The organism is Enterobacter sp. PI-10 (assembly GCF_027947695.1).
In the GTDB taxonomy this organism is placed as follows: Bacteria; Pseudomonadota; Gammaproteobacteria; order Enterobacterales; family Enterobacteriaceae; genus Enterobacter; species Enterobacter vonholyi.
Genome location: NZ_JAJNOG010000004.1, coordinates 230686 through 461371 on the forward strand (window position 1 = coordinate 230686; position 230686 = coordinate 461371).

The following is a 230686-nucleotide window of genomic DNA, read 5'->3' on the forward strand; positions in this document are numbered from 1 at the left end:
CTGCAAAGCCGTCTCGAGAATCTGCCGACGGTTGAAAATGGCGAACATTTTGTCCTGCTGATGGATATCGATCACTTCAAAGCCTATAACGACCATTATGGCCATATGATGGGTGACCAGGCGCTGAAGCGTGTCTCTGCGGCAATCCGTGACGCCGTGCGTTCCCGCGATATTGTGGCCCGTTTTGGCGGGGAAGAGTTTATGGTGCTGTTGACGAATATTTCTCTCGAACATGCTCGCCAGACGGCCGAGCGGATCCGTCAGAAAGTCTACGATTTGAAAATCCCGCATCTGTTTAACGAGAGCGTCGCGACAAACGTCACCATCAGCATTGGTATTGCCATTTTCGAGGATGAAGACGTAGAAGGCGCGCTGGAAAAAGCGGACAAAGCCCTCTATGAAGCCAAGCATATGGGGCGCAATAACATTCTGCTGAGTGAAGAGCTGCAGACGGCTTAAACATCACGACGATGTCACCCGGACAAAAGTCTTGCCATTGGTATAAGCAATAGTTAGGATTGGCAATCATTATCATTTAGATTTCTATCTATACTATGGCTACGCATACCGCACACATCGTCGAACCACTCCTCTGGCGAGCGCCCCTCACCAGCGGGAATGTTTCGCTTGCGGATGCCATACGGGATAAGATTGCGGAGACGCGCGCCCACCTGCTGGACTTCATCCGGCTTGATGAAGCGCACCCGAATCACGCCATGACGCTCTCAGAGTGGCGTCACCCGACAAAACTGCAGTCTCTGCTGGCTACCTATTCCGACCATATCTATCGCAATCAGCCCACCCTTACGCGGGAAAATAAACCCCTGCTCTCTCTATGGGCGCAGTGGTATATCGGGCTGATGGTGCCCCCCCTCATGCTGGCGCTGTTAACCCAGAAGAGCATGCTGGAACTCTCGCCGGATAATTTCCACGTCGAGTTCCACGAAACCGGGCGTGCGGCCTGTTTCTGGATTGATCTCCACGAAGACCAGAACGCTGAACGCCTGACGGCTCAGGAACGTATGGAGCAGCTTATCATCCAGGCCCTGATCCCGGTGGTGGAAGTGCTTGAAGCGACGGGAGAGATTAACGCAAAGCTTATCTGGAGCAATACGGGCTATTTAATCCACTGGTATTTAACGGAAATGAAGCCTCTGCTTGGTGATGAGAATGTTGATGCCCTGCGTCAGTCCTGTTTCTTTGCAAAACAGCTTTCCGATGGCCGTGACAACCCGCTATTCCGCACCGTCGTGCTCCGTGATGGGCTTCTGGTTCGCCGCACCTGCTGCCAGCGCTATCGCCTGCCGGACGTTAAGCAGTGTGGGGACTGTACGCTGAAGTAGAGCAGTGAATTGCCCGGTGGCGCTTTGCTTACCGGGCCTACAAAACCGGGCCCGGCCTAAACCCTCTCACACAAGGAGAGGGAATAACCACTAAAAACGGCAACATGCGTTGCCGTTTTGTTTTTACCTATGCCACCTGCTGATTGTCCTCTTCCGCGTTACGCTGCGCTTCTTCCGCTTCCTGCTCCAGCAGCTGTTTCTCGTATACTTTGAAGAACGGGAAGTAGATGATTGCCGATACGCAGGCAAGAACCACAACCAGAATAGCCGCGCGGAAATCCCAGCCCAGAGCCCACGCTGCACCTATTGGCGCCGGTGCTGTCCAGGGGACTACTGAGATGACGCGTCCAATCAGGTCAAACGTCATCGCCGCCCAGGCCAGCACGGCATTTACCATCGGTGCCAGCAGGAACGGAATAAAGAACACCGGGTTCATCACAATCGGCGTACCGAAAATGACAGGTTCATTGATGTTAAAGAAGCTGGGTACCACGCTCAAACGCCCGATAGAGCGTAAATGCGCTGAACGGCTACGCAGATAGCAAATCACCAGCCCCATCGTGGCGCCCGACCCGCCAATCACGATAAAGAACGTCCAGAACGCCTCCATAAAAATATGCGGCAGAGGCTGGCTGGCGGCCAGAGCGGTCTGGTTCGCGCCGAGGTTCGTGAGCCAGAACATCTGAAGCATCCCGGAGACGATGGCGGCTCCGTGGATCCCGGCGAACCACAGCAGATGACCAATCAACACGGCCAGCAGGATCGCAGGCAGGGAATCCGCTGCGGAAACAAGAGGTTTAAAGACCGACATAATGGCCTGCGGGATCAGCATGCCGAACTGAGACTGAATGACCAGGCTCAGAGGGTAAAGCGTCAAGACTACCACCAGCACAGGGATGAGCAGATCAAAAGAGTTTTTGATCATCGGAGGTACTTGGTCTGGCAGGCGAATACCGATGTTGTGCGCCTTGAGGAAACGCATCATCTCAACGCAGTAGATCGCCACCAGAATCGCGGTAAAAATCCCCGTTCCACCCAGGCTGTCGACAGGCAGCGTGCCTTTGGTTTTCGGTGCCGCGACCAGCAGAAATGCCATCAGCGACAGCATGGCGCACATAAACGGGTCTAACTGGTGCGATTTGACATAGTGTTTGCCAAGGTTATAGGCAATGGCCGCACAGATATAAATGGACATAATGCCCATCGTCATATCAAACGGCGTCAGGATCTGACCTTCAAACTGCTTCGCCATATCCAGCCAGGCGCGGGCGAAACTCCAGGTGGTATCAGGCGAAAATGGCGGGTATGCGAACACTAACAAAAATGAACCCACAATCATGAATGGCATCGCGGAGATGAACCCATCACGAATGGCCATCACATGACGCTGGGAAGAGATCCGCCCGGCAATCGGGCTGACGTAATTTTCAACAAAACGGAATATTAGGTTAAACGCAGCATGGTTGGCAGACATGGCAGATCTCCTGTCAGACGTTTGTTACGGGCACATTTGCGCCGCACGTTGTTCCATAAATCACCTTCACAACCTTGCTGGCTTGTGTACCAGTAGTACTGCTAAGACGGAATGGTTTCATAATTTGCTCTTATTATTAGATACAGGGGACGTTACGTACTCAGTATTAATCGACGCATCACGCTCTGCAACCGGTTACTGTAACCGGTTTCCGTGATTGTGAAGAGGATCCAGAAATCAGCCGTTCGGTATATTTGTTACTGAAGAGATATTTACAGAGCATAAATTCTTATGACAGATTACGCAGGATATTTGTCAGGAGGAAACAATGAGTTTGCAGTCTGTACAGCAGTTTTTTGCCGACAACGCGCCGGATATAGACGTCATTGAACTTAGCCAGAGTACCGCTACCGTTGCGTTGGCTGCTGCCGCCCACCGTGTGGAACCGGGACAAATCGCCAAGACCTTGTCACTAAAGGTGAAAAATGAGGTGATTCTGGTGGTAGCGAAAGGCGATGCGCGTCTGGATAACAAAAAGCTGAAAGACACCTTTGGTGCAAAAGCGCGCATGCTCAGCAGTGATGAAGTGGTGACCATAACCGGTCACCCCGTTGGGGGCGTGTGCCCGTTTGGCCTGGAAAACCCGCTCGCGGTTTACTGCGATGTCTCGTTAAAGCAGTACGCCGAAGTGCTGCCCGCCGCAGGCGCAATTCACAGCGCTGTGCGTATCTCACCTGACAGAATGGCAGAGCTGACTTCCGCAAAATGGGTGGATGTTTGCATCTGATTGATGCGCCAGAGCCTGTCTGGCGCGCAACAGGCAGGTTATAAAAAGGTCGGCTTGCTAAGCGTCGGACTTCGCGGTTCTCTTGCCGAAAGGTGGGTAATAATATCTGCCGCATCGAGCAACCCTACGTCAGAGTTCACCCCCAGCTTCACCATCGCATTAAACTTATGCGCCCGGATGGTCTTAATATTGCGTTCAAGCCGTGCCGCGATTTGAGGAATGGAATACCCGCAAGACATATAACGCAATATTGCCCTTTCCGTTGGGCTTAACATTCTGCTTTGACTCCGGTACCAGTGATTCATCATATTGTCATTGATGCACAAGGTTTCACTCAACAACACCATGAGTTCCTTCTGCAGGAGCTCAAGCGTCAGCGATTTACTAACCACACCGTGAAGGCGTGACGGGGAAAGATAGCTAATTAATCTTGCTTCCATCTCGTCAGCGACCAGGATGATGCGCTGGATATGACCATGCGTAAACGCAAAATCCCGCAGGTGCGCCAGGCAGCTACGACGCTCTTCCCGCGCATCGGAATATGAATAGATCAGCGAGAAAAAATTGACGTGCTGAAGTGCTTTCTTAAAACTGTCAAATTCACTAAACAGATGCAGTTGGTAATGATTCAGGCCGGGCATCGCAAAAAGATGCTTTAGCCCAACAGCACTCATCGTGCAATTTTCGACGATGGCAATATGGCTTGTTGAATCGGTTTTTTCCATTCTTCGAACTCTCCATAGGCTGACATCAAACTCAGCTCTCGCATTCCCTGTGTACTGTTTATCCAGGCGTACATATCGGCGTTACTGCGTAATGAAAGTCGTCGCATCGCACTGTTTTTCTGCGCACTGATGGTTTTATTGCTCTTCTTGAGCAATGTGGCGATTTGGTTGATCCCCCATCCTTTACCTAACAGTCTCAATACCTTGCGTTCGGAGTGCGTGAGCGCGATAACATGTTCGTTTTCCTCCTCTGAACTTAGAGGTTCCGGGGTTAACAACATCTGGCTTACTCGCTCTGCGCGTTCGCGACCTGCCCGTACAGCGTTAACCAGGCCTTCAATGGGTTCCATATCAGAAAGCAACGTACTTTCAGGGCGCACAAGTAACTCAACGGCAATAGGGTTAAGTGGCCGCGAAACTAAAAAGATCCAGTGAATATTCCGGTATTGATTCAATAAACTGAAATACTCTTCAAGCGCCCCTCGAGGATTCCAGTATTCGCCTGAAATGTCGGCAATGATAACGTCAGCGCGGCGTAGCTGGAGCAGCGTTAACTCCTGCAATGAGTTGCAATAGGTCAATTCAAAATCGGGGAAATGGCGAGTCATCACGCCCCCTAACCCGTTTTGCATCACAGGTATCCGGCTGATGATAACGCTATGCTTACCGTGCAAAGACAACATAGACCCTCCGTGTCCATTCTTCATTTGATGAGTAACGTTAAAACGCATCAACGTATGAGTATTTTTGTCCCTGAGTGCAATGCAGGTTAATACAAGTAGAAGATGAGATGTATTCTTAGTATAAGAAATGCCTAAACAGCACTAATATCTCACAAAGCGAAACAAAATTTAATTGCAGTGCCATTAAAATAACTACAATATAAAATTAGAATAACTAAATATAAATAACTTATCTTTCAATATTAATTATTCATGAAAATGATAAATTAATACCAACCTCTTCCGCACTAAGGGACGGCAACTGTTTGCATAAACCTTGATCTGGCCCACAGCAAGAGACACTGCACTTTGTGTTAAAAATAATTGCTATGGGCCAACCGGCAACTTTCACCCTTTTTCAGGACAATACATGCAGGCAGATCGGTCAACGCAGCGTGCTATCACGCGGCTATGTATCCAGTGCGGTCTTTTTCTGCTCCAGCATGGCGCGGAAAGCGCGCTGGTTGAGGAGCTTTCCACCCGACTGGGACTGGCGCTGGGTATGGATAGCGTTGAAAGCGCTATTTCATCCAACGCCATTGTGCTGACCACGATTAAAGATGGTCAGTGCCTGACCTCCACCCGCAAAAACCATGACCGTGGCATTAACATGCACGTCGTGACCGAAGTGCAGCACATCGTCATCCTTGCTGAACATAAGCTTCTCGAACTTCGGGAGATTGAAAAAAGGTTCTGCCAAATTAAGCCATTACGTTATCCGCGCTGGCTTGTCGTGTTGATGGTAGGGCTGTCGTGCGCCTGCTTTTGTAAGCTCAATAAAGGCGGCTGGGACGGTGCGATCGTCACCTTTTTCGCCAGCAGCATCGCCATGTATGTTCGCCAGCTGCTGACGCACCGACAGCTGCATCCGCAAATTAACTTCTGTATTACCGCGTTTGTCGCCACCACGGTTTCCGGTCTGCTGCTGCGCCTGCCGCAGTTTGCCAGCACCCCGACGATTGCTATGGCCGCCAGCGTGCTTCTGTTGGTCCCGGGCTTTCCGTTGATAAACGCCGTCGCCGACATGTTTAAAGGGCACATCAATACAGGTCTGGCACGCTGGGCTATTGCCAGCCTGCTGACGCTGGCGACCTGCATCGGCGTAGTCATGGCCATGACACTCTGGGGGTTACGCGGATGGGCGTGATAGATTTTCTGCTGGCGCTGGCACAGGACATGCTTCTGGCCGCCATTCCTGCCGTCGGCTTTGCGATGGTATTTAACGTTCCGCAACGCGCGTTGCCATGGTGTGCACTGCTGGGCGCGATTGGTCATGGCTCGCGAATGGTGATGATGACGGCGGGTTTTAACATCGAATGGTCAACATTTATGGCTTCCATGCTGGTTGGCAGTATCGGCATCCAGTGGTCGCGCTGGTATCTGGCGCATCCCAAAGTGTTCACCGTCGCCGCCGTTATCCCAATGTTCCCGGGCATATCTGCGTACACAGCGATGATTTCCGCGGTGAAAATCAGCCATTTTGGCTACACCGAACCTCAGATGATCCTCCTCCTGAGCAACTTTCTTAAGGCGTCGTCCATCGTTGGCGCGCTCTCTATCGGGCTGTCGATCCCCGGGCTGTGGCTGTACCGCAAACGACCACGCGTTTGATATTTGTGTTATTTCGCTGCCGTGGAGATAATCCTTCTGGTCCGTTTGGTGAAAATAAGGAAAGGATGTGGCTAACCCTGGCAGCGAACACCCCGAGCACAGCGAAGAATCTAGCCTGAAAGAGAAAATCTTTCAGAGCGCCATCGCGCTTTTTGCCGAGTATGGATTGAACGGTGCCCGCATGGAGCAGATCGCGGAGAAAGCGGGTACGACCAAACGCATGGTGGTTTACCATTTTAAGAATAAAGAGAACCTCTATCTCCTGGTCCTGGAACATGTTTACACTCAGATTCGCGCCAGTGAAAAAGCGCTAAGCCTGGCGGGAATGCCTCCCGTCGAAGCGCTGGTCAATCTGGTTGAAACTACCTTTGACTATCATGCCGACCATCCGGATTACATCCGTATTATCTGCATGGAAAACATGCAGCGCGGCCGCTTTATGCAGCAGTCGAACTATCTTCGTCAGGTCAACCGTAGCGCGCTCGACCTGCTGGAGGGCATCCTGCACCGGGGCAAAGAAAAACAGCTATTCAGCCAGACCGTTGACGCCCGCGATCTTCACCGCCTGATAAGCAGCTTCAGCTTTCACTACGTTGCCAACAGCTACACCTTTACGCTGTTGTTTGAAGATGGCGCAGACGAACAGGCTCAGCGCGAGCACTACCGCAAAATGGCCGTTCAGGTAGCGCTCCGTTACACCTGCCCATAAAATTGCTTGCAATTAAATTGTACGCTATCTATATTCATCTCATGAACGCGAAAACGAACGACGCAACCGCTGCGCTCAAGCTGGATAACCAGCTCTGCTTTGCCCTCTATTCGGCAAATCTGGCGCTTAATAAGCTGTACCGGCAGCTGCTGGCACCGCTGAACCTGACTTACCCGCAATATCTGGTGATGCTGGTGCTGTGGGAGCAGGATGACATAACGGTGTCGGACATCGGCGAACGGCTGTTTCTGGACTCTGCGACGCTGACGCCGCTGTTGAAGCGGCTGGAAAGTGCCGGCCTAATCAACCGTCACCGTTCGCGTAAAGACGAACGTCAGGTCGCCGTCACCCTGAGTGAAGCGGGACGTGAGCTCCAGCAGCAGGCATTGGGTATTCCCGATGCGGTTGGTTGCGCAGCGCAATGTGATACTGACACCCTGCTGGCGCTCAAACAGCAGCTCGAACTTTTGCGACAACAGCTACACCGCGCGTAACGCTATACTTTACGCGTTATTATTTACCCGTATATATCGCACGCTATTTAATAGCACATATCAAAACAAGATGAGGAACCTGCCATGTCTTTAGAAAAAGTTGTTTATACCGCCAAAGCAAAAGCCACCGGTGGCCGTGACGGCCGTGCCACCTCCTCCGATGGCGTACTGGACGTCAAACTGGGTGTGCCAAAAGAGATGGGCGGCATGGGCGGAGAAGTGACTAACCCTGAGCAGCTGTTTGCTGCGGGCTACTCTGCCTGCTTCCTGGGCGCGATGAAGTTCGTGGCCGCACGCGACAAATTCACCCTGCCAAAAGATGCCTATATTGAAGGCGAAGTGGGGATTGGCCCGCTGCCAACCGGTTTTGGTATCGAAGCAAAGCTGAACATCCATGTTGAAGGTATGGATCCTGCGGAAGCTAAAAAGCTGGTCGATGCGGCACACATTGTTTGCCCGTACTCTAACGCGACCCGCGGCAACATCGACGTCACGCTGAACATCATTGCGTGATAACTGCCTGATGGCGCTGCGCTTATTCTGCCTACGACTGTAGCCCCAGTAAGCGCAGCGCCACCGGGGAAATCCCCTCCTTCCCTTTCCCCTCTCTGTGCTACCATAAGCCCATATCACGCCCGTAGTAATCAGTAGAGTAAGCGTTATGTCCTCCAGAATTCTGACCACCAGCATTGCTGGCATTGATGCCTTTATGCGCGACCCACGCGGTGTGTTGACCCACGCCGAAGGCGGCACGGTAGCCGTTTTTGCCGACAACGCGCCGGCGTTCTACGCAATCACGCCGGAACGCCTGGCACAGCTTCTGGAGATTGAAGCGCAACTGTCACGCCCGGCGAGCGATGTCACGCTGGACAACCAGTTCTTTGATGAACCGGTCAACGTTCCCGTGACCGTTCCAATGGGAAAATTTGCCCTGTACGCGGGCTGGCAGCCGGATGCGGATTTTCAGCGGCAGGCCGCGCTGTGGGGGATTGCGTTAACCCAACCGGCCACCGCGGAAGAGCTTGCCGCGTTTACTGCCTGGTGGCAGGCGGAAGGAAAAATCTTCACCCATATTCAGTGGCAGCAAAAGCTCGCGCGTCATCTGCAAATTACCCGCGCCGGCAACAATGGCCAGCCAAAACGCGACATCAACGCGTTTTCAGAACCGGATAAACAGATCCCCAGCGGATTCCGAGGTGCGAAATGAAGAACGTCGGCGACCTGATGAAACGTCTGCAAAAAATGATGCCTGCCAACGTGAAGCCTGCTTTCACCACCGGTGAAGAGCTGCTGGCGTGGCAAAAAGAGCAAGGCAAGATCCGCGCCGCCGCGCTTGCCCGCGAAAATCGGGCGATGAAAATGCAGCGCACCTTTAACCGTTCCGGTATCCGTCCCCTGCACCAGAACTGCTCGTTCGATAACTATAAAATTGAGACCAACGGGCAGATGAACGCCCTTGCCGCCGCCCGTCAGTACGTGGATGAATTCGACGGCAATATCGCCAGCTTCATTTTTAGCGGCAAGCCGGGCACCGGCAAAAATCACCTTGCTGCCGCCATCTGCAACGAGCTGCTTCTGCGCGGTAAATCGGTCCTCATCATCACCGTGGCCGATATCATGTCCGCGATGAAAGACACCTTCAGCAACCGCGAAACCAGTGAAGAGCAATTGCTTAATGATTTAAGCAATGTCGATTTACTGGTCATCGACGAGATTGGCGTTCAGACGGAATCCCGCTATGAAAAAGTGATCATCAACCAGATTGTCGATCGCCGCTCTTCGTCCAAACGCCCCACCGGCATGCTGACGAACCACAACATCGACGAAATGACCCGCTTATTAGGTGAACGCGTCATGGACCGCATGAAGCTGGGTAACAGCCTGTATGTCATTTTCGACTGGGAAAGCTACCGCAGCCGCGTCACCGGCAAAGAGTATTAAGACAGTTCCAGGAATCGCCGACAGGGCATAGGTATATACTGGAACCCCTCGGCCCAAAACGGACCTTTTTGAGAGAGCCATAATGAAAAAACAGATTCTAATCAGCACCTTTTTAGGCGCGCTGCTGGTGACCGGCGCAGCGCAAGCGGCGTCCTGGCAGGAGTCCCTGTCAAGCGCAGCAAATGAGCTGACCAAAGAGAGCAGCAGCTCTCAGGGTGGACTCTCCGCCTCTTCTCTTACCAGCCTGCTGGGCAACAGCTCCCAGAGTCTGAGTGCGGGCACGATGAACAACGCGGCGGGGATTCTGGAATATTGCGCGAAGCAAAAGCTGGCCTCCGTGACCGACGCGCAAAACGTGAAAAACCAGGTGTTGGGTAAGCTGGGTCTGGATACCCAGGAGCAAAAAGCGGACACCAACTATATGGACGGCATTCAGGGCCTGCTTAACGCACAAAACGGGCAGCAGCTGAATCTGAGCTCCCTCGGCAACTCTTCTCTGGCAAAACAGGTGAAAACCAAAGCCTGCGATCTGGTGCTGAAACAAGGCGTTAATTTCATCTCCTGATCCATCCCATTTTCTGCCACAACACGCCGCGTTTAATGCGATAGTCTTGCAGCGCGGCGCTAAATGAGCGTTTTCCCCACCTGCCACCGCCTCAGCGTCCGTTTGTCAGGATGTGCACGTCTTCATAAAAACGATTTTCTAAACCAAATCCTAACAACAGCACACTTTCGTGACACTAAAATTGCAGCTTAACGACATCGCAATTACATTGTATGACCCAAAAAATAAACAGTTAGCCAGCGAATTATCTGGCGTCACGAGGATATGCTGTTGTCTGAATTCATGTCTCTTATCCTTTTTCTGGCTTCTGTCGGCGTTTACGCGTGGAAAGCCGGCCGTAACACCTGGTGGTTTATCGCCACGCTGGTGGTGCTCGGCATTTTTATCATTTTAAACATTACCTTATACGCCAGCGATTACTTTACCGGTGACGGTATTAACGATGCGGTACTCTACACGCTGACGAACAGCCTGACGGGCGCGGGCGTGGGCAAGTACATTCTGCCTGGGCTCGGCCTTATCGTCGCGCTGGTGACGATATTTGGCGCGCTGGCCTGGGTGCTGCGTCGACGTCGCCATCATCCGCACCATCATGGCTACAGCCTGCTGGCGTTATTCCTGGCGCTGGCCTCCGTCGACGCCAGCCCGGCGTTCCATCAGATCACCGAGCTGGTGAAATCGCAGTCGCGCGACGGCGATCCGGATTTCGTGGCTTACTACAAAGAACCGTCGAAAACGATCGCCAACCCGAAGCTCAACCTGGTCTACATCTACGGTGAAAGCCTGGAACGCACTTACTTTGATAACGATGCATTCCCGAACCTGACGCCGGACCTGGGTGCGCTGAAAAATGAAGGGCTCGATTTCAGCCACACCATGCAGCTGCCCGGTACGGATTATACGATTGCCGGGATGGTTGCCTCCCAGTGCGGTATTCCGCTGTTCGCGCCTTTTGAAGGTAACGCCTCAGCCTCCATGTCGACCTTCTTCCCGCAGAATATTTGCCTCGGCGATATCCTGAAAAACTCCGGCTACGAAAACTATTTTGTGCAGGGGGCAAACCTGCGCTTTGCCGGAAAAGATGTGTTCCTGAAATCCCACGGTTTTGACCACCTGTATGGCTCTGAAGAGTTAAAAACGACGGTTACCGATCCGAGCTACCGCAACGACTGGGGCTTCTATGACGATACGGTACTCGACGAAACCTGGAAGAAATTCGAGGAGCTGTCCCGCGCGGGCAAGCGTTTCTCTCTCTTTGCGCTGACGGTGGACACACACCATCCGGACGGGTTCGTCTCGCGCAGCTGCAAGCGCAAAAGCTATGACGTGGACGGCAAAAACAACAAATCTTTCAGCGCCGTCACCTGCAGTCAGGAACACATTGCCGCGCTGGTCGAGAAAATCAAAGCCTCGCCCTGGTTTAAAAACACCGTCATCGTCGTTTCGTCTGACCATCTGGCGATGAAAAACAGCGCATGGGATCAGCTCAATAAGCAGGATCGCAGCAACCTGTTCTTCGTCCTGCGCGGCGACCAGCCGCAGCAGGAGGTCATTGCCACCAAACGCAACTCCATGGATAACGGCGCAACCGTGCTGGACATTCTGGGCGGCGACAACTTTATTGGCCTTGGCCGCAGCACGCTGTCGGGGCAGTCCCTGTCGGAAGTGTTCCTCAACATGAAGGATAAAATCCTCGCCTGGAAGCCAGACATTATCCGCCTGTGGAACTTCCCGAAAGAGATGAAGGACTTCACCGTCGATCGGGATAAAAACACGATTGCCTTCTCGGGCAGCAGCTTCCGTCTGCCGCTGCTGGTGCGCGTGTCGGAGGGGCGCGTTGAGCCGCTGCCGGAAAGCGAATATTCCGCGCCGCTGCGCTATCAGCTGGCCGATTTCGCGCCACGCGATAATTTTGTCTGGGTCGACCGATGCTACAAAATGGGCCAGCTCTGGTCGCAGCCGCTGGCGCTTTCTACCGACTGGTGCGTCTCTCAGGGTCAGCTCGGCGGGGAGCAAACCGTGCAGCACGTTGATAAGGCGCAGTGGAAGGGCAAAACCGCGTTCAACGATACGGTGATTGATACCGCGCGCTATCAGCACAACATCGACATGCTGAAAATCAACGATAACGATATTCGTTACAAAGCGGATAGCTTTATCTTTAACGTGGCCGGCGCACCGGAAGAAGTGAAGCAGTTTAGCGGCATCTCGCGTCCGGAGTCCTGGGGGCGCTGGTCCAACGCGCAGCTGGGCAATGAGGTGAAAATTGAATACGCCCATCCGCTGCCGGAACAGTTCGACCTGGTGATCACCGCCAGAGCGTATGGCCCCAATGCTAACAAGCCCGTACCCGTGCGCGTGGGGGATCGGGAGCAGACGTTAACGCTTGGATACGACGTGAGCACACAAACGCTGCATTTTGAGAACCCTTCGCGCAGCAATACCCTGGTGATCGTGCCGCCGGACCCGCAGTCCACGAATGAGGGAAATATCCTTGGGCATTCACCGCGCGAGATCGGAATTGGCATGGTCGAAATCAAAATCATCAGCAAAGCGGGTTAATGCGCGTCGCGCCCGGCGTTCCGCCGGGCGCTTGTGAAAATAAATAATCCTTTATAAGCCTTATAAATTAGATAAAAACACTTTATATAAGCCTTTTTTATCTATAAATATCCCGCCAAAAACCAAACAAATAAAATGTGCAGCTCCTGAAATCACCACGGAGCGTTACGCACTTTTATCATGCTAACCGGCTATAAGTTCGAATCCATCCGGGCACTGCGCAGCGAAAATGTGATTGCCTGGGAGGTATTGTCCACGGCAAAGCCCCACGTCGATCTTGAAGACTACTTTGGCTCGATGTCCTCGACGCTGCGTAAGGCGCACTTCTTTGCGCAGCTTCGTCATGCCATGTTTTGCGAAGAGGGCGACAAGTTTTACCTCAATGCGACATCGGATTTACTGCTGGAAACGGATTTCCTCGACAGGCTCAAAGAAGAAACACCCTGCCCGGAGAGACTTGCTATCGAGGTCACCGATCTCCATACGATGGTACAACTCGACGATACGCAAAGCCGGGCGCTGAGGAAATGCATCGCAACGCTCCATCAGTGGGGAATAGAAGTGTGGGCAGACGATGTTTGCGAAGACCTTCTTCCCGAACTTTTGACCAGCCAGATCCGCTTCTGCGGCATCAAAATTGACAAACATACCTTCTGGAACGGACGGATCGAGCAGGCAAAGTTTCTGCATCTCACCCGCCAGTGCAAGCGCATCGCCAGCAAGGTACTGATCGAAGGCATCGAAACCGCGGGTGATTTCGCGCTGGCCCGCGCCAGCGCGGCCGATTACGGCCAGGGCTATCTGTGGGGTAGAAAATGACCCCTTTCATTCTGAATGCTGGCTATCAGGTTATCGTTCTGAGCGGGAATACGTTTTTATGGCTTGGCCTCACTTCGATGATCTCGACGGCCGTTACCCCTCGCCCGGAGATGTATTGGATCCATGACGTTAATCCGGAAGGGCTTTTGCGCCTGCAGGAACGGCTGCTCAATACACACGCTGGAGAGAACTGGCTGGTATTTACGGATGCAGCGCGGGTCTGCGACGTTCACGCCTTCCTGCGCAACGAGCGGGTCCGAGTGGTCGCGGACAACCTCTCTTTTGCGCAGCTAAGCCACTGTTTTAGCGACACGACATTCGCCTTCGAAAACGCCGCCATGCTCTCGTATCAGGAGAGACGGGTTTGCATGTTGCTCCATAAAGGATTCAGTCCGGTTCGCATCGCAAAAATCATGAATAAGTCCCCTAAAACGATCTACACCCACAAGCGTAACGCGATGAACAAATTTTGCTGCCACAGCCTGGCGGAATTCCATCGAAAACTCTGCCTGCTGGACGCTCAGTCATTCGCTTTGTAATTCCACTGTTACTCACGTCAGGAAATAAAATCATGAAAATTATTCCCACCGTTGCATGTTGTTCCGTTCTCCTGCTTCCTGCTGCTGCGATCGCCGCAGACAGTAGCGCAAGCGCGACGATGCACGTATCACTTGAGGTCGTAAAGTCGTGCACCCTCAAAGCCAACGACCTCAACTTCTCGCGTCACGGCTCCGATGAGTCGAGCGAAATCCAGGCCAAAACGCAGGTCGATATCGTCTGTACCAACGGCACGCCTTTCACCCTCACCGCCACCAGCAACGACGGCGAAAACGGAACCTTCTGGCTGAAACCGGAAAACGGCGAAACGGGCGCACAGAAGATTGCGTGGAAACTCTTTGCCGACGAAGGCAAACAGACGCAAATCACCGGCACGAATGGCCTGGACGATACCGGCAACGGTGTGGAACAGGAGGAAACGCTGTATGGCGTCATTGAAGCCGGGGCGCTGACAACCGCCCAGGCAGGTACCTACAGCGACGATATCACGTTAAAACTGGAGTACTGATCGTGCGTCGCTACCTTCCCTGCTTCATTCTGTGGCTCATGATGCTGGCGCTGCTGTCACGCTACGCGCTGGCCGCCACGCTTCAGGTGGCCCCGGTAACGCTCGATCTGCAGAGCGACCAGCGGGCAGCGGCGGTCTATCTCACTAACAGTGGGAAAGCGGCCATCCATGCGCAGATTCGGGTGTACGAATGGACGCAAAAAAACGGTAAAGATGTTCTGGTGAACACCGGGGAGGTGGTCACCAGCCCGGCGATGACATCACTGGCGCCGGGCCAGCAGCAGCTGGTGCGCATTATCGTCATGCAGCCTGGCAACCGTGCACAGGAGCAAAGTTACCGGCTGATCATCGACGAACTGCCGGACGCCACGTCCCGCGCCGCCAATCCCACCGCGGTGCACTTCCTGCTGCGCTACTCGATTCCGGTGTTCATTGCCGGGAACCAGAGCGCGCCCGTCAGCCACGATGCCCTGAGCTGTGAGCAGGCAGACATACCGGCCACTCTCCGCTGCTTTAACGCCGGAAACCGCCATATCCGCCTGAGCCACCTTGAGGCCCTGACGGCCGATGGGCAGGTTGTAGGGTCGATTAAAGGCCTGGCGGGCTATGTGCTCCCGGGACAAATCGCCCTTTTATCGCTCAAGCAGCCCACACGTCACGCGCTCAGCTCGCTGCGCGTCTATCTCAATGATGACCATCATGCCAGCCAGATACCCCTGCGCCCGTTCGCTTCTCGCGCTCCTGTTTTGGCTACCGCTCATGCTGTCAGCCCGGACTGAACCCGCCGACACCGTACAATGGCTGGCCATTACCGTGAACCACGCCCCGCGAGGCGAGCTGTGGGCCTGCCGGGTGGTGGATAATGCGCTATGGATAAGCCGCAGCGACATGAAAAAGCTGGGGCTTCACGCCCCGGACGATCGCGCAGAGTGGGTTGAGCTAACCTCCCTGCCGGGCCTGAAGGTCAATCTCGACGTGCTGTCCCAGCAGGTGTCGATTACCGCAGAAGCAGACGCGCTCGAGGGCCAGCAGCATCTGACCGTCTCAAGGCCCACGCCGATGTACCGCTATCCTGATGCGCAGCCCGTCAGCGCGTATACGCTCGGATACGCGCTCTACGCCAGCGATGCGCAGGGGAAGCGCCAGCTTAACGCCCAGACCATGTTGACCGCGTCCGGAGGGCTACCCGGAACGTTCAGCAGTAGTTTTTCAAGCCATGCGGGGGAGGAAAACAGCGCCGGTCGGCCTACCCACACCCGCCTCGAAACCCGCTGGCAGTGGGACAACACCGACTCGCTGACCACGCTGGCGCTGGGCGACAGCATCACCACCGGCACCCGCTGGAGCCGGCAGGTACGCTTTGGCGGACTGCACTGGGCACGTAATTTTGAGCTCAATCCGCAACTTAATACTGAACCGCGCAGCCGCTACAGCGACACGGCCGTACTGCCTTCCACGGTCGATTTGTATATCGACGGCCTTAAGCAGAGCAGCCAGCGCGTCACGCCGGGAGACTTTCTGCTGGATACCCTTCCCTCCTTCACCGGAAGCGGGCAGGCGGAGGTGGTCATTACCGATATCAACGGCCAGCGTCGCACCGTACAGCTCGATCTCTACGGCGCGCCGGGCATGCTGGCGGAAGGGCTCAGCAGCGGTTCGCTGGACATCGGCTGGATGCGGGAAAACTACGCCCTGCACTCCGACGACTATGCCGCCTCGCCGCTGCTGGACGCGGGCTGGCGCTATGGAGTGAATAATCACCTGACGCTGGCACTGCATACGGAGCAGCAGCGCAGGCTGCACAACGTGGGCACGGGCGCTGACTGGCTGGTCTCCCCCGCCGTAGGGGTGGTCAGCCAGCACGTTGCCGTGAGCGACAGCCCTTACGGGCAGGGCGTTCAGTGGGGCCTCGGCTGGCAGTGGAACGGCAGAGGAACAGGCATTTCTGCCAGCACCGTCCGTACCGGGGCGGATTTCGCCGACAACGCCCGCATGAGCGGTGCCGCGCCTGTCAGGCGCAGCGACAGCGTGTGGGTAAGCCAGTCCATCCCCCATTTCGGTACCGTGGGCGCGGGCTGGGTACAGCAGAACATTCAGGGCAGCACAGAGCGCTACCTCAACGCCTCCTGGTCGGTGTCGCTACCGGCACACATCTCCACCACGCTGAGCTATACCCGCTCGTTTACGGACGCGTCGAGCCAGGTTCAGCTACTGCTTTCCGTCCCATTGGGTCGCGAGGACACGCTCTCCGCTCAGGCCAGCCGGGATACGCCGCGCATGGATTACCGCCACCAGCCGGACGATGAGGCCGGCGGCTGGTCATGGGAGCTGGGCCAGGGCTTTGGCGAACGACGTGAAAGATATGCGGACGTAGGCTATCTGGGCCGAGCGGGCGAATGGCACGTTGGGCTGCAGCAGGGTGCCAGCCAGGGCAACCAGTACGCCTCAGCCGAAGGTAGCCTGACGCTGCTGGACGGCAGCCTGCACGCGCTGCGCTACATCCAGCAGGGTATGGCGCTGGTGTCCACGCACGGTATTGGGCACGTACCGGTGATGCTGGAAAACCGCCCGGCCGGTGAAACGGATGAGGACGGTTATCTTCTGCTGACCGACCTGCCGCGCTACCACAACAGCAAAGTCAGCATTAACCCGCTCGATCTGCCCGCCGATGTGATCGCCCCCGTCACCGACATGCATGCCAGACCGGGCAACAGCAGCGCGGTCAAAGTCGATTTTAACGTCCATCATGCCGTCACGGTTCAGGCCCGGCTGGTCGACAGCCGCCGCAGGCCGCTCCCGCTGGGCAGCGTCGTGTCAACGCCGCAGGGTGCCACCATCGTGGGACGCGATGGCTTTATCTGGCTTGAAGATCCGCCCCTGCCGGGTGAACTGGTGGTGAAAACCGGTGAGGAAGAGTGCCGGGTCACGCTTCCGGCGCCGCGCACCGGGTCATCTATACAGAACATCGGAGAACAACTGTGTCATTAAGAGCACCGTTATTATTGCTGCTCGTCCTGTCCGTGAAGGCGATGGCGGCAGCCTGCTGGATAACCTCCATGCCCGCCATTAACTTTGGCAACGTCGTGGCGGGCAATACCACCTCCGTCAACACCGAGGTCAAATTTAGCTGCCAGGCCGACAACGAGGGCAGGACGGAATATCTCAACGTCTGCCTGAGCAGCGTAGACGCCCCGCCCTTTGAGATGATCTCGCCGGGGGACCAGGAGGGAAAACAGTACACCCTCCTCTTCCGCCTGCTGAACGGCGCAGCGCACTCTCAGGAGCTGGGGCCTGCCAGCAGCGGGAACCTGATTCAGCAGATTATGGCCGCGCAAAGCAATGCCAACGTCAGCGGTACCTTTCCGCTTATCGCTACCATTCCGGCAGGGCAAAGCCAGCTTCCGGCCTACCACTATTACAACTACAACATGAATCTGCGTATCGCCTGGCACAGCGCCCTGCGTCAGGATGCCCTGCAAAACTGCTCGGACGGTTCCGCAGAGGGGGAGCAGGTGCAGGGCGGCACCAGCGCGCAGGCCGAAATCAGCCAGGGATGCTACATCGAGCGCGTGACGCCCCTTAACTTCGGCACCCTGACCAGCACCGCGACCCTGCGTCCGACGCGTTCCACCGCCACCCTCACCACGCGCTGTCCGGCCGGAACCGCGTTCACCCTTGCCATGGGCAAAGGCAACCATGCCAGCGGTAACCAGCGGCAACTCTGCAACAGCGAGGGCCAGTGCCTGCGCTACGGGCTCTGGCAGGATGAGGCGGCCACGCAACGCTGGGGAGATCAAAGCAGCGGCGATGCGCTGCAGGTCACTAATCCCGCTGGCGGCATCCAGAACTACACCGTTTATGGCGAGGTCCCGGCACAGCCGCTAACCGGTACCGGGGAATTTATTGATGACGTGATTATCACGCTGACTTATTAAACCACCCAAAATCCTGTCTGGATCAATGTTATCGGTAACAATGGCGTTAAAATAGCCAGCAATGCAGCCCGGAAGGCGTAGACCTTCTCTTTTTATTTTTTATCTCTGTTTTTATTACAACAACTTATGAAATACCTGCTTGCTGACGCCATCGTCTATAACGACGAGGACGGTTCTGTTTCTCTTATCAATGCGCCGGATGAGGATGCGCAGCTCCTCACCTGTACGGCCAATACCATCATGAAGCTGCTGGTTCAGCATCATGGGAACGTGGTTGAACGGGAAACCTTTCTCCAGGAAGTCTGGGATCGGCGAGGGCTCCAGGGATCTAACAACTCCTTAAACCAGTACATCAGCATTCTGCGCAAGATGCTGGCGGCCCTGCTTCCCGACGCGCTGCTTATCGTTACCGTACCGAAAACGGGCTTTATGCTCAGCGCGGACGTCACGGTCACTCCGCTGGAGGAGGCTCCGCCGAACGCCGAAACGGCAAAACCTGCATGGCGCGTTCGCCCGGAATGGCTGTTCTGCGGCGCGCTCACGCTGGTCGTCGTTGCGCTATGCCTCTGGATCGCGCTGATCAAGCCAGAAAATTCACAGCGGGAGATCCATCTGCTGACGCATATCGGCACCTGCCCGGTCTACACCTTTACGCCGCTGGCGGACGTGTTTCACGGGAAGGCGATTACGCTGGCGCAAACGCTTCAGAAGGACGGCCATCTTCCGTGCCTGAAAAATTCAATTTTCTACATGCACATTCAGAGAACGCTTTTCTACGGCCACGAAGGGCGGCTGGTGCTCTCCCAATGTTCCCTCACGCGGGGTAAAGCCAGCGCCTGTCGTACGCTTTACTATTACGAGTGGTGATATGAGACACAAAAAAGTTTGGCTAATCCTGTTCCTCAACCTGCTGCTGCTGGGCGCCGTGACGGCGTGGTACTTTCACACGCCCCCGCTGTCGGTGGCCTGCGATGGAAACCTGACCTTCTCCGACCGGCGCGACAGCCACGATTTCACCTTTGACGGTGAGATCATTATGCGTTTTCATCCCGACAAAACGGGGTATATCACGGTTAACGGCAGCGTAGTGAATGCCCCGCGCAGCTGGGAGGTTTCGCGCCAGGAGATGTTTAAATGGCGTCACGTGGAGGGCGAACTGTATGAGATTGCTATTCAAAAAGTGGAGCGTTTTAGCCATGACGCCATGCCGCCCGGGGTCTTTGAAAAATACGTTGCCGGCCTGACGCTGGGCAATAAAAGGCTCCTGACAATAGAGCGCACGCCGGAAGACGCGCTGGTGATCAGCAATTTCTATTCGCCGGTGCTGATCTGCTCGGAATAAAGTCGACGGGTCAGGCTATACTTGCCGCCATGACCATTCGCATTCGCTCCACCACCCTCAACGACGTTGTCGCCCTGCCCGCCATTGAACGCGCGGCGGGGGAGCGCTTTCGTGAAGACCCGGAACTCGCCTGGCTTGCCGATGGCGAGGTCATTTCCACTGACCAACACCTCGGCTATGTCGAACGCGGGCTAAGCTGGCTGGCGCTGGCAAACGACCAGCCCGTCGGGTTTATCCTCGCCGAAGCCCATCCGTCATCACTGTTTATTGTCGAACTCTCGGTCGATCTGCACTGGCAGGGAAAAGGGATCGGCAGGCAGCTCATCGCCTGCGTGGCAGACTATGCACGTAAAAGGGGGCTGACAGCGCTGACGTTGACGACGTTCAGGAACGTACCGTGGAATGCGCCGTTCTATGCTCGGCTGGGGTTTGAAAAAATGACGACGCTGACGCCTGAACTGCGTCGGAAAAGGGAAGAAGAGACAGCGCACGGCTTCGCGTATGAAACGCGCTGCGTCATGCGCCTGCCTCTGTAATATCGCGCGGTAGCGCTGCGCTTACCGGGCCTACAAAACCCTGAACCGTAGGCCGGGTAAGGCGCAGCCGCCACCCGGCACAACAAACGGCGTTAGAAGGTTTCCCAGTTATCACCTGCATCAGCGGTAACCGCTTTACGCGCCATCGCCGGCGCTGCAACGGTTTTCGCAGAAGCGAATTCGCGCGCTTTCATCTGCTCCTGCTGAATGCGGAATACCGCTACGGCCTGAGTCAGACGGCTCGCCTGCTCTTCCAGTGCGGCCGCCGCTGCGGCAGATTCCTCAACCAGCGAGGCGTTCTGCTGGGTCACGCGATCCATCTCGGCTACCGCCAGACCCACCTGGTCGATACCGCGGCTCTGCTCGTCAGACGCAGAGGCGATTTCACCCATGATGTCCGTGACGCGTGTTACCGCATTCACGATCTCACCCATGGTTTCACCGGCGCTTTCGACAAGCGTTGAGCCTACTTCCACGCGGCCCACGGAGTCTTCGATCAGGCTCTTGATCTCGCGTGCCGCCTGGGCGCTGCGCTGGGCCAGGTTACGCACTTCACCTGCCACCACCGCAAAACCACGGCCCTGCTCGCCCGCACGCGCCGCTTCTACCGCCGCGTTCAGTGCCAGAATGTTGGTCTGGAAGGCAATCCCGTCAATCACGCTGATAATGTCGGCGATTTTCTGCGAACTGCCCGCGATATCGCGCATGGTCTGCACCACGTTGTCCACCACTTTGCCGCCTTTCTGCGCGGTTTCAGAGGCGCTCAGCGCAAGATGGCTTGCCTGACGAGCGTTCTCGGCGTTCTGCTTAACGGTCGCCGTCAGCTGCTCCATGCTGGCAGCGGTCTCTTCCAGGGAAGCGGCCTGCTGTTCAGTACGGGAGGAGAGGTCATTGTTGCCCATCGCGATTTCACTCGCGCCGCTGTAGATCGCATTCGCGCCGTTACGCACGTCTCCAACGGTACGCACCAGTTCGCCCTGCATATGACGCAGCGAGTCGGCCAGTTCACCCATCTCGTTGGTGCCCTGAACCTCAATGCGCTTCACCAGGTCGCCGCTGGCGATATGGCGAATGTTGTCGATCAGACGATTCAGCGGAGAGATCAGCGTCTGCTTGATGTTCAGCCAGACGGCCACGATCACCACCAGCACGGCAATCAGGACGCTAATCAGCACCCAGATAGCCTGGCTGTAGGAGCTGTTGCTGTCTTCGACCGCCGTCTGATACAGCTTGTCGTTCTGCTGCAGGTAGCTCACGTACTGCTTCTCAAAACCGTCCTGATAGCTCTGGGTCGGCTGGTCGAAGAAGGCGTTGATTTTGCCCGCGCCCAGCAGCTGAATCAGCTCCGCCAGCGCGCCGTGGTAAATATCATAGTTACGCTTGATCTCCATGGCATCCGCATCGCTTTGACGCGGATCGCGCGGCAGGGCTTCATAGGCAGCCCAGTTTTTTTCCGCCTGTTTCAGAGACGTCGACGCGATTTGCATCAAATCGTTAACAGTCGCGCCGCTGCCGATATTGCTCTGATCCATCATGTAGCGGATACCCGCACGGTTCAGGGTATTACGGGTTTGCAGCAATGCTACCCAGCTGGCGTTCAGCGTGGATTGTTGCTGGCGAATGGTTTGCAGGACGGTGAAATTCTCTTTGTCATTCTTAAGGGCATTAAAGAAAAGACCACCGGACGTGAGTTGTAAAAGGCCAAATATCGCTAAAACCAGCATTAAGCTGGTGACAATCTTGATACGGTTTAACATGTTTTCTCTTTCCTCAGACAGATACAGAATTTTCGGCCTGGAAAGGGAAAACTTTACGAAAATCATCCTGGAATTTGTGGTTTTTACTCTTCTTCCCGCGCTGCGTTATGCCGGTTTCCGAGTTCAATAAACTCTTCCAGCAGCGCCGTCAGCTGTTTCATCTTCTCCGGCGTGTATTCCGCCTCGATCTGCTGATACGCCTCTTCGACCTGCGCCTGGGCGTGTTCATACAGCGCATTTCCCTCTTTGGTCAGCGATACGTACAGCTTGCGCTGGTCGTTCACCGGCTTTAAGCGCAGCACCAGGCCGTCGCGCTCCATCCGCGTCAGGATGCCGGTCAGGCTCGGGCGCAAAATACAGGTGCGAAACGCCAGATCGTGAAAATCCATCGACGGATGTTCAGCCAGCACGCGCACAATGCGCCACTGCTGCTCGGTCAGGTTATGGCGCTTCACGATTGGGCGGAAATAGGACATCGCCGCTTCCCGCGCCTGCAGCAGCGCGATGGTTAATGAATCATGCATAGTGTCTCCCTTTCACATCATTAACAAGTAAACAATCACTAAAAGATGTTTTTATAAACAACGCGTTTTCCGTCAAAAAGTCTAACAGAAACCCGTCAATTTTATTAACTCTATGATTTAAATATTAATAAAATCCAACATGTAAATTTATTGTTATTCATATCACAAATTTTTCACTTCTGATTGCGAAATAAACAGCAAAAGCATAAAACCAAATCATTAACATATTAATGAAATCCAAACCGGACATCCGGCCTGAGGAGTATGTGAATGAAAGGTACCGTTTTTGCCGTCGCCCTCAACCATCAAAGCCAGCGTGAAGCCTGGCGTGAGGCCTTTGAAAAAGCCCCCTACAACACGCCGCCGAAAACAGCGGTGTGGTTTATCAAACCGCATAACACGGTGATCCGCGCGGGCGAGCCCATTTCGTTCCCGCAGGGGGAAACGGTGCTGAGCGGCGCGACGGTGGCGCTGGTCGTGGGCAAAACCGCCAGCAAGGTGCGCGTGGAGGACGCCGCGGAGTACATCGCCGGATATGCGCTCGCCAACGAGGTGAGCCTGCCGGAAGAGAGCTTCTACCGCCCTGCCATCAAGGCGAAATGCCGTGACGGATTTTGCCCGCTCGGTGAAATGGTCGCCGTTGGTAACGTGGATAACCTGACCATCATCACCGAGATCAACGGCCGCGAAGCGGACCACTGGAACACGGCCGACCTTCAGCGTAACGCAGCCGAACTGCTGAGCGCCCTGAGCGAGTTCGCTACCCTCAATCCCGGCGATGCGATATTGCTCGGTACCCCGCAAAGCCGCGTTGAGATCCGCCCGGGCGATCGGGTGCGTATTCTGGCGGCAGGTTTTCCGCCGCTGGAAAACCCGGTGGTAGATGAACGCGACGTCGCTATTGCGCACAGCACGCCGCCGCACGCCACGCTGTTTGCCCTCGGTCTGAACTATGCCGATCACGCCAGCGAGCTGGACTTCAAGCCGCCCACCGAGCCGCTGGTCTTTATCAAAGCGCCAAACACCTTCAACGGCGACAACCAGACGTCGGTGCGCCCGAACAACGTCGAATACATGCACTATGAAGCGGAGCTGGTGGTGGTCATCGGCAAAACGGCGCGTAAGGTGAGTGAAGCCGAGGCGATGGACTATGTTGCGGGCTATACGGTCTGCAACGACTACGCCATCCGCGACTACCTGGAAAACTACTACCGCCCGAACCTGCGGGTGAAAAGCCGCGACGGACTGACCCCCATTTCCCCAAACGTCGTGCCAAAAGAGGCCATTCCCGACCCGCACAACCTCGCCCTGCGCACCTTCGTTAACGGCGAACTGCGTCAGGAAGGCACCACGGCGGATCTGATTTTCAGCATCCCGTACCTGATCGCCTACCTGAGCGATTTTATGACCCTGCAGCCGGGCGACATGATTGCCACCGGCACGCCGAAAGGGCTATCCGACGTGGCGCCGGGCGATGAGGTAGTGGTGGAAGTGGAGGGCGTAGGACGTCTGGTGAACCGAATTGTGAGTGAGGAGACGGCAAAATGAAAAAGATTAACCACTGGATCAACGGTAAAAACGTCGCGGGCAGCGACTACTTCCACACCACTAACCCGGCCTCCGGCGAGGTCCTGGCAGAAGTGGCCTCCGGCGGCGAAGCCGAAATCCATCAGGCCGTTGCCGCCGCCAAAGAGGCGTTTCCGAAGTGGGCTAATCTGCCGATGAAGGAGCGCGCGCGCCTGATGCGCCGTCTGGGCGATCTGATCGACCAGAACGTGCCCGAGATCGCCGCCATGGAAACCGCCGATACCGGGCTGCCGATCCACCAGACCAAAAACGTGCTGATCCCGCGCGCCTCGCACAACTTCGAATTTTTCGCCGAGGTGTGCCAACAGATGAACGGCAAAACCTACCCGGTCGACGACAAGATGCTCAACTATACCCTGGTGCAGCCGGTGGGCGTCTGCGCGCTGGTGTCGCCGTGGAACGTGCCGTTCATGACCGCCACCTGGAAGGTCGCGCCGTGCCTCGCCTTAGGTAATACCGCAGTGCTGAAGATGTCCGAGCTTTCCCCGCTGACCGCCGACCGTCTGGGCGAACTGGCCCTCGAAGCGGGTATTCCGGCGGGCGTGCTGAACGTCGTTCAGGGCTACGGCGCGACGGCAGGCGACGCGCTGGTGCGTCATCACGACGTGCGCGCGGTCTCCTTCACCGGCGGCACCGCCACCGGGCGCAACATCATGAAAAACGCCGGGCTGAAGAAGTACTCCATGGAGCTGGGCGGCAAATCCCCGGTGCTGATTTTTGAAGACGCCGACATCGAGCGCGCGCTGGACGCCGCCCTGTTCACCATCTTCTCGATCAACGGCGAGCGCTGCACCGCGGGCTCGCGCATCTTTATCCAGCAGAGCATCTACCCGGAATTCGTCAAGCGCTTTGCCGAACGCGCCAACCGCCTGCGCGTGGGCGACCCGACCGATCCGAACACCCAGATTGGCGCGCTGATTAGCCAGCAGCACTGGGAAAAAGTCTCCGGCTACATCCGCCTCGGCATCGAGGAAGGCGCAACCCTGCTGGCGGGCGGCCCGGACAAACCGACCGACCTGCCTGCGCACCTGAAGGGCGGCAATTTCCTGCGCCCGACCGTGCTGGCGGACGTCGACAACCGCATGCGCGTGGCGCAGGAGGAGATCTTCGGGCCGGTGGCCTGCCTGCTGCCGTTTAAAGACGAAGCGGAAGGTCTGCGCCTGGCGAACGACGTGGAGTACGGCCTGGCGTCGTACATCTGGACCCAGGACGTCAGCAAGGTGCTGCGTCTGGCGCGCAGCATTGAAGCGGGCATGGTGTTCGTCAACACCCAGAACGTGCGCGACCTGCGCCAGCCGTTTGGCGGCGTGAAGGCCTCCGGCACCGGCCGCGAGGGCGGTGAGTACAGCTTCGAGGTGTTCGCGGAGATGAAGAACGTCTGCATCTCCATGGGCGACCATCCGATTCCAAAGTGGGGGATCTGAGCATGGGTAAACTAGCGTTAGCGGCGAAAATCACCCACGTACCGTCGATGTATCTCTCCGAGCTGCCGGGCAAAAACCACGGCTGCCGCCAGGGCGCCATCGACGGGCATAAAGAAATTAGCAAGCGCTGCCGGGAGCTGGGCGTCGATACCATTATCGTCTTCGATACCCACTGGCTGGTGAACAGCGCGTACCACATCAACTGTGCGGACCATTTTTCGGGCGTCTACACCAGCAACGAGCTGCCGCACTTTATCCGCGACATGACCTACGACTACGACGGCAATCCGGAACTCGGTCAGCTCATCGCCGACGAGGCGGTGAAGCTTGGCGTGCGCGCCAAAGCGCACAACATTCCAAGCCTGAAGCTGGAGTACGGCACGCTGGTGCCGATGCGCTACATGAACGCGGATAAGCACTTCAGGGTGGTCTCCATCTCGGCGTTTTGCACGGTTCACGACTTCGCCGACAGCCGCAGGCTAGGCGAGGCCATCGTCAGCGCCATCGAAAAATATGACGGCACCGTGGCGGTGCTCGCCAGCGGCTCGCTGTCGCACCGCTTTATCGACGACCAGCGCGCGGAAGAAGGGATGAACAGCTACACCCGGGAGTTCGACCGTCAGATGGACGAGCGCGTGGTGAAGCTGTGGCGTGAGGGTCAGTTTAAAGAATTCTGCAGCATGCTGCCGGAGTACGCCGACTACTGCTACGGCGAGGGCAACATGCACGACACGGTGATGCTGCTGGGGATGCTCGGCTGGGACAAATACGACGGCAAGGTGGAGTTTCTCACCGAGCTGTTCGCCAGCTCCGGCACCGGCCAGGTCAACGCCGTTTTCCCCCTGCCCGCGTAAGGAGCCACCATGCCGCACTTTATTGCTGAATGTACCGACAACATCCGCGAGCAGGCCGACCTGCCGGGGCTGTTCGCCAAAGTGAACGAGGCGCTCGCCGCCACGGGCATCTTCCCGCTCGGCGGTATCCGCAGCCGCGCCCACTGGCTGGACACCTGGCAGATGGCCGACGGCAGGCACGATTACGCCTTTGTCCATATGACGCTGAAGATTGGTTCCGGGCGCAGCCTGGAGAGCCGGGAAGCCGTGGGGGAGATGCTGTTTGGGCTTATCAAAGCGCACTTCGCGGAGCTGATGGCGAGCCGCTACCTGGCGCTGTCGTTTGAGCTTGACGAGCTGCACCCGACCCTTAATTACAAACAGAACAACGTGCACGCGTTGTTTAAGTAATACCGGCACGGCCAGTCCCCTCGCCCCTTTGGGGAGAGGGAGAAAACAAACATAAGACAGGATATCGCCATGCTCGACAAACATACCCATACCCTGATCGCCCATCGTCTGCATCAGGCGGAACTGTCCCGGGAGCAGATCCGCGCGATCTCGCTGGACTATCCGGAGATCACAATTGAAGACGCCTACGCCGTCCAGCGCGAATGGGTCAGCCTGAAAATCGCCGAAGGCCGCGTGCTGAAGGGCCATAAGATCGGCCTGACCTCCAAAGCGATGCAGGCCAGCTCGCAGATCAGCGAGCCGGACTACGGCGCGCTGCTGGACGACATGTTCTTCCACGACGGCAGCGACATTCCCGTCGATCGCTTCATCGTCCCGCGCATTGAAGTGGAGCTGGCCTTCGTGCTGGCAAAACCGCTGCGCGGCCCGAACTGCACTATCTTCGACGTCTACAACGCCACGGACTACGTCATCCCCGCGCTGGAGCTGATCGACGCCCGCTGCCACAACGTCGACCCGGAGACCCAGCGCCCGCGTAAGGTGTTCGACACCATCTCCGATAACGCCGCCAACGCGGGCGTTATCCTCGGCGGCCGTCCGATTAAGCCCGACGAGCTGGACCTGCGCTGGATCTCCGCCCTGCTCTACCGCAACGGCGTGATCGAAGAGACCGGCGTGGCCGCAGGCGTGCTTAACCACCCGGCGAACGGCGTGGCGTGGCTGGCCAACAAGCTTGCGCCGTACGACGTGCAGCTTGAGCCGGGGCAAATCATCCTCGGCGGCTCGTTTACCCGCCCGGTGCCCGCCAGCAGGGGCGATACCTTCCACGTCGACTACGGCAGCATGGGCTCCATCAGCTGCCGCTTTGTCTAGGAGAGCACGATGCAAAACGCATTTAAAGCGGCGCTGAAAGCAGGCCGTCCGCAAATTGGACTATGGCTGGGGCTGACCAGCAGCTACAGCGCCGAGCTGCTGGCCGGGGCAGGCTTCGACTGGCTGCTGATCGACGGCGAGCACGCGCCGAACAGCGTGCAGACCGTCTTAACCCAGCTGCAGGCTATCGCCCCTTATCCCAGCCAGCCGGTGGTCCGCCCGTCGTGGAACGACCCGGTGCAGATCAAACAGCTGCTGGACGTGGGCGCGCAAACCCTGCTGGTGCCGATGGTGCAAAACGCCGACGAAGCGCGGCTGGCGGTACGTGCCACCCGCTACCCGCCTGCAGGCATTCGCGGGGTGGGCAGCGCACTGGCGCGCGCGTCGCGCTGGAACCGCATTCCCGATTACCTGCAGCAGGCCAACGACGCCATGTGCGTGCTGGTGCAGATTGAAACCCGCGAGGCGCTGAAAAACCTGCCGCAGATCCTGGACGTGGAAGGCGTCGACGGCGTGTTTATCGGCCCGGCGGATCTGAGCGCCGACATGGGCTTTGCCGGCAATCCGCAGCACCCGGAGGTGCAGGCCGCCATCGAGCAGGCGATCGCACAGATACGCGCTGCCGGTAAAGCACCCGGCATCCTGATGGCGAACGAGCAGCTGGCAAAACGCTATCTTGAACTCGGCGCGCTGTTTGTTGCCGTCGGCGTCGACACCACTCTGCTCGCCCGCGGCGCGGAAGCGCTGGCGGCACGTTTTATCGAAAAACCGGTTACGTCAGTTAATAACAATAAATCCGTCTACTAAACGTAAGATCTGGAGCGCACCATGACGACCTCTACCCTGCAAACCCATGATAATAAAGCTGTTGAACATCGCGTCATTCACAAGCTGTTCCGTCGCCTGATCGTTTTTCTTTTTATCCTGTTTGTCTTCTCGTTTCTCGATCGCATCAACATCGGCTTCGCCGGGCTGACGATGGGTAAAGATCTTGGCCTCACGTCAACCATGTTTGGCCTGGCCGCGACGCTGTTTTACGTCACCTACGTGCTGTGCGGCATTCCGAGCAACATCATGCTGGCGAAGATCGGCGCACGCCGCTGGATCGCCGGGATCATGGTGGTGTGGGGAGTTGCCTCTACCTGCACCATGTTCGCCACCAGCCCCGAAACCCTCTACGTACTGCGCATGCTGGTGGGCATTGCCGAAGCCGGTTTCCTGCCGGGTATTCTGGTCTACCTCACCTGGTGGTTCCCGGCCTATCACCGCGCCCGCGCCAACGCGCTGTTTATGATTGCCATGCCGGTCACCATGATGCTCGGCTCGATCCTCTCCGGCTACATTCTGGCGATGGACGGACTGTGGAACCTCAAGGGCTGGCAGTGGCTATTCCTGCTGGAAGGGCTGCCGTCGGTGGTGCTCGGCGTAGTGACCTGGTTTTACCTCAACGACACGCTGGACCAGGCCACCTGGCTGGATGAGGACGAAAAGGAGGCGCTCAAAACGATGATCGCCCGCGAGCAGGAGGTCGCGATTGCCCAATCCGTCACGCCGCGTTCCACGCTGCGCGAGGTGCTCACGCCCGCCGTGCTGCTCTACACGCTGGCCTACTTCTGCCTGACCAATACGCTGAGTGCAATCAACATCTGGACGCCGCAGATCCTGCAAAGCTTTAACACGGGAAGCAGCAACATCGTCATCGGTCTGCTGGCGGCGATCCCGCAGTTCTGCACCATCCTCGGGATGATCTGGTGGAGCCGCCGTTCCGACAGGCTGAAAGAGCGAAAAAAGCACACCATCCTGCCGTACCTGTTCGCCGCGGCGGGATGGATGCTGGCCTCCGCGACGGATCACAGCCTGATCCAGCTGCTTGGCATCATCATGGCCTCAACCGGATCGTTTACCGCCATGGCGATATTCTGGACCACGCCGGATCGGGTTATTAGCCTGCAGTCCCGCGCGGTGGCGCTGGCGGTGATCAACGCCATCGGCAACGTCGGCTCCGCCGTCAGCCCGCTGCTGATTGGGATCCTGCGCGACGCGACCGGCAGCTTCAGCTCGGGGCTGTGGTTTGTGGCCGGGCTGCTGGTGGTCGGCGCGCTGGTGCTGACGCGCATTCCGATGACGCAGCGGGATCAACAGAGGAACGATCGTGTGCCAGAACCCTATCGCCAACATTGATATCAGCAAGGAGTACGACGAAAGTCTGGGCACCGACGATGTGCACTACCAGTCGTTCGCGCGCATGGCGGCCTTTTTTGGCCGCGACATGCAGGCGCACCGTCACGACCAGTATTTTCAGATGCACTTTCTCGATACCGGACAGATTGAGCTCCAGCTCGACGATCATCGCTACTCGGTGCAGGCCCCGCTGTTCGTCCTCACGCCGCCGTCGGTGCCGCACGCGTTTATCACCGAATCCGACAGCGACGGTCACGTGCTGACGGTGCGCGAGGATCTGATCTGGCCGCTGCTGGAGGTGCTCTACCCCGGCACGCGGGAGGCGTTTGGCCTGCCGGGGATCTGCCTCTCGCTGGCGGATAAGCCGGACGAGCTGGCGGCGCTGAAGCACTACTGGCAGCTGATCGCCCGCGAATCCACGGAACAGCTGCCCGGGCGCGAGCATACTCTGGTCCTGCTGGCGCAGGCGGTGTTTACCCTGCTGCTGCGCAACGCGAAGCTCGACGACCACGCCTCAGGCGGCATGCGCGGCGAGCTGAAGCTGTTCCAGCGCTTTACCCAGCTGATCGACACCCACTACCACCAGCACTGGACGGTGCCGGAATACGCCAGCGAGCTGCACCTGACCGAATCCCGCCTGACCGATATCTGCCGCCGCTTCGCCAACCGCCCGCCAAAACGCCTGATCTTCGACCGCCAGCTGCGGGAGGCCAGACGCCTGCTGCTCTTCTCCGACAGCACGGTCAGCGAGATTGCCTGGCAGCTGGGGTTCAAAGATCCGGCCTATTTCGCCCGCTTTTTTAACCGCTTAGTGGGATGCTCGCCCAGCGCGTATCGGGCGCAGAAAGTACCGGTTTCCTGAACGCATCACGGTTCGTAGGGCGGGTAAGCGCAGCGCCACCCGCCGAAAGGCCGCACAGATCACAAAACCACATCCCACCCGAAAAGTACCCGTCGTTGTCCCAATCGTCCCTTCACGTTACGCCCCTCTCAGGCTTCAATTAAACAACAAAAACAAAACATAAATTTAACAACACTATTCCGATACGAGGTCCCTATGAAGCCTGAAGAGTTCCGCGCAGACGCCAAACGCCCGTTAACCGGTGAAGAGTATTTAAAAAGCCTGCAGGACGGCCGTGAGATTTACATCTACGGCGAGCGCGTCAAAGACGTCACTACCCATCCGGCGTTTCGCAACGCGGCGGCCTCCATCGCACAGATGTACGACGCGCTGCACAAGCCGGACATGCAGGACACGCTGTGCTGGGGCACCGACACAGGCAGCGGCGGCTATACCCACAAGTTCTTCCGCGTGGCGAAAAGCGCCGACGACCTGCGCCAGCAGCGCGATGCCATCGCCGAGTGGTCGCGACTGAGCTACGGCTGGATGGGCCGCACGCCGGACTACAAAGCCGCTTTCGGCTGCGCGCTCGGCGCTAACCCGGCCTTCTACGGCCAGTTCGAGCAGAACGCCCGGAACTGGTACACCCGCATTCAGGAAACCGGCCTGTACTTCAACCACGCCATCGTTAACCCGCCGATCGATCGCCACAAGCCGGCGGACGAGGTGAAAGACGTCTACATCAAGCTGGAGAAAGAGACCGACGCCGGGATTATCGTCAGCGGCGCGAAAGTGGTAGCCACCAACTCGGCGCTGACCCACTACAACATGATCGGCTTCGGCTCCGCGCAGGTGATGGGCGAAAACCCTGACTTCGCGCTGATGTTCGTCGCGCCGATGGATGCCGAGGGCGTGAAGCTGATCTCCCGCGCCTCCTACGAGATGGTGGCAGGCGCGACCGGCTCCCCTTACGACTACCCGCTCTCCAGCCGCTTTGACGAGAACGACGCGATCCTGGTGATGGATCACGTGCTTATCCCGTGGGAAAACGTACTGATCTACCGCGATTTCGACCGCTGCCGTCGCTGGACGATGGAAGGCGGTTTCGCCCGCATGTACCCGCTGCAGGCCTGCGTGCGTCTGGCGGTAAAACTCGACTTCATCACCGCCCTGCTGAAGAAATCCCTGGAGTGCACCGGTACCCTGGAGTTCCGCGGCGTGCAGGCAGATCTCGGCGAAGTGGTGGCCTGGCGCAACATGTTCTGGGCGCTGAGCGACTCCATGTGTTCCGAAGCCACCCCGTGGGTCAACGGCGCGTATCTGCCGGATCACGCCGCGCAGCAAACCTACCGCGTGATGGCGCCGATGGCCTACGCCAAAATCAAGAACATCATCGAGCGTAACGTGACGTCCGGCCTGATTTACCTGCCGTCCAGCGCCCGGGATCTGAACAATCCGCAGATCGACCAGTATCTGGCGAAATACGTGCGCGGCTCCAACGGCATGGATCACGTCGAACGCATCAAGATTTTGAAACTGATGTGGGACGCCATCGGCAGCGAGTTCGGCGGTCGTCACGAGCTGTACGAAATTAACTACTCCGGCAGCCAGGATGAAATTCGCCTGCAGTGTCTGCGCCAGGCGCAGAGCTCCGGCAACATGGACAAGATGATGGCGATGGTCGACCGCTGCATGTCCGAATACGACCAGCACGGCTGGACCGTACCGCACCTGCACAACAACAGCGATATCAACATGCTCGACAAGCTGCTGAAATAGCGCAGCGGGAGGTTGCAATGCATTCAGATGAACAACGCCTGCGTTTTCGCGACGCAATGAGTAGCCTGTCGGCGGCGGTAAACGTGGTCACCACCGAGGGTGAGGCGGGCCGCTGCGGCATTACCGCCACCGCCGTCTGTTCGGTCACAGACACCCCGCCGTCGGTGATGGTGTGCATCAACGCCAACAGCGCTATGAACCCGGTATTCCAGGGCAACGGCAGGCTGTGCGTTAACGTGCTGAACCACGAGCAGGAGATCATGGCTCGCCATTTCGCCGGGATGACCGGTATGACGATGGAAGAGCGCTTTGCACTCTCCTGCTGGCAGAAAGGGCCGCTGGCGCAGCCTGTGCTCAAGGGTGCGCTCGCCAGCCTTGAAGGTGAGATTAGCCAGGTGCAAACCATCGGCACGCATCTTGTCTACCTTGTTGAAGTTAAAAACATTATCCTGAGTGACGCGGGACACGGCCTGATCTACTTCAGGCGCCGTTTCCACCCGGTCATGCTGGAGGCAGAAGCCGCCTTGTGATGCCCCCTCGCGCTGGCCTTTTTTTCCGGCCAGCGCCGCTTTCTACAAAAACTCCTAAGGTTTCCCCTAAATCACGCCGTTATATAGCCATAAGAGAAATTTTCTGTGACTGAATACTGACACTACCTGTCAGTGCATCCGCATCATTCAGCGCATACCTAAATATACAGGATGACCTTATGGCTAAAACGACGCGTAGCCGCTCGGCTGAACGTCTGGTCGATATTCTGGTTGAGCTACATTTAAACGGTGTGGTAAACCGCAGTGCGCTAATGGAGAAATTTAAAATTACCGAGCGTACCGTCTACCGGGATTTAAATGCCCTCTCTCCCATTGTTGAACATTTCGGTAACGGGCTATATCGGCTGATCCATTCTGCACAATCGCCCGGCGGACAAGGTTTACATCACACCCTTGCTAACTTCCTGAATGCTGACAGCTTTTTCCCTGAAAGAAATACGGAATTCTGGCAGAAGCTTGAAACGCGCGTTGACGAAAACCATATTCTTATTCTTGGCAATGAAGCAGAACACACGGTAGAGCGTGATATTCGCCGTCATTTAACGAAAATCGAGAAATCGATTAAAAACCATAATGTTTGTCAGATCGTTTATAAGGGTAAAACCCGTCTGATTAATCCCTATAAACTCATTAACAAAAAAAATATATGGTATTTACAAGCCACCGAAAATAGCCGCCTGAAGTCCTTCTCCTTGAGCCAGATTAGCTGGTTTGATATTCAGAAAACGACCTTCACTCCTGAAGAAAATGTTCTTGAGCTGCTGGAGAAAAGCCTCGACCCCTGGGTATCTGAAGATACTTTCGCAGTGAAAATATTTATTAAAGATAATATTTCACATTACTTCCTGCGCCGCGATCTTCTGCCGGAACAGGAGCTGCTGGAGGAGCAACAGGGCGGCGTCACGCTGCGCTGCCAGGCGGCACACGAGAACCAGATCCTGCCGCTGCTGTTCTACTGGCTCCCCCATATTCAGATACTGGAACCGAGCTGGCTGAAGGAGAAGCTCATCAGAACGCTGGAGAACTATCTGGCAGTGGAACGCAACCCGAATAATCAAGTGATCTCAATCACATAATTTCGCCCACTGGCGGCGAGCCGAAACCGCTCGTCGCCGCCTTTGACCGCTCACCCGGCACTTTCAACCACTCATTCATTTACCGTCCTTTACGCGCGCGTTGATCTGGCACGATCGCTCCAGCATTAATCAATACCTCCTCACAACGAACCCTGACCCTTTTTTCTTTACATAAAAAACCAGGTCTTACTATGGATACTAAAAAACTACTGAAGCACGTGCCCTGGGCCTTACTCGGGATCCTCGGCGCTTTTTGTCTGGCGGTTGTCGCATTACGCCGGGGCGAACACGTAAGCGCCCTGTGGATCGTGGTCGCGTCCGTTTCCGTCTATCTTGTGGCTTATCGCTACTACAGCTTATACATCGCGCAGAAGGTCATGAAGCTCGACCCGACGCGCGCCACGCCGGCGGTCATTAACAATGACGGCCTGAACTACGTGCCAACCAACCGCTACGTGCTGTTTGGTCACCACTTTGCCGCTATCGCCGGGGCAGGCCCGCTGGTCGGCCCGGTACTGGCCGCGCAGATGGGCTACCTGCCGGGTACGCTCTGGCTGCTGGCGGGCGTGGTGCTGGCCGGTGCGGTGCAGGACTTTATGGTGCTGTTTATCTCTTCTCGCCGTAACGGCGCCTCTCTGGGTGAGATGGTCAAAGAGGAGATGGGCCGCGTGCCGGGGACTATCGCCCTGTTCGGCTGCTTCCTGATCATGATCATCATCCTCGCGGTGCTGGCCCTGATCGTGGTGAAAGCCCTGGCCGAAAGTCCGTGGGGCGTCTTCACCGTCTGCTCAACCGTGCCGATTGCGCTGTTCATGGGTATCTACATGCGCTTCCTGAGACCGGGACGCGTAGGTGAGGTGTCGGTCATTGGTATCGTGCTGCTGGTGGCCTCTATCTACTTCGGCGGCGTCATCGCGCACGACCCTTACTGGGGCCCGGCGCTGACCTTCAAGGACACCACCATCACCTTCGCGCTGATTGGCTATGCGTTTATCTCCGCGCTGCTGCCGGTCTGGCTGATTCTGGCCCCGCGCGACTACCTGGCGACCTTCCTGAAAATCGGCGTGATCGTCGGGCTGGCAATCGGGATTGTGATCATCAACCCTGAACTGAAAATGCCGGCGGTGACCCAGTACATCGACGGTACCGGTCCGCTGTGGAAAGGCGCCCTGTTCCCGTTCCTGTTCATCACCATCGCCTGCGGTGCGGTCTCCGGCTTCCACGCCCTGATCTCCTCCGGTACCACGCCTAAGCTGCTGGCAAACGAGAAAGACGCACGCCTGATCGGCTACGGCGCCATGCTGATGGAGTCCTTCGTGGCGATCATGGCGCTGGTTGCCGCGTCTATCATCGAACCGGGTCTGTACTTCGCGATGAACACCCCTCCGGCGGGTCTCGGTATTACCATGCCGAACCTGCACGAGATGGGCGGCGACAACGCGGCGCTAATTATGGCGCAGCTGAAAGACGCCAGCGCACACGCGGCGGCGACCGTCAGCTCCTGGGGCTTCGTGATTTCGCCTGAGCAGATCATGCAGACCGCGAAGGACATCGGCGAACCGTCCGTGCTGAACCGCGCCGGTGGCGCACCGACGCTGGCTGTCGGTATCGCACACGTGTTCCACAAAGTGCTGCCGTGGGCGGACATGGGCTTCTGGTACCACTTCGGTATTCTGTTCGAAGCGCTGTTCATCCTCACCGCGCTGGACGCCGGTACCCGTGCGGGCCGCTTCATGCTGCAGGATCTGCTGGGTAACTTCGTGCCGTTCCTGAAGAAAACCGACTCTCTGGTAGCGGGCATTCTGGGTACGGCGGGCTGCGTCGGCCTGTGGGGCTACCTGCTGTATCAGGGCGTTGTCGACCCGCTCGGCGGCGTGAAGAGCCTGTGGCCGCTGTTCGGTATCTCTAACCAGATGCTGGCGGCTGTAGCTCTGGTGCTCGGTACCGTTGTCCTCGTGAAGATGAAACGCACCAAATACATCTGGGTCACCGTGGTCCCTGCGCTGTGGCTGCTGCTCTGCACCACCTGGGCGCTTGGCCTGAAGCTGTTCAGCGCCAACCCGCAGCTGGAAGGCTTCTTCTTCATGGCTAACCAGTACAAAGAGAAGATTGCCGCAGGCGGTGCGGATCTGACCGCCCAGCAGATTGCCAACATGAACCATATCGTGGTGAACAACTACACTAACGCGGGTCTGAGCATTCTGTTCCTGGTGGTGGTGTACAGCATCATCTTCTATGGCATCAAAACCTGGCTGAAAGTGCGTAACGCCGACGGCCGTACGGACAAAGAAACCCCTTACGTGCCGGTGCCTGAAGGCGGCGTGAAGACTTCTTCACACCATTAATCCAGCATGTCACTCCAGGCCCGGATCGCTGCGCGCCACCGGGCTTTTTCTTATCAGGACCCGTTATGTTTGGTAACTTAGGCGAAGCAAAAAAATACCTCGGTCAGGCGGCGAAAATGCTGATTGGCATTCCGGACTATGACAACTACGTTGAGCATATGAAGACCAACCATCCGGATAAGCCGTACATGACCTACACTGAATTCTTCCGCGAGCGTCAGGAAGCGCGCTACGGCGGAAGTGGAGAAGGCGGCGTCCGCTGCTGCTAAAGGAGAGACCATGACCCCGATTGCCGTTACCCTGCTGACCGGTTTCCTCGGCGCCGGTAAAACCACCCTGCTGCGCCACATTCTGAACGAGCAGCACGGCTTCAAAATCGCCGTCATCGAAAACGAATTTGGCGAAGTCTCCGTAGACGACCAGCTGATTGGCGATCGTGCCACGCAGATCAAAACCCTGACCAACGGCTGCATCTGCTGCACCCGCTCTAACGAATTAGAAGATGCCCTGCTGGACCTGCTCGACAGCCGCGATCGCGGGGAAATCGACTTTGACCGCCTGGTGATCGAGTGCACCGGCATGGCCGATCCCGGCCCGATTATTCAGACCTTTTTCTCCCATGAGATCCTTTGTCAGCGCTATCTGCTGGACGGCGTGATTGCCCTGGTTGATGCGGTCCACGCCGACGAACAGATGAACCAGTTCACCATCGCCCAGTCTCAGGTGGGCTACGCCGACCGCATCCTGCTGACCAAAACCGACGTGGCGGGCGAAAGCGAAAAGCTTCGCGAGCGCCTGACCCGCATTAACTCCCGCGCGCCGATTTACACGGTGACGCACGGCGATATCGACCTGTCCCAGCTGTTCAACACCAAAGGCTTTATGCTGGAGGAGAACGTCACCGCGAAACCGCGCTTCCACTTTATGGGAGACAAGCAAAACGACGTGGCGTCGATTGTGGTGGAGCTGGATTATCCGGTGGATATCAGCGAAGTCTCCCGCGTGATGGAGAACCTGCTGCTGTCGTTTGCCGACAGGCTGCTGCGCTACAAAGGAGTGCTGTGGATTGACGGCGAACCCAACCGCCTGCTGTTCCAGGGCGTGCAGCGCCTGTACAGCGCCGACTGGGACCGCCCGTGGGGCGATGAAGCGCCGCACAGCGTGATGGTGTTTATCGGCATACAACTGCCGGAGGAAGAAATTCGGGCGGCGTTTGCGGGTCTGAAGAAATAACCGCATCGAACATCCCCTCTCCCCTATGGGGAGAGGGCTAGGGTGAAGGGTAAGCCCTGGTATTATTTCACCGCCTCCGGAAGCGTCACAATCCACAGCTCGCTGTCGGACTCCGGCTTCTTCAGCGGCTTCACGCTGAGCGTGGTTTCAACCGGTTTATCATCCAGCGTCAGCTTGCCTTCTGCATTTACCCGGTAATCCTTGAGCTTCTTGCCCTCGACCGGATTTTGCATCGCTACCTTTACGCCAAAGTCGTTATCGTTCGCCACCGCAAGCGTTTTGCTGTCGATCAGCGCCAGCCCTTCGGCCTTCTCCTGCTGCCAGCCCAACGCGCGCAAATCGACGACCTGCGTTTTAGCCGCAAGGGTAATGCCGCGCTGCGCCAGGGTTTTCTCATCATCAAACTCAGGGTACTCGCCCGGCTTGTCGAAGGCGGAAAGGTCGCTCGCCTTGCTGAGATCCACCTTGTAAATCAGGTTACGCATTCCGTCGTTTTTATCGCTTCCCTGCTCAATCAGCAGGATGTGCTGGTCATCAAGCGCCACGATATCGCCGATTTTGGCGTCGCTGTTTTTGTCGTAGGCCGCGCTGTCGATGGGGTAACCGTACATTGCGGTTTTGCCGGTTGCCGGATCGAAGCTCACCAGACGCGTAAACAGCGCCTGCTTTTTGCTCTTACCGTCGATGTCCAGCGTGCTCTGCACGGCGGCGATAATGCGTCCGTCCGGCATCCGGGTCAGGCCTTCGAAGCCCCGGTTCGGCTGGCGCCATTTGATGATGTTTGGCAGACCGCCCGCGATGGATTTTTCCCCTTCCGCCGCCTGCGGCCCGTGGATCGCAAGGATTTTGCCTTTGCTGTCGACGTTAATCAGGAACGGACCATATTCGTCGCACAGCCAGTAGCCGCCTTTTCCGTCCGGGGTGATGCCTTCCGTGTCCAGGCCACGGTTGTCACCCCTGAGCGTCTTTAAGGTATCGCTGAACGCCACTTCATTGGTGGAGCCAATCACGCCGCTTTGCAGCGGCAGACCGTTGATCTCGCCTTTATCATCATGCAGCGGGCGGGCATCAACCGCCTCCGCTTTGCCGTTCTGGACGCGGATGGTCATCAGCAGCGGCGCGAAATCCGGCGTGACAAATATTTTGGCTTCGCTTTTACCCATTTTTGGCGCATCGGCGTTTGGACCGCGATCGGTCACGGTCGCAAAGGTCAGGGCGTCGCCCTGCTTGCCCGTAAACAGCAGGCCGGAGCCGATTCCCACAGGGAGTCCGTTTGGAAACGCGCTGGCAAACGCGCCGCTGTAGCTCACGTGGGAGCCTTCAGGGAAGCTGACGACATAGCGCTCAGCAGTGGGCTGCGCCGCCAGGCCAGAGAAAGAGAGCGCACAGCCGATTAGCACAGGAATAATTTTTCTTTTCATATTGTTAGTGTCCAGGAAGTGAAGCCAACAACGTAAAGAATAAACGTGTCAGAAAAATGACATGGCGGAAAGCGACCTGGCGTTGCGGGACGTATAACCACCTCCAGAAATGTAAACCTGTGTCTTTATCTGTGACAACTGAAACACTTTTGGAAATTATTAGAAACTCAATTAATTCAACACGAACCACATTCTCCGGCTCGTTCAGCGTACGTTTAATCAAAACCCTGAACCATCCCTAAACGAGAATGCATTACGTATTGACTCCTTGCCGGCTCAACATTCAACCAACATTTAAAATTCAAAAACCCAACAAAATCAGCTTAAAAACGCGACAAACATCACATTTGCAGTGATAAACAGCTCTTGTTAAGGTGCCCTCAGATTAATTTGATGAAGAGGAAAAACTCATGAAAAAGCTCAACGTTCTCCTTCTTTCCGCTCTGACCGCCGTATCAGGCTCCGCACTGGCCATGGGCGGCAGCATTGAGCAGGGTAAGAACTTCACTAACCTGAACGTCGAAATGGGTAAATCAACCTCTGGTCTGTACACCGAAGGTAGCTGGCTGAAAAACACCGACGACGGCACCACGACCGGTGGCGTGGGTGCAGGCTACAACTTCGAGGTCGGCCCGGTGATGCTGAACGCAGGCGCTAAGGCCCTCTACGTTGGCCCGAAGAAAGGCGATAACGGCGTGGCGTTCCCGGTCGGCGGCGGTGTGAACGTTGCCCTGACCGACAGCATCAGGGTATTCGGTGAAGGCTACGTTGCTCCAGACGGCCTGAACAACAGCGTGAAAAACTACGTTGAAGCGAACGGCGGCGTAAGCTGGACGCCAGTGAAGCCGGTGACGCTGAAGGTGGGTTATCGTCACGTGAGCGTTGATGGCAAAGACGGTCGTCCAAACCACACGTTGGTAGACGGCGCTTACTTCGGCGGCGGCGTGAGCTTCTAATCCACCTGATAAATAAAAAACCTGCCATTCGGCAGGTTTTTTATTACTACGTTACTTACGCACCACCACCAGCTTCTGGTTCACAAATTCTTTAATCCCCAGATCCGACAGCTCGCGTCCGTAACCGGAGCGCTTCACGCCGCCGAACGGCAGCTCTGGCGCGGTATCGGTGAGCCAGTTGATGTACACCATCCCCGTCTCGATACGCGACGCCATCTTCTTCGCGCGCTCGATATCCTGGCTGAATACCGCCCCGCCCAGGCCGTAGTGGGAGTCGTTCGCCAGCGCGACCGCCTCTTCGTCGTTTTTCACCACGTACATCTGCGCCACCGGGCCGAAGAACTCTTCGAAGTACGCCGGGTTGTCGCGCGAGATGTTCGTCAGGATCGTCGGTTCAAAAAAGCTGCCGTCGCGCTGCACCGGCTTGCCGCCATAGTGCAGCGTCGCGCCGTTTTTCACCGCCTCGTTAACCTGTTTGGTCAACGTTTCTAGCGCATCTTTCGACGACAGCGGCCCCAGCGTAGTGCTTTCGTCCAGCGGATCGCCAATCTTCACCTGCTTAAACGCCTCGGTGAATTTGCTCAGGAAAGCGTCGGCGATCTTTTCATGCAGGATAAAGCGCTTCGCCGCGGTACAGACCTGCCCGGCGTTGTTGAGCCGCGCATTCACGCCAGTCTTGACGGCTTTGTCCAGGTCCGCATCGTCCAGCACCACGAATACGTCGTTACCGCCCAGCTCAAGCGTGGATTTCTTAATGTGCTTCGCCGCCTGTGCGGCCACCACGCTACCGGCTTTTTCGGAGCCGGTTAATGCGGCACCCTGCACGCGATCGTCGGCAATGATGTTCGCCACCTGCTCGGACGAGATAAACAGGTTGGTCCATGCACCTTCCGGCGCGCCCGCCTCGCGGACCAGATGGGCAAAGGTTTCGGCGCAGTGCGGCACGATGCTGGCATGCTTGGCGATCACCGGGTTACCCGCCGCCAGATTTGGCGCCAGAACGCGCATCAGCTGGTAATACGGGAAGTTCCACGGCTCAACGGCCATCAGCACGCCGATGGGATGATGCTCCACCCACGCTTCCCCGAGTTCGGATTGATACTTCACCGGGGCCAGGAACTGCTTCGCGTTGTCAGCGTAATAGCGGGCGATTTGCGCGCACAGCTTCACTTCGCCGCGGCTCTGTTCGATGAGCTTACCCATCTCCTGGCTGGCGATTTTCGCCAGCTCCTCGGTACGCTCGTCGATCAGGTCGGCAAGCTTATGTAGCACCGGCAGGCGCTGGCTGATGTCGCCTTTCGCCCAGTCCGAATGGTAAAGCGCATCGGCCGCCTTCAGCGCCGCTTCGATATCCGCGTCGGTATGTGAGGGGTATTCTTTGATGAGCTGGTTAGTGGCAGGGTTTACTGTCTGATAAGCCATGTCGAATCTCCTTGTTTTACCGCTTAGGGTATTAAGGGTAGTCAACATGACTGGCCGTGGGCGTAAAGTTGGGTATATCCGGAAGGTTCTTAATGAAGCGCTGCCAGACGGTTCGCTGACGTGGTATAAAAAACGTCCAGAAGGAGTGCTTATGACCGATACCCGACACATCCGGCAGACTTTTCACCGCGCCTCAGGCCTTGAGCTGCGCAGCACGTGGCGGAGCACGCAGGCGTATAAACGCCATAGCCACCCTCAGCTCTCTATCGGCGCGATTATGGAAGGCCAGACCTGCTGCGTGTGCCATGACAGAGAATACATCCTTAACCCCGGGGACCTCATTGTGATCCCGGCCTCCGCGCCGCACAGCTGCAACCCCGTCGCCGGGCAACCGCGCAGCTACCATATGCTCTATATCGACACCGATCTTCCTCTGGCGCTCCAGGTGATTCGCGACCCTACGCTCTTTAAGCGCTACCTTGATATTGTTGAGACGATGTCGCCTGCATCCGTGGATACGCTGCTTTCAGCCCTTCCCCGATGCGAGAAAAACGCAGATGCGCTTCGCTCAACCAGCCAGCACGTGCAGCAGGCGTTTCTTGCCGACCTGGCCGCACCGCCTTCCCTCGATGAACTTGCCCAACGCTTCTCGCTGCGCAAGGAGACGCTGATCCGCACCTTCCGGCAGGATACCGGCCTGACGCCGGGCAGCTTCCTCAACATCTCCCGCGTGGAGTTCGCCAAAGCGCGGCTACGTGCCGGGGACGACATCGCCGACGTTGGCTACCAGAGCGGCTTTGCCGATCAGAGCCATTTTCATAAGATCTTCGTCAGCTATACCGCCGCCACGCCGCGCCAGTACGCTACGGGCCGATCAATATCCGACAATAAATAGCGTTTGCAGCGCCGTAGTCTGACCGCAGATTTTTAAACTGAGGTTGCTATGGAACTGTTCTTCCCTTCCGCTTTTCTCGCCCTGGCGCTGGCGCACTTTGTCGCCCTGCTAAGCCCGGGGCCGGACTTCTTCCTGCTGGTGGGCTACGCCGCGCGCTACCGGCTTCGCGGCAGCGCCGGAGTGTGCGTCGGCATCGCCGCGGGCAACGGGCTGTATATCTTACTGGTGATTATCGGCTGGAGCGCGCTGCGCCAGTTTGCCAGGCTGTTTACGCTTATCGAGCTTTGCGGGGCGCTGTACCTGCTGTGGATAGGCTCGCATCTGGTGCGCAGCCAACCGCAGGCACTGGCGCTGAATGAAACCCGACAGCATCGCCCCTCTCTGCGTAAGCAGATCCTGCTGGGGCTCGGCTCGGCGCTGCTAAATCCGAAGAACGCGCTGTTCTATCTGGCCCTGATGACGGCGCTACTGGGGCCGGACGTCACGCTGCTTCAGCAGGCTACATGCGGCATCTGGATGGTGATGGTGGTGCTGGCATGGGATCTGGCGCTGGTGTCCCTGATGGGATTATCGTCAGTTCAACAGAAGCTCAGCCGTTCGCTGTGGCTGATAGAGCGCACGGCGGGGGCAGTGCTGATGGGGTTTGGCGGGTGGGTGCTGTGGCGGTTTTTGCACTTTCCCCCCGCTTACCTCTATCCTTAACCCATGGAAAAAATAGCTGAACTCAAACGCGCCAAGCTGCTGGCGCTGTCGCTGCTGCTGGTTGCCGCCGCGGCCTTTATCACCACCCTGTTCCTGCCGCAGACCTTCTGGGTGCGCGGCGTCAAGGCCATTGCCGAGGCGGCAATGGTCGGCGCGCTGGCTGACTGGTTTGCGGTCGTCGCGCTGTTCCGCCGGGTGCCGATTCCCTTTATCTCCCGCCATACGGCGATCATCCCGCGCAATAAGGACCGGATTGGCGACAATCTCGGCCAGTTCGTGCAGGAGAAGTTTCTGGATACCCAGTCGCTGGTCGATTTGATCCGCCGCTATGAACCTGCGCAGATGATCGGTGCCTGGTTCAGCAAGCCCGACAACGCCCAGCGCGTCGGGCTGCACTTGATGCAGGTGATGAGCGGTTTTCTGGAACTGACCGACGACGGGCGCATTCAGCGCCTGCTTAAACGCGCGGTACATAAGGCCATCGACAAGGTCGATTTCACCGAAACCAGCGCCGTGATGCTGGAGAGCATGACCAAAAACAACCGCCACCAGGTGCTGCTGGACGCCATCATCAACCGTCTGATTACCCTGATTCAGCGGGAGAGCACGCGGGACTTTATTGCCGACCAGATTGTCCACTGGCTGAAGACCGAGCACCCGCGCAAGGCGATGGTGCTGCCCACCGAGTGGCTGGGCGATCAGAGCGCGGAGATGGTGTCGAACGCGGTGAACACGCTGCTGGACGATATCAGCCACGACCGCACGCACCAGATCCGTCAGGCGTTCGACCGCGCCACGCTGAAGCTTATCGACAACCTGAAAAACGATCCGGAGATGGCGGCAAAAGCCGACAACATCAAGCACTACCTGAAAAACGATGAGGCGTTTAACCGCTATCTGGGCGAGATGTGGGCCGATCTGCGCCAGTGGCTGAAGGCAGATATGCAGAGTGAAGATTCGCGCGTGAAGCAGCGCATCGCCAACGCCGGGCTGTGGTTTGGCGAAACGCTGTCTAACGACGCCAGCCTGCGGGCATCGCTGAACGAGCATCTGGAGCAGGCCGCGCACCGCCTCGCGCCGGACTTCGCGGCGTTTCTGACCCGCCACATCAGCGACACGGTGAAAAGCTGGGACGCCAAAGACATGTCACGCCAGATTGAGCTGAACATTGGCAAGGATCTGCAGTTTATCCGCGTCAACGGAACCCTGGTGGGCGGGACGATTGGCCTGATCCTGTTTTTACTCTCGCAGCTGCCTGCCGTGCTGGGGCATTAATCTGCTTTTGGCGGCGCGATGACGTAGCGGGTCGCCTCGAAGCGGTTCAGGATCAGGTGCACCAGAAAGACCATCGTCAGCGTCACCACCAGCGAAAAGGTGACAGAGGTGATGCGGTACAGATCGCTGAACACCAGGTCAGTGTCGGGGTGCATGTTCTGCCCGAACATAATGCCGATGGTGGTGATGCTGGAAAAGCCCACGCCCGCCCCCACTTTTTCCATCACGTGGAGTCGTGCGCCAAACGCCAGCCCGAGGCCAATCAGCGGCATCATCAGCAGCATATGGCTGCTGTGATCGTAGAGTATTAGCTGCACCACCAGAATGTAGAGACAGCCCAGCACCACGCCGACCACGCGCCAGATCGAGCTCATCACTGAACCTCGGTAGTGCATTGGGAACAGGATTAAAATCCCCGCCATCAGCGCCGAAAGCGAATCGCTTAAGTCGCTAATCTGGAACACCACGAATATCAGCGTCGCGACGGTGCCGGAGAGCAGCGACTCGTGGCGCACGCGGGCGTCGTCTTTCTCAATCAGCGGTGGCGGCTTGCGGGGCTCCACGTCCGGCAGAAGATAGTTCATCAGCGCGCTCAGGCACACCGCCATCACGCTGGCTTCGATGTTGGAAAACAGCAGCGTGTGCCAGTTGGTGGTGGGGTAGCTCATAAAGTTGAGCATCACGCTCTGGCATACCACGCCCATTGAGCCAAACAGGAACAGCGGTCCCTTGCTCATAAAGCGAAAACGCATCACGTACAGGGCAAACACCACCAGCGTCATGATCGCCGGCCATTGCGACAGATAGCCGATGATAATCACCATTTCAACGCAGTTCAGCGATGCGCTGAAGATAAACTGCTTCGCCACGTGGCGGTTAAACACCGGCACCAGCGAGAGCAGCATGATCGGATAGACCACGAAAAACACGCCGTAGCTGGTGTTGTAAAAGCTGGAGATGCTGAGCGCAATCATCCCGGCAAAGACGATGCGCAGTGTCTGGCGGAAATCGTTTGCCGTATAGACGATGTTGCCGTGCGGGGTAAATACCCTCGCCAGGGTACTAATAGACATAGTGAAGCAGGCTCACCAGGTGGATCTGCATCCCGGAGAAAAAGCGCGCAAACGGCCCTTCGCTATTGTAGAGCTGCACGGTCGCGCGGGCGCCGGTCGGCAGATGCTTCGGAAGCGGCTCGTCCAGCGTCACGTGAATGCGCATGCGCTGGGCGTCACGCACCCAGCGGTTAGAGGTTTCCGGCTCGGAGAGCTGGCCGTTAACGGCCTCCTGCCCCGCCAGTATCCCCGCGTCGCTGCTGGTGACGTGGGCGCGGAAAACATGTCCCGGGAAGGCGTCAAACACCACGGCCGCATCGGTGCCCTGATGGGTATGGCGCAGGCTTTTTTCACGGAAATCGGCCACGATATCGGTCTGGTTGTTCACCAGCGCCAGCGCGGCGGAACCGGATGAAGCGTAAAAGCCGGGGCTCAACTGCAGATTACTGACCGTGCCGTCCGCCAGGGCATAGACCTTCGTCCAGCCGAGGTTCAGCTCAGCTTCATCCAGCGCGTTGCGGTATTTTTGCAGCGTCACGTTGCGGTGTTCTTCGCGCTCACCACGCTGGATGCGCAGGTTGCGGATGTTGGCCTGAATCGTGCTGACGGACTGCTCGCTGCTCTGCCAGGTCGTGCGAACCTTATCCAGATCCGCCTGCGAGACGTTCTGCAGTGTGCTCAGCTTCTGGTAGCGGTCAAAGGTCACTTTGTCGTTACGCGCGGTCAGAACGGCGGTTTTCAGGCTGGCCTGCGCGGCGGCGATCTGCGCGTCCAGCTGTTCATTGGACAGGCGTGCCTGCTCAAGCGCGATTTGCGCCGCTTCCACCTTATTGCGAAACGGCGTGTCGTCGAGCTCAAACAGCAGATCGCCTTTCTTCACCTGGCTGTTGTTGTGGACATGCACCGCCGCCACGTAGCCGGAGACGCGCGGAGACACCGGCGTCACCACGCGCATCACGGTGGAGTCCGGCGTCAGCGGGATCCAGATATCCGCGACGATAAAGTAGACAAACATCAGCAGGAAAGAGGCAATACTCACCCTTACCCAGCGGGCAAACTTTTGTTCAGGGGTCATTATTTTTCGGTCTTGTTATCTTCTTCGCGGATTGTCCGCAAATTGCAGGCGATTTGATTCAACGTGGCGCTGAAAATATCGAGATGTTCCGGCGCGATGTTTTGCGATACGCGCGCCTGATACGTCTCAATCACCTGAGTGAGCCTTTGTAACAGGGCTTTTCCCTCAGGCGTCAGCGTCAGAAGCCGGATGCGCTTGTCATAAGGCGATGTGCCGCGCAGCAGGTAACCCTGCTTTTCCAGCTGTGTCAGGGTGCGCATCAGCGGCGGCAGTTCAATGCCCTGCACCTCCGCCAGCTCACTCATTGAGACGTTATCCCCGAGCTGATGAAGCTGCATCATCACCGTCCAGCTCGACTGGGTTAACCCGGTATCGAGAATGGCCTCGTCGATGACGGCACGCCACTGGCGCACGATCATCGCCATCCGCATGCCCATCGGTCTGCGGCAGAACAGTTCTTCTTCACTCATGGGGAAACCTCTCGTCACACGCGGTCAAGATAATAGTTATCAGGGTAAGTATCAAGAAACGAGAGGCATAAGCGCAGGAATTGCGAAAGGTGTTACTGGAGGCGATGTACGCGTAGGCCCGGTAAGCGCAGCGCCACCGGGCGTTTTTAGCGGCTAAAAAGCCTCTTTACAGCGGCCTTCCCCGACGCCGTCACAACCACCTCCCGATACCCCGCTACCCGCTGGATCCAGCCTTTGCTTTCCATGTGGATGAGCAACGCAGCGCCCGCCTCACCGCCGAGATGAAATCGCCGCTCGCTCCAGTCCAGGCAGGCGCAGCAGGCCTTCCGGCGCGGATGCGCGCTTAACGAAATGCCGAGCGTCAGGAACTGCTCCCGGCCATAGAGTGTCAACGCTGAACCATCAGCCTCCAGCCAGCCTTCCGTCTGCATGAAATCATAAATCTGCACCGCCACCGCGCCTGCGAGATGGTCGTAGCAGGTCCTGGCTTCACGCATGGCTTTCGGCGCGGTGGTTTCCGGCGGGGTAATGCGGCTCCACGAAAGCCCCATCATTTGCTCCACCAGCGCCGCCACGTCGTGCCCGGCAAGACGATAATAGCGATGCCGCCCTTGCGACAGGCAGATTATTAGCTGCCCTTCAACCAGCCGGGCAAGATGCCCGCTGGCGGTCGACGGGGCGACGTCTGCCGCGGCGCTCAGTTCGGTAGCGGTCCACGCCCGTCCGTCCATTAGCGCACACAGCATCTTCACGCGCGACGGATCGGCCATTGCAGCCGCCACCGCGGCAATCGCCAGCTCCAGCATCGCGCTGTTATCAGGGAGTAAACTCGTCTTAAGCATGGGCCGCCCAGGGTTCGGTGATCTCTGCGGCCAGCTTATCATCATCCGTCAGCAGAATAAGGTGATTCGCATGGTCGCTGTACTGAGTCAGGATAGACACGCCGCGTGCCGCCAGCGCCGCTGCGATCTCGCCCAGCTCACCGGGGCGTTCCTGCTTAAGCTTTCTGATCACCGGCTGTCGCACCGCCTGTACGGTAAACCCGGCGTCGAGCAACACGCGTCGCGCTTTTTCCCCGTCTTCCACCAGGAAATGGGCATGTGTACCAAATACGCCACCGCCCTCCAGCCCCACGCCGTTGCGGCCCAGCAGCTGTCCAAACCGCGCCAGTTCACCGGGGGTATCGCGAAAAATGACATGAACGTCATACATCGGCATGCCCTCCGGTTTCGGAACTGTATTCCCGCACCAGCTGCGCCACCCGGATGCGGTAGTACGCAAAAATCGACGTCCGCCCTTCGGCCTGCGCCGCCTGATGAAAGACGTTCTGCTTCCAGCGGCGGACGGCCTCTTCATCCCGCCACCAGGAAAGGGACAGGATTTTGCCGTCGGTGGTCAGGCTCTGGAACCGTTCGATATCAATAAAGCCGTCGATGTCCGCCAGCAGCGGCTTAAGCTCTGCGGCAAGCTGAAGATAGCGCGCCTGATGGGCAGGCGCGGCTTTAGCTTCAAAAATGACTGCGATCATGAGGGTCTCTCCGTGGTGATGTTGAGGAGAGCATGCGGGATGGAAAAGCACAATGCTTCGGTAAATAGCGAAGTTTTAGCCCACCATCGACCTCGGCTCCATAAACGCCCGAATTCCCCACTCGCCCATCTCGCGCCCCAAACCGGAGTGCTTGAAGCCACCGAATGGTGCTTTCGGTTCATGAGCCAGGGTGTTCACCAGCACGCGACCGGAAACAATCTGCTGCGCCACGCGTCGCGCGCGGTTTACATCACCACCCAGCACCATCGCGCTCAGGCCGTAGTCGGTTTCGTTGGCAATGGCGATCGCCTCCGCATCGTCACGATAGGGGATCACGCACAGCACCGGACCGAAAATCTCGTCACGGGCAATCGTCATCCGGTTGTTCACGTCGGCAAACAGCGTCGGAAGCACGAACCAGCCGTCCCGCGTGCCTTCCGGTCGCCCTTCACCGCCCGCCAGCAGGCGCGCCCCCTCTTCGATACCTTTCCGGATATAGCCCTGCACCCGCAGCCACTGCTTTTTGCTGACCATGGGGCCGACGTCCGTTGCGCTATCGCGCGGGTCGCCGGATTTCACCGCCGCCACGGCCTGCGCCAGCGCGGTTTCGATCTCTGCCTTGCGCGCCTGCGGCACCAGAATGCGCGTTCCGGCCACGCACGCCTGCCCGCTGTTCATAAACCCGGCCTGGATCGCCAGCGGGATCGCCTGCGCGAGATCCACATCATCCAGCAGGATCGTCGGCGATTTACCGCCTAACTCCAGCGTCACGCGCTTAAAGCTTTCCGCCGCGCTACGCAGGATCGCCTTGCCGGTATTCGTGGAGCCGGTGAACGAGATTTTCGCCACGTCCGGATGACGGCTAATCGTTTCGCCTACCGTCTCGCCGCGTCCGGTGACGATATTAAATACCCCTGGCGGTAATTCAGCATCGCGCAGCGCTTCGGTGACAATCTGCGTTTGCAGGGCGCTCATTTCGCTCGGCTTGATCACCGCCGTGCAGCCCGCAGCCAGCGCGGCCGCCAGCTTGCCGCAGATAAACCCCGCGTCGCTGTTCCAGGGCGTAATCAACCCTGCCACCCCAAGCGGCGTCATCTGCACCGTCGCTGCACCTGCGGGGGTGACAAACTCAAACGCCTCCAGCGCCTCAATTGCCTGAGCAATCACCTCCGCCGGATAGCTAGCCATCCACGCCGAGCGCGAGGCGGGCGCGCCGTACTCTTCAATGACCGCTTCCAGCAGATCGTCGTGGCGAGCGGCCACGGCGGCATGCATGCGCTTCAGCGCGGTGATGCGTTCCTGTTTTGTGGTCTGCGACCACGCCGGAAACGCCGCTTTTGCCGCCGCGATAGCGCGTTCAGCGTCAACCTCATCCGCCAGACGAACCTGGCCGATGACCTGCGCCGTCGCCGGATTGTACAAATCAAACCACTCGGTACCGTGCGGGGTAACAAACTCGCCGTTAATAAAGATCTGTTCGATGGTGTGCATATAAACCTCCTCAGGCTGTGTGAGCCCAGTCTGTCACGGCTTCTCCGTTGCGATAATCCACGCTATGCTGCAAGGGTTGTTTCGATTTTCAGGATAATCTATGCATCGTTCAGGTCTGACAGAGCTGGAAGTGGTGATGGCGGTGGTGCGGCGCGGCAGTTTTCGCGGTGCGGCGCAGGAGCTGGGGATGTCCGCCACGGCGGTAAGTAATGCCGTCGCCGGGCTGGAGAGCCGCCTTGAGACGCGACTTTTCAACCGCACCACCCGCAGCGTGGCGCTCACCGACGCCGGGCAGCGCTACGTGGCGCGTATCGGCCCCGCCCTGCAGGAGATCCGTCTCGCCAGCGAGGAGATCCACAGCGACACCGGGGAACCCGCCGGTACGCTACGGCTGAACGTGCCGAACCATATCGGCACGCTTTTTCTGGACCAGCTGCTGATCGACTTCATGATCCGCTACCCGAAGATGCGCGTAGAGACCGTCAGCGAAGCGCGAATGATCGACATCGTCGCGGAAGGCTATGATGCGGGGATCCGCCTCGAAGAGTCCGTCCCGCAGGACATGATCGCCGTGCCGCTGACCGGTGAGATCCGCCAGCTCGTCACCGCCACGCCGGACTATTTCGCCCGTCACGGCATACCCGAAACGCCGGACGATCTGCTTTCACATCAGGGGATCGGTATGCGTATGGCTCACGGCGGGATCTACCGCTGGGAGCTGGCGCGTCGGGGGGAAACGTACGCCCTTGCCGTGCCGCCGCGCTTTGCGACGTCCGATCTTTTTGCCTCGATCCGCGCCGTGAAAGCGGGATTAGGGGTGGGATTTTTACCGGAACTCTATATTCGGGACGAGCTGAAAAGCGGGGAACTGGTGAGCGTCTTAAACGACTGGGCGCAGCCGTTTGCCGGGCTGCGCCTGTACTACCCCGGCCATCGCCACGTCCCGCCGGGACTGCGGGCGCTGGTGGCGATGATCCGCGAGCGCGGAATTATTCCAGGTTAGCCTTGTTCAGCCCGTACGCCGCGTCCAGCGCGCCGGGCGCCATGCGGGAGGTGATCCCCAGACGGTTCCAGGCGTTGATCGCCACGATGGCGAAGTTCAGCTCTGAAATCTCGACATCCGAAAAGTGCTCCGCCACGCTGCGGTACAGCGCATCGCTTACGCCGTGAACGCCAATCTGGGTCAGCGCTTCGGTGAACGCCAGCGCCGCTTTCTCGCGGGCGCTGAACAGCGGGGACTCGCGCCAGGCCGCCAGATGGTACAGGCGCAGCTCGCGCTCGCCGGCGATTTTGGCCTCTTTTGAGTGCATATCCAGACAGAACGTACAGCCGTTCAGCTGCGACACGCGAATGTCGATCAGGTGCTTCAGCGCCGGGTCGATGGAGGTTTTTGCTACCTCCATGCTCAGGGCAGACAGCGCGTTGGCGAGGACAGGTGTAACTTTATGGTGGTTAACGCGAGTGCTCATTGTCTTTCCTCTTTTTGTGCGGCATGTGCCGTGCGATGAGGCAAATCTACGCCGTTCATGACATAGTCAAAAGATACAAAAAGCGTGAAATGAGGTAGGACATGAAGCCGGGCTATCACGAGATTTATTCCCGCTATCGCGACAACATCATGCGCGGCGTGCTGAAGCCGGGCGACAGGGTGCCTGCCATCCGCGTGCTGGCGGAAGAGCTGAAGGTGGCGCGTAAAACCGTCGAAACGGCGTACGCCATTCTGACGGGTGAAGGGTATCTGGTGAGCCAGGGGGCGCGCGGCACGCGGGTTAACCCGGACTTACTGTTGCCGGACAAGACAGCCCCCGCGGAACAGCCCACCGGCACGCTTCCGGCATCGCTCATCAGCCAGCGCGAGCGGGCGGGGTTTCTGCGCCCCGGCATCCCGGCCCTCGACAGCTTCCCGTATAAAAAATGGCTGCTGCTGGCGGGCCAGGCGACGCGGGCTATGCGTCAGGAGGAGATGCTCAACCCGCCCGTACTGGGCTGGTATCCGCTGCGCCAGGCCATCGCCAGCTATCTCAACATTTCGCGCGGGCTGTCCTGCAGCGCCGAACAGGTGCTGATCACCAGCGGCTACAGCGGTAGCCTGCGGCTGATCCTCGACACCCTAGCCAGCCGCAGCGACAAGGTATTGTTTGAAGATCCGGGCTATTTTATGGGCCAGCAGCTGCTCAAGCGGATCGTGCCGCGCCTGCACACCGTGCCGGTCGATCGCTGCGGCATCGATACGGACTACCTGCTCCGTTACCATCGCGACGCCCGTTTTGCCATCGTCACCCCGTCGCATCAGAGCCCGCTGGCGGTAACGCTCTCCCTGCCGCGCAAGCAGCAGCTGCTCGACTGGGCCAGCCAGAACGAGGCGTGGATTATCGAAGACGATTACGACGGGGAATTCCACTATACCCGCAAGGTGCTGCCGTCGCTGAAAAGCCTCGACCAGCACGACCGGGTGATTTTTATGGGCACCTTCAGTAAAACCATCATGCCGTCGCTGCGCATGGGCTACGTGGTGATGCCCGCCAGCACCGTCGGAGCCTTTACCGACTGCGCGGACATCACCACCAGCGGCCAGCCGGTGCTGACGCAAAAGATCCTCACCGCGTTTCTCAACGAAGGGCATTTTTTCCGTCATCTGAAAAAGATGCGCGCGCTGTATCAGACCCGCCGCGACTGGATGATTGCCGCCCTGCAGGAGGTGTATGGCGATCTGTTTTTCACCGAGCAAAACGACGGCGGGATGCATATCGTGGCGTTCCTGACCAAAGGAAGCCGTGACCGGGAAGTGGCGCGCTGCTGGCAGGAACAGCAGCTGCAGGTCAATGCGCTCTCGGAGTGGTATCGCGGGTCGGGCAAACGCTACGGACTGGTGATGGGCTATAACAACGTGCGGTCGTATCAGGAGGCGCTGGATTTACTGGAAAGGCCGAAGCGGCAGACGTTTGAGCTGTTGCGCTGAACATCGCCGGGTGCGGCTGCGCCTTACCCGGCCAGGGGTTTAAATATCATTGCGGGATAAACCAACGTCCTTCAGCTGCTCGTCGCTCATCTGGCTCAGGATGCGGCGGGTACGGTTGATTCGATACCAGTTGCAGATCGTTTTTCCGATCCAGACAAACACGACGAACGGACGTTTTGAACGATTCTCGTAGAATTCCATGATGCTCTCCTCACTGTGCCAGTGGGGTTATCATCTCGGAAATCCACCCGTGCAATACAGATGCAAAAACAGCTTTTGTTTAACATACAGATCCGCTAAAACAGTATCTGCATGCCAATTTTCGCAGCAATCTGTACTGGTTTTATAATCTGTATGGTGAAAACAAAGGATACAGCATGACGCGCTATCAACATCTCGCCAACCTTCTGGCAGAACGCATTCAACAAGGTCTGTATCGCAGCGGTGAACGTTTGCCGTCGGTGCGTGCGCTGAGCCAGGAGCACGGCGTGAGCATCAGCACCATACAGCAGGCCTACCAGATCCTCGAAAACCTCCAGTTGATAACCCCTCAGCCGCGCTCCGGCTATTTTGTCTCGCCGCGCAAGGCCCAGCCGCCCGTCCCGGCGATGACGCGCCCGGTGCAGCGCCCGGTGGACGTTACCCAGTGGGATGAGGTGATGATGCTGCTGGACGCCCGCGCCGACAAAGAGATGATCTCCTTTGGCGGCGGTTCGCCGGACATTAACCAGCCGAGCCTGAAGCCCCTGTGGCGCGAGATGAGCCGCATCGCGCAGCATAACCCCGGCGAGATGCTGAGCTATGACGTGCTCGACGGGCGCCTGGAGCTGCGCGAGCAGATCGCGCGCCTGATGCTGGACGGCGGCTCCACCGTCTCGGCAAGCGACATTGTGATTACCAACGGCTGCCACGGTGCGCTATCAATCGCCCTGCTCTCGGTATGCAAACCTGGAGATATCGTGGCGGTGGAATCGCCGTCGTTTCACGGCACCATGCAGATGCTGCGCGGGTTTGATATCAAGGCGATTGAAATTCCTACCGACTCTGAAACCGGGATCAGCATCGAAGCGTTAGAGCTGGCGCTGGAGCAGTGGCCGATCAAAGCAGTGATTCTGGTGCCCAACTGCAATAACCCGCTCGGGTTTATCATGCCGGAGGCGCGGAAAAAACAGGTGCTGGCCCTCGCCCAGCGGCACGATATCGTGATTGTTGAGGATGACATTTACGGCGAGCTGGCGGCGGAGTACCCGCGCCCGCGCACCATTCATTCGATGGATATCGACGGACGCGTGATCCTCTGCAGCTCGTTTACCAAAACCGTGGCGCCGGGCCTGCGCGTCGGCTGGATTGTACCGGGACGCTACTACGACCGGGTGATGCACATGAAATACGCCGCCGGCGGGTTTAACGTGCCGGGCACGCAGATGGCGGTGGCGGCGTTTATTCGCGACGGTCATTACCATCGCCACGTGCGCCGCATGCGCCAGATTTATCAGCAGAATATGGAAACCTACACCTGCTGGGTACGGCAGTACTTTCCAGCAGAGATTTGCGTCACGCGCCCACAGGGCAGCTTCCTGCTGTGGATTGAGCTGCCGGAGAAGGTCGACATGGTGTGCGTCAGCAAGCAGCTGTGCCGGCTGAAGATCCAGGCCGCGGCCGGGTCGCTGTTTTCCGCATCAGGGAAGTACCGCAACTGCCTGCGGATCAACGTGGCGCTGCCGCCGACGGAGAAGCATCGCGAGGCGTTGAAGAAGCTGGGTGAAGCGATTGTGATAGCGATGGAGGAGGGCTAGTGCGGCCTGATGCCCTCACCCCGGCCCTCTCCCACAGGGAGAGGGAGAAAACCGTGCCGCACTACTCGTCGAAGTACCAGTATCCCTGGTTAATCAGCCCGGTGAGCTCTTCAACAAATGCCGGGTTTTTCAGCGCATCGCCCAGCTCGGCCTGGCCGAGTTCCGTGTAGCGGCACAGCGCATCCGCCGCCTTCGCGTCTACCGTCTCCAGCTGTTCGCTGTTGATAAAGAAGCTGCCGTTGACGTTCAGCACGCGCAGGCCGCTCAGGCGGGACAGCGTTTCGCCGCCCTGCAGCGCGTCCAGCACCTCTTCCGGCGCGTACGGCGGCTCGGCGGCGGCGATATCCAGCTCGTGGCGCGGCGTGGAGACAAAGCTGCCGAACCATTTTGTGAAATCTTCCGGCTTGCTAATCATGTCGAACATCATCTGGCGAATGCGATCGAGTTCGTACTGCTCCACGCGGCCCGGGTGTTCGCGACAGGTCAGATCCGGATCGCTGTAGTGCTCGCCGCCCAGATCGTTCTCCAGCGCGTAATCGGCGAAACTGCTGATCAGATCGCGGCCGTTTGGTCCACGGAAGCCGACGGAGTAGTTGAGCGCCGTTTCATGGGTAAAACCGTCGTGCGGGAATCCTGGCGGGATGTAGAGGATATCGCCCGGGGCCAGATCTTCGTCGATGATCGGCTCAAACGGATCGACATGCAGCAGCGCCGGATGCGGGCAGAACTGACGCATCGGCAGCTTGTCGCCCACGCGCCAGCGGCGGCTGCCCATCCCCTGAATGATGAAAACATCGTACTGATCGATATGCGGACCCACGCCGCCGCCGGGCACGGAGAAGGAGATCATCAGGTCGTCCAGACGCCAGTCCGGCAGAACGCGGAACGGACGCACCAGCTCCGCGGCGGGCATATGCCAGTGGTTCACCGCCTGCGCCAGCAGCGACCAGCCGGTTTCGCCCAGATCGTCGAAGTGCTCAAACGGACCGTTGCTGGCCTGCCATTTACCGTTGAAATGGCTTACCAGACGGCTATCGACCTCCGGCTCCATCGCCAGACCCGCCAGCTCGTCCGGTGTAATCGGGTCGACAAAATTCGGGAAGGCATTTTTCAGCACAACGGGTTGTTTTTGCCAGTATTTCTCAAGAAATTCCGGCCAGTTCAGGTTCAGTTGATACGCCATGGGTAGCACCAGTGAGAAGGGAAACAGGCGCGATTATGGTGGAGAGCGTGGAGGGCTGCTTTGTCGTGGGTCAAGCGCAGATGATTTGCCTGCCACGCGCGTGTTGGCAATGATAAACCTGGTCATTAGGTGAAGTGGTATTAAAGTAAAACTTAAATGATAATTTTTCCTGAACCTTTTCCCCTGTCCGATGTTTACTTTTACTCAAGACATCTTACCTCTTAAAACTGGTAGTTTTTTAATTTTAAGAACAAGATTAGTATTAGAGATTGTCATTTTTTATATTTAGCTCTAAGCTATTTTCTTTTGCATACCTGGCTCATTAAAGGCAATGATTAGAATCACAAGGACCGTTGAGAGCGAACATTGCTTACAAGAATATATTTCAACGTTTTCTGTCGTAAATAATCTTATTGACCGACACCTTTCTAAAACTTATCTAAATCTTTTTGCCCGCCCTCAGCAGGCTGAAGATGGTGCGGTTGAATGGTATAGCGAAATAAATGGTAAACCCCAACGCTTTAACGCTTTAAACGTCGTTGAGCGAGACAAAATCGCCATACTCCTCTCACAAAAGCTGGCGGCACTCACTCAACTTCATCAAACACTCTCGACTAGCGCGCAGACTTCTCCCGAAACACTGCAGTTACTGGCAAAAATAGCCAGACAGCCCTCACCAGAAAGAATATGGATCGTTGACGGTCAGCCTGTGATTACAGGCTGGGACATCATGCCGGCAACTAAGTTGCCGGTAGAACAGCTGCCTAAAAAGCGTGGGTGGTTATGGCTGGGGCTTTTAGCGCTGGCTCTGCTTCTGGCTCTTGTTCTCCTGCGCGGCTGCTGGCCGACTGTCAAAGTAGTCACTCCTGCCGTTTCTCCCGTCCAGCCAGCCCCTGAGCATCAGGTCAAAATGCTCTGCCCGGCACAGCGGACAAAACAGCAGGCACCTGAAATGGTTATTATTTTTGATGCTTCTGGCTCTATGGCCATGAGCATGGATGCCACACCAGAAGAGATAATGCGGTGGATGCAGGATAAACCTGTACCCGGTATCGATCGTGAACCTCGCCGCATTACGCTCGCGCATCAATCCGCTAAACACATTATCGATGACGTGCCAAATGACATGGACATTAGCCTTATTGCCGCAGCTAACTGCCACCAGGTGAGCGCAACTCCGGCTTTCCTGCCGGAACAACGCGCTGAGCTAAAAAAGTTAATTGATAAAATCCAGCCGGTGGGTAAAACCGCTCTGGCAGAGGCGTTAGAAGAGGCGGGGAAACGAGTTAATGGCGTTGACCGTGATGCCATAATTCTACTGGTGACGGATGGGGAAGAGACATGCGGAGGCTCGCCTTGCGATGTCGCGCTTGAGCTAAAAAAACGTAAGCCCCGATTACAGGTCAATGTTGTCGATATCATGAATACCGGCGCCGGAAACTGTATTGCCAGCAATACAGGTGGAAAGGTATTTGCTGTCAATAATACGCAGGAATTTAATAAGATGATGAACAACGCCGTGAAGGAATATATACCGCAGGGTTGTGACTAACACATTAGAGAAAATGAATACATTGCCAGAAATATAGTTTCACAGTGAAACTTTTTTTGCGGTAATCGGATATGCGCAGGTCCCAATAATAAGTTTAGTTTAGGTCTAAACGTTTTCGGCCACTTGCCGATAATACTCAATATTTTGTTGCCACAAACAAATGACGCAGATTACCAGGCGTATTTGCGGCGTCCTTTTCCACAGTGGAACCAGCTTTCACTTGTTCGTTTAACAGCAAAGGCATGCAGCGTGAAAGAAATTTTTCTATGCAGTGACAAGCTCGATAAATATCAGTCGATGGGTGAGAATGGACAGGCAGTATATATTTCCGCATTACAGCTGCGTGAAACCCTACGACTTAGAAAACAAACGGCGGTTGCTGACACTTTAGCCATCCCGCAAATCAGCGAGCATGGCGATCGAATCGACTGGTATGCCCCGCTGGCCGGTGACGTTATTCCATGGACGGCCGCAACGGAAGCTGAGCGCCAGGCCGCGCTCGCGCAACTCGAAACCACCCATGCAGCGTTTCGCCAGATAAGTAATGAATTTGCCCAAAGCCAGCAGCCGGAACGCCGGCTCTTTGGGAAATTACTTGAAAAAGCGATGCAATTCCCCGATCAGCAGCACGTGTGGCTGGTAGGTGGAAAGCCGGTCATCAGTTTTTGGGGATTTGTGAACGCCACTAACCAGGCCCGCATCGAGCCGCTAGACTGTTTGCGTCCAATATCTACAGCCTTGCCTCCGCAATCAGCAAGTATTGAACCGGTGATACCAGAACGCACCTTTACGCATCAAAGGCCCGCCAAAAGACGCTGGTGGTTGCTCTTACCCGCATGGTTGCGTTGGCTACTGCCGCTACTTCTGTTACTCCTTTTAGCGCTACTGTTCTTACGGGGTTGCATGCCAGGCATAACGATCCCTGGTATTTCATCTTCTGTACCCGCTTTGCCCGCGCCCCACCTTCCAACAGCCGAATCTCTTGCGCCGTCGTCAAGGGCCATCATCAGCACAACAACGTCTAAGGCGAACCTGCATTCGACAACGGGCAGTGAGATTTTAAGCGCCACGGGCACTTCACTCACAACGTCACAAGAGCAATCAGCATTACAAACGCCGTCACAAAGCGCAGCAGCAACGGCATCTGCTGTGGATCCTGCGTCAGCCACGAATAGCCCTCATCCCGGCGGAACAGCACCTGCTCTCGAAGCGCCATCAGCCAATACCTCAGCTGGTGCTAAAGTCCCGTTGACCCTGCCTGCATCTTCACTGGCACAAGGAAATACCCGTTTTCTGGACGGGAACTGGCACGCAGGGGCTGGTATTCAGGATCAACGCACAGGAAAGCCCCTTAGTCTGAGTTACCAAATCAATGACGGTAAGGGCGAAGTACAGATGATCCGTGGCGACGGTGTGACCTGTCGTGGCGCGGTCAATGCGGCCATTCAGTCAGGTCATCTCGCCATTAACAATCAGGGAGAAGCACAGTGCTCCGATGGCTCACGCTACCAAATGCCAGAAATTCTGTGTGCTCCCGGCGCGCAAAACATTGCGAATTGCAAAGGCCGTTACGACGCCAAAACACTTTTCCCTATTTCGATGAAGCAGGAGGCAAGTCAGTAAATGCTCGCTGAACTCACTGATTTTAAAAAACAGGTCAAACTTATTCGCGACAGCGGGATCCAGTTCCTTGATTTCGCCTTTACCCTGCCAACGCGTAAAGAATATGGGGAATTTCTTCGTCAACAGGGTGACGAGGCTATTATGCGGCTTATCTATAATGAGAGGGAAGACAAGCTGCAGCTCCCTCTGCCTGACAGCGAACCTCCTCGCTACGCAGACTCCGACTACACATTGACGACCGAAGAGTCGCTACGCCTCTATCGCGGCCTCTGGTTACCGCTGCCATTTTTCCGCTTCAACCCGCCACGAGCCTTTGCTCACGGGCCCTATAACTGGTCACGCGTCCAGTTCCATGAGCTGCCTGAGCCGGATGAAAAGGGTAATACCTGGCGCGCTACTCTGATTTTTGATACCAAAATTTTCCCGGATCGCGAGAATACGCAGTATCTCGCACCAGGCGAGGATGATATCCGTTCAGGTGCGGGATTTGCTCTGGCACGCCATCCTCACGAGATGAGGGAGTTTCTCTCACTGCCATGGGTGGATGAATGGCTACGGGAAGTTTTCAGTACTCAGGCTCGCGAAGTATTACGCCAACATATTGATGACATTGATGAAAAACTTCTGCAGAAGGAACATCAGGCGCATTATCTTAACCTGCTGCATGTCCTGGCGACGACGATTGTCGTTCCTGAAGTACAGGTCAATGACGTAAAAATCCGGGACTCAGCGATACCTGTAGACCTCGTGCTGGACATTGGTAACTCACGTAGCTGCGGCATCTTGATCGAAGAACATCGTGACGACAATAAAGGGCTTTCTCAACTTTATCAGCTTCAGCTCCGCGATTTGAGCCAACCGCAATTTGTTTATAACGAGCCTTTTGACAGCCGTCTCGAGTTTGCCCAGGCCGAATTCGGCAAGCAGGATTTCTCGCTAAAAAGCGGGCGCAGCGATGCCTTCACATGGCCAACCATTGGACGCGTCGGCGGAGAAGCCTTCAGAATGGCGGCTCAACGCCTGGGTACCGAGGGCTCAACAGGGATCTCCAGCCCTAAACGCTACCTCTGGGACGATCAACCCTATTCACCGGGATGGCGCTTTAGCCAGGCCTTCGTGAAAAGTGACAGAGAGCCGTTAGCCACTGCAGCACCGCTGCTGTATATGGTCAACGATCAGGGGAAATTGCTCATTCGCCTGAAAAATGAAGAAGACCGTATGCCCGTCTTCACGCCGGTATACAGTCGTAGCTCGCTGATGACGATGATGTTGTCAGAGGTATTAAGCCAGGCTCTCATGCAAATCAACAGCCCTTCACAGCGGCTGAAGATGAACCACGCCAGCACACCGCGTCGTTTACGAAATGTCATTATGACTGTCCCTCCGGCGATGCCAAAGCCTGAGCGCGCTATCTTTGAGGAGAGCATGCATGACGCTATCCGCATGGTCTGGAAAGCGCTCGGCTGGGAAGAGATGGATTATGAAGGCGATGACCCGCAGTGCTTGAAGTACGCCCATCCTGGCGTACACGTGAAGTGGGACGAAGCCACCTGTGGGCAGTTGGTATATCTCTATAACGAAACGCAGAACTACTTTGGCGGTCGCACGGACGAATTTTTTGCAGCTACTCGCCGTCCCGATACTCAAAAAGACACCAGCGATACACGCTCATTAAAAATCGCGTCGATTGACATTGGCGGAGGAACGACCGACCTCGTCATTTCTCGCTACACGCTGGATGAAGGCCAGGGCATTAACGTCCGAATTACCCCGAAACAGCTTTTCCGTGAAGGGTTTAAGGTAGCAGGCGACGACATACTGCTGGATGTTATACGGCTTTTCCTCCAGCCAGCAGTAAAAGCGGCCATGACCAAAGTCGGCCACAGCGATCTTGCAGCCGAATCAATGATGTCACAACTCTTCGGTAGTGAATCTATCGAAGCCGGAAAACAGGTATTACGTCAGCAGCTTACATTGCAGATCTTCGCGCCTCTGGCGTTATCTATTTTGCATCGCTATGAAGAGTACTCCCCGGAAAATGGGCGGGAGATACTGAATTACACCTTCCGTGAGCTACTTGCCGATAATCTTCCAACCGAGAAAGTACAGGATTACGTAAACGACGTTGCCCGTTCCGGACAGCTTGCGAGCGAAGTACCGTTCTCCATTCTGGATGTACCGCTGGAATTGGATCTTGCGCGTCTGCACAATGAATTTATCGACCCTCGCAGCGGGCGAATGAACATTTGCCACAGCCTGCGCGCGTTGTGCGAAGTGCTTTGGCACTACAACTGCGATGTATTACTTTTAACCGGTCGTCCATCTCGCCTGCCGGGAATTCAAGCGCTCATTCGCCAGCTTCAACCTGTTCCCCCTTCTCGCGTACTGCCACTCCACGGTTATGAAACCGGTGGCTGGTATCCGTTTAACAAGAAAGGATGCATTGACGATCCGAAATCGACAGCCGTTGTGGGGGCGATGCTCTGCCTGTTAGCGGAGAAATCCAGACTCAACAACTTCTTCTTCCGCACTGCGAACTTTAAGCCTTATTCAACCATCCGCTATGTCGGGATGCTTGATGGAAACAATGTGATTAAAGACAGCAATGTCGCCTATCGCGATGTTGATTTGGACTCCGCTGATTTCCAGTTACCGGAAGGGAAAGGCTTTGAAGCACGGGGGGAAGTACGTATCGGTTTCCGCCAGCTTGATAACGAACGCTGGCCATCGACCGCACTTTATACCCTAAAAATTACCAGTGCGAACCTGGCAAGCGAGCTGTCGGGTGATGCTGTAATAAGCATCGGTTTAACCGCAGAACAGGGACGTGGACGTAGTAGCGAAGAACCGGTCAGTCCGGAGCGCTTCCAGATTGGCTCGATGGAAATGGAAAACGCACAGCGCGGTTATGGCCGTAGAGATGTTGCATTCCAGTTGAACACAATGGTCGGTAACGGGCTGAGTGAAACCCATTACTGGCTGGATAGCGGGAGTATTAAAAGCTAATGAGCACTATTCATCCCAACACCATTATCCAGGGCTGGAATGGCGTCGAACAAGGTGCAGGCCGGGCCATTGACTGGATCGCAAGCGTTCGTCAGGACGCGCCGCGCCTGAACACTGAAGCCGATCGCCTGACCATGAACTTGCGCCGCAGCCGTAACAAAGCACGCAGGCTGGCGCAGGCCGCAGCGAAACCGATGACAATCGGCTTCTTTGGCTTGTCGCAGGCAGGCAAATCGTATCTCATTTCCGCGCTGGCTGCGGGTGAAAACGGAAAGCTGGAAACACGCCTCGGCGGCAATCAGCTCGATTTTCTGACCCACATCAACCCGCCTGGCGGCGGCAAAGAGGCGACGGGTCTTGTTACCCGGTTTAGCCGCAGTGATCAGAGCACGGACGACCGCTGGCCTGTCACGTTACAGCTCTTCAACGAAGTGGAAATGGGGAAGATCCTCGCCAACGCATTCATCCATGACTTCAACCAGGAAAAATTTGACTGGCAGTTCGATGAAAAACGTATCAGCGATCTGTTAACGTCCCTGTCGAAACGACGCCTGACCTCCCGCAGCCCTGGCGTGACCGAAGATGACGTAGTTTCTTTTTGGGATTACCTCATCCGCCATTCTGAGAAAACGCAAAGCCGTTTTGCCCTGACCTACTGGCCACAGGCAGTAAGCCTCGCACCATGGCTTTCTGTTGAAGATCGCGGCCAGCTTTTCTCCGTTTTATGGGGCGAAGTACCAGAACTAACCAATGCCTATATCCGTTTTGCCAACACGCTACAGCGTCTCGGTGGAGTGCAGGAGCTGCGTGCCCCACTGAGCACGCTGGTTCGTAACGAAAACGGCATGCTTCTCCAACGGGATAGCATCATGAACGTCGATATGCTGGAGCGGCTGAATACCCCGTCAGATCAGACTATTGAAGTCTGTCCTGTGGTAAATGGGCAAACGGGTGCGTCTATTTCGCTATCGCTGGCAGAGCTCACCGCGCTTACCGTTGAATTGCATATCCCGTTAATGGCTCCGCCTCGCGAAACAATCTTCGAAGCCGTCGACTTGCTTGATTTCCCGGGTTATCGCGGCCGTCTGGCGGTGGAGTCCATGGGTGATGTCACCCGCGAGGTTAAAAATGCAGAGAGCAACCCGCTAGCGCAGTTAATTTTGCGCGGAAAAGTGGCCTATCTTTTTGAACGTTATACCGAAAACCAGGAGATGAATGTCCTGGTGGTGTGTACGGCCTCAACAAAACAGTCTGATGTCAAAGAAGTGGGCGGCGTGCTGGACGAGTGGATCCGTTACACCCAGGGCGCCGATGCCGACGCGCGTGGTCGTCGCTTACCTGGCCTTGTCTGGGCATTAACCATGTTTGATCTGCGCATTAGCCAAAACCTTTCCCATGACGAAGCACTTCTTCGCCAGTCCTGGGGGCTTGGCGGGATGATCAAAATGGCGATGACAGAGCGTTTTGGCCAGTACAAATGGATGCAGGAATGGAGCCAGGGTCAGGCGTTCAATAACACGTTCCTGGTGCGCAAACCGCGCCAGCAAACGCCCTTTATCCGCATGAACGCAGGTAGTGAAGCGGCTTTCAACGACGACAATGGCGGGCAGCTTGCACTGATGCGGAAAACCTTCCTTGAAGATGAAGCTGTCGCTCGCTACATCGCGAACCCTGCTGAAGCCTGGGATGCGATGCTCACCCTCAACGACGGTGGTATGCGCCGAATGGCCGATTATCTGGCCCGCGTCGCCCGCCCTGAACTGAAACTGGAGCGGATCGCAGAACAGCTCGACGAGATCCGCCACGAACTGGTCGAAGGGGGACTGGGGAACTGGTACCAACCGGACGGCGAAGAAGAGCTGTCCAGAAAATCCCGAATTGCGCAAGAGATCCTTGCCACCCTGAAAAAACGCAGCGGCATGCACGGCGAACTGCTGGCGCGGTTGGTTCCGGCACGCCGCGATCTCCATGCACTTTACATGCAGCAAACGACCCTGTCTGCGCCTGAAGCAGAAGAAGATGCAGGATTCTTTGATATCGGTGTGGAAGATGCTTTCGAAAGCAGCGCAACTGCGGTGACGACGCACAGCCATGAGGTCGCTTTCGCGCACCAGAGCGTTCAGCTCTGGATTAACCATCTGCGCGGCCTGCCTGAAACCGCCGCCATGCTCAACTACATCAGTCTTCCGCGCCCGATTGCCGAAGCGCTGGTAGACGAATTGATCACGGGGTTATTGCGTTCACGTGTCGAGGACGCGCTGGTCAATGCAATGAAAAATACCGAGCAGGCTGGCGTTCGTCGTGAACGTATGGTCGAGCGTCAGGTTTCACGCGTGCTTCACGTGATGAGCGATTTCATCACCTGGCTGGGCTATCAAAATATGCCGGAATCGAAACGCCCGGCCCGTCTCAACCAGCCCGAACAGCCGATCTTTACCCGTCCACCAACGTGCGACAGTGTGGTCTGGAAAGGTGATGAACGCCTGGCACGCCTGACGCCGCAACAGCTGAACTACAGTGCCTTCTTTATCATCGACTGGCTGGTTGGCCTGGAAGCACTCATTACCGAAAACGCAGGTCATTCTGCCGGACGCGAGATTAGCGTCGCGCAGAACGAAAATCTGGGCGTCATTCTCCGCCAGATTAAATCGGCAAAGGAGTAACTGGACGTGATCAAACCTGAACTTAAGACGCTGACCCCTATACAACCAGGATTCGCATTACTCTTGTTGAAAGGCTGGAAAGGCGATGCCGAGGGCGTCACAATCTCGGTAGTACGTAATCAGGATCGCCTGTATCTGGACAGCCACGGTGATTGGGTCAGTGGCGAGATTTTCCTCGCCCTCCCTCCACTGATACAAAATGAGGAGACGCCCTGCGTTCAGGTCGGCCCTTCTCTGATCGATCCACTACTCGCTAACCGCCAGGCGGCCTATCGCATCACCATCAAAGATGGAAGTAATAAGGATATGGGGATTCTGACCATCGCTGAAGGGCTACTTAGCTCCCAGGCCGGTGGTGAAAACCCACTTCCGGAAAATATACAGACGCTGAATGATACCCCCATCGTGCAGCCGATGTCCGTTCAAGAACCGGAACCTGTCGTTTTAGAACCTGTCGCAGAAAAGCCTGTATCTCAACAGCCGCAGAAGCCGAAAAGCAAGCTGCCGTTATTTGCGGGATTAGCCATTCTATTGCTCCTGCTGGCCGCTGCTGGGTGGTGGTTTACCCGTAAGCCAGAGCCTGCAATTCCAGCGGCACCTCCCGCACCCGTCGCGAAAACTACCGGGCCGTGTGGTGATGAACAAATGGCGAGCGGCAATGAAATGGCGTTCGTTAAAGGGTGCCTGCGTAGCCAGCCAAGTAGTGCACAACTGCTGGACGTCATCGCAAAAGCGAAAGCGGCAAAACATTGCGATATCGCTCAGCGCCTTTACGCCTATAAAGCCCAGTCCGGCGATACGCAGATGGCCGTTCGTTATGCACAAGAATATGACCCTAAAACCGCAAAACCAGGGGGATGCTTCAATCCTGACGCAGAGACAGCGGCGTATTGGTATGAGTCGGTTGTAAATCAGGATCCGCAGAATAACGAGGCCAAAGCCCGTTTAGCTGAGCTGAAGAAATAGGATAAATAATGAAATACATGCATTGGTTCAGTAGCCTGGTGTGTGCCGCAACGCTGGCATCCCCCGTCTGTGCCGCGGGTAAACAGCCGCTTTTGCAGGAAGGTAAACATGCGTTATTCCAGCGGGTACTGACTTACCCAGGCTGCCAGCTGTCCGCCAAAGCAGGTGAAGCAGGTAAAGAGCAGCCGGCCTTTAGTCGATTCTATGTTTACCAAAGGACAACGCAGGGTCAGGACACGTGGCTGCAGGTTGGGCCGGACAGCTTTGGTCATACCGCTGGCTGGATGAAATCCTCCTGCACCGTTGACTGGAAAATGCAGCTGACGCTGGCGTTTACCAATCCTGCTGGCCGTCACCCGATGCTGTTCTTTAAAGAGAAATCCGACGTTGAGTCTCTTCTGAACAGCAAAAACCCTGCGGCAACATTGCAACCAATGCTCAACAGTTTGAGCAGCCATAAACCGGTCCCGCAGGTTCTGGCACGCGAGCCTGATTACATGGTGGATCAGTTAAAAAACTTTTATCTCTTACCTGTTCTTGGCTCAGATGATGTGTTTACCGATACCGGCTTCCAGGTACGTGTACTCAACGTTGCCTCCGTCAGCGAAAAGTCGCCCGCAAAAAAGGCCGCGTCCGCTGCTGATGAAAAGAACATGATGAAAGGGTTCTCCGCCTCGGTTGTCTTTGTGATCGACTCCACCATCTCGATGGGGCCGTATATCGATCGCACCAAAGAGGCGATCGATAAGATCTACAAGAGGATCGAGAAGGAACACTTACAGGATCAGGTCAAGTTTGGCCTGGTAGCTTTTCGCTCCAGCGTGAAAGCGGTTCCGGGTCTTGAATACGACAGCAAGATGTATGTCGACCCCAATACCGTTAAAGATGGTAAAGACTTCCTCGCTAAAGTACATGACCTGAAGCAGGCTACCGTTTCCAGCAGCAAGGTTGATGAAGATGCTTACGGCGGGGTCATGACAGCGCTGGACAAAGTGGACTGGACGCAGTTTGGCGCCCGCTACGTTGTACTGATTACTGACGCAGGCGCGCTTGATGGCACAGATAAGCTCTCGTCAACCCATCTGGATGCCGCCCAGGTGCGTCAGGAAGCCGCCTATCGTGGCGTTGCGCTGTATGCGTTACATCTGAAAACCTCTGATGGTAAGAAAAATCACAGTTCTGCTGAAGCCCAGTATCAGGAGCTGACGTTAAATCCATTCCTGCACAAACCGCTCTACTATCCTATTGATTCAGGTGATGTAAATAGCTTCGGTAGTATGGTCGATAAGCTGGCGAATGCCATTACCGGCCAGATTAAAACAGCCTGGAGCGGCGAAGAAACGGCGGGGAGTGCGCTGGGGGCAAGCCCTAAATATGCCGGTAAGAAAGAAGATCCCATGCTCAGTGATGCCGACAAGTTAAGTAAGGCAATGCGTCTTGCCTATCTGGGTGAAAAGCAAGGCACCACGGCACCACCGGTATTCAAGTCATGGATAAGCGACCGCGATCTGATTGACCAAAACATCCCGGCGACCGAGGTGCGCGTACTGCTCACGAAAAGCGAGCTCAGCGATCTGAGCGATGTCATGAAGAAGATCGTCAATGCCGCCAATGAGGGGATGATTTCTCCGGATGACATGTTTGCCAGCCTGCGTTCTCTGGCGGCAACCATGGGCAACGATCCAAACCAGGCGAAAGGGAAAAATGCGACCCGCCTCGGAGAGATGGGACTGCTCGGTGAATATATCGAGAGCTTACCTTACCTCAGTGAAGTATTGAGCCTGGATGAAGAAACCTGGAAAAGCTGGGATGGCCTTGAGCAGGAGCGTTTTATCCGCAGGCTGAACACCAAGCTTAATTACTATCAACGCTACAACCAGGATGTAGACCGTTGGGTGGCATTAGCGCCCGATAGCGACCCACGCGATAACGTTTATCCGGTACCTCTGGAGAACCTGCCCTGATGTTGAGGATCCGCGATATGGAGATCAGCCGGGGCGGGACGCATGGCTATAGCGTCGCCCTCCCGCACCTCTCGTTGAAAAAGGGAGAGGTGGTCGCTCTAACCGGGCCTAGCGGGTGCGGTAAAAGCACGCTTCTGGAGATGATAGGGGCGATCCTCCGCCCAGCGCATCTTGCCGAGTACCGGCTCGCCGGTCGCGATATTTCAATACCGCTCATGGCTGAAAACGAGCCTGCCCTGGCCGCGCTTCGCGCACGCGAGCTTGGGTTTATGCTACAGCACGGCGGCTTGTTGCCCTGGTTACCCGTGATAGAAAACATCACTCTGGTTCGCAGGCTGGCAGGACTTAGCCTACAGTCAGCCTGGCTCGATAAGGCCATCGACACCCTGGGCGTGCGGCCGCTGCTGACAAGAATGCCTTCCCGGCTTTCTATCGGCGAGCGCCAGCGCGTTGCCTTCATCCGTGCGATTGCCCACCAGCCACGCTTACTCCTTGCCGATGAACCGACTGCGGCGCTGGATCCTGATAATGCAGACCGGCTGTTTGACCTGATGATCGGTTTGGTGCGCTCACTGGATATGGCAGCCATTATTGTGAGCCACGACTGGCAGCGCGTGACGCATTTTGGGATTGACCGATATCAGGCCGTGACCGGAGAGGGAAAAAGTGTCTTCTTACCCAGCTGATATGCCAGCGTCAGGCACCCTGCTGTGCCGTATGGCTCTGCGCGATCTCATTCACGATCGCAAGGTCGCGCTGTGCATCATCTTCTCTTTGATTGCCGTTATCGCACCGTTATTGCTGCTGTTCGGATTGAAGAATGGCATTGTCAGCCAGCTTCGCCATCAGCTTCTCGACGACCCTCGCACCCGGGAAGTACGTATGACGGGTAATGGTAATTATGATTTTGCCTGGCTTGATAAGCTCGCCCGCCGTTCAGAAGTCGGATTTTCGATTCCGTTGACTCGTTCGCTGAACACTCAGGCCGATCTGGTCCGAGACGGGCAACACTTTGTCCCGGGTGCTGAAGTGATCCCGACGGCCAAAGGCGATCCTCTTTTGCAGGATGTCAGAGCACCGGTCAAAGACAGCGATACCGTACTCAGCGCCAGTGCGGCACGCCGCCTTGGCGTGCAGACAGGAGATATCCTGCGCCTGATGGTGAGCCGAAAAAGCGAAGGGAAAAACCAACGCGCCACGTTCGCTTTAACCGTTACCGGCGTGCTGGATGACGCAAAATTTTCACGTCAAGGTGCCTTTATTACATTGCCTTTGCTTGTTGCTCTGGAAGACTACCGCGATGGCTTTCAGGTTCCCTTGCTGGGGGTCAGCGATGGCAAGCCGTTCAGAGAGAGAACCCGCTATTCAAGAGCACGTATCTATGCCAGTTCGATAGATGACGTTTCACTCCTCGCGCGGTGGCTGGAGACGCAGAACATTGAGGCTATCACTCAGTCAGCTCAAATTGAGTCTGTGCGTGCCATCGACCGTGTGCTGGGTATTATCTTTGGCGTGATTGCCTGGATCTCTGCATCAGGGTGCATCGCCTCGTTAGTCGGTGCCTTCATCGCCAACATTGATCGTAAGCGCAAAGATATGGCCGTGCTGCGCCTTCTGGGTTTTCGCCGTCGCTCTGTGACGCTTTTTATTATTATTCAGGCGCTGTGTTTGACCGGCGTCTCATACGGACTGGGTGTGATCATCTACCTGCTGGGCAGTGCATTGTTCAACCATGTGTTGGGCAGTTCTTTACCGGACCAGGCATTCGTCTGTCACCTTGACCCCCTTCATTTTATCGCAGCATTGCTCTGTGTCCTTGCCGTGGCGTTAGGCGTGGCCGCTATCGGAGCACTGCGCGCACTGAAAATCGAACCTGCGGAGAGTTTACGTGAAATCTAAACTGGCGATGAGCCTGGCTATCATTGGACTCGGGTACGCCTGCGCGGCTAATGCCACCTGGGATGAAAAGTTCTGGAACCCAAAACCTCTGGCCGATGACGTGATATTGCCTATGCCGTGCGACGGTGCCATGGCATTTCGCAAAGTCGCTATCCCGCTGAATAAACCGCTGGAAGATTACAACATCACGCTGGGGCAAGAAGGCGACGACTGGGGATACGTTGAACAATCTCGCCAGGAACACATTGCAGGCAGTTTCCCGGAGAAGGGTGGTAAGGGCCGTTATTACCTGATGGCCAAATATGAACTGAGCGACCTGCAGTATCGCGCGCTTTCTGGGGAATGCCCGACGACGGATATGAAAGGACGTTTACCGAAGGTGAGTATTGGCTGGATGGATGCCATGGTATTCGCAAATCAATACAACCTGTGGTTACGAAAAGAAAAACTTTCTGCACTGCCTGAAGATGATGGTCAGGCGGGATTTTTACGGCTTCCGACAGAAACCGAGTGGGAGTTTGCCGCACGCGGCGGGCTCGCGGTTTCCCCCGCAGAGTTCCGCGATCGCCACTTCCCGATGCCTGAAGGATTAAACGGTTATGTCTGGTTTGCGGGGGCACAGTCTGCAAATGGAAAACTTCAGCTTACCGGCCTGCTGAAACCTAACCCGCTCGGATTGCACGACATACTGGGCAACGCAGCAGAGATGATGTTTGACCCGTTCCGCCTGAACAAGCTCGATCGCCTGCATGGTAAGGCTGGGGGCTATGTCGTTCGGGGGGGCAGTTATATGACTCCTCAGGCGGATATCCGCAGTTCACTGCGTGGAGAGGAGCCGTACTATGCCAATGCAGGCGAGAATACAACCAAAAGCACCGGTGTTCGTCTGGTTTTAGTTTCCACAACCCTGACATCACGCGAGCGGGTGAAAGAGATTGAAAAAGAGTGGCAATCATTAGGCACGGGTAAAAAGGAAACACCTGCAGGCAAAGCTGATGATTCTCTAAAAAACCTGAATGCTATCTCGGCAAAAGTCCAGGATGACGCACTGAAGAAACAACTTGAGCAACTGCGCGGTGAGCTGCGCGCAAATAGCCAGCTTCGGGATGAACAACGGGATCAGGCAATACGCACATCGTTACAGTTGGGCGCCTTTTTGTGCACAAAAATGAAAGATGACGGCGAGTTTTACGATCGTCTCAACCAGCTCTTCACCAAAACCTGTGCCGCAGGCAGCCAGCTTGATGCTAATTGCTCCCGCCGTCAGGAACAGCTTGGTCAACATCAAAAAGCCCTTGATTTTATTACCAGTTATTACGCTGACACACTGGTAGACATGGGCACAACCTATGACAAACCCCTCATCGAACCGCAGGTCGCTGTCGTATTGCAACAGATGGCTGCACGCGGAAAAACCAACCTTAACGGTTATCTCGATACCTACTGGAAGAACCTTCAGGGGTACTGGAAAGATGGAAAAGTTGCGCGCGAGGCGTGGCTTAGTTCATGTAAAAAAAATAATTAAATAGTTCAGGAGATTGGAATGTTAAAGGTTATTCGCACAGCAGTGATAGCAGGAATGATGGTATTTCTGGCGGGGTGCCAGAATGGCAGTACGGGAAGTAGTGGCGGCGTCGACCCGCGCCTTGCCAATAATCAGGATGTTGAGTTTTTCAATAAATCAGGCTGGCAGGCCTGTGCTGGCGGCGCGGTAATCGGCGCACTGGCCTGCGCTGTCAGTAACTCCAGCAACAAAGCAGTATGTATGGCCGCCGCCGCTATCGCCGGTTGCGGTGTGGGTATGGGGGCTAACGCCTATCTGGATAATCAGCGCAAAAAATACGCCTCCAAAGAGCTGCAGTTAAACGCAACGATTAAGGATGTTGAAGCCGAAAACAAACGCATTCAGAACGCAACCAGCGTTGCAAAATCGGTTATCGACTCTGATAAAAAGACCCTCGCTCAAATAGAAAAAGATATGGCTGCAAACACGGTGAAAAAAGACGCCGTACAGAAGCAAATTAAAGGAGTGGATGCCAACATTGCTTACCTTCGTGGCACCATCACCGACATGAAAAAACATGAGAAGCAGTGGCAGGACGTTTCTGCAGACATGAGCAAATCCGGCAGTGATACCCAAAATCTGGATAGCGAGATTGCGTTGATGCGCGACAAAATTGGCTCTCTGCAGGGCGAGCTCGATAGCCTCTATACCCAGCGCACCGCGCTGAAAGTCGGTTGAGGGGAATAGCAATGCGTTATATTTTTCTTGCACTCAGCGCCCTCATATTAGCCGGCTGTGCCACTAACGCGCGAGATTGTGACCCGACAACCGGTGATGTCAGCATTATTACCAAATTTAACTGCAACTACTCCGGCACCTGGGATAAGCGCGTTGAAGATAAACAAAAAACGCTGCAATACGATCAGGAACTGAATAAAGAGTTCAAAGCGGTGAATGATGCGATTGAAAAAGAGAAAGCACTGAGCAATGCCAACGTAGCCAGTAAACAAAAATCGCAGCAAGAACTGCAAAAGTCGATGAACAATCTGCTCGCCCAGTTGAAGAAAAAAACAGCTGGCCGGGCTGATGCTCAAAAGCAAGTTGCAGACCTGGAAAAAAATATGAAGGAGGCGCAAAACAAACCAAGCGCTTCCGAATTGCAAAAACAGATGGAACTGCAGAAGCTGCAGGGACAGCTGAATGAATTACAAGAAACACTGGCTTCACAATAATAAAATAGCAGCCGGGTTACCGGCTGCTTTACCTGCTAAGGAAAAATAACGTTGAAATCTCAATTACTCTCTGCTGGATTATTGACCCTTCTGGCGACAATTCCAAGCGTTCATGCTGCACCGCCTGAGCCTGAGCTTATTTTCAACTGCGAACTCACGAACGAAAAATACGTTATCGTCCGTCTAGAGCACGATGTTCCTACTTATTATTACGGCTCACTTGAAAAAGTAGAAATGACTCTCCCCCAAAATGAGGGAGACAAAACGCAGGTTCGCCTGGGTGAAATGACGTTCTCGGGTGGAGGCGCTTATTATTATCGTTTCATCAATGGCAACTACAGCTATGTTGTTTATAGCGGTACGGGAAAAGGATGGGATTATACCGGCCTGAAAGTATATAAAAACCAAAAGCTCATCATGAAAAAAGAGTGCACTAATGGGGGGTTTTTACCTAATGAATATCGCGGTCAAGGCCTCGTAAAAGAAGCGGACACCGGTGATGATGCAACATACGGTTATGTTGATTAATACATCATTTTCAGGATGGTAAAATATGATGAGCCGTTACTTACAATGTAGCACAGTATTCGCATGTCTTTTATTCGCTGCTCCATCTCATGCGATTGAGATCTGGCACTCAAACACCGTCTGGGCAAATCAAGGGATGTGCAGCGCCACTTTCACGCTGGACAGTGGCATGGAAAGCGTTGGTTCGTTAGAGATAGGCTTTGACCTCGTTGATGCAAAAAATAACCTTGTAGCTCATGATACTTTGCAGGTAGAGCCATTCGGCGATTCTGATGCCACGCGATACCAAACGGCTTTCGCCGAAGGCGAGCATTATTGCGAAAGCAATCTCACGCTGCGCCTGACGTCACTGGCGTTAGTTAACGGAAAGACCAAACAGCCTTTACCTCTCAGTTTGCTTACACCAAGGCCATTTATTCCATTCCCTATCATTAACCCGCAGGCAGATCACTAATATGTCTATAGACGCTGAAGCAAACTCAACACCTGACAATAATGGGCCTGGCCTTTGCTTTTTGTTATTACTTATCTTTGGCGGGTTCGTTTTCTTTATACCTGCAAGCGTTGTGGTCGCCTTCCCGGCCGTTCTCGCCGGTTCCTTCCTGTATTTTATCTGGTATCTTATTTCGGAAGGGCATTTAGGCAATATTCTTGGCAGTATGATCGTCAGCATGATACTTATGGCTATCGCCGCAGCTATTCCTGTCATTGGCTGGATATTGTTACTTCTGTGGATCTTCTACAATATTGCAAAAGCCTTTGAGACGATAAAAACATTACTTCCCGATGCGCTCTTTAGCGCTGTTCTCTATGGATGTTTGCTCTTTCCCGTTATCCAGGAAATGGCAATGGACGGGGAGAGCAACATGGCTGCCACTATCGCTTGTGGTGTCGTGTACGTGATAACTGCAGGGCTTTATTGTTCCAGGTTAACGCAGCTGGCAACCAACACTAAGCAAAGTATTTTCTATTTTTCAATTATGTGGCTTTCGGTCCCACTTATCGCACTTCTGATCGTCTCGATTGTGGCATCCCTACGCGCGGCATTCAGAACCGTGCTGACCCCGGTGCAGACCGTGGTCAAAACCCCGCAAAACGTATCAGCGCATATGCGAGGCGGGAGCCATGTCAACGCTTACACCCGAACTGTGACCACCATTCAACATAGCGTGACCTCCCAGACACTTCCGGGGATGGGAGCTGTTGGTGCCTCTATGGTTGGTTCCGTATCGGAGGCAACGATAACAACACCACAACAGCCACAGCAAACCTTGCCAGCACTGGAGCACAAACCAGCCGGGGGTGAATTAACACAGTATGCGACGAACAAAGACCACAATTTTTACCGCTACGACAATCTCAACGCGAAAAAAATAAGCAATTTCGTCCAGGCGGCCAGTCATCGTCAATCGCTGCCTCCTCTCACGGAAGATGCGATCCTGTTCTACTACGACGAAACGGTTTTCGGCCAAGGGGATCGTGGTGTGGTATTAACTGATGACGGTGTTTATTGCGTGTTGGGAAAATTGTATGAAACTTTCTACGCCCGCTTCAGAGAAGTCAGTAGCGTAGTCATAAAAGGATCCATTAATAAAAAAATTGTCCTGCATATGAAGAATGGCCAGAAACATAATATTGAACTGACTCAATCAAATGCCGGGGCAAAAAAAATCTACGAACTTATCAGCATCGCAGCCCAGAATTAAGTAATCCTCCAGGCACCCGCTCAACGGGTGCCTTTCAGTCTTCCGCATGACACATTCTGACAGTTTCACGCTTTATCGTGATCGCCATATTTACAGCGGCTTATATCGTTACGTTAAGAGAGAACTGTCATGAGGTCTAAAATGAGCGATTTCACTGAACTGCCGGTCACTGGCTCTGTTAAGACCACAACAGCGGTCTACACGCGTAAACAGAGCCCCTCGGTATTCTCGCCCGTGGCGTGTGAACTCTCTGCGGGAAGCCAACTGACGGTGCAGGCTGCGGTGATGGGGGATGCGGTGGAAGGCAACGCGCACTGGTATCGCATTGATGAGGATACATACATCTGGGCGGGGGCATGCACACGGCTCGATCCTTACCCGGCGTTTCCGCCAGGCACGCGAACGAACTGGATGGTGGTGGTGTTCGAGGTACGCTAGGTCCGGCGTAGGTCGGGTAAGGCGAAGCCGTCACCCGACACAAACACGCCGCGAAAACTTAATCCAGCTTCAGCTCGTCATAATGGGTGATCAGCTTGCCCACGATGCCGTAGTCCAGCGCTTCTGCCGGAGACATCCAGAAGTTGCGGTCGGTGTCTTTTTTCACTTTTTCCAGCGGCTGGCCGGTGGCGTCAGCGATCAGCTTGTTCACGCGATCCAGCATGCGGATGATCTCGCGCGCTTCGATCTCAATATCCGTTGCCTGACCGCGCACGCCGCCCAGCGGCTGGTGGATCATAAAGCGGGTATTCGGCAGCGAGTAGCGGTGCTCTTTTTTCGCGGCAAGGAAGATGGTGATCCCGGCGCTCGCCACCCAGCCGGTGCCGATCACGTGCACTTCCGGGCGAATGAATTTGATGAAGTCGTGGATGGTGTCGCCCGCTTCCACGTGGCCGCCCTGGCTGTTGATGTACAGCTTGATCGGATCGTTGCTGACGCTTTGCAGCAGGATCATCTGGGTGATGACCTTCTGCGCCAGCTCCTGGTTGATCTCACCGGAGATCACAATCGAACGAGACTCCAGTAGTTTTTGCTGCAGAGCGCCCGCGCCGTTTGACCCTTCAGCTTTATCCTTGTCGCTCTCTTTCAGTGTGTAGTGCATTGTTATGTCCTCAGCATTTAGCGCTCAAAACCAGAGTGTAGCCTGTTTTACCGATCAAAGTCCTCACCGACAAATAACGAGGGCGCTGAGGCATACTGCCCATGTTGCACGCGTTTCGTTCCTTCACCACTCCCGCCCCGGCTCGCTATACTTCATACGGTTATCATATTGTTAAATGATAATGATAGTTAATGTGTTAAGATGAAAGTCAGCATAAACAGTCTCTTACGTCGCCGTAGTGATTGTTTGCATCCTCGACATGTCAATCAGCACCGGGGCGGTGAATGGAACACATTGTGTATGTTGTAGATGACGATGACGCAGTCAGGCAGTCCGTGATTGGGCTGCTGGAATCGGCAGACCTAAACGCCGTCGGCTTTTCATCGGCAGAAGCGTTTCTTCAGTACCGCTTTGAAGAGCTCCCGTCGTGCGTGGTGCTTGATATGCAAATGCCCACCATCTCGGGTTTTGAGGTGGCTGACGCCCTTAAGGATAGCGGGCGCGAGATCCCGATTATTTTTCTCACCGGCCACGGCACCATCCCGATGTCGGTGCGCGCCATTAAAGGCGGCGCGTACGAATTCCTCACCAAGCCCGTCGAATCTAACGCGCTTATCGACGCCATTGAATCCGCGCTTCAGCTGGCGGAACACAACGCCGTGCGCAATAAAGAGCACTACGCCCTGAAGCAGCGCCATATGTCCCTCACCCCGCGCGAACACGAGGTGCTGACGCTGGCAATAAGCGGCATGCTGAACAAGCAAATTGCCGCCGAGCTGGGCGTTAGCGAGATCACGGTGAAGGTGCACCGCCGCCGCGTGATGGAGAAAATGCAGGTGCGTTCCGTGGCCGAGCTGGTCAGGGCCGTTGAGCGCCTGACCAAAAGCCAGCCTGCGGAGTAACGTTTACCCTTCCTGCGCCGCCAGCGGCAGCGCAAACGCAAACACAGTGCCGTACGGCTCCCGGCGGCGCGCGCTCAGCTTCCCGCAGTGGCGCTCAATGATGCTGGCGCTGATGGTCAGCCCCATCCCCATTCCCTGTGGCTTGGTGGAATAGAACGAGTCAAAAATCTGCTCCAGCCGCTCGGGCTCAATGCCGCTGCCGGTATCGGCAATCTCGACGATCGCTTTCCCGTCCGCGTTGGCGGTGCTAAGGGTAATGGTGCTGGCGCGATCCTTCACCTCGGCCATCGCCTCTACCGCGTTCATCACCAGATTCAACAGCACCTGCTGGATCTGCACGCTATCGCCGGTGATAAAGCTGTCGCTGGCGTTCAACAGATAATCAACGCTTATGTGTCGCTGCTCCAGCTCGCTGCGCGAAAGCGCGATGATATGGTGGATCAGATAGTGCAGATCGATGCGCGAGAAGGTGGGATCCTGCTTGCGCGTCAGGGACTGAATGCTGCGAATGATCTCCCCCGCCCGCGCGCCTTCCGCGGCGATCTCCTCCAGCCCTTCCCGCACTTTATCCAGCCGGGCGGGCTCGCGGCTGAGCCAGCGCAGGCTCGCTCCGGCGTTCGAGACGATCGACATCAGCGGCTGGTTGATCTCGTGGGCGATGGAGGAGGTCAGCTGTCCGACGGTGGTGGCCCGGGACACCCGCGCCAGATCCGCCTGCGCCACCCGCATGGCATCCTCCGCGGCGCGCTGGCTGGTGATATCGGTGATGATGCCGTAGTACTCGTTCACCTCGCTGCCCACGCCCACCGGATCGCCAATTCCGAGGATGTAGCGCGTCGAGCCATCGGGACGCTTGACGCGAAACTCCGCGCGCATGGAGAGACCTTCGCGCACGCTTTGGGTGACGATGGCGCTGATGCGGGCGTAATCGTCCTCATGGACGAAGGTCAAAAACTCCGCCATGGAGATCATCTTTTGCTGCTCGGGCAGGCCGAGAATCCGGGAGTACTCTTCCGATACATACATCAGATCCTGCTCCAGCTCCCAGCGCCAGCTGCCGGTGTGGCTGATCTGCTCGCCCAGCATCAGCGAGGTCTGGCTGGATCGCAGCTCTTTCTCCACCCGGCGGCGCTGGATGTTCTCCGCCAGCAGCTCGGCGTACAGCCGCGCCGTCTCCAGGGATACCGCTGCCTGCGCGCCCAGCAGGCTCACCACGCGCGAGTGCTCGGCGGTGAAGACCTCCGGCATCAGGCGGTTTTCGAGATAGAGCACGCCCACCAGCCGCGCCTGTTTGAACATCGGAACGCACATAACCGCCGCCCCCGAGGTCACAAGATAAGGGTCCTGGCTGAAGGGATGGAACTCCTCCGGCCTGCCAGTGCGGATCTCCTGCCCGGTGCGGATCACCGCCGCCAGCACCGACAGCGGTAGGTCGGTCGCCGTCGGCACGTCTTTCAGGATCCGCACCCGTACGCCCTCGGTGCTGGTCCAGGCGCTGGCCTCGATCTCAGGAATAAGGTTATCGCTCACGCGCAGCAGCAGGCCACGCTGCGCCCCGGCGCGTTCGAGCAGGATAGTCATCAGGTTTTCGATCAGGCGCTCAAGATTAATCTCTTCCGACAGCGCGCGGGATGCTTTGATCACGCTCTGGAGATCGCGGATGGTCTCGTTCTGGGCGAACGCCACCGTGTCGTAGGCGCTGGCCTGCCCGGAGGCCAGCAGGTGCGGGAAATCCTGCTCCAGCTGGCGCACCTTGGCCTGCGCGCCCGCGCGACCCCAGGCGGCAATAGAGCCGCGGAAGTGGGCGTCCGAGGCGGTCGGGTAGCCGCAGGCCAGCGCAAAGCGCCCCGCCAGCTCGTGGGCCAGGGCATTGATCGGATTAAAGCCGCCCTCGCGGGAGAGCCGGACCGCCTTCTCATACTGCTCAAGCGCAATGCTGTTCATCCCGTCCAGACGCACGATTTCGGCGTAGATCAGCGCCTCTTTATCCGCGAACGTGCCGGGATTAACGCGCGCCCAGAGGGCGATTTTGTCATAGTGGGCGTGAATGCTGCGACGGTGGTTCGCCGAGAAGGTCTCCGGCATCAGCTGACGGGAAAGCGCCAGCGCGCTGTAAAGATGGTAATCCAGCAGATGGATGTGCCCCGGCGCAGACCAGGCGTACCACCCCGCCATCTCCAGATCCGCCTGCGCGTCGGCATACTCCCCGCAGGTAAAGTGGGCCATGCCGCGATAGAGCCAATACCAGAACAGCATGGTGGAGGTCTGCTCCGGGGCCTGCTCCGGCGACGCGGGAAGCAGCGCCTCCGGCAGCACCTGCGACGCGGTCCAGGTGCCGATGACCGGCGTGCGCAGGAACTCAACGTACCCGCGCTGAACCATCAAAATGGTTTCCACGTCCTGGAAGTGGGTTTTACGCACAAACGCCAGGCCGCGATCGATGCTGGTCAGCACCCCGTCCAGGTGATCGCCCCGCGAGAGGAAGTTAATCACCTGGTGGCAGGCCGCAAAGCAGGCCATCGTCATATCCCCGTGGGTCACCGCTGAGGTAAAACAGGCTTTCGCGCACTCGATGGTGAACGACAAAGGCTGGGTCCAGACGCTGAGCTGGTCGAGCGGCAGCAGGGTTTTGGCTTCGAACGCATCGTAGCCGTGGCGATTCACCAGCTCGCGGGCCAGCGTGCCGTACTGGAACCCGAGGCGGTACTCGGCGTAGCGGTGGCCAATCAGCACGCCAAACCAGGCCATCGCCGTGGTGGACGCGCCGGTAATGCCGTGGTCGAGGGTCAGGTGCATCATGCGGCAGAGCAGTAAAAAGTGCAGGCGCGGGCAGATGAAGCTGGCGCAAATGCTGGCGCTGTAGAGCAGGTTCATCACCGCTTCGGTTTCCGTGTTATCCATCCGCGAGAGCTGGGCAAACAGGTTTTGCGGCGCGTCTGCCGTGCGGTTGCAAAAGAGCGCCCAGGCCTCGTCGCAGTCGGCATCTTCCGGATAACGGCCGATCTGAATACCAAATACACCCAGCCAGCAGAGCGCCGCCTCCAGCGCCAGACGGCTGTCCGACTGGCGAATGTACACCTCCACCAGCAGGTTGGCCGCCAGCGCCTTTTCGGTCAGCCCGCCGGGGCAGCCGAGGATGGCGTCACACAGCTCGCGGGTCCGCTCCAGGTGCCCCAGCGCAAACTCGCAGCCCGCCTCTTCGATATCGAGCATAAAGTCCGACACCGTCCCGGCGTTGCCCAGCGCTCTGGCGGTCTGGATATAGCTGAGTGCCGACGGGTAATCTCCCGAGCGCTTCGCGCGCCGCGCGGCCAGCAGGCTCAGCTCGCGGAACATCTGGCGCTGCGGCGCGGGCTGAATGCTGTCCAGCGCGGCCGTGACGTGGTGAACGGCGCGGAACAGCAGTTCGTTCCCGGCCGCCTGGCGCGCGGCGTCGGCCAGCAGGCTGGCAGTCGTCAGGTGAATATGGCTTTTCTCATGCCGATCCAGCAGCGCGAAGGCGGCCTCCTGTACCCGGTCGTGGGTGAAGGAATACGCTTTTTCCGTCAGCACGATGAGCTGGGCCATCACCGCCGGGTGCAGCGCATAGCGCATTTCTGCCATCGACATGCCGACCACGCGGCAGACCATCTCCATCTCGCCCGTGCCGCCAAGGCAGGCGATGCTGCCCAGCAGGCGACACGTCTCGTCGGGCAGTTCTTCGAGCTGCTCCAGCACCAGGGTGACCACGTTTTCAGTGTAATGCCGGGCGCGGATCGCCTGCAGATCGTAATGCCACTTGTCCTGATATTTGTTGTGTATCACCAGCCCGTCATCAACGATGCGGCGGAAAAACTCGTGCACAAAGAGCGGGTTGCCGCCCGTCTTCTCGTGGATCAGCGTGGCGAGGTCGGTCGTCGCCGCGCTGCGGGTGCGAAATACCGTCGCCAGCCAGCGCGCCACCGCTTTCACGGAAAGCGCCTGCGGAACAATCTCGCTCGCGTTTTGCGCCGCCTCCGGCAGGCCTGCCAGCAGCGCCTGCAGGGAGGCGTCGGTCACAGAGCCGATATCCCGGTGGGCCGCGACCACCAGCAGCGGGATAGCGCCGCAGTTCATCAGCAGATATTTGAGCGTGTGCAGGCTGGCAGCGTCGCTCCACTGGAGATCGTCGAGCACCAGCACCAGCGGGCAGCCCTGCGAGGCAAAGGTCTTCACCAGCGCCAGCACCATATGGCTGAAGCGCGCCCGGGCATCAATGGAAAACGTATCCGTCGAGAAGCGCGGCTTGCTCTCAAGCAGCAGTCCCAGCTCGGGCACCAGGCTGACGGCCAGCGCCTCGTGTCCCTCCAGGGCGCGAGACAGGCGGATTTTCCACTTCGCCACGTCGTTTGCGGGCAGCCCCAGCAGGTGCAGCGTCAGGGCGCGGAACGCAGAGCTTAATACGCCGTAAGGCAACGACGGTGAAAACTGATCGACTTTGCCCACCGCCAGCAGCACCGTACGCTGCTGCAGCGTTTTAAGCGCCGTCGCGATAATGGAGGATTTGCCGATCCCGGACGGCCCGCCGATCGTCACCAGCTCCGGGACCAGGCTCTGCCCCACCCGCTCAAACGCGGCAACGACATCATTCGCCTGCGGATGCGTCGCGAACAGGGAGTCCGCCAGATGGATCGCCGGAGTGCGATCCTGCTGACCGGGGGTAAAGGCGACGATCTCGCCCTCGCAGGTTAACGTCGCCTGACAGCGGCGGAGGTCGGCAATCAGCCCGTCGACCGTCTGGTAGCGGTTATCAGGGTTCTTTTCCAGCAGCTTCAGGATGATGGTCGACAGCATTCCCGGCACGTCCGGGCGGATCGCATCCGGGGCCAGCGGCGCCGAGGCAATATGGTAGTGCGCCCAGTTGGTCTGCTCGTCCTCTCCCAGTTCAAACGGCAGGCGTCCGGTCAGGAGTTCATACAGCACCATGCCGAGGCTGTAGAGATCGCTGCGGCTGTCGACGGGGCGCTGGGTGCGGGTGGTGTGCTCTGGAGACATATAGGCGGGAGTGCCGCCGGACACGGCAAGCCGGGTCTGGGTGAAGGCTCCGGAGAGGCTACAGGAGAGGCCAAAGCTGCCCAGACGGCAGGTGGCATCGTGATGAACAAAAATCGTGCCGGGCTTGATATCGCCGTGGATCAGGTTTTGCAGATGCATCTGGCGCAGGGGAACGCAGATCTGAATCGCCATCTCGATAAAGCGCGTGATACCCGAGATCGCCCTGCCCGCGCGCCGCGCCAGCAGCTCAAACGAAAACGGGGCGTACACCAGCGCGAAGCGCCCCCGGTACTGGGTGGATGCGACGGCGCGAATGGCCCAGCTGTCCTGCAGCGCGTCACGCAGCGCAAACTCGTTTTTCAGCAGCCGGGTGGCCCGCTCTTCCTCTTCATCGCTGACCGCGGTGGCGATAATAAATGAGCCGCCGGAATGAGGATGTCGCGCGTGCATCCAGGCGATTCCGCCCTCCTGCGCCAGCACGGTAAAAATCACATCCTCTTTAAGGACAAAAACCCGCCCCTGGTGAAGATTCCCCTGGGCGGGCCAGAATGCAGGCTGCTCGTGTTCGTTCATCCGCGATCCTTATTGTCGGCGGGCCAGCTCCCGCTGAATATGATCCAGCAGAATATCGATGTTAATGGGCTTACGCAAAAATGCAGCGGCGCCCAGACCGAGAGCGTACCGCTGCATATTTTCATCAGCATGACCGGAGATAAAGAGCACGGGCGGAGGCGGTACGGCCAGCAGGCGCAGCTTTTCAAACAGCTCCAGGCCGCTCATGCCCCGCAGCTTGATGTCGGTGATCACCAGCGCCGCGCCGGACAGGGCAAGCGGATGGCTCAGAAATACCTCTGCCGAATCAAACGTATCGGTCGAATACCCTTCCGACTCCAGGAGATTACTCAGCCCGCTGCGGACGGAACGTTCGTCATCAATGATGGCAATGCGCCACGGCAGCGTCATGCTGTCTTTCCTCTAAAAAATCATTATACGTCGCGATCGTCCTTCGCGGGCGCAGGGGGCGCCGAGCCGCTGATTTTCGGTACGCATTCGTGACGAAACCAGGCGAGGGTGAGCGGTTCGCGACTCAGTAAACGTCGTCCCACCGGGATGAGCTGTTCGCCCACCAGCATGCCGAACAGGCCAAGCAGGGCGACAACCGGCGGTGCCGGGGAATGAACGTCGAGCAGGGCGTAAATTACCCCAGCAACCACGCCGCACACCAGCGAAATTATCCATGCCTTCATGAGGACGCTCCCGTCTGCGATTTAGCCTGCGGCACGGTCACCTGAGGAGGAGTCGCGCCGTCCCGGGATAAGAGATGGCGCGTCGCCTGTTCACCCGCCAGCATCCCCAGCAGGCCAATCAACGCCAGCGCGGGCGGCGCGGGGGAGCGCACCTTCAGCACGGCATACATCAGGCCAATCAACACGCCTGCCGCAAGGGATATCAGCCCAGTACTCATTATGAACTCCAGAGAAAGAGGCAGCGGCGAGCCGGATGAGGGACCAGCCCGCCAGCGGAACTTAGCGAGCCGGGACCGGCGCTAAGGTGCGGTGCTCGCTCTTCTGGCGAGACGGCGCTTTATGCACCATGGTGTAGGCGTAATCCACGCCCATGCCGTACGCGCCGGAGTGCTCGCGCACGATGTCCATCACCGCGGTATAGGTCTCTTTACGCGCCCAGTCGCGCTGCCACTCCAGCATCACCTGCTGCCAGGTCACCGGGATCACGCCCGCCTGGATCATGCGCTGCATCGCGTAGTCGTGGGCTTCTTTGGAGGTGCCGCCGGACGCGTCCGCCACCATATAAATTTCGTAGTCGCCTTCGAGCATCGCGCAGAGGGCGAAGCTGTTATTGCACACTTCGGTCCACAGACCGGCAACCACCACCTTCTTCTTGCCGTTGGCCTTCAGCGCGTCGCGCACCTTCTGGTCGTCCCAGGAGTTCATGGAGGTACGCTCCAGAATGTCCTGGCCCGGGAACACGTCCAGCAGCTCAGGATAGGTATTGCCGGAGAAGCTTTCGGTCTCTACGGTGGTGATGATGGTCGGGATGTTGAACACCTTAGCCGCTTTCGCCAGCGCCACGGTGTTGTTTTTCAGCACCTGGCGGTCAATCGACTGCACGCCAAACGCCATCTGAGGCTGGTGATCGATAAAGATTACCTGACAGTTGGCAGGGGTTAACACTTCGAGCTTGGAAGAGGTCATAGCATTTTCCAGTGGTTAAGGGTGAAATCGCCGCGAGCGACGCGACGATAAAGTCACCCTCATCCTGCGGTTTTCCGTCCCTGCGCGTAATTATCTCTTCGTATAGTTAACCTTAGGTATAGTTATACTTTGGTATACCTATCCTATTGTATAACTGGATCTTTGCCGAAACCGGTTCCCATAATCCTGACCATTCCCCTCTCAGTCAGGAGCAGTTATGGATACCCCAGGTAAAGCCGATCTCATTCTGGTTAACGGCCAGTTTCACACCGTCGATCGCGAGAATCCTGTCGCGGAAGCCGTTGCCGTGCGCGACGGAAAATTTCTGGAAGTGGGTACCGTCGCCGAGGTGATGCAGCACCACGGCGACACCACCAAAGTGGTCGACTTAAAAGGCCACACCGCCATCCCCGGCCTGAACGACTCGCACCTGCACCTGATCCGCGGCGGGCTGAACTACAACCTCGAGCTGCGCTGGGAAGGCGTGCCCTCCCTGGCCGACGCCCTGCGGATGCTGAAAGAGCAGGCGCTGCGCACCCCGTCGCCGCAGTGGGTGCGCGTGGTCGGCGGCTGGACCGAGTTCCAGTTTGCCGAGCGCCGCATGCCAACCCTGGACGAAATTAACGACGCCGCGCCGGATACCCCGGTCTTCATCCTGCACCTGTACGACCGCGCCCTGCTCAACCGCGCCGCGCTGAAGGTGGTCGGCTACACCAAGGACACGCCAAACCCGCCGGGCGGGGAGATCCAGCGCGACGCCAACGGCAACCCGACCGGGATGCTGATCGCCCGTCCGAACGCCATGATCCTCTACGCCACGCTGGCCAAAGGGCCGAAGCTGCCGCTGGAGCAGCAGGTTAACTCCACCCGCCAGTTCATGCGCGAGCTCAACCGCCTGGGGCTGACCAGCGCCATCGACGCGGGCGGCGGCTTCCAGAACTACCCGGAAGATTACGAGGTGATTGCCGAGCTGCACGCGAAAAAGCAGATGACCATCCGCATCGCCTACAACCTCTTCACCCAGCGTCCGGGCCACGAGCTGGAAGACTTTGAAAAATGGACCGACATGCTCACGCCGGGCCAGGGCAGCGACTTCTTCCGCCACAACGGCGCGGGCGAGATGCTGGTCTTCTCTGCCGCCGATTTTGAAGATTTCCTCGAACCGCGCCCGGATCTCGCGCCGGGCATGGAGGACGAGCTGGAGCGCGTGGTGCGCCACCTGGTGGAGCACCGCTGGCCGTTCCGCCTGCACGCTACCTATAACGAATCCATCAGCCGCATGCTGGACGTCTTCGAGAAGGTGAACCGCGATATTCCGTTCAACGGCCTGCACTGGTTCTTCGACCACGCGGAAACCGTTACCCAGGCCAACATCGACCGCATCAAAGCGCTCGGCGGCGGCATTGCCGTGCAGCACCGCATGGCCTTCCAGGGGGAATACTTTGCAGAGCGCTACGGCATCGAAGCCACCCGCCACACGCCGCCGGTGGCGAAAATGCTCGAGACCGGCGTGCCGGTGGGCTTAGGGACGGACGCCACCCGCGTGGCGAGCTATAACCCGTGGACCGCGCTCTACTGGCTGGTCTCCGGCCGCACCGTCGGCGGGATGCAGATGTACGACCACAGCGCCCGACTGGACCGCGATACCGCCCTGATGCTCTGGACCCAGGGCAGCGCGTGGTTCTCCAGCGAGCAGAACCAGAAGGGGCAGATCAAGGTCGGCCAGCTCGCCGACCTGGCAGTGCTCAGCAAAGACTACTTCCGCGTGCCGGAAGAGGAGATCAAGGGCATCGAGTCCGTTCTCACGGTGGTCAACGGCGATATCGTCTACGCCGCGGGCAGCTTTGGCCCGCTCGCGCCGCCTGCTATTCCGGTTCTGCCCGAGTGGTCTCCGGTGGTGAAGGTGCCGGGCCACTACCGCAGCGCGCCGCCGCAGGCCGCACGCGTGGGTATGAGCGCCGTTCACCACTGCAGCGGGCCGTGCGGGGTTCACAGCCATCAGCATGATTTCGCCCGCACCTCAGAGATGCCGGTGTCCGACGATAACGCTTTCTGGGGGGCGCTGGGCTGCAGCTGCTTTGCATTCTGATGAAAAACACCTTTGCTCCGCCCCGGGTCGACCTGGGGCTGTTCTTCCTGCGCCTGACCGGCAGCCTGCTGCTGCTGTACGTGCACGGCCTGCCGAAGGTGCTGCACTTCAGCGAAGAGCTGACGCGCATTGAAGATCCGTTCGGCTTCGGGCCCTGGGCGAGCCTGATCCCGGCGATTGTCGCCGAGGTGATCTGCCCGCTGTTGATCATTGCGGGCGTCTACACCCGCCTGGCGTGCCTGCCGATTATCGCCGTGCTGCTGGTGGCGATGCTGGCGGTCCACCCGAACTGGTCGATTGCCGAAGGGCAGTTTGGCTGGCTGCTGCTGATTATCTTCACCACCCTTGCCCTCACCGGGCCGGGCCAGTGGCGGCTGCAGCGTAAGGCAACGGAGAGATTCGCATGATCCAGGTTAACGACGTTCGCGACGCACACGTCGAGACGACGCCCGCACCGACGGTTTCACCCTGGCAGCCGCTGAGCCAGCCGGTGTTCCGCATGCTGTGGATCGCCACGGTGGTCTCTAACGTCGGCTCATGGATGAGCGACGTCGGCATCAACTGGAGCATGCTGACCCTGAGCGCCGACCCGCTGGATATCGCGCTGGTGCAGGCGGCCAGCAGCCTGCCGATGTTCCTCTTCGCCCTGCCGTCCGGGGTGATGGCGGACATCGTTGACCGGCGTAAATACCTGCTCTTCTCCCAGCTGTGGGTGTTCATCGCCGCCGCCGGGCTGACGGTGCTCTCCTTCACCGGACACGTCACCCCCGCCGTTCTGCTGGTGGCGACGTTCCTGCTGAGCGTGGGCGCGGCGATGAGCTCACCGCCGTTTCAGGCTGTGGTGCCCGATCTGGTGAGCAAGCCGGAGCTGGGCGCCGCCGTGGCGCTGAACTCGCTCGGGGTGAACATCAGCCGGGCGATTGGCCCCGCGCTGGGGGGCTTCCTGCTGTCGCTCGCCGGGCCGTGGATGGTGTTTGCCCTCAACGCGCTGTCCGTGATTGGCGTGGCGTGGGTGCTGTGGCGCTGGCGTCCGGCCCCGTCCATTCAGCGTCTGCCGCCGGAGCACTTCTTCTCTGCGGTGCGTACCGGCATCCGCTACGTCCACGCCGCCCCGGTGCTGCGCAACGTGCTGGTGCGCACCGTGGCCTTCTTCGTTTTCGGCAGCGCGGGCTGGGCGCTGCTGCCGCTGGTGGCGCGCCGCGAGCTGGGCTTAGGCCCGGCGGGCTACGGCGTGATGCTGGCGTGCATTGGCCTGGGGGCGATTGCCGGGGCCATCCTGCTGCCGCGCCTGCGCCAGCGGCTGAACGCCGACCGGCTGATGGTGGCCGCGAGCCTGGTCTTTGCCCTCACCATGCTGGCGCTGGCGTTCGTGCGCCACGTCTGGCTGCTCAACCTGTTTGAGTTCTTCACCGGCTTCGCGTGGATTGCGGTGCTCTCGACGCTGAACCTCGGCGCGCAGCGCAGCGCCGCCCGCTGGGTGAAGGCCCGCGCGCTCGCGGTCTACCTGACGGTGTTCTTCGGCTCGATGACCACGGGCAGCGCCATCTGGGGGCAGATCGCCTCGCAGTTCGGCACCCCGACCGCGCTGGTTGTCGCCACGCTGGGGATGGTGCTGGCAAGCGCCACCGTATTGCGCTGGAAGCTGGAGAAAGACCCGGAATTAAACCTCGACCTGAGCGGCCAGCCGCTGGACGGCGTGGAGATCGACCTGCCGAACGAGCGCGGCCCGGTGCTGACCTCGCACGAGTACATCATCGACCCGCACAACGCAAAAGCCTTCCTGGAGGCGGTACACGAGCTGCGCCGGGTGCGACGCCGCGCCGGGGCGATGAGCTGGGCGGTGTACGAGGATATTGAGCGTCCCGGCCTGTTTATTGAGACCTTCCTGATGGGCTCGTGGATTGAGCATCTGCGCCAGCAGGAGCGCCACACCATGAATGACCTCCTGCTGCAGAGCCGCGTTCTGGCTTTTCATCAGGGCACAACATCACCGGCAATTCGTTATCTGGTCGCGCCGGTATAACCCTAACCATCACCTGCACAGGAACACACTATGGCAACGTTTAAGGCAAAAGACGGCACGCAGATTTACTACAAAGAAGGCGGCGCGGGCAAACCGGTTCTCTTCAGCCACGGCTGGCCGCTGGACGGCGACATGTGGGACAGCCAGCTGAACTACCTGGCCGAGCGCGGCTTCCGCGCCATCGCCTTTGACCGTCGCGGGTTTGGCCGCTCGGATCAGCCGTGGAACGGCTACGACTATGACACCTTTGCGTCCGACATTAACGACCTGATCACCACCCTGGACCTGCAGGACGTGACGCTGGTGGGCTTCTCCATGGGCGGCGGCGACGTGACCCGCTACATCAACAACTACGGCAGCGCGCGCGTGGCCGGTCTGGCGCTGCTGGGCGCGGTCACGCCAATCTTTGGTAAATCCGACTCTTTCCCGCAGGGTGTGGATCAGAGCGTGTTCGACGGCATTCGCGACGGGCTGCGTAAGGATCGCGCCCAGTTCATCAGCGACTTCGCCACCCCGTTCTACGGCACCAACGCCGGGCAGACCGTTTCTGCCGGTGCCCTGACCCAGACGCTGAACATCGCCCTGCTGGCGTCCCTGAAGGGCACCATCGACTGCGTGACCGCCTTCGGCGAAACCGACTTCCGCCCGGATATGGCGAAAATCGACGTGCCGACGCTGGTGATTCACGGCAGCAACGACCAGATCGTGCCGTTTGAAAGCACCGGCAAGCTGGCGGCAGAGATGATCAAAAACGCCACGCTGAAGGTGTACGACAACGCGCCGCACGGCTTTGCGCTGACCCACCAGGACCAGCTCAACGAAGATCTGCTGGCGTTTGTGAAGTCGCTGTAATTTTTTCCAGGCCGGGTAAGGCGCAGCCGCCACCCGGCGCTTTCGCTCCGCCAGCGGCACGTAGCCAGTGATTGCTGAGACAGGACCTGCAGGCTGAAGGTGCGCGCCTCAAGCCTCGTCTGAGGTAAACACCATGCCCGCGTAGGGTTTCTCGCGACACGCCGCCAGCCGCGCGGCGAGGCTGCCCACGTGCAGCTCCAGCTTGTGCCCGTCCGGGTCAAGAAAATAGAACGACGCCCCCTCGCTTTTGTTCTGCTTCCAGACGGTGACGCCCGCCTGCTCAAGCCTGTGCGAGAACGGTTCAAAATCTTCCTCCGCGACGGTAAACGCGTAATGGGTGTAGTCGCTCTCCTGCGGCGGCACATACTTGCACGCCTCGTCGTACGACAGGCAGACCCACAGATCGCCACAGGTGAGATAGGCCCCGGTATTCCAGCGGGCGTGCAGCGCAAGCCCCAGCAGTTCGTGCCAGAAGGTGACGCTTTTTTGCAGGTCGCTGACCGCGAGGGTCAGATGGTTGAGTGATTGCAGCATGACGTGCCCTTTTGTTTTTCGCGCCGGACGTGGTACGGTAAAAGCATGAACATAAACCACGCCGTGCTCACCGTAAACCGCTGGTGGCTGCCTTCTTAAAGGCGGCACGGAGTAGTTTTCCCCATTTTCAGATAGCCGCCGAAAGGCGGCTATCTCACATCTAAGACCCCTTTCGGCAACTGCACATTAAGGAGTCTTTATGAACACGCAAACCATCCTCACCGGCGACCGCCCAACCGGCCCGCTGCACCTCGGCCACTTCGTCGGATCGCTGCGCCAGCGCGTGGCGCTCCAGCAGACGCACAACCAGTTTGTGCTGATTGCCGACCTGCAGGGGCTGACCGATAACGGCAGCAACCCGCAAAAAATTCGCGACAACATCCCCGAAGTGCTGGCCGACTACCTCGCTGCCGGCATCGACCCGAACCTGACCACGATCTGCCTGCAGTCCGCCCTGCCCGCCCTCGCCGAGCTGACGATGCTGTATATGAACATCGTCACCGTCGCCCGCGTGGAGCGTAACCCGACGGTGAAAAACGAGATTGCGCAGAAGGGCTTCGCCCGCTCGCTGCCGGTCGGGTTTATGGCCTACCCCATCAGCCAGGCGGCGGACATCACCGCGTTCAAGGCCGAGTGCGTGCCCGTCGGCGACGACCAGCTGCCGATGATTGAGCAGACCAACGAGATTGTGCACAAGATGAACAGCCTGCTGCCCGCCCCGGTGCTGCGCCACTGCAAGGCGATGCTGAGCGACACCAGCCGCCTGCCCGGCATCGACGGCAGCGCCAAGATGTCGAAATCGCAGGGCAACACGCTGCACCTTTCGGCCAGCGAAGAGACGATTCATCGTGCGGTCAGCGCCATGTACACCGACCCGAACCACCTGAAGGTGAGCGACCCGGGGCAGATTGAGGGGAACGTGGTGTTTACGTACCTCGACGCGTTTCATCCGGACAAAGCCAAAGTGGCGGCGATGAAGGCGCACTATCAGGCGGGCGGGCTGGGGGATCGGGTGTGTAAGAACGAGCTTGAAGCGTGCCTGCAGGAGCTGATTGCGCCGATGCGGGAGCGGAGGGCGATGTATATGCAGGATAAAGGTGAGCTGATGACGATGCTGAAGCGCGGGACCGAACGGGCGCAGGGGGTGACGCAGGCGACGTTGAGGGAGGTGAAGGTTGGGCTGGGGGTGCCGGTGTTTAGTTAAAGTAGATTTAGCGGTGGAATGCGTGGGATTGGCACGAAGCCGCTAACTTGATTATTGCGTAAATAAGCGAGGAGCAAAAATTCTTAAATGCATTATTAGCCATTGTCGTTTGTCATTCTGTTAAGAGCGCTATTGTCATAGACTCTTTATTTTTAACCGTCTCGGAAAATGCTATGGGCAAGTTTATTATTTACATGCTGAATATATTATTCTGTGGTTATGTACTGGCTACATGCCTCATTTCTTTGGTTAGTTTTGATAACTGGGAGGACCGTATAATCGCAATAACAATAATCTTAGGAAGTGCACAACTTATTGCGACATTACTTAATCGGGCACTGCCTCATAAGTTACATGTTTTAGGGGGGATAGCTGAACTGATAGAAGGTCCGCTATTAGTTATTGGCGCAATTGTGTGTCTGGATGTGTTTGAACCCTGGCCTATGAAGATTATTGGAATTTTTGCGTGGGTTATTTTTATGATGTTTCTGCCATCATTTACGAAAAGGAATAAAGAATGATATTCTCTGCCCGCACAAACGAAACGCTGGCGGGCAAGTTCAAGATAGCATCAAGCAGCGGAACCCGATGTTGGACGTTCGTTCCACGCGTCGTGCGCTAACAAGTTACCGTCCTTGTACAAATGGGTAATCTTCTCATAATTAAACGCCACTTCCTCCATATGCCCCGTCCCCGGACAGCCTCGGGTGTCGTACATTACTGGACTCACAGAAATGACCTTAACATTCTCGAGCGTGATTCGGTAATACTCCTCCTCTTGCCCGGAATAGTTAATATGGTAAAACCTGAATTCTGCCGTTTTAAGGGTCTGACCCGTTGCTGCCGCTTTGAACAGATAGGGCGAAGAGCTATCCAATTCCTTGGTAAACTGAAACGGCGAATGTTGACGAGTGCCAGTGACCTTTCCCGTTGCCGAGTCGGTTGGCAGGCTGAGGTTATGTTGTAATCCTCTTAGCTCAATACTTCCTTCCCTTTGTGCAACGTCACAAGAACCACAAATCATTGTGCCGCCGTCATTGGTTAAAAAGAGATGTACAGGTACGGCCATTCTATTGCTCCTTGCGTTTTAGTCGTATAACCATTTGCCCGCTTTTGCGGATTCGATAAGCATTCCAATAGTGAAATCTGGAACCATCACCACCGGGCTTTTTTTGAATGGATTCCATGAAAAAGGCTCATCAGGGTAGTAGGTGTTTATGTTAAAATTCCCTCTATCAACATCAAATCCTTTAAAAAATTCTTCCATTAAATCTTCTGCTTCAGTGACATCAAGCTGCATGTCAGTATCCAAATCAGTTTTTGCATTCAGTAATTTCTGCTTCGCTTCGTTATTCATCAGATAAACGCCGTTATAGCGTCTGGCTAAGGCGTAGATGCGCTGCTCAATATCCTCTACCATAGTTTGTCGCTGCCCCGTGCGATTCGATTATAATCACGTATTGCAGCATAGGTGATTAGTGATACATCAGCGACTAATATAACCATACCAACTAATGGAATCGTTCTTCCGATAAACGTACTGATTTGTGAAACCATCCTACAGCGTACAGTCCATGGCGTGTAGCCGCCAATCCATGTCGGGAGCCTGATGCCATACGGGAACTTAGCTTGTTTGAAATAGCGCCTCATAGCTTTCGAGGCTCGGGACGTTCCTTCCTTCGCTCCCGCGGGTTTCTTTCTGGTCTTCTGATTATTAGCACCGCTGTATAGCGCAGCAATTCCAGCGACATCGTCAATACCAAAATGATCGGCAATTGACTCACAGTAAATCATAAAGAAAAGGCCGCCAGCGGTAAGATTTGTTCTGCCAGCATAAAAATACGTTCCATTTAGTTCTTCGGTTGTGTCCATAGTTCATTCCATTGAGTTGCTCCAGGATGAATCATAAATGTTAGACAATAATTAAATTGAGATCTCTAACATACTTCTGAAAACCCCATTATATAACCACAATGATAAAAAAACAGCTATACCATTCAGCTCAATAATATTATTGAAAAAATAAATTACCCCTTCTACTAATTTAAACACCCTCGATTCAGGATCAAGGGTGTTTAAATACGTTATTATTTTGCCTGCCCTATAGTGCGCTTAACTACCGGGATATCTCCAGTATCATTCAGTGCTCCCGGAAAGGTCTTCAGCCACTGGGCAACTTTCTGCTTATTAATATTCACCACGCTCATACCCTCCAGGCATCCCCACAGTTCTCTTGTATGCTGTGGCGTAATCACAATTCAGTCTTTCATGGCGCGGATTTTTACGGGCATGCCGTTGATAAAGCCTGCACGGGTTAACCAGTCGCCACCCAGAAGAAGGTATTTCATGTCTATGCGTGCATAGAGTTCGCAGCAGGCGGCACTGTCCTGCGGCGTCTCCGCGCGAGGATGGACGGGCGCCGCGTTGGGCTGGTTGCCGTGAAGTCGGCGGGCGCTGTTTTTGCGTACCAACTCGCGGTTTTCAATCACGCCGGTGAAAGCGTCTGATTCTGTTTTGCAAACAGTAAACTCTGGCTTAAAATTCGTCGCAGCCATTTTCAACTCCATCTTAGTTGTTTGTGGTTAGCGGTATGAGGGTGTTGCAGCACCTTCATATCGCGAATTCTTCGTTAAATATTCCTTGATACTTCCTTTCGCCGTTTGGCGTAATTTCTGGTGCTCATTATATAGGGCTGAATATAGATACAGCGGTTTGGGTTGGGCGAAATTTGGAATTTGCGAGGGGGATTCAGGAAATAGAGTTCTTTGCGGTAAGGTCATGTTTTTGTTGATTGCGGGTTGATTGGTCTGGGTTTTGCGAGCATCATCGCATTTATTTACCTTCTTCCGTAACGCGATGGCTTCCAGCAAAACTCTCGAACAGGCGATTGCCGACATCACCATCTGGCGCAAAGGCGAACAACGTGCGCCACATAAGCCCTTATTGCTTCTCTACGTGCTGGCGAACTATCAGCAGGGGCATGCGCGACTGTTTGATTACGGAACTGAGGTCCACGAACAGCTGCTTAGCCTGTTAGAACGCTTTGGCCCACAGCGGAAGGCGCATTACCCAAATATGCCCTTCTGGCGGCTCAAGAGGGACGGATTTTGGGATCTGAAGAATACTGAGTTCTGTTCGACCACTTGCAGTAAGCAACCGCCTGTTAAAGAACTTGTGGAACATAACGTCGCAGGCGGGTTTGATGAAGACCACTTTGCGCTGCTGAGTAGGAACAAAAAGCTGATCGGCTCGCTGGCGCAGCAGATCCTTGAAGCGCACTTTCCTGAAAGCATTCAGGAAGAGCTCGCGGATGAGATGGGTTTTGATATCCAGCAGATCCGTAAGGTTCGCGATCCCTTGTTCCGTCAGCAGGTTCTGCGTGCTTACAACTACGAGTGTGCGATCTGCGGATTCAACATGCGGCATGATAACGCCTCAGTAGGACTCGAAGCCGCGCATATTAAGTGGAAGCAGTTTGGCGGGCCGTGTGAGATCCCGAACGGACTGGCGCTGTGTGCGATTCATCATAAGGCGTTTGATAAAGGATCTATTGGGCTGGATGAGAGTATGCGGGTGCTGGTGTCAGAGGCGGTGAATGGGAATGGGATCGTTGGGCGGTTGTTCTGGGATTTTGCAGGGAAGCAAATTGCGCTGCCGGTGGTGAAACGGAATTATCCAGGTGAGAGGTTTGTGGAGTGGCATCGGAGGGAGGTGTTTAGATTTTAAAAGTCTTCACATTATGAAATGGTTATAATAAATTCATAGCTAAGTATCCAAATTGATTTGGAGTATAATATGCCATTAATGACACAGGAACAGCTAGATCTACTCGGCGCTGAAGCCGGAGCATACTCATTTGTTACCGCTAGAGAAGCGACTGGTGATAAAAGCATTACACTAGACAGCAATGAAAAAAAAATACTTGCTACCCATTATAATTTACTCAACTTTTCACGTCGTGGAACTTTTCAAGCCAGCCATAGTGAGGATAGACGATTATTTTATATTTTAAATAAAAAATTTAATTCTTTTACAGAAGGCTATTTATTGGCTGTTTATCCAAAATCGCACGGTTTGGAACTAAGACTATATATGAACAAGGCTTTGGACTTTTACGGAAACACTGGAGATATCTTTATAATATATACTCGTGAAAACTTTAATTACCCTGTTGTAGGTTTCATCCCTCAAAATACATGGCATGACTTCCAAAATGAGATAGAAAATAATTTCATCATAAGAAAAACTGATATTAATGACGAAAAATATCAAACAGCAATACTCTTTTCAGACGCATCTCCAAGAGCTGAAAGGAGAATACTCACTCCAGGAAGAGATGTTAGTAAAGCAAAACAAGCCTTAATTCGTGAAAATTATCATTGCGAACTTGACTTAAGCCATAAAACTTTTATTTCACCTATAAGCGGGAATCCATTTATGGAAGCTCACCATCTCATTCCATTACATTCGCAAGATTATTTTAAAACAAGTTTAGACAACCCATTGAATATAGTGTCTCTTTGCCCTAACTGCCATAAAATGATTCACTTCGGTCCAAGAGAAAATAAGATAGAAGCATTAAATATTTTGTACTTAAGGCATCAGAATGCAATGAACAAATATGGAGTGGATTTTAATTTACTTTGCTCATTATATGGCCTTAAACCGAGGTAATACACAGGCCAAGAATAATGAAATCTTGGCCTGTAACTTAATCAAAGTTCGAAACCATTACATTTTTATCTATGAGTATTTTTTCTGCATTTTTTAATGTTGAAATGAGCTCTTCTGCCACAGCATCAACCACTTTTACGCAAACAGAATTGCCGAATTGTTTATAAATTTGCCCATGCGATACTTCATCAACAATATAACTCTCAGGAAATCCCTGAAGTCTAGCACATTCTCTTGGAGTCAATTTTCTAGGGTTTTTACCAATATGCGCTTGGTCTATTAATATTTCAGAACCATCTTTATAATAACGGGCGCTAATTGTGTTAGCATATTCACTTTCTTTATTAAATAGGGAATACCCAAAACCATTCCCTTTATTTTTATGTTCCTCTTTTCTTTTTTGATGGCCTTCCCACAACCTATCAGAAATAGTATAGGCATCTTTTCCATTCTTTTGAGATAAAATATTTAACTCATCATCAGAATGGAGAATATTACCTAAAGAAGTTTTGGTTTTTGGAGCATCAGGCCATTTAAAATGACTATTAAAATCAACGCCTTTGAAATAATCACGATCAAAACCGACAATAAAAACTCTTTCTCTATTTTGAGGAATACCAAAATCTGCGGCGCGAAGGATTCTATAATCTACCCAATAATTGAGCCTGTGAGACAAAGCACGCCGAGAATCGGGACTCATAGGAATATGATCGGGTATCTCTTGGGTATATTCACCTCGTAAAATTGACAAGATAGTACGTAGTGTGTTTCCTTTATCATGCCCCTGTAACTGTTTAACATTTTCTAAAAGAAATGCCTTAGGTCTTTTTTCAGCAAGAATTCTCTGAATTTCAAAAAACATGGTGCCGCGCGTATCGTTAAACCCCTGTTTTAGCCCCGCCTGAGAAAAAGCTTGGCAAGGAAATCCACCTAATAAAATATCATGATCGGGGATTTCCTGAGCTGAAATTTTAGTGATATCTCCACTGGGCATTTCACCAAAATTCGCAGCATATGTTTTTTGCGCAAACTTATCCCATTCAGAGGTAAAAACACAATGTCCACCGTTCAGCTGAAAAGGTAAACGTATACCACCAATGCCTGCAAACAAGTCGATAAAAGAAAAGTCGCATTCATTAAGTGGTTTTTGTTTAAAGGGAGCATTTGTAAGCTTAGAATTCATGTCAGTTTCCAGTTGCATTATGTCTTGCCATTTAGTCCTCGATGGCGAGTGTTCACCAGACTCCCATCCCCTGATAGTTCGTTCCCCTGCCGTACCTAATCCAAGTAATATTGAAAAATCAGTAAGACTTAACCCTAAGCAAGTCCTTAGTTTTTTGATATACTCAGCCTGATTTTGTAACATACCTTTAAGCCAACTTATCCGGTTTTTGTCCCGGTATGATAACGCTGTATATAACTACATGCAATGGGAATTTTATGCCAAATACAACTATCAAACAATTAGTCATTGATTGCTCAAATCTATCAAGTGAAATGAGTATATCTTACGGACAAGTTGCCCCTAGTTTTATTTTTTCAAATACCGGTAGACGAAATGGAGCAAAATATTTCGCCATCACTTTACCTCAGATTATATCTGTTTTAGAAAATATCAAAGATAACTTATCTGAGTTTTCAAAGTATCCAAATTACAATGAAAGTCACTGGAGAGATCTTTTCCCAGAATATATTACAGATAAGGTTATTAATGCATTATCTACAGTACAGACCTTACCGTTGTTTGCACTCCTAAATAAAATAATCACCGTAGTTAATAATGATATTTATCACGAAAAGACTATCGATTTAACACCGCAAAAACTACAGACGACTATTGATTACCTTAAAAATCAAATGCCTTCTGATGAAGAAATTACTGTTACTTCAAATAATAGCTCATTATTATCTATTAATAAAATATTCTATGGAGCTCCCGGTACAGGGAAAAGCCATAAAATTAATGAAATAACCAAAGACAAAATATGTATACGGACAGTTTTTCATCCTGATATGCAATACTCAGATTTTGTTGGTTCGTTGAAACCTAAAACCTACATTGATGATGATAAAATTAAACGAATTACTTATGAATTCCGCGCTGGCCCATTTACTAAAGCATTAATTCAAGCACTGAACAATCAATTGGAAAATGTATTTTTAATTATTGAGGAAATAAATAGAGCTCAAGCACCTGCTGTATTTGGTGAAATTTTCCAATTACTTGACAGAGATGAATCAGGAAGAAGTAAATACAACGTTGACATATCAGATCCTGATATGCTTGATTACATTAATGGACGAATAAATAATAACATAGATAGTATTTATATCCCTTCTAATTTAAGCATATTAGCTACTATGAATAGCAGTGATCAGGCAGTAATGCCTATGGATACTGCCTTTAAGCGTCGCTGGCAGTTTGAATACCTCTTAATAGATTTAAATGCTGCTGCAGATGGTATAATTCCTTTAGAAGTGAATAGCGGTAATGATTTAGTCTCGATCGTTAGCATATCATGGAAGGATATGGCTTCAATTATTAACAATACACTAAAATCTTTGAATATTCCTGAGGACCGTCTTCTTGGACAATATTTCCTCAATAGTGTTGAGATAAATTCTATCGACTCGGCAAGAGAATCTTTTGCTAGTAAAGTTTTAGTTTATATTTGGGATGATGTATTGCGTCATGGAAAAAGGAATTTTATTTTCAATACCGCAAGTTTCAATACTTTTGGGGAAATATATAATGCATTTAAAAATGGCATTCCAATCTTTAATGCAAGTATAGAAGAACAAATACTGATCAACTCAAGTAGTAGCGGATTTTAAGTCATGAAAAATTTTAGATTCTATGTTGACCGAACGCCCATAACTTATATTCCATCTGCGATTGTTGATTATTTTAAAGATAATGGCTTACTAATGCCAGGGCAAGAGAAAATACATTTCGTTGGCATTGTCTATTTGAATAATAATATCAATATATTTTTTCCTCGTAACAGCCACATCCAAAATTTAAACTCTAAAGAAGCTAATAATCAGGGTTCTATTTCAAGGTCTTTACTTCTTTCTTTAAATAAATATTTCAATTCATCAACCAGAATGATAACTGAAGCTCTAGATGAAGAAGGAACTATAGGTGAATCATCTCTCGCTTTAATCTTAGCATTACTTGATGATTTCATTCTCAATGGTTTATTTAAGAAATATAGAACAGAAAATACCAGAAATAGATCCAAAATAAATTGGAAAAAAACAATAAATAGCTGCCCTGCTTATCTAGATAAAGATGTCCCATATTATTTAGAATGGATAGGGGCACAGAAAATAGTTGATACTAATAATAGCATAACAAAAATTCATGCTGAAATAATAAAAGAATTATTTGAATCATTTGGTTGGTTAATATCATTTGACAGACATAATGTTGAGCAAACATTACTCAATACACCACTATCACAACATAGCATAGAGGAAAAAATATTAATTATTGATGAGGCGTTACGAAAGACTTATTTTGATAGAGATATTTATTTATTAAACTTGCTAAAGCAATATTTAATGAATCAAGCAAACAATAGAAAAGGCAACATGGCTATTGGGGTTAAAGAATTTCATAATATTTGGGAAGAAATGCTAAGTGCATGCTTAGATTTTAAAAAAAGCATTAATCATAAACTTTTAGCCCCCGTTTATAATATATCTGGAAATTACATAATGGCCTCATCTAAAGGACAACGCACAGATATTGTTTTGGAAAAAAATGGAGATTTCATTATTATTGATGCAAAATACTATGCAGCAACAAATATCAATAACTCTCCGAGCTTACAGGATATTATAAAACAATTTTATTATGCAAAAGCTTTATCGATAATTGAGAAAGAAGCGAAATCCATAAAAAACATATTTATTTTCCCTGGCCAAAGCGGCCCTATTAAGAGAATTCATATGTCTTCTAAACAAAAAAACCTCAATATAAGCATTAAGGAATTTTTAGATGAGGAGTTTCCACCCATACTATGCTTATATCAAGATCCTCTGGAACTTATAGAATATTATTCTTCAGGAAGGAAAATACACAGTTACCAAGAGTATTTTTTTGGTAATGAACAAAATCATGAAAAGACTTTCTAGTTTAAAGTCAAGGTAAATCTACCGTTTTAGTATCTAAAAAGATGATTAGATTTTGGTGCCGAAGGCCGGACTCGAACCGGCACGTATTTCTACGGTTGATTTTGAATCAACTGCGTCTACCGATTTCGCCACTTCGGCACTGAAGGGGATGCGGAAACGTTGTGGATTATACCTGTCGCGCGCCGCCATGCAAGCGACGACGCGCTAAACCCGCGCTAAGTGCCCAAAAAACCAGCGCCCTTTCACTCCAGCTCAGACACCGCCAGCCGAATCACCCTCGCCGCCTTCTGCTCCGGCAGCGCCAGCACCTTCGCCCACATCTCCTGCACCATATCGCAGGAGAGCTTCTCTTTGCCCGCCGCCTTCTCAGGCATCTGCAGCAGCTGGATGTCCTCGCCGTACTTATCGGCAAGTTCCTTCATAATAGGTCGCACATCCTCGACGGCCGCCTCGCGCTCGGCCGGGGTTACGGTGTGGCGATTTTTGCCGTAGGCCGCGTGCATCATGTCGGCGTCGGCCTGCATGCGCCGCGCCATCAGGTCTTTATCCAGCATGCGCATCGGGTTGATGCCGCCCTTCACCATCGGGTAGAGGAAGCGGAAGCAGGCGTCGTCGCTCACCTTCTGGATGGCGGCGGTCTGCTCCATATTGATGGTCATGTAGTTCACCACGTTGGCGTCTGGGGCGTTTTGCAGGCGCGACATCTGCAGATGCAGGATCTGCGGCTGGATGGTGTCGATAATCTGCTGCTCCGGCTCGCCCGCTTTTTGTAGGGCAGCCATCTGGTCGAGGATGCGCTGATGCAGCGCGGGCTCCTGCTCCTTAATCACCTGCCAGGCGGGCATCGCGTCGAGAGCGTTATCCATCTGCCGTTCCGGGGCGCGCTGCCTGTCGAAAAACACCCAGAACGCCACGGCGGCAGCCGCGACGACGACAATCACAATACGGGTCCACGTTTTATTCATCTCGCATCCTTATCCTTTCGCTATGCCGGTTTACACCGGCACGCCGCTGTGGAAGCGAAACTCGGTGTCCGGTGTCGAGATAAGTGTGGCTTCAATTTCGCCAAAAAGCTGTATGCGCGGTGAGATATCGTCGTCGCTCACCTGCTGGGCCAGCGTCAGGTAGTCCTGATAGTGGCGCGCTTCCGAGCGCAGCAGCGAGAGATAGAACTTCTTCAGGTCGTCGTCGAGGAACGGGGCCAGCGCGGCGAAGCGTTCGCAGGAGCGGGCTTCGATGTACGCGCCGCAGATGAGCTTGTCGATCAGCGTCAGCGGTTCGTGGGTGCGCACTTCCTTCAGCATCCCTTTGGCGTAGCGGCTGGCGGTGATTTTGACGTACGGAATGTCGCGGGCCAGCATCGCCTCGCGCACCTGCCAGAAATGGTGCAGCTCCTCTTTAATCAACAGCACCATGCTGTCGATGAGCGCCTGGCCCCACGGGTCGTCGGTTTTGGGCATCACGCTTTTACCAATCTGCCTGTGCAGGGCGATGAAGTCCGGCTCCGGGCCGTCGCGGAAGGTGAAAAGTTCATAGGGTTTGAGCCACTCGAGCAGCGCGTCGGCACCGCTTTCGTCGGCGACGTATTTACGCACCAGCAGCAGCGCGGTCTGGGCGGCCTTGAGCTCGCACACCATGTGGTCGGTGAGCAGCAGCGGCAGGTTCGCCGGGTCGCGGGCTTTATCAATCCATGCTTGCGGGGTCGGGCACTGGAGGAAGTTGAGTACGGGGGCGAGTATCTGCGGGTAATCCATGGTTCTGCCTTGAAAAAGCGGTGGCGTGCGCCACCGCCTGAAACGCTTAGTGACGCACGCCGTCGTCGTCTTCGTCGACGTAATCTTCGTCGTCGCCTTCTTCGCCGTCTTCACCGTTCGGATCTTCGAAGTAGGTTCCCCAGCCGTCGTATTCAACATCAAACTTCTCGGCCAGGTTCATCAGCTGTTCTACCTGCGCGTCGATAAGCTCCGCCTTCAGCGCGCCTTCGCTCAGGATGTCGCAGCAGATGACGGTGTCGCCCTCTTCCACTTCCAGCTCTTCCGGCTCGGTCACTTCGTAACCCAGCTTGAAGGCTTCCACGGCCATTTTTTCCAGCGCGTCGAAATCATCCGCAGAGAAATGGTGCTCGATGGTGTACAGCGCGTCCGGATCGCTACCGTCTTCCAGCAGTTCTTCAATAATCAGACGCGTCTCTTCGCGTTGCTCTTCCAGGTGTTCCGGGTTTGCCATGGCTGAATCCTCTTTAAAGTGCGGCAGATACTTCTATTTTCACACACGGACGGGTTTGCCTCCACCTTTGTAAGAAAGAATTGTGAAACGGGGTTGCAAATGAATAATTACACATATAAAGTGAATTTTAATTCAATAAGTGGCGTTCGCCATGCGAGGATAAGATGTCCGATTTATACAAGAAACACTTTCTGAAACTGCTCGACTTTACCCCTGCACAGTTCACTTCTCTGCTGACTCTTGCCGCACAGCTCAAGGCCGATAAAAAAAAGGGCAAGGAAGTACAGAAGCTTACCGGTAAAAACATCGCGCTCATCTTCGAAAAAGACTCGACCCGTACCCGTTGCTCTTTCGAAGTTGCCGCATTTGACCAGGGCGCACGCGTCACGTATTTAGGACCGAGCGGCAGCCAGATTGGGCATAAAGAGTCAATTAAGGACACCGCGCGCGTGCTCGGGCGGATGTATGACGGCATTCAGTATCGCGGCCACGGCCAGGAAGTGGTCGAGACGCTGGCGCAGTATGCGGGCGTGCCGGTGTGGAACGGGCTGACCAACGAGTTCCACCCGACGCAGCTGCTGGCGGACCTGCTGACCATGCAGGAGCACCTGCCGGGCAAGGCGTTTAACGAGATGACGCTGGTTTACGCGGGCGACGCGCGCAACAACATGGGCAACTCAATGCTGGAAGCGGCGGCGCTGACAGGGCTGGATCTGCGCCTGGTGGCCCCGAAGGCCTGCTGGCCGGAAGAGAGCCTGGTGGCGGAGTGCAGCGCGCTGGCGGAGAAGCACGGCGGGAAAATCACGCTGACGGAAGACGTGGCGGCGGGCGTGAAGGGCGCGGACTTTATCTATACCGACGTGTGGGTGTCGATGGGCGAAGCCAAAGATAAGTGGGCGGAGCGTATTGCGCTGCTGCGCGGGTATCAGGTGAACGCGCAGATGATGGCGCTGACCGGCAACCCGGACGTGAAGTTCCTGCACTGTCTGCCGGCGTTCCATGACGACCAGACCACGCTCGGCAAGCAGATGGCGAAGGAGTTCGATCTGCACGGCGGGATGGAAGTGACGGACGAGGTGTTTGAGTCGGCAGCGAGCATCGTGTTTGACCAGGCGGAAAACCGGATGCATACGATTAAGGCGGTGATGGTGGCGACGCTTGGGAAGTGATTGGCTCCTCTGCGGCCTGGTGCCCTCACCCCGGCCCTCTCCCACGGGGAGAGGGAGAACACCGGCTCCATTTCATTGATTTTTCACCCCGAAAAAGGTACGTTTTCGCCTTAATTCCAGCGTGGACATACCAGCATTATGCCGATTATTCAGTCTGTTGAACGTGCATTGCAGATCCTCGACCTGTTCAACGAGCAGGCCACCGAGCTTAAGATCACCGACATCAGCAAACTGATGGGGCTGAGCAAGAGTACCCTCCACTCGCTGCTGAAAACCCTGCAGCTTCACGGCTATATCGATCAGAACCCGGAGAACGGCAAATATCGCCTCGGCATGAAGCTGGTCGAGCGCGGCCATTTTGTCGTGGGCTCCATCGATATTCGTCAGAAGGCGAAAGGCTGGCTGACGGAGCTGTCTCAGCGGACCGGGCAGACCACCCATCTGGGTGTCCTGGACGGGCGTGAAGGGGTCTATATCGAGAAGATTGAAGGCAAGCTGGCCGCCATTGCCTATTCGCGCATTGGCCGCCGCCTGCCGGTTCACGCCACCGCCATCGGCAAGGTGTTGATTGCCTGGCTGGGCGAGCCCGAGCTGAACGCCCTGCTGGAGGGCTATCAGTACACCACCTTTACGCCCGCTACCCTCGCCTCTCGCGAAGCCTTAATGAGCGCCCTGGCGCAGACCCGCGAGCAGGGCTATGCCCTGGATAGCGAAGAGAACGAGCTGGGCGTGCGCTGCGTGGCGGTGCCGGTGTGGAACCACGAGTCCCGCGTCATCGCCGCCCTGAGCCTGTCGACGCTCACCTCACGCGTGGACGATGCCGAGCTGGCCCGCTTCCGCGAGCAGCTTCAGCAGGCCGGGCTCGCGCTGTCACGCGCGCTGGGCTACCCGGCCTGAGCCGTTATGCCGGCTCGTAGGTGAAGTAGTCGAAGTCCGCGTGGCAGCCGTCGCCGCTGATGTCCTCGCAGTGCAGCCCCACAAACGCGCCGGTGAAGAAGCCGCGCCCGCCGATGTAGTCGTCCGACAGTTTCCACGCCTCATACGTCACCGGCACGACGTGCCACGTCTCGCCGTCAAACGAGTAGCTATAGCGGTAGACCAGCGTATCCACGTCCACGCGTAGCCAGACGCTCTCCGCATGTTCCGGCACCCGAATCGGCTGCTCGTGCAGCGGCCACGACGGCACGTTGTGGTCGAGCTGGATCACCTTAATCGTTCTGCCTTGCCCCTCCTCGTAGTCAACAAAGCAGTAGCTCCAGTTTTTGCTGTTGTAGTAGCAGGTCAGCCCCGCGCTCTGCTGGAAGTGGACCGGCGAGAACTGCATCCGCGTTTCTGAGCGGAAAGCGAAGTGCTGCCAGCGGCGCGCCACGGTCGACTGGGTAAAGGTCGAGTTGAGCGAGTCGTTGCCGTAGAGCCGTAAATAGCCGGGGCGTGCGGTGAGCGAGCCGAGGGTATCATCGAACGGAACGCGCAGGGTCTGCAGTTCCGGGTCAAGCGTACTGCCGTCAAAGTCCTCCCGCCAGTTGCCCTGAACGGATGCAGGCTGTTCCGCCACCTGCGGGCCTTTCACGGTCAGCTGCGCGTGCTTGCCGCCTTCCACGTACGGCCAGCCGTCGCGCCATTCAATGCGGGCGATGCCGGTCTCGCGGCCCAGCGGGCAGTAGCCGCGCCCGCCGGAGGCCAGCAGCGGCACGCCGGGCAGGCGCAGCGGGCGGCTGGTGAGGTAGGCCATATACCATTCTCCGGTGTGGGTCTGTAGCAGCGAGCCGTGGCCGCTCTTCTGCAGCGGGTTCTCCGGCAGGTGCCAGCTGGTCATCATCGTCACGTCCGGGTGCAACTCGTACGGCCCGTCGATGTTTTTGGAACGCAGCACCACGACGGCGTGCTCGTAGCTGGTTCCGCCTTCGGCCACCATCAGGTAGTACCATCCCGCGTGGCGATACAGGTGCGCGCCCTCGGTGTAGCAGAGCGGCGTGCCGGTAAACAGGGTTTTGCGCTCGGGCGAGAGCGTGCCGGTCTGCGGGTCAAACTCCTGCATTACGATGGTGTTGTGCGGGTTGCTGTGGTGGCGCGGCCCCCACGGGCGGTAGAGGTAATATTTGCGGCCATCGTCGTCGTGGAACAGGGACGGGTCAAACCCGCCGTTGCCCATCGGGATCGGCTCGCTCCACGGCCCCTCAATGGAGGGCGCGGTAACAAGAAAGTTACGGCCGTTTTTCCACGGCGAGTCGACAATCTTCACGTCGGTGTAGAGCAGCCAGAATTTGCCGTCGGCATAGCTCAGGCACGGCGCCCAGATGCCACCGGAGTCCGGGTTGCCCTTCATGTCCAGCATCGACACGCGGTCCAGCGGGGTGCTGACCAGCGACCAGTTTTTCAGGTCGCGGGAGTGGTAGATGCGCACGCCCGGGAACCACTCGAAGGTGGAGGTGGCGATGTAGTAGTCCTCGCCCTGGCGGCACAGGGACGGGTCCGGGTTGAAGCCGGTCAAAATAGGGTTAGTGATTTGCATAGTGCCTCCGGTTAATGGGATGCGGCTGTCGCAGCGTCGGGAACGGCATCGCCCTGCGCCGCGCGGTGCTTGATCAGCTGCTGGCTGATGGCCTCCACGCGGGCGTCGGTGAGCTTGTAGAACGACAGCATGATGAACATGCCCGCGTAGAGCACCACCGGCACCACGCAGAACAGAATTTTGATGGTGGTAAGGACTTCGACCGGCTGCACGCTGCTGCTGGCGGAATAGTTGACGTACGCCAGGATCCAGCCCACCACCGCCCCGCCAATCGCCAGGCCAATCTTCAGGCTGAACAGGTAGGTGGAGAACACCAGCCCGTCGAGGCGGCGACCGCTGCGGCTCTCTTCGTAATCCACCACGTCAGAGGCCATCAGCCACTGCAGCGGCGTGGTGGTGTTGAAGACGAACAGGAACAGGATGTTGAGGGCAAAAATCAGGGCGATATGCTCCGCCGGGGTGACGAAAATCAGCAGGCTGATAAGCGAGTAGGCGACGATGATCCACTTGAAGGCAGTGACGCGGTCAAAGCGTCCCAACAGACGGGACGAACAGAGCGAGCCAAACATGGTGGCGAGGCTGCCGTAGAGTAAGAACTGGGTCGCCATCTCCGGGTGATCCATCACGTATTTGACGAAGTAGAGCGTCGCCCCGCCGCGCACCACGTTGGAACAGGTCGCCATCATCTTGAACGCGCACATGATCCGCCACTGGCCGTTGCCGAGCAGCAGCTTGAGATCTTTCACCACCGACGAGCCCGGCTGCACCTCAAAGGTGTAGCGCTCTTTGGTGGTGAAGAAGCAGACGTAGAGCAGCACCACGCCGGTCAGGCCCAGCACGCACATGGCGCCGAAATAGCCCACCTGCTCGTTCCCTTTGCCGATGATGCTCACCAGCGGCAGGGCGATGCCGCTGATGGCGAGCGAACCAGCGGCGGCAAGGAAGAAGCGCCAGGACTGCAGAGCGTGACGCTCTTTAGGGTCAGCTGTAATGACGCCCGGCATGGCACAGTACGGCACGTTAACGAAGGTGTAGACCAGGGTCAGGAGAATGTAGGTCACGCAGGCGTAGATGATTTTACCCTGCGCGGAGAAGTCCGGCGTGTAGAAGGTCAGCACGCAGACGATGCCGAACGGGATGGCACCCCACAGCAGGAACGGGCGGAACTGGCCGTGCCGCGTGCGGGTGCGGTCCACCAGCAGCCCCATCAGCGGGTCGGTCACGGCGTCGAGCACGCGGGAGATTAAAAACAGCGTCCCCATAATGCCCGCCGACAGGCCGAAGACGTCGGTGTAGAAGTAGGCCAGCAGGAACATCGTGGCCTGCCAGACGAAGCCGCAGGCGGTGTCACCCAGCCCGTAGCCAATTTTGTCTTTCATGGTTAATTGCGTCATCAGAATTACACCCTTATGTAGTGTGCTGAATTACAACATCGTGTTAATGGAGTGTAATGAGCTGTTCAATTAACCAGCAATGGTCATATCTTATTTCTGAATTACGTTATTTTGCTTTTGTGACGCCAGCGATATATCACAACTTATTGTTTAAATTAATAAAATAAAGACAAGCAAAAGCCGTCCACGGAATATATTCCGTAGACGACAATCGCGTGAAAAATAATTAAATACCGAGCGCTTTTTTACCGGCGTTAATTACCTCGATAATTTTATCGGTGTCATAAATACAGCCTTTCCAGGTGCCGCCGCTGACCGACTGTAATGCTGCCCACAGCCGGGTGTCGTCCGGCAAAAAGTCGTGGGCGTGCAGGTCCGGGTGCGTCTGCCGCATTGCCAGCTCGCGCGCGCCCTCCTCCGGCGTCAGCGGGTTGTCCGCGGTGCCGATAAAATTCACGCTGCCCGTTAATGTCAGTCGGTCGACGGCTATCTCGATAATGTCATTATCGCGCAGCTTGCCAATCGGCCCGCCCGCCAGCGCCTCCGGCGACACGTGGCCGAAGCAGGCGCCCGTTGACACGCCCGAGAAGCGCGCATCGGTGATTAACGACACCGTCTTGCCCCACGAGATATGCTTCAGCGCGGAGGTAAGCTGGTAGGTCTCTTCCATGCCGGTGCCGGACGGCCCGCCGCCGATCACCACCATGATATCGCCCTGCTTGATCTCTTCCCGCTTGATGGCCTTGATCGCCTGCGCTTCCGAGACAAACACCCGCGCCCGGCCGGTGTGGCGGTAAACGCCATCTTCACCGACGACCGACGGGTCGATCGCCGTGGCCTTGATCACCGAGCCTTCCGGCGCGATGTTGCCCGTCGGGAAGCAAACCGTTGAGGTCAGCCCTTTCGCTTTTGCCTTCTCAGGCGGCAGGATCACGTCATCCGGATCCACGCCATCCTGCTCGCGCAGGCACTGGCGGAAGCGCGCCCGGCGTTCGGACGTCTGCCACCAGTCGAGGTTCTCGCCCACCGTCTGGCCGGTGACGGTCATGGCGTCCAGGTGCAGCAGACCGAGATCGCGCAGATGAAGCATCACCTCCGGCACGCCGCCCGCGAGGAAGGCGCGCACGGTCGGGTGATAGTCCGGGCCGTTGGGCAGCACGCTGACCAGGCGCGGCACCCTGCGGTTAACGCGCGTCCAGTGTTCAACATCCGGGATCGTGCAGCCCGCCGCGTGGGCGATGGCCGGAATGTGCAGCAGTAAATTGGTCGAGCCGCCGAACGCCGCGTGGATCACCATGGCGTTTTCGATGGCTTTATCGGTGAGGATATCGCGCGTGGTGATGCCGCGGTTATCCAGCTCGCTCACCGCCCGCGCCGACTGGCGGGCGATCTCCAGCCACACCGCCTGCCCGGACGGAGCCAGCGCGGAGTGCGGCAGCGCCAGCCCCAGCGCTTCCGCGACCACCTGCGAGGTACCCGCCGTGCCGAGGAACTGACACCCACCGCCCGGCGACGCGCAGGCGCGACAGCCCAGCTCGGCGGCCTCCTGCAGGGAGAGTTCGTGGTTGGCAAAGCGCGCGCCGATGGTCTGCACCTTGCCCGCGTCTTCCCCCACGGTCGGCGGTAGCGTCGCCCCGCCCGGCACCAGAATGGTCGGCAGGTCGTGCATCGAGGCCAGGGCAATCATGGTGGCGGGCAGCCCTTTATCACAGGTGGCGACGCCGATCACCGCCCGCCGCGTGGGCAGGGAGCGAATCAGACGACGAAATACGATCGCCGCATCGTTGCGGTACGGCAGGGAGTCGAACATGCCGTGCGTGCCCTGCGAACGTCCGTCGCACGGATCGCTGACGAAGGCAGCAAACGGGATCCCACCGTTGCGGGCGATCTCCTTCGCCGCCGCCTGCATCTGCATACCGATTTCCCAGTGCCCGGTGTGGTAGCCCAGCGCAACCGGGCGTCCGTCCCCGGCGCGGATGCCCCCCTGGGTACCGATAATCAGCACCTCTTTCCCGGTCAGCCTGTTGGCGTCCCAGCCCATTCCTGCGTTCTGCGTCATGCCGAACAGGTTGCCGCTGGGGGATTCCATCAGCATCTGCGGGGTCAGCGGTAGCGCGCCCTGCGGCCCCGCGGCATGGGTAATCACCGCATAAAACGCATCGTCCTGTGGGGTGAAAATTTTCTCGATGGTCATGGTTATCGTCCGGCTCAGCAGAGCTTGAGCTGTTGCAGCAGGGTTTTCAGCTGCGCCTTGCGCGGCTCGTCCAGCGGCGAGGCAGGCGGCAGCACGTGCGTGGAGATCGGGCGGCCGCAGAGCACTATCGCCTCTTTAATGACGTTCACAAACGGCGTATCCAGCTGATACATCTGCGGGATTTGCAGCAGGGTCTGATGATACTCAGCCGCCTTCGCCACGTCTTTATCCCGCCAGGCTTTCAGAAGATTCACCGACACCTGCGGGGCAAAGTTGACGCTCGCCGAAATCGCCCCGTCGCCGCCGAGCAGCAGGGTATTAAACAGATGATCGTCGTAGCCGCACAGCACGGTGAAGTGCGGATGGGCGGCTTTGACGGTGTGGATCATGCTGCGCAGGTGGGCGACGGAGTCGATGGTGTCTTTGATGCCGACGATGTTGCTGCGCGAGTCGGCCAGGGTTTTCACCAGCGCCGGGGCCAGATCCTGCCCGGTCAGCGCCGGGAAGTTATAGAGCATTACCGGCAGCGTGACGCTGTCGGCCACCTGCTCGAAATAGCGGATCAGGTTCGCTTCCGACACTTTCCAGTAATAAGGGTTGATCACCACGATGCCGTCCGCGCCCGCCTGCTGCGCGTGCTGGCTCAGCTCAATGGTTTCCCGGGCGTTAGTGCCGCCGGTGCCGATCAGCACCGGTACGCGACGATCGACGCGATCGATAGCAAATTGGGCAATGGTTTTACGCTCTTCGGCGCTGAGCTGGGAGAACTCGCCGCCGCTGCCCAGGAAGAACAGGCCGTCAACGCCTGCCGCGATCAGATCGTCGATCAGCGCGGCGGTGCCCTGCTTATCGAGCTGGCCATCGGCGGAAAAAATGGTGGAGACAGGGGGAATGATTCCCGTAAACAACGCGGACTGCGGCATGAGATCTCCTTGCTGAATCATTTTGTTCTACATTATAGAACAGCGTTCATTAAATTAACGATCATACTATGACGCAGGAAAAGCGCAGGTAAATGAGAGATGAAGAGGGAGTGCGGGAAACTTAAGCTGGATCACATATTGCCCCTCACCCCGAACCTCTCCCCTGTAGAGAGAGGTTCGGGGTGAGGGGGTTCTTACTCTACAAGCATCTTCACCACAACTTTTCGCACCTTCGCCGGTGCCCCCACCGCGCACAGCGGCTTGTGCACTTCGCCCGGCCAGAACACGACAAAATCCCCTTCGCTCAGCACCACCGTTTTCTCCTGCTCGCCTTCCGGCAGGAACGCAATGTCTTTATCCGCCAGCCAGTCGGTGTCCGGCGTGCCGGGCGGCAGGGTGCTGAACGTCATCCCTTCCTGGCCCTTCAGCACGATCTGGATATCCAGATAGCGCGCGTGGTACTCGGCGCGACGTTCGGCGAACGGCTGGGTTGTATCTTCAGAGACCAGATAAAACAGGCTGTTGCCGTTGACGTCGTGCTTGCCGAGCGGCGTCGCGTCGGTGACGTGGGCTTTAACGTGCTCAATCGCCTGGCGCAGATCGTCAGGCAGCCAGGACTGCAGATGGTGGATGTTGCCGATAATCATGAGAAAATCCTCGATATAAAACAACGTTTCATTTTTACCTTTTATACGAGAATCCCGGCTGCCATACCAGCCCTTTTTGGAAGAGGTTTGCGCGAGCGCATGTTTATCGGGAATGGTGTTAATTTGCTGTTAAGCCCTCGCAGGCATTTATGCAGTCATTATGCATATCTTCAGTTCTTCGTTATCACGGCCTTGCGCTAACTTACTGATCGTCATGCCTTAACAACAAAACTCGCTACAGCTTCACATTTTATCACTTTGATAATTTGCTATTAAATTCAATAAATATTTATTGATTTTCCTTAAGCCAAAAATAGTTAATTAGCAATATTGCATAGCCATTCCCCGCCGCCTTTAAAAACAATTAAAATCAATAGTTTAACAAAATATTTCAAAGCATGAAATTCTACAAAACACTAACAACTGCAAATAATGACAACGGATAGTGCTTAGCTATTCACCTCGCCAGAATAGCCAATTAATCATTATCTGATGCGAATCATGCAAATGAAAACAAACCCCTTAATATCCATTTTCGCGTGAGCAACATCACAATACAGATTATTTAACTGCCTAGTATGAATTACGAAATCAATTGAGCTTAGCCGCCATGAAATTAAATACGTTACATGGCGCATGCCCTTTTTATTCTGAAGAACAGTTAAAGGAATAATTATGGAAAAGCATTACGTCGGTTCTGAAATTGGTCAATTGCGTAGCGTTATGCTGCACCGCCCAAATTTAAGTCTGAAACGCTTAACGCCATCGAATTGCCAGGAGCTGCTTTTCGATGACGTGCTCTCGGTTGAGCGTGCGGGTGAAGAGCATGACATCTTCGCAAACACGCTGCGCGAGCAGGGTGTGGAAGTCCTGCTGTTGACCGACCTTCTGACACAAACCCTTGATATTGCAGAGGCGAAGGCCTGGCTGCTGGATACGCAAATCTCCGACTACCGTCTCGGCCCCACCTTTGCCGGCGACGTTCGCGGCTGGCTGGCGGATATGCCGCACCGCGAACTGGCGCGCAGGCTGAGCGGCGGATTAACCTACGGCGAAATTCCGGCGGCCATTAAAAATATGGTGGTGGATACCCACACGGCGAATGATTTTATTATGAAGCCGCTGCCAAACCATTTATTTACCCGTGATACCTCCTGCTGGATCTATAACGGCGTCTCTATTAACCCGATGGCCAAACCGGCCCGTCAGCGCGAAACCAATAACCTGAGGGCAATATATCGCTGGCACCCGGCGTTCGCCGACGGCGATTTTATTAAGTATTTCGGCGACGAGAATATTAATTACGACCACGCCACTTTAGAAGGCGGCGACGTATTAGTCATTGGCCGCGGCGCGGTCCTGATCGGCATGTCTGAACGCACCACCCCGCAGGGCGTGGAGTTCCTCGCCAACAGCCTGTTCAAACACCGCCAGGCCGAGCGCGTGATCGCCGTTGAGCTGCCAAAACACCGCTCCTGCATGCACCTCGACACCGTCATGACCCACATCGACGTGGACACCTTCTCCGTCTACCCGGAAGTGGTGCGCAAGGACGCCCAGTGCTGGACGCTCACCCCGGACGGACGCGGCGGCCTGCTGCGCACCCAGGAAACCGACCTGCTGCACGCCATCGAGAAAGCGCTCGGCATTAACCAGGTGCGTCTGATCACCACCGGCGGCGACGCCTTTGAGGCCGAACGCGAGCAGTGGAACGACGCCAATAACGTCCTGACCATCCGCCCCGGCGTGGTGATCGGCTACGAGCGCAACGTATGGACCAACGAGAAGTACGACAAAGCGGGTATCACCGTGCTGCCCATTCCGGGCGACGAACTCGGACGCGGCCGCGGCGGCGCGCGCTGCATGAGCTGCCCTCTGGAACGCGACGGAATTTAAAGGAGCCATCATGGAACGAAAACCCACTCTGGTTGTGGCCCTGGGCGGCAACGCGCTGCTCAAGCGCGGCGAGCCGCTGGAAGCGGAGATCCAGCGCCAGAACATTGAGCAGGCCGCCCGAACCATCGCCGGATTAACAGAACAGTGGCGCGTGGTGCTGGTGCACGGCAACGGGCCGCAGGTCGGGCTTCTGGCGCTGCAGAACAGCGCCTACGACAAAGTCACGCCCTACCCGCTGGACGTTCTCGGCGCCGAAAGCCAGGGAATGATCGGCTACATGCTCCAGCAGGCACTGAAAAACAATCTGCCGCAGCGCGAGGTGAGCGTTCTGCTCACCCAGGTAGAAGTGGACGCCGCCGACCCGGCCTTCAGCAACCCGACCAAATACATCGGCCCGGTGTACAGCGAAGCCCAGGCAAAAACGCTGGCCGCGGAGAAAGGCTGGGTGTTTAAGGCCGACGGCAGCTACGTCCGCCGCGTGGTGCCCTCTCCGCAGCCGAAGCGCATCGTTGAGAGCGACGCCATCACGGCGCTGATCCAGCGCGACCATCTGGTGATCTGCAACGGCGGCGGCGGGGTGCCGGTGGTGGAACAGGCCAACGGCTATCGCGGGATCGAGGCGGTGATCGACAAAGACCTCTCCGCCGCGCTGCTGGCGCGCCAGATCGAAGCCGATGCCCTGCTGATCCTCACCGATACCGACGCGGTGTACCTCGACTGGGGCAAACCAACCCAGCGTCCGCTGGCGCAGGTGACGCCGGCGCTGCTCAGAGGCATGCAGTTCGACGCCGGATCGATGGGGCCAAAAGTGGCCGCCTGCCGCGAGTTCGTTGAAGCCTGCAACGGCATTGCCGGGATCGGCGCGCTGGCCGACGGCGCGGAGATCCTCGCGGGCGAGAAAGGCACGTTGATTCGTAACTGAACACTCATTTTAAAAAGGATTTACCCATGACCATCAATCTGAAAAACCGCAACTTCCTCAAACTGCTGGACTACACCCCGGCGGAGATCCAGTACCTGATCGACCTCGCCATCGAGCTCAAGGCCGCCAAAAAAGCCGGGCGCGAGAAGCAAACCCTTGTCGGGAAAAACATCGCCCTGATCTTTGAAAAAACCTCCACCCGCACCCGCTGCGCCTTCGAAGTGGGCGCGTTCGACCAGGGCGCGCAGGTCACCTATCTCGGCCCAAGCGGCTCGCAGATTGGCCATAAAGAGTCGATGAAAGACACCGCCCGCGTGCTGGGCCGCATGTACGACGGCATCGAATACCGCGGCTACGGCCAGGCCATCGTCGAAGAGCTGGGCGAGTACGCGGGCGTGCCGGTGTGGAACGGCCTGACCGACGAGTTCCACCCGACCCAAATTCTCGCCGATCTGATGACCATGCTGGAGCACGCGCCGGGCAAAACCCTGCCTGAGCTTAGCTTTGCCTATCTCGGCGACGCGCGCAACAACATGGGCAATTCCCTGATGGTAGGCGCGGCCAAGATGGGGATGGATATCCGCCTCGTCGCGCCGAAATCCTTCTGGCCGGAAGCGGGGCTGGTTGAACAGTGCCGCGCCATCGCGAAAGAGACGGGCGCGCGCATCACCCTCACCGACGACGTGAAAGAAGGCGTGCAGGGGACCGATTTCCTCTACACCGACGTGTGGGTCTCCATGGGTGAGCCGAAGGAAGCCTGGGCCGAGCGCGTCAGTCTGATGAAGCCATATCAAATTAACGCCCAGGTGATGAAGGCCACCGGCAACCCGAACGTCAAATTCATGCACTGCCTGCCGGCGTTCCACAACGAACACACCAAAGTGGGCCGCGAGATCGAGATGGCGTACGGCCTGAAGGGGCTGGAAGTGACGGAAGAGGTCTTCGAATCGCCGAATTCCATCGTCTTTGACGAAGCAGAGAACCGCATGCACACCATCAAAGCGGTCATGGTGGCGACACTCGGCGACTAATCACCGCCCGGCGCGCCGCGGGTGCGCCGGGTTTAAGGAGAACATCATGGGCAAGTTCAAGTTTCCCTCCGCTTACACCATTCTCTTTTTCCTGATTGCCGTTGTGGCGGCGCTGAGCTGGGTCGTCCCCGCCGGTCAGTACCAGATGGCGATGAACGAAACCCTCGGTAAAGAAGTCCCGATTGCCGGCACCTACGCGCACGTGGCGGCGCATCCGCAGGGGCTGGTTTCCGTCCTGATGGCGCCAATCGCCGGGCTGTACGATCCGGTCTCCGGCCAGGCCGGGGCGATCGACGTGGCGCTGTTTATTCTGATCATCGGGGGATTTCTCGGGATCGTCACCAAAACCGGGGCGATTGACGCCGGGATCGAGCGTGTGACCACCCGGCTGCGCGGACGCGAGGAGTGGATGATCCCGATCCTGATGGCGCTGTTCGCCGCGGGCGGCACGATTTACGGCATGGCCGAAGAGTCACTGCCCTTCTATACCTTACTGGTGCCGGTGATGCTGGCCGCGCGGTTCGATCCGGTTGTCGCCGCTTCTACCGTGCTGCTCGGGGCGGGGATCGGCACGCTGGGTTCCACCATCAACCCGTTTGCCACGGTCATCGCCGCCAACGCCGCCGGGATCCCCTTTACCAACGGCATCGCCCTGCGCGTGGCGCTGCTGGTCATCGGCTGGATCATCTGCGTGGCGTGGGTGATGCGCTATGCCCGCAAAGTCCGCCAGGATCCGTCGCTGTCGATCGTCGCGGATAAACAGGAAGAGAACCGCGCCCATTTCCTTGGCAACAAGGGCGAACAGTCGCTGGAATTCACCCCGGTGCGCAAAATCATCCTGGTGATTTTTGCCCTCGCCTTCGCGGTGATGATTTACGGCGTGGCGGTACTGGGCTGGTGGATGGCGGAGATCTCCGCGGTGTTTCTCGCCAGCGCGATTATCGTCGGCCTGATTGCCCGCATGAGCGAAGAGGAACTGACGTCGACGTTTATCAACGGCGCGCGAGATTTGCTGGGCGTCGCGCTGATTATCGGCATCGCGCGCGGTATCGTAGTCATCATGGATAAGGGCATGATTACCCACACCATTTTGCACAGCGCGGAAGGGCTGGTCAGCGGGTTGTCCACGGTGGCGTTCATCAACGTGATGTACTGGCTGGAGGTCGTGCTGTCGTTTCTTGTGCCTTCTTCATCCGGCCTGGCCGTTCTGACGATGCCGATCATGGCGCCGCTTGCCGATTTCGCTAACGTCAACCGCGACCTGGTGGTGACGGCTTACCAGTCGGCCTCCGGCATCGTTAACCTCGTCACGCCCACCTCAGCCGTCGTGATGGGCGGGCTGGCTATCGCCCGGGTGCCTTACGTGCGCTATCTGAAATGGGTGGCGCCGCTGCTGGCGATCCTGACGGTGGTGATTATGGTGGCGTTAAGTCTGGGGGCGTTGTTGTAATTTGCCGGATGGCGCTGCGCTTATCCGGCCTACGGATCGGTGCGGTGCCACCGGTTATTTCGGGAACTGATATGGGAACTATGATGGATTACGAAGAGTACTCTCCCAAAGAGCAACTACAGCTGACGGTCTGCCAGCGCCTGATCGCAGAAAAGAGTTACCTCTCTCAGGAGGAGATCCGCCGGGATTTACAGGAGCGTGGTTTTGAGACCATCAGCCAGTCCACCGTTTCACGTCTGCTTAAATTGCTCGGTGTCATAAAAATTCGAAATGCCAAAGGGCTAAAGATTTATTCGCTGAATCCCCAGCTGCGCCCTGCCCCCGACGCCGCGCGTACCGTGTCCGAAATGGTGGTCAGCGTCGAGCATAATAGCGAGTTTATCCTTGTTCATACCGTCGCCGGATATGGCCGCGCGGTGGCGCGTATTCTGGATTATCACCAGCTTCCGGAAATTTTAGGCGTGGTGGCCGGCAGCAGTATTGTCTGGGTCGCCCCCCGGGTGGTGAAGCGCACCGCGCTGGTGCATAAGCAAATTAATTATTTACTCAGAACGCATTAATATTCACAAAGAACCGTTTGCATTGAGTAAAGCGTGCATTAAATCGCTTGATCCGAAAAGCGAGCTGCGTATAATGCCCGACAATTTGCCGGGAGGAAACATGGTCAAGCGTGTACGACATAACGTCTTACCGCGTCTGAAATCAGACGCTGGCCTGCCGTTTTTCTTCCCGTTGCTAAACCTATTCCCAGAGCCCCTCATTTGAGGGGCTTTTTTTTGCCCGGCGTCAGGAGATAAACATGAATCCGCTTTATCAAAAACACATCATTTCCATAAACGACCTCAGCCGCGAAGAGCTGGAACTGGTTCTGGAAACCGCGGCAAAACTGAAGGCCAATCCGCAACCGGAGCTGCTGAAGCACAAGGTGATTGCGAGCTGCTTCTTCGAAGCCTCGACCCGCACCCGCCTCTCCTTTGAGACCTCCATGCACCGCCTGGGCGCGAGCGTGGTGGGCTTCTCGGACAGCAGCAACACGTCGCTGGGTAAAAAAGGCGAGACCCTGGCGGATACCATTTCAGTGATTAGCACCTACGTCGACGCAATTGTGATGCGTCATCCACAGGAGGGCGCGGCGCGCCTCGCGACCGAGTTCTCCGGCGGCATTCCGGTGCTGAACGCCGGTGACGGTGCCAACCAGCACCCAACGCAGACGCTGCTGGACCTGTTCACCATTCAGGAGACGCAGGGCAAACTTGAGAACCTGAACATCGCCATGGTTGGCGACCTGAAATACGGCCGCACCGTCCACTCCCTGACCCAGGCGCTGGCGAAATTTAACGGCAACCGCTTCTACTTCATCGCCCCGGACGCGCTGGCGATGCCGCAGTACATTCTCGACATGCTGGACGAGAAAGGCATTGCGTGGAGCCTGCATGCCAGCATCGAAGAGGTGATGAGCCACGTGGATATTCTCTACATGACCCGCGTGCAGAAAGAGCGCCTGGACCCGTCCGAATACGCCAACGTGAAGGCGCAGTTCGTGCTGCGCGCCAGCGACCTCGAGGGCGCACGCGACAACATGAAGGTCCTGCATCCGCTGCCGCGCATCGATGAGATCACCACAGACGTGGACAAAACGCCGCACGCCTGGTACTTCCAGCAGGCAGGAAACGGCATCTTCGCCCGCCAGGCGTTACTGGCACTGGTTCTGAATCGCGAATTAGCTCTGTAAGGGGAAACGACCATGACACACGATAACAAACTCCAGGTTGAAGCCATCAAGCGCGGCACCGTGATTGACCACATCCCTGCGCAGGTGGGCTTTAAGCTGCTGACGCTGTTCAAACTGACGGAAACCGACCAGCGCATCACCATAGGCCTGAACCTGCCGTCGGGCGAGATGGGCCGCAAAGACCTGATTAAAATCGAGAATACCTTCCTGACCGACGAGCAGGTCAACCAGCTGTCGCTGTACGCGCCGGACGCCACCGTCAACCGCATCGACGAGTATGAAGTGGTCGGTAAATCCCGCCCGAGCCTGCCGGATCGCATTGAAAGCGTGCTGGTCTGCCCGAACAGCAACTGCATCAGCCATGCTGAGCCGGTTTCTTCCAGCTTTGCAGTGAAAAAACGCGCCGATGACATCGCGCTCAAATGCAAATACTGCGAAAAAGAGTTTTCTCATTATGTGGTGCTGGCCAACTAATTGAGGTTGGTAATGAAATCCCGGCTGTTATAATGGCCGGGAACATTCTTAACGCTGTAATTCTGGAGAAAACATGAGCAAAGTACTCGCGACGGAAAATGCACCAGCGGCTATCGGCCCTTACGTTCAGGGCGTTGATCTGGGTAGCATGATCATCACTTCCGGGCAGATCCCGGTGAACCCAAAAACCGGCGCGGTGCCGGAAGACGTCGCGGCACAGGCGCGTCAGTCGCTGGAAAACGTGCAGGCTATCGTTGAATCTGCCGGTCTGAAAGTGGGTGATATCGTGAAAACTACCGTTTTCGTGAAAGATCTGAACGATTTCGCGACCGTTAACGCCACCTACGAAGCGTTCTTCACCGAGCACAACGCCACCTTCCCGGCGCGCTCCTGCGTGGAAGTGGCCCGTCTGCCAAAAGACGTGAAAATTGAAATCGAAGCGATCGCCGTACGTCGCTAATTCGCTTTGGCGATAAAAAAGGCAGCCCAGGCTGCCTTTTTTGTTGCTTGCTACTGATTCCGCGTTGCTCTCAGTAGCGTCTCCAGCGGATAGACCGCCACAATCACCACTTCGTCCTGCACCTTCGCCGCGTTATCCAGCTCGCTCTGAATCGAGGCGATCTCTTTGTCATCCAGCGTCCCCTGGCGCGCCACCAGATCCGTCAGCCTCAGGCCAATCGTGGCCAGCTTATCCACCTCCTGGATCACCGGCTTCATCGCCTTGAGCTGATAGCTGTTTTCGCTTAGCGCCAGCGCGTCGCTGGTGTTGCTCTGCCAGCGGTTAAAGACGTGGCGCAGGGCGTCAGCGCTTTCCGTGTCTTCCGCATCGCTCACCAGACGGTCCGCCCATTTGTGCATCTGGCGCACGGTGGCGCTTTCGGCGTTCAGCGCATCGGCGAAGCGGTTGAGCGGCTCGAACTGATGGTAGTTTCCGGCCTGGAACTTCAGGTGCTGGCGGGTGTAATACTGCGCGGGCTCTACCGCCTGAGCGAGGATCTGCAGCGGCAGGGTGTCGGCATTACCGGCGAGGCGCGTGAACTGCACCTGCTGCTGGGTATGCTGCTGCAGTCCGACCGACACCGTCGACCAGCTGTCCATCGCCTGCAGGCGGGTGTACATGTTGTCGACGTCGTTGACGTCCTGCGCGGACCACAGCCGCTCCGCCACCGCAAACGTACGCGGCCACAGGCGGATATCCAGAACCGGCGCCACCACGTTTTCCGCCCACAGAGCGGCTTCACCGCCGAGCAGGTTGGCCTGATTCGCCACGTCCGGCACGACCGGCGGAACGCCTTTCGGCACGTCGTCCAGACGCGTGCCGCTAATCGGATAGCGCGTATTCCCGACGAGGAAATAACCGGCGAGTTTGTCGTTATCGACGGTGACGACCGGGCGCGTTTCGCCCATCCACGTATCGACGGTAAACGTGACCAGGCTGTCATCGCGCCATTCGATGTTCTGCACCGCGCGGCGGGATTTCCCGGCAAAATCAATAAACCCGCGCCAGCCTGCGTCCCCTTTCACCAGCGTGAAGCTCCCCTCCACCGGCTTGCCCTTCAGGCGCGGCATGGAGAAGGCCCAGCTCTGGGCGCTGTCGGTATCCGCTATCACATCAACGCCGTTCAGCCCCTGCGGGACGATCTCGTTGCGGTAGTGATAGGCGGTGGACTGGGGCTGATCGAGATAGAAACCGGTGGAGAGAATGCCCCTGTAGCCGTTCTGCGCCACCTGCCCCAGCGCGTCCTGCCCCTGCCAGGACTGGATCAGAATGCTTTTCGGCAGATCGGGATGGTAGATCTCATCCCAGCCGACCATCTGGCGGTGATGCTTCTCGAGGATCGTTTCCAGCCTGCGGTTAAAATAGGCCTGCAGCGCGTGGCTGTCCGCCAGCCTGTTGTCGCGCATAAACTGCTGGATGGCCGGGTTCGCTTTCCACTGGCTATCGTCCACCTCATCACCGCCGATGTGCAGATACGGATCGGGGAAGATCGCCGCCAGTTCGCTGACCATCGCGTCGGCAAAAGCGTAAGTTGCGTCTTTTGTGGGATCCAGCACCGGCTTCAGCACGCCCCAGTGGCGCTCCATGGCGTACGGCCCCGGGGCGCTCATCAGCTCCGGGTAGGCCACGGCAATCGCCGAGGCGTGACCCGGCATATCGATCTCCGGCACCACGCGGATACCGCGTTCGGCGGCGTAACGCACCACCTCGCGCATCTGATCTGGGGTGTAGAACAGCCCGTCGCTGGCAAGCTGGGTTAATTTTGGATAACGCTTCGAGCTGAAGCGCCAGCCCTGGTCGTCGGTCAAATGCCAGTGCAGCACGTTGAGCTTCGCCGCAGCCATGCCGTCGATCTGGCGTTTAATATCCGGCAGCGGGATAAAGTGACGTGCCGAATCGAGCAGCAGCCCGCGCCACGGGAAGCGCGGCGAATCTTCAATGGTAACCCACGGCAGAGAGGTTTTTTCCGCCCCGTTCTGCATCAGCTGGAGCAGGGTTTCCATAGCGCGCAGCGCGCCGAAGCGGGTGTTGGCGGAGATATTCACCCCGTTGGCGTCCACCGTGAGCTTATAGGTTTCATCGCTGTCCGGCAGCGGCTGCGGCTTGACCTTTTTGGCAATCGCGATGCGGATAGTCGGTTTGTCCGGCTTTTCAGCCTGCGGCTGCAGCGTCCAGCCGGTTTGCAGGGCGATACGCTGGCGCAGGCGGCTGACGGCGTCACCGAGATCGTCGCCGCTGACGCTAATGGATACGTTGTTGCTGAGCACCAGCGCGCCCTGGGTGGTCGGGCGTTCGACCTTCGCAGGCCAGGGCATTAAGGGGAGATCCCCTGCCGGGGCGGCAAAGGCAGAGGCGCCGAGCATCAGCCCGGCGGTTAAGAGACTGTACCGTAACATGAATGTTCCTTATCTGACGGGCCAAATAAAGGCAAAACATTCTGTTAACATGCGCTCAATTTGTCGTCAAGCGAATGCGCCGACGGAGATCACAGGTTGTTGAATTTGGGAGGAAAGCCAGTCCCCTCTCCCCAAAGGGGCGAGGGGGAAAGGCGGCACCGAGCGGTCCCCTCTCCCTTCCAGGGAGAGGGTTAGGGTGAGGGTAAAAAATTACTGCCACCCATACCGACGCGCATAGAACCCTTTCACCATCTGGGTCAGCACCATATAACCGGCGAGGATCGCCACCAGCCACGGGAAGTAGCTCAGCGGCAGCGCCTGCAGCTGCAGGTAGCTCGCCAGCGGTGAGAACGGCAGCGCGATGCCGAGCGCCATCACAATCCCCGTCATCACAATCAGCGGCCACGCGGCACGGCTCTGGATGAACGGAATGCGGCGGGTGCGGATCATATGCACAATTAGCGTCTGCGACAGCAGGCCTACCACGAACCAGCCGGACTGGAACAGCGTCTGATGTTCCGGCGTGTTGGCATGGAACACAAACCACATCAGGCAGAAGGTCAGGATGTCGAAGATGGAGCTGATCGGGCCAAAGAACAGCATGAAGCGCCCAAGATCTGCCGGGTTCCAGTGCTGCGGCTTCTGGATCTGCTCGTCGTCCACGTTATCAAACGGGATCGCCACCTGAGACACGTCGTACATCAGGTTCTGGATCAGCAGGTGCAGCGGCAGCATCGGCAGGAACGGCAGAAACGCGCTCGCCACCAGCACGCTGAAGACGTTACCGAAGTTGGAGCTGGCGGTCATTTTGATGTACTTGAGCATGTTGGCAAAGGTACGGCGCCCTTCAATGACACCCTCCTCCAGCACCATCAGGCTTTTTTCCAGCAGAATGATATCCGCCGCTTCGCGGGCGATATCCACCGCCCCGTCGACGGAAATACCGATATCCGCCGCACGCAGCGCGGGCGCGTCGTTAATGCCGTCGCCCATAAAGCCCACCACGTGCCCTTCGCGCTTGAGCAGGGTGACGATGCGCTCTTTGTGCATCGGCGTCAGGCGGGCAAACAGCGTGGTACGCTGGGCAAGCTTCGCCAGCTCGTCATCAGAGAGATGTTCAATATCGCTCCCCACCACCACGTCGCCCGCGTCCAGCCCCACTTCATGGCACACTTTAGCCGCCACCAGCTCGCTGTCGCCGGTGAGAATTTTGACGGTAATACCGCTCGCCTTCAGCGCCTTCAGCGCCGGTGCGGTGGTCTCTTTCGGCGGGTCGAGGAAGGCGATGTAGCCCTCAAGGATCAGATCGGATTCGTCAATACGCTGATAGTCCCCCTCGCGCGCGGGCAGGAACTTGCTCGCCACCGCCACCACGCGCAGCCCCTGACGGTTGAGGTTGTCGGTGACGCGCTTGATGCGGCGCAGCATGGTGTCGTCCAGCGGCACGATGTCGCCGTTATAGCGCACCTGCGTAGACACGTTGAGGATCTCCTGCAGCGCGCCTTTGCAGATCAGCTGATGCACGTCCGTCTGCTCGCTCACCACCACCGACATGCGGCGGCGCTCGAAGTCAAACGGGATCTCATCCACCTTCTGCCAGCGGCCGGAGAGCGTGCGGGCGGACTCTTCATCCACCCCTTCCAGCACCGCAACGTCGAGCAGGTTTTTCAACCCGGTCTGATAATGGCTGTTCAGCCACGCGCTGTGAAGGACGCGCTCGCTGGTTTTGCCGGAGATATCGGTGTGGTTCTCCAGCACGATTTTGTCCTGCGTCAGGGTGCCGGTTTTATCGGTACAAAGGATGTCCATCGCGCCAAAGTTCTGAATGGCATCGAGGTGTTTAACGATCACTTTTTGTTTAGAGAGCTTCACCGCACCGCGCGCCAGCGTGGAGGTGACGATCATCGGCAGCATTTCCGGCGTTAAGCCGACCGCCACGGAGAGCGCAAACAGCGCCGCTTCCCACCAGTCTCCTTTGGTGTAGCCGTTGATCAGCAGCACGATCGGCGTCATCACCATCATAAAGCGGATCAGCAGCATGCTGACGCGGCCAATCCCTTTCTGGAAGGCGTTTGGCTCGCTCTCCTGCTCGCTGACGCGTCCGGCAAGCTGACCAAACCAGGTGTTGCCCCCGGTGGCGGTGACAATCGCCTGCGCGGTGCCGCTGACCACCGTGGTGCCCATAAAGCACAGGGTGTCGCACTCGAGCGGATTCATCTGCTGCGGGTCGCGGCTGCGCGCCACCTTTTCAACGGGCAGGGATTCCCCGGTCAGGGAGGCCTGCGCGACGAAAAGATCGCGCGCCTGGATGATGCGTAAATCCGCCGGGATCATGTCCCCCGCCGCCAGCTTCACCAGATCGCCCGGCACCAGCTGGTCGATAGGCAGCTCCACCCAGGCGTTTTCGCCGAGATCGTTAATCACCCGCGAGACGGTCGCGGTGTTGCTGACCATCGCCTTCAGGGCGTCAGCCGCTTTGGTAGAGCGGGCTTCCTGAATAAAGTTCAGCAGCGTTGAGATACCGACCATAAGGGCAATGACGCCTGCAGCAAACAGATCTTCCGTCGCGTAGGAGATGAGGCCGAGCACGGTCAGCAGCAGGTTGAACGGGTTGCGGTAGCAGAGCCACAGGTGCACCCACCACGGAGACGGCTTTTGCGCCGGAATGAGGTTATCGCCATGCACGGCGCGGATTTTTTCCACTTCTGCCGCGTTCAGCCCTTCCGGGTGTCCGCCAAAGGCGCGCCAGACTTCGTTTTCATCCATCGCCGCCACGTTCAGGCAGCGTTCGGTCAGGGACGCGGGGATCGCCGCCCCCGCCATGTTTTTGGCATTGGGCAGCGGGTCGCGCTGAACAAGACGGTGTGGCAGGTGGCGGCTCAGCAGGGCCTGCAGCTGCCGGGTGATATTTTTAAACATAGTCATTCCTCCACATCCGCAAACGCGGACGCAGCTTTTCCTTCAGGCGTGGCAAAGCCGTACCTGAGAGGCACTCAATTTTTCAAGCAGGAACGTTTGGGACGTTGCTGCCTCACATCACCGGTGAGACAGCAAAAGCTGGCTTACCGGAAAGAACGCATTCTCCCGTTCAGGAGAGGTGTGGGATCGGGATCCATGATGCCTCCGGTAAGTAAAAAACAGGGTGTCGCCGCGCAGTCCAGGGATTTAGGCATACCCTTTATGACGATTCGGGCGGTATTATACCCCCCTGCAAATAAACCGAACGTAAACCAGACTTTGCCCATAGCGAAATCGCGCTATAGCATTAGGCTCAATTCACTACATCGTCGTTGTTACAGGGAATACAGCATGCAGAACCGCCTTACGATTAAAGACATCGCGCGTTTAAGCGGCGTGGGGAAATCGACCGTCTCACGCGTGCTGAACAACGAAAGCGGCGTCAGCGAACGCACCCGCGAGCGCGTCGAGGCGGTTATGAATCAGCACGGTTTTTCCCCTTCCCGCTCCGCGCGCGCCATGCGCGGGCAGAGTGACAAAGTCGTCGCCATCATTGTCTCGCGTCTGGACTCTCTGTCTGAAAACCTCGCCGTGCAGACGATGCTGCCCGCCTTCTACGAGCAGGGATATGATCCGATCATGATGGAGAGCCAGTTCTCGCCACAGCTGGTGGAAGAGCATCTGGGCATGCTCCAGCGGCGCAACATTGACGGCGTGGTGCTGTTCGGCTTTACCGGCATCAAAGACGAGATGCTAAAACCCTGGCAGCCTTCGCTGGTGCTGCTGGCGCGCGATGCCCACGGGTTTGCCTCCGTCTGCTATGACGACGAGGGCGCGATTATCACCCTGATGCAGCGCCTCTTTGACGAAGGCCATCGCCACATCAGCTTCCTCGGCGTCCCGCACGCGGACGTCACCACCGGCAAGCGCCGCCATGAAGCCTATCTGGCCTTTTGCAAAAAGCACAATCTTTCCGCCGTGGCCTCCCTGCCGGGTCTGGGCATGAAGCAGGGCTACGAGCAGGTCGCCAGCGTACTGACGCCGCAGACCACCGCGCTGGTGTGCGCCACGGATACCCTTGCACTGGGTGCCAGCAAATATCTGCAGGAGCAGCGTATCGATAACCTGCAGGTGGCGAGCGTCGGCAGCACGCCGCTGATGAAGTTTCTGCACCCGGAGATCATCACCGTCGATCCGGGCTACGCCGAATCCGGCAGACAGGCCGCTGCGCAGCTGATCGAGCAGATAAACGGGCGCGCTGAGCCGCGTCAGATCGTCATTCCCGCTCACCTTTCGTAATCGCCATAAAACAGATTATTGTGATCTTCGCCCGATTTCGGGAACGTTCCCATTTTCGCCGTCACGCTGAAGGAGTAGGCTTGCGCTCAGGTCATTCCCCCCCTCACCATCTGTCATGAGGTTTCATGATGAGTAAAGTCAAACAAGCAGATATCGATCGGCTGATCGTCCTGGTCGGCGGCCGCGAAAACATCGCCACCGTCAGCCATTGCATTACCCGCCTGCGCTTCGTGCTGAACGATCCGGCCAAAGCCAACCCGAAGGCCATTGAAGAACTTTCCATGGTCAAAGGCTGCTTCACCAACGCCGGGCAGTTCCAGGTCGTTATTGGTACCGAAGTGGGCGATTACTATCAGGCTCTGCTGGCGACAACCGGGCACTCCTCCGCCGATAAAGAGCAGGCGAAGAAGGCCGCGCGCCAGAATATGAAGTGGCACGAGCAGCTGATTTCCCACTTCGCGGAGATTTTCTTCCCGCTGCTGCCCGCGCTGATCAGTGGGGGCTTGATCTTAGGCTTCCGTAACGTCATCGGCGATGTGCCGATGAGCGACGGTAAAACCCTGGCGCAGATGTATCCGGCGCTGAAAACCGTTTACGATTTCCTGTGGCTGATTGGCGAGGCGATCTTCTTCTATCTGCCGGTCGGGATTTGCTGGTCCGCGGTGCGTAAAATGGGCGGTACGCCGATCCTCGGTATCGTACTCGGCGTCACGCTGGTCTCTCCGCAGTTAATGAACGCTTACTTACTTGGTCAGCAGGTGCCTGAGGTGTGGAACTTCGGCCTGTTTACCATCGCCAAAGTGGGCTATCAGGCGCAGGTCATTCCGGCCCTGCTGGCGGGGCTGGCGCTGGGCTTTATTGAAACCCGACTGAAGCGCATCGTGCCGGATTACCTCTATCTGGTGGTGGTGCCGGTGTGCTCGCTGATTCTGGCGGTGTTCCTGGCGCATGCCTTTATCGGTCCGTTTGGCCGCATGATTGGCGACGGCGTGGCCTTCGCGGTGCGTCACCTGATGACCGGCAGCTTCGCCCCGATTGGCGCCGCGCTGTTTGGCTTCCTGTACGCCCCGCTGGTGATCACCGGCGTGCACCAGACCACGCTGGCCATTGATATGCAGATGATCCAGAGCCTCGGCGGCACGCCGGTCTGGCCGATTATCGCCCTGTCTAACATTGCTCAGGCGTCAGCGGTGACCGGCATCATTATCGTCAGCCGCAAGCACAACGAACGCGAGATCTCCGTTCCGGCGGCCATCTCCGCCTACCTCGGCGTCACCGAACCGGCGATGTACGGTATCAACCTGAAATACCGCTTCCCGATGCTCTGCGCGATGATCGGTTCCGGTCTGGCGGGCCTGGTGTGCGGACTGAACGGCGTAATGGCAAACGGGATTGGCGTCGGCGGCCTGCCGGGCATCCTCTCCATCCAGCCCGCTTACTGGCAGGTGTTCGCCCTGGCAATGGCCATCGCCATTATCGTCCCAATGGCGCTGACCACCGTGGTTTACCAGCGTAAGTTCCGTCAGGGCTCGCTGCAGATTGTTTAACTCTCTCTTTCGGGGCGCAGTTGCGCCCCTTCGCATTTGCAGGAACACACTATGAATACCCTTCCTCACTGGTGGCAAAACGGCGTTATCTACCAGATTTACCCCAAGAGTTTCCAGGATACCACCGGCAGCGGCACCGGCGATCTGCGCGGTGTGACGCAGCGTCTGGACTACCTGAAAACCCTCGGCATCGACGCCATCTGGCTGACGCCGTTTTATATCTCCCCGCAGGTGGACAACGGCTACGACGTGGCAAACTACACCGCCATCGACCCGGCCTACGGCACGCTGGATGATTTCGACGAGCTGGTCGCTGAGGCGCACGCGCGCGGCATTCGCATCGTGCTGGACATGGTGTTTAACCACACCTCCACGCAGCACGCCTGGTTCCGCGAGTCGCTGAACAAAGCGAGCCCGTACCGCCAGTTCTACATCTGGCGAGACGGCACGCCGGAGCAGTTGCCCAATAACTGGCGCTCCAAGTTTGGCGGCAACGCCTGGCGCTGGCACGCGGAGAGCGAGCAGTATTACCTGCACCTTTTCGCGCCGGAGCAGGCCGATCTCAACTGGGAAAACCCGGCGGTGCGCGCCGAGCTGAAAAAGGTGTGCGAGTTCTGGGCCGACCGCGGCGTCGACGGCTTGCGCCTCGACGTCATTAACCTGATTTCGAAAGATCAGGATTTCCCGAATGACGAGACGGGCGACGGTCGCCGCTTCTACACGGACGGGCCGCGCATCCACGAATATCTGCAGGAAATGAGCCGCGACGTCTTCACCCCGCGCAACCTGATGACGGTGGGCGAGATGTCCTCAACCTCGCTGGAAAACTGCCAGCAGTACGCGTCGCTCGACGGGCGCGAGCTGTCGATGACCTTTAACTTCCACCACCTGAAGGTGGACTACCCCGGCGGCGAAAAGTGGACGAAGGCGAAGCCGGACTTCGTGGCGCTCAAAACCCTCTTCCGCCACTGGCAGCAGGGGATGCACAACAAAGCCTGGAACGCGCTGTTCTGGTGTAACCACGATCAGCCGCGCATTGTGTCGCGCTTTGGCGACGAAGGGGAATACCGGGTTCACGCCGCGAAGATGCTCGGCATGGTACTGCACGGCATGCAGGGCACGCCGTATATTTATCAGGGTGAGGAGCTGGGGATGACCAACCCGCACTTCAGCCGCATCACCGATTACCGCGACGTGGAAAGCCTGAACATGTTCGCGGAACTGCGCGCCAACGGCCGCGATCCGGATGAATTACTGGCGATTCTGGCGAGTAAGTCCCGGGATAATGGCCGCACGCCAATGCAGTGGGACGCGTCGCACAACGCGGGCTTTAGCGAGGGCGAACCGTGGATTGGCGTCTGCGATAATTACGAAACCGTGAACGCCCGCTCGGCGCTCGACGACCCGGATTCGGTGTTCTACACCTACCAGTCGCTGATCGGCCTGCGTAAAACCCTGCCGGTGCTGACGTGGGGAGATTATGAAGATCTCCTGCCGGAGCATCCTTCTCTGTGGTGCTATCGCCGCCAGTGGCAGGGACAGACCCTGATTGTTGCGGCAAACCTGAGTAATACGCCTCAGGAATGGCAGACAGACCTTCTCAGCGGTAAGTTGCAGGTGCTGATGAGTAACTACCCGACACCGCAAACGACGTCGCTGCGTCCGTTTGAAGCCGTCTGGTGGTTGCAGCAGTAGCATTCCCTGCCGGGTGCGGCTCAGCACCCGGCTTACTTAACTGTTTTTGTTGAGTAATTAATCAGATTTTTCTCTCGCGCCTTTACAATCGCTGAAGCGCCCGTCGTTTGTACTCTCGTTTTTTTACTTTGTTCTGCATCAAATAAATCGCAAACATGTTTGATGCAAATCACTATATGTAGCACTTAAAATGCACGCCAACCCAACATCTTGTATTTATCGTCTACTATTCCAACAACAAGACGGCGCTTACGCTGGCCGGAATTGTGGATAACACGAGCTGGGAACGCGGGAAGTCTTTGGCCTGGCGGGGAATACGCCCGGAGAAGACTTCTCCACCTCTGTGGATAACCTGTTTTCAAAAATGGAGTGATCATGACACCGCATGTGATGAAACGTGATGGCTGTAAAGTGCCGTTTAAATCAGAGCGCATCCAGGAAGCCATTCTGCGTGCAGCTAAAGCAGCGGGAGTCGATGACGCAGATTACTGCGCCACCGTCGCAGAAGTCGTTAGCAGCCAGATGAACGAACGCAGCCAGGTCGATATCAATGAGATCCAGACCGCGGTTGAAAACCAGCTGATGGCGGGGCCTTACAAGCAGCTGGCGCGCGCCTACATTGAGTACCGCCACGATCGTGACGTGCAGCGTGAGAAGCGCGGGCGTCTGAACCAGGAGATCCGTGGTCTGGTAGAGCAGACCAACTCTGCCCTGCTCAATGAAAACGCCAACAAAGACAGTAAAGTGATCCCGACCCAGCGCGACCTGCTGGCCGGCATCGTCGCCAAACACTATGCCCGTCAGCATCTGCTGCCGCGCGACGTAGTCTCGGCGCACGAGCGCGGCGAAATTCACTACCACGATCTCGACTATTCGCCGTTCTTCCCGATGTTCAACTGCATGCTGATCGACCTGAAAGGCATGTTGACCCACGGTTTTAAAATGGGTAACGCAGAGATTGAACCGCCAAAATCCATCTCCACCGCCACCGCGGTCACGGCGCAGATCATCGCCCAGGTCGCCAGCCATATTTATGGCGGCACCACCATTAACCGCATTGATGAAGTGCTGGCCCCGTTCGTGACGGCAAGCTTCAACAAGCACCGTAAAACGGCCGAAGAGTGGCAGATCCCGGACGCTGACGGCTACGCCCATTCCCGCACCGAGAAAGAGTGCTACGATGCCTTCCAGTCGCTGGAATATGAGGTGAACACGCTGCACACCGCCAACGGCCAGACGCCGTTTGTGACCTTCGGTTTTGGCCTGGGCACCAGCTGGGAATCACGCCTGATCCAGCAGTCGATCCTTCGCAACCGTATTTCTGGCCTGGGCAAAAACCGCAAAACGGCGGTGTTCCCGAAACTGGTGTTCGCTATCCGCGACGGCCTGAACCACAAGTTTGGCGATCCGAACTACGACATCAAACAGCTGGCGCTGGAGTGCGCGAGCAAGCGCATGTATCCGGACATCCTGAACTACGACCAGGTTGTGAAAGTTACCGGTTCGTTTAAAACGCCAATGGGCTGCCGCAGCTTCCTCGGCGTGTACGAGGATGAAAACGGCGAGCAGATCCACGACGGGCGCAACAACCTGGGCGTCATCAGCCTCAACCTGCCGCGCATCGCGCTGGAGGCGAAAGGTAATGAAGCTGAGTTCTGGAAACTGCTGGATGAACGTCTGCAGCTGGCGCGCAAAGCGCTGATGACCCGTATCGCCCGTCTGGAAGGGGTGAAAGCCCGCGTCGCGCCGATCCTCTATATGGAAGGGGCCTGCGGCGTGCGCCTGAAGGCGGACGATGACGTATCCGAGATCTTCAAAAACGGTCGCGCGTCCATTTCGCTGGGCTACATCGGCATTCACGAAACCATCAACGCGCTGTTTGGCGACACGCACATGTACGACAGCGAAGCCCTGCGCGAAAAAGGGATCGCCATCGTTCAGCGCCTGCGCGACGCGGTAGACCAGTGGAAAGAGGAAACCGGCTACGGGTTTAGCCTCTACAGCACGCCGAGCGAGAACCTGTGCGACCGCTTCTGCCGTCTGGACACCGCCGAGTTCGGGATTGTGGAAGGCGTGACCGACAAAGGGTACTACACCAACAGCTTCCACCTCGACGTCGAGAAGAAGGTCAACCCGTACGACAAGATCGACTTCGAAGCGGCGTATCCGCCGATCGCCAGCGGCGGCTTCATCTGCTACGGCGAATACCCGAACATTCAGCACAACCTGAAGGCACTGGAGGACGTGTGGGATTACAGCTACCAGCACGTGCCGTATTACGGGACCAACACGCCAATTGATGAGTGTTACGAGTGCGGCTTCACCGGCGAGTTTGAATGTACCAGTAAAGGCTTTACCTGCCCGAAATGCGGCAACCACGATGCTGCTCGCGTCTCCGTGACCCGTCGCGTGTGCGGCTATCTCGGTAGCCCGGACGCGCGTCCTTTTAACGCCGGCAAGCAGGAAGAGGTGAAGCGTCGCGTCAAGCATTTGGGGAATGGGCAGATCGGTTAATCCTCAGCCACGTTAATGCCCGGTGGCGCTGCGATTACCGGGCCTACGGACCGCTCTCTTTTGTAGGCCGGGTAAGCGCAGCGCCACCCGGCGTGGTTATTCGCTATGAACTATCACCAGTACTACCCTGTCGACATCGTCAACGGCCCCGGCACCCGCTGCACCCTGTTTGTTTCAGGCTGCATCCACGAATGCCCCGGCTGCTACAACAAAAGCACCTGGCGACTCAATTCCGGCATGCCGTTCACCGCGGAGATGGAAGATAAAATCATCAGCGACCTGAACGACACGCGCATTCACCGCCAGGGAATTTCGCTCTCCGGCGGCGATCCGCTGCACCCGCAAAACGTGCCGGATATCCTGAAGCTGGTGAAGCGCATTCGTGCAGAGTGTGCGGGAAAAGATATCTGGGTCTGGACAGGCTACAGGCTGGATGAACTGAATACGCAGCAGATGGAAGTGGTGGATCTGATTAACGTGCTGGTCGACGGCAAGTTCGTGCAGGATTTAAAAGACCCGGCTTTGATCTGGCGCGGCAGCAGTAACCAGGTTGTACATCATTTGCGTTGATCAAAGGCGGATGTTATCCATCCGCCCTTACCTCAAAACCGACTCAAACTCTCCATCGCCACCGCCTTAAACCCGGCAAAATCTCCGCAGCTAGAAAGCCTCGACATCGCCCGCTCGCGCAGGAAGGTGACGAAGATATCGTAAATCGCCATCGCCTCTTCGTACTCGCTTTTGCTGATGGCGAGCAGGAAGATGACGTGCGCGGTTTCGTCGCCCCACTGAACGCCCTGCGGGGCGAGCACGGTGTAGACCACCGTTTTCTGCGCCAGCAGGCCGAGGGAGTGCGGGAGCGCGATGCCGTCGCCGAGCATGGTGCTGACGATGGCTTCACGCTCAACAACCGAATCCAGAAACTCCGCGCCGACAAAGCCTTCGGCCTCAAGCTGTTCACATAGCTCGCGGAACAGCGTCTGCTGATCGATCGGCTTATCGATAATGCGGAAATGGGCCGCGTCGAAGTATTTATCCAGCATCCACGGGCGGGTGCGGTCCACGAGCACCAGTTTGCCAATCTGTTCTAACTGATAGTCGGTCGGGAACGGGGCGATCGTTACTACCGGTTTCGACTTTTCGCTGACGCGTGCGGTGGCTATCACAAAGTCTTCGCCAATGGTTTCCGCAACCTCGTACTCGCGCAGGGTGAGCGTGCGCGTCACCTCAATCTGCGGATATTTACGCTGCAGCACCGCCTCAATCATGCGGACCATCGCGTTACCGGCGTCGCATACCAGCAGCACGCGCGGCTGGCGCTGGTAGCCGATGTTGTAGTGGCGCTCCAGCCCGACGCCAATGTGCAGCACCAGGAAGCCAATCTCGTTTTCGCTGATCGCATACGGCGTGTATTTGCCCCAGCTCGACACCGCCGCCAGCGTCATGTCCCACGCCATCGGGTAGTGCTGCTTGATGTTATCCAGCAGCGGATTGGGGATCATAATTTGATACCGCACGCGGGTGATCATGGTTTTGATGTGCGTGAGCAGATCCGCGTGCAGCTGTTCGTCGCTGAGCAGGTTGTAGTTATAGTGGGTGTTGATGTAGCGCAGGATGTAGTTGACCAGCGCCTCGTCGTCGTCGGCGTTAATGGCGCTGGGCGCGATCTCCTGAATCTGCCGCGCCGCAATGTGCACGCACAGCCAGCTCTCCTCCGAAGGTGAAAGCGCCTTGCCCGCCAGCTGCTGGATGGTGACGGCGATATCCTTAGCCGCCTCGCGCACGTTCTCTTCCACGTCTTCGGCGTGGAATTCCGGCAGCGGATAGCCCTCGCTGATGCGCCGTACCGACACCGCGCAGTACAGGCGCAGGAACAGCTCGCCTTCATCGGTCAGGCGAATGTGGTGACGCGTCAGGGCGTCGTGCAGCACCGGCACCATCTGCTCCGCCACACCCGCATTTAGCGCCACGTCGGTCACCAGCGGGTTCAGGCTGTCCTGCTGGGCCAGCTCCCAGAGCAGATCGGTCAGGCACGCGCGGGTCGACATCTCGCTGCCAAACAGCTTCATGCCGTGGCGCGGACGCGTTTCCAGCGTCAGGTTATAGCGATGGAACCACTCTCGGACTTCGGCCATGTCGCTTTGCAGCGTGGCGCGGCTGACGAACCACTCGTCCGCCAGATCCTCCAGCTTAAGAGAAAATGCCGAGGTCAGAAAACGCACCACCAGATAATGCACGCGCTCCGGCCCGGTGCGGGGGATACGCAGCGCGCGCGGATGGGAGGCCTGCAGCTCTTGATACCGCGCCGCATCGTCAATTTTGAGCTGGTAGCCGTTGCCCCGGCTCAAGATAAACTGCGCGCCGTGGCTTGCCAGCAGCGCGTTCAGGGCGGTGATATCGGCACGGACGGTTCGCGTGGAAACCGACAGCCGCTGCGCCAGTTCGTCCTGCGGCAGCGTCTCGTTTTGCAACAGTTCGAAAAGTTGCGCTAAACGTTGGTTCGGAAATCGCACGTCGTTGTCCTCTTACGGCTTAAGGTGAAATGACCATCTGGGATGGGCTGCCGACCGGGGTATAGTCCGGTTCGAAGCTCAATTTCCCGTCCTGCGCCACGCGGAAACGGGTAATGTTGTCGCTGCGCTGGTTCATGACGTACAGCCAGCGTCCCTGCTTATCGAGCGTCAGGGTGCGGGGATAATCACCACGCGTCCACACGTCATCCTGATGCGTCAGCGTGCCCTCCGCCGTTACGGTAAAGTGCCCGATGCTGTTATGCAAACGGTTAGCCACATACAGCTGTTTGCCGTCTGCGCTTAACGCCAGACCGGCAGCAAAGCTGGTGCCTTTGTAACCTTCAGGCAGGGCTGAAAGCGTTTTGCCCTCTTTTAAGGTGCCGTCGGCGTTCACGGTATACCGGGTGAGCGTAGACGCCTCTTCGTTAATCAGCCACAGGGCATCGCCCTTCGGCGTAAAGACAAAGTGGCGCGGCCCGGCCCCTTTTGAGGAGGCGCTGATAAACGGCGGATCGTTCGGCGTCAGCTTTCCTGTCCGATCGTCAAAGCGGTACTGATAGATGCGATCCAGCCCAAGATCGGTCATAAACACGTATTTCCCGCTCGGATCGGCGGCGAGCATGTGCGCATGCGGGCCGTTATGATCGCTGATCGCGAAACTGCCCTCGACGGCAGCTTCCGGCTTCGCCGCGCCCGGTTCGCCTTGATCCTGACGTTTGTCCGTGGCTTCCCCCAGGCTGCCGTCTGCGTTGACGGGTAAAATGGCAATCGATCCGCTGACGTAGTTCGCCACCAGAAGATGCTTGCCGTTCGGCGTCAGGGAGAGATACACCGGCCCCGCACCGCCGGAGGCCACCTGATTCAGCTCGCTCAGCTCACCGTTATCGCCGACGCGCAGCGCCTGCACCACGCCCTGCTCTACTTCACTTGCCAGATACAGCGTTTTGCCGTCTTGTGAAAGGGTCAACTGCGCCGCATTCGGCAGTTTGCTCACCAGCGTTTTATCTTTCAGCGCGCCGGTTTGCGGGTTAACAGTAAAACGGTACAGCCCTTCACCGTTCGGATTATAGGTACCCACCCAGGCGTATTGCGTCTGGGCGACAGCGGCGGTGGCGAACATTGAGAGTGAAGCGACAAGCAGGGTACGGGTGTGCATGGTGGCTCCTTCAGGTGTGTGCAGTTTAGTTTTGTTTTATTTAACCAGCTTCTTCGTCATCGCCAGCAGCGTACGCACGTCTTCCGGACGCGTATCACCGCTGGCTTTGTCGATAATCGAGCTGTAGATATGCGGGACGATCTTGCTCACGCCCGCGTCGAGGGCGATCTGCAGGATCTCCTCATAGTTTTCCAGATCGATACCTCCGGTCGGCTCCAGCCAGAAGTCGTGGCGGGCGCAGGCTTCCGCCACCGCCTTGTACTCGTCACGGCACTTGAGGCCGCCCATCGGGAAGTATTTGATGGAGCTGCCGCCGAAATCTTTCAGCAGGGCAATCGCGGTTTCAACCGGCACGATACCGTCCGGCGCTTTGCTGCTCAGCGGGCCGGTGGAGATTTTTACCATGCCGACGGTGCCGGTCGGAGAGACCAGACCGTTGACCACGGACTCATTCTGCCCCAGCAGCGCGCGGCTGGTGGCCACGCCGGTGAAAACCTGGTTAACGTGCTGCGGCTGTACCTGACGGGAGATTTCACTCACCATCGCCGACTGGTTCGGGTCGCCCGCGCCCAGCCCAACAGACAGCGCGTTATCAATCAGCTTCGCGTATTCGCGCATATCGGCAACAGCGCTCGCCACGTCCGGGTAGTTTTTGGAGAGCACGCCCACCAGCACGTGGCCTTCCGCCGCCTCGTAGATGGCGCTGGCGTTGGCCTTTGAGCCAGCCAGCACGTTCAGGCAGACGCGGTCACGGTAAAAGTTGGGGGTCAGTTTCATGCGTTTCTCTCCTGTCCTAATACTTCACTAATGCGGCGGTACACGATGTTCAGCTGGTCAGCGTTTACGCTGCGCACGTCCGCCTCAATAATCCCTTCGTTGGCCTTGTAGCCACGGAAGTAAATGGCGTACTCGCCCTGCTTCAGCTTCGCCACCAGATCGCCCGTGCCGACGCCGGTCGTGACTTCGTCGAACTTAATCTCGGTGCGGGCAATATCGCGTCCGGCGCTGTCCCAGACCACGCGCGCGGTCACACCGTTCAGGGTGTTGAGCGCCTCGATAAACGGCGTCATTTTCGCCACCATCTCGGCGCCGCTCTCTTTAGTGGCCGTCAGGTAGTGTTCGATGGCGCAGGTCAGGCCGAGAATGCCCTCTTTGCCGACCTTCATCGCGCGGCCAATGCCCGCCGTCTGGCGCTTAACCCACTCAACGTACTGGGTTTTGCCGATCACCAGACCGCTGGTTGGGCCTTCGATCGCCTTCGCGCCGCTGTAGATGACCAGGTCCGCGCCGGAACGGTAGTACGCTTGCAGGTCTTCTTCCGCCGCGGCATCCACGATGAGCGGCAAGTCGTGTTTACGTGCGACAACCGCCGCCTGCTCGACGCTGAGCATGCTTTTCTGCACGCAGTGGTGTGATTTGATGTACATGATCGCCGCCGTACGCGGCGTGATTGCCGCCGCCAGCTGATCGGCGGAACATTCGTTGGCGTAGCCCGCTTCCACCAGCCTGCCGCCGCCCAACGCCACCATGGTGCCCACCGGCGCGCCAAAGTTCACGTTGTGGCCTTTCGGCAGGACGATTTCGTTATTTTCAATCGGTGTGACGTGCAGGTTTTCCAGCAGCCAGTCGCTATCTTTTACCAGCACCGCGGCCACGGACTGGGCAATGCCCGCCGACGCGCAGGAAACCACCGTCGCCCCTTCCACGTCCAGCAGCTTCGCGATGTAATCCCCGGTTTTATTGACCAGATCCTTCATCTCGAAATAGTGATTCATGCCGTCCATCGCCGCCTGCACGACTTCCGGGCGCGGCGTGGAGACGCCGAGCGCCGTCATGCGGCCAGAGGTGTTGATCACCTGCTTTAAGTTGTACTTCTCATAAATCGAAGGCATGTTCCGTGCTCCCTTGTTCGGTCATGTAGCCCTTGCCCGCGCGGATCGCGGCAAGCGGCACCAGAATGTATTCAGCCTGCAGGCTGTCGTTTTCGGCATCCGTCAGCACCGTCGGCTGATGTTTGAGGGTGAATAGCGTCAGATCGGCGTCGAGACCCGGCTGAATGCGGCCCTTGCGCGCCAGGCGCAGGCCGTCGGCGGCGTTCGCGGTGACGCAGTCAATCACCTGCGGTAAGGACATGCCGATGGCGAGAAACTTCGACATCACGCTTGCCAGCGAGCCCACCGGGCCGTTGATGCGGTTGCGGCAGTAGATATCCGAGCTGATGGTGTGCGGCAGAATACCCATCGCGATGGCGCGTTTCGCCACCTCAAAGCTAAAGCTCGCCGTACCGTGCCCGACGTCCAGACGCACGCCGCGCTTCAGGGCGGAGGAAATGGAGGCGCGCAGCTCGCCGGACGGCGTCAGAATGCGGTTAGGCTTGCCGTTATAGCAGTGGGTGATAATGTCGCCGGAGCTCAGCAGCTCGGCAATCTCGTCAAGGTTCGGCGGGTTGTTGCCAATATGAACCATCAGCGGCAGGTCGCCGTTCTCTTTCTGAATGGCTTTGGCACGCTCCAGCGGCGTGATGCCGTTTTCACCGACCACGCTGCTGCTCATGCGCGCCTTCAGGCCGACGATAAAATCAGGGTGGCGCGTCACCGCCTGCTTCACCGCGTCGGCGTCAATATTGGCCATGTTGGCCAGCTCGTTCTGGGCAATCAGCCCCACGCGGGAGATGTTCAGCAGGGCAAAGACCTCAGTGGAGGCCCTGCGGGTGATGTCATAGAAATCGTCCACGTCGTCGGCCCCGGTACTGCCCGCATCCACTACGGTGGTGACGCCGGTGGCAATGCCCACGCTGTCCGGCTCGTCGTGGTAAATCGGGGAATTCGGATAGCAGTGTACATGGGAGTCAATCCAGCCTGCGCTGACGAACACGTCACCGTTAAGATCAACCGTCTTGCGAGCGGGAGCGTCAATGTCGCCCGTCGCGGCAATCTTCCCGTCCTGAATCGCGATATCGGTCAGGGTATCGTCGGCGAGGCGCGCGCGGCGCAGGAGTAAATCAAACATGAGGATCTCCTGAAAAGGCGGGCGCCGGAGCGCCCGCGGGTATTAAAGGGCGACCGGGAACAGCCAGCCCAGAATCATCGCGCCGAGGATAGCGCCACCGGTAATCGGCTTCTGCCAGATGTAGAACAGCAGCGCACCTACCAGCGAACCGACGCCGATTGGAATGGAGGCGGTCATGGCGCTGAGAATAATCAACGGCCCGAGGAAGCGGCCGGAGGCGTTGCCAGCCCCCATCATCACGTCTGCGCCGTAGGTGGAGTTGCTCTGGTTGATAGTGAACTTACGCGCCAGGATGATGACGTAGCCAATCGCCAGGCCAATCACCAGGCCGGTGATCAGCGAAGCAATGAAGTTGGTCACCGGGAACATGATCCCCGCGCCCAGCAGCAGCGCCGGAACGCCAAGGCCCACGCCGGTCTGGATCGCGCCGCCGATGTCGAGAATACCAACCAGCGACCCTTCGATAATACGGGCGAACAGGAAGCTCGCGCCAAACGCCGCCACCGCGCCGTAAACGCCGGTATCAATGCCCGCTTTCAGCATCGCCACGAAGGCCACTTCGTTAAACGCGCCGATGCCGTAGAGGTAGTACATGTGCGTCCCGGCAAACACGCCGGAGGAGAGCAGGCCAACGAAGATCGGGAACGACCAGTCGGCATACCAAAAACCTTTATTCTGTTCCATGTAGAGGCTCCTGTTATTTACCGCTGAGCGAGTTGTGGATCATGTCGAGCCAGTTCGGCACGGTCAGATGGAAGGATTCAATCATCTTCATGTCGAAGCCGCGGAAGAAGCCGCTCAGCACGAAGAGCAGGACGATAGCCGCCATCATCACTTTGGTGACGTGGTTCCAGCCGCTCTCTTCTACGCCTTTACCGATCAGGATCCCCAGCACCAGGCCCGGTACGGCGTTCCCCATAATCAGCTGCGCCGCGCCGCCAAAAATGGTGGCCCAGAAGCCCGATTTTTTACCCGCATCGATAGCCGCCAGCCAGAAGATCACCGGCATCACGGTGTTCACCAGCAGGTTTGCCGCCGGCACCAGCACCTTCACGGCGGTGACCTGAAGGGCAGCCGGCACGGAGGAGGCGGTAAGGTTAAGGAAGGTCACGACAATCATGCCGATCAGGCCGCAGGCAATCGCCATTTTGCGCGGGTCGTGCAGCGTTTCGCCGACGTTACGGTTTTTGATCATCAGTGCAGCAGCACCCCAGTTCGGGATGATGCGGTGGTCAACGTCCTGTGTGAAGGCACCTGCGGCCACGGAAGAGGCCCAGGCATTAAAGAAGAAACCTAACCCAAAGGAGAAGTGGGACGCCGGATCCCCTTCACAGGAGTTCAGTTCCCCCAACGTACGAAACGCGCCCATACCCTGAGTGGTAGGCGCATGAAACATGCGTGCAGCCCCGGCTCCGACACCGACGCCAACCAGGCCGCCAATGATGAGCGATTTTATTAATATAATTAAGAACATCAGTCTGCCCTTTTATGAATAATCAGCGTTGCGTGACGAAATCCACCTGGTCAAGATTGATAGCGGTCACGTTGACGGTCACATCCAGCTCCACGCTGTAGGTGCGTCTTTCCCGGCGCAGAAAGAAGAACAGAAACGCTTCTTTACGCACCGCTTCTTGCGCCTGAACGACCTGCACATCCTGTGGCTCAATACGCAGTAAGATATGCGGTGAGGCTTTCATCACCGCGGCCTGAACGTGGTTGAGCGCGTCGGCAAAGGCGCGCGCTTTGGCGTCGCCCTTCCCCTTCACTCTCACCGTGGTTGTGAACTGTTCTTTCATGCTTATGCGCCGTATTTCTTCTGCCACGCCTGCACCAGACGCTCGCCCAGCTCTTCTTTATCCATAAAGCCAAAGCCCAGCACGTTGCAGCCTTCGTTGATGGCGGTCACGCCCTCTTCCACGGAACGCATGCCGTATTTGGCCTTGTAGCCGTATTTGGTCTGGGCGGTGATGGCACCCGCACCGCCGCTGCCGCAAAAGGAAATACCGAAGGTGGCGTTTTCTGCTTTCATCATGTCGCCGAGCTTCATGTCTGCCGCCATGCCCGGTACGACAACCGCGCGTCCACCTGCTTTTTCCACACCGGCTGCCACTTTCTGACCTTTACCCAGGCGATCGCCAATCACGACTGTAATCTGTTCCATGTGTTGCTCCTTAAAGGTTGTCTTTCGCGACTTCAAAGTGAACGGAGAGCAGCCAGGCTTCTTCATCAGGAAGGTTGCCAAACTGCGCGACCACTTCACGGGCGAGCCGCATTGAATCCGGTGAAATTTCGTCAAACAGCTCTGCTTCAACCTCCGGCAGCGGCTCGCCGGTCACGGACCGGTGCGCCATGGCGCGCACGTGGGAAGTGAGCATCTGCTCCTGTACCGCATTGGGGATGATGTTGTTCCGGGCCAGCAGGGCATAAACCTGCTGCAGCATGGTGTTCGCGAGCTGTTCTGTTTGCTCCGCCTGTTCCCCAACGTCGTTCATTACCGCTCCGTTAATCACTGGTCTTACCCCGTTAATGGCTCTGGAATAAAACTAACGTTGGGGGGGAATTGTTTGTAGCGAGTTGTTTTCCACTTCGAAGTGGAAAGGCGAGCCGCGGCAGTGATCTGTGCCACATAAATGCGGTGAATCTGAATTAATGACGGTATTTGCGTGATGAATATCACGTATTCCAGCGGCAAAACGCGCGCCGGGGAAACGAAACGTTCAGGCGTGGTGACGCAAAAATGTGATGGCGATAGGGTTTACTTATTACCGCGTAAAAAAACGGGGGCCGCTGGCCCCCGCTGGTTGTTTGTCAGATGCGCGATCGGTTAACGGTATTTCTTGTGATACGTATTACGGGTCGTCACAAACTGCTCGGCTGCCGCCTGGGCTTCCTTCACTTTGCCTTCGTTAGCCAGCTTCAGCGCGCCGTCGATCTGGCCGACCAGCACGTCAAAGCCGTGGCGGTAGTCTTTCATCTCTGCGCTGTCTGCCGCTTTGCTTTCCAGCTTCGGAGGCGTCGCTTTCTGTGCGTCCAGCGCCGCTTCACGCATTTTGGTCAGCGCGTCTTTCATTTCCGCCGCATTGTCGGTTTTCTGCACCACCTTCAGGTTTTGACCGAGGATGCCCATGTCGTCTTCAAGATCGGCAGCAAACGCAGAAGAGCCAAGAACCAGCGTTGAAGCCGCGACGATCGCTAACAGATGTTTACGCATTGCTCACTTCCTTTTTTATTATTAACAAAACGCTATCTCTATTGTCCGGCGATTTTCATTTCCGGGAGTAATACAGAACCACACTGTATATTGCTGCGTGTTTCAATATCGTTACCGACCGTAACGATATTGCGCCACATATCCTTCAGGTTGCCGGCGATAGTAATTTCGCTCACCGGATACTGGATTTCGCCGTTTTCCACCCAGAAGCCCGCCGCGCCGCGCGAGTAGTCTCCGGTGATGCCGCTGACGCCCTGACCCATCAGCTCGGTGACCACCAGACCGGTGCCCATCTCTTTCAGCATCTGCTCAAAGTTCAGGCCCTGTCCGGCAATACGCCAGTTGTGAATGCCGCCCGCGTGCCCGGTGCTTTTCAGCCCCAGCTTGCGCGCGGAGTAGTTGGTCAGCAGCCACTGGGTCAGAATGCCGTCTTTAACGATATCGCGACGTTCGGTGCGCACGCCTTCGCTGTCGAACGGCGTGGAGGCAAGCCCCTTCAGCAGATGCGGATGCTCTTCGATGGTCAGCCATTCCGGCAGGATCTGCTTGCCCAGCGAGTCGAGCAGGAAGGTCGACTTACGGTAAACGGAGCCGCCCGCAATCGCGCCTACCAGATGGCCAAACAGACCGGTCGCCACTTCGTTGGCAAAGATAACCGGCGCTTTCATGGTGGAGAGTTTACGCGGCGACAGGCGAGACAGCGTACGTTCGGCACACTCTTTACCCACCCACTCAGGAGACTGCAAATCCCCCAGCGCGCGGCCAATGGTGTAGGCGTAGTCACGCTCCATGTCACCGTTTTCTTCGGCGATGACGCAGCTGGAGAGCGAGTGGCGGGTAGAGCAGTAGCCCTGCAGCATGCCGTGGCTGTTGCCGAAGACTTTGATGCCGTAGTGGCTGTTGAAGCTGCCGCCTTCGGTATTAGTGATGCGCTTATCCGCCTGCAGGGAAGCCTGCTCGGCGCGGGCAGCCAGCTCGATCGCTTCGTCCGGGCTCACTTCCGCAGGGTGGAACAGATCGAGATCCGGCGCGTCAAACGCCAGCAGATCTTTATCCGCCACGCCTGCGTAAGGATCCGGAGAGGTATAACGGGCAATATCCAGCGCGGCCTGCACCGTGCGGGCAATGGCATCCGGGCTGAGATCGGTGGATGACGCGCTGCCTTTGCGATTCTGGTGATACACCGTGATCCCAAGCGCGCCATCGCTGTTGAATTCTACGTTCTCCACTTCACCATAGCGGGTACTCACGCTGATGCCGGTGGTTTTGCTGACCGCCACTTCGGCGCCATCTGATTTTTCTGAAGCAAGCATCAGCGCGGTGGAGACGGCTTCTTCAAGAATCTTACGCTGCGCTTCAACTTGTGAGGTTACTTTCATCGCAAATGCCATACTGTAAGAGAGAGTTATCTGAAGTCTAACAGAGAACCGTTTTTCAGTGCGCGTCTTAACTGGTAACATTAGCCTCTTTTTTTAAGGAGCCTGACATGACTAAGCAGCCCGAAGACTGGCTCGACGACGTTCCCGGTGATGACATCGAAGACGAAGATGATGAGATCATCTGGGTCAGTAAAAGTGAAATTAAACGTGACGCCGAAGAGTTAAAACAGCTTGGCGCGGAAATGGTAGAACTGGGCAAAAACGCGCTGGACAAGATCCCGCTCGACAAGGATCTGCGCGATGCCATTGAACTGGCACAGAAAATCAAAAAAGAAGGCCGTCGTCGCCAGCTTCAGCTTATCGGGAAAATGCTGCGTCAGCGCGACGTCGATCCGATCCGCCAGGCGCTGGACAAGCTGAAAAACCGCCACAACCAGCAGGTTGCGCTGTTTCATAAGCTGGAGCAGATCCGCGATCGTCTGATTGAACAGGGTGATGATGCCGTGCCGGAAGTGCTGAACCTGTGGCCGGATGCCGACCGCCAGCAGCTGCGTTCCTTGATCCGCAACGCGAAGAAAGAGAAAGAAGGGAATAAGCCGCCGAAGTCCGCGCGCCTGATTTTCCAGTATCTGCGCGAGCTGTCTGAGAACGAAGAGTAATTCGTTCCCCTCACCCCGGAGGGGCGAGGGAGAAAAGAGCATAGGCCCGGTAAGCGCGAGCGCCACCGGGCTTTTTTTTACGCGTCGGCTGCCGCTTCCGCTTTCTTCGCCAGACCGTCCAGCAGCTTCTGATGGATCCCACCGAACCCGCCGTTACTCATCACCAGAATATGGTCGCCGGGCTGAGCGGCTTTCACCACCATATCCGCGAGCGCATCCACATCCGCACTCCAGTGCGCAGGCTGAATGCAGGCGTCGGCTACTTCAGCCACCTGCCACGGAATATGCTGCGGCTGCAGCAGGAAGACTTCATCGGCACGCCCTAACGACGGCGCCAGATCGTCTTTGCAGATGCCCATCTTCATGGTATTCGAACGCGGTTCCAGCACCGCCAGAATGCGCGCGGTACCGCCGACCTTGCCACGCAGGGCGGCAAGCGTTGCCAGAATGGCCGTTGGGTGGTGCGCGAAATCGTCATACACGGTAACGCCGTGGGCTTCACCGCGCAGTTCCAGACGGCGGCGGGCATTGATAAACGAGCCCAGCGCGTTGGCTGCATCCGCAGGCAGAACGCCGACGTGACGCGCCGCAGCAATGGCCATCAGGCCGTTGTGCATGTTGTGCTCGCCCACCAGGCCCCACTTCACCTCACCCACTTTTTCACCGTCGAGCAGCACTTCCCACTCGGAGGCATCGGCGTTGAGTTTCTTCGCCTGCCAGTGGCCCTGCTCGCCCACCAGCTCCTGCTCGCTCCAGCAGCCCATCGCCAGAGTCTGCTTAAGGTTGATATCGTTCTCCGGCAGGATGATGCGCCCCTGACCCGGAACAATGCGCACCAGATGGTGGAACTGTTTCTGAATCGCTTTCAGATCGTCAAAAATATCCGCGTGGTCGAACTCAAGATTGTTGAGGATCAGGGTGCGCGGGCAGTAATGCACGAACTTGGAGCGCTTGTCGAAGAACGCGCAGTCGTATTCATCGGCTTCGATCACGAAGAACGGGCTGTCACCCAGACGCGCAGAAACGTCGAAATTACCCGGTACGCCGCCGATCACGAAGCCCGGCTTATAGCCGCAGGCTTCGAGGATCCAGGTTGCCATGCCCGCGGTCGTGGTTTTACCATGAGTACCGGCAACGGCAACCACCCAGCGGTCGCGCAGGACGAAGTCATGCAGCCACTGCGGGCCGGACATGAACGGAATATTGCGTTCCAGTACCGCCTCGACGCAAGGATTGCCGCGGGTCATCGCGTTACCAACGATCACCAGGTCCGGCTCGGGATCCAGCTGGCTGGCATCGTAGCCCTGAATTAAAGAGATGCCCTGTTTTTCCAGAAGTGTGCTCATTGGCGGATACACATTGGCGTCCGAACCTGTCACTTCATGGCCCAGCGAGCGCGCCAGCATTGCCAGTCCGCCCATGAAAGTGCCACAAATCCCCAATATATGAATGCGCATACGTCACTATCCTTCTTCAATGTGGCGCACATTTTACTCACATGTTAGCGGCTGTGAAACGCATTTCAGGTAAATCCGTATGTTGCTGGCGCGATTCACCTCTGCGCTACTATTTGAATATTTGTTAAGATTGTTGGGCTTTAGTCGTTTTAGTGAACATACAATCGCTCTACTCACAAAGATGCAGGGAAAGTGTTATGAAAACGTTAGGTGAATTTATTGTCGAAAAGCAGCACGAGTTCTCTCATGCTACCGGTGAACTCACTGCTTTGCTGTCGGCAATAAAGCTGGGCGCTAAGATCATCCACCGCGATATCAACAAGGCCGGTCTGGTCGATATCCTGGGTGCCAGCGGTGCCGAGAACGTTCAGGGCGAGGTTCAACAGAAACTCGATCTGTTCGCAAATGAAAAACTGAAAGCTGCACTGCGCGCGCGCGACATCGTTGCGGGTATCGCCTCTGAAGAAGAAGATGAAATTGTTGTTTTCGAAGGGTGTGAACACGCTAAATACGTTGTTCTGATGGATCCGCTCGACGGTTCCTCAAACATCGACGTTAACGTTTCTGTCGGTACCATTTTCTCCATCTATCGCCGCGTCACGCCTGTTGGCACGCCGGTGACCGAAGAAGATTTCCTGCAGCCTGGCATTAATCAGGTTGCTGCCGGTTACGTCGTTTATGGCTCCTCCACCATGCTGGTGTATACCACCGGATGTGGGGTTCACGCCTTTACGTACGATCCTTCACTGGGCGTTTTCTGCCTGAGCCAGGAACGCATGCGCTTCCCGGAAAAGGGCAACACCTACTCCATCAACGAAGGCAACTACATCCGATTCCCGAACGGCGTGAAGAAGTACATTAAATTCTGCCAGGAAGAAGATAAAGCGACCCAGCGCCCTTACACGTCCCGCTATATTGGCTCTCTGGTCGCTGATTTCCACCGTAACCTGCTGAAAGGCGGTATCTACCTCTACCCAAGCACCGCCAGCCATCCGGACGGGAAACTGCGTCTGCTGTACGAGTGCAACCCGATGGCATTCCTCGCCGAACAGGCGGGCGGCAAGGCGAGCGACGGTAAAGAGCGTATTCTGGATATCGTGCCGGAAAGTCTTCACCAGCGCCGTTCATTCTTCGTCGGCAACAACCACATGGTTGAAGACGTTGAACGTTTTATCCGTGAGTACCCGGACGCGTAATATCTCTCTTCAGGGGAGCCGTTCTGGCTCCCCTGTCATTTATATATTTTACCGTATAAGTGTTTATAAAAAACATGCTTTAATATTCACCACTGCTCCTGCATTATTTCCATAATAGTTTGACAGATATTTCGTGGAGCAGAATCGCAATGAACAATTATTCCCGTGCTAATACCGGCATTGATTTAAATCTTATCCCTGTATTTATTGAAATCGTCCGCTGCGGCAGCATGGCAAAAGCCTCTTTGCGTCTGGAGATGTCACGCCCCGCGGTGAGTCTGGCCTTAAAGCGTTTTAATCAACTCTTTGATGAACCATTATTTTTCCGAAAAGGTTTATATCTTGAACCGACGGAAAAAGCGTTAGCCTTAACCAGCTCGCTGGAAATATTAATGGGTGAAATTCACGATAATATTGCGGCAGTTAATTCCGGGGAAAATAAAACCCCGGCACAGAACGTACCGGGGTTGAGTAATATTATGCAGCGGTCTGAGTCGTCACTTTGAATGATGACATCGCTTCCATAAGCTGACGCGACTGCTCCTCAAGGGAGCGGGTCGCAGCGGAGGATTGCTGCACCAGCGCCGCATTCTGCTGCGCGGTTTCGTCCATCTGATTCACCGCAATATTCACCTGCTCAATGCCGCGGCTTTGCTCCTGGGACGCGGTCGCAATCTCACGCATCAGTTTGGTCATGCGCAACACTTCTGTTGCGATCTCATCCATCGTTTCGCCAGCCTGCTGAGCCAGCTCGCTGCCCTCGTTAACGTGGGTCTGCGAATCACTGATAAGCGATCGGATCTCTTTCGCCGCGTCGGCGCTGCGGCTGGCAAGGTTTCGCACCTCGCCCGCGACGACGGCAAAACCACGCCCTTGCTCGCCCGCACGCGCCGCTTCCACGGAGGCGTTAAGCGCCAGAATATTGGTCTGGAAGGCAATACCGTCGATCACGCTCAGGATGTCGGCGATGCGCGCCGAGCTGCCGGAGATATCGCGCATTTTTTCAATCACGTAGCAGACCATTTCGCTGCCGTGATCGGCCGTATCGGACACCGACTTCGCCAGCTGGTGCGCCTGCTCGGCGTTATCCGCGTTGAGTTTCACCGTCGCGGTGATTTGTTCCATGCTGGCCGCCGTCTGCTCCAGCGACGTGGCGGTGGATTCCGTACGCTCGGCAAGATCGCGGTTTCCCAGGGTCAGTTCGCGGCTGCCGGTGTCAATTTGCGAGCTGGCATCGCGTACCCGCATTACCGAGTTCATCAGCGACTGTCGCATCTCCTCTATCACCGCGTTGAGGCGGTTAAACTCCTGACTCGCGGGCGCGGCAAGCGTATGGGTTAAATCCCCCGCCGCCACGTTCTCCAGCTGAGCAATGGAGGCCGAGAGCGGCTGGAGCAGCATATGGCGCAGCACCAGCCACGCGAGCACGATAATGCCCGCCGTCAGCAGCGCTGCGACGATAATCAGGATCAGCACGCGGGTTTTACTCGACTGTACGGCACTCACTTCCGCCTGACCACGCGCTTCGCTCCATTTCTGAAACGCCTGCATATCGTTATCAAACTGTTTCGCCACCGGGATCAGCGTCTTCTCCAGCAGATCGTAATACCCGTCCGCGCTCTGGTCGTTCAGGGTTTTCAACATCGGGTTGATCCCCTGCTGGTTATACGTCGCCAGGCTGGCTGACACTTTGTCGAGCAGCTGTTGTCCCTGCTCGTCAGCCACGCCGCCGTCAATCACGCCTTTCAGCGTTTTCTGGGCCAGGGCAACTTCCTGATTGATGTTTTTTACCGCTTTGGCCGCATCGTCCAGCATGCCGATTTCCATCATGCGGACGGCCTGACCCGCTTCATTGCGGGCGCGCAGGATCAGCGTATAGCCTGAATTGAGCTGCACCATCTGCTCACCCTGAAGGTGATTAATGCGCTGCAGCGAAGAAGAACTCTGTGTGAGGGCATAAATGCCAATGCCGCTGACAATCAGCAGCAGAAGGGTCATAACGGCCAGTAAAGAGAGCAAGCCGGTACGAATCGATAGCGTTTTAAGCATGATATTATTTCCGGTAGCGAGATATTTCTGGGCATAAAAAAAGAGTATCGGCCGCTACCGGAAAATGTTTAGACTTTAAGCAAATTCAGCGTGTTATCGCTCTGTTACCGATGTGTTTACGCGGGTAACAGGTGAGCTTTGACGGTTCTCCCAGAGCACCGTCAGGCCACGCTGCAGGGCAATAAAAATAAACAGCAGAATGCCGATGGCGATCTTCGTCCACCACGAGCTGAGCGTGCCGTCAAAGTTGATATAGGTTTGTATCAGTCCCTGAATCGCCACGCCGAACAGCGTCCCCAGCACCGTACCCACGCCGCCGCTAAGCAGCGTACCGCCGATGACCACAGAAGCAATCGCATCCAGCTCAACGCCAACGCCTGCAAGGGCATAGCCCGCCTGGGTATACACCGAGAAGACGATACCCGCCAGCGTCGCCAGGCCTGTCGAGAGCATATAGATGCGGATGGTAGTGCTGCGGGTCGAGATCCCCATCAGGTTTGCCGACGTAGCGTTACCGCCGATGGCGTAAACCTGATTGCCAAACCGGGTACGGTGGGCGAGGAAGATGCCAATCACTACCACCCCCAGCATCAGCAGCCCCATCGCGCTCAGGCGACCGCCGCCGGGAATTTTCCACGCCAGGCTGGAGAGCGTGTCGTACACCGGATGGTTAATGGGAATCGACTCTTCCGACACCAGATAGCTCACGCCGCGCAGGAAGAACATCCCGGCGAGGGTGATGATAAAGGCAGGAATTTTCAGCGCGTCGATCAGCAGCCCCATAAAGGCGCCGAACGCACAGCCCATCGCCAGCACCAGCGGAAACGCCACCAGCGGAGAGATCCCCCAGAAGCCGATCGCCTTCGCGAGGAACACGCCCGTAAACGCGATCACCGAGCCGACGGAGAGATCGATCCCGCCGGAGAGGATCACAAAGGTCATTCCGACGGCGATGATGCCTAAAAAGGCGTTATCGGTCAGGATATTGCAAATCACGCGCGTCGAGGCAAAACCGGGGAATTGGGTGAGGCAGTAGAGATACCCCAGCACAAACACGCCCAGCGTGATCATCAACGGTAAATTACGTTTTATCATGGCCACGGATTCCCTTAATGATGCTGACAAAGCGCGGCGACTGGACGATCAGCACGCAGAGTACGACCACCGCTTTCACAACCTGGTTGAGTTCCGGCTGAAAACCGGAGAGCAGGATCCCGGTGTTCATGCCCTGAATGATCAGCGCGCCGATCACCGAGAGCAGCAGGTTAAAGCGCCCGCCCATCAGAGACCCGCCGCCGATCACCACCGCGAGGATAGCGTCCAGCTCCAGCCAGAGCCCGGCGTTGTTGGCATCGGCTCCGCGGATATCCGCCGCGACGATGACTCCGGCGATGGCGGCGCACACGCCGCTCAGCACGTAGGTCAGCATCACCATCAGCCGCGTGTTGACCCCGGCGTTGCGCGCGGCGCGAATGTTGATCCCAACCGCTTCAATGAACATGCCGAGCGCCGTTTTACGGGTGAAGAGCCAAAAGACAACCAGCGTGGCCAGGGCAATAATCACCGGCGTCGGGAAGAACAGAAGGTTGCCGCTACCAAGCCACGCCAGGCTCGGGGAGTTAAAAGTGACAATCTGGCCGGAGGTAATCAGCTGCGCCACCCCACGCCCGGCCACCATTAAGATAAGCGTGGCGACAAAGGGCTGAATTTTCAGCACCGCCACCAGAATACCGTTCCATAATCCGGCCAGCACGCCGGTGCCTAACGCCGCCAGCAGTACCACCGGCAGGCTGTGTCCGGCCACGGTCATGGCGGCTGCAGTGGCCCCGGCGATAGCCATCACCGCGCCGACGGAGAGATCAATCCCGCCGGTGGCAATGACCAGCGTCATCCCGATGGCCAGCAGCGCTACGGGCGCAGCACGGTTCAGGATGTCTATCGGGCTGCCAAACAGGCGACCATCCTGCACGATAATCTGAAAGAAATGCGGTGCGACAAGGCTGTCAACCAGCAGTACCACCAGCAGCGCCGCGATTTGCGGCGTGCCGGTTGGCCAGCTGAAGCGGCGCTTTGACTCACCGGTTTGCGAAAGCGAACGGGACATCACGATTCACTCCTTATGCCGCAATGGCATTCATGATCGCCGGAACGGACAGCTTATCCAGCGGGATCTCTGCCACCTGCTTGCGATCGCGCATGATAATGACGCGATCGGCATAACCTACCAGCTCCTCCAGCTCGGACGAAATGACGAGCAGGGCCAGACCGTCTGCACACAGGGTTTCGATAAGCCGGATAATTTCGGCGTGCGCCCCCACGTCAATGCCGCGGGTCGGTTCGTCGAGGATCAGGAACTGCGGTTTGGTCAGCAGCCAGCGCGACAGCAGCACCTTCTGCTGGTTGCCGCCGGAGAGGAACTCGATCGGCTGTTCCGCGCTCGGGGTGCGGATGCCGAGCTGGCGGATAAAGCGCTCGGCTATGGCGTTTTGCTCTTTACGGGGGATCGGGCGCAGCCAGCCGCGCTGGGCCTGCAGCGCCAGAATGATATTCTCCCGCACCGAGGCCGCGGCAATGATACCGTCCGTTTTCCGATCTTCCGGGCAGAAGCCGACGCCCAGACAGGAGGCCTGATGCGGCGATCGCAGGGTTTGCGGTTTGCCCTTGATCAGCGCGCAGCCGCTGTCCGCGGGCTTGATCCCGAAGATCACCTCGGCGGTCTCGGTCCGGCCGGAGCCCAGCAGGCCCGCCAGGCCGACAATTTCGCCTGGCCGCACCTCAAGGTTAAACGGTGAGATCACTCCTTTTTTGCCGTAATCGCTGAACGCGGCGACCGGCTTCTCGCTCAGCAGCGTGCGCCCTGCGCGCTGGAGGGCGTTGGTCTCCAGCTCGCGGCCAAGCATCATTTTTACCAGCTCGATTTGCGGCAGCTCGCAGGTTTCGCGGCAGCCAACAAAGCTGCCGTTGCGCAGCACCGTAATGCGATCGCTCACCTCATATACCTGATCGAGGAAGTGGGTAACGAAGATCAGGCTTACGCCCTGATCGCGCAGCTGGCGCATCAGGGTAAAGAGCATCTCCACTTCCTGGGTATCGAGGCTGGCGGTGGGTTCGTCCAGGATGAGTACCTTCGCGGAGAGATCGATCGCACGGCAAATGGCGACGATCTGCTGCATCGCCACGGAAAAGCGGTTCAGCGGCTCGCGGACGTCGAGGGAGAAGCCGTAGGATTCCATCAGCTTTGTCGCCCGCGCCTCCATCTCTTTGCGGCGCAGCAGGCCAAAGCGTCGCGGCTCACGGCCAATAAACAGATTATCCGCCACCGACATATTCGGCAGCAGGTTCACTTCCTGGTACACCGTCCCGATCCCCAGCTGTTGGGCATGGGCGGTATTCTTTGGCGAAATGGCGTTGCCTTCCAGCCAGATGGTGCCGCGGTCGGCGTGATAAACGCCGGTCAGGGATTTAATCAGCGTCGATTTTCCCGCGCCGTTCTCGCCCAGCAGCGCCATGATCTCCCCACGCCGCAGGCTAAAATCAACGTTATCCAGCGCTTTTACGCCGGGGAAGAATTTGCTCAAGCCCTCTGTGCGGAGGATTTCCTGGTGTTGTTCAGTGGTCATGGTTTCCCCCTGCATCAAGCCGGATGGCGCAGCGCCACCCGGCATGTTCAGACAGGCTTAGTAGCCCATATTTTTCTTCTTCTCTAACTCTTCTTTCGCCGTGTCAGGCAGGTAGAGCGTGGATTTGGTAACCGTCACTTTCTCCGGCATCGTGCCGTCTTTCTTGAATTTCTCCAGCGCGTCGAATGCCGGGCCCGCCATGTTTGGCGTCAGCTCCACGCTGGCGTTGGCTTCGCCGTCAATCATCGCTTTGTAGATATCCGGCACGCCGTCGATAGAGCCGGTGAGGATATCTTTGCCCGGCTTCAGGCCCGCTTCTTTAATTGCCTGAATCGCGCCGATTACCATGTCATCGTTGTGGGCGTAAACCATGCAGATATTCTTGCCGTTGTTTTCAGCCTTAATGAAGCTCTCCATGACCTCTTTACCTTTACTACGGGTAAAGTCGCCGGACTGAGAGCGGATGATCTTGATGTTTGGCGCTTTCGCGATGGCTTCAGCAAAGCCTTTTTTACGGTCGATGGCCACGCTCGCGCCGACGGTGCCCTGCAGCTCAACGACGTTACACGGCTTGCCGTCGACCTGTTTCACCAGCCAGTCGCCAATCAACTGTCCTTCAAGCACGTTGTTGGCGGTGACGGTTGTCATATAAAGGGATTTGTCTTTGACGTCGATGGAACGGTCGAGCAGGAAGACCGGGATCTCAGCGTCTTTCGCTTCCTTCAGGACGGGTTCCCAGCCGGTTGCCACGACGGGTGCAATAAAGATGGCATCCACGCCCTGGGCGATAAAGGAGCGCACGGCTTTGATCTGATTCTCTTGTTTTTGCTGACCATCGGCGATTTTCAGGGTAATGCCGCGTTTCTGAGCTTCGCTTTTCGCCACGTTGGTTTCTGCCGCTCGCCAGCCAGATTCAGAGCCGACCTGCGAAAAACCTACGGTTAAGGGAGCGGCCATCGCCATAGACGACATGGCTGCCGAAACTGCTGTGACCAGGAGTAAGCGCTTCCACATATGAACGTCCTCGTAGGGTGAGTTATTGTTGGTTAAAAGATGTTCTGCGGAATGACTATAGCCCATGAAATATGTAACGAATTGCGTTACATCACACTTCAGAAAAGTGAATAAAACGTTAATCACAAGTTTGTAATCGCTTTCATTTCTCCATGAAAAATGCGGCTGAGTTTATGGATTTTTCTGTCATGGAATCGGTCTGAAAAGTGGGAAGAACGCTGAGAGAAGGCGAAAACAGGCGGAGACATTCAGCGCGAGTTGGCTATAATACCTGCCACTTGTTTACCATCCATTTTAAAGGACACCGACATGAGCTTACTCAACGTCCCAGCGGGTAAAGAACTGCCAGAAGATATCTACGTAGTTATCGAAATCCCGGCTAACGCAGATCCGATCAAATACGAAGTGGACAAAGAGAGCGGCGCCCTGTTCGTAGACCGTTTCATGTCTACCGCGATGTTCTATCCGTGCAACTACGGTTACATCAACCATACCCTGTCTCTGGACGGTGACCCGGTTGACGTGCTGGTCCCAACGCCATACCCACTGGAGCCAGGCTCCGTCATTCGCTGCCGTCCAGTTGGCGTGCTGAAAATGACCGACGAATCCGGTGAAGATGCGAAGCTGGTTGCGGTACCGCACACCAAGCTGAGCAAAGAGTACGATCACATCAAAGATGTGAACGACCTGCCAGAGCTGCTGAAAGCGCAGATCACTCACTTCTTCGAGCACTACAAAGACCTCGAAAAAGGCAAGTGGGTTAAAGTTGACGGCTGGGACAACGCAGAAGCAGCGAAAGCGGAAATCATCTCCTCTTTCGAACGCGCTGCTAAGAAGTAATTCTTACTGCCGATTGATGAAAGCCCCGCACGTCGGGGCTTTTTTTGTGGCGGGCGCGCAGCTGGGCCTACAGTGGACATGTAGGCCGGGTAAGCGCAGCGCCACCCGGCAAGAGACGCAAAAAAACAACGCCACCTCACGGTGGCGCTGTTTTTTTTCAGTACTGGTCTCTGTCTAACCAGTTACCGCTTACAATCCGCGTTAACCCTTCGACCGGACGCTGGTAGACATACATCCACGCGCTTCCGTACGGCGTCTGGATCAACTGGCGTGCGTATTCACCGCCCCTGGTGCGCAAGGCATCAAGTTCGGCAAGCGTCGCGTTATCAATACGATAAACTTCACCCTGTACTGTTCCTTCGCCCGGAACCGCGCCTGGATAGTGGCCCAGGCTGTACAACTGGTAGTTCTCGATATCGTAATTCCCCAGTAGCTGGGCATTGGTCATCCAGTGACTGTTGCCTTGCCTGGTTCGTAAACTGCCGTAGACAAATATTCGCATTGCTAAAACTCAAACTGATAGAGCAGATCAAGTGCCTGGTCTACGCCGGACACTGCTTCCAGATATAGCTTAGGCATCAGGCGATAGCGTAACGTGAGTGTTGCCAGTGAGTCAAAGATCCCCACACCATATTTTACCTGCAGACCCGGCAGTACATAGCCGCTGACCACCACCTGCGAGGAGTCACCCACGCCCTGGGTGTCCAGCGCCAGATTGCTTACGCCGAACGTCTCGCCGATTTTACCCACAACCTGCCCACTTTGTGCAACCCCCAGACCCACTAACATCGAGGTCATCGCCGCGCTGTCGCTCTGACCGCTGTCCAGACCTTGTCCACGCAGCAGATAAGAGAGGGCTTCCTGCTGCGACATCGCCGGGTCAGAGAAGATCTCCGCCTTCGGTTCGTCGGCGGAACCGGTAACGCGTACGCCAGCAATAACGTCGTTTTCCGTCGCTTCAGGGTTACGAATCGCTTCGATGTTCAACAGAGGCTGATCCGGTGGACCGGAGAAGAGCAGCTCGCCTTTACGGACGATCAGATCCTGACCATACGCATGGAAACGCCCTTCAGGAATATTAATTTGCCCGTTCAGGCCAAGCCCTTGTTTATCCTGCGCCACCTTCAGGTCGCCCGTGAGCCTCGCCTTCAGCCCAAACGCATTCAACCGCACGTTATTCCCCACGTGCACGATAAGATTACTATTAATCGGTATGCCCGCGCTCTTCTGTTCGACAGGTTTCAGATTTTCATTGAGCATAACTTCATCACTTGAGACGCCGACCGCGCTTTCCGGCACGTCGTGAACCACGATGCGCGCCCACGGCACGTCGACGCGTCCGTCAAGCGTGAAGAGGCTTGGCGTGGCTTCAAAGACCACATCAGGCGAGACGTCCAGGCGTACCATCGGCGGTACGGTGATGCGCACCTTGCTGCCTTTCGCGGCAATACGCGCGCGCCAGTTATCGAGCTGGCTCCAGTCCGCGTCGCCGCTCAGGTTGATTTGCCCTTGCTGCGTCAGTACCGAGCCGCTCAGCGTCGAGCTCATGCCGTTGAAGTTCATCGCGATCTGGCTGGGCTGCATGTCAAACGGCATAAAGTTGCCGTCAATATCCACGCCGCTAAGCCGCATCTGACCGAACAGCTGCGGACTTTGCGCGTTGCCGGCCAGGCGCAGGTTAGCGTTCAGCATGCCCTCGGCTTTTTCCCCGCGGGCGAAAATCGGGTTCACCATCGCCAGGTTGAAGTTACGGATGTTGACGTTACCGCCCAGATTACGCCGTCCCTGCGGATCGGTAATCTGGACCTGCCCATCCAACTGGCCGTTGTTGGTCAGGCGGATTGTCCACCCCAGCTGTGCGCGATTGTTATGCAGATCGGCACTCAGGTTCAGAGTATCGAACGCCACCGGAAGGGGCGCGTTGTTGACCTCCTGCGTCACCTTAACGTTACGCCCGGACAGCGTGACGCTGCCCTGCGGCAGCCCCTCTTTGGTGGTATCCCAGGCGACATCGGCTTTTCCGCTGAAGACGCCGCTCGCCTGTGTTGTATCCGGCATAAACGGCTTTAGCATCGCCAGATCGAAGCGGTTGAGGTTGATCTGCGCCCGCCCTTCCGCGCCCGCATCGATGGTCTGCGGCACGCACAGCTCCGCATTCGGATTGGTCCAGCAGTGTGGCCCAATGCTGATCTTCTGCTCGGCGTTGCGGTAGTCCAGGGCGATGGAGCGCGAGAGCGCAAGCGGCCCGACCGGCGTATTGAAACGGGTGTTATCCAGCGTACCTTTCCAGCGCTCCTCTTTGCGGTCAAAGCTGCCGGTGAGGTGAAGCTGGCCGGAGACCGGCTCGCCCTGCACGCGCAGCTGGAGATCGTGCTGCTTCTCGTTCCCTTTGGCATCCAGGGTGACCAGGCTAATGTTCACGTCCGGCTGAGAAATGCGCTCCACGCGCAGGTTGAGGTTACCGCCGATCTGATCGGTGGATTTCACATCCCCTTCCACACGTACTCGGGCAACGCTCAGCTCCTGCCAGCGCAGGTTATTGGCGGTAATGTCCGCCAGCAGCTGCGGCGCGTCTACCGTGCCGCGCACCTTCACGAGTCCTTTCGCCGTGCCGCCAAGCCCCGGCAGGGCGTTATCCAGATTCGGCGCGTCGATGGTGGCATCCAGATTGAGATCTTTCACCCCCAGCTCGCCTTTGATATCCGCCGTGTTGCGGCCCAGCGCCACGTGCAGCCCCGGGATAACCCACTGCAGATAGCTGTTGCCTTTCACCGAGCCTTCAACGTTAACCTTGTTCTGCTTCACGTTCCCGGTGAGCTTAATTTCCGGCACGTCCATCTGCCACGTACCGCCGTACAGGCTGCCGCGGGTTTTAATCAGGCCATCCAGCTTCGACGGCCAGTCCGGCACCTCTTTGGCGGTGTTAATGCCCGTCAGCTTCAGCTCTCCGCGCCAGCTGATCGCCTGCTGCCAGTCGAGCAGCGCGGTCAGCTCGGTTTTGCCTTCAAGCGCCGCGACGGTCAGCTTGTCGAGGTTGACCTGCTGTTCGTTGCCCTTCGCATCCAGCGTAATGTTCGCGGGCGGAACGCCCTGTCCCTTCACCGCGGTGCGGAACGAGAGCATGTAGTCGGTCATCTTGCCGCTCAGCTTCAGCTTCAGGTCATCGGCCTGGAACTGCTTTTCGCCGGTGAATGGCCAGGAAAGCTGCTTGCTGACCACCTCAAGATTGAGCGGCAGCCCGGCTTCCGCCAGCTGGGTTTGCGCGCGCAGGACCATGTCCACCGGGCCGGAGAGATTCACGCCAACATCGAGCTTATCGCGCAGCGCCCCGCCCACCTTGACCTTCACCTTTTCGCCTTTCAGCGGATCGATGTTGAGGGCACTGTTAAGCGTGATGTCCACCGGCCAGTTATCGCGCAGCAGGGCATTGCCTGACGCATTCACCGAGCCCTGGTTGGTGTCGATATCCAGCGCGTCGAGCTTCATGTTGCCGTCAATGCTGCTGACTTTCAGCAGCATATTGTAGACCGTCAGATCGGTATCGCCCGTCAGACGCAGCTGTTCGCCTTTGAACTCTTCAATATTGAGGTTCAGCGGCAGGTGAACGTCGGTCATTTCCGGCAGGACAGGCTTCGAGAAGAGATCTTTCAGCGTTTCGCCCAGCGGCTTCTCTTCCGGCTGCGGGTTCTGGATCTTCGGCTCGACGATCTCTTCCTGCGCCACGTCGGCCACTTTCGGCAGCGCGATCAGCAAGCCCTGCAACGACGTGGGCGTCAGGGTGAGGTTTTTCTCCTGCCAGCGCAGGCCGGAGGTGAAATCCATCACGGACACGGTGGTGTCGTCGATTTTGATATTGACGTTATCGAGCGCCACCCGATAGAGCGCGATCGGGTACGGCGTGGAGAGATTCAGCGGGCCGCTGTCCTCTTCCTCGACCGGCGCAGACTTCGGCATTTTTTTCGAATCTATCGCCACGTTGACGTCTTTAAGCGACAGATCGTTGACGCAGAGCTTGCTGTCACGCAGACAGCCCAGCTTCACCGCGAGATGGAACTCCCCAGCGTTCACCGCCACGCCCGGCTGCTCGTAGCGGATGTTCTTCAGACGCAGATCGCGCCAGCCGCCCGTCACCTGACCAATCTCCAGCCCCGGCACCCAGCGGTTCGCGGCGTTAAACAGCAGATGCAGCCCGGTCGTCGTTCCAACCAGAAACGCCACCGTACCGAGCAGCAGCACGATAAAAATCAGCACCCCGAGGCTTATTTTCTTCCATAAACTCATAATTCAGGCCCCAGACCGATGTAAAACTGTAATCCGTGTTCATCTTTGTCGCCGACAGGCACGGCGAAGTCGAGCTTGATGGGTCCGACTGGCGACTGCCAGCGTACGCCCACGCCCGCGCCGGTTTTAAAGTCGCTGCGGCGGATATCGTTCACCGCTTCACCGCCATCAACAAACATGGCGCCCCACCACTTTCCGCTGACGTTGTACTGATACTCCAGCGATCCCGTCGCCAGTTTTGACGCACCGGTCAGCTGGCCCTTTTCGTTCTCAGGTGAGATCGATTTGTACTTATACCCACGAATGCTGCGGTCGCCCCCGGCGAAGAAGCGCAGATCCGGCGGAACGCGCTCGAAGTCTCCGGTTTCAATCCAGCCGAGATTGCCGCGCATCACAAAGCGGTGTTTGTCATACAGCGTGCGGATCCAGACGTTTTGCGCCTGCAGGACGGAGAAGTCCACGTCGGAGCCCCAGGCGGAGTTGGAATAATCGATCGAGTAGCGCTGTGAGTCGCCCCAGGTCGGCATCAGGCCCCCACGCGAGCGGGTGCGGCTGATCATCACGCCCGGATAAAGCAGCATGGTGGTATTGGTGACGTTGGCCTGGGTAAAGTGGTCCAGGCTCCAGCGCAGGTTAATGGCGCGCTGCCAGCCGCTGGAGAGATCCCAGAAGCGGGAGACCGCAAGCGTCGTGGAGTCCTGCTTGGTGTCGTTTAAATCGGTGCGCTTAAAACCGCCCTGCAGAAGGTAATATTGCTCAAGCGGATTTTTCAGCAGCGGCATTTTGTAGCTGAAATCCAGCTGCTGCTCGGGCGCAGAGAGGCTCAGGCTGGTGGTCAGGCTGTGACCGTACGAGTTCATCCACGGTTTTTTCCACGAGGTTTTCACGCGTGGTCCGACATCCGTCGAGTAGCCAACACCGGTCTCAATGGTGTTCTCGGTGCGCGGCGAGACAACGCCATGCAGCGGCAACACCTTGGTTTTGCGAGACTTCTCAAATTCCGGTGCGACAACTACGGAGTTAAACCAGCCGGTAGCGGAGAGGCGTCGGTTCAGCTCTCCGAGATCGCTCGACTGGTAGTAATCCCCTTTTTTGAACGGCACGAGATTTTGCAGGTACTCTTCGCGAATTTGCGAACCTTCAAACGTCACGTCGCCAAAGCGGTAGCGCTCTCCACTGTCGTAGTCGATATCCCAGAAGGCCTGACGTCTCTCCAGCGCAATGCCCAGCTGGCTTTTATTGAACTGGCTGTCGAAGTAGCCCTTACGCAGGGAAACATTCGTCAGCTCTTTTTTGAAATGGTCGTAGTCACCGTGGTTAAGCACGGTACCGATTTTCGGCCGCGTGCTGAGCAGGTCCAGATAATCCCGGTCGGTACGCGCCCCGCCGCGCAGGATGACGTTCGTACCGCCAATCAGTACCGGCTCCCCCGGCGAAACGCGGGCAATAAGAACCTGGCGCCCCTTCTTTGGCGGCGGACGGAGGTCAAAATCAATGGTGGGTTCGTAATACCCCAGCGCTTTCAGCCCTTCACGGATCGCATCATCTACGCGCGCGCGAAAACGCCGGTCCGGCGTCACCTCATCACTCTGGATGGTCGACAACTGCGCACGCACGTTTTTTTGTAGCGCCCCGGATAACCCCTCAACCTGCAAACGGACATTCGCCGCGCTGGCAATCCCGCTTGTCAGCAACACACTGACTAAACATAACTGGCGGATTTTTGTCACGTTTTCTCCTGAATATCCCTGTTTCCACCCTGGAAGCAAATGAAGTGCCGCTCCGCGGCAAAATACGGCCTGTGGCCAAAAACCCGAATCGCGGGTTGAAAATGGGTGTAACACCCAAATATTTCTTATGATTAAATCTAGACTGATTCAGCGCATTTATTGTGTTCAATTAAACGCTTCGTGACAACCTTAACTGAAACATCGCACCCCGGGAGGCCCCATCGTGAGTTTATTCGACAAAAAGCATCTGGTTTCACAAGCTGATGCATTACCGGGACGCAACACCCCTATGCCTGTGGCGACCTTACACGCCGTCAATAACCACTCCATGACCAACGTGCCGGAGGGAATGGAAATCGCCCTGTTCGCCATGGGCTGTTTCTGGGGCGTTGAGCGCCTCTTCTGGCAGCTCCCCGGCGTTTACAGCACGGCGGCTGGCTACACGGGCGGTTACACGCCGAATCCTACCTATCGCGAAGTCTGCTCCGGCGAAACCGGGCATGCGGAAGCGGTGCGCGTGGTCTATGACCCTGCGGTAATCAGCTACGAGCAGCTGCTGCAGGTCTTCTGGGAGAACCACGACCCGGCGCAGGGCATGCGTCAGGGCAACGACCACGGCACACAGTATCGCTCGGCCATTTATCCGCTCACGCCGGAGCAGGATGCCGCCGCGCGCGCCAGCCTTGAGCGTTTCCAGCAGGCCATGCGTGAAGCGGGCGACACGCGCGAGGTGACGACGGAAATCACAACCGCGAAACCATTCTATTATGCGGAAGACGATCACCAGCAGTATCTGCATAAAAACCCGTACGGCTACTGCGGTATCGGGGGCATCGGCGTCTGCCTGCCGCCACAGCTGGCCTGATTTCCGATCCAGCGCCACGCGAGCAGCGTGGCGCACACGGCAGCGACAGCGTTGTCTCATAACATAGCCACCACGCGTGGCCGCCCCCTCCGGCTATCTTCGTCAAAATGTGACCTCTGGCAGATTTACATCTCTTTACGCTATACTACCCGCTGAAATAATCGGCTCAACGCTACGAGCTGACGTTCAATGTGTTTTCACACAAATGGTATCAACTTCCCTTCCGAGGATCTGGCGAGAAGCCGGATAAACTATGTTAAACAGTATTTTAGTAATACTTTGTCTGATTGCCGTCAGCGCATTTTTCTCGATATCTGAGATCTCGCTGGCCGCGTCCCGTAAAATCAAACTGAAGCTGCTTGCCGATGAAGGCAACATCAATGCCACCCGCATCCTGAAAATGCAGGAAAACCCCGGCATGTTCTTCACCGTGGTGCAGATTGGCCTCAACGCGGTGGCCATACTCGGCGGTATCGTAGGTGATGCGGCGTTTTCTCCGGCGTTTTACAGCCTGTTTGTTAAGTACATGTCCGTTGAACTGGCCGAACAGCTCAGCTTTATCCTCTCCTTCTCGCTGGTAACCGGCCTGTTCATCCTCTTTGCAGACCTGACCCCGAAACGCATCGGTATGATTGCGCCAGAAGCTGTGGCTTTGCGTATCATCAACCCGATGCGCTTCTGTCTGTACGTGTTTCGTCCACTGGTGTGGTTCTTCAACGGTCTGGCGAACGTGATTTTCCGCATCTTTAAGCTGCCTATGGTGCGTAAAGACGACATCACGTCTGACGACATCTATGCGGTCGTGGAAGCCGGCGCGCTGGCCGGGGTGCTGCGCAAGCAGGAACACGAGCTGATTGAGAACGTGTTCGAACTGGAATCCCGTACCGTACCGTCTTCCATGACGGGCCGTGAAAGCATTATCTGGTTCGATTTACATGAAGATGAGCAGAGCCTGAAGAACAAAGTGGCGCAGCATCCACACTCTAAGTTCCTTGTCTGTAATGAAGATATCGACCACATCATCGGTTACGTCGACTCCAAAGACCTGCTGAACCGCGTACTGGCAAACCAGAGCCTGGCGCTCAACAGCGGCGTGCAGATCCGCAACACCCTGATTGTGCCGGACACTCTGACGCTCTCAGAAGCGCTGGAAAGTTTCAAAACCGCCGGGGAAGACTTCGCGGTTATCATGAACGAATACGCCCTGGTGGTGGGTATTATCACCCTCAACGACGTCATGACCACGCTGATGGGCGACCTGGTTGGCCAGGGGCTGGAAGAGCAGATTGTTCAGCGTGACGATAATTCATGGCTGATTGATGGCGGCACGCCGATTGAAGACGTAATGCGCGTGCTGGATATCGACGAGTTCCCGCAGTCCGGCAACTACGAGACCATCGGCGGCTTTATGATGTTTATGCTGCGTAAAATCCCGAAACGTACCGACTCGGTGAAGTTCTCCGGCTACAAGTTTGAGGTGGTGGATATTGATAACTACCGCATCGACCAGCTGCTGGTGACGCGCATCGACAACAAACCGACCGTACTGGTTCCGAAGCTGCCGGATGCGGAAGAGAAGGTATCGGCGTAAGGTTCCAGCCTCCACAAACATCAACGGCTCCCATTGGGAGCCGTTTTTTTAACTACTGCATAGCACGTTGGTTAAGCCATCTCAGTTTGCAGACGCATAACCTGACGGTTGACTTCGGACATCACAGACAGGTGCTGTTTGTCCTTCACTTTTGGGACAAGGATCTTGCCCTTATCAAACTCAAAAGCGCCAACATCCTTGATATACAACCGTCCACGGAACAGGATCTTCACGTACTTCGCCACCTGAAGCGGGTTGTAGCGTTGGAAAATTTTCATTCTTGTATCTCCTGCGAATCATACGCTCTTGCGGTGCCACAATCGGCCCGACTGTCCTGAGCGCAAATTTTAATGCCCAATGACTATAGACCAGAACTACGGTGTTACCCAGTGTGCATAAGTTTATTTACCGTTTGATTACAATTATTCAGAATAATCTTTGCAAAGCGTGACCGGGCGCAGTATAAGCCGTCGTTTTTTCATGGATATGTGCGTTCACCCGCAAACTGGCATCGGGATTGCGGGAAAACCACATTGATCGCACTTATGATTAAAGCGTAAGACCAAGTGGTCGGATCACCTGCAAACAATAAGGAAACGCCATGACCCTACGTAATATCCTTGCAGCAGCCTGCCTGCTGCTGCCTCTGTGGGCTTGTGCTCACAACATTGAAAAAGGACAACGTGTACCGCCAGTCGGCATTGCTGACCGGGGAGAATTGATTCTCGACAATGATAAGTTTAGCTACAAACCCTGGAATAGCGCGCAGCTCGCGGGCAAAGTGAGAGTTGTACAACATATTGCCGGTCGTACATCCGCAAAAGAGAAAAATGCCAACCTGGTGGAAGCAATCAAGGCCGCGAAATTCCCGCACGACCGCTACCAGACGACCACTATTGTTAATACCGATGACGCCATTCCGGGCTCCGGGATGTTTGTGCGCTCAAGCCTTGAGAGCAATAAAAAGCTCTACCCGTGGTCGCAGTTTATCGTCGACAGCAACGGCGTAACCCGCAAGGCCTGGCAGCTGGAGGAAGAAAGCTCAGCGATTATTGTGCTGGATAAGGAAGGTCGCGTGCAGTGGGTGAAAGACGGGGCGCTGACCCAGGAAGAGGTGCAGCAGGTTGTCGACCTGCTGCATAAGCTGTTGGCTCAATAAATAGAGACGCGGAAGCCGGGGTTAAGGAAGGATTCGCGCGGGGTGTAGTCCAGCGGTTTGCCCTGCCAGTCATGAACATGCGCCCCGGCGGCCGCAGCAACGGCATGCCCGGCGGCGGTATCCCAGATATTGGTGGGCCCAAAGCGAGGGTACAGCTGCGCATGGCCTTCCGCCACCAGGCAGAATTTCAGCGACGAGCCGATCGAGGTGGTCTGGTGTTCACCCAGCTGCTGCAGGTACTCCTGCAGTTCGCTGTCGCTGTGCGAGCGGCTAATCACCACCAGCGGCGGACGCGCATCGCGCACCTGGATCTGCTTGCGCACGCCGCACTCTTCCTTCCACGCCTTCCCTTCTGCGGCGCTGTACATCACCTTCATTACCGGCGCGTAAACCACACCCAGCACCGCTTTCCCTTTCTCAATCAGGGCGATATTGACGGTGAATTCACCGTTGCGCTTGATGAACTCTTTTGTCCCGTCCAGCGGATCGACCAGCCAGTAGCGCTGCCAGTGCTGGCGCTCGTCCCAGCTTTGCGGCGCTTCTTCTGACAGGACGGGGATGTCCGGCGTTAAGGCCTGTAACCCTCTCAGGATCACCTTATGCGCGGCAATATCCGCCGCCGTGACCGGAGAATCGTCGGCTTTGCTGACAACCTCCATAGGTTTAATACCGTCATAAACCTGCATGATGGCATCTCCCGCATCCCGTGCGAGCTGACAAATTTTTTCTAGCATTTTCCACCTCTTTGTTAACGCTGTGAGGTTAACTCTTTGTTTTAGTTATATCGTAATGTGAACAATTCCGCTATCTGTGAAGCAATTCCGGTTTCAGGTTACTTTTTTCTGTCAGGATTCACATTTCTGTAAGCAACAAGTTATAGATACATACTCTTTTGTGGTCTGCATCGAAAAAAGGACTCCTCTGATGATTAAGTTTAGTGCAACGCTTCTGGCGACGCTGATTGCAGCAAGCGTACAGGCGGCGACGGTAGATCTGCGTATTCTGGAAACGACCGATCTGCACAGCAACATGATGGACTTCGATTACTACAAAGATACCCCGACGGAAAAATTCGGACTGGTACGCACGGCAAGTTTGATCGATGCGGCGCGTGGCGAAGTGAAAAACAGCGTGCTGGTCGACAATGGCGATCTCATTCAGGGCAGTCCGCTCGGGGATTACATGGCGACCAGGGGACTGAAAAAAGGCGAGGTTCATCCGGTGTATAAGGCGATGAACACCCTGGACTATACCGTCGGCAACCTCGGCAACCACGAATTCAACTACGGTCTGAAATACCTGCATGACGCGCTGGCCGGTGCGAAATTCCCGTACGTTAATGCCAATATCATCGACGTTAAGACCCAAAAGCCGCTCTTTACCCCTTATCTGATTAAAGAGACAAACGTCGTCGACAAGGACGGCAAAAAACAGACGCTGAAAATCGGCTATATCGGTTTTGTCCCGCCGCAGATCATGACGTGGGATAAGGCTAACCTCGACGGCAAAGTGACCGTGAACGACATCACCGAAACCGCGCGTAAATACGTGCCGGAAATGCGCAAAAAAGGCGCCGATCTGGTGGTCGTTGTCGCCCACTCGGGTCTCTCCGCCGATCCGTATCAGGCCATGGCAGAAAACTCCGTTTACTATCTGAGTGAAATCCCTGGCGTCGACGCGATCCTGTTCGGCCATGCCCACGCGGTCTTCCCGGGTAAAGATTTCGTCAGCATCAAAGGGGCTGACATTGAGAAAGGGACGCTCAACGGCGTGCCGTCGGTGATGCCGGGTATGTGGGGCGACCATCTTGGCGTAGTGGATCTGGTGCTGAATAACGACGGTGGCAGCTGGAAGGTAACGCAGTCAAAAGCCGAAGCGCGCCCGATCTACGACGCTGCAGCGAAAAAATCTCTGGCGGCTGAAGATAAAAAACTGGTCAACGTGCTGAAGCACGATCACGACGCCACGCGCGAATTCGTCAGCAAGCCGATCGGCAAATCCGCCGATAACATGTACAGCTTCCTCGCGCTGGTGCAGGACGACCCGACCGTTCAGGTTGTCAACATGGCGCAGAAAGCCTATGCCGAACACTTTGTGCAGGGCGATCCGGATCTGGCAAAACTGCCGGTCCTGTCAGCCGCTGCGCCATTCAAAGTGGGCGGGCGTAAGAATGACCCGGCCAGCTATGTTGAAGTCGAAAAGGGCCAGCTGACCTTCCGTAACGCCGCCGACCTCTACCTCTACCCGAACACGCTGGTGGTGGTTAAAGCCACCGGGAAAGAGGTAAAAGAGTGGCTGGAGTGTTCTGCCGGACAGTTTAACCAGATTGACCCGCACAGCAGTAAGCCGCAGTCGCTGATTAACTGGGACGGCTTCCGTACCTATAACTTCGATGTGATTGACGGCGTGAACTACCAGATTGACGTCACCCAGCCGGCGAAATATGACGGCGAGTGCCAGGCGGTTAACCCGCAGGCGGAGCGCATCAAAAACCTGACCTTCAACGGCAAGGCGATCGACCCGAATGCCACCTTCCTGGTGGCGACCAATAACTACCGTGCCTACGGCGGTAAGTTTGCCGGTACGGGAGATAGCCATATCGCTTTTGCCTCGCCGGACGAGAACCGCTCGGTGCTTGCGGCGTGGATCAGCGCGGAGTCGAAGAAGGCGGGCGAAATTCATCCTGCGGTGGATAACAACTGGCGTCTGGCACCGATCCACAGCGATACGAAACTGGATATTCGCTTTGAAACGTCGCCGTCCGACAAGGCAGCGACGTTTATCAAGGAGAAGGCGCAGTATCCAATGAAACAGGTCGCGACGGATGATATTGGGTTCGCGATTTATCAGATGGATTTAAGCAAGTAGCGGCGATTGTGCCGGGTGGCGCTTCGCTTACCCGGCCTACGGGATGAAAGAGTACGGATAGGCCGGGTAAGGCGAAGCCGCCACCCGGCTTTTACGCTGCGCGATCGTCCCGATTCGCCATCACCTTCGGCGTATTCACCTCAATCCAGTCCGCCAGCGCGGCGACTTTCTCGCTGACCTCGATACCCATCGGCGTCAGGCTATACTCTACGTGCGGCGGCACGACCGGATACGATACGCGATCGACAAACCCGTCCTGCTCCAGCGCCTGAAGCGACTGGGAGAGCATCTTTTCGCTCACCCCGCCCATTTTGCGGCGCAGATCGCTAAAGCGATGCGTTCCCTGGCGCAGCGCCAGCAGAATCAGTACCCCCCAGCGGCTGGTTACATGTTTGAGCACCTCTCGTGAAGGGCACTGCTCCGCGAAAAGATTGCCATCGCGCATTTGTTCGCTGAGCGTCGGTATCGTTGTTTTCATACTTACCTTTTTGTACGTACTTACTAAAAGTTAGCTATGGTGCTAGTGTGCCACAACATCAGACAAACACGAAGGAGATTCATCATGATCGCGATTACCGGCGCTACCGGCCAGCTTGGCCATCTCGTTATCGAACAGCTGCTGAAAACCGTACCGGCCAAGCAGATTGTGGCCATCGTACGTAACCCGGCGAAAGCGCAAGCCTTAAGCCAGCAGGGGATTGTGGTTCGTCAGGCTGACTACACGGATGAAGCCGCCTTCGCCGCCGCGCTGAGCGGCGTGGATAAGCTTCTGCTGATCTCTTCCAGCGAAGTCGGCCAGCGCGCGACCCAGCACCAGAACGTGATTAACGCCGCCAAAACGGCTGGGGTGAAATTTATCGCCTACACCAGCCTGCTGCATGCGGATACATCACCGCTCGGCCTGCACGTTGAACACGTTGCCACTGAAAAAGCGCTGGCGGCGTCCGGGATTCCTTATGCCCTGCTGCGCAACGGCTGGTATACCGAAAACTACCTGGCGAGCGCGCCGCCTGCGCTGGAACACGGCGTGTTTATTGGTGCGGCAGGCGAAGGCAAAATTGCCTCTGCCACCCGCGCAGACTATGCCGCGGCGGCAGCCAAAGTGATTGCTGAAGAGGGCCATGCGGGCAAGGTGTATGAACTGGCGGGCGACCACGGCTGGACGCTGAGCGAACTGGCAGCTGAACTCAGCAAACAGAGCGGGAAGCCGGTCAGCTACCAGAATCTCAGTGAAGCGGATTTTGCCGCCGCGCTGAAGAGCGTCGGCCTGCCTGCCGGTCTGGCCGATATGCTGGCGGATTCCGATGTCGGGGCCTCCAAAGGCGGACTCTTTGACGACAGCCATACGCTGAGCAAACTGATCGGGCGCGCAACGACACCGCTGGCGCAGAGCATTAAAGCCATCCTGTAACGGTCTGACCGTTTTCTCCCGCGGCCGGGTGATTCCCCTTACCCGGCCCGCTCAAATATATTAATAATAAAATCAGATATAACAATTAAAAATCCGGGTATTCTTTTTCCGTCGCGTACGTTATCGGTTTTTCAAATCCGGGAATGGTGATGCCATCCCTGGCAATCTCAATATCTTCCTCATTTATCCCCTGCTGGCCAAACAGATAAATGACGTTGAGTTCACCCTGCGAAGCCGACTCGTCGTACGCGTTCGCCTGATGTTGCACCTCGCGGTTACGCTGCTGATAATCCGCAAATACCGCGTCCCCGTAGCGTTTGCGCAACCATTGATGGGTAAGCTTTGGCGAGTAAACCACCCCCGTGGCATTATTACCGCCAAAGCCTTTTGAATTAATAAAGGCAATTTGCCCCTGGCCTTGCTCTAATTTGTAGTCCTGAAGAGGAATGGATAAGCGTGCGTTATTCACCTGCGGCGCGATCTGGGTTACGCTTTTAATTCCCGGTAAAATGCCATAGCGGAAGACGCCGAGGCAGCTGATGAGCTGGTCGCCGCTGGCGGGCCCAAGGGAGTGACCGAGATACGATTTCACCGCCGTCACCGGCCAGTCGCGGATCGCAAAGGCTTGCGCAACGCGGTCAAAAATATCGGCCTCGGAGACGCAATTCTTCGGCGTGCTTGAACCGTGCGCCTGAATAAACGATCCCTTTTGCACCGCTTCCATTCCGACCATCGACACTGCCGAAGCCACGGCTTTCGCCATGGTGATGTAGTTCCCCGGCCCTGGTGACGCAATAGAACGCTTAAAGCCGTCAGCGTTGATAAAGACATTCCCCACCGAACCATGGATCTCTGCCCCAAGCTGCAGCGCCAGCTCGTCGTCCATTAACACGACATACTGGCTGGATTCTGCGATCACAAAACCACAGCTGTCGCCAAAAGGACGGCTGCTGCTGCGCCAGTCGGGCGTTTCCGTTTCATCAATATGCTTAAGCTTGCTCTCCGTTGCCAGGGCGCCCATGGCGTCGAATCCTTCAATCACTTCGGAGGTGACCGGCGCTTCGGCGCTGCCCACAACGGCCACGCAAATGCGTCCCGCTTTTATATCTTCGACTGCCGCATTGAGGTTATACAGAAACGTGGCGCACGCCCCCAGCGTGGCGCTGGTATGGCCAACGCTACCCAGCACATACGCATTGAGGAAATCAGCGCACATGCTGTTCAGGCCCAGCGGACACTGTTTGGCGCTGACGCGCTGGCCTTTCAGGCGCGACTGGAGCATACCGCCAAAGCCATAATCGTCGAGCTGTCCCATGATATTGCCCGAATAGACCCCGAGCTGATCCGGCGCGATCGCTGCCTGTATCTCGCGCCACGGGATCCCCAGAGCGTTGATGGCGTCCGATGCCCCGACAATCGCCATTTGTAACGCCCGCGGATGGAACTGCGAATTGTAATGGTCACCCGGCCGGAATCCCTGCGGCAGCAAACCTGCAGCCTGAACCTCCGTGCGCAACAACGCCTCAATTTTACAGTCCATCTCTCCCTGAACGGTAATACGCACGCGCCGATCCGCTAATTCCTCAACCTGCCATCCCGCCGGTAAGGGATGCGGTAATTGTCTGGCTGAGATATTAAAGCTGAATCCTTCTTCGCCAGAAACCATATTCAATTTTGCATGGCTGGTGATAGCATCGACATCAAAATAGTCGCGCGTAATTATTCTGATAAGGGTTCCTTCCAGCGTCTCGTCTTTTATCTGCGCGGCAGCCTGAGCGGGCGTAAATCTTTTACCTGAAATGTCACAATACCCACCTTCATCATATTTAAGCACGTCCATCAGAATAGCTAACGATAATAACGTCTCCTGCCTTTCCTCTTCCGATAATGAATCAATAATCATTCGGCGAAATGCATGATGAAAAGAACTACGACCAGCTGGACTATAGCCGCCAAAAGCCGTTATTACGGGTAATTTCACCATAATTCATCCTGTAGTGGTCGTGGATTTATTTTGTGCAAGTGCGATAATTTCAGATATTAGTTTACAAATTACCGACAAAAGCTAATATGAAAATCCAGCCAAAATGCTGACTTTTTTGGCCAGGGCAACGATGAGTCACCAAAAATAATAGTCAAAACAGGTATTAATCGAAAATGACAAATACACAAATTGGATTTGTGTTATGTGAACGCATGCTAAGTTCCGGTCTCAGTCTGCCGATTGAAATGTGGAAAGCCGCAGCCAGCAGCTATTTAGCCGAGCAAAAAACAACATCCCACGCAGACACGCACAAAACGGAGACATCTGCGTTCAGGCTCTGTCGTCCGGAGAATATACTGAAAGTTCATACTATTGGCATAAATAACGAGCCCATCCTGACGCAAAGTGGCTTTAGCATTACCGCCGATACCACGCTTGCCGCAGACAGGCACTATGACGTTATCTATCTTCCTGCCCTGTGGCGCAACCCTCGAGCAGTGGTCAGACAAAAGCCTGAACTTCTGAAATGGTTGACCGAGCAGGCTGTGCGAGGAACCCGTATCGCTGCCGTCGGAACGGGCTGCTGTTTTCTGGCGGAGTCGGGATTGCTCAACGGAAAGCCCGCCACCACCCACTGGCACTACTTCAAACAATTCTCGCGCGACTACCCCAGCGTAAAATTACAAACCAAACATTTTCTCACGCAGGCCGATAATATTTACTGTGCCGCCAGCGTTAAGGCCCTGTCAGATCTGACGATTCATTTTATCGAAACGATATACGGGAAACGTGTAGCCACACATACTCAACGGACATTTTTCCATGAAATTCGTAGTCAGTTCGATCGCCAGTGTTACAGTGAAGAAAACAAACCCCACCCGGATGAAGATATTGTTCAAATTCAAACCTGGATAAAAGCCAACTGCGCCTCGGATATATCCATGCAGAATCTTGCCGATATGGCTGGCATGAGTTTGCGCAACTTCAACCGTCGCTTTAAAAATGCCACCGACATTTCTCCCCTGCAGTATTTATTAACCGCCAGAATTGAATCCGCCATGACAATGCTGCAATCCACCAATCTGTGCATTCAGGAGATCGCCAATGCGGTGGGATATCAGGATATTGCGCACTTTAATCGCCAGTTTAAGCATAAAACAACGGTTTCACCGGGGGATTACCGTAAGACCGTCCGGGCAAAGATGTTTAGTGCATAAACTCCGGTCATCTCTGATAATGAAAAGATGACCACGAGGAGGTTCAACGTGCAAGGCGTACCGGAACAGTTTAATGATGAAAGAGACAGCGCGCGCTTTCGCCATCTGGCGCAGCTGCCGGGCCTGGAGCTGTACCACGCGCACATTTCTGACTACGCCTTTGAGCCTCACACCCATGAAGCCTTCGGGATCGGCACGATTGAAACCGGTGCCGAACGCTTTCGCTATCGCGGTACCCAGCATCTCGCGGCGGAAAAATCCGTCGTTACCATGAACCCGGACGAGATCCACACCGGCGAATCCGCCACCGAGGGCGGCTGGCGCTACCGGATGGTCTATATCGAACCCGATCTGCTGGAAGAGGTGACCGGCCTCAGGCACTGGTGGTTTAGCGATGTAACGCGTCATGACCCGTTGCGCTCACACCAAATCGGCAGGCTGATTTACGGCTTGTGGCATACGGACGAGCCGCTTGCGCAAAAAGGATTACTGCTGGATCTGATTGAGACCTTCCAGCCGCTGGCCCATCACGCGCCGGTGATTCAGGAGGGCGCGCACCGCTTCGAACGCGTACGCGAGTACCTGCACGACAACTACATGCACCCCCTGACGCTGGACGAGCTGGCCAGCGTCGTTTCACTCAGCCCGTATCATTTTCAGCGCCAGTTCAAAGCCCATTTTCACGTGACGCCACATCAGATGCTGATGGCCATTCGCCTCTGGCGCGCCAAAGCATTCCTCACGCACGGCATGCCCGCCGCAGAGGTCGCCGCCGCAACCGGGCTGACCGATCAGTCGCATCTCACCCGCGCGTTTACCCGCCGCTACGGCATTACACCCGTGCGCTACCAGAAGCAAGTCATCCGGCGCTAATGCGCAATCTCATACAATACGCGCGTATTTTCCCCTCCTACACTGCATACAGCGTAAATACCTGTGGATGGAAAAATGATTAGTGGAGTGTTGTATGCCCTGCTGGCCGGGATGATGTGGGGTCTGATTTTCGTCGGCCCGCTGATCGTGCCCGAGTATCCGGCAATATTGCAGTCGACCGGACGTTATCTGGCGCTGGGGCTGATTGCCCTGCCTCTGGCGTGGCTGGGACGCGCGCGCTTGCGTCAGCTCAGCCGTCAGGACTGGGGTACCGCGCTGGCGCTGACCATGATGGGTAATCTTATCTATTACGTTTGCCTGGCGAGCGCCATTCAGCGTACCGGTGCGCCAGTATCGACCATGATTATCGGCACGCTGCCGGTCGTCATCCCCGTCTTTGCTAACCTGCTCTACAGCCAGCGCGATGGCAAACTGGCGTGGTCTAAAATGGCGCCGGCGCTGATATGCACCGCCCTGGGGCTGGTATGCGTCAATATTGCCGAGCTGCGTCATGGGCAGGCGGATGTTGACCTGTGGCGTTACGGTTCTGGCATTGTGCTGGCGTTCATTTCCGTGGCGTGCTGGGCATGGTATGCCCTGCGCAACGCGCGCTGGCTGCGGGAGAATCCGGACAAACATCCGATGATGTGGGCGACGGCGCAGGCGCTGGTCACGTTGCCCGTATCCGTCGTGGGATATCTCGGCGCATGCCTCTGGCTGGGCCATCAGCAGCCGGACTTCGCCCAGCCCTTCGGGCCAAGACCGTGGGTATTTATTGGGCTGATGGTTGCGATCGCCGTGCTGTGTTCATGGGTGGGCGCGCTGTGCTGGAATATTGCCAGCCAGAAGCTGCCGACGGTGATATTAGGGCCGCTGATTGTCTTCGAAACCCTGGCCGGACTGCTTTATACCTTTCTGATGCGCCAGAGCGTACCGCCGCTGTTCACGACCTGTGGGATCGTGCTGTTGGTGGTGGGGGTAGTGATGGCGGTGAGAGCGAAGCCGGAAAAACCGAGGGTTGTTCCGGCATCGGAGATGTGAGTATTGCCCGGCGGCGCTGTGCTTGCAGGGCCTACAAAACCGTAGACCCGGTAAGGCGTAGCCGACACCGGGCAAGCCCTTAAAACGTTTCCCAGTTCCCTTCAGACGCCGCCGCGACAGGCTGCGCTTTTGGCACATAGGTTTTTACCGGCGCCGCTTTTACCGCCTGGTTGCGGGTAATTTTGAACACCGCCACCGCTTCGTTCAGGCGTGCAGCCTGATCTTCCAGCGCCGCCGCCGCGGCCGCAGACTCCTCCACCAGCGAGGCGTTCTGCTGGGTCACGCGGTCCATCTCGGCTACCGCCTGGCCCACCTGGTCGATACCACGGCTCTGCTCGTCAGAGGCCGAAGCAATTTCGCCCATGATGTCGGTGACGCGGGTGACCGCATTGACGATCTCTGCCATCGTCTCCCCAGCTTCGTTAACCAGTTGAGAGCCCGCGTTCACGCGTTCACCGGAATCGTCGATCAGCGCTTTAATCTCTTTCGCCGCCTGGGCGCTACGCTGGGCAAGAGTACGCACTTCGCCTGCCACAACCGCAAAACCACGGCCCTGCTCGCCCGCACGCGCGGCTTCCACCGCCGCGTTCAACGCCAGGATATTCGTCTGGAAGGCAATGCCGTCGATCACGTTAGTAATTTGCGCGATTTTGCTGGAGCTGGTGGCAATTTCGTCCATTGTATGCACCACGCCTTCAACCACGTTACCGCCCTTCTTCGCCGTTGAGGAGGCGTCCAGCGCCAGACGGGAAGCCTGACGCGCGTTATCGGCGTTCTGCTTCACGGTTGCCGTCAGCTGCTCCATGCTGGCTGCCGTCTCTTCCAGAGACGCGGCCTGCTGCTCGGTGCGGGAAGAGAGATCGTTACTGCCTGCAGAGATTTCGCCTGCACCGGTGTAAATGGTATCTGCGCCTTCACGCACCACGCCCACGGTGTTTGCCAGCGAGGTTTGCATCTCCTGCACGTTGCGCGCAAGGATAGCCATTTCATTATTACCGTCTGCCTGAATCGGCTGGGTGAGATCGCCTGCCGCAATAGCGCGAATATGGTTAATCACCTCTTCAAGAGGCAGCAGCAGCACGCGGCGCATGGCGATCCAGCTGGAGATAATCACCACAATCACCAGCAGCATAACCGCAGAAAGGATCCACAGGATGCGCTTGTAGTCGCTTTCATTGTCCTGGATGCCTTTATCGGTAAGCATTGCCTGCGCTTCGCGCCATTCACGATATACCGTCTGCATCGCGTTTTGTTTCTGTTCGGCATTCTGCTTGAACATATCTTCCAGATTGCCCTGGCTCAGCAGAACGTTCATTTGCGTCAGCGTTGCAGAGTAAATGCGGTACTGCTCTTCGAGTTGGTTGGTCAGGTTCTCATCCAGGCCAGGCGTGTTCGGCAGGGCATAGTATTTATCGTAATGAACCTGCGCTTCAGTCAGCAGATTTTTCGCCGTGGTCACCAGCTCATTCAGCTGACCGCCGTTAATTTGTGAGGCCATGCTGCTTTGCAGGCGCAGCATCCCGCGGTTCAGGGTGACGCGAGCCTGGTTCAGACTGATCCACGCATCGGTAAACTCCGCCACGTTCTTGCTGGAGAGCTGCGACACGGTGAAGTTGTCTTTATCGTTATTCAGGGCGTTGATAAAGATACCAGCGGAAATCACTTGCATGATGCCGAGCACAAGCAGCACCGAAATCAGAAGGGTAATGACTTTTATACGTTTAAACATGCGTTGCCTTTGTTATATGCAGGTTTGTCTGACGTGGATATATCGGCAGGCGCGGCGGGTTGTTTACTGTTCCTCCACCTTTAAAAAGTTTCGAAACCACTTTCCTGAGCCCATTCAGAGAGTTAAAAGTGGGATTTTTTTTGTGATCCACATCTCACTTTCCCCCTTCCCTATAAAGGGTTATAGCGCTAGCCTAAAGATGCATTTAACATGCACTTTATATTATTGATGACGAGGTAACTGCTATGGCCTTTCGCGACCAACCCCTTGGCGAGCTGGCGCTCTCCATTCCTCGCGCTTCTGCGCTGTTCCGTAAATACGATATGGACTACTGCTGCGGCGGTAAGCAAACACTGGAGCGTGCGGCCTCACGCAAAGAGCTGGACGTTGAGGTTATTGAAGCAGAGCTGGCGCAGCTGGCCGAGCAGCCCGTCGATAAAGACTGGCGAACCGCCCCGCTCGCGGAAATCATCGACCATATCATCGTGCGTTATCATGATCGTCACCGTGAGCAACTGCCGGAACTGATTCTTCAGGCGACCAAAGTCGAGCGCGTCCATGCCGACAAACCTTCCGTACCGCGCGGTCTGGCAAAGTACCTGACCCTGCTGCACGAAGAGCTTTCAAGCCACATGATGAAGGAAGAGCAGATCCTCTTCCCGATGATTAAACAGGGTATGGGAAGCCAGGCGATGGGGCCCATCAGCGTGATGGAAAGCGAGCATGATGACGCGGGCGAACTGCTGGAAGTGATCAAACACACCACCCACAACGTTACGCCGCCGCCAGAAGCGTGCACAACGTGGAAAGCGATGTACAACGGCATTAACGAGATGATTGACGACCTGATGGAACACATCAGTCTCGAGAACAACGTTCTGTTCCCGCGGGCATTAGCGGGGGAATAAAAAAGGCCGCTGCGGCCTGATGCCCCCACCCCGCCCCTCTGCCACGGGAGAGGGTGCAAAAACTAAAAACGGCAACCGAAGTTGCCGTTTTGCTTTTACCGTACGCCTGCCATACGTTTCTTACCGATAAACACCCAGCCCAGCCCCAGCGCGATAAACCACAGCGGCGTGACGATGAGTGCCTGACGGGTATCATCTTCCAGCGTCAGCAGAACCAGCACGAAGACGAAGAACGCCATGCACACCCAGCACATCAGCTTGCCCAGCGGCATCTTGTAGATCGATTTCTCATGCAGATGTGGGCGCTGCTTGCGGTACACCAGATATGAACAGAGGATGATGGTCCAGACGAACATAAACAGGATCGCTGAGACCGTGGTAATCATGGTGAACGCGCCAATCACGCTTGGGTTCACGTAGAGCATCACCACGCCGCCCAGCAGGCACATGCAGGAGAAGGTCAACCCTTTTGCCGGTACCGCACGCTTAGAGAGCTTGGCGAACGCGCTCGGCGCCACGCCTTCCTGCGCCAGGCCAAACAGCATACGGCTGGTGGAGAACACGCCGCTGTTCGCGGAAGATGCCGCAGAGGTCAGTACCACGAAGTTAATCAGGCTCGCTGCCGCAGGCAGGCCTACCAGCACGAACAGCTCAACGAACGGGCTTTTGCTTGGCACCACCGAGCTCCACGGCGTCACGGACATAATGACGATCAGCGCGAAGACGTAGAACATGATGATACGCACCGGAATGGAGTTGATGGCGCGCGGCAGGGACTTCTCCGGATCTTTGGTTTCCGCAGCGGTCGTTCCGACCAGCTCAATTCCCACAAACGCGAACACCGCGATCTGGAAGCCGGCAAAGAAGCCGCTGATGCCTTTCGGGAACCAGCCGCCGTCATTCCACAGATGGGTAAACGATGCCTGAACGCCGGTTGGTGACTGGAAGTGGGTGAGCACCATCACCAGGCCCACCACGATGAGCCCGACAATGGCCACGATTTTGATCATCGCGAACCAGAACTCCATCTCACCGAACATTTTAACGGTGGCGAGGTTCAGGCTCAGCAGCAGAACAATAACCGCCAGCGAGGCGACCCAGTCCGACAGACCCGGGAACCAGAACTGCGCGTAGGCGGTAATCGCCACGACGTCCGCCATACCGGTGACAACCCAGCAGAACCAGTAGGTCCAGCCGGTGAAATAGCCCGCCCACGGCCCGAGCAGGTCAGAAGCGAAGTCGCTAAAGGATTTGTATTCGAGGTTCGAGAGCAGCAGTTCACCCATTGCACGCATCACGAAGAACAGCATAAAACCGATAATCATATAAACGAATATGATTGACGGCCCGGCGAGACTAATAGTTTTGCCTGACCCCATAAACAGCCCGGTACCGATGGCACCCCCGATGGCAATGAGCTGAATATGACGGTTTGTGAGATTGCGCCGTAGCGACTGTTCAGAAGACGCCCCTTCGTCGGCGACGACTTTAACCTGATCTACCATGTGATATTTTCCTGTTTATGCCTGTCTGTGTTGTTAAGGCTCTTCTGGCCTTTAAATACGTCAAAAGATGACGTTCCCTTGTAAGGGCTAATCGATATTAGGTAAGAATCGGCGGGATGAATACTATGATTTAGATATTATGTTAATAATATGTTGAAAGTGAGTGTCATATCACTCATGCAGCGCGAAACAGCTCACAAAAATACACGCAACAGTTTCGTTTGCAAGATAAAATGTTGATTGCACCATAACTATAGGTTTTTACACTATTTTCCTCTCCCCAACCGGAGAGAGGAAATAAGAAAAGTCGATTACAGAATTTCCAGCAGCTCGACTTCAAAGACCAGGGTGCTGAATGGCGGGATGGACGCGCCAGCGCCGCGCTCGCCGTAGGCCAGGTTATGCGGAATAGTCAGTTCCCATTTGGAACCGACTGGCATCAGGGTCAGCGCTTCAATCCAGCCTGCGATAACGCCGTTCACCGGGAACTCAGCCGGTTCGCCGCGCGCCACGGAGCTGTCGAACACGGTACCGTCGATCAGCTTACCGGTGTAGTGTACGCGAACGTGGTCGGTACGCGCCGGGATTGCGCCGTCACCCTGATTGATCACGCGGAACTGCAGACCAGACTCGGTGCTGTTCACGCCTTCACGCTCACGGTTTTCTTCCAGATATTTCACACCTTCGGCGGCCATCTCTTCAAAGCGTGCGCGACGCACGGCGTCAGCACGCTCGTGGATTTCACGCAGCGCACGGTGCACAACGTCAACCGGAACGGCAGGCTGTTTGCCTTCCAGTGCGTCAGCGATACCCGCCACCAGCGCTTCTGGTAACAGACCTTCCAGGCCGGATTCGCTCAGCTGCTGTCCTACCTGCAAGCCGATACCGTAACTTGCCTGCGCTTCGATAGTGTCAAAAGTCGGGGTGGTCATGGGTTTTCCTTCCATCACATTTAAAGTAGCGGGCAGCATATCAGCCATGCCCTTATGGGTAAAACTTTGTCTGAAGTTAAGGTGACAAACCGCGACGAAACAGAAACAATAGAGATAACCAGGATTAATCCCGAACTGATGTCACGGATGTCGGGTTTGCTACGCCGTTCAGGCAGTTAGCAAACTATACTTCGGAACACAGGATAAAAAAGACGCGGAGCAGGAGGAGTGCCATGCCCGGGCGATTTGAACTGAAACCTACCCTGGCGAAAATCTGGCAGGCGCCGGACAATTTTCGCATCATGGACCCGCTGCCTCCTCTGCATCGCAGAGGGATTATCATTGGCGCGCTGATGGTGATCGTGGGCTTCCTGCTTCCTTCCGGGAGCAATGATGTCGATACCGTACCCGTTACCCGGAATGCCCAACTGGACATTCAGTCGCAGACGCGACCGCAGCCTGACGCACAGCCGATGCAAACGCAGCTTGTCACCCCGTCTAACGATCCGGGTCAGGTTGCACCGGTTGAGCCAGAGCCCATTCAGGATGAACAACCGCAGGATCAAGCCGCCGCTCAGCCTCAGACGCAACAGCCTACCGGCATCGAGCAACAGTGGCGTTCCTATCGCGTGGAGCCGGGCAAAACCCTGGCACAGCTGTTCCGCGACCATAACCTGCCGCCAACCGACGTGTATGCCATGGCGAAGGTGGAAGGTGCAGGTAAGCCGCTCAGTAACCTGCAGAATGGACAGATGGTGCAGGTTCGTCAGAATGCCAGCGGTGTGGTGACAGGATTAACGATTGATACAGGAAACGGACAACAGGTGCTGTTTACCCGCCAGCCAGACGGCAGTTTTATCAGGGCGCGTTAAGGGCCCGGAGCTGTAAAAAGCAAAACGCCGGCACAAGGCCGGCGTTTCAACGTGAGCAGAGTAAAAAATTACTCAGCTACAACGTTAACAACCAGTTTAGCGAACACTTCGCTGTGAACCTGGAAGTCAACTTCGTGCTCACCAGTGGTACGCAGAACGCCGTTCGGCAGACGAACTTCGCTCTTAGCCACTTTAACGCCTGCAGCAGTTACTGCATCAGCGATATCGCGGGTACCGATGGAACCGAACAGTTTACCTTCGTCGCCTGATTTAGACGCGATGGTAACGGTGCCCAGTGCGTTGATTGCTTCAGCGCGAGCGTTAGCAGCCGCCAGAACGTCAGCCAGTTTGGCTTCCAGTTCAGCGCGACGTGCTTCGAAAAACTCTACGTTTTTCTTGGTAGCTGGAACAGCTTTACCCTGTGGAACCAGGAAGTTACGTGCGTAACCCGCTTTAACGTTAACCTGATCACCCAGGCTGCCCAGGTTTGCTACTTTATCAAGCAGAATAACTTGCATTACCTTATCCTCTTAAAGTCGTATTAATGGACCGTGCCCGATTACTGATGACGATCAGTGTACGGCAGCAGGGACAGGTAGCGAGCGCGTTTGATAGCGCGAGCCAGCTGACGCTGGTATTTTGCACGAGTACCGGTGATACGGCTTGGGACAATCTTACCGCTTTCGGTGATGTAGTTTTTCAGCGTTGCGATATCTTTATAGTCGATCTCTTGAACGCCTTCCGCGGTGAAACGGCAGAACTTGCGACGACGGAAATAACGTGCCATATGGCTAGTCTCCAGAATCTATCAAATCAATCTGCTCGGCATGCAGAACCATTTTGCTCAGGCCGTTCTTTGCCTTGTGGCAAGAGATGAACCCCTGAACGATTACTGCGCTACCGACCGTTAAACTGTGAGTAATGGCCTGGTTTTCGTGTCCGCTAATAATAACGGGCATTTGGCACCACGCCTGCCGGTGAAACCCGGCTTCCTCTTGCACAGAACGATGCTCAAGCACGAACTGGCAATGCGGAATTCCTGATGGACTGACCTTTCGAAGGGGAGCCCTGCATACGATGCCGGACAACGCCAGACGGTTGGTCATCAGAAATTACTCTTCAGAATCCCCAGCATCAGAATCATCTGCGGTTTCGTTTGCGAAATCATCGCGACGCTCACGGCGCTCGTCTTTCGCTTTAACCATCGGAGATGCTTCGGTAACTGCGTTTTTGGTACGCATAACCATGCTGCGGATAACGGCATCGTTGAAGCGGAAGGTAGTTTCCAGCTCATCGATAACTTCCTGCGGCGCTTCAACGTTCATCAGAACGTAGTGTGCTTTGTGCAGTTTGTTGATCGGGTAAGCCAGCTGACGGCGGCCCCAGTCTTCCAGACGGTGGATCGTACCTTCTGCACCAGTGATGGCAGCAGAGTAACGCTCGATCATACCCGGAACCTGTTCGCTCTGGTCAGGATGGACCATAAAAACGATTTCGTAATGACGCATCGAATTGCTCCTTACGGATTATTCAGCCTCCTGTCTGGGTCAGCCGAGGCCCGGGGAGGCAAGGAACGTGTTAAAGGTCGGCTGAAAAATTGACGCGTCATAATACTTGCGCGCCCCTAGAAACTCAAGCTGATTGCACAAATAATTCGCACAAAGCGCGAAGCGGGTCTAAGTAGGTGATTTAAAATTGGTCACATCCGGAAGCGTTGTTTTTTTGAACAACTGCATCAGAAATGGTCACGCATCCCCGCTGGATGAGTGATTACACTTTAATCAGAAATCACCTGAATTAAAGAAGGAGCATCCCCCCTCTCGCAGCACGTAGTCGTGGAGCGCATATCATGAAAAAAATCGCATTAGCCATAATGGCGGCGCTTTTGCTCAGTGCAAACGCGATGGCAGCCATCAAGATAGACAGCCGACAGGCCAGAAACATGGATGATGTGCAAAGCTTGGGCGTCATTTACATCAATCATAATTTCGCCACGGAAAGTGAAGCAGATCAGGCCCTAAACGAAGAAACCGATGCGCAGGGCGCAACCTATTACCACGTCATGTTAACCCGTGAGCCCGGCAGCAACGGCAACATGCACGCCAGTGCAGATATTTACCGATAACGCTTTAACGCTAGCACCAGGAAAGCCAACAACGAGAACATAGCCATAGTTGACGTTGCCCCCTGCCCGGGGGCTTTTTTTTGAGAAAGGCTCCGGAATACCATCGGCATAAGCCCCCCTGAGCTCCTCCAGAAGCTGGAAGATCAGGGAGTTAAGGTGCTGCGCATTTAAAGGTACTGGCGGAAAAATGCCACCGTGGCGTCCAGCGCCGCTGGCGTGATGCGGTGGCGGACGCCCGCTTCCCACAGACAGGTCAGATTACCGTCCAGGCCTGCATTTATTAACGCCTGCTGCAGACGGAAGGTTCCCTCGGGCGGGACCACATCATCTGCATCACCGTGCCATAGCAGCAATGGGCGATCGGCCACGCGCGGCAATGACCGGGACACATCCCACTCTTCGAGCGTCGCGGTGATTTCCGCTGAATCCTGAGGGGGAAAGAGCGTCTTCGCCAGCGACGTAAAATAACCCGAGCCCATCAGGCAGGCGACCGACTTCACTTCCGGATGATGCGTCATAATCCCCAGCGCCGTCATACCGCCCATCGACGCCCCGGCGACAGCCAGACGATTGTCGGCAACCAGGCCGGCCTCATAAAGCGCCTCGCGCACCCCGGCAAACTCGGTCAGACTCCCGTGCAGAATGTGCCAGAACTGCCCAAGCCGCGCCTGTTCATTGCCCGTAAAGCGAGCGCCGTGGTCAGGCGCATCCGGCATCACCACGCGAAAACCCGCCTGCGCCAGCGCAACCGCAAAATAACTGTAAACCAGCTTCGATGAGGTAAACCCGTGATAAAAAACCACAACAGGCAGCGGTTTATCACGTTTACCCGCTGGCATCGCGTGTAAAATTTCATGGTCGCCGAGGTGGCGTATTTCAATTTCAATCATTGTCGACCCTGTGCGAATGTATGATTCATAATGTTGAGAACTGGGTTACGCTTTCACGTCATTTTCATTCGAAATATACGTCCCAGATAACACTTCGGGAACATTCCCCCAAAACTAAATTCACAGACAACTACACTATGGCTATCAGGAAACGAGATATGGTTATGCGCAGGTTTGCTGCTTTAGTGCTGGTGTTTCTGCTCAGTGGCTGTAGCGCGCTGCAGGGAACGCCGCAACCCGCTCCACCGGTCGCCGATCATCCACAGGAGATTCGTCGTAATCAGACGGAAGGATTACAACGAATGGGCACGATTTCCGCGCTGGTACGCGGCTCCCCGGATGACGCAGAAGCGGCAATAAAAGCACAGGCCGTCGCCGCCAAAGCAGATTATTACGTCATCATTATGATCGACGAAACCATCATAACGGGACAGTGGTATTCACAGGCCATTTTGTACCGTAAATAATGGTTTTCCTTTGAACGAGATTTACACTGCTTTGCGTCCATAGACATTTTCCTGTCCACAATAAACTCCATGCCCGCGTCAATGGAAGGGAGTTTATTCGCGAAGGATTGCCCGGCGGATACCGGAGATATGTGAAATGGAGCTGACGATGAAACGAACTCTTGCTTTGACCTCTCTGTTGCTCTCAGCAGGCCTGGTGAGCACCACCGCGCAGTCAGCAGAATTCGCCAGTGCTGACTGTGTGACTGGCCTGAATGAAATTGGCCAGATCTCCGTGAATAATATCTCGGGGAGCCCGCAGGACGTTGAACGCGTTGTGGCATTAAAGGCCGATGAGCAGGGTGCTTCATGGTATCGCATCATCCAGATGCAGGAAGATCACCACATCGACCACTGGCGAGTACAGGCCATTCTTTACGTGTAATATCCCCCCTGATAAAAGCCACTTATTTTTAGTGGCTTTTCGTTTTTGCAAATCTTTTATCTTATGAAAAACCAATCAATAACAAGAAAATAACATTTTGTTACATTAATTCAGTAAACGTAATCCCCGCTCTGCCGTTGAAGAACCATACCTTTTCAATGATGAGCAATTTATGATCAACGTTTTTCGCCGTGCAGGCTTGGGGGCAAAGCTGTCGCTGCTTACGGGCATCAGTGTCGCCACGCTGTTTCTGCTTTTCACTTTTCTGCTCAGTCAAAAAGCCAGCCAGCAGCTTGAAGCCCTCGCCGTCGAAGATCTGCATAATCAGTCCACCGGCATGGTCGACATGGTGCAGATGTTTAATACCAGCCTGAGCGAAGAAGTCGAAAGCTACACCAAACTGTTTACGACATTTCTGCCCCAGCCTTTTAGCGTCGATACTCAGCAGCCCCGGACCATTAACGGGCTCACCGTTCCCCTACTGAAAGGGGGAGAAGCTGAACTCCATGAAAATACCTCTTTTTCCGATGATTTTCTGAGCCGTACGGGAGCAATCTCCACGCTGTTTGTACGCAGCGGTAACGACTTTGTTCGCGTCGCCACCTCCCTGCGCAAAGAGAACGGCGAGCGGGCGATGGGCACCTTGCTGGATACCGCCAGCCCGGCCTTTGCCGCAGTCAACAGAGGGGAAGTCTACCGTGGCCTGGCGCTGCTGTTTGGCAAACGCTATATCACCCAGTATCAGCCGGTTAAAAACGCCGAAGGCCAGGTCATTGCGATCGTCTTTGTTGGCGTGGACATTACGCATTCCTGGAACGTCATGCGCGAGAAAATCCTCACCCGTCGCCTGGGCGAGAGCGGCCACTTCTTCGTGCTGGATCGCAGCAACGGCAAAACGCGCGGGCAATACCTGTTCCATGCCGGTGAAGAGGGACAGCTGCCAAAGTGGGACGGCGCGACGCAGCAACAGCTTTTGAGTGACAAGCCCGGCACGCTGGAACGCGTAAGCGACGACGGCCGCACGCTGAAAATGGCCTATACCCCGCTGCCAGGCTGGAACTGGACTATCGTCGGCGAAGTGGATAAATCGGTGCTGCTCTCAAGCGTTACCGCCATGCGCGATCGCTTCCTGCTGGCCGGCGTGGTCTTATCCATCCTGTTTGCTGGCCTGTTCGTGATTCTTATTCGCCGCGTGCTGACCCGACCGCTGCGCAAAGTGATCCATCTTGCCCGGCAATATGCCGCAGGGGATCTCCGTTCCAGCCTGCCCGTGACGCGCCAGGACGAAGTCGGCCAGCTGATCGACGCCATCAACGGCATCGGCGGCGGCCTGCAAAAAATTGTCCTGCAGGTCCGCGAGGCCGCTGGCGAGATCCATTTGGGCACCAACGCGCTGGCCGCCGACACCGGCGAGATTTCAGAGCAGATCAACAAGCAGGCGAGCAGCGTGGAAGAGACCTCCGCCAGCATGGAGCAGCTGGCCGCCACCGTGCAGCAAAATGCCGCCAACATGGAGCAAACGCAGCAGCTGGTCGGTGAAACCTCGCTCGCGGTCCATCAGGGCGGTGAGACGGTCACCCACGCGGTGTCGACCATGGACGATATTCGCGAAGCGTCAAAACGCATCGAAGACATCACGCGCGTGATCGAATCCATCGCTTTCCAGACCAATATTCTGGCGCTGAATGCGGCAGTGGAAGCGGCCCGCGCGGGCGAGCACGGAAAAGGGTTTGCGGTAGTCGCGCAGGAAGTTCGCGCCCTGGCGGGACGCAGCGCTAACGCGGTGAAGGAGATTGAACAGCTGATTGGCGATACGCTCAGAAAAGTGAGTGAGGGCCATGCGCTGTCTGAAAAGACCCGCCTGGCGATGGATGACATCATCATTCACATCGATAACATCAGCCAGCTGGTCACCGAGATTAACCATGCCTCACGCGAGCAGTCCGCAGGGATTGGCCAGGTTAACCTCGCCATGACCCACATTGGCGAAGCGTCGCATATCAATGCGGATCGCATCTCACGCAGCGAACAAACGGCTCAAACGCTGCGCGAGAAGGGATCACATCTGGCCCAGCTGGTGAGTCTGTTCCAGCTAAAAGGCTAGCCAACTCTGCCCGTCGCACGCAGCAGCAGGTCACTTTGCACCTGCTCGCTCATCAGCGTGCCGCCACGGGTATCCAGCATCATGCGGCACCACGCCTGCGCCACCGGGGGCGACGCGTGCCGCAGCATCTGGCTTCCGGCACCCAGCAGGAAAAGCTGCTGCGCGATCTCCCGCCCCTGCGCCTCCTGCGGTTTACGCAGTTTTTGCTGAAGCTGTCGCCAGCTGCGGTCGAAGTGTCTGTCCTGCCCTTTCACTTGCGCAAACTCGTCGGCAAGCAGGTCGTGAATGCCCGGCTGCTTCGCCAGCACGCGCAGCACGTCCAGGCACATGATATTTCCTGACCCTTCCCAGATGCTGTTCACCGGCATCTCGCGGTACAGGCGGGGAAGTTCGCTCTCTTCGCAATATCCGATCCCGCCCAGCACCTCCATCGCTTCAGCGACAAACGGGATGCCCGCTTTACAGACGCTAAATTTCGCCGCCGGGGTAAACAGCCGCGCCCATGCCGCCTCCTGCGGATCCGTGCGTTTATCCCACGCCCGCGCCAGGCGAAACAGCAGCGCCGTTTGCCCCTCCAGCACCAGCGCCATCCGGCTTAGCACTTCGCGCATGAGCGGCTGATCGATAAGATTTTTGCCGAAGGTCTGGCGCTGATGCGCATGGTACAGCGCCACGGACAACGCCCGACGCATCAGTCCGTGGCTGCCCAGCGCGCAGTCAAAGCGCGTCAGACCGCCCATTTTGAGGATCTGCCGTACCCCTTCTCCCTCTTCCCCCAGCAGCCAGCCGGAGGCATCGAGGAACTCCGCCTCGCTGCTGGCGTTGGAGCGGTTCCCGAGCTTGTCCTTGAGGCGCTCAAGACGCACGGCGTTGCGCTGTCCGTCAGGTAAAAAGCGCGGCACAAAAAAGCAGGACAACCCGCCCTTCGCCTGTGCCAGCACCAGATGCGCATCGCTTTGCGGGACGGAGAAAAACCATTTATGCCCCACCAGCCGGTAGCTGCCGTCGCTGCATTTTTCCGCTTTGGTGGTGTTGCTCAGCACGTCCGAGCCGCCCTGTTTTTCCGTCATCCCCATACCGATCAGCAGGCCGCGCTTTTGCGCGCCAGGAGCCAGATGCGGATCGTAGCGATCGCTGAGCAGCGGCGTCAGCCAGTCGTGAAATATTTTGGGAAGCGCCTGCTGCAGGAGCGGCGTGGCGGCAAACGTCATGGTGACCGGGCAAAGCGTGCCCGCTTCCACCTGAGCATGAAGCACAAAGCGTGCGGCCCGCGCGACAAACGACCCTTTACGCGCCTCCTCTTCCCATGCCAGGTTATGTACCCGATTGGCACACAGCCCCTGCATCAGCAGGTGCCACGCCGGGTGAAAGCGAACGTCATCCAGCCTCTCTCCGGTGGCGTCATAGCGAAGCAACTCCGGCGGATTCACGTTCGCCAGCCTGCCCAGCTCCAGCGACTCTGCGGTGCCTAACTGCTGCCCGATGCTGGCGAGCAGTTCGATATCCCACTCGGCACCCTCACGCGAGACTGCGTCACGCAGCGCGCAGTCCGAGAGGAAAAGGTTGCTGTTGGAAAGCGGTGCGGGTTGATTGAAAACGGTATGGGTCTGCCAGTGCATACTGTCTCCCTCCTTCAGTGGCAATGACGATAAGTATGGACAGACCGCGCACGCGCTGCATGGGAGGGGAGTCACACGTTCACGATCCCGCTGATATCATTCGTGAAATAGCTCACAGAACATAAGAATAAACTATTTCATGACTCCGCTTTTGTTGAATAATTTATTCTCTCCCCCTTTCAGTGAGGAAAGTTATGCAACCGGATGCGCACAAGCGAGCATTAATTGCCGGCTCCATTGGTAACTTTATCGAGTGGTATGAGTTTGCGGTCTACGGTTTTCTGGCGACCGTCATTGCGAAGAACTTCTTCCAGCTTGAAGGGGAAGCGGGACTCACCAGCCTGATCCTCACCTACGCCTCATTCGCCATCGCCTTCTTCTTCCGTCCGCTGGGCGCGGTGGTGTTTGGCCGCATCGGTGACCGAATTGGCCGTAAGCCGACGCTCATTATTGTGCTGGTGCTCATGACGCTGGCCACCGCCGCCATCGGCATTGTGCCGGTCTATGCCAGCATCGGCATTGCCGCACCGCTGATCGTTACGCTGCTTCGCATCCTGCAGGGACTGTTCGCCGGCGGCGAGTACGGTGGTGCGGTCTCGCTGATGACGGAGTTCGCCCCGCGCGGCAGGCGCGGCCTCTACGGCGCGTGGCAGTCCTTTACCGTGGCGCTGGGCTTGTTAGCGGGCGCAGGCATCGTGGCGCTGCTCTCCGCCCTACTCACGCCTGAAGCCCTGCACGACTGGGGCTGGCGCATTCCTTTCTTCCTTGCGCTGCCCATGGGTGTTGTTGCGCTGTGGCTTCGTGTCAGCATGGAGGAGACGCCCAGCTTTGTGCAGCAGCAGGACAAACCGGTTGTCGCTCAGGCGGATATTGCCGCCACGTTCCGGGCCATCTTGATGGGGATTGGCCGCGTAATGGTCTGGTCTGCGGCGGGTTACACTTACCTGGTGATTATGCCGACCTATCTGCAGTCGGCGCTGCACACCGGGTTTAACCAGGCGCTGCTGATCGCGGTGATTTCGAACGTTGGGTTTGCGCTGACCATCATTCCGTCGGGGATCCTGAGCGATAGGATCGGGCGTCGCACGGTGATGATTATCGCCACCGCGCTGCTGCTGATCCTCGCCCTGCCGTTGCTGAAACTTCTGCAGGCGGAGTCCAGCACGCTGGCGGTGAAGGCTGTTGTGGTACTGATTGCGGGCGGTCTGGTGGGCATGCTGGCGGGGCCAGGCCCGGCGATGCTCTCTGAGATGTTCCCGACGCGCGTGCGCTATACGGGCCTGGGGCTGGCCTACTCTTTGTCGAACGCGATTTTCTCGGGATGCGCAGGGTTAATCATTACCGGGCTGATTAAGCAGACGGGCAACCTGGATATTCCGGCGTATTACGTGATGGCAACGGCGGTGGTGAGTATTTTCGCACTAATGACGCTGAGGAAGGATGACCATCTGCGGTCGTTAGAGGAGTGAGGTTGTTTTGCCGGGTGGCGGCTTCGCCTTACCCGGCCTACAAAACCGTAGGCCCGGTAAGCGAAGCGCCACCGGGCGAAAATCAGCTACGCTGACGCACCGCTTCAAACAGGCAAATACCCGTCGCAACAGACACGTTCAGGGAGGACACGCTGCCCGCCATCGGGATGCTGATCAGCTCATCGCAGTGCTCGCGGGTCAAACGACGCATGCCTTCACCTTCCGCACCCATCACCAGCGCCAGACGGCCGGTCATTTTGCTCTGATACAGGGTATGATCCGCTTCACCGGCGGTACCGACGATCCAGATGTTCTCTTCCTGCAGCAGACGCATGGTGCGCGCCAGGTTGGTCACGCGGATCAGCGGAACGTTTTCCGCCGCGCCGCAGGCCACCTTCTTCGCCGTCGCGTTCAGCTGCGCGGAGCGATCTTTCGGCACGATCACCGCATGCACGCCCGCCGCATCCGCGCTGCGCAGACACGCGCCGAGGTTGTGCGGATCGGTTACGCCATCGAGGATCAGGAAGAACGGATTCTCCAGCTCGGCAATCAGATCCGGCAGATCGTTTTCCTGATACTGACGGCCCGGCTTCACGCGGGCAATGATCCCCTGGTGAACCGCGCCTTCACTTTTTTCATCCAGGAACTGGCGATTCGCCAGCTGGATCACCACGCCCTGCGCTTCCAGGGCATGGATCAGCGGCATCAGACGCTTATCTTCACGCCCTTTCAGAATAAACACTTCCTGAAAACGCTCCGGTGCGCGCTCAAGAAGGGCCTGCACCGCGTGGATGCCGTAAATCATTTCACTCATTGATGGTTCTCGTAATAAGTATTTCCCCTCCCCCCCTTGGGGAGAGGGTCAGGATGAGGGGAGAATTTACTCCGCCTGCTTTTTCTTGGCCGCGCGCTTCGCTTTGGTGGCGGCCGCTATTTTCTGTGTCTTCGCGGAAGGTTTCTTCGCTGAACGGGCTTCTTTCTTCGCCGCCTTCGGCTTCTGCTTCTTCTCACCGCGGAACGCGCTGTCCGGCTCGAAGTTCACCTTCTTACCGGCCTGACGGCGCTTGCCGCTCGTTTTGCCGTTTCCGCCTTTTTTCGCTCTTTCGCGTTCGGTTTTACCGACGTTACGCGGCGCGCGCTCGCTGGAGATCAGGCTGAAGTCGATTTTACGGTCGTCCATATTCACGGCCTCAACCTTCACTTCCACGCGGTCGCCCAGACGATAGGTCTGGCCGCCAGATTCGCCGATCAGACGCTGGCCGACCTGGTCGAAGCGGTAGTAGTCGTTATCCAGGCTGGAGACGTGCACCAGACCGTCGATAAACAGTTCATCCAGACGAACGAAGAAGCCAAAGCCGGTCACGCTGGCAATCACGCCTTTAAACACGTTACCCACCTGGTCCAGCATAAAGTCACACTTCAGCCAGTCCGCAACGTCGCGGGTGGCTTCATCGGCACGGCGTTCGGTCATGGAGCAGTGCTGACCCAGCTGCAGCATCTCTTCCATCGAATAGTGGTAGCCTCCGGTTTCAGTGGTGTTCCCTTTATGGCCCAGCTCCTGCGCCAGCAGATACTTGATCGCACGGTGCAGGGAGAGGTCAGGATAACGACGGATCGGCGACGTAAAGTGGGCGTAAGACTGCAGCGCCAGGCCGAAGTGTCCGCGGTTTTCCGGATCGTAAATCGCCTGCTTCATTGAGCGCAGCAGCATCGTCTGCAGCATTTCTGCATCAGGACGATCGCTAATGGATTCCAGCAGCTCGGCGTAGTCGCGCGGCTCTGGCTTGTTGCCGCCCGGCAGCTCCAGGCCCAGTTCAGCCAGCACGGAGCGGAACGCGGTGATGGCTTCCGTCGACGGTTTATCGTGGATACGGAACAGCGCAGGCTCTTTGGCTTTCTCAACGAATCGTGCCGCCGAGATGTTCGCCAGAATCATACACTCTTCGATCAGCTTGTGCGCATCATTACGCTGGGTCTGTTCGATACGCTCAATGCGGCGCTCGGCGTTGAAGATAAATTTCGCTTCTTCACTCTCAAACGAGATCCCGCCGCGTTCTTCGCGCGCCTGATCCAGCGTTTTGTAGAGGTTATGCAGCTCTTCGATGTGTTTGACCAGCGGCGCGTACTGTTCGCGCAGATCCTGGTCGCCCTGCAGCATATGCCAGACCTTGGTATAGGTCAGACGCGCGTGCGAGCTCATCACCGCTTCGTAGAATTTGTAGCCGGTTAAGCGCCCTTTGGTGGAGATGGTCATCTCGCAAACCATACAGAGGCGATCAACCTGCGGGTTCAGGGAGCAAAGGCCGTTAGACAGCACTTCCGGCAGCATCGGCACGACCTGCGACGGGAAGTAGACCGAGGTACCGCGACTGCGCGCTTCGTTATCCAGCGGGGTGTGCGGACGAACATAGTAGCTTACGTCTGCAATAGCGACCCACAGACGCCAGCCGCCACCGCGTTTTTTCTCGCAGTAGACGGCGTCATCGAAGTCGCGGGCGTCTTCACCGTCGATCGTGACCAGCGGCAGGGAGCGCAGATCCACGCGGCCCACTTTGGATTCTTCCGGCACTTCTTCACGCAGGCTTTCGATCTGCTCTTCAACCGCTTTCGGCCAGATGTACGGAATTTCGTGGGTGCGCAGCGCCATATCAACGGCCATGCCGGTGCCCATATTATCGCCCAGCACTTCGACGATTTTACCTACCGCTTTGGTGCGACGGGTTGGGCGCTGGGTAAGTTCCACCACCACCACAAAGCCCATGCGGGCGCCCATCACTTCTTCAGGTGGGATCAGGATGTCGAAGCTCAGACGGCTGTCGTCCGGCACCACGAACCCAACGCCCGCGTCGGTAAAGTAGCGGCCGACAATCTGGCTGGTTTTTGGCACCAGAACGCGCACGACGCGCGCTTCTCGGCGACCTTTACGGTCGGCGCCCAGCGGCTGTGCCAGGATCTGGTCGCCGTGGATGCACATTTTCATCTGTTCAGATGAGAGATACAGATCGTCTTTACGGCCTTCCACGCGCAGGAAGCCGAAGCCATCGCGGTGACCAATGACGGTCCCTTTCAGCAGATCGAGGCGTTCCGGCAGCGCGTAGCACTGGCGGCGAGTAAAGACCAGTTGCCCGTCGCGCTCCATCGCGCGCAGGCGGCGGCGAAGAGCTTCAATCTGCTCTTCACCTTCAATATTTAATTCAACGGCAAGTTCTTCACGATTGGCGGGTTTTTCGCGTTTTGTTAAGTGTTCAATGATGAACTCGCGGCTGGGGATAGGATTCGCGTATTTTTCGGCTTCGCGTTCCTGGAAAGGATCGTGTGACATGTCGGTTCCTCCGTTGTCAGCTCCGGTGGAAATTTTCTTCATTCCACCAGCAATAATTTATAAAGCGGTTGATTCTCTTCAACCAAATCGGCCAGCGTGTAGTTATCCAGTTCCATGAGAAAACTTTGCACGGCCTTAGAAAGCGCCTGTTTCAGGCGGCAAGCGGGCGTGATGTGGCAGAACTCGCTGCTGCAGTTCACCAGAGACAGCGGCTCCAGTTCACGTACCACATCGCCAACACGAATACTCTGTGCCGGTTTACCGAGACGGATCCCACCATTCTTCCCGCGGACGGCAGCAACGTATCCGGCACGACTAAGTTGATTGATTATTTTGACCATATGATTACGGGATACGCCGTAGACCTCTGTCACTTCAGAGATACTGGTCATCTTCCCCTCGGGTAACGACGCCATGTAAATCAGCGCACGTAAGCCGTAATCGGTGAAACTTGTTAACTGCACATCAACCTCAGGAAAAAGGGAAATCGCGGACAAACCGCAGAGATATTCATTAATGATGATAAACCAGCCAGATAGTTAGCGGCTAATTTATTTGACAGACGGGGCGAAAAAGCGGAGATCCAGGAGCGGTCGCCGGATGGCGCTACGCTTATCCGGCCTACGGGTCTCCCCGCAGGCCAGCAGTCACGAAGATTATGCGTCGAACGGGTCGCGCAGGATCATCGTTTCAGTACGATCCGGGCCGGTAGAAATAATATCGATCGGCACTTCGGTCAGTTCTTCAATGCGCTTGATGTAATCCAGCGCCGCCTGCGGCAGGCCGCTACGCTCTTTCACACCGAAGGTGGTCTCAGACCAGCCCGGCATGGTTTCGTAGATTGGCTCAATGCCTTCCCAGTCGTCAGCAGCCAGCGGAGTGGTGGTCACTTCGCGGCCATCTGGCATACGGTAGCCGACGCAGATTTTCACTTCTTTCAGGCCGTCCAGTACGTCCAGCTTGGTCAGGCAGAAGCCAGACAGGGAGTTGATCTGCACTGCACGACGCACGGCAACCGCATCCAGCCAGCCGGTACGACGACGGCGACCGGTGGTCGCGCCAAACTCGTTACCCTGCTTGCACAGGAACTCGCCGGTTTCATCAAACAGTTCGGTCGGGAATGGACCCGCACCCACGCGAGTGGAGTACGCTTTGATGATGCCCAGTACGTAATCCACATAACGTGGACCCAGGCCAGAGCCGGTCGCCACGCCACCCGCGGTGGTGTTAGAGGAGGTGACGTATGGATAGGTACCGTGGTCGATGTCCAGCAGCGTACCCTGCGCACCTTCGAACATGACGAAATCGCCACGCTTGCGCGCCTGGTCCAGCAGATCGGACACATCAACAACCATACCGGTCAGAATATCTGCAATCGCCATGACGTCATCCAGCACTTTCTGGTAGTCAACAGCGTCAGCTTTATAGAAGTTCACCAGCTGGAAGTTGTGATATTCCATCACTTCTTTCAGTTTTTCAGCGAAGGTCGCTTTGTCGAAGAGGTCGCCCACGCGCAGACCACGGCGTGCAACTTTATCTTCGTAAGCCGGGCCGATACCACGACCGGTGGTGCCGATCGCTTTCGCGCCACGCGCTTTCTCACGCGCTACGTCCAGCGCCACGTGATAATCCAGGATCAACGGGCAGGCTTCGGAGAGCAGCAGACGCTCACGAACAGGGATACCACGGTCTTCCAGACCTTTCATCTCTTTCATCAGCGCCGCTGGAGACAGCACAACGCCGTTACCGATGATGCTGGTGACGTTTTCGCGAAGAATGCCTGATGGAATAAGATGGAGGACGGTTTTTTCACCGTTGATTACGAGAGTATGGCCTGCGTTGTGACCGCCCTGGTAGCGCACAACATATTTAGCCCGTTCAGTCAGAAGATCAACAATCTTCCCTTTACCTTCGTCACCCCATTGGGTGCCCAGTACGACGACGTTGTTACCCATTTTTTTCAAAATCACCGTTTGCTTAAAAATGGATTCTACCATCGCTTTTTCAGATATACAGCACTTTTTGACCTCAAAATACGCCGATTGCGCCTACTTTTTGATCAGCCAATCGTTTTCCTCAACATGTAGTAGATCACGATGCCCGCAACCACAAGACCGCCGCCAAAACGACGTAAAATATTATCCGGCAGTTGGCTCATGGTGGCGATCATTCGACGCCAGGCGCGTGGATAGAGCATCGGTCCCAGGCCTTCAAGCACCAGGACCAGGGCCAGCGCGAGCCAGATCGTTGAATTCATTTTTGTTCCTTATAAAAGAAAACCACCGCTCCGTTGAGAGCGGTGGTTTGAATACTCAAACGAGCCTGAGTTTATCGCGTTGCGTTAGTCGGCGTCTTCATATAACGGAAGAAATCGCTGTCCGGGCTAAGCACCATCACATCCTGGCTGCTCTGGAAGCTATTCTCGTAGGCACGCAGGCTACGGATAAAGGCATAGAAGTCAGGATCCTGGCTGAAGGCATCAGCAAACAGCTTCGCGGCTTCCGCATCACCTTCACCGCGCAGGATACGGCCCTGGCGCTCAGATTCCGCCAGCGTCTTGGTGACTTCGTAGTCTGCTGCAGCACGCAGCTTCTCAGCCTCTTCCTGGCCCTGTGAACGGTGACGACGGGCTACCGCTTCACGCTCGGCGCGCATACGGTTGTAAATCGCCTCGGACACTTCCACCGGCAAGTTGATCTGCTTGATACGCACGTCAACGACTTCGATACCCAGTGCAGCCATACTGTTCGGATTGATCACCGGCACTTTGCCGTTGGTTTCCGCCTGAACACGTTCAGCCGCTTTGGCAATCGCATCGTCTGCTGCCGGCGTTGAAACTTCATCTTCAGTGCCCGCTGTGCCGGAGTTCAGCGCATCGCGAACTTCCAGGGTCAGACGACCACGGGAGTCGGTCACGATGTCTTTCACATCCAGACGACCAATCTCAGAACGCAGACGGTCAGAGAACTTACGTTTCAGCAGCACTTCTGCCTGAGAAACGTCACCGCCGCCCGTTGCCAGGAAGTAACGGCTGAAATCGCTGATGCGCCATTTGATATAGGAATCAACGATCAGGTCTTTCTTCTCTTTGGTCACAAAACGATCTGCCTGGTTATCCATGGTCTGGATACGCGCATCAAGCGTTTTTACGGACTGAATGAACGGCACCTTGAAGTGCAGACCCGGCTCGTAAATCACCGGGCGTTTGTCGCCATCACGCACGACGCTGCTGAACTGGAACTTGATCCCACGCTCGCCCTCTTTCACCACAAAGATCGAGGTATAAAGCACGACCAGTACGATGACGATGATCGCAATAACTGACTTACGCATCCTTATTCCCCCTGACGCTGGTAGTCGTTACGCTGCGCGTTAGCACGGCGTTGGTCCATAATGTCACCATCGTTCGAAGAAGGCGTTGTGTTCGTGCTGGCGCTGCCTGTTGAGGCTGGCGGCAGACGCAGCAGGTTGTTCGCTCCGCTGGTATCTTTTGCTGCCGGTGCAGAACTGCCCTTCAGCATCTGATCCAGCGGCAGCACCATCAGGTTTCCGCCTTTACTATCGTTAACCAACACTTTGCGGGTGTGGCTCAGCACTTTTTCCATGGTCTCGATATAGAGACGCTCACGGGTAATTTCCGGCGCCGCTTTGTATTCAGGCAGGATCTTCGCAAAGCGAGCCACTTCACCCTGTGCTTCCAGGATGGTCTGGGTCTTATACGCGCGCGCTTCTTCCAGAATACGCTGCGCCTGACCGTTAGCGCGTGGCTGAACTTCGTTGGTGTACGCTTCTGCTTCACGGATGTATTGCTGTTCGTTTTCACGGGCAGCAATCGCATCGTCAAATGCGGCTTTCACCTCTTCCGGCGGACGCGCAGCCTGGAAGTTGACGTCCAGCAGGGTGATACCCATGTTGTACGGACGAATGGTCTCTTCCAGCTCGCGCTGGGTATCGCTACGAATAACGGTACGACCTTCGGTCAGGATACGGTCCATGGTGTATTTTCCGATGACACCACGCAGGGCGCTGTCAGTCGCCTGACGCAGGCTGTCATCGGCGCTGGTCACGCTAAACAGGTAACGCTCAGGATCGGTCACGCGGTACTGCACGTTCATCTCAACGCGCACCACGTTTTCGTCAGAGGTCAGCATCACGCCGGAGGCGGCCAGTTCACGGACCGATTCCACGTTTACCGCGGTCACGTCATCAATGAAGGTTGGCTTCCAGTTCAAACCCGGCTCAACCAGATGGCTGAACTTACCGAAACGGGTGACTACGCCGCGTTCTGCTTCTTTAATGGTGTAGAACCCGCTGGCTGCCCAGATGATGACTACCGCAGCGGCCACGATGCCCACTACGCGGCCCCCCATTGGCGGGCGCGTACTCTGAGTGGAATTGCCACCCGAGCCAGAACCTTTTCCTCCGCCAAGGCCGCCAAGCTTCTTGCTCAGTTTGCGGAAGATATCATCCAGATCCGGCGGCCCCTGCTCGCGACCACCTTTGTTGCCATTTCCCTCAGAGTTGCCGCCAGGTTTGCTGCTTCCCCACGGGTCGCGGTCTTGTCCGTTATTACCGGGCTGATTCCACGCCATGTATATGCTCCATATTTGTTATGCAAGGGCGAATTATTCAGGCATCCCCTTTCTGATCAGACGATATAGTCGACCAGCGCAGGTTCTTGTTTACAGAGGCGACGCCAGTCAACGATCGGCATACGCACCTGCATCCCCACGCTGCCGTCATCCTCCATCCACTCTTTTTCTATCGCCTGAAGCTGATAAAACCGGCTGCGCAGCCTGCCTTCCTGTGGCGGCAGTCGCAGCGTGTGCTGAGCTACCTCACCGGAAAGACGTTCTGTCAAAGCCTGGAAAAGCAGTGGCACACCAATACCGGTCTGGGCAGAAAGCCAGACCCGAATTGGTTTGTTTTCTTCATCTCTGTCGATACGCGGTTCGAAATCGTCCAGCATATCGATCTTGTTCATGACCAACAGCGTTGGGATCTCGTGAGCATCGATCTCTTCGAGCACCACATTCACCGCGTCAATGTTCTCCTGCACGCGCACGTCTGCTGCATCAATCACGTGCAGCAGCAGAGTCGCCTGTCGCGTCTCCTGCAGGGTGGCTTTAAACGCCGCCACCAGGTCATGCGGCAGGTGGCGAATAAAACCTACGGTATCCGCCAGCACCGTTTCACCGACGTCTGCAACGTCAATACGGCGCAGCGTAGGGTCCAGGGTCGCAAACAGCTGGTCTGCGGCATACACCTGGGCCTCAGTTATCTGGTTAAACAGGGTGGATTTACCGGCGTTGGTATAGCCCACCAGCGACACCGTCGGGATGTCGGCTTTGGTGCGCGCCCGACGCCCCTGTTCACGCTGTTTCTCTACACGTTCCAGACGTGAGAGGATCTGGGTAATTCGGCCACGCAGTAAACGACGGTCGGTTTCGAGCTGGGTTTCACCCGGACCGCGCAAACCAATCCCGCCTTTTTGTCTTTCAAGGTGTGTCCAGCCACGCACCAGACGCGTTGCCAGATGGCGCAGCTGCGCCAGCTCAACCTGCAGTTTCCCTTCATGGGTACGTGCACGCTGAGCAAAAATATCTAAAATCAAACCCGTGCGATCGATAACACGGCATTCGCAAAGGGCTTCCAGGTTGCGCTCCTGGGCTGGAGACAGCGCATGATCAAACAACACGACTGACGCGCCGGTTGCTTTTACGGCATCCGCAATTTCGACTGCTTTACCTTCACCAACAAAATACTTTGGGTGCGGCGCTTTACGGCTACCGGTAATCACCTGCATTGCTTCGACACCGGCGGAAGAGACCAGAGATTCAAACTCCTGGAGGTCTTCCATATCTTTGTCTTGCGAAAAATAGATGTGTACCAGCACCGCCTGCTCACCGGCATCATAACGGTCAAACAAGCGTAAACCTCTCTAAAAAGATCAGCGGGGAACGCAGGATCCCTGGCTCCCCGTGTGGATAACAGTGCGAAACCTTATTCGGTCTCGTCGCTGTCCTGCGCCGGCGTTGAAGAACCCTGCGCGCTGCTGCCATGATGGTAGTTACTACCAGTGCCGCCGCCAGCGTTATTGCTGTGATGAGATACCGGACGGGACGGAACAACAGTAGAAATAGCGTGCTTGTAGACCATCTGACTGACCGTGTTTTTCAACAGAATCACAAACTGATCGAAAGACTCAATCTGACCTTGCAGCTTAATACCATTCACCAAATAAATAGAAACTGGAACACGTTCCCGACGCAATGCGTTCAGGAACGGATCTTGTAAAGATTGCCCCTTAGCCATTCTATCTTTTCCTTATATGCTTGTTTTGTACTTAGAACCTTGCGATTCTGAAAAATTGCGCACGATACGCCTCAATTGTACACATTCAGTGAGCGATATCACCAACAACCTCAATCACTTCGTTTAACGCCTGTTGCGGTTTTTCACTGTCTAACCAGTGAACACCCTCCCAACCGCGCAACCAGGTGATCTGGCGCTTCGCTAACTGTCTCGTGGCGCAAACACCTCTATAAACCATTTCATCGTATGAAATCTCACCTTCAAGATACGACCACATCTGGCGGTATCCCACACAACGAATGGAAGGCATGTCCGTATGCAAATCTCCACGGGCAAAAAGCGCCCGCACTTCTGCTTCAAAATCTGAAGCTAACATCTGATGAAAACGCTGCTCAATCCGCTGATGGAGCAGTTCACGGCTCGCCGGGGCGATGGCGAACTGATGCACCTGATACGGCAGAGCGTCTCCTGACGTTTGCGTCAGTTCCGTTAAAGTTTTACCCGAAATGAAAAAAACTTCCAGTGCCCGGGAAAGCCTTTGCGGATCATTTGGATGGATCCGCGCTGCGGCAACCGGGTCAATCTCCGCCAGTTGCTGATGCAAAACGTCCCAACCCTGCTCTGCCGCCTGCTGCTCAATTTTCGCTCTTATTTCCGGATCCGCGGATGGCAGAGGTGACAACCCCTCCAGCAGCGCCTTGAAGTAGAGCATGGTTCCGCCAACCAACAGCGGTATACGCCCCGCCGCCGTTATCTCTGCCATCTCGGCTAAGGCATCCCGGCGAAAATCCGCTGCGGAGTAAGCCTGAGCCGGGTCGAGTATATCCAGCAAACGGTGCGGTGCCGCGCGCAGTTCTTCTGCGTCAGGCTTCGCCGTGCCGATGTCCATCCCTCGGTAGATGAGGGCGGAGTCGACGCTAATCAACTCTACAGGCAAAACTTTACGCAACTCAATGGCTAGCGCCGTTTTGCCGGAGGCCGTTGGGCCCATTAAAAAAATTGCCTTAGGCAGGCTCGCCTTACTTACGTCAATCATGTTTCAGGGCGTTCATCGCCGTTTGTAAATCAACAGGTTGTAATAACCCACCCGGCGGCGCTTTCACCAGATGCGGACAGAGGCGTTCAACCTCAGCCAGCACGCTGATGGCCTGTGCCATGCTCCACGGCGCGTGTTCGCTTGCCAGATGGCGGGCGATCCACTGCGCGGTGTTGGCGGCATCAAACGATGTTTGCTGCGCCAGGTAGCCTATCAGTTCAGGAATCAAGTTTTGTAAATTTTGTTGGCGTAAGGGTAAAGGCACTGCACGAATTGTCACATGTTGTGGTTCGAGCACAGTTTCAATACCCATCTGCGCCAGCTGCGGCTCTGCACGCTGCAATACCCTTGTTTCATCAGGGGATATTTTCAGGCGAACCGGAATCAAGAGCGGCTGCGCACAGGCTGCATTTTCGCCAGGCGTGAGCTGCACCTGTTTAAGCCAGCGTTCGGCGACCGGCAGTGCCATAAGCATCAGTTTGCCGTCACGCTCAAGCAATGCCATGTCGGGCGCGATAATCGTCAGCACCCGGCCAAAACTTTGGCTATGCCCGTCCAGAGAAGGCTGAGCGGCAGGAATGTACTCTTTACGCTCCACGGCTGGCGTTTCCAGCAATTTGCGGTACAACGCTCCCTGCTGCTTCTGATAACCAGGCTGGGCATTCGGGTAGTTCGCGCCCGTTGGACGCGGTGCGCTCCCTGCCGGGGAGAAACGCGGGGTCTCCGGTTCACGCGCGACGGCAGGCTCCGCAAAATGGTTGCGCCCTGCCGCCACACGGTTTTCGGGCAGCGGACGCGGTACAGGAGCGTCGTTCTCCAGCGGCAGCGTTGGCTCTGCCTGCTGCTGCAACACGGTGGCCACGCCCTGATAAATGAAGTCGTGAACCAGACGCGACTGGTGGAACCGCACCTCATGCTTGGCAGGATGAACGTTCACATCCACCTGATGCGGGTCGATGTCCAGATAAAGGACGAAAGCAGGCTGCTGATCGGCCCCAAGCTTGTCTTCGCATGCCTGGCGAATCGCGTGATTGATAAGACGATCGCGCATCATGCGGCCGTTGACGTAGCAATACTGAATTTCCGAGAACGCAGCACTGCTCGCGTTTGGATCGGCAACCCAGCCGCGTAAAGCCAGATCGCCGTGCTGCCATTCTATAGCCAGCGCCTGTTCCAGAAACGGCGTCCCGCAGATAGCGCCCAGGCGACGCTCTTTCTGTCCGCCTTCCGCCACCGCGCGGTACTGACGCATCACCTTACCGTTATGGCTGAGGTTGATGGTGACATCGAAGCGGGCCAGCGCGATACGGCGAATGATCTCGTCGATATGGCCGAACTCGGTCTTCTCGGTACGCATAAACTTGCGTCGGGCGGGAGTGTTGTAGAAGAGATCTAATACTTCAAGCGTCGTCCCGACAGGATGCGCCGCCGGTTTGACCGTCACATCCATGTCGCGCCCTTCGGCGTAAGCCTGCCAGGCTTCCTGCTGTTCAGCGGTACGGGAGGTCAGCGTTAAACGCGAAACCGAGCTGATACTGGCCAGCGCTTCTCCGCGAAAACCGAGGCTAATAATCGCTTCCAGATCGTCCAGAGAGGCGATTTTACTGGTGGCGTGACGAGCCAGCGCCAGCGACAGCTCCTCTTTTTTAATGCCACAGCCGTTGTCCCGAATGCGGATAAGCTTCGCGCCACCGCGTTCGATATCAATATCGATGCGGGTTGCGCCCGCATCGAGGCTGTTTTCCACCAGCTCCTTCACCACCGACGCAGGGCGTTCCACCACCTCACCGGCGGCGATTTGGTTCGCGAGCTGCGGCGGTAGAACCTGAATCGGCATGAATTCTCCTTAGTTGGTCGCGGTCATCTCACCCGGCAGCGCTGCGCTGGCCGTCTGGGCAGCGCCGCTCTGCGGCGCAGACTGCAGAGGATGCGCCTCAAAATATTTGCGTAAACCGTTATAAATCGCTTCGGCAATTTGCTGCTGGTAACTGTCGCTTCCCAACAGACGCTCTTCACCGTTGTTACTGATAAAGCCCGTCTCTACAAGGATGGACGGAATATCCGGCGAGCGCAGAACGCCGAGGCTGGCATGTTCCGGACGACGCTTATGCAGCACGCCAACGCTTTGCAGCTGGTTCAATACGTTAGTGGCGACATCATACCCGACGCGCTGAGAATGACCGAACTGTAAATCCAGCACCGCCTGGCTGAGGTACGGATCGGACTGGCTGTTCGCCAGCACGTCGCCCGCACCGCCTAGCAGTTCAGACTGCTTCTCATGCTCTTCCAGCCAGTTGGCCATTTCGCTGTTAGCGCGACGGTTCGACAGCACCCAAACCGAGGCACCGGTGGCGCTACGATTCGGTGCGGCGTCCGCATGAATGGAGACCAGGAAGTTTGCGTTTTGCTTACGCGCCACATCCGAGCGCCCCATTACGGAGATAAAGTAATCCCCATCGCGGGTCAACACGCCTTTAAACATAGGGTCGTCATTGAGTAGCGAACGCAGTTTACGCGCGATAGCGATAGTTACGTTTTTCTCTCGCGTGCCGCCAGGACCAATCGCCCCGGGATCTTCCCCGCCGTGACCCGCATCAATGGCGATAATCACTTTGTCACCGCTGACCGTCGCGCGTCGCGCGCTGGCCGCCGGACGCGTCACCGTATCGCTGCTGGTTGCCGCAGTGATGCGATCGTTCTGCGATTTAAACGGATTACGCGCAGGTTCAGCAGGACGCGGCGTATACACCGGTTCTTCCACCCGCTTCGCTACGACCGGCGGCGGCGGCGGCGGTGCGTCGGCATTGATGGTAAAGACCACCGTATAGTTCGCCCCGTTTTGCTGCTTCACCGCCTTCGTTTTGCCCTTTTCGGTCAGATCAACCACCAGGCGTAACGATTGGCTATCCTGCGGCGTACCCGAACGGATACTTTTCACCAGGTTGTTGCCGCTAAACCGCAGCGGTAATCCCTGGATCACGCCTGTCTGCTTGATATCCAGCGCCACGCTGTGGCTGTCTGGCTGTGAAAACGCATACTCAGGATCGCCCATAAAGCTGAACGTAATCCGGGCCTGGCTTTCGCCGTTAGATACCTGAATATCTGAGAGGTTTGCCGCCCCGGCCTGCGCGCACAGCAGCACGGTGGCAGCCAACACCCAACCTTTAACGCGATTTATCATCCCGTCATCCCTACGCTTAACCGGCCAGACGCGCCAGTAAGGAACTGCCTGATGAGGAAACAGCACTGATGCGTGCCTCACGCCCTTGAGCCTGGTAATCTAAGTGAATTTCGACATCCGGGTCAGGCAGCACACCCGCACCTTGTTGCGGCCACTCCACCAGGCAAATGGCGTCGTTGGCAAAATAATCACGGATCCCCATAAATTCCAGCTCCTCAGGATCCGCAAGGCGGTATAAATCGAAGTGGTACACCATGAGATTTTCAAGGGTGTACGGTTCTACCAGCGTGTAGGTTGGGCTTTTCACATTCCCGTTATGCCCTAACGCCTGCAAAAAACCCCGGCTGAAGGTGGTTTTACCCGCACCTAAATCACCATACAGATAAATGACGGTTGCCCCCTGACAGGCCTGCGCCACGCGCTTGCCGAGTTCTAAAGTGGCTTGTTCATCAGGTAAAGGAATCGCTCGATTAGTCATTTTCTACGTCAATCACATCCGGGTTAACAACACGCCGCAGCGTGCAAAAAAGATCCGTGGCCAGCATACCGCGTGTACCGTAACGCGCAGCCAGTTTATCCGCCGCGACACCGTGGGCCACGCAGCCCGCACAGGCTGCATCATAAAGGGGAAGTTTCTGTCCAAGCAATGCGCCGATGATGCCGGAAAGCACATCGCCCATTCCGCCGCTCGCCATGCCCGCATTTCCGGCATCAATAATGCCCAGCATCTCATCACTGGCAACAATGGTTCCTGCCCCTTTTAAAACAGCAACACCTCCGTAACGTTTTACCAGACGCTGAGCAGAAAGTAAGCGATCGCTTTCAATTTCTGCCACGCTGCAGTTAAGCAGGCGCGCGGCTTCGCCGGGGTGTGGTGTCAGAATGCGATTGTGACGCTTATCCGGGTTTATTGCCAGAAGGTTAAGCGCGTCGGCATCCCACAGCATCGGTTTACGAAAATTCTCGACCTTTTGCAGGGCCTGTTTACCCCATGACTGCTGCCCAAGCCCGGGGCCAATCACCACCACATCCGCCCATTCCAGGCTTTCTTCAAGCGCCTGGGGCGTAAGCTCATGGACCATCAGTTCCGGCCGGGCGGTGATTATGGGCGCAATATTCTCAATGCGAGTGAGCACTCGCACTAATCCGGCACCGCTGCGCAGAGCCGCTTCACCCGTCATACGAATCGCACCAGCCGTACCGTGGTCTCCTCCCACAATCACCAGCCTGCCGTGATCGCCCTTATGGGACGTTGGTCGGCGCGGCGGGAGCCACGCTGCAAGCTGCGACGCATCAAAACGCGCGAGGCGCATTTCCTGCCCGGCCAGCCAGCTCTCCAGCCCCAGCGCATTGTGGTGCAGCACGCCAACGACGTCTCGCGCTTTACCGGTCAGTAACCCCGGTTTGAGGGCGATAAAGGTCACCGTATGGGCAGCCTGAATGACCGCCCCCGGCGTCGCGCCGGTTTCTGCAATCAGGCCAGAGGGAATATCCAGGGCGACTACCGGCGCGGAATGTCTGTTAGCGTGTTCAATAAGCGCGGCAATATTTTCGCGCGGCGCGCTGTGCAGCCCGGTGCCCAGAAGACCATCAACAATCAGATCCACCTCTTCCGGCCAGACGATATCAGGCGCATGAATTACACCGCCTGCGTTCAGCCATGCCTCCCGCGCCGCGCCAGCCTCTTCCGGCAGCGGTTTATCACTTTCGAGAGCCAGCAAGGTCACGCGGATACCGGCCGCAACCGCCAAACGGGCGACGACGTAGCCGTCACCGCCGTTATTGCCGTGCCCGCACAGAATCAGCCAGTGAGCAGCCTGCGGGTACGCGCTGCGGGCAACGTTAAACGCCGCCTCACCCGCACGCAGCATCAGTTCATAGAGGGTAATCCCGAGGCTGTCTGCGGCCTCTTTTTCGGCACGCCGGAGGTCATCCGCATGCCAGATGGAATGTGGTATACTTGCGGGGTTTTTCTTCACCGTATGGTCCGTCATGTCACAGCCCCTCGATCTCAATGAATTAGCGCAAAAAATAAAACAGTGGGGTGCTGAGCTTGGCTTCCAGAAGGTGGGCATTACCGATACCGACCTTTCCGCCAGCGAGCCGAAACTGCAGGCCTGGCTGGACAAACAATACCACGGCGAAATGGAATGGATGGCGCGTCATGGCATGATGCGCGCCCGTCCTCACGAGCTTTTACCGGGCACATTACGCGTCATCAGCGTGCGCATGAACTATCTACCCGCCAACGCGGCCTTTGCGCGCACGCTAAAAAATCCCTCTTTGGGTTACGTCAGCCGGTACGCTTTGGGTCGTGATTACCATAAGCTCTTGCGTAACCGCTTAAAAAAACTCGGGGAAACCATTCAGCAGCACTGTGTTTCGCTGAATTTTAGACCCTTTGTCGATTCTGCGCCTATTCTTGAGCGCCCGATCGCCGAAAAAGCCGGGCTTGGATGGACAGGTAAGCACTCACTTATCCTCAGCCGTGACGCCGGATCGTTCTTCTTCCTGGGCGAACTGCTGATTGATTTACCGCTGCCGGTAGACGGCCCGGTCGAAGAAGGCTGCGGGCGCTGCGTGGCCTGCATGACCATCTGCCCGACGGGTGCTATCGTCGAGCCTTGCACTGTTGATGCACGCCGCTGCATCTCCTACCTCACTATCGAGCTGGAAGGGGCCATTCCAGAGGAATTCCGACCACTTATTGGCAACCGCATCTACGGTTGCGACGACTGCCAGCTGATCTGCCCGTGGAACCGCTATTCGCAGCTCACGGACGAAGAGGATTTCAGCCCGCGTAAGGCGCTGCATGCGCCGCAGCTCATTGAACTGTTCGCCTGGACCGAGGCCTGGTTCCTGAAGGTGACGGAGGGTTCGGCCATTCGCCGTATCGGTCATTTGCGCTGGCTGCGTAATGTTGCCGTCGCGCTGGGGAATGCCCCGTGGGATGAAGCGAATATTCGGGCGCTTGAAAGCCGTCGAGGTGAGCACCCACTTCTTGATGAGCACATCGAGTGGGCGATTGCGCAGCAAATTGAGAAACGTAATGCCTGCGTTGTCGAGGTGCAGCTGCCGAAGAAACAGCGTCTGGTGAGGGTGATTGAAAAAGGGCTTCCGCGGGATGCCTGAACTATTCACAGCCTGTGAATAAAATTACAAACTCAAGCGCCATCTGGGCTGGAGAAGAGGTCAAGTGATCTCAATAACATTTTGAAATCAAATTTTATGTTTTAAATACAGCGCGTTATGGAGATATTATTCACCCTGCTAAGTTTTAACCCTGTTTCGGTTAAGCGCAGTTTCTGTGGATAACTCTGTTCACAAGAGTATTTCAGAGACAATAGAAAACGCCCCCAGCGACGCTTTTTGCTGTGGATATTTTAGAGATGAAGAAGAATTTGGAGCGGGAAACGAGACTCGAACTCGCGACCCCGACCTTGGCAAGGTCGTGCTCTACCAACTGAGCTATTCCCGCTTGGGTGGTCCGTGCTGTGGAAGCACTTTCAAATTTTGGAGCGGGAAACGAGACTCGAACTCGCGACCCCGACCTTGGCAAGGTCGTGCTCTACCAACTGAGCTATTCCCGCTTGGGCAGTCTGTGCTGTGAAAGCACTTTCAAATTTTGGAGCGGGAAACGAGACTCGAACTCGCGACCCCGACCTTGGCAAGGTCGTGCTCTACCAACTGAGCTATTCCCGCAAATCTGCACTGCTTTTGTTGCTGTCGTAACGTGTAATTCTCTGTCGTTACGGGAGGCGCATTATACGAGAAATCCTTTTAGCTGCAACCCCCCTTAAAGCGATTTTTTCGAAATTAAGTTCAAATGCTTATTAAATCGGCAAGCTGAACAATTTAACGACAAAAACCCGGCCACGCAAGGCGCCGGATCGCAAAATCACAGCTTAATAAAGTTTTCGCGGTAGTAAGAAAGCTCCGCCACGGACTCTCGGATATCGTCCATTGCCTGGTGCGTCCCCTGCTTTTTAAAGCCGTCGAGGATTTCAGGCTTCCAGCGACGCGCAAGCTCTTTCAGGGTGCTGACATCCAGATAGCGGTAGTGGAAGTAAGACTCCAGCTCCGGCATGTACTTAAACAGGAAACGGCGATCCTGGCCGATGCTATTGCCGCAGATAGGGGATTTGCCTGCCGGAACCCACTGTTTCAGGAACTCAAGCGTCGCCAGCTCCGCCTCACGGTCGCCGAACGTGCTCGCCTTCACGCGCTCCACCAGGCCACTGCCGGTGTGGGTACGCACGTTCCATTCATCCATCAAAGCCAGCTGGTCGTCGGACTGATGCACCGCAATCGTTGGCCCTTCAGCCAGGATATTCAGGTTGGCGTCCGTCACCAGAGTTGCAATTTCAATGATGCGATCGCGCTCGGGATCCAGCCCGGTCATTTCGAGATCGATCCAAATCAGGTTGTTTTCATCCGCGCTCATGTTATTTTCCACCCTTCTCGCATAACCGGCAGTAGCAGGTTAACTAGTATTAATTAGAGTGTATCATAGAGGTTTTGCCCCTTACGGGCGACCAGGAGCCAGCGCGATTGAGTAAAAATAAACTCTCCAAAGGGCAGCAGCGCCGCGTAAACGCCAACCACCAGCGCCGTCTTAAAACCACTTCGGAGAAGCCGGATTATGACGACAACCTGTTTGGTGAAGCGACAGAAGGCGTAGTCATCAGCCGTTTCGGTATGCATGCCGATGTCGAATCCGCCGACGGTGACATTCACCGTTGCAATATCCGCCGGACCATTCGTTCCCTGGTGACCGGCGATCGCGTGGTCTGGCGTCCGGGTAAAGAGGCCGCTGAAGGTGTCACGGTTAAGGGCATCGTTGAAGCCGTGCATGAACGCACGTCGGTGCTCACCCGCCCGGATTTCTACGATGGCGTAAAACCAATTGCCGCCAACATTAACCAGATCGTCATTGTTTCGGCGATTTTACCCGAACTTTCACTCAACATTATCGACCGATACCTTGTCGCCTGCGAAACGCTGCAGGTTGAACCGATCATCGTGTTGAATAAAATCGATCTGCTGGATGACGACGGCATGGCCTTCGTGAATGAGCAGATGGATATCTACCGTAAGATCGGGTATCGCGTGCTGATGGTCTCCAGCCATACCAAAGATGGCCTTAAGCCGTTAGAAGAGGCGCTGACCGACCGTATCAGCATCTTTGCGGGCCAGTCCGGCGTGGGTAAATCGAGCCTGCTGAACAACCTGCTTGGCCTCCAGCAAGAGATCCTGACTAACGATGTGTCCAACGTCTCGGGTCTGGGCCAGCACACCACCACCGCCTCGCGTCTGTATCATTTCCCGCACGGCGGCGACGTGATCGACTCCCCAGGGGTGCGTGAGTTCGGTTTGTGGCACCTTGAGCCGGAACAAATCTTTAACGGATTTGTCGAATTCCATGATTATTTAGGCGCTTGTAAATACCGCGACTGTAAACACGATAACGACCCAGGCTGCGCCATCCGTGAAGCGGTTGAGAAAGGCGAGATCGCGGAAACCCGCTTCGAGAATTACCACCGTATTCTTGAGAGCATGGAAGACGTAAAAACGCGTAAAAACTTTTCTGATTCTGATAACTGACAACTAAGCTAAGCATCGCTAAAATCGTCCCCCTTTTTCAGGTTCCGGCGGCTTAACGCCGGATCAGGAACGACAAAACAATGGCCTGGAGGCTACCTTGTTAAACGCATTTAAACTTTCGCTTCAATACATTCTGCCAAAACTGTGGCTCACTCGCCTGGCGGGCTGGGGCGCAAGCAAACGCGCGGGCTGGCTGACCAAACTGGTCATCGACCTTTTCGTAAAATATTACAAGGTCGACATGAAAGAGGCGCAAAAGCCGGACACCGCCAGCTACCGCACCTTCAACGAGTTCTTCGTGCGCCCGCTGCGTGACGAAGTGCGCCCGCTGAACACCGATCCTAACGTCCTGGTGATGCCAGCAGACGGCGTGATCAGCCAGTTGGGTAACATCGAAGACGACAAAATCCTGCAGGCGAAGGGCCATAACTACAGTCTGGAAGCGCTGCTGGCAGGTAACTACCTGATGGCGGATCTGTTCCGCAACGGTACGTTTGCCACTACCTATCTGTCACCGCGCGACTATCACCGCGTGCATATGCCGTGTAACGGTATCCTGCGTGAAATGATTTACGTCCCGGGCGACCTGTTCTCCGTAAACCACCTGACCGCGCAGAACGTGCCGAACCTGTTTGCCCGTAACGAGCGCGTCATCTGTCTGTTCGATACTGAATTTGGCCCTATGGCACAGATTCTGGTGGGTGCAACCATCGTAGGCAGCATTGAAACCGTCTGGGCCGGCACCATCACGCCAACGCGCGAAGGTGTGATCAAACGCTGGACCTGGCCTGCCGGTGAAGCGGAAGGCTCTGTGGCCCTGCTCAAAGGTCAGGAGATGGGTCGCTTCAAGCTGGGCTCCACCGTGATCAACCTGTTTGCGCCGGGCAAAGTGAAGCTGGCTGAACAGCTCGAAAGCCTGTCGGTCACCAAGCTGGGCCAGCCGCTGGCGGTCTCAACCGAAACCTTCGTGACGCTGGAAGCAGAACCAGCACCGCTGTCACAGGAAGAGATTAACGCCGAGCACGACGCCAGCCCGCTGGTTGACGACAAAAAAGACGAAGGCTAACAACAGAAGGATCGCTGACGTGCGCCCGATTATCGTTCTACTGATGGCCTGGTGCCTCAGCATGGGGGCGTACGCAGCGACATCCCCCGACGCCAAACAGATAACCCAGGAACTGGAGCAGGCAAAAGCGGCCAAACCCGCTCAGCCAGAGACCGTCGAGTCGCTCCAGGCTGCCCTGAACGCGCTTGAGGAGCGGAAAGGCTCTCTTGAGCGCGCTCAGCAGTATCAGCAGGTTATCGACAACTTCCCCAAACTCTCGCAGACGCTGCGCGCGCAGCTCAATAATCTGCGTGACGAACCGCGCGATGTGCCCGCAGGGATGACCTCCGACGCGCTGAACCAGGAGATCCTCCAGGTCAGCAGCCAGCTTCTGGAAAAGAGCCGCCTGGCGCAGCAGGAACAGGAGCGCGCGCGCGAAATTGCCGACTCCCTCAGCCAGCTTCCGCAGCAGCAAACCGACGCCCGTCGCCAGCTAAATGAAGTTGAGCGCCGCGTGGGTACGCAAAGCGGCAATACGCCACAGGCTCAGGCCCAAAATCTGGGCCTTCAGGCAGAATCGGCTCGCCTGAAAGCCCTTGTCGATGAGCTTGAGCTGGCGCAGCTTTCCGCCAATAACCGCCAGGAGCTGTCGCGGTTGCGCTCTGAACTCGCTCAGAAGCAGAGCGAGCAACTGGATGCGTATCTTCAGGCCCTGCGCAATCAGCTCAACAGTCAGCGTCAACGCGAGGCGGAGCGCGCGCTGGAAAGTACCGAACTGCTGGCAGAAAACAGCGATAACTTGCCTGCCGGAATCGTCGAACAGTTTAAGGTCAACCGCGAGCTTTCTGCCGCGCTGAATCAGCAGGCGCAGCGTATGGATCTGGTTGCCTCGCAGCAGCGTCAGGCCACCAATCAAACCCTTCAGGTTCGCCAGGCGCTCAACACCCTGCGCGAGCAGTCCCAGTGGCTCGGGTCATCAAACCTGCTGGGCGAAGCGCTACGTGCCCAGGTCGCGCGCCTGCCGGAAATGCCGAAGCCGCAACAGCTGGATACCGAGATGGCCCAGCTGCGCGTTCAGCGACTGCACTTTGAAGATCTCCTTAATAAACAGCCGCAAATCCGCCAGATCCGTCAGGCTGACGGACAGCCCCTGACCAGCGAGCAAAACCGTATTCTGGAAGCCCAGCTGCGTACCCAGCGTGAACTGCTGAACTCTTTGCTCCAGGGCGGGGATACGCTGATTCTGGAGCTGACCAAGCTAAAAGTCTCCAATAGCCAGCTGGAAGATGCGCTGAAAGAGGTGAACGAGGCGACGCACCGTTATCTCTTCTGGACGTCCGACGTGCGTCCGATGACCTTCTCGTGGCCGATTGAGATCGTCCAGGACCTGCGCCGCCTGATTTCGCTGGACACCTTCAGCCAGCTGGGACAGGCCAGCGTGATGATGTTCACCAGCAAAGAGACCATTTTCCCGCTGCTGGGGGCGTTGATTCTGGTGGGCTTCAGCATTTACTCGCGCAGACATTTCACTCGCTTCCTGGAGCGTTCCAGCTCCAGGGTCGGGAAAGTCACCCAGGATCACTTCTGGCTAACGTTGCGCACCGTATTCTGGTCGATTCTTGTCGCCTCCCCGCTGCCGGTGCTGTGGATGACGCTGGGGTATGGCCTGCGGGAAGCCTGGCCCTATCCGCTCGCGGTCGCGATTGGCGATGGCGTCACCGCCACGGTGCCGCTGCTGTGGGTAGTCATGATTTGCGCCACCTTCGCGCGCCCCAATGGCCTGTTTATCACCCACTTTGGCTGGCCGCGTAATCGCGTTGCGCGCGCCATGCGTTACTACCTGATGAGCATCGGGCTGATTGTGCCGCTGATTATGGCGCTGATCATGTTCGACAATCTCAACGACCGGGAATTCTCAGGCTCGCTGGGCCGTCTCTGCTTTATGCTGATATGCGGGGCGCTGGCCATCGTCACGCTCAGCCTGAAACGCGCGGGTATTCCGCTCTATCTCGATAAATCCGGCAGCGGCGAAAACATGTTCAATCGGCTGCTCTGGAACCTGCTGCTTAGCGCGCCGCTGTTTGCGATGCTGGCGGCCGCGGTGGGCTATCTGGCAACCGCGCAGGCGCTGCTGGCAAGGCTGGAAACCTCGGTGGCCATCTGGTTCCTGCTGCTGGTGGTGTACCACGTGATCCGCCGCTGGATGCTGATCCAGCGGCGCCGTCTGGCCTTTGACCGTGCCAAGCATCGCCGGGCAGAGATCCTCGCCCAGCGCGCGCGAGGTGAGGAAGAGCCAAACCACGTCAACAGTACGGAAGGCACGACGGAAGCGGACGAGGTCGAACTGGATCTGGATGCCATCAGCACCCAGTCCCTGCGTCTGGTTCGTTCCATACTGATGCTGATTGCCCTCCTGTCGGTGATCTTCCTGTGGTCAGAGATCCACTCCGCATTCGGCTTCCTGGAGAACATCTCTCTCTGGGACGTGACGTCCACGGTGCAGGGTGTTGAAAGCCTGGAGCCGATCACCTTAGGGGCGGTGCTGATTGCCATTCTGGTGCTGATCATTACCACGCAGCTGGTGCGCAACTTCCCGGCGCTGCTGGAACTGGCGCTGCTGCAGCATCTGGATTTAACGCCGGGGACGGGTTATGCGATTACGACCATAACCAAATATCTGATCATGCTGTTTGGCGGACTGGTTGGCTTCTCGATGATCGGTATTGAGTGGTCGAAGCTGCAGTGGCTGGTGGCGGCCCTTGGTGTAGGGTTAGGTTTTGGTTTACAGGAGATTTTCGCCAACTTCATCTCTGGCCTGATCATTCTGTTCGAAAAACCGATCCGTATTGGCGATACCGTCACGATCCGCGATCTGACCGGCAGCATCACGAAGATCAACACACGTGCGACAACGATCAGCGACTGGGATCGCAAAGAGATCATCGTACCGAACAAGGCGTTTATTACCGAGCAGTTCATCAACTGGTCGCTGTCAGACTCCGTTACCCGTGTGGTGCTGACGGTACCGGCGCCGTCGGACGCCAACAGCGAAGAGGTCACCCAGATCCTCTACACAGCCGCAGAGCGCTGCTCGCTGGTGATCGATAACCCGGCACCGGAAGTGTTCCTGGTGGATTTACAGCAGGGGATCCAGATTTTCGAGCTGCGTATCTACGCCGCCGAAATGGGCCACCGTATGCCGCTGCGCCATGAGATCCACCAGCTGATTCTGGCAGGCTTCCGCGAGCACGGTATTGATATGCCGTTCCCACCGTTCCAGATGCGTCTGGAAAGCCTGGACGGGCGTAAAACGGGAAGAACGTTGACGTCAGCGGCGCGTACGCGCCCGGCGGGGAGTTTGTAAGATAAGCAGGGCGCCCCTCTCCCACGGGAGAGGGTTAACTGCCGTCAGGCGCGATCTACGGTAAACGCAATCACATCGCCAAGCTGCTCTGCGCCCAGGGCCAGCATCACCAGACGATCCACACCCAGCGCCACGCCGGAGCAATCCGGCAGACCCGCTTTTAAGGCTTCAAGCAAATTAACATCAATAGGCTGCTGCGGCAGACCGCGCGCGGCGCGCTTGCGGTTATCCTGCTCGAAGCGCTGCTGCTGCTCGCGGGCATCAGTCAGTTCGTGGAAGCCGTTCGCCAGTTCGATGCCTTTGTAATAGACCTCAAAACGCTCTGCGACACGATGATCTTCGGTACTGATCTGCGCCAGTGAAGCCTGGCTTGCCGGGAAGTGATAGACAAACGTCGGACGGTCTTTGCCAATCTGCGGTTCTACGCCGAAGGTGAACAGCAGCTGCAGCAGCGTGTCGCGATCATCTTCGGTATCCGCCACGTTGCTCAGATCCAGCTTTGCCGCTACTTCACGCAGCTGGGTTTTATCCGCCGACAGCGGATCGATTTCCAGATGGCGTTGGAAAGCCTGCTGATAGGAGAGCGTTTCGGCTTCTGAACAGTCCAGCACCTGCTGGAGCAGATCGTCCACCTCATTCATCAGGCGGTACATATCATAATGCGGGCGGTACCACTCCAGCATGGTGAATTCCGGGTTGTGGTGACGACCCATCTCTTCATTACGGAAACTGCGGCACAGCTGATACACCGGGCCACATCCCGCTGCCAGCAGGCGTTTCATGTGATATTCCGGGCTGGTCATCAGGTACAAATTCATCCCCTGAGAGTGGCCGGGGCCAACAAAACGGGTTTCAAACGGGATCAGATGAATATCCGTTACCGTTGCCTGACTCATGCACGGCGTTTCCACCTCAAGGACTCCGCGGTCGGCAAAGAAACGGCGGATCTCCGCCATAATTGCAGCGCGTTTTAACAGATTAGGGATGGATGCGCTCGGCTGCCAGGTGGCCGTTTCGCTCATGAGTTGTTCTCCGATTTCAGACAAGGGCACGAAGTCTACTCGTTAGCAGGGGCAGAGACAAATTTTGCGCAGTAAAAAAGCGCATTTCATTTAGGTGAACTTTTTCGTGACGTATTTCATCAATCTTCATGATAAATCGCCGTACAGAACAGCAAAAAAATCGAACACGTCAAATTTCCCTGACATCTACACGGTTATACTGTTTTACCCATAAAGGAGCAGTGGAAACGCTTTCGCAATCGTCCTTTTGGACGGGTGAACTACCTTTAGTTTGTCGCGTTGCGAAATAACAAAAATCTGGAGGAATGTCGTGCAAACTTTTCAGGCCGATCTTGCCGTAATAGGCGCTGGCGGGGCTGGATTACGTGCTGCGATTGCTGCAGCACAAGCTAATCCTAACGCTAAAATCGCATTGATTTCAAAAGTCTATCCAATGCGTAGTCACACTGTGGCAGCAGAAGGAGGATCCGCCGCCGTTGCGCAGGATCATGACAGCTTTGAATACCATTTCCACGACACGGTTGCAGGGGGCGACTGGCTTTGCGAACAGGATGTCGTTGACTACTTTGTGCATCATTGTCCAACGGAAATGACCCAGCTTGAACAGTGGGGATGTCCGTGGAGCCGCCGTCCGGACGGCAGCGTCAACGTTCGCCGCTTTGGCGGAATGAAGATTGAACGAACCTGGTTCGCCGCCGATAAAACCGGCTTCCACATGCTGCACACCCTGTTCCAGACCTCCCTTCAGTTCCCACAAATTCAGCGCTTCGATGAACATTTCGTCCTCGACATTCTGGTTGATGACGGACACGCGCGCGGCCTGGTGGCGATGAATATGATGGAAGGCACGCTTGTCCAGATCCGCGCCAACGCGGTAGTGATGGCGACGGGCGGTGCGGGTCGCGTTTATCGTTATAACACCAACGGCGGCATCGTCACCGGTGACGGCATGGGCATGGCGCTCAGCCATGGCGTACCCCTGCGCGATATGGAGTTCGTCCAGTATCACCCAACCGGCCTGCCAGGCTCCGGCATTCTGATGACGGAAGGCTGCCGCGGTGAGGGCGGTATTCTGGTCAACAAAAACGGCTACCGCTATCTGCAGGATTACGGCATGGGCCCGGAAACCCCGCTCGGCGAGCCGAAGAACAAATACATGGAACTTGGCCCGCGCGACAAAGTCTCTCAGGCCTTCTGGCACGAGTGGCGCAAAGGCAACACTATCTCCACGCCGCGAGGCGACGTCGTTCACCTCGACCTGCGTCATCTGGGCGAGAAGAAGCTGCTGGAACGTCTTCCGTTCATCTGCGAGCTGGCAAAAGCCTACGTTGGCGTCGACCCGGTGAAAGAGCCGATTCCGGTACGTCCAACGGCGCACTACACCATGGGCGGGATCGAAACCGACCAGCAGTGCGAAACCCGAATTAAAGGCCTGTTCGCCGTCGGCGAGTGTTCCTCTGTGGGCCTGCACGGCGCCAACCGTCTTGGGTCTAACTCGCTGGCAGAGCTGGTCGTCTTTGGCCGCATGGCGGGCGAGCGCGCGATGGAGCGGGCGGCTACCGCAGGCGAAGCCAACGGTGCCGCACTGGATGCGCAGGTTGCAGACGTTGAAAAACGCCTGAAAGATCTGGTGAACCAGGAGGGTAACGAGAACTGGTCTAAGATCCGCGACGAGATGGGCCTGTCGATGGAAGAAGGCTGCGGTATCTACCGTACGCCAGAGCTGATGCAAAAAACCGTCGACAAGCTGGCGGAACTGCAGGAGCGCTTCAAGCGCGTGCGCATCACCGATACCTCCAGCGTATTCAACACCGACCTGCTCTACACTATCGAGCTGGGCCACGGTCTGAACGTAGCGGAATGTATGGCGCACTCTGCGTTGGCGCGTAAAGAGTCACGTGGAGCCCACCAGCGTCTGGACGAAGGCTGCACCGAACGTGACGACGTCAATTTCCTGAAACACACTCTCGCCTGGCGCGATGCGGATGGCACCACACGTCTGGACTACAGCGACGTGAAAATCACCACGCTGCCGCCGGCTAAACGCGTGTACGGTGCAGAAGCAGAAGCCGCCGAGAAGAAGGAGAAGGCGAATGGCTGAGATGCAAAAAATGAAGGTTGAAGTGGTGCGCTACAATCCGGAAGTGGACGCCGCACCGCACAGCGCTTTCTATGAAGTCCCTTATGACGAGCAAACCTCCCTGCTGGATGCGCTCGGCTATATCAAAGACAACCTGGCGCCGGATCTGAGCTACCGCTGGTCCTGCCGCATGGCAATCTGCGGATCCTGCGGCATGATGGTCAACAAGGTGCCGAAGCTGGCCTGTAAGACCTTCCTGCGCGAGTACACCAAAGGCATTAAGGTCGAAGCGCTGGGCAACTTCCCGATTGAACGCGATCTGGTGGTCGATATGACCCACTTTATCGAAAGCCTGGAAGCCATTAAGCCGTACATCATTGGCAACCCGCGCACGCCGGATCAGGGGCCAAACACCCAGACGCCAGCTCAGATGGCGAAATACCATCAGTTCTCTGGATGCATCAACTGCGGCCTCTGCTACGCCGCCTGTCCACAGTTTGGCCTGAACAAGGAGTTCATCGGCCCGGCCGCCATTACCCTGGCGCACCGCTATAACGAGGACAGCCGCGATCACGGTAAAAAAGAACGTATGGCGCAGCTCAATAGCCAGAACGGCGTCTGGAGCTGTACCTTTGTGGGCTACTGCTCCGAAGTCTGTCCGAAGCACGTCGACCCGGCCGCCGCTATTCAGCAGGGTAAAGTGGAAAGCTCGAAAGACTTTCTTATCGCTACCCTGAAACCACGCTAAGGAGTGCATGATGACGACTAAACGCAAAGCCTACGTGCGGCCTGTGCCGTCAACCTGGTGGAAAAATCTGCCGTTTTATCGCTTCTACATGCTGCGTGAAGGCACGGCGGTACCGGCGGTCTGGTTCAGCCTTGAGCTGATGTACGGCGTTTTTGCCCTCAAGCATGGCCCGGAAGCCTGGGCCAGCTTCGTCGGTTTCCTGCAAAACCCGATCATTGTTGTGCTGAATCTGATCGTGCTCGCGGCCGCGCTGCTTCATACCAAAACCTGGTTTGAGCTGGCGCCAAAAGCGGCGAACATCATCGTAAAAGACGAGAAAATGGGGCCAGAGCCGGTGATTAAAGGGCTCTGGGCAGTGACGATTCTGGTCACTGTGGTCATTCTGTTTGTCGCACTGTTCTGGTAAGGAGACTACTGTGATCAATCCAAATCCAAAACGTTCTGACGAGCCGGTCTTCTGGGGACTGTTTGGCGCAGGCGGCATGTGGAGTGCCATCATCGCCCCCGTCATCATCCTGCTGGTCGGCATTATGCTGCCGCTGGGGCTGTTCCCGGGAGATGCGCTGAGCTACGAACGCGTACTGGCGTTCGCGAGCAGCTTTATCGGCCGCGTGTTCATCTTCCTGATGATCGTCCTGCCGCTGTGGTGTGGCCTGCACCGTATTCACCATGCGATGCATGACCTGAAAATCCATGTCCCGAGCGGGAAATGGGTGTTCTACGGTCTGGCAACCATCCTGACCGTAGTAACGCTGATTGCCGTGGTCACCATCTGAAGCTTCAGGCCCGCCATCCGGCGGGCCTTTTATTTCTGCATCTTCCCCACCAGCCACTGGGCAAACTCGCGCATTGCGGGCGTTTCTGCCCGTGACTGCAGCCTCGTGAGCCAGTAGCTGCCGAGGTCAATCTGCGTTGCAAATGGCTGCACGATGCGCTCGCTGTTCAGCAGATGGGTGAACATATCGACAGGGGCAATCGCGATGCCCGTACCTGCCTGCGCGGCTTCCAGCATGGTGACGGACGAATCAAATACCATTACCCGGTGCGTCGGTGAAGGCGGGTTTTCTCCCGCGGCCTGCATCCAGGCGGTCCACTCGTCGCGCCGGTAAGAGCGCAGGAGGGTAAACTTCAGGATATCGGAAGGGGTGTGCAACGCGGCAGCAATGTCAGGTGTGCAAAGCGGCGCAAGCGGTGCAGGGCAAAGAAACGTCGCTTCCGTGCCGTGCCACGCCCCGCCGCCATAACGAATGGCGTAATCAAGTCCTTCAGCCGCCGGATCGACACGGTTGTTATGGGTGGAAAGCTGAAGATCAATATGCGGATAGCAGCGGCGGAAGTCCGCGAGCTGCGAGAATAACACCCCCGTCGCAAATGTCCCGACCACGCCAATTTTGAGCTTCTCCTGCGCGCGCTGGCTGGCAAAGCGATCCAGCATTCCGGCGATACGATCGAACGAGTCATTCAGCACCGGCAGCAAATTCTCGCCTTCGGTAGTCAACATCAGCCCTCGCGAAACGCGAACGAAAAGCTGGCAGTTAAGGTGCTGCTCCAGCGTCTTGACGTGCTGGCTAATCGCGGAATGGGTGACATTCAGCTCAATAGCGGCATGCGTAAAACTGAGGTGCCTGGCGGCTGCTTCAAACGCCCGCAGGGAGTTCAGAGGAAGATAGCTGCGCGTCATGGTCTCGTCCGTTAGAAAAATTAACAGCTAATGCTAAATTTAACCGTTTGTCAGCCATAGTCAAATCCAACAGACTATAGCGGTCTGACGGGCCCGGACACTCCCTTGAACTGCTATTACGGAAGATAACTGATGATGACAAAATCCCTAAGCTGTGCCCTGCTGCTCAGCGTTGCCAGCTCTGCATTCGCCGCACCGATGTCCGAAAAACAGCTGGCTGAGGTGGTGGAACGGACCGTTACGCCGCTGATGAAAGCGCAGGCCATTCCGGGTATGGCGGTGGCGGTGATTTATCAGGGTCAGCCGCACTACTTTACCTTCGGTAAAGCCGATGTTGCGGCGAACAAACCTGTCACTCCACAAACCTTGTTCGAACTGGGTTCTATAAGTAAAACCTTCACCGGCGTACTGGGTGGCGATGCCATTGCTCGCGGTGAAATATCGCTCGGCGATCCGGTGACAAAATACTGGCCTGAACTGACGGGCAAACAGTGGCAGGGGATCCGCATGCTGGATCTGGCAACCTATACCGCAGGCGGTCTGCCGTTACAGGTACCGGATGAGGTCACGGATAACGCCGCTCTGCTGCGCTTTTATCAAAACTGGCAGCCGCAGTGGAAGCCGGGCACCACGCGTCTTTACGCCAATGCCAGCATCGGTCTTTTTGGCGCGCTGGCGGTCAAACCTTCCGGCATGAGCTATGAGCAGGCCATAACGACGCGGGTCTTTAAGCCGCTCAAGCTGGACCATACCTGGATTAACGTTCCGAAAACGGAAGAGGCGCATTACGCCTGGGGATACCGCGACGGTAAAGCGGTCCACGTTTCGCCAGGAATGCTGGATGCAGAAGCCTATGGCGTAAAAACCAACGTGCAGGATATGGCAAGCTGGGTGATGGTCAACATGAAGCCGGACTCGCTTCAGGATAGTTCACTCAGGAAAGGCATTGCCCTGGCGCAGTCTCGCTACTGGCGCGTGGGGGCCATGTATCAAGGGTTAGGTTGGGAAATGCTTAACTGGCCGGTCGATGCCAAAACCGTGGTTGAAGGCAGCGACAATAAGGTGGCGCTGGCACCGCTGCCTGCGAGAGAAGTGAATCCACCGGCACCGCCGGTCAACGCGTCCTGGGTCCATAAAACAGGCTCAACCGGCGGGTTTGGCAGCTACGTGGCATTTATTCCTGAAAAACAGCTCGGCATTGTGATGCTGGCGAATAAAAGCTATCCGAACCCTGCCCGCGTTGAGGCGGCATACCGTATCCTCGACGCGCTGCAGTAAAACATTGCCGGGTGGCGCTGCGCTTACCCGGCGAAACACACCGCACAAAAACCACATTTTCCTTGCCGTCATCTACACTTAACAAAAAACAGTAAGGAAACTCCTATGCGCATTCTGCCTGTTATCGCCGCGGTGACAGCCGCGTTTTTAGTGGTTGCCTGCAGTTCCCCTACCCCACCGCCTGGCGTTACCGTCGTCACGCCTTTTGATGCACAACGCTTCCTTGGAACATGGTATGAAATCGCGCGCCTCGACCATCGGTTTGAGCAGGGCTTAGAGAAGGTCACTGCAAATTACAGCCCGATGGATGATGGCGGTATTCAGGTGATCAACCGGGGCTATAATCCCGATCGGGAGATGTGGCAGCAGTCGATTGGGAAAGCGTACTTCACGGGCGACCCGCGACGGGCCGCGCTAAAAGTCTCTTTCTTTGGCCCGTTTTATGGTGGCTATAACGTGATCGCGCTCGACAGAGAGTACCGTCACGCGCTGGTCTGCGGGCCGGATCGCGACTATCTGTGGATACTTTCCCGCACGCCAACTATTTCGTCAGAAATGAAACAGCAGATGCTGGACGTCGCGACCCGGCAAGGGTTTGATGTGTCAAAACTGATCTGGGTAAAACAACCCCATTAATGGGTGCTGAGCTTAAGCCCAATGATCCCCGCTACAATCAAGGCGAGGCTGGCGATACGCGCCAGACTCGCTGACTCTCCCAGTAGCAGAATGCCGGTGATGGCGGCCCCCACCGCACCAATGCCCGTCCAGACGGCATAAGCCGTTCCCACAGGTAGCGAGCGCATCGCCCAGGATAACAGGACAATACTCACGATCATAGCGGTTACGGTAATAACGCTGGGCGTCAGGCGGGTAAATCCGTGGGTGTACTTGAGACCAATCGCCCAAACCACTTCGAGCAGACCGGCAATAAAAAGAATGATCCAGGACATTTCAGGCTCCTTAACTTAATAGAAGTTGGGGCCGTCCCCGGTGAAAGAAACGCTTACGGGTCGTCCCGTAAGGCAGAGATTACGCCCCATATTTTGGTTAGCGTGCTATTTTTTTTCAATCTTTTTTTGCTGAACACGTTAAGGCAAGAAATAGCCGCAGTATGGCGCGTAGTTCCGGCATTTAGCACTCATCCGACTTCTCTATGATGATGTGCTTTCTGATGGCAGGAAGCCAAACCACTAGCCGACTGCGAATAAAATATGTTCAAAATTCTCTTGATTGACCGTTGTCACTTTACCCGCACGGGGTTTGAAGCATGGCTCAATCATTCCGGTTTGTTCCCGGGACACTACGTTGTGACCGGGCTGAATAATCTGTTCCTTGCCAGGGAGCACATTCTGCAATGGAAACCCACGCTGGTTATCGCCGATTTGTACGGTTTCAGGCAGGATATTCATCATTTTCAGCAGCTCTCGTCCTTGCTCAACGCCAGTGAACGCTTACCGTTTATTTTGCTGCAATCGGGAGAGGACAACGGCATGACAGACTGGCTCGGACACTTCCCGGTGTGGTCGTCGCTGTTGAAAAACGCCAGTCTCGAAGAAGTGGCAACGACTATAAATGATGCATTAACCTCGCGCTCATGCGCTGAAAGGCCCACGGCAGCCGCCCCCTTGCTGACCCGGCAGGAAGAGAAAGTGCTGACATTATGGATGGACGGCGCGAGCAATCAAAAAATTGCTGCCCACCTGAGTATCAACGGAAAAACGGTCTATACCTATAAACGCAATATCCGCATGAAATTGCATATGGATACGCGTTTTTCTCCGTTCTTATCCCTGCAGGAATCAAAAAGCTGACGGTACGAAACGGCTGGTCTCGTACCGTGTGTTAATTACTGCTGAGCTTTAGTTGCCGCACCAGAGATTGCGCTACCACCTTCAGAAATATCCTGACCAACGCCACGCGTGGTATTACAGGCTGTTAATACTGAAGAAAGTACCAGGACTGAAAAGATCGCTGCAATTGTCTTCTTAACCATAATATCTTCCTTTTATAGCCAAAGTTGTTTTGTGTATAGCAACTTAAGGATAGACAAGATCCCGCCGGATGACGGAAAAGGAAGCATTTTTAGGAAAATTAGACGAACTTAGCTGGCGGCGTGAGAAATGATATGACCGAGATCCTGGATATCTTGTCCCATTCCACGGGTGGTGTTACAGCCGGAAAGCAATGCACTGGAAAGCGCTAACAGAAGCAGAATTTTAACGGTACGTTTCATCATCCCTGCCTGCAAAAATCAGGCGCAGCGGGCGCTGCGCCTTCAATCATGACGTAAATTACTTCACGCGGGACACGTATTCGCCGGAGCGGGTATCCACTTTGATCACTTCGCCAGTCTGTACGAACAGTGGAACTTTAACCACTGCGCCGGTAGACAGTTTGGCTGGTTTACCGCCGGTACCTGCGGTATCACCTTTCAGACCTGGATCGGTTTCAACGATTTCCAGTTCTACGAAGTTTGGTGGGGTCACAGCGATAGGCTGACCGTTCCACAGGGTTACGATGCACTCAGCCTGGTCCAGCAGCCATTTAGCGCTATCACCTACCGCTTTCTCATCAGCAGACAGCTGTTCGAAAGTGGAGTTGTTCATGAAATGCCAGAACTCGCCATCGTTGTACAGATAGGTCAGGTTCATATCAACAACATCAGCGCCTTCAGCGGAGTCAGTAGACTTGAAGGTTTTCTCAACACGGGTACCGGTCAGCAGACGGCGCAGCTTAACGCGTGCGAATGCCTGGCCTTTACCTGGTTTAACGAATTCGCTGGCTTCAACCGCGTACGGTTCGCCGTCCATCATGATTTTAAGACCAGCACGAAAATCGTTGCTATAGTACGTTGCCATAAGGCCCTCTAAATTTGTTAACTGGTAGCTAAGCCACAAAATGGCGCATATTGTAACCCTAAACACCCCGTCCAGAGAAGATTGGTTATCGCAACTTGCCGATGTAATCACCAGTCCTGATGAATTGCTGCGTCTTTTAGACCTCGATCAGCACCCAGAGTTGCTTGCTGGCCGCGAGGCAAAGCGCCTTTTCGCCCTGCGCGTTCCCCGTGCGTTTGTGGCGCGGATGGAGAAAGGCAACCCCGACGATCCGCTATTAAAACAAACACTTACTTCGCAGGATGAGTTTATCACCGCGCCGGGATACAGCACCGATCCGCTGGAAGAGCAGAACAGCGTGGTGCCTGGTTTACTGCACAAATATCTCAACCGTGCCCTGCTGCTGGTAAAGGGCGGCTGCGCGGTAAATTGTCGTTATTGCTTCCGTCGGCACTTCCCGTATGCCGAAAACCAGGGCAATAAACGCAACTGGCAGGTCGCGCTGGACTATATTGCCGTCCATTCAGAGCTGGATGAGATTATTTTTTCCGGCGGCGATCCGCTGATGGCAAAAGATCACGAGCTGGACTGGCTGCTGACACAGCTGGAAGCCATCCCGCACATCAAACGTCTGCGCATTCATAGCCGTTTGCCGATTGTTATTCCGGCACGTATCACGGACAGACTGGTGGCACGCCTTGAGCAGTCTCGCCTGCAGGTGCTGCTGGTGAACCATATCAACCACGGGAACGAAATTGACGATGATTTTCGCGCGGCGATGGCGCGTCTGCGTAAAGCGGGCGTAACGCTGCTGAACCAGAGCGTGCTGCTGCGCGGCGTGAATGACAGCGCCCGCGTGCTGGCTGACCTGAGCAATGCCCTGTTTGATGCGGGCGTGATGCCCTATTACCTGCACGTGCTGGATCGCGTTCAGGGCGCGGCCCATTTCATGGTGACGGATGAAGAAGCCCGGCAGATCATGCGCGAACTGTTAACGCTGGTTTCAGGCTATATGGTGCCGAAGCTGGCACGGGAGATTGGCGGAGAGCCAAGCAAGACGCCGCTGGACTTGCAGCTGCGGCAGCACTAGTTTCCCCTCACCCTAACCCTCTCCCACAGGGAGAGGGAAAAAGGCAATCAGTTCGGGCACTTGTAGACCTGGCCGTTCATCTGGCTGGCGGTCGGCACGAAGCTGGACAGCATACTCTGCGTTGGGCTGCTCACGCCGTAAATGACGTTACCGCCCATTGCCGCAGCCTGGTTACGCAGGGCATTCGCCGCACCGCGCATCGAGCCACCTTCTTCGCCATGCTGACCTGACATCCAGTTGCTTTGCTCACCGGTTGCCGTGCCTAACAGCTGGCATTCACTGCCAGGCTTATCTTCCACAAAGCGAACGCCCTGGCCCGCTGCCGACAGCTCATTGCTGGAGCTACAACCCGCCAGCAGCAATGCTGCCCCTACAATCCCTGCACAGACTTTTACGCGCATGTTATTCCTCGTTTTCAATAAGCTGGACAGTAGTTGTCCGTGTGTAAATCTTATACCTAAAAGATGACCAAAAGAAAAACCCCCGAGCATTTCTGCCCGGGGGTTTTTCACATTCTACGACGTAGAGCGCACGATTACATCATGCCGCCCATACCGCCCATGCCGCCCATACCAGCAGCACCTAAGTCAGGCGCATCGCCTTTAGGCAGGTCGGTCACCATGCATTCGGTGGTGATCATCAGACCAGCAACAGAGGCCGCATACTGCAGAGCAGAACGGGTCACTTTAGTTGGATCCAGGATACCGAAGTCGATCATGTTACCGTATTCTTCAGTTGCTGCGTTGTAACCGTAGTTACCTTCGCCCGCTTTCACGTTGTTCGCAACCACAGATGGCTCTTCACCGGCGTTAGAAACGATCTGACGCAGAGGGGCTTCCATTGCGCGCAGCGCAACTTTGATGCCTACGTTCTGGTCTTCGTTCTGAGCGGTCAGGCCAGCCAATTTAGCGGCAACACGCACCAGCGCGACACCACCACCAGCAACCACGCCTTCTTCTACCGCAGCACGGGTCGCGTGCAGAGCATCGTCAACGCGTGCTTTTTTCTCTTTCATTTCAACTTCGGTAGCAGCACCGACTTTGATTACCGCAACGCCGCCTGCCAGTTTCGCTACGCGCTCCTGCAGTTTTTCACGGTCGTAATCGGAAGTCGCTTCTTCGATCTGCTTACGGATCTGACCAACGCGGCCCTGAATAGCGGCTTCTTCACCCACGCCATCGATGATGGTGGTGGTGTCTTTGTTGATCACAACGCGTTTCGCCTGGCCCAGGTCTTCCAGGGTCGCTTTTTCCAGCTCCATACCGATCTCTTCAGAGATCACGGTACCGCCAGTCAGGGTAGCGATATCCTGCAGCATCGCTTTACGGCGATCGCCGAAGCCAGGTGCTTTAACCGCAGCCACTTTCACGATGCCGCGCATGGTGTTAACCACCAGGGTCGCCAGCGCTTCGCCTTCAACGTCTTCAGCGATGATAACCAGAGGCTTGCCTGCTTTTGCAACGGCTTCCAGTACTGGCAGCATTTCGCGGATGTTGGAGATTTTCTTATCAGCCAGCAGGATGAACGGGCTTTCCAGCTCAACAGCGCCAGTTTCTGGCTTGTTGATGAAGTATGGGGACAGGTAACCGCGGTCGAACTGCATACCTTCTACCACGTCCAGTTCGTCTTCCAGACCGGTACCGTCTTCAACGGTGATTACGCCTTCTTTACCGACTTTGTCCATCGCTTCAGCGATCAGTTTACCTACGGTTTCGTCGGAGTTAGCGGAGATAGTACCAACCTGAGCAATGGCTTTAGAGTCAGAGCACGGTACGGACAGCGCTTTCAGTTCTTCAACAGCGGAGGCGACAGCTTTGTCGATACCACGTTTCAGATCCATTGGGTTCATGCCCGCAGCAACGGCTTTCAGACCTTCGGTGATGATCGCCTGCGCCAGAACGGTCGCGGTGGTGGTACCGTCGCCTGCAGCGTCGTTCGCTTTAGAGGCAACTTCTTTCACCATCTGCGCACCCATGTTTTCGAACTTGTCTTCCAGCTCGATTTCACGTGCTACAGAAACACCATCTTTGGTGATGGTTGGCGCGCCGAAGGATTTATCCAGCACTACGTTGCGGCCTTTCGGGCCCAGGGTCACTTTAACTGCATCTGCCAGTACGTTTACGCCGCGGAGCATTTTTACACGAGCGTCGTTACCGAATTTTACGTCTTTAGCTGCCATGTTCTTATTTCCTCAAATTCTCGTGCGTAAATTACGCTTCAACAATTGCCAGAATGTCGCTCTCGGACATGATCAACACTTCTTCATTGTCGATCTTCTCGGATTTCACGCCGTAGCCATCGTTGAAAATTACGATGTCACCAACTTTAACGTCCAGCGGCTGCACAGTTCCGTTTTCCAGGATGCGGCCCTTACCGACAGCGATGATTTCGCCACGCGTTGATTTGGCTGCTGCAGAACCGGTCAGAACGATGCCGCCAGCAGACTTGGTTTCAACTTCTTTACGTTTGACGATCACACGATCATGTAACGGACGAATACTCATTGATAGCTCTCCTTTGAGAAAGTCATTATCAGTTATGGATGACGCCGGCCCGCATGCGGTTTTCCGACTAGTGCCCTGAGAGATGGGGATAGCTTTTTACCCCTTCAAGGGGGAGTTGAAAAAAAAATTTGCGAAAGTGTTACCATCGCCTCTCTTTTGGTACTGGCAGGGCGATGTCAATGAGTGGACTCAAGCAGGAGTTGGGACTGGCGCAGGGCGTCGGACTGCTCTCAACCTCCTTGTTAGGTACGGGCGTGTTTGCCGTACCCGCACTGGCGGCGCTGGTGGCTGGAAATAACAGCCTGTGGGCGTGGCCGGCGCTGATTGTATTGGTTTTCCCGATAGCCATTGTGTTTGCCATCCTGGGGCGGCATTTCCCCAGCGCGGGCGGCGTGGCGCACTTTGTCGGACTGGCCTTTGGCCCGCGGCTGCAGCGTGTAACCGGCTGGCTGTTTCTCTCCGTCATTCCGGTTGGCCTTCCTGCGGCGTTGCATATTGCGACCGGATTTGGTCAGGCGCTGTTTGGCTGGCATAACGAGCAGTTATTGCTGGCCGAGCTGGGTACGCTGGCAATCGTCTGGTGGGTGGGCTCTCGCGGCGCCAGCTCGAGCGCCAACCTGCAGACGCTGGTTGCGGTGCTGATTGTCGCGCTCGTTGTCGCTATCTGGTGGGCGGGCGATATCACCATCAAGGAAATTCCCTTCCCTGCGCTGACAGACGTCGACCATTCACAGCTTTTCGCCGCGCTCTCCGTCATGTTCTGGTGTTTTGTCGGCCTGGAAGCCTTTGCCCATCTGGCGTCTGAATTTAAGCAGCCTGAACGTGATTTCCCCCGCGCCCTGATGATAGGCCTGCTGCTGGCTGGCACGGTCTATTGGGCGTGTACCGTGCTGGTCTTACACTTCCACGCGTTCGGAGCGGATCTCGCCGCCGCGGCATCGCTGCCGGGTATCGTGGTTGATCTGTTTGGTGTGAAGGCACTGTGGATAGCCTGCGTCATCGGCTATCTGGCCTGTTTTGCCAGCCTCAACATTTATATCCAGAGCTTTGCCCGTCTGGTATGGTCGCAGGCGCTCTACAAACCCGAGAATCGTCTCGCGCGCCTGTCTAAACGCCAGCTTCCGCTGAATGCCCTGAATGCCGTACTGGGCTGCTGCGTGGTGAGCACGCTCTGTATTTACGCACTGAAGATTAATCTGGACGCGCTCATCGTCTACGCCAACGGCATTTTCATCATGATCTACCTGCTGTGCATGCTGGCGGGATGCCGTTTGCTAAAAGGTCGCTATAAAGCTCTGGCGGTCGTCGGGGGTGTGCTTTGCCTGCTGCTGCTGGCGATGGTGGGCTGGAAGAGTTTGTACGCAATTGTCATGCTGGCAGGGCTGTGGGTGTTTTTGCCGAGGCGCGGTGCGCTCCCGGAGGCCCGGTAAGCGAAGCGCCACCGGGCAAAAACATTACCGATCGTCTTTATGGTCTAAACGGTCGTGCTGTTCATCCTTACGCTGATACTCCCCTTCGAAGGTATCGCCCGGTCCGGTGCTAAATCCGCCCCCCGGCATTCGGCTAAAGCGCAGATGCGGCAGCAGCTTCATGGTCAGGTGTTTTTGCACCGGCGGCAGAAGCAGCAGCAGGCCGAGGAAGTCAGTGAAGAACCCCGGCAGGATCAGCAGCAGCCCCGCAATAATCAACGACACGCTTTTGATCATCTCTTCCGCCGGGCTTTCCCCTGCGGCCATCTTCTGCTGCATTATCAGGAAATTTTTGAAACCCTGATTACGCACCAGCGACATGCCGATGACGGAGGTGAAAATCACGAGAATCAGCGTCAGCAGGACGCCCAGCACATGGGCAACCTGAATAAAAATGGAAATCTCAATGTAAACATAGAGGAAGAAAGCAATAAACGGTATCCAGCGCACTGGCATCTCCTGTATGGCAAGGGCCATCGGCCCCTGTCTGAATGTGTTCGCGACGCGCGTTTGTATGAAATGGTGACGGTTAGCGAAAATTCAATCAGTTTGCACGGATATTTTTTTTGGAAATTTTAAAGCGGTGACCCATTTCACAGATTAATAATTATCATGGAATCGGCTCGATAATAAGTGATCCAGCTTACGGCAATTCGCTATCATCAGCATATGATCTCGAGCATCTGGCTGATTGAGGGAATAATCGTCGGCCAGAAAATATTCAAAACCACATAAATACTGTGTGTTTAGTACAATCCATCGGCAGCTTGAAAAGAAGGTTCACATGTTAAACAACATTCGTATCGAAGAAGACTTGTTGGGTACCAGGGAAGTTCCAGCGGATGCCTACTACGGTGTCCACACTCTGAGAGCGATTGAAAACTTCTACATCAGCAACAGCAAAATCAGCGACATCCCTGAGTTTGTCCGTGGCATGGTGATGGTGAAGAAAGCCGCAGCACTGGCCAACAAAGAGCTGCAAACCATTCCTAAAAGCGCGGCAAATGCGATTATCGCAGCCTGCGATGAAGTGCTGAACAACGGCAAATGCATGGACCAGTTCCCGGTTGACGTCTATCAGGGCGGCGCGGGCACCTCCGTCAACATGAATACTAACGAAGTACTGGCAAACATTGGCCTGGAGCTGATGGGTCACCAGAAAGGTGAATACCAGTACCTGAACCCGAACGACCACGTTAACAAATGCCAGTCCACCAACGACGCCTACCCAACCGGCTTCCGTATTGCGGTGTATGCCTCCGTGGTGAAACTGGTGGATGCAATCAACCAACTGGGTGATGGCTTCCAGCGTAAAGCGGTTGAGTTCCAGGACATTCTGAAAATGGGTCGTACCCAGCTGCAGGATGCGGTGCCGATGACCCTCGGCCAGGAATTCCACGCGTTTAACGTACTGCTGAACGAAGAGACCAAAAACCTGCTGCGCACCTCCGAGCTGCTTCTGGAAGTGAACCTGGGCGCCACCGCCATCGGTACGCGTCTGAACACCCCGGATGGCTATCAGCAGCTGGCGGTACAGAAGCTGGCTGAAGTCTCTAACCTGCCGGTTGTGCCTGCAGAAGACCTGATTGAAGCGACCTCAGACTGCGGCGCTTACGTCATGGTACACAGCGCGCTGAAACGTCTGGCAGTGAAACTGTCCAAAATCTGTAACGACCTGCGCCTGCTCTCTTCCGGTCCGCGCGCTGGCCTGAATGAAATCAACCTGCCAGAGCTGCAGGCCGGTTCATCCATCATGCCGGCCAAGGTGAACCCGGTGGTGCCAGAAGTGGTGAACCAGGTTTGCTTCAAAGTCATCGGTAACGATACGACCGTGACCATGGCCTCTGAAGCGGGTCAGCTGCAGCTGAACGTGATGGAGCCGGTGATTGGCCAGGCGATGTTTGAATCTATCCACATCCTGACGAACGCCTGCTACAACCTGCTGGAAAAATGCATTAACGGCATCACGGCGAATAAAGAAGTCTGTGAAGGTTATGTCTACAACTCCATCGGGATCGTCACCTACCTCAACCCGTTCATCGGTCACCACAACGGCGACATCGTCGGTAAGATTTGTGCCGAAACCGGTAAGAGTGTACGTGAAGTAGTACTGGAGCGCGGGCTGTTGACCGAAGCCGAGCTGGACGATATCTTCTCGGCCCAAAACCTGATGCACCCGGCATATAAAGCGAAACGATATACCGATGAAAGCGAACAGTAACCGTTCAGGCTAGGCTTCTTAAGGCACGTCACTTGTGACGTGCCTTTTTTCTTTTTAGGCGTTACCAAAATACAACAATTCAATATCAACTTGTTAATAAGCAAGGCAGGTCCTTATGTTTGGAGCAGAACTCGTCATCGTCTTGTTGGCGATTTATTTGGGAGCACGACTCGGGGGTATCGGCATCGGTTTTGCCGGCGGTCTTGGAGTGCTCGTTCTTACCCTTATCTTTCAGATTAAACCCGGCGCTATACCGTTCGACGTTATCGAAATCATCATGGCTGTTATTGCCGCTATTGCCGCCATGCAGGTGGCAGGCGGTATGGACTACCTGGTAAGCCTGGCGGAGCGTATGCTACGCCGCCATCCAAAATACATTACCTTCCTTGCTCCGCTGGTGACATGGTTTATGACCATTCTCGCCGGTACGGGCCACACCGCTTTCTCCACGTTACCGGTGATTACCGAAGTGGCGAAAGAACAGGGTATCCGTCCGTCGCGTCCGCTCTCCATTGCGGTCGTCGCGTCCCAGATCGCCATTACCGCCTCACCGATTTCCGCGGCGGTGGTCTTCTTCGCCGGTATCCTTGAGCCGATGGGCGTGAGCTACCTGACGCTGCTGGCGATCTGTATCCCGGTGACGCTGATCGCGGTGATGATTACCGCCGTGCTGTGTAACTTCCTCGGCGCTGAACTGAAAGACGATCCGGTTTATCAGGAGCGTCTTGCAAAAGGTGAAGTGAGCCTGCGCGGCAGTCAGGTCTTCGAACTGAAGCCACACGCGAAACGCTCCGTGCTGCTGTTCCTGATTGGTATCGTTGCCGTCATGTTCTACGCGACCGCCATCAGCGATACCGTAGGTCTGATCCAGAACCCGGTTCTGCCGCGTAACGAAGCGATTGTCGTGTTTATGCTGACCATCGCCACGCTGATTAGCATCACCTGTAAAATTGATACCAGCGAAGTGCTGAACGCCAGCACCTTTAAATCCGGTATGAGCGCCTGCGTGTGCGTGCTGGGTGTGGCGTGGCTCGGTGATACTTTCGTTAAAGCGCACATCAGCGACATTCAGACCGTGGCCGGGGACCTGCTGCACAACTATCCATGGCTGCTGGCGGTCGTGCTGTTCTTTGCTGCGACCCTGCTTTACTCTCAGGCCGCGACCACCAAAGCGCTGATGCCTGCGGCACTGATGCTGGGCGTAACGCCGTTGACCGCCATCGCCTCGTTTGCTGCCGTCTCCGCCCTGTTCGTGCTGCCTACCTACCCAACCCTGCTGGCGGCGGTAGAGATGGATGACACCGGCTCAACCCGTATCGGTAAGTATGTGTTTAACCATGCGTTCCTGATCCCGGGCGTGGTCGCCATTTCACTTTGCGTGATCCTCGGCTTTATCATCGGTGGCGTGGTGCTGTAAACCGCTCCCGGTTGTAAAAATAGTTAAAATCGGGCCGCTCTGCGGCCCGTTTCATTAATGACCAACCGCCTTGCGTGATATAGTTAAACCTTTCGTGATGAGGAGGTCGACTTGTGAACACGCCTGATGCTGTTGTCGTACTTTGTACCGCCCCTGATGAAGCCTCTGCCCAGGATCTCGCCGCCAAAGTGCTGGCCGAAAAACTGGCAGCCTGCGTTACGCTCCTCCCCGGTGCCACCTCTCTTTACTATTGGGAAGGTAAGCTGGAGCAAGAGTACGAGGTCCAGATGTTGCTCAAAACCAATCTGGCAAATCAGCAGGCACTCCTGGACTGCCTCAAATCTCATCATCCTTACCAAACCCCGGAGCTGCTGGTGGTGCCAGTGGTTCATGGCGATAACGACTATCTCTCATGGCTCAACGCTTCCTTACGCTGATTCTGCTGCTGTGCAGCACATCAGTATTTGCCGGGTTATTTGACGCGCCCGGCCGTTCGAACTTCATCCCTGCCGACCAGGCGTTTGTTTTCGATTTTCAGCAAAACCAGCATGACCTTACGCTCAACTGGCAGGTGAAAGAGGGCTATTACCTCTATCGCAAGCAGGTGAGCATTACGCCTGCTCAGGCCAGCGTGGGCGCATTACAGATGCCCGCTGGCGAGTGGCATGAAGATGAGTTTTACGGCAAAAGCGAGATCTATCGCCAGCGCCTGAACGTGCCTGTTACGGTGAATCAGGCGGATAAAGGCGCGACGCTGACGGTGACCTATCAGGGGTGCGCGGATGCCGGATTCTGCTATCCGCCGGAAACGAAGGTTGTTCCGCTCAGCGAAGTGAAAGCGGCTGCTGCCGTTTCCCCTCTCCCCTCGGACGAGAAGAGCGAAGACCGCGCAGACCTTCCATTCTCGGCGCTCTGGGCCTTCCTGATTGGGATTGGCATTGCCTTTACACCCTGCGTGCTGCCCATGTATCCGCTCATCTCTGGCATCGTGCTGGGCGGCAAACAGCGCCTTTCCACAGCCCGCGCGCTGCTGCTGGCCTTAATTTACGTACAGGGTATGGCATTGACCTACACGGCCCTTGGACTTGTGGTTGCCGCTGCCGGGTTACAGTTCCAGGCCGCACTGCAGCATCCTTATGTGCTGATTGGCCTGTCGGCGATATTTAT

General features: G+C 56.4%; 218 protein-coding genes, 4 tRNA genes and 2 pseudogenes (2 of these 224 running past the window's edge). 121 read left to right on the plus strand and 103 right to left on the minus strand.

Features of this window, described 5'->3' with window-relative positions; genetic code table 11:
• Both LRM19_RS11615 and fhuF read left to right on the plus strand, forming a co-directional pair.
• Positions 1-459, plus strand: partial view of a GGDEF domain-containing protein gene (locus LRM19_RS11615; RefSeq protein ID WP_029740020.1) — the 3' end only. Its footprint begins 606 nt before the window's first position; the window shows 459 of its 1065 coding nt (coding positions 607-1065); its start codon lies beyond the left edge, outside the window; the stop codon is at positions 457-459.
• A 95-nt stretch (positions 460-554) separates the two neighbouring features.
• Positions 555-1343, plus strand: a complete 789-nt coding sequence (gene fhuF, locus LRM19_RS11620; RefSeq protein ID WP_271368908.1) for a siderophore-iron reductase FhuF — start codon at positions 555-557, stop codon at positions 1341-1343.
• Between the two features lie 127 nt (positions 1344-1470).
• Here fhuF and LRM19_RS11625 read toward each other — a convergent pair whose 3' ends face one another.
• Positions 1471-2817, minus strand: a complete 1347-nt coding sequence (locus LRM19_RS11625; protein ID WP_115876505.1) for a PTS sugar transporter subunit IIC — start codon at positions 2815-2817, stop codon at positions 1471-1473.
• 328 nt (positions 2818-3145) lie between these two features.
• Here LRM19_RS11625 and LRM19_RS11630 point away from each other — a divergent pair, with 328 nt between their 5' ends.
• Positions 3146-3604 (plus strand): YbaK/EbsC family protein, encoded by a 459-nt coding sequence (locus tag LRM19_RS11630; RefSeq protein ID WP_115876508.1) that lies wholly within the window; start codon positions 3146-3148, stop codon positions 3602-3604.
• A 38-nt stretch (positions 3605-3642) separates the two neighbouring features.
• Here LRM19_RS11630 and bglJ read toward each other — a convergent pair whose 3' ends face one another.
• Together bglJ and LRM19_RS11640 are read right to left on the minus strand one after the other, a co-directional pair.
• A complete protein-coding gene (gene bglJ, locus LRM19_RS11635; RefSeq protein WP_115876511.1) occupies positions 3643-4278 on the minus strand; it encodes a DNA-binding transcriptional activator BglJ in 636 nt (211 codons plus the stop codon).
• On the minus strand, positions 4275-5012 hold the full coding sequence (locus tag LRM19_RS11640; RefSeq protein WP_115876514.1) for a helix-turn-helix transcriptional regulator: 738 nt from the start codon (positions 5010-5012) through the stop codon (positions 4275-4277). The genes bglJ and LRM19_RS11640 overlap by 4 nt, the downstream gene beginning before the upstream one ends.
• A 409-nt stretch (positions 5013-5421) precedes the next feature.
• Between LRM19_RS11640 and LRM19_RS11645 the strand changes: the two genes are divergently transcribed.
• From LRM19_RS11645 to LRM19_RS11730, 18 genes are all read left to right on the plus strand, one after another.
• Positions 5422-6198, plus strand: coding sequence for a threonine/serine ThrE exporter family protein (locus LRM19_RS11645; protein ID WP_271368910.1), 777 nt, complete (start codon positions 5422-5424; stop codon positions 6196-6198).
• Entirely contained in the window at positions 6189-6662 is a 474-nt protein-coding gene (locus LRM19_RS11650) for a threonine/serine exporter (RefSeq protein WP_020885295.1), read from the plus strand. The genes LRM19_RS11645 and LRM19_RS11650 overlap by 10 nt, the downstream gene beginning before the upstream one ends.
• A gap of 67 nt (positions 6663-6729) precedes the next feature.
• A complete protein-coding gene (locus LRM19_RS11655; RefSeq protein WP_271368912.1) occupies positions 6730-7371 on the plus strand; it encodes a TetR family transcriptional regulator in 642 nt (213 codons plus the stop codon).
• Positions 7372-7412: 41 nt separating this feature from the next.
• Positions 7413-7865, plus strand: coding sequence for a MarR family winged helix-turn-helix transcriptional regulator (locus LRM19_RS11660; protein WP_111964164.1), 453 nt, complete (start codon positions 7413-7415; stop codon positions 7863-7865).
• Positions 7866-7949: 84 nt separating this feature from the next.
• On the plus strand, positions 7950-8378 hold the full coding sequence (locus LRM19_RS11665; RefSeq protein ID WP_111964104.1) for an organic hydroperoxide resistance protein: 429 nt from the start codon (positions 7950-7952) through the stop codon (positions 8376-8378).
• 148 nt (positions 8379-8526) lie between these two features.
• Positions 8527-9072, plus strand: coding sequence for a primosomal protein DnaT (dnaT, locus tag LRM19_RS11670; protein ID WP_271368914.1), 546 nt, complete (start codon positions 8527-8529; stop codon positions 9070-9072).
• Entirely contained in the window at positions 9069-9806 is a 738-nt protein-coding gene (dnaC, locus tag LRM19_RS11675; protein WP_014168503.1) for a DNA replication protein DnaC, read from the plus strand. Before dnaT ends, dnaC begins: the two co-directional genes overlap by 4 nt.
• A gap of 82 nt (positions 9807-9888) precedes the next feature.
• Positions 9889-10371 carry a DUF2501 domain-containing protein gene (locus LRM19_RS11680; RefSeq protein WP_271368915.1) on the plus strand — a complete coding sequence of 161 codons (483 nt, stop codon included), beginning with the start codon at positions 9889-9891 and terminating at the stop codon, positions 10369-10371.
• 270 nt (positions 10372-10641) lie between these two features.
• The gene (gene opgB, locus LRM19_RS11685; protein ID WP_271368916.1) at positions 10642-12933 is read left to right on the plus strand and encodes a phosphatidylglycerol--membrane-oligosaccharide glycerophosphotransferase; all 2292 of its coding nucleotides are present in this window, start codon (positions 10642-10644) and stop codon (positions 12931-12933) included.
• Positions 12934-13113: 180 nt separating this feature from the next.
• Positions 13114-13752, plus strand: a complete 639-nt coding sequence (locus LRM19_RS11690) for an EAL domain-containing protein (protein ID WP_127729534.1) — start codon at positions 13114-13116, stop codon at positions 13750-13752.
• Positions 13749-14291, plus strand: coding sequence for a helix-turn-helix transcriptional regulator (locus LRM19_RS11695; protein WP_115876527.1), 543 nt, complete (start codon positions 13749-13751; stop codon positions 14289-14291). Before LRM19_RS11690 ends, LRM19_RS11695 begins: the two co-directional genes overlap by 4 nt.
• Before the next feature lie 32 nt (positions 14292-14323).
• A complete protein-coding gene (locus tag LRM19_RS11700) occupies positions 14324-14818 on the plus strand; it encodes a Csu type fimbrial protein (RefSeq protein ID WP_143344621.1) in 495 nt (164 codons plus the stop codon).
• A 2-nt stretch (positions 14819-14820) separates the two neighbouring features.
• Positions 14821-15597 carry a fimbrial biogenesis chaperone gene (locus LRM19_RS11705; RefSeq protein ID WP_271368918.1) on the plus strand — a complete coding sequence of 259 codons (777 nt, stop codon included), beginning with the start codon at positions 14821-14823 and terminating at the stop codon, positions 15595-15597.
• The gene (locus LRM19_RS11710) at positions 15518-17806 is read left to right on the plus strand and encodes a fimbria/pilus outer membrane usher protein (protein WP_244599402.1); all 2289 of its coding nucleotides are present in this window, start codon (positions 15518-15520) and stop codon (positions 17804-17806) included. The genes LRM19_RS11705 and LRM19_RS11710 overlap by 80 nt, the downstream gene beginning before the upstream one ends.
• Complete coding sequence (locus LRM19_RS11715; RefSeq protein WP_271368920.1) at positions 17797-18753, plus strand: Csu type fimbrial protein; 957 nt, start codon at positions 17797-17799, stop codon at positions 18751-18753. Before LRM19_RS11710 ends, LRM19_RS11715 begins: the two co-directional genes overlap by 10 nt.
• A gap of 126 nt (positions 18754-18879) precedes the next feature.
• Positions 18880-19620 (plus strand): winged helix-turn-helix domain-containing protein, encoded by a 741-nt coding sequence (locus tag LRM19_RS11720; RefSeq protein WP_136195646.1) that lies wholly within the window; start codon positions 18880-18882, stop codon positions 19618-19620.
• 1 nt (position 19621) lies between these two features.
• A complete protein-coding gene (locus LRM19_RS11725; RefSeq protein WP_023615762.1) occupies positions 19622-20095 on the plus strand; it encodes a hypothetical protein in 474 nt (157 codons plus the stop codon).
• 29 nt (positions 20096-20124) lie between these two features.
• On the plus strand, positions 20125-20631 hold the full coding sequence (locus LRM19_RS11730; protein ID WP_271368922.1) for a GNAT family N-acetyltransferase: 507 nt from the start codon (positions 20125-20127) through the stop codon (positions 20629-20631).
• A 92-nt stretch (positions 20632-20723) separates the two neighbouring features.
• Here LRM19_RS11730 and tsr read toward each other — a convergent pair whose 3' ends face one another.
• Both tsr and hpaR read right to left on the minus strand, forming a co-directional pair.
• On the minus strand, positions 20724-22388 hold the full coding sequence (gene tsr, locus LRM19_RS11735; protein ID WP_149367760.1) for a methyl-accepting chemotaxis protein: 1665 nt from the start codon (positions 22386-22388) through the stop codon (positions 20724-20726).
• An 83-nt stretch (positions 22389-22471) separates the two neighbouring features.
• Positions 22472-22912, minus strand: a complete 441-nt coding sequence (hpaR, locus tag LRM19_RS11740) for a homoprotocatechuate degradation operon regulator HpaR (RefSeq protein WP_023334396.1) — start codon at positions 22910-22912, stop codon at positions 22472-22474.
• Between the two features lie 270 nt (positions 22913-23182).
• Between hpaR and hpaG the strand changes: the two genes are divergently transcribed.
• From hpaG to yjiA, 14 genes are all read left to right on the plus strand, one after another.
• Positions 23183-24460 carry a 4-hydroxyphenylacetate degradation bifunctional isomerase/decarboxylase gene (hpaG, locus tag LRM19_RS11745; RefSeq protein WP_271368924.1) on the plus strand — a complete coding sequence of 426 codons (1278 nt, stop codon included), beginning with the start codon at positions 23183-23185 and terminating at the stop codon, positions 24458-24460.
• On the plus strand, positions 24457-25923 hold the full coding sequence (hpaE, locus tag LRM19_RS11750) for a 5-carboxymethyl-2-hydroxymuconate semialdehyde dehydrogenase (protein WP_008502108.1): 1467 nt from the start codon (positions 24457-24459) through the stop codon (positions 25921-25923). Before hpaG ends, hpaE begins: the two co-directional genes overlap by 4 nt.
• A 2-nt stretch (positions 25924-25925) precedes the next feature.
• Positions 25926-26777 (plus strand): 3,4-dihydroxyphenylacetate 2,3-dioxygenase, encoded by an 852-nt coding sequence (gene hpaD / locus LRM19_RS11755; RefSeq protein WP_133293729.1) that lies wholly within the window; start codon positions 25926-25928, stop codon positions 26775-26777.
• 9 nt (positions 26778-26786) lie between these two features.
• Positions 26787-27167: a 5-carboxymethyl-2-hydroxymuconate Delta-isomerase gene (locus tag LRM19_RS11760; protein WP_271368925.1), complete on the plus strand. Its 381-nt coding sequence runs from the start codon at positions 26787-26789 to the stop codon at positions 27165-27167.
• A 69-nt stretch (positions 27168-27236) separates the two neighbouring features.
• A complete protein-coding gene (gene hpaH, locus LRM19_RS11765) occupies positions 27237-28040 on the plus strand; it encodes a 2-oxo-hept-4-ene-1,7-dioate hydratase (RefSeq protein ID WP_223581144.1) in 804 nt (267 codons plus the stop codon).
• Between the two features lie 9 nt (positions 28041-28049).
• Positions 28050-28847: a 4-hydroxy-2-oxoheptanedioate aldolase gene (gene hpaI, locus LRM19_RS11770; protein WP_271368926.1), complete on the plus strand. Its 798-nt coding sequence runs from the start codon at positions 28050-28052 to the stop codon at positions 28845-28847.
• Between the two features lie 21 nt (positions 28848-28868).
• Positions 28869-30221 carry a 4-hydroxyphenylacetate permease gene (hpaX, locus tag LRM19_RS11775; protein ID WP_271368927.1) on the plus strand — a complete coding sequence of 451 codons (1353 nt, stop codon included), beginning with the start codon at positions 28869-28871 and terminating at the stop codon, positions 30219-30221.
• Positions 30193-31083 (plus strand): 4-hydroxyphenylacetate catabolism regulatory protein HpaA, encoded by an 891-nt coding sequence (gene hpaA / locus LRM19_RS11780; protein ID WP_048028628.1) that lies wholly within the window; start codon positions 30193-30195, stop codon positions 31081-31083. The genes hpaX and hpaA overlap by 29 nt, the downstream gene beginning before the upstream one ends.
• A 195-nt stretch (positions 31084-31278) precedes the next feature.
• A complete protein-coding gene (gene hpaB, locus LRM19_RS11785) occupies positions 31279-32841 on the plus strand; it encodes a 4-hydroxyphenylacetate 3-monooxygenase, oxygenase component (protein ID WP_271368928.1) in 1563 nt (520 codons plus the stop codon).
• Between the two features lie 17 nt (positions 32842-32858).
• On the plus strand, positions 32859-33371 hold the full coding sequence (locus LRM19_RS11790; RefSeq protein ID WP_111964122.1) for a 4-hydroxyphenylacetate 3-monooxygenase reductase subunit: 513 nt from the start codon (positions 32859-32861) through the stop codon (positions 33369-33371).
• A gap of 179 nt (positions 33372-33550) precedes the next feature.
• Positions 33551-34468: a helix-turn-helix transcriptional regulator gene (locus LRM19_RS11795; protein WP_115876541.1), complete on the plus strand. Its 918-nt coding sequence runs from the start codon at positions 33551-33553 to the stop codon at positions 34466-34468.
• Between the two features lie 191 nt (positions 34469-34659).
• Positions 34660-36813: a carbon starvation CstA family protein gene (locus LRM19_RS11800; RefSeq protein ID WP_111964124.1), complete on the plus strand. Its 2154-nt coding sequence runs from the start codon at positions 34660-34662 to the stop codon at positions 36811-36813.
• Between the two features lie 65 nt (positions 36814-36878).
• Positions 36879-37082 (plus strand): YbdD/YjiX family protein, encoded by a 204-nt coding sequence (locus LRM19_RS11805; RefSeq protein WP_003856610.1) that lies wholly within the window; start codon positions 36879-36881, stop codon positions 37080-37082.
• Between the two features lie 10 nt (positions 37083-37092).
• Positions 37093-38046 (plus strand): GTPase, encoded by a 954-nt coding sequence (gene yjiA, locus LRM19_RS11810; protein WP_271368931.1) that lies wholly within the window; start codon positions 37093-37095, stop codon positions 38044-38046.
• 62 nt (positions 38047-38108) lie between these two features.
• Here yjiA and LRM19_RS11815 read toward each other — a convergent pair whose 3' ends face one another.
• The gene (locus LRM19_RS11815) at positions 38109-39467 is read right to left on the minus strand and encodes an esterase-like activity of phytase family protein (RefSeq protein ID WP_271368932.1); all 1359 of its coding nucleotides are present in this window, start codon (positions 39465-39467) and stop codon (positions 38109-38111) included.
• A 410-nt stretch (positions 39468-39877) separates the two neighbouring features.
• Between LRM19_RS11815 and LRM19_RS11820 the strand changes: the two genes are divergently transcribed.
• Positions 39878-40423: a YfaZ family outer membrane protein gene (locus LRM19_RS11820; RefSeq protein ID WP_133293723.1), complete on the plus strand. Its 546-nt coding sequence runs from the start codon at positions 39878-39880 to the stop codon at positions 40421-40423.
• Between the two features lie 51 nt (positions 40424-40474).
• Here LRM19_RS11820 and LRM19_RS11825 read toward each other — a convergent pair whose 3' ends face one another.
• Complete coding sequence (locus tag LRM19_RS11825) at positions 40475-41845, minus strand: NAD-dependent succinate-semialdehyde dehydrogenase (RefSeq protein WP_271368935.1); 1371 nt, start codon at positions 41843-41845, stop codon at positions 40475-40477.
• Between the two features lie 151 nt (positions 41846-41996).
• On the opposite strand from LRM19_RS11825, the gene LRM19_RS11830 reads away from it, so the two are divergent.
• Genes LRM19_RS11830 through LRM19_RS11840 form a run of 3 tightly spaced genes read left to right on the plus strand, consistent with a single transcriptional unit; the run spans position 41997 to position 44717 of the window.
• Entirely contained in the window at positions 41997-42740 is a 744-nt protein-coding gene (locus tag LRM19_RS11830) for an AraC family transcriptional regulator (RefSeq protein ID WP_271368936.1), read from the plus strand.
• Between the two features lie 48 nt (positions 42741-42788).
• Positions 42789-43442 (plus strand): LysE family translocator, encoded by a 654-nt coding sequence (locus tag LRM19_RS11835; protein ID WP_271368937.1) that lies wholly within the window; start codon positions 42789-42791, stop codon positions 43440-43442.
• 3 nt (positions 43443-43445) lie between these two features.
• Positions 43446-44717, plus strand: a complete 1272-nt coding sequence (locus tag LRM19_RS11840) for a DUF445 domain-containing protein (RefSeq protein ID WP_271368938.1) — start codon at positions 43446-43448, stop codon at positions 44715-44717.
• Here the strand turns inward: LRM19_RS11840 and LRM19_RS11845 are convergent.
• The 7 genes from LRM19_RS11845 to LRM19_RS11875 all read right to left on the minus strand — a co-directional run bounded on the left by LRM19_RS11845 (position 44714) and on the right by LRM19_RS11875 (position 50333).
• A complete protein-coding gene (locus LRM19_RS11845; protein WP_271368939.1) occupies positions 44714-45790 on the minus strand; it encodes a DUF2955 domain-containing protein in 1077 nt (358 codons plus the stop codon). The two genes, LRM19_RS11840 and LRM19_RS11845, sit on opposite strands and share 4 nt — an antisense overlap.
• Positions 45780-46847 carry an HlyD family secretion protein gene (locus tag LRM19_RS11850; RefSeq protein ID WP_111964134.1) on the minus strand — a complete coding sequence of 356 codons (1068 nt, stop codon included), beginning with the start codon at positions 46845-46847 and terminating at the stop codon, positions 45780-45782. Before LRM19_RS11850 ends, LRM19_RS11845 begins: the two co-directional genes overlap by 11 nt.
• Positions 46844-47314, minus strand: coding sequence for a MarR family winged helix-turn-helix transcriptional regulator (locus LRM19_RS11855; RefSeq protein ID WP_271368940.1), 471 nt, complete (start codon positions 47312-47314; stop codon positions 46844-46846). The genes LRM19_RS11850 and LRM19_RS11855 overlap by 4 nt, the downstream gene beginning before the upstream one ends.
• A gap of 146 nt (positions 47315-47460) precedes the next feature.
• Complete coding sequence (locus LRM19_RS11860; protein WP_271368941.1) at positions 47461-48156, minus strand: ArsR/SmtB family transcription factor; 696 nt, start codon at positions 48154-48156, stop codon at positions 47461-47463.
• Positions 48149-48526 carry an amino acid-binding protein gene (locus tag LRM19_RS11865; protein WP_111964136.1) on the minus strand — a complete coding sequence of 126 codons (378 nt, stop codon included), beginning with the start codon at positions 48524-48526 and terminating at the stop codon, positions 48149-48151. Before LRM19_RS11865 ends, LRM19_RS11860 begins: the two co-directional genes overlap by 8 nt.
• A complete protein-coding gene (locus LRM19_RS11870) occupies positions 48519-48842 on the minus strand; it encodes an antibiotic biosynthesis monooxygenase family protein (protein WP_271368942.1) in 324 nt (107 codons plus the stop codon). The genes LRM19_RS11865 and LRM19_RS11870 overlap by 8 nt, the downstream gene beginning before the upstream one ends.
• 75 nt (positions 48843-48917) lie before the next feature.
• A complete protein-coding gene (locus tag LRM19_RS11875; RefSeq protein ID WP_271368943.1) occupies positions 48918-50333 on the minus strand; it encodes an aldehyde dehydrogenase family protein in 1416 nt (471 codons plus the stop codon).
• 100 nt (positions 50334-50433) lie between these two features.
• Here LRM19_RS11875 and LRM19_RS11880 point away from each other — a divergent pair, with 100 nt between their 5' ends.
• On the plus strand, positions 50434-51336 hold the full coding sequence (locus LRM19_RS11880) for a LysR family transcriptional regulator (protein WP_271368945.1): 903 nt from the start codon (positions 50434-50436) through the stop codon (positions 51334-51336).
• Here LRM19_RS11880 and LRM19_RS11885 read toward each other — a convergent pair.
• The gene (locus LRM19_RS11885) at positions 51323-51802 is read right to left on the minus strand and encodes a carboxymuconolactone decarboxylase family protein (protein WP_115876555.1); all 480 of its coding nucleotides are present in this window, start codon (positions 51800-51802) and stop codon (positions 51323-51325) included. The two genes, LRM19_RS11880 and LRM19_RS11885, sit on opposite strands and share 14 nt — an antisense overlap.
• A gap of 101 nt (positions 51803-51903) precedes the next feature.
• On the opposite strand from LRM19_RS11885, the gene pdxR reads away from it, so the two are divergent.
• Complete coding sequence (pdxR, locus tag LRM19_RS11890) at positions 51904-53292, plus strand: MocR-like pyridoxine biosynthesis transcription factor PdxR (protein WP_115876556.1); 1389 nt, start codon at positions 51904-51906, stop codon at positions 53290-53292.
• 39 nt (positions 53293-53331) lie between these two features.
• Here the strand turns inward: pdxR and LRM19_RS11895 are convergent, their stop codons facing one another.
• Complete coding sequence (locus LRM19_RS11895; protein ID WP_045357378.1) at positions 53332-53493, minus strand: DUF1127 domain-containing protein; 162 nt, start codon at positions 53491-53493, stop codon at positions 53332-53334.
• 176 nt (positions 53494-53669) lie between these two features.
• Here LRM19_RS11895 and LRM19_RS11900 point away from each other — a divergent pair, with 176 nt between their 5' ends.
• Positions 53670-55088: an aminotransferase-like domain-containing protein gene (locus LRM19_RS11900; protein ID WP_111964141.1), complete on the plus strand. Its 1419-nt coding sequence runs from the start codon at positions 53670-53672 to the stop codon at positions 55086-55088.
• A 61-nt stretch (positions 55089-55149) separates the two neighbouring features.
• On the opposite strand, the gene LRM19_RS11905 is transcribed toward LRM19_RS11900, so the two are convergent.
• Positions 55150-56271: a ribosomal protein uL16 3-hydroxylase gene (locus LRM19_RS11905; RefSeq protein WP_271368946.1), complete on the minus strand. Its 1122-nt coding sequence runs from the start codon at positions 56269-56271 to the stop codon at positions 55150-55152.
• A gap of 331 nt (positions 56272-56602) precedes the next feature.
• Here LRM19_RS11905 and LRM19_RS11910 point away from each other — a divergent pair, with 331 nt between their 5' ends.
• The 15 genes from LRM19_RS11910 to LRM19_RS11980 all read left to right on the plus strand — a co-directional run bounded on the left by LRM19_RS11910 (position 56603) and on the right by LRM19_RS11980 (position 75352).
• Positions 56603-57823 (plus strand): VWA domain-containing protein, encoded by a 1221-nt coding sequence (locus LRM19_RS11910; protein WP_115876559.1) that lies wholly within the window; start codon positions 56603-56605, stop codon positions 57821-57823.
• A gap of 249 nt (positions 57824-58072) precedes the next feature.
• Positions 58073-59446 carry an SrfA family protein gene (locus LRM19_RS11915; RefSeq protein WP_133293708.1) on the plus strand — a complete coding sequence of 458 codons (1374 nt, stop codon included), beginning with the start codon at positions 58073-58075 and terminating at the stop codon, positions 59444-59446.
• Positions 59447-62452, plus strand: a complete 3006-nt coding sequence (locus LRM19_RS11920; protein ID WP_115876561.1) for a virulence factor SrfB — start codon at positions 59447-59449, stop codon at positions 62450-62452. It abuts the gene before it with no gap.
• Positions 62452-65115 (plus strand): putative virulence factor, encoded by a 2664-nt coding sequence (locus LRM19_RS11925; protein WP_115876562.1) that lies wholly within the window; start codon positions 62452-62454, stop codon positions 65113-65115. Before LRM19_RS11920 ends, LRM19_RS11925 begins: the two co-directional genes overlap by 1 nt.
• Before the next feature lie 6 nt (positions 65116-65121).
• On the plus strand, positions 65122-66081 hold the full coding sequence (locus LRM19_RS11930) for a hypothetical protein (RefSeq protein WP_127729462.1): 960 nt from the start codon (positions 65122-65124) through the stop codon (positions 66079-66081).
• Between the two features lie 8 nt (positions 66082-66089).
• A complete protein-coding gene (locus LRM19_RS11935; protein ID WP_271368949.1) occupies positions 66090-68045 on the plus strand; it encodes a vWA domain-containing protein in 1956 nt (651 codons plus the stop codon).
• Positions 68046-68062: 17 nt separating this feature from the next.
• On the plus strand, positions 68063-68731 hold the full coding sequence (locus LRM19_RS11940; protein WP_164850646.1) for an ABC transporter ATP-binding protein: 669 nt from the start codon (positions 68063-68065) through the stop codon (positions 68729-68731).
• 31 nt (positions 68732-68762) lie between these two features.
• On the plus strand, positions 68763-69944 hold the full coding sequence (locus LRM19_RS11945) for an ABC transporter permease (protein WP_232057367.1): 1182 nt from the start codon (positions 68763-68765) through the stop codon (positions 69942-69944).
• Entirely contained in the window at positions 69934-71469 is a 1536-nt protein-coding gene (locus LRM19_RS11950; RefSeq protein WP_083239558.1) for an SUMF1/EgtB/PvdO family nonheme iron enzyme, read from the plus strand. Before LRM19_RS11945 ends, LRM19_RS11950 begins: the two co-directional genes overlap by 11 nt.
• An 18-nt stretch (positions 71470-71487) precedes the next feature.
• Positions 71488-72186 (plus strand): hypothetical protein, encoded by a 699-nt coding sequence (locus LRM19_RS11955; protein WP_133293703.1) that lies wholly within the window; start codon positions 71488-71490, stop codon positions 72184-72186.
• Between the two features lie 11 nt (positions 72187-72197).
• The gene (locus LRM19_RS11960) at positions 72198-72680 is read left to right on the plus strand and encodes a hypothetical protein (protein ID WP_115876568.1); all 483 of its coding nucleotides are present in this window, start codon (positions 72198-72200) and stop codon (positions 72678-72680) included.
• 51 nt (positions 72681-72731) lie between these two features.
• Positions 72732-73208: a hypothetical protein gene (locus LRM19_RS11965; protein ID WP_181899772.1), complete on the plus strand. Its 477-nt coding sequence runs from the start codon at positions 72732-72734 to the stop codon at positions 73206-73208.
• A 25-nt stretch (positions 73209-73233) separates the two neighbouring features.
• Complete coding sequence (locus tag LRM19_RS11970; RefSeq protein ID WP_271368951.1) at positions 73234-73662, plus strand: IrmA family protein; 429 nt, start codon at positions 73234-73236, stop codon at positions 73660-73662.
• Between the two features lies 1 nt (position 73663).
• Complete coding sequence (locus LRM19_RS11975; protein ID WP_271368953.1) at positions 73664-74914, plus strand: hypothetical protein; 1251 nt, start codon at positions 73664-73666, stop codon at positions 74912-74914.
• A gap of 141 nt (positions 74915-75055) precedes the next feature.
• Positions 75056-75352, plus strand: coding sequence for an SH3 domain-containing protein (locus LRM19_RS11980; protein WP_115876571.1), 297 nt, complete (start codon positions 75056-75058; stop codon positions 75350-75352).
• Positions 75353-75410: 58 nt separating this feature from the next.
• Here the strand turns inward: LRM19_RS11980 and LRM19_RS11985 are convergent, their stop codons facing one another.
• Positions 75411-76013, minus strand: a complete 603-nt coding sequence (locus LRM19_RS11985) for an ATP-dependent Clp protease proteolytic subunit (RefSeq protein ID WP_008501342.1) — start codon at positions 76011-76013, stop codon at positions 75411-75413.
• A 284-nt stretch (positions 76014-76297) separates the two neighbouring features.
• Here LRM19_RS11985 and LRM19_RS11990 point away from each other — a divergent pair, with 284 nt between their 5' ends.
• On the plus strand, positions 76298-76915 hold the full coding sequence (locus LRM19_RS11990) for a response regulator transcription factor (protein WP_127729456.1): 618 nt from the start codon (positions 76298-76300) through the stop codon (positions 76913-76915).
• A gap of 3 nt (positions 76916-76918) precedes the next feature.
• Here LRM19_RS11990 and LRM19_RS11995 read toward each other — a convergent pair whose 3' ends face one another.
• The 5 genes from LRM19_RS11995 to LRM19_RS12015 form a co-directional block, all read right to left on the minus strand.
• Complete coding sequence (locus LRM19_RS11995) at positions 76919-82501, minus strand: trifunctional serine/threonine-protein kinase/ATP-binding protein/sensor histidine kinase (protein ID WP_271368955.1); 5583 nt, start codon at positions 82499-82501, stop codon at positions 76919-76921.
• A gap of 9 nt (positions 82502-82510) precedes the next feature.
• Positions 82511-82891 (minus strand): response regulator transcription factor, encoded by a 381-nt coding sequence (locus LRM19_RS12000; RefSeq protein WP_111964145.1) that lies wholly within the window; start codon positions 82889-82891, stop codon positions 82511-82513.
• A 23-nt stretch (positions 82892-82914) separates the two neighbouring features.
• Positions 82915-83175, minus strand: a complete 261-nt coding sequence (locus tag LRM19_RS12005; RefSeq protein WP_111964146.1) for a XapX domain-containing protein — start codon at positions 83173-83175, stop codon at positions 82915-82917.
• Positions 83172-83393, minus strand: a complete 222-nt coding sequence (locus tag LRM19_RS12010) for a DUF1427 family protein (RefSeq protein ID WP_115876575.1) — start codon at positions 83391-83393, stop codon at positions 83172-83174. Before LRM19_RS12010 ends, LRM19_RS12005 begins: the two co-directional genes overlap by 4 nt.
• A gap of 61 nt (positions 83394-83454) precedes the next feature.
• Positions 83455-84141 carry a hydrolase gene (locus LRM19_RS12015; protein WP_047059056.1) on the minus strand — a complete coding sequence of 229 codons (687 nt, stop codon included), beginning with the start codon at positions 84139-84141 and terminating at the stop codon, positions 83455-83457.
• Between the two features lie 217 nt (positions 84142-84358).
• Between LRM19_RS12015 and LRM19_RS12020 the strand changes: the two genes are divergently transcribed.
• Genes LRM19_RS12020 through LRM19_RS12035 form a run of 4 tightly spaced genes read left to right on the plus strand, consistent with a single transcriptional unit; the run spans position 84359 to position 89105 of the window.
• Positions 84359-86230 carry an amidohydrolase gene (locus tag LRM19_RS12020; protein ID WP_271368958.1) on the plus strand — a complete coding sequence of 624 codons (1872 nt, stop codon included), beginning with the start codon at positions 84359-84361 and terminating at the stop codon, positions 86228-86230.
• On the plus strand, positions 86230-86637 hold the full coding sequence (locus LRM19_RS12025) for a DoxX family protein (RefSeq protein ID WP_271368960.1): 408 nt from the start codon (positions 86230-86232) through the stop codon (positions 86635-86637). The genes LRM19_RS12020 and LRM19_RS12025 overlap by 1 nt, the downstream gene beginning before the upstream one ends.
• On the plus strand, positions 86634-88253 hold the full coding sequence (locus tag LRM19_RS12030; RefSeq protein WP_271368961.1) for an MFS transporter: 1620 nt from the start codon (positions 86634-86636) through the stop codon (positions 88251-88253). The genes LRM19_RS12025 and LRM19_RS12030 overlap by 4 nt, the downstream gene beginning before the upstream one ends.
• Positions 88254-88283: 30 nt before the next feature.
• Entirely contained in the window at positions 88284-89105 is an 822-nt protein-coding gene (locus LRM19_RS12035) for an alpha/beta fold hydrolase (protein ID WP_032675870.1), read from the plus strand.
• Positions 89106-89213: 108 nt separating this feature from the next.
• Here the strand turns inward: LRM19_RS12035 and fosA are convergent, their stop codons facing one another.
• The gene (gene fosA, locus LRM19_RS12040; protein ID WP_133293691.1) at positions 89214-89639 is read right to left on the minus strand and encodes a FosA/FosA2 family fosfomycin resistance glutathione transferase; all 426 of its coding nucleotides are present in this window, start codon (positions 89637-89639) and stop codon (positions 89214-89216) included.
• A gap of 199 nt (positions 89640-89838) precedes the next feature.
• On the opposite strand from fosA, the gene trpS reads away from it, so the two are divergent.
• Together trpS and LRM19_RS12050 are read left to right on the plus strand one after the other, a co-directional pair.
• The gene (gene trpS / locus LRM19_RS12045; protein ID WP_271368964.1) at positions 89839-90843 is read left to right on the plus strand and encodes a tryptophan--tRNA ligase; all 1005 of its coding nucleotides are present in this window, start codon (positions 89839-89841) and stop codon (positions 90841-90843) included.
• Positions 90844-91016: 173 nt separating this feature from the next.
• Positions 91017-91364, plus strand: coding sequence for a hypothetical protein (locus LRM19_RS12050; protein ID WP_047059065.1), 348 nt, complete (start codon positions 91017-91019; stop codon positions 91362-91364).
• A gap of 50 nt (positions 91365-91414) precedes the next feature.
• On the opposite strand, the gene LRM19_RS12055 is transcribed toward LRM19_RS12050, so the two are convergent.
• The 4 genes and pseudogenes from LRM19_RS12055 to LRM19_RS12070 all read right to left on the minus strand — a co-directional run bounded on the left by LRM19_RS12055 (position 91415) and on the right by LRM19_RS12070 (position 93398).
• The gene (locus LRM19_RS12055) at positions 91415-91912 is read right to left on the minus strand and encodes an Hcp family type VI secretion system effector (protein ID WP_023315311.1); all 498 of its coding nucleotides are present in this window, start codon (positions 91910-91912) and stop codon (positions 91415-91417) included.
• An 18-nt stretch (positions 91913-91930) separates the two neighbouring features.
• Positions 91931-92263, minus strand: coding sequence for a DUF1493 family protein (locus LRM19_RS12060; protein WP_271368965.1), 333 nt, complete (start codon positions 92261-92263; stop codon positions 91931-91933).
• A complete protein-coding gene (locus LRM19_RS12065) occupies positions 92257-92715 on the minus strand; it encodes an STM2901 family protein (protein ID WP_025912045.1) in 459 nt (152 codons plus the stop codon). Before LRM19_RS12065 ends, LRM19_RS12060 begins: the two co-directional genes overlap by 7 nt.
• A gap of 215 nt (positions 92716-92930) precedes the next feature.
• Positions 92931-93398: pseudogene (locus tag LRM19_RS12070) on the minus strand (SymE family type I addiction module toxin).
• 301 nt (positions 93399-93699) lie between these two features.
• Here LRM19_RS12070 and LRM19_RS12075 point away from each other — a divergent pair.
• Positions 93700-94569, plus strand: coding sequence for a phosphorothioated DNA-binding restriction endonuclease (locus LRM19_RS12075; protein WP_271368966.1), 870 nt, complete (start codon positions 93700-93702; stop codon positions 94567-94569).
• Between the two features lie 69 nt (positions 94570-94638).
• Positions 94639-95517: an HNH endonuclease gene (locus tag LRM19_RS12080; RefSeq protein ID WP_271368967.1), complete on the plus strand. Its 879-nt coding sequence runs from the start codon at positions 94639-94641 to the stop codon at positions 95515-95517.
• 37 nt (positions 95518-95554) lie between these two features.
• On the opposite strand, the gene LRM19_RS12085 is transcribed toward LRM19_RS12080, so the two are convergent.
• Positions 95555-96700, minus strand: a complete 1146-nt coding sequence (locus LRM19_RS12085) for a DNA cytosine methyltransferase (RefSeq protein WP_333781897.1) — start codon at positions 96698-96700, stop codon at positions 95555-95557.
• Positions 96701-96957: 257 nt separating this feature from the next.
• On the opposite strand from LRM19_RS12085, the gene LRM19_RS12090 reads away from it, so the two are divergent.
• Together LRM19_RS12090 and LRM19_RS12095 are read left to right on the plus strand one after the other, a co-directional pair.
• A complete protein-coding gene (locus LRM19_RS12090; protein ID WP_271368969.1) occupies positions 96958-98352 on the plus strand; it encodes an McrB family protein in 1395 nt (464 codons plus the stop codon).
• A 3-nt stretch (positions 98353-98355) separates the two neighbouring features.
• Positions 98356-99660 (plus strand): LlaJI family restriction endonuclease, encoded by a 1305-nt coding sequence (locus LRM19_RS12095; RefSeq protein ID WP_271368970.1) that lies wholly within the window; start codon positions 98356-98358, stop codon positions 99658-99660.
• A gap of 53 nt (positions 99661-99713) precedes the next feature.
• Here LRM19_RS12095 and LRM19_RS12100 read toward each other — a convergent pair.
• The 4 genes from LRM19_RS12100 to rraB form a co-directional block, all read right to left on the minus strand.
• A tRNA-Leu gene (locus LRM19_RS12100) sits at positions 99714-99798 on the minus strand.
• Between the two features lie 104 nt (positions 99799-99902).
• Positions 99903-100625, minus strand: a complete 723-nt coding sequence (locus LRM19_RS12105) for a topoisomerase II (RefSeq protein ID WP_271368972.1) — start codon at positions 100623-100625, stop codon at positions 99903-99905.
• Positions 100626-100655: 30 nt separating this feature from the next.
• On the minus strand, positions 100656-101414 hold the full coding sequence (miaE, locus tag LRM19_RS12110) for a tRNA isopentenyl-2-thiomethyl-A-37 hydroxylase MiaE (protein WP_271368973.1): 759 nt from the start codon (positions 101412-101414) through the stop codon (positions 100656-100658).
• Positions 101415-101460: 46 nt separating this feature from the next.
• Positions 101461-101886 carry a ribonuclease E inhibitor RraB gene (gene rraB / locus LRM19_RS12115; RefSeq protein WP_006810300.1) on the minus strand — a complete coding sequence of 142 codons (426 nt, stop codon included), beginning with the start codon at positions 101884-101886 and terminating at the stop codon, positions 101461-101463.
• Between the two features lie 99 nt (positions 101887-101985).
• Between rraB and argL the strand changes: the two genes are divergently transcribed.
• From argL to xynR, 3 genes are all read left to right on the plus strand, one after another.
• Positions 101986-102081 carry a putative translational regulatory protein ArgL gene (argL, locus tag LRM19_RS12120; RefSeq protein WP_213705005.1) on the plus strand — a complete coding sequence of 32 codons (96 nt, stop codon included), beginning with the start codon at positions 101986-101988 and terminating at the stop codon, positions 102079-102081.
• Complete coding sequence (gene argF, locus LRM19_RS12125) at positions 102051-103055, plus strand: ornithine carbamoyltransferase (RefSeq protein WP_271368977.1); 1005 nt, start codon at positions 102051-102053, stop codon at positions 103053-103055. The genes argL and argF (LRM19_RS12125) overlap by 31 nt, the downstream gene beginning before the upstream one ends.
• A 138-nt stretch (positions 103056-103193) precedes the next feature.
• Entirely contained in the window at positions 103194-103952 is a 759-nt protein-coding gene (gene xynR, locus LRM19_RS12130) for a DNA-binding transcriptional repressor XynR (RefSeq protein WP_271368979.1), read from the plus strand.
• A gap of 4 nt (positions 103953-103956) precedes the next feature.
• Here xynR and LRM19_RS12135 read toward each other — a convergent pair whose 3' ends face one another.
• The 5 genes from LRM19_RS12135 to LRM19_RS12155 form a co-directional block, all read right to left on the minus strand.
• Positions 103957-105567 (minus strand): glycoside hydrolase family 43 protein, encoded by a 1611-nt coding sequence (locus LRM19_RS12135; RefSeq protein ID WP_271368980.1) that lies wholly within the window; start codon positions 105565-105567, stop codon positions 103957-103959.
• 11 nt (positions 105568-105578) lie between these two features.
• Positions 105579-106961, minus strand: a complete 1383-nt coding sequence (locus LRM19_RS12140) for an MFS transporter (RefSeq protein ID WP_271368981.1) — start codon at positions 106959-106961, stop codon at positions 105579-105581.
• A gap of 226 nt (positions 106962-107187) precedes the next feature.
• Positions 107188-109155, minus strand: coding sequence for a xylonate dehydratase YagF (yagF, locus tag LRM19_RS12145; RefSeq protein ID WP_271368982.1), 1968 nt, complete (start codon positions 109153-109155; stop codon positions 107188-107190).
• Between the two features lie 14 nt (positions 109156-109169).
• Positions 109170-110078, minus strand: coding sequence for a 2-keto-3-deoxygluconate aldolase (yagE, locus tag LRM19_RS12150; protein WP_271368984.1), 909 nt, complete (start codon positions 110076-110078; stop codon positions 109170-109172).
• Between the two features lie 194 nt (positions 110079-110272).
• Positions 110273-110725: a YhcH/YjgK/YiaL family protein gene (locus tag LRM19_RS12155; RefSeq protein ID WP_271368985.1), complete on the minus strand. Its 453-nt coding sequence runs from the start codon at positions 110723-110725 to the stop codon at positions 110273-110275.
• Positions 110726-111400: 675 nt separating this feature from the next.
• On the opposite strand from LRM19_RS12155, the gene arcA reads away from it, so the two are divergent.
• From arcA to LRM19_RS12180, 5 genes are all read left to right on the plus strand, one after another.
• Positions 111401-112621: an arginine deiminase gene (arcA, locus tag LRM19_RS12160; protein ID WP_029739276.1), complete on the plus strand. Its 1221-nt coding sequence runs from the start codon at positions 111401-111403 to the stop codon at positions 112619-112621.
• A 10-nt stretch (positions 112622-112631) separates the two neighbouring features.
• Entirely contained in the window at positions 112632-113543 is a 912-nt protein-coding gene (gene arcC / locus LRM19_RS12165; protein WP_271368987.1) for a carbamate kinase, read from the plus strand.
• Between the two features lie 26 nt (positions 113544-113569).
• Positions 113570-114574, plus strand: a complete 1005-nt coding sequence (gene argF / locus LRM19_RS12170; RefSeq protein WP_127729406.1) for an ornithine carbamoyltransferase — start codon at positions 113570-113572, stop codon at positions 114572-114574.
• A 46-nt stretch (positions 114575-114620) separates the two neighbouring features.
• Complete coding sequence (locus tag LRM19_RS12175) at positions 114621-116024, plus strand: YfcC family protein (RefSeq protein ID WP_127729404.1); 1404 nt, start codon at positions 114621-114623, stop codon at positions 116022-116024.
• A gap of 80 nt (positions 116025-116104) precedes the next feature.
• Positions 116105-116584 carry an arginine repressor gene (locus LRM19_RS12180; protein ID WP_029739272.1) on the plus strand — a complete coding sequence of 160 codons (480 nt, stop codon included), beginning with the start codon at positions 116105-116107 and terminating at the stop codon, positions 116582-116584.
• A 3-nt stretch (positions 116585-116587) separates the two neighbouring features.
• On the opposite strand, the pseudogene LRM19_RS12185 reads toward LRM19_RS12180, so the two are convergent.
• Positions 116588-116705: pseudogene (locus LRM19_RS12185) on the minus strand (hypothetical protein).
• Between LRM19_RS12185 and LRM19_RS12190 the strand changes: the two are divergent.
• The 4 genes from LRM19_RS12190 (at position 116685) to ridA (ending at position 118690) form a co-directional block, all read left to right on the plus strand.
• Positions 116685-116789 carry a pyrBI operon leader peptide gene (locus LRM19_RS12190; RefSeq protein WP_022646880.1) on the plus strand — a complete coding sequence of 35 codons (105 nt, stop codon included), beginning with the start codon at positions 116685-116687 and terminating at the stop codon, positions 116787-116789. The pseudogene LRM19_RS12185 and the gene LRM19_RS12190 overlap by 21 nt on opposite strands.
• A 34-nt stretch (positions 116790-116823) precedes the next feature.
• Positions 116824-117756 carry an aspartate carbamoyltransferase gene (gene pyrB, locus LRM19_RS12195; protein ID WP_032651472.1) on the plus strand — a complete coding sequence of 311 codons (933 nt, stop codon included), beginning with the start codon at positions 116824-116826 and terminating at the stop codon, positions 117754-117756.
• Between the two features lie 12 nt (positions 117757-117768).
• Positions 117769-118230, plus strand: a complete 462-nt coding sequence (pyrI, locus tag LRM19_RS12200; RefSeq protein ID WP_023310197.1) for an aspartate carbamoyltransferase regulatory subunit — start codon at positions 117769-117771, stop codon at positions 118228-118230.
• A gap of 73 nt (positions 118231-118303) precedes the next feature.
• Positions 118304-118690, plus strand: coding sequence for a 2-iminobutanoate/2-iminopropanoate deaminase (ridA, locus tag LRM19_RS12205; protein ID WP_008501391.1), 387 nt, complete (start codon positions 118304-118306; stop codon positions 118688-118690).
• 50 nt (positions 118691-118740) lie between these two features.
• Here the strand turns inward: ridA and LRM19_RS12210 are convergent, their stop codons facing one another.
• Positions 118741-121125 carry a beta-N-acetylhexosaminidase gene (locus LRM19_RS12210; RefSeq protein WP_271368988.1) on the minus strand — a complete coding sequence of 795 codons (2385 nt, stop codon included), beginning with the start codon at positions 121123-121125 and terminating at the stop codon, positions 118741-118743.
• A 210-nt stretch (positions 121126-121335) separates the two neighbouring features.
• Positions 121336-124044, minus strand: coding sequence for a magnesium-translocating P-type ATPase (gene mgtA, locus LRM19_RS12215; protein ID WP_045335516.1), 2709 nt, complete (start codon positions 124042-124044; stop codon positions 121336-121338).
• Between the two features lie 390 nt (positions 124045-124434).
• Between mgtA and treR the strand changes: the two genes are divergently transcribed.
• The 5 genes from treR (at position 124435) to nrdG (ending at position 131708) form a co-directional block, all read left to right on the plus strand.
• On the plus strand, positions 124435-125382 hold the full coding sequence (gene treR / locus LRM19_RS12220) for a trehalose operon repressor TreR (RefSeq protein WP_032651468.1): 948 nt from the start codon (positions 124435-124437) through the stop codon (positions 125380-125382).
• A gap of 128 nt (positions 125383-125510) precedes the next feature.
• The gene (gene treB / locus LRM19_RS12225; RefSeq protein WP_029739268.1) at positions 125511-126929 is read left to right on the plus strand and encodes a PTS trehalose transporter subunit IIBC; all 1419 of its coding nucleotides are present in this window, start codon (positions 125511-125513) and stop codon (positions 126927-126929) included.
• Positions 126930-126980: 51 nt separating this feature from the next.
• Positions 126981-128624, plus strand: coding sequence for an alpha,alpha-phosphotrehalase (gene treC / locus LRM19_RS12230; RefSeq protein WP_271368989.1), 1644 nt, complete (start codon positions 126981-126983; stop codon positions 128622-128624).
• 375 nt (positions 128625-128999) lie between these two features.
• Positions 129000-131138, plus strand: coding sequence for an anaerobic ribonucleoside-triphosphate reductase (gene nrdD, locus LRM19_RS12235; RefSeq protein ID WP_008501397.1), 2139 nt, complete (start codon positions 129000-129002; stop codon positions 131136-131138).
• 105 nt (positions 131139-131243) lie between these two features.
• A complete protein-coding gene (gene nrdG / locus LRM19_RS12240) occupies positions 131244-131708 on the plus strand; it encodes an anaerobic ribonucleoside-triphosphate reductase-activating protein (RefSeq protein ID WP_271368990.1) in 465 nt (154 codons plus the stop codon).
• 32 nt (positions 131709-131740) lie between these two features.
• Here nrdG and LRM19_RS12245 read toward each other — a convergent pair whose 3' ends face one another.
• From LRM19_RS12245 to pmbA, 12 genes are all read right to left on the minus strand, one after another.
• Entirely contained in the window at positions 131741-133651 is a 1911-nt protein-coding gene (locus LRM19_RS12245; RefSeq protein WP_271368991.1) for a BglG family transcription antiterminator, read from the minus strand.
• Between the two features lie 19 nt (positions 133652-133670).
• Entirely contained in the window at positions 133671-134807 is a 1137-nt protein-coding gene (locus LRM19_RS12250; RefSeq protein WP_271368992.1) for a lactonase family protein, read from the minus strand.
• A 36-nt stretch (positions 134808-134843) separates the two neighbouring features.
• Positions 134844-135584 (minus strand): 2-dehydro-3-deoxy-phosphogluconate aldolase, encoded by a 741-nt coding sequence (gene dagF / locus LRM19_RS12255; RefSeq protein WP_115876602.1) that lies wholly within the window; start codon positions 135582-135584, stop codon positions 134844-134846.
• Positions 135581-136699, minus strand: a complete 1119-nt coding sequence (locus tag LRM19_RS12260) for a DgaE family pyridoxal phosphate-dependent ammonia lyase (RefSeq protein ID WP_271368993.1) — start codon at positions 136697-136699, stop codon at positions 135581-135583. The genes dagF and LRM19_RS12260 overlap by 4 nt, the downstream gene beginning before the upstream one ends.
• A complete protein-coding gene (locus LRM19_RS12265; RefSeq protein WP_271368995.1) occupies positions 136683-137816 on the minus strand; it encodes an amidohydrolase/deacetylase family metallohydrolase in 1134 nt (377 codons plus the stop codon). Before LRM19_RS12265 ends, LRM19_RS12260 begins: the two co-directional genes overlap by 17 nt.
• Positions 137817-137858: 42 nt before the next feature.
• Positions 137859-138500, minus strand: coding sequence for a DUF4310 family protein (locus LRM19_RS12270; RefSeq protein ID WP_003856081.1), 642 nt, complete (start codon positions 138498-138500; stop codon positions 137859-137861).
• A 13-nt stretch (positions 138501-138513) separates the two neighbouring features.
• Positions 138514-139290: a DUF4311 domain-containing protein gene (locus LRM19_RS12275; protein ID WP_024907277.1), complete on the minus strand. Its 777-nt coding sequence runs from the start codon at positions 139288-139290 to the stop codon at positions 138514-138516.
• A gap of 22 nt (positions 139291-139312) precedes the next feature.
• Positions 139313-139612 (minus strand): DUF4312 family protein, encoded by a 300-nt coding sequence (locus LRM19_RS12280; protein WP_006810338.1) that lies wholly within the window; start codon positions 139610-139612, stop codon positions 139313-139315.
• A gap of 2 nt (positions 139613-139614) precedes the next feature.
• Positions 139615-139977 (minus strand): SFCGS family glycine-rich protein, encoded by a 363-nt coding sequence (locus LRM19_RS12285; RefSeq protein WP_010427372.1) that lies wholly within the window; start codon positions 139975-139977, stop codon positions 139615-139617.
• 10 nt (positions 139978-139987) lie between these two features.
• A complete protein-coding gene (locus tag LRM19_RS12290) occupies positions 139988-140326 on the minus strand; it encodes a glycine dehydrogenase (RefSeq protein WP_025911967.1) in 339 nt (112 codons plus the stop codon).
• Positions 140327-140640: 314 nt separating this feature from the next.
• Entirely contained in the window at positions 140641-141027 is a 387-nt protein-coding gene (gene cybC, locus LRM19_RS12295) for a cytochrome b562 (protein ID WP_008501412.1), read from the minus strand.
• A 38-nt stretch (positions 141028-141065) separates the two neighbouring features.
• On the minus strand, positions 141066-142418 hold the full coding sequence (gene pmbA, locus LRM19_RS12300; protein WP_047652092.1) for a metalloprotease PmbA: 1353 nt from the start codon (positions 142416-142418) through the stop codon (positions 141066-141068).
• A 95-nt stretch (positions 142419-142513) separates the two neighbouring features.
• On the opposite strand from pmbA, the gene yjgA reads away from it, so the two are divergent.
• Positions 142514-143065 carry a ribosome biogenesis factor YjgA gene (yjgA, locus tag LRM19_RS12305; RefSeq protein WP_271368999.1) on the plus strand — a complete coding sequence of 184 codons (552 nt, stop codon included), beginning with the start codon at positions 142514-142516 and terminating at the stop codon, positions 143063-143065.
• A gap of 77 nt (positions 143066-143142) precedes the next feature.
• Here the strand turns inward: yjgA and mpl are convergent, their stop codons facing one another.
• Positions 143143-144522, minus strand: a complete 1380-nt coding sequence (gene mpl / locus LRM19_RS12310) for a UDP-N-acetylmuramate:L-alanyl-gamma-D-glutamyl-meso-diaminopimelate ligase (RefSeq protein ID WP_111965364.1) — start codon at positions 144520-144522, stop codon at positions 143143-143145.
• Between the two features lie 197 nt (positions 144523-144719).
• Here mpl and fbp point away from each other — a divergent pair, with 197 nt between their 5' ends.
• Both fbp and LRM19_RS12320 read left to right on the plus strand, forming a co-directional pair.
• Positions 144720-145718 carry a class 1 fructose-bisphosphatase gene (gene fbp, locus LRM19_RS12315; protein ID WP_023310178.1) on the plus strand — a complete coding sequence of 333 codons (999 nt, stop codon included), beginning with the start codon at positions 144720-144722 and terminating at the stop codon, positions 145716-145718.
• Between the two features lie 149 nt (positions 145719-145867).
• The gene (locus LRM19_RS12320) at positions 145868-146224 is read left to right on the plus strand and encodes a helix-turn-helix domain-containing protein (RefSeq protein WP_149367321.1); all 357 of its coding nucleotides are present in this window, start codon (positions 145868-145870) and stop codon (positions 146222-146224) included.
• Here LRM19_RS12320 and LRM19_RS12325 read toward each other — a convergent pair.
• The 5 genes from LRM19_RS12325 to ytfQ all read right to left on the minus strand — a co-directional run bounded on the left by LRM19_RS12325 (position 146196) and on the right by ytfQ (position 152401).
• Positions 146196-147767 carry a methyl-accepting chemotaxis protein gene (locus LRM19_RS12325; protein ID WP_115876607.1) on the minus strand — a complete coding sequence of 524 codons (1572 nt, stop codon included), beginning with the start codon at positions 147765-147767 and terminating at the stop codon, positions 146196-146198. The genes LRM19_RS12320 and LRM19_RS12325 overlap by 29 nt on opposite strands.
• Positions 147768-147860: 93 nt before the next feature.
• On the minus strand, positions 147861-148862 hold the full coding sequence (gene yjfF, locus LRM19_RS12330; RefSeq protein WP_023293434.1) for a galactofuranose ABC transporter, permease protein YjfF: 1002 nt from the start codon (positions 148860-148862) through the stop codon (positions 147861-147863).
• The gene (gene ytfT / locus LRM19_RS12335; RefSeq protein WP_271369002.1) at positions 148849-149874 is read right to left on the minus strand and encodes a galactofuranose ABC transporter, ATP-binding protein YtfT; all 1026 of its coding nucleotides are present in this window, start codon (positions 149872-149874) and stop codon (positions 148849-148851) included. Before ytfT ends, yjfF begins: the two co-directional genes overlap by 14 nt.
• 10 nt (positions 149875-149884) lie before the next feature.
• Positions 149885-151387, minus strand: a complete 1503-nt coding sequence (ytfR, locus tag LRM19_RS12340) for a galactofuranose ABC transporter, ATP-binding protein YtfR (protein WP_271369003.1) — start codon at positions 151385-151387, stop codon at positions 149885-149887.
• A 57-nt stretch (positions 151388-151444) separates the two neighbouring features.
• Entirely contained in the window at positions 151445-152401 is a 957-nt protein-coding gene (gene ytfQ / locus LRM19_RS12345) for a galactofuranose ABC transporter substrate-binding protein YtfQ (RefSeq protein ID WP_014882271.1), read from the minus strand.
• 309 nt (positions 152402-152710) lie between these two features.
• On the opposite strand from ytfQ, the gene ppa reads away from it, so the two are divergent.
• The gene (ppa, locus tag LRM19_RS12350; RefSeq protein ID WP_111965368.1) at positions 152711-153241 is read left to right on the plus strand and encodes an inorganic diphosphatase; all 531 of its coding nucleotides are present in this window, start codon (positions 152711-152713) and stop codon (positions 153239-153241) included.
• Positions 153242-153398: 157 nt separating this feature from the next.
• On the opposite strand, the gene LRM19_RS12355 is transcribed toward ppa, so the two are convergent.
• Genes LRM19_RS12355 through tamA form a run of 3 tightly spaced genes read right to left on the minus strand, consistent with a single transcriptional unit; the run spans position 153399 to position 159252 of the window.
• A complete protein-coding gene (locus LRM19_RS12355; protein WP_111965369.1) occupies positions 153399-153743 on the minus strand; it encodes a gamma-glutamylcyclotransferase family protein in 345 nt (114 codons plus the stop codon).
• A 2-nt stretch (positions 153744-153745) separates the two neighbouring features.
• Entirely contained in the window at positions 153746-157522 is a 3777-nt protein-coding gene (gene tamB, locus LRM19_RS12360; protein ID WP_127729378.1) for an autotransporter assembly complex protein TamB, read from the minus strand.
• Positions 157519-159252 carry an autotransporter assembly complex protein TamA gene (tamA, locus tag LRM19_RS12365; RefSeq protein WP_111965371.1) on the minus strand — a complete coding sequence of 578 codons (1734 nt, stop codon included), beginning with the start codon at positions 159250-159252 and terminating at the stop codon, positions 157519-157521. The genes tamB and tamA overlap by 4 nt, the downstream gene beginning before the upstream one ends.
• A 223-nt stretch (positions 159253-159475) precedes the next feature.
• On the opposite strand from tamA, the gene msrA reads away from it, so the two are divergent.
• The gene (gene msrA / locus LRM19_RS12370) at positions 159476-160117 is read left to right on the plus strand and encodes a peptide-methionine (S)-S-oxide reductase MsrA (protein WP_023310171.1); all 642 of its coding nucleotides are present in this window, start codon (positions 159476-159478) and stop codon (positions 160115-160117) included.
• Between the two features lie 253 nt (positions 160118-160370).
• Positions 160371-161708, plus strand: a complete 1338-nt coding sequence (locus LRM19_RS12375) for a hemolysin family protein (protein WP_023310162.1) — start codon at positions 160371-160373, stop codon at positions 161706-161708.
• Positions 161709-161779: 71 nt separating this feature from the next.
• Here LRM19_RS12375 and LRM19_RS12380 read toward each other — a convergent pair whose 3' ends face one another.
• Positions 161780-161986, minus strand: a complete 207-nt coding sequence (locus LRM19_RS12380; protein ID WP_008501430.1) for a DUF1107 domain-containing protein — start codon at positions 161984-161986, stop codon at positions 161780-161782.
• Between the two features lie 323 nt (positions 161987-162309).
• On the opposite strand from LRM19_RS12380, the gene LRM19_RS12385 reads away from it, so the two are divergent.
• On the plus strand, positions 162310-162867 hold the full coding sequence (locus LRM19_RS12385; RefSeq protein WP_271369006.1) for a YtfJ family protein: 558 nt from the start codon (positions 162310-162312) through the stop codon (positions 162865-162867).
• Here the strand turns inward: LRM19_RS12385 and cysQ are convergent.
• On the minus strand, positions 162861-163601 hold the full coding sequence (cysQ, locus tag LRM19_RS12390; RefSeq protein ID WP_271369007.1) for a 3'(2'),5'-bisphosphate nucleotidase CysQ: 741 nt from the start codon (positions 163599-163601) through the stop codon (positions 162861-162863). The genes LRM19_RS12385 and cysQ overlap by 7 nt on opposite strands.
• A gap of 190 nt (positions 163602-163791) precedes the next feature.
• On the opposite strand from cysQ, the gene LRM19_RS12395 reads away from it, so the two are divergent.
• A complete protein-coding gene (locus LRM19_RS12395) occupies positions 163792-165735 on the plus strand; it encodes a bifunctional 2',3'-cyclic-nucleotide 2'-phosphodiesterase/3'-nucleotidase (protein ID WP_271369008.1) in 1944 nt (647 codons plus the stop codon).
• A 91-nt stretch (positions 165736-165826) separates the two neighbouring features.
• Here LRM19_RS12395 and LRM19_RS12400 read toward each other — a convergent pair whose 3' ends face one another.
• The gene (locus LRM19_RS12400) at positions 165827-166213 is read right to left on the minus strand and encodes a winged helix-turn-helix transcriptional regulator (protein WP_023331869.1); all 387 of its coding nucleotides are present in this window, start codon (positions 166211-166213) and stop codon (positions 165827-165829) included.
• Positions 166214-166297: 84 nt separating this feature from the next.
• Between LRM19_RS12400 and LRM19_RS12405 the strand changes: the two genes are divergently transcribed.
• Positions 166298-167146: an SDR family oxidoreductase gene (locus LRM19_RS12405; protein WP_136195709.1), complete on the plus strand. Its 849-nt coding sequence runs from the start codon at positions 166298-166300 to the stop codon at positions 167144-167146.
• 85 nt (positions 167147-167231) lie between these two features.
• Here LRM19_RS12405 and LRM19_RS12410 read toward each other — a convergent pair whose 3' ends face one another.
• Positions 167232-169049 carry a beta-ketoacyl synthase gene (locus LRM19_RS12410; RefSeq protein WP_271369009.1) on the minus strand — a complete coding sequence of 606 codons (1818 nt, stop codon included), beginning with the start codon at positions 169047-169049 and terminating at the stop codon, positions 167232-167234.
• Between the two features lie 254 nt (positions 169050-169303).
• Here LRM19_RS12410 and LRM19_RS12415 point away from each other — a divergent pair, with 254 nt between their 5' ends.
• The 3 genes from LRM19_RS12415 (at position 169304) to LRM19_RS12425 (ending at position 172261) form a co-directional block, all read left to right on the plus strand.
• Positions 169304-170347: a GlxA family transcriptional regulator gene (locus tag LRM19_RS12415; RefSeq protein WP_232057364.1), complete on the plus strand. Its 1044-nt coding sequence runs from the start codon at positions 169304-169306 to the stop codon at positions 170345-170347.
• 48 nt (positions 170348-170395) lie between these two features.
• The gene (locus tag LRM19_RS12420) at positions 170396-171220 is read left to right on the plus strand and encodes an AraC family transcriptional regulator (protein WP_271369010.1); all 825 of its coding nucleotides are present in this window, start codon (positions 170396-170398) and stop codon (positions 171218-171220) included.
• Between the two features lie 75 nt (positions 171221-171295).
• On the plus strand, positions 171296-172261 hold the full coding sequence (locus LRM19_RS12425) for a DMT family transporter (RefSeq protein ID WP_271369011.1): 966 nt from the start codon (positions 171296-171298) through the stop codon (positions 172259-172261).
• A gap of 79 nt (positions 172262-172340) precedes the next feature.
• Here the strand turns inward: LRM19_RS12425 and LRM19_RS12430 are convergent, their stop codons facing one another.
• Positions 172341-173990, minus strand: coding sequence for a methyl-accepting chemotaxis protein (locus tag LRM19_RS12430; RefSeq protein WP_271369013.1), 1650 nt, complete (start codon positions 173988-173990; stop codon positions 172341-172343).
• Positions 173991-174235: 245 nt separating this feature from the next.
• On the opposite strand from LRM19_RS12430, the gene ytfE reads away from it, so the two are divergent.
• Positions 174236-174898 (plus strand): iron-sulfur cluster repair protein YtfE, encoded by a 663-nt coding sequence (ytfE, locus tag LRM19_RS12435; protein ID WP_143344566.1) that lies wholly within the window; start codon positions 174236-174238, stop codon positions 174896-174898.
• Positions 174899-174993: 95 nt separating this feature from the next.
• Here the strand turns inward: ytfE and cycA are convergent, their stop codons facing one another.
• Both cycA and fklB read right to left on the minus strand, forming a co-directional pair.
• A complete protein-coding gene (gene cycA / locus LRM19_RS12440) occupies positions 174994-176403 on the minus strand; it encodes a D-serine/D-alanine/glycine transporter (protein ID WP_127729359.1) in 1410 nt (469 codons plus the stop codon).
• Between the two features lie 311 nt (positions 176404-176714).
• Positions 176715-177335, minus strand: a complete 621-nt coding sequence (gene fklB / locus LRM19_RS12445; RefSeq protein ID WP_008502892.1) for an FKBP-type peptidyl-prolyl cis-trans isomerase — start codon at positions 177333-177335, stop codon at positions 176715-176717.
• Between the two features lie 233 nt (positions 177336-177568).
• Here fklB and LRM19_RS12450 point away from each other — a divergent pair, with 233 nt between their 5' ends.
• A complete protein-coding gene (locus tag LRM19_RS12450; protein WP_271369014.1) occupies positions 177569-178207 on the plus strand; it encodes an OapA family protein in 639 nt (212 codons plus the stop codon).
• Between the two features lie 68 nt (positions 178208-178275).
• Here the strand turns inward: LRM19_RS12450 and rplI are convergent, their stop codons facing one another.
• The 4 genes from rplI to rpsF are packed head-to-tail and all read right to left on the minus strand — an operon-like array spanning position 178276 to position 179715.
• Entirely contained in the window at positions 178276-178725 is a 450-nt protein-coding gene (gene rplI / locus LRM19_RS12455; protein WP_024907318.1) for a 50S ribosomal protein L9, read from the minus strand.
• 41 nt (positions 178726-178766) lie between these two features.
• Positions 178767-178994, minus strand: coding sequence for a 30S ribosomal protein S18 (rpsR, locus tag LRM19_RS12460; RefSeq protein WP_000135199.1), 228 nt, complete (start codon positions 178992-178994; stop codon positions 178767-178769).
• A 4-nt stretch (positions 178995-178998) separates the two neighbouring features.
• Complete coding sequence (gene priB / locus LRM19_RS12465) at positions 178999-179313, minus strand: primosomal replication protein N (protein WP_008502895.1); 315 nt, start codon at positions 179311-179313, stop codon at positions 178999-179001.
• A 6-nt stretch (positions 179314-179319) separates the two neighbouring features.
• Positions 179320-179715, minus strand: coding sequence for a 30S ribosomal protein S6 (rpsF, locus tag LRM19_RS12470; protein WP_014068637.1), 396 nt, complete (start codon positions 179713-179715; stop codon positions 179320-179322).
• A 341-nt stretch (positions 179716-180056) separates the two neighbouring features.
• Here rpsF and yjfY point away from each other — a divergent pair, with 341 nt between their 5' ends.
• The gene (yjfY, locus tag LRM19_RS12475) at positions 180057-180332 is read left to right on the plus strand and encodes a DUF1471 family protein YjfY (RefSeq protein WP_010427445.1); all 276 of its coding nucleotides are present in this window, start codon (positions 180057-180059) and stop codon (positions 180330-180332) included.
• A 167-nt stretch (positions 180333-180499) separates the two neighbouring features.
• On the opposite strand, the gene yjfP is transcribed toward yjfY, so the two are convergent.
• Positions 180500-181222 (minus strand): esterase, encoded by a 723-nt coding sequence (yjfP, locus tag LRM19_RS12480; RefSeq protein WP_127729357.1) that lies wholly within the window; start codon positions 181220-181222, stop codon positions 180500-180502.
• A gap of 137 nt (positions 181223-181359) precedes the next feature.
• On the opposite strand from yjfP, the gene bsmA reads away from it, so the two are divergent.
• From bsmA to LRM19_RS12495, 3 genes are all read left to right on the plus strand, one after another.
• A complete protein-coding gene (gene bsmA / locus LRM19_RS12485; protein ID WP_111965385.1) occupies positions 181360-181689 on the plus strand; it encodes a biofilm peroxide resistance protein BsmA in 330 nt (109 codons plus the stop codon).
• Between the two features lie 136 nt (positions 181690-181825).
• A complete protein-coding gene (gene yjfN / locus LRM19_RS12490) occupies positions 181826-182113 on the plus strand; it encodes a DUF1471 family protease activator YjfN (RefSeq protein WP_111965386.1) in 288 nt (95 codons plus the stop codon).
• Positions 182114-182285: 172 nt separating this feature from the next.
• On the plus strand, positions 182286-184217 hold the full coding sequence (locus tag LRM19_RS12495) for a methyl-accepting chemotaxis protein (protein ID WP_143344564.1): 1932 nt from the start codon (positions 182286-182288) through the stop codon (positions 184215-184217).
• Here the strand turns inward: LRM19_RS12495 and LRM19_RS12500 are convergent.
• Positions 184214-185836, minus strand: coding sequence for an isovaleryl-CoA dehydrogenase (locus LRM19_RS12500; RefSeq protein ID WP_271369016.1), 1623 nt, complete (start codon positions 185834-185836; stop codon positions 184214-184216). The two genes, LRM19_RS12495 and LRM19_RS12500, sit on opposite strands and share 4 nt — an antisense overlap.
• A 194-nt stretch (positions 185837-186030) precedes the next feature.
• Here LRM19_RS12500 and LRM19_RS12505 point away from each other — a divergent pair, with 194 nt between their 5' ends.
• Positions 186031-187305 (plus strand): MFS transporter, encoded by a 1275-nt coding sequence (locus tag LRM19_RS12505; protein ID WP_271369017.1) that lies wholly within the window; start codon positions 186031-186033, stop codon positions 187303-187305.
• Between the two features lie 82 nt (positions 187306-187387).
• Here LRM19_RS12505 and rlmB read toward each other — a convergent pair whose 3' ends face one another.
• The 14 genes from rlmB to nnr all read right to left on the minus strand — a co-directional run bounded on the left by rlmB (position 187388) and on the right by nnr (position 203153).
• Complete coding sequence (gene rlmB / locus LRM19_RS12510; protein WP_047364106.1) at positions 187388-188119, minus strand: 23S rRNA (guanosine(2251)-2'-O)-methyltransferase RlmB; 732 nt, start codon at positions 188117-188119, stop codon at positions 187388-187390.
• Between the two features lie 66 nt (positions 188120-188185).
• Positions 188186-190627 (minus strand): ribonuclease R, encoded by a 2442-nt coding sequence (gene rnr, locus LRM19_RS12515; protein ID WP_271369018.1) that lies wholly within the window; start codon positions 190625-190627, stop codon positions 188186-188188.
• 38 nt (positions 190628-190665) lie between these two features.
• Complete coding sequence (gene nsrR, locus LRM19_RS12520; protein WP_111965420.1) at positions 190666-191091, minus strand: nitric oxide-sensing transcriptional repressor NsrR; 426 nt, start codon at positions 191089-191091, stop codon at positions 190666-190668.
• A gap of 192 nt (positions 191092-191283) precedes the next feature.
• Positions 191284-192582, minus strand: coding sequence for an adenylosuccinate synthase (locus tag LRM19_RS12525; RefSeq protein WP_006178975.1), 1299 nt, complete (start codon positions 192580-192582; stop codon positions 191284-191286).
• A 104-nt stretch (positions 192583-192686) separates the two neighbouring features.
• Positions 192687-192884, minus strand: a complete 198-nt coding sequence (locus LRM19_RS12530; RefSeq protein WP_003855996.1) for a DUF2065 domain-containing protein — start codon at positions 192882-192884, stop codon at positions 192687-192689.
• 71 nt (positions 192885-192955) lie between these two features.
• Positions 192956-193960, minus strand: coding sequence for a protease modulator HflC (gene hflC, locus LRM19_RS12535; protein ID WP_111965392.1), 1005 nt, complete (start codon positions 193958-193960; stop codon positions 192956-192958).
• 2 nt (positions 193961-193962) lie between these two features.
• Positions 193963-195219, minus strand: a complete 1257-nt coding sequence (hflK, locus tag LRM19_RS12540) for an FtsH protease activity modulator HflK (protein ID WP_133293628.1) — start codon at positions 195217-195219, stop codon at positions 193963-193965.
• 56 nt (positions 195220-195275) lie between these two features.
• Complete coding sequence (gene hflX, locus LRM19_RS12545) at positions 195276-196556, minus strand: ribosome rescue GTPase HflX (protein WP_023310136.1); 1281 nt, start codon at positions 196554-196556, stop codon at positions 195276-195278.
• A 74-nt stretch (positions 196557-196630) separates the two neighbouring features.
• Positions 196631-196942, minus strand: a complete 312-nt coding sequence (gene hfq, locus LRM19_RS12550) for an RNA chaperone Hfq (protein WP_023334248.1) — start codon at positions 196940-196942, stop codon at positions 196631-196633.
• 85 nt (positions 196943-197027) lie between these two features.
• Positions 197028-197978 (minus strand): tRNA (adenosine(37)-N6)-dimethylallyltransferase MiaA, encoded by a 951-nt coding sequence (gene miaA / locus LRM19_RS12555; protein WP_025758256.1) that lies wholly within the window; start codon positions 197976-197978, stop codon positions 197028-197030.
• Positions 197971-199815 carry a DNA mismatch repair endonuclease MutL gene (gene mutL / locus LRM19_RS12560; RefSeq protein ID WP_143344561.1) on the minus strand — a complete coding sequence of 615 codons (1845 nt, stop codon included), beginning with the start codon at positions 199813-199815 and terminating at the stop codon, positions 197971-197973. The genes miaA and mutL overlap by 8 nt, the downstream gene beginning before the upstream one ends.
• Before the next feature lie 9 nt (positions 199816-199824).
• A complete protein-coding gene (gene amiB / locus LRM19_RS12565; protein WP_136195719.1) occupies positions 199825-201159 on the minus strand; it encodes an N-acetylmuramoyl-L-alanine amidase AmiB in 1335 nt (444 codons plus the stop codon).
• 16 nt (positions 201160-201175) lie between these two features.
• On the minus strand, positions 201176-201637 hold the full coding sequence (gene tsaE / locus LRM19_RS12570; protein ID WP_013095283.1) for a tRNA (adenosine(37)-N6)-threonylcarbamoyltransferase complex ATPase subunit type 1 TsaE: 462 nt from the start codon (positions 201635-201637) through the stop codon (positions 201176-201178).
• The gene (gene nnr, locus LRM19_RS12575) at positions 201630-203153 is read right to left on the minus strand and encodes a bifunctional ADP-dependent NAD(P)H-hydrate dehydratase/NAD(P)H-hydrate epimerase (protein WP_271369020.1); all 1524 of its coding nucleotides are present in this window, start codon (positions 203151-203153) and stop codon (positions 201630-201632) included. Before nnr ends, tsaE begins: the two co-directional genes overlap by 8 nt.
• On the opposite strand from nnr, the gene queG reads away from it, so the two are divergent.
• Entirely contained in the window at positions 203152-204291 is a 1140-nt protein-coding gene (gene queG, locus LRM19_RS12580; RefSeq protein ID WP_271369021.1) for a tRNA epoxyqueuosine(34) reductase QueG, read from the plus strand. The genes nnr and queG overlap by 2 nt on opposite strands.
• 270 nt (positions 204292-204561) lie before the next feature.
• Here the strand turns inward: queG and LRM19_RS12585 are convergent.
• The 4 genes from LRM19_RS12585 to orn form a co-directional block, all read right to left on the minus strand.
• A tRNA-Gly gene (locus LRM19_RS12585) sits at positions 204562-204637 on the minus strand.
• A 36-nt stretch (positions 204638-204673) separates the two neighbouring features.
• Positions 204674-204749 (minus strand) — tRNA-Gly (locus tag LRM19_RS12590).
• Between the two features lie 36 nt (positions 204750-204785).
• Positions 204786-204861, minus strand: a tRNA-Gly gene (locus tag LRM19_RS12595).
• Positions 204862-205057: 196 nt separating this feature from the next.
• The gene (gene orn, locus LRM19_RS12600) at positions 205058-205603 is read right to left on the minus strand and encodes an oligoribonuclease (RefSeq protein WP_023310130.1); all 546 of its coding nucleotides are present in this window, start codon (positions 205601-205603) and stop codon (positions 205058-205060) included.
• Positions 205604-205710: 107 nt separating this feature from the next.
• Here orn and rsgA point away from each other — a divergent pair, with 107 nt between their 5' ends.
• The 3 genes from rsgA (at position 205711) to mscM (ending at position 211172) form a co-directional block, all read left to right on the plus strand.
• Positions 205711-206763 (plus strand): small ribosomal subunit biogenesis GTPase RsgA, encoded by a 1053-nt coding sequence (gene rsgA, locus LRM19_RS12605; RefSeq protein WP_023334242.1) that lies wholly within the window; start codon positions 205711-205713, stop codon positions 206761-206763.
• 97 nt (positions 206764-206860) lie between these two features.
• The gene (gene asd, locus LRM19_RS12610; protein ID WP_271369024.1) at positions 206861-207829 is read left to right on the plus strand and encodes an archaetidylserine decarboxylase; all 969 of its coding nucleotides are present in this window, start codon (positions 206861-206863) and stop codon (positions 207827-207829) included.
• A 19-nt stretch (positions 207830-207848) separates the two neighbouring features.
• Positions 207849-211172 carry a miniconductance mechanosensitive channel MscM gene (gene mscM, locus LRM19_RS12615; RefSeq protein WP_271369025.1) on the plus strand — a complete coding sequence of 1108 codons (3324 nt, stop codon included), beginning with the start codon at positions 207849-207851 and terminating at the stop codon, positions 211170-211172.
• A 44-nt stretch (positions 211173-211216) separates the two neighbouring features.
• On the opposite strand, the gene epmA is transcribed toward mscM, so the two are convergent.
• The gene (epmA, locus tag LRM19_RS12620) at positions 211217-212194 is read right to left on the minus strand and encodes an elongation factor P--(R)-beta-lysine ligase (protein WP_127729343.1); all 978 of its coding nucleotides are present in this window, start codon (positions 212192-212194) and stop codon (positions 211217-211219) included.
• Positions 212195-212504: 310 nt separating this feature from the next.
• Between epmA and frdA the strand changes: the two genes are divergently transcribed.
• From frdA to frdD, 4 genes are read left to right on the plus strand one after another with little or no spacing between them, the layout of a single operon-like run.
• Complete coding sequence (frdA, locus tag LRM19_RS12625) at positions 212505-214295, plus strand: fumarate reductase (quinol) flavoprotein subunit (protein WP_008502932.1); 1791 nt, start codon at positions 212505-212507, stop codon at positions 214293-214295.
• A complete protein-coding gene (locus tag LRM19_RS12630) occupies positions 214288-215022 on the plus strand; it encodes a succinate dehydrogenase/fumarate reductase iron-sulfur subunit (RefSeq protein ID WP_023310124.1) in 735 nt (244 codons plus the stop codon). The genes frdA and LRM19_RS12630 overlap by 8 nt, the downstream gene beginning before the upstream one ends.
• A 10-nt stretch (positions 215023-215032) precedes the next feature.
• Complete coding sequence (gene frdC / locus LRM19_RS12635; protein ID WP_111965403.1) at positions 215033-215428, plus strand: fumarate reductase subunit FrdC; 396 nt, start codon at positions 215033-215035, stop codon at positions 215426-215428.
• Between the two features lie 10 nt (positions 215429-215438).
• Complete coding sequence (gene frdD, locus LRM19_RS12640) at positions 215439-215798, plus strand: fumarate reductase subunit FrdD (protein WP_000609653.1); 360 nt, start codon at positions 215439-215441, stop codon at positions 215796-215798.
• 29 nt (positions 215799-215827) lie between these two features.
• Here the strand turns inward: frdD and ampR are convergent, their stop codons facing one another.
• On the minus strand, positions 215828-216703 hold the full coding sequence (gene ampR / locus LRM19_RS12645) for a LysR family transcriptional regulator AmpR (protein WP_271369029.1): 876 nt from the start codon (positions 216701-216703) through the stop codon (positions 215828-215830).
• A gap of 132 nt (positions 216704-216835) precedes the next feature.
• On the opposite strand from ampR, the gene blaACT reads away from it, so the two are divergent.
• Entirely contained in the window at positions 216836-217981 is a 1146-nt protein-coding gene (gene blaACT / locus LRM19_RS12650) for an ACT family cephalosporin-hydrolyzing class C beta-lactamase (protein WP_271369030.1), read from the plus strand.
• Between the two features lie 105 nt (positions 217982-218086).
• Positions 218087-218617 carry a lipocalin family protein gene (locus tag LRM19_RS12655; protein WP_045888999.1) on the plus strand — a complete coding sequence of 177 codons (531 nt, stop codon included), beginning with the start codon at positions 218087-218089 and terminating at the stop codon, positions 218615-218617.
• Here the strand turns inward: LRM19_RS12655 and sugE are convergent.
• Positions 218614-218931 carry a quaternary ammonium compound efflux SMR transporter SugE gene (sugE, locus tag LRM19_RS12660; RefSeq protein ID WP_006178944.1) on the minus strand — a complete coding sequence of 106 codons (318 nt, stop codon included), beginning with the start codon at positions 218929-218931 and terminating at the stop codon, positions 218614-218616. The genes LRM19_RS12655 and sugE overlap by 4 nt on opposite strands.
• A 261-nt stretch (positions 218932-219192) precedes the next feature.
• On the opposite strand from sugE, the gene LRM19_RS12665 reads away from it, so the two are divergent.
• Positions 219193-219792, plus strand: coding sequence for a helix-turn-helix transcriptional regulator (locus LRM19_RS12665; RefSeq protein WP_115876639.1), 600 nt, complete (start codon positions 219193-219195; stop codon positions 219790-219792).
• A gap of 35 nt (positions 219793-219827) precedes the next feature.
• Here the strand turns inward: LRM19_RS12665 and ecnB are convergent, their stop codons facing one another.
• The 3 genes from ecnB to efp form a co-directional block, all read right to left on the minus strand.
• The gene (gene ecnB, locus LRM19_RS12670) at positions 219828-219974 is read right to left on the minus strand and encodes a lipoprotein toxin entericidin B (RefSeq protein ID WP_003025482.1); all 147 of its coding nucleotides are present in this window, start codon (positions 219972-219974) and stop codon (positions 219828-219830) included.
• A 108-nt stretch (positions 219975-220082) separates the two neighbouring features.
• Positions 220083-220214, minus strand: coding sequence for an entericidin A/B family lipoprotein (locus tag LRM19_RS12675; protein ID WP_024907352.1), 132 nt, complete (start codon positions 220212-220214; stop codon positions 220083-220085).
• A 58-nt stretch (positions 220215-220272) separates the two neighbouring features.
• Positions 220273-220839 carry an elongation factor P gene (gene efp / locus LRM19_RS12680; protein ID WP_008502940.1) on the minus strand — a complete coding sequence of 189 codons (567 nt, stop codon included), beginning with the start codon at positions 220837-220839 and terminating at the stop codon, positions 220273-220275.
• Positions 220840-220879: 40 nt separating this feature from the next.
• On the opposite strand from efp, the gene epmB reads away from it, so the two are divergent.
• On the plus strand, positions 220880-221908 hold the full coding sequence (gene epmB, locus LRM19_RS12685) for an EF-P beta-lysylation protein EpmB (RefSeq protein WP_271369032.1): 1029 nt from the start codon (positions 220880-220882) through the stop codon (positions 221906-221908).
• A 47-nt stretch (positions 221909-221955) separates the two neighbouring features.
• Here the strand turns inward: epmB and LRM19_RS12690 are convergent, their stop codons facing one another.
• The 3 genes from LRM19_RS12690 to LRM19_RS12700 all read right to left on the minus strand — a co-directional run bounded on the left by LRM19_RS12690 (position 221956) and on the right by LRM19_RS12700 (position 224412).
• Positions 221956-222309, minus strand: a complete 354-nt coding sequence (locus LRM19_RS12690) for a DUF4156 domain-containing protein (RefSeq protein ID WP_023310115.1) — start codon at positions 222307-222309, stop codon at positions 221956-221958.
• A gap of 134 nt (positions 222310-222443) precedes the next feature.
• A complete protein-coding gene (groL, locus tag LRM19_RS12695) occupies positions 222444-224087 on the minus strand; it encodes a chaperonin GroEL (protein WP_023310114.1) in 1644 nt (547 codons plus the stop codon).
• A gap of 31 nt (positions 224088-224118) precedes the next feature.
• Positions 224119-224412 carry a co-chaperone GroES gene (locus tag LRM19_RS12700; RefSeq protein WP_003855929.1) on the minus strand — a complete coding sequence of 98 codons (294 nt, stop codon included), beginning with the start codon at positions 224410-224412 and terminating at the stop codon, positions 224119-224121.
• Between the two features lie 179 nt (positions 224413-224591).
• Here LRM19_RS12700 and yjeH point away from each other — a divergent pair, with 179 nt between their 5' ends.
• On the plus strand, positions 224592-225842 hold the full coding sequence (gene yjeH / locus LRM19_RS12705; RefSeq protein WP_115876641.1) for an L-methionine/branched-chain amino acid transporter: 1251 nt from the start codon (positions 224592-224594) through the stop codon (positions 225840-225842).
• A gap of 24 nt (positions 225843-225866) precedes the next feature.
• Here yjeH and LRM19_RS12710 read toward each other — a convergent pair whose 3' ends face one another.
• The gene (locus tag LRM19_RS12710; protein ID WP_023616652.1) at positions 225867-226331 is read right to left on the minus strand and encodes an FxsA family protein; all 465 of its coding nucleotides are present in this window, start codon (positions 226329-226331) and stop codon (positions 225867-225869) included.
• 334 nt (positions 226332-226665) lie between these two features.
• Here LRM19_RS12710 and aspA point away from each other — a divergent pair, with 334 nt between their 5' ends.
• The 4 genes from aspA to LRM19_RS12730 form a co-directional block, all read left to right on the plus strand.
• Complete coding sequence (gene aspA / locus LRM19_RS12715; protein ID WP_003855923.1) at positions 226666-228102, plus strand: aspartate ammonia-lyase; 1437 nt, start codon at positions 226666-226668, stop codon at positions 228100-228102.
• A 115-nt stretch (positions 228103-228217) separates the two neighbouring features.
• The gene (locus LRM19_RS12720; RefSeq protein ID WP_024907357.1) at positions 228218-229519 is read left to right on the plus strand and encodes an anaerobic C4-dicarboxylate transporter; all 1302 of its coding nucleotides are present in this window, start codon (positions 228218-228220) and stop codon (positions 229517-229519) included.
• 113 nt (positions 229520-229632) lie between these two features.
• Positions 229633-229956: a divalent cation tolerance protein CutA gene (gene cutA, locus LRM19_RS12725; protein ID WP_111965412.1), complete on the plus strand. Its 324-nt coding sequence runs from the start codon at positions 229633-229635 to the stop codon at positions 229954-229956.
• Positions 229932-230686: the beginning of a protein-disulfide reductase DsbD gene (locus LRM19_RS12730; RefSeq protein WP_271369038.1), read on the plus strand. Its footprint extends 937 nt past the window's final position; 755 of the gene's 1692 nt are visible here — the first part of the coding sequence; it begins with the start codon at positions 229932-229934; the stop codon falls past the right edge of the window. Before cutA ends, LRM19_RS12730 begins: the two co-directional genes overlap by 25 nt.

What these genes read in the sequence shown, in the direction of transcription:
- fhuF (WP_271368908.1), top strand. Translation starts at nt 555, where the DNA reads ATGGCTACGCATACCGCACACATCGTCGAACCACTCCTCTGGCGAGCG.
- LRM19_RS11625 (WP_115876505.1), bottom strand. Translation starts at nt 2,817, where the DNA reads ATGTCTGCCAACCATGCTGCGTTTAACCTAATATTCCGTTTTGTTGAA.
- LRM19_RS11630 (WP_115876508.1), top strand. Translation starts at nt 3,146, where the DNA reads ATGAGTTTGCAGTCTGTACAGCAGTTTTTTGCCGACAACGCGCCGGAT.
- bglJ (WP_115876511.1), bottom strand. Translation starts at nt 4,278, where the DNA reads ATGAGTGCTGTTGGGCTAAAGCATCTTTTTGCGATGCCCGGCCTGAAT.
- LRM19_RS11640 (WP_115876514.1), bottom strand. Translation starts at nt 5,012, where the DNA reads ATGTTGTCTTTGCACGGTAAGCATAGCGTTATCATCAGCCGGATACCT.
- LRM19_RS11645 (WP_271368910.1), top strand. Translation starts at nt 5,422, where the DNA reads ATGCAGGCAGATCGGTCAACGCAGCGTGCTATCACGCGGCTATGTATC.
- LRM19_RS11650 (WP_020885295.1), top strand. Translation starts at nt 6,189, where the DNA reads ATGGGCGTGATAGATTTTCTGCTGGCGCTGGCACAGGACATGCTTCTG.
- LRM19_RS11660 (WP_111964164.1), top strand. Translation starts at nt 7,413, where the DNA reads ATGAACGCGAAAACGAACGACGCAACCGCTGCGCTCAAGCTGGATAAC.
- LRM19_RS11665 (WP_111964104.1), top strand. Translation starts at nt 7,950, where the DNA reads ATGTCTTTAGAAAAAGTTGTTTATACCGCCAAAGCAAAAGCCACCGGT.
- dnaT (WP_271368914.1), top strand. Translation starts at nt 8,527, where the DNA reads ATGTCCTCCAGAATTCTGACCACCAGCATTGCTGGCATTGATGCCTTT.
- dnaC (WP_014168503.1), top strand. Translation starts at nt 9,069, where the DNA reads ATGAAGAACGTCGGCGACCTGATGAAACGTCTGCAAAAAATGATGCCT.
- LRM19_RS11680 (WP_271368915.1), top strand. Translation starts at nt 9,889, where the DNA reads ATGAAAAAACAGATTCTAATCAGCACCTTTTTAGGCGCGCTGCTGGTG.
- LRM19_RS11690 (WP_127729534.1), top strand. Translation starts at nt 13,114, where the DNA reads ATGCTAACCGGCTATAAGTTCGAATCCATCCGGGCACTGCGCAGCGAA.
- LRM19_RS11695 (WP_115876527.1), top strand. Translation starts at nt 13,749, where the DNA reads ATGACCCCTTTCATTCTGAATGCTGGCTATCAGGTTATCGTTCTGAGC.
- LRM19_RS11700 (WP_143344621.1), top strand. Translation starts at nt 14,324, where the DNA reads ATGAAAATTATTCCCACCGTTGCATGTTGTTCCGTTCTCCTGCTTCCT.
- LRM19_RS11710 (WP_244599402.1), top strand. Translation starts at nt 15,518, where the DNA reads ATGCCAGCCAGATACCCCTGCGCCCGTTCGCTTCTCGCGCTCCTGTTT.
- LRM19_RS11720 (WP_136195646.1), top strand. Translation starts at nt 18,880, where the DNA reads ATGAAATACCTGCTTGCTGACGCCATCGTCTATAACGACGAGGACGGT.
- LRM19_RS11725 (WP_023615762.1), top strand. Translation starts at nt 19,622, where the DNA reads ATGAGACACAAAAAAGTTTGGCTAATCCTGTTCCTCAACCTGCTGCTG.
- LRM19_RS11730 (WP_271368922.1), top strand. Translation starts at nt 20,125, where the DNA reads ATGACCATTCGCATTCGCTCCACCACCCTCAACGACGTTGTCGCCCTG.
- tsr (WP_149367760.1), bottom strand. Translation starts at nt 22,388, where the DNA reads ATGTTAAACCGTATCAAGATTGTCACCAGCTTAATGCTGGTTTTAGCG.
- hpaR (WP_023334396.1), bottom strand. Translation starts at nt 22,912, where the DNA reads ATGCATGATTCATTAACCATCGCGCTGCTGCAGGCGCGGGAAGCGGCG.
- hpaG (WP_271368924.1), top strand. Translation starts at nt 23,183, where the DNA reads ATGAAAGGTACCGTTTTTGCCGTCGCCCTCAACCATCAAAGCCAGCGT.
- hpaE (WP_008502108.1), top strand. Translation starts at nt 24,457, where the DNA reads ATGAAAAAGATTAACCACTGGATCAACGGTAAAAACGTCGCGGGCAGC.
- hpaD (WP_133293729.1), top strand. Translation starts at nt 25,926, where the DNA reads ATGGGTAAACTAGCGTTAGCGGCGAAAATCACCCACGTACCGTCGATG.
- LRM19_RS11760 (WP_271368925.1), top strand. Translation starts at nt 26,787, where the DNA reads ATGCCGCACTTTATTGCTGAATGTACCGACAACATCCGCGAGCAGGCC.
- hpaH (WP_223581144.1), top strand. Translation starts at nt 27,237, where the DNA reads ATGCTCGACAAACATACCCATACCCTGATCGCCCATCGTCTGCATCAG.
- hpaI (WP_271368926.1), top strand. Translation starts at nt 28,050, where the DNA reads ATGCAAAACGCATTTAAAGCGGCGCTGAAAGCAGGCCGTCCGCAAATT.
- hpaX (WP_271368927.1), top strand. Translation starts at nt 28,869, where the DNA reads ATGACGACCTCTACCCTGCAAACCCATGATAATAAAGCTGTTGAACAT.
- hpaB (WP_271368928.1), top strand. Translation starts at nt 31,279, where the DNA reads ATGAAGCCTGAAGAGTTCCGCGCAGACGCCAAACGCCCGTTAACCGGT.
- LRM19_RS11790 (WP_111964122.1), top strand. Translation starts at nt 32,859, where the DNA reads ATGCATTCAGATGAACAACGCCTGCGTTTTCGCGACGCAATGAGTAGC.
- LRM19_RS11795 (WP_115876541.1), top strand. Translation starts at nt 33,551, where the DNA reads ATGGCTAAAACGACGCGTAGCCGCTCGGCTGAACGTCTGGTCGATATT.
- LRM19_RS11800 (WP_111964124.1), top strand. Translation starts at nt 34,660, where the DNA reads ATGGATACTAAAAAACTACTGAAGCACGTGCCCTGGGCCTTACTCGGG.
- LRM19_RS11805 (WP_003856610.1), top strand. Translation starts at nt 36,879, where the DNA reads ATGTTTGGTAACTTAGGCGAAGCAAAAAAATACCTCGGTCAGGCGGCG.
- yjiA (WP_271368931.1), top strand. Translation starts at nt 37,093, where the DNA reads ATGACCCCGATTGCCGTTACCCTGCTGACCGGTTTCCTCGGCGCCGGT.
- LRM19_RS11815 (WP_271368932.1), bottom strand. Translation starts at nt 39,467, where the DNA reads ATGAAAAGAAAAATTATTCCTGTGCTAATCGGCTGTGCGCTCTCTTTC.
- LRM19_RS11820 (WP_133293723.1), top strand. Translation starts at nt 39,878, where the DNA reads ATGAAAAAGCTCAACGTTCTCCTTCTTTCCGCTCTGACCGCCGTATCA.
- LRM19_RS11825 (WP_271368935.1), bottom strand. Translation starts at nt 41,845, where the DNA reads ATGGCTTATCAGACAGTAAACCCTGCCACTAACCAGCTCATCAAAGAA.
- LRM19_RS11830 (WP_271368936.1), top strand. Translation starts at nt 41,997, where the DNA reads ATGACCGATACCCGACACATCCGGCAGACTTTTCACCGCGCCTCAGGC.
- LRM19_RS11835 (WP_271368937.1), top strand. Translation starts at nt 42,789, where the DNA reads ATGGAACTGTTCTTCCCTTCCGCTTTTCTCGCCCTGGCGCTGGCGCAC.
- LRM19_RS11840 (WP_271368938.1), top strand. Translation starts at nt 43,446, where the DNA reads ATGGAAAAAATAGCTGAACTCAAACGCGCCAAGCTGCTGGCGCTGTCG.
- LRM19_RS11845 (WP_271368939.1), bottom strand. Translation starts at nt 45,790, where the DNA reads ATGTCTATTAGTACCCTGGCGAGGGTATTTACCCCGCACGGCAACATC.
- LRM19_RS11855 (WP_271368940.1), bottom strand. Translation starts at nt 47,314, where the DNA reads ATGAGTGAAGAAGAACTGTTCTGCCGCAGACCGATGGGCATGCGGATG.
- LRM19_RS11860 (WP_271368941.1), bottom strand. Translation starts at nt 48,156, where the DNA reads ATGCTTAAGACGAGTTTACTCCCTGATAACAGCGCGATGCTGGAGCTG.
- LRM19_RS11865 (WP_111964136.1), bottom strand. Translation starts at nt 48,526, where the DNA reads ATGTATGACGTTCATGTCATTTTTCGCGATACCCCCGGTGAACTGGCG.
- LRM19_RS11870 (WP_271368942.1), bottom strand. Translation starts at nt 48,842, where the DNA reads ATGATCGCAGTCATTTTTGAAGCTAAAGCCGCGCCTGCCCATCAGGCG.
- LRM19_RS11875 (WP_271368943.1), bottom strand. Translation starts at nt 50,333, where the DNA reads ATGCACACCATCGAACAGATCTTTATTAACGGCGAGTTTGTTACCCCG.
- LRM19_RS11880 (WP_271368945.1), top strand. Translation starts at nt 50,434, where the DNA reads ATGCATCGTTCAGGTCTGACAGAGCTGGAAGTGGTGATGGCGGTGGTG.
- LRM19_RS11885 (WP_115876555.1), bottom strand. Translation starts at nt 51,802, where the DNA reads ATGAGCACTCGCGTTAACCACCATAAAGTTACACCTGTCCTCGCCAAC.
- pdxR (WP_115876556.1), top strand. Translation starts at nt 51,904, where the DNA reads ATGAAGCCGGGCTATCACGAGATTTATTCCCGCTATCGCGACAACATC.
- LRM19_RS11895 (WP_045357378.1), bottom strand. Translation starts at nt 53,493, where the DNA reads ATGGAATTCTACGAGAATCGTTCAAAACGTCCGTTCGTCGTGTTTGTC.
- LRM19_RS11900 (WP_111964141.1), top strand. Translation starts at nt 53,670, where the DNA reads ATGACGCGCTATCAACATCTCGCCAACCTTCTGGCAGAACGCATTCAA.
- LRM19_RS11905 (WP_271368946.1), bottom strand. Translation starts at nt 56,271, where the DNA reads ATGGCGTATCAACTGAACCTGAACTGGCCGGAATTTCTTGAGAAATAC.
- LRM19_RS11910 (WP_115876559.1), top strand. Translation starts at nt 56,603, where the DNA reads ATGATTAGAATCACAAGGACCGTTGAGAGCGAACATTGCTTACAAGAA.
- LRM19_RS11920 (WP_115876561.1), top strand. Translation starts at nt 59,447, where the DNA reads ATGCTCGCTGAACTCACTGATTTTAAAAAACAGGTCAAACTTATTCGC.
- LRM19_RS11925 (WP_115876562.1), top strand. Translation starts at nt 62,452, where the DNA reads ATGAGCACTATTCATCCCAACACCATTATCCAGGGCTGGAATGGCGTC.
- LRM19_RS11935 (WP_271368949.1), top strand. Translation starts at nt 66,090, where the DNA reads ATGAAATACATGCATTGGTTCAGTAGCCTGGTGTGTGCCGCAACGCTG.
- LRM19_RS11940 (WP_164850646.1), top strand. Translation starts at nt 68,063, where the DNA reads ATGGAGATCAGCCGGGGCGGGACGCATGGCTATAGCGTCGCCCTCCCG.
- LRM19_RS11945 (WP_232057367.1), top strand. Translation starts at nt 68,763, where the DNA reads ATGGCTCTGCGCGATCTCATTCACGATCGCAAGGTCGCGCTGTGCATC.
- LRM19_RS11955 (WP_133293703.1), top strand. Translation starts at nt 71,488, where the DNA reads ATGTTAAAGGTTATTCGCACAGCAGTGATAGCAGGAATGATGGTATTT.
- LRM19_RS11960 (WP_115876568.1), top strand. Translation starts at nt 72,198, where the DNA reads ATGCGTTATATTTTTCTTGCACTCAGCGCCCTCATATTAGCCGGCTGT.
- LRM19_RS11970 (WP_271368951.1), top strand. Translation starts at nt 73,234, where the DNA reads ATGATGAGCCGTTACTTACAATGTAGCACAGTATTCGCATGTCTTTTA.
- LRM19_RS11975 (WP_271368953.1), top strand. Translation starts at nt 73,664, where the DNA reads ATGTCTATAGACGCTGAAGCAAACTCAACACCTGACAATAATGGGCCT.
- LRM19_RS11980 (WP_115876571.1), top strand. Translation starts at nt 75,056, where the DNA reads ATGAGCGATTTCACTGAACTGCCGGTCACTGGCTCTGTTAAGACCACA.
- LRM19_RS11985 (WP_008501342.1), bottom strand. Translation starts at nt 76,013, where the DNA reads ATGCACTACACACTGAAAGAGAGCGACAAGGATAAAGCTGAAGGGTCA.
- LRM19_RS11990 (WP_127729456.1), top strand. Translation starts at nt 76,298, where the DNA reads ATGGAACACATTGTGTATGTTGTAGATGACGATGACGCAGTCAGGCAG.
- LRM19_RS11995 (WP_271368955.1), bottom strand. Translation starts at nt 82,501, where the DNA reads ATGAACGAACACGAGCAGCCTGCATTCTGGCCCGCCCAGGGGAATCTT.
- LRM19_RS12000 (WP_111964145.1), bottom strand. Translation starts at nt 82,891, where the DNA reads ATGACGCTGCCGTGGCGCATTGCCATCATTGATGACGAACGTTCCGTC.
- LRM19_RS12005 (WP_111964146.1), bottom strand. Translation starts at nt 83,175, where the DNA reads ATGAAGGCATGGATAATTTCGCTGGTGTGCGGCGTGGTTGCTGGGGTA.
- LRM19_RS12010 (WP_115876575.1), bottom strand. Translation starts at nt 83,393, where the DNA reads ATGAGTACTGGGCTGATATCCCTTGCGGCAGGCGTGTTGATTGGCCTG.
- LRM19_RS12015 (WP_047059056.1), bottom strand. Translation starts at nt 84,141, where the DNA reads ATGACCTCTTCCAAGCTCGAAGTGTTAACCCCTGCCAACTGTCAGGTA.
- LRM19_RS12020 (WP_271368958.1), top strand. Translation starts at nt 84,359, where the DNA reads ATGGATACCCCAGGTAAAGCCGATCTCATTCTGGTTAACGGCCAGTTT.
- LRM19_RS12025 (WP_271368960.1), top strand. Translation starts at nt 86,230, where the DNA reads ATGAAAAACACCTTTGCTCCGCCCCGGGTCGACCTGGGGCTGTTCTTC.
- LRM19_RS12030 (WP_271368961.1), top strand. Translation starts at nt 86,634, where the DNA reads ATGATCCAGGTTAACGACGTTCGCGACGCACACGTCGAGACGACGCCC.
- LRM19_RS12035 (WP_032675870.1), top strand. Translation starts at nt 88,284, where the DNA reads ATGGCAACGTTTAAGGCAAAAGACGGCACGCAGATTTACTACAAAGAA.
- fosA (WP_133293691.1), bottom strand. Translation starts at nt 89,639, where the DNA reads ATGCTGCAATCACTCAACCATCTGACCCTCGCGGTCAGCGACCTGCAA.
- trpS (WP_271368964.1), top strand. Translation starts at nt 89,839, where the DNA reads ATGAACACGCAAACCATCCTCACCGGCGACCGCCCAACCGGCCCGCTG.
- LRM19_RS12050 (WP_047059065.1), top strand. Translation starts at nt 91,017, where the DNA reads ATGGGCAAGTTTATTATTTACATGCTGAATATATTATTCTGTGGTTAT.
- LRM19_RS12055 (WP_023315311.1), bottom strand. Translation starts at nt 91,912, where the DNA reads ATGGCCGTACCTGTACATCTCTTTTTAACCAATGACGGCGGCACAATG.
- LRM19_RS12060 (WP_271368965.1), bottom strand. Translation starts at nt 92,263, where the DNA reads ATGGTAGAGGATATTGAGCAGCGCATCTACGCCTTAGCCAGACGCTAT.
- LRM19_RS12065 (WP_025912045.1), bottom strand. Translation starts at nt 92,715, where the DNA reads ATGGACACAACCGAAGAACTAAATGGAACGTATTTTTATGCTGGCAGA.
- LRM19_RS12075 (WP_271368966.1), top strand. Translation starts at nt 93,700, where the DNA reads ATGGCTTCCAGCAAAACTCTCGAACAGGCGATTGCCGACATCACCATC.
- LRM19_RS12080 (WP_271368967.1), top strand. Translation starts at nt 94,639, where the DNA reads ATGCCATTAATGACACAGGAACAGCTAGATCTACTCGGCGCTGAAGCC.
- LRM19_RS12085 (WP_333781897.1), bottom strand. Translation starts at nt 96,700, where the DNA reads ATGAATTCTAAGCTTACAAATGCTCCCTTTAAACAAAAACCACTTAAT.
- LRM19_RS12090 (WP_271368969.1), top strand. Translation starts at nt 96,958, where the DNA reads ATGCCAAATACAACTATCAAACAATTAGTCATTGATTGCTCAAATCTA.
- LRM19_RS12095 (WP_271368970.1), top strand. Translation starts at nt 98,356, where the DNA reads ATGAAAAATTTTAGATTCTATGTTGACCGAACGCCCATAACTTATATT.
- LRM19_RS12105 (WP_271368972.1), bottom strand. Translation starts at nt 100,625, where the DNA reads ATGAATAAAACGTGGACCCGTATTGTGATTGTCGTCGTCGCGGCTGCC.
- miaE (WP_271368973.1), bottom strand. Translation starts at nt 101,414, where the DNA reads ATGGATTACCCGCAGATACTCGCCCCCGTACTCAACTTCCTCCAGTGC.
- rraB (WP_006810300.1), bottom strand. Translation starts at nt 101,886, where the DNA reads ATGGCAAACCCGGAACACCTGGAAGAGCAACGCGAAGAGACGCGTCTG.
- argL (WP_213705005.1), top strand. Translation starts at nt 101,986, where the DNA reads ATGAATAATTACACATATAAAGTGAATTTTAATTCAATAAGTGGCGTT.
- argF (WP_271368977.1), top strand. Translation starts at nt 102,051, where the DNA reads ATGTCCGATTTATACAAGAAACACTTTCTGAAACTGCTCGACTTTACC.
- xynR (WP_271368979.1), top strand. Translation starts at nt 103,194, where the DNA reads ATGCCGATTATTCAGTCTGTTGAACGTGCATTGCAGATCCTCGACCTG.
- LRM19_RS12135 (WP_271368980.1), bottom strand. Translation starts at nt 105,567, where the DNA reads ATGCAAATCACTAACCCTATTTTGACCGGCTTCAACCCGGACCCGTCC.
- LRM19_RS12140 (WP_271368981.1), bottom strand. Translation starts at nt 106,961, where the DNA reads ATGACGCAATTAACCATGAAAGACAAAATTGGCTACGGGCTGGGTGAC.
- yagF (WP_271368982.1), bottom strand. Translation starts at nt 109,155, where the DNA reads ATGACCATCGAGAAAATTTTCACCCCACAGGACGATGCGTTTTATGCG.
- yagE (WP_271368984.1), bottom strand. Translation starts at nt 110,078, where the DNA reads ATGCCGCAGTCCGCGTTGTTTACGGGAATCATTCCCCCTGTCTCCACC.
- LRM19_RS12155 (WP_271368985.1), bottom strand. Translation starts at nt 110,725, where the DNA reads ATGATTATCGGCAACATCCACCATCTGCAGTCCTGGCTGCCTGACGAT.
- arcA (WP_029739276.1), top strand. Translation starts at nt 111,401, where the DNA reads ATGGAAAAGCATTACGTCGGTTCTGAAATTGGTCAATTGCGTAGCGTT.
- arcC (WP_271368987.1), top strand. Translation starts at nt 112,632, where the DNA reads ATGGAACGAAAACCCACTCTGGTTGTGGCCCTGGGCGGCAACGCGCTG.
- argF (WP_127729406.1), top strand. Translation starts at nt 113,570, where the DNA reads ATGACCATCAATCTGAAAAACCGCAACTTCCTCAAACTGCTGGACTAC.
- LRM19_RS12175 (WP_127729404.1), top strand. Translation starts at nt 114,621, where the DNA reads ATGGGCAAGTTCAAGTTTCCCTCCGCTTACACCATTCTCTTTTTCCTG.
- LRM19_RS12180 (WP_029739272.1), top strand. Translation starts at nt 116,105, where the DNA reads ATGATGGATTACGAAGAGTACTCTCCCAAAGAGCAACTACAGCTGACG.
- LRM19_RS12190 (WP_022646880.1), top strand. Translation starts at nt 116,685, where the DNA reads ATGGTCAAGCGTGTACGACATAACGTCTTACCGCGTCTGAAATCAGAC.
- pyrB (WP_032651472.1), top strand. Translation starts at nt 116,824, where the DNA reads ATGAATCCGCTTTATCAAAAACACATCATTTCCATAAACGACCTCAGC.
- pyrI (WP_023310197.1), top strand. Translation starts at nt 117,769, where the DNA reads ATGACACACGATAACAAACTCCAGGTTGAAGCCATCAAGCGCGGCACC.
- ridA (WP_008501391.1), top strand. Translation starts at nt 118,304, where the DNA reads ATGAGCAAAGTACTCGCGACGGAAAATGCACCAGCGGCTATCGGCCCT.
- LRM19_RS12210 (WP_271368988.1), bottom strand. Translation starts at nt 121,125, where the DNA reads ATGTTACGGTACAGTCTCTTAACCGCCGGGCTGATGCTCGGCGCCTCT.
- mgtA (WP_045335516.1), bottom strand. Translation starts at nt 124,044, where the DNA reads ATGTTTAAAAATATCACCCGGCAGCTGCAGGCCCTGCTGAGCCGCCAC.
- treR (WP_032651468.1), top strand. Translation starts at nt 124,435, where the DNA reads ATGCAGAACCGCCTTACGATTAAAGACATCGCGCGTTTAAGCGGCGTG.
- treB (WP_029739268.1), top strand. Translation starts at nt 125,511, where the DNA reads ATGAGTAAAGTCAAACAAGCAGATATCGATCGGCTGATCGTCCTGGTC.
- treC (WP_271368989.1), top strand. Translation starts at nt 126,981, where the DNA reads ATGAATACCCTTCCTCACTGGTGGCAAAACGGCGTTATCTACCAGATT.
- nrdD (WP_008501397.1), top strand. Translation starts at nt 129,000, where the DNA reads ATGACACCGCATGTGATGAAACGTGATGGCTGTAAAGTGCCGTTTAAA.
- nrdG (WP_271368990.1), top strand. Translation starts at nt 131,244, where the DNA reads ATGAACTATCACCAGTACTACCCTGTCGACATCGTCAACGGCCCCGGC.
- LRM19_RS12250 (WP_271368992.1), bottom strand. Translation starts at nt 134,807, where the DNA reads ATGCACACCCGTACCCTGCTTGTCGCTTCACTCTCAATGTTCGCCACC.
- dagF (WP_115876602.1), bottom strand. Translation starts at nt 135,584, where the DNA reads ATGAAACTGACCCCCAACTTTTACCGTGACCGCGTCTGCCTGAACGTG.
- LRM19_RS12260 (WP_271368993.1), bottom strand. Translation starts at nt 136,699, where the DNA reads ATGCCTTCGATTTATGAGAAGTACAACTTAAAGCAGGTGATCAACACC.
- LRM19_RS12265 (WP_271368995.1), bottom strand. Translation starts at nt 137,816, where the DNA reads ATGTTTGATTTACTCCTGCGCCGCGCGCGCCTCGCCGACGATACCCTG.
- LRM19_RS12270 (WP_003856081.1), bottom strand. Translation starts at nt 138,500, where the DNA reads ATGGAACAGAATAAAGGTTTTTGGTATGCCGACTGGTCGTTCCCGATC.
- LRM19_RS12275 (WP_024907277.1), bottom strand. Translation starts at nt 139,290, where the DNA reads ATGTTCTTAATTATATTAATAAAATCGCTCATCATTGGCGGCCTGGTT.
- LRM19_RS12280 (WP_006810338.1), bottom strand. Translation starts at nt 139,612, where the DNA reads ATGAAAGAACAGTTCACAACCACGGTGAGAGTGAAGGGGAAGGGCGAC.
- LRM19_RS12285 (WP_010427372.1), bottom strand. Translation starts at nt 139,977, where the DNA reads ATGGAACAGATTACAGTCGTGATTGGCGATCGCCTGGGTAAAGGTCAG.
- cybC (WP_008501412.1), bottom strand. Translation starts at nt 141,027, where the DNA reads ATGCGTAAACATCTGTTAGCGATCGTCGCGGCTTCAACGCTGGTTCTT.
- pmbA (WP_047652092.1), bottom strand. Translation starts at nt 142,418, where the DNA reads ATGGCATTTGCGATGAAAGTAACCTCACAAGTTGAAGCGCAGCGTAAG.
- yjgA (WP_271368999.1), top strand. Translation starts at nt 142,514, where the DNA reads ATGACTAAGCAGCCCGAAGACTGGCTCGACGACGTTCCCGGTGATGAC.
- mpl (WP_111965364.1), bottom strand. Translation starts at nt 144,522, where the DNA reads ATGCGCATTCATATATTGGGGATTTGTGGCACTTTCATGGGCGGACTG.
- fbp (WP_023310178.1), top strand. Translation starts at nt 144,720, where the DNA reads ATGAAAACGTTAGGTGAATTTATTGTCGAAAAGCAGCACGAGTTCTCT.
- LRM19_RS12320 (WP_149367321.1), top strand. Translation starts at nt 145,868, where the DNA reads ATGAACAATTATTCCCGTGCTAATACCGGCATTGATTTAAATCTTATC.
- LRM19_RS12325 (WP_115876607.1), bottom strand. Translation starts at nt 147,767, where the DNA reads ATGCTTAAAACGCTATCGATTCGTACCGGCTTGCTCTCTTTACTGGCC.
- yjfF (WP_023293434.1), bottom strand. Translation starts at nt 148,862, where the DNA reads ATGATAAAACGTAATTTACCGTTGATGATCACGCTGGGCGTGTTTGTG.
- ytfR (WP_271369003.1), bottom strand. Translation starts at nt 151,387, where the DNA reads ATGACCACTGAACAACACCAGGAAATCCTCCGCACAGAGGGCTTGAGC.
- ytfQ (WP_014882271.1), bottom strand. Translation starts at nt 152,401, where the DNA reads ATGTGGAAGCGCTTACTCCTGGTCACAGCAGTTTCGGCAGCCATGTCG.
- ppa (WP_111965368.1), top strand. Translation starts at nt 152,711, where the DNA reads ATGAGCTTACTCAACGTCCCAGCGGGTAAAGAACTGCCAGAAGATATC.
- LRM19_RS12355 (WP_111965369.1), bottom strand. Translation starts at nt 153,743, where the DNA reads ATGCGAATATTTGTCTACGGCAGTTTACGAACCAGGCAAGGCAACAGT.
- tamB (WP_127729378.1), bottom strand. Translation starts at nt 157,522, where the DNA reads ATGAGTTTATGGAAGAAAATAAGCCTCGGGGTGCTGATTTTTATCGTG.
- LRM19_RS12375 (WP_023310162.1), top strand. Translation starts at nt 160,371, where the DNA reads ATGTTAAACAGTATTTTAGTAATACTTTGTCTGATTGCCGTCAGCGCA.
- LRM19_RS12380 (WP_008501430.1), bottom strand. Translation starts at nt 161,986, where the DNA reads ATGAAAATTTTCCAACGCTACAACCCGCTTCAGGTGGCGAAGTACGTG.
- LRM19_RS12385 (WP_271369006.1), top strand. Translation starts at nt 162,310, where the DNA reads ATGACCCTACGTAATATCCTTGCAGCAGCCTGCCTGCTGCTGCCTCTG.
- cysQ (WP_271369007.1), bottom strand. Translation starts at nt 163,601, where the DNA reads ATGCTAGAAAAAATTTGTCAGCTCGCACGGGATGCGGGAGATGCCATC.
- LRM19_RS12395 (WP_271369008.1), top strand. Translation starts at nt 163,792, where the DNA reads ATGATTAAGTTTAGTGCAACGCTTCTGGCGACGCTGATTGCAGCAAGC.
- LRM19_RS12400 (WP_023331869.1), bottom strand. Translation starts at nt 166,213, where the DNA reads ATGAAAACAACGATACCGACGCTCAGCGAACAAATGCGCGATGGCAAT.
- LRM19_RS12405 (WP_136195709.1), top strand. Translation starts at nt 166,298, where the DNA reads ATGATCGCGATTACCGGCGCTACCGGCCAGCTTGGCCATCTCGTTATC.
- LRM19_RS12410 (WP_271369009.1), bottom strand. Translation starts at nt 169,049, where the DNA reads ATGATTATTGATTCATTATCGGAAGAGGAAAGGCAGGAGACGTTATTA.
- LRM19_RS12415 (WP_232057364.1), top strand. Translation starts at nt 169,304, where the DNA reads ATGACAAATACACAAATTGGATTTGTGTTATGTGAACGCATGCTAAGT.
- LRM19_RS12425 (WP_271369011.1), top strand. Translation starts at nt 171,296, where the DNA reads ATGATTAGTGGAGTGTTGTATGCCCTGCTGGCCGGGATGATGTGGGGT.
- LRM19_RS12430 (WP_271369013.1), bottom strand. Translation starts at nt 173,990, where the DNA reads ATGTTTAAACGTATAAAAGTCATTACCCTTCTGATTTCGGTGCTGCTT.
- ytfE (WP_143344566.1), top strand. Translation starts at nt 174,236, where the DNA reads ATGGCCTTTCGCGACCAACCCCTTGGCGAGCTGGCGCTCTCCATTCCT.
- cycA (WP_127729359.1), bottom strand. Translation starts at nt 176,403, where the DNA reads ATGGTAGATCAGGTTAAAGTCGTCGCCGACGAAGGGGCGTCTTCTGAA.
- fklB (WP_008502892.1), bottom strand. Translation starts at nt 177,335, where the DNA reads ATGACCACCCCGACTTTTGACACTATCGAAGCGCAGGCAAGTTACGGT.
- LRM19_RS12450 (WP_271369014.1), top strand. Translation starts at nt 177,569, where the DNA reads ATGCCCGGGCGATTTGAACTGAAACCTACCCTGGCGAAAATCTGGCAG.
- rplI (WP_024907318.1), bottom strand. Translation starts at nt 178,725, where the DNA reads ATGCAAGTTATTCTGCTTGATAAAGTAGCAAACCTGGGCAGCCTGGGT.
- rpsR (WP_000135199.1), bottom strand. Translation starts at nt 178,994, where the DNA reads ATGGCACGTTATTTCCGTCGTCGCAAGTTCTGCCGTTTCACCGCGGAA.
- priB (WP_008502895.1), bottom strand. Translation starts at nt 179,313, where the DNA reads ATGACCAACCGTCTGGCGTTGTCCGGCATCGTATGCAGGGCTCCCCTT.
- rpsF (WP_014068637.1), bottom strand. Translation starts at nt 179,715, where the DNA reads ATGCGTCATTACGAAATCGTTTTTATGGTCCATCCTGACCAGAGCGAA.
- yjfY (WP_010427445.1), top strand. Translation starts at nt 180,057, where the DNA reads ATGAAAAAAATCGCATTAGCCATAATGGCGGCGCTTTTGCTCAGTGCA.
- yjfP (WP_127729357.1), bottom strand. Translation starts at nt 181,222, where the DNA reads ATGATTGAAATTGAAATACGCCACCTCGGCGACCATGAAATTTTACAC.
- bsmA (WP_111965385.1), top strand. Translation starts at nt 181,360, where the DNA reads ATGGCTATCAGGAAACGAGATATGGTTATGCGCAGGTTTGCTGCTTTA.
- yjfN (WP_111965386.1), top strand. Translation starts at nt 181,826, where the DNA reads ATGGAGCTGACGATGAAACGAACTCTTGCTTTGACCTCTCTGTTGCTC.
- LRM19_RS12495 (WP_143344564.1), top strand. Translation starts at nt 182,286, where the DNA reads ATGATCAACGTTTTTCGCCGTGCAGGCTTGGGGGCAAAGCTGTCGCTG.
- LRM19_RS12500 (WP_271369016.1), bottom strand. Translation starts at nt 185,836, where the DNA reads ATGCACTGGCAGACCCATACCGTTTTCAATCAACCCGCACCGCTTTCC.
- LRM19_RS12505 (WP_271369017.1), top strand. Translation starts at nt 186,031, where the DNA reads ATGCAACCGGATGCGCACAAGCGAGCATTAATTGCCGGCTCCATTGGT.
- rlmB (WP_047364106.1), bottom strand. Translation starts at nt 188,119, where the DNA reads ATGAGTGAAATGATTTACGGCATCCACGCGGTGCAGGCCCTTCTTGAG.
- rnr (WP_271369018.1), bottom strand. Translation starts at nt 190,627, where the DNA reads ATGTCACACGATCCTTTCCAGGAACGCGAAGCCGAAAAATACGCGAAT.
- LRM19_RS12525 (WP_006178975.1), bottom strand. Translation starts at nt 192,582, where the DNA reads ATGGGTAACAACGTCGTCGTACTGGGCACCCAATGGGGTGACGAAGGT.
- LRM19_RS12530 (WP_003855996.1), bottom strand. Translation starts at nt 192,884, where the DNA reads ATGAATTCAACGATCTGGCTCGCGCTGGCCCTGGTCCTGGTGCTTGAA.
- hflC (WP_111965392.1), bottom strand. Translation starts at nt 193,960, where the DNA reads ATGCGTAAGTCAGTTATTGCGATCATCGTCATCGTACTGGTCGTGCTT.
- hflK (WP_133293628.1), bottom strand. Translation starts at nt 195,219, where the DNA reads ATGGCGTGGAATCAGCCCGGTAATAACGGACAAGACCGCGACCCGTGG.
- hfq (WP_023334248.1), bottom strand. Translation starts at nt 196,942, where the DNA reads ATGGCTAAGGGGCAATCTTTACAAGATCCGTTCCTGAACGCATTGCGT.
- miaA (WP_025758256.1), bottom strand. Translation starts at nt 197,978, where the DNA reads ATGATTGACGTAAGTAAGGCGAGCCTGCCTAAGGCAATTTTTTTAATG.
- mutL (WP_143344561.1), bottom strand. Translation starts at nt 199,815, where the DNA reads ATGCCGATTCAGGTTCTACCGCCGCAGCTCGCGAACCAAATCGCCGCC.
- amiB (WP_136195719.1), bottom strand. Translation starts at nt 201,159, where the DNA reads ATGATAAATCGCGTTAAAGGTTGGGTGTTGGCTGCCACCGTGCTGCTG.
- tsaE (WP_013095283.1), bottom strand. Translation starts at nt 201,637, where the DNA reads ATGACTAATCGAGCGATTCCTTTACCTGATGAACAAGCCACTTTAGAA.
- queG (WP_271369021.1), top strand. Translation starts at nt 203,152, where the DNA reads ATGTCACAGCCCCTCGATCTCAATGAATTAGCGCAAAAAATAAAACAG.
- nnr (WP_271369020.1), bottom strand. Translation starts at nt 203,153, where the DNA reads ATGACGGACCATACGGTGAAGAAAAACCCCGCAAGTATACCACATTCC.
- orn (WP_023310130.1), bottom strand. Translation starts at nt 205,603, where the DNA reads ATGAGCGCGGATGAAAACAACCTGATTTGGATCGATCTCGAAATGACC.
- epmA (WP_127729343.1), bottom strand. Translation starts at nt 212,194, where the DNA reads ATGAGCGAAACGGCCACCTGGCAGCCGAGCGCATCCATCCCTAATCTG.
- LRM19_RS12630 (WP_023310124.1), top strand. Translation starts at nt 214,288, where the DNA reads ATGGCTGAGATGCAAAAAATGAAGGTTGAAGTGGTGCGCTACAATCCG.
- frdC (WP_111965403.1), top strand. Translation starts at nt 215,033, where the DNA reads ATGACGACTAAACGCAAAGCCTACGTGCGGCCTGTGCCGTCAACCTGG.
- ampR (WP_271369029.1), bottom strand. Translation starts at nt 216,703, where the DNA reads ATGACGCGCAGCTATCTTCCTCTGAACTCCCTGCGGGCGTTTGAAGCA.
- blaACT (WP_271369030.1), top strand. Translation starts at nt 216,836, where the DNA reads ATGATGACAAAATCCCTAAGCTGTGCCCTGCTGCTCAGCGTTGCCAGC.
- LRM19_RS12655 (WP_045888999.1), top strand. Translation starts at nt 218,087, where the DNA reads ATGCGCATTCTGCCTGTTATCGCCGCGGTGACAGCCGCGTTTTTAGTG.
- sugE (WP_006178944.1), bottom strand. Translation starts at nt 218,931, where the DNA reads ATGTCCTGGATCATTCTTTTTATTGCCGGTCTGCTCGAAGTGGTTTGG.
- LRM19_RS12665 (WP_115876639.1), top strand. Translation starts at nt 219,193, where the DNA reads ATGTTCAAAATTCTCTTGATTGACCGTTGTCACTTTACCCGCACGGGG.
- ecnB (WP_003025482.1), bottom strand. Translation starts at nt 219,974, where the DNA reads ATGGTTAAGAAGACAATTGCAGCGATCTTTTCAGTCCTGGTACTTTCT.
- LRM19_RS12675 (WP_024907352.1), bottom strand. Translation starts at nt 220,214, where the DNA reads ATGAAACGTACCGTTAAAATTCTGCTTCTGTTAGCGCTTTCCAGTGCA.
- efp (WP_008502940.1), bottom strand. Translation starts at nt 220,839, where the DNA reads ATGGCAACGTACTATAGCAACGATTTTCGTGCTGGTCTTAAAATCATG.
- epmB (WP_271369032.1), top strand. Translation starts at nt 220,880, where the DNA reads ATGGCGCATATTGTAACCCTAAACACCCCGTCCAGAGAAGATTGGTTA.
- LRM19_RS12690 (WP_023310115.1), bottom strand. Translation starts at nt 222,309, where the DNA reads ATGCGCGTAAAAGTCTGTGCAGGGATTGTAGGGGCAGCATTGCTGCTG.
- groL (WP_023310114.1), bottom strand. Translation starts at nt 224,087, where the DNA reads ATGGCAGCTAAAGACGTAAAATTCGGTAACGACGCTCGTGTAAAAATG.
- LRM19_RS12700 (WP_003855929.1), bottom strand. Translation starts at nt 224,412, where the DNA reads ATGAGTATTCGTCCGTTACATGATCGTGTGATCGTCAAACGTAAAGAA.
- yjeH (WP_115876641.1), top strand. Translation starts at nt 224,592, where the DNA reads ATGAGTGGACTCAAGCAGGAGTTGGGACTGGCGCAGGGCGTCGGACTG.
- aspA (WP_003855923.1), top strand. Translation starts at nt 226,666, where the DNA reads ATGTTAAACAACATTCGTATCGAAGAAGACTTGTTGGGTACCAGGGAA.
- LRM19_RS12720 (WP_024907357.1), top strand. Translation starts at nt 228,218, where the DNA reads ATGTTTGGAGCAGAACTCGTCATCGTCTTGTTGGCGATTTATTTGGGA.